Raw genomic sequence first — 230,686 nt, forward strand, 5'->3', positions numbered from 1 at the left:
CATTCGGGATTTCCTGGCGGTGAGCTGGCCGGTGCTGCAGGGCACGGTACCAGATAGCGGCTTACCGGCTCTGCGCACCCTCTACAGCGATGGCAGCGTGCGTTCACAGGCGCTGCTGCTGGGCTATGCAGGACATGCGCTGGACTACGACGACTTTCATGCCGATTTTCGCGGTCATCCCAGCGTGGTGATCCTGCCTGCACTTTTCGCCTGGCAACGGGTTCAGCCCAGAAGCCTGGAGCAATTTCTGGATGCTTACGTCACGGGGGTAGAGATGGCCGGTCGTCTGGGGCTGGCGGTCAGCCAGCAACATTACGCACTGGGCTATCACAACACGGCGACGCTGGGGACCCTTGCGGCGGCGGCGGCGCTGGCGCGTCTGCTGGGGATGAAGAGTGATGCCACGGCCACCCTGCTGGGCATTGCGGCGACCCAGGCCAGCGGTTTACGCGCCCAGTTTGGTTCGACGGTAAAACCGCTGCACGCGGGCTTTGCCGCAGAACGGGCCGTGACAGCGGCTCAGCTGACCCTGGCCGGAATCAATGGCCGCCAGCAGGGGGTTATTGAAGCCTTTGTTGCCGCCAGCAGCGCGGACCAGGCACAGCCGGAGAAATTACTGGAAAACTGGGGCAGCCCGTGGCGGATTAGCTCGCCGGGACTGGAATTCAAACCCTTCCCGACCTGCGCCGGTACGCATAGTGCGGCAGAAGCGGCCCGCAGCCTGCGCCAGCAGTGGCTGGCGGCGGGTAAACCGCTGGATGCGCTGCTGAGCCAGATTGTTGATATCACCGTCGGCTTCCCGCCAGGCGGTGACATCGCCGCCTCGATACGGGTGCCGGTTAACGGTATTGAAGCGCGCTTCAGCCTGGAATATGTGATTGCCGCCATGCTGATTTATGGCGATTTGCGTCTGCAGGATTTTGCGGAAGGCGATCTCAATCATCAGGTTATGCCGCTGGCCGCCCGCGTACGGCGGACGCCGGATCAGAGTGCACCGCCCGATGCGCTCAATCCCGCGCTGCGCTTTCACGTCGTCACGCTGACGCTCGCGGATGGCACAACGCTGCATCAGCGCCGTACACGCCAGCAGTCGCTGGCGGAGGGCGTGAATGTCAGCAGTAAGCTTCATCAGGCGCTGGGTGACGCGTCGCCAGAACTGCTTGCTGCCACTGCGCTGCATTCCACGGCAGAGTTGCAGATGCTGACCGGGGCGCTGACCCGATAGTGGCTTAGCGCGGCGGAACGAAGGCCTGAACCGGCGTAACCTCACCGGCAAATTTCCGCACCTGCACTACCGTAATCTGGCCGCTGCAGCCCTGCGACAGCGACGAAGTGCCGATATCCATGGTCAGCACATTGGGATTACCGTGGCGGCATAACGGACGGGCGGCAGTGGGCTCGACCGGATCGTACCAGGCACCGGTTGGCAGCTGAACTACGCCAGGCATGATGGTATCCGTGAGACGCGCGCTGGCGAGCACATGGCCGCGCGCGTTAAAGAGTTCGATGATGTCGCCATCCGCGATCGCCTGTGCTGCCGCATCGTCCCGGTTCAGGCTACAGACTTCGCGCCCGCCCCGCTTGCTGCGCTGGCTGTAATCACCAAAATCGAGCTGGCTGTGCAGACGCGTCGCGGGCTGATTGGCAATCAGCCAGAACGGATAGTCGGCGCTGGGTGTTTGCTGCGGTTCACGCCATACCGGATGGCCGGGGCAATTTTCATAGCCAAAGCTGGCGATAGTAGCGGAGAAAATCTCAATTTTTCCGCCTGGCGTCGGCAGTGGCGCGGCGTCGGGGTCGGCCCGAAACGCATTGATCATCCGGCCACCATCCTTTAACTGCGGCAGCTCCAGCACGCCCTGCTGCCAGAACTGACTGAAATCAGGTGTCTGCACCTGATGAGCGGCCAGTCTTTCCTGCAGCTGGCCGTAAAGATGCTGCAACCAGCCACGCGCATCACGCCCTTCGCTGAATGCCGCTTCCCTGCCCAGCCGCCGGGCCAGGTCACGAAAAATCGTATAATCATCCCGGGCTTCGGCGTAAGGCGCAGCCACCGGCTGCATGGCGATTAAATGGCGATCGGTCGGCGCACCGCCGATATCCTCACGTTCCAGCGTCATGGTGGCAGGCAGGACAATATCCGCATGACGCGCCGTGGCGGTCCAGGCGCTTTCATGCACGATCAGCGTATCCAGCTGGCAGAAAGCCTGACGCAGCCGCGCCAGATCCTGATGATGGTGGAACGGATTGCCTCCCGCCCAGTAAGCCAGACGGATATGGGGATAGGTCAGCTGGCGGCCATTGTAGTCAAACTTTGTGCCGGGATTGAGCAGCATGTCGGCGATACGCGCCACCGGAATAAAGCGGTCAATGCCATTTTTACCCTGCGGCAGGGCCGGAAAGCTGACCAGATTATGATGCTTACCATAATGGCCCAACGCACCCAGTGCATAAGTATATCCACCGCCGGGCAGCCCTGGCTGTCCGAGCGCCGCCGCCAGCACCAGGCCGAGCCACACCGGCTGTTCGCCATGCTCGGCACGCTGCAAAGCATGAGCCACGGTCACCAGCACCCGCTTACCGTGCAACTGCCGTGCAAACTGACCGATCAGATCGCTGGTGACGCCGCAGATCCCAGCGGCCCAGTGCGCGTCACGGACTACGCCATCCTCTTCACCGCGAATGTAAGCGACCATCTGCGGCCAGCCGACACAGTAGCGCGCCAGAAACGCCTCGTCGGTTAACGCTTCCTCAATCAGCACCGCCAGCAGACCCAGCATAAACGCCGCATCCGTGCCGGGCCGCAGCGCCAGCCACTCGCCCTGCGCCTCTTCAGGCAGATCGCTTTTCAGCGGGCTCACTGAGATAAACCGGGTACCGCGCTGTGCCGCTCGCTGCATAAAACCGCGCTCGGTGTGTTCGCTCAGGCCGCCGCTGGCCACCTGCGCATTTTTCAGCGCCAGGCCGCCAAACGCCAGCACCACCTCGCTGTGCGCGGCAATCTCCTCCCAGCTCACGCCACGTCGGGCGATCTCGTTCATGTCACCAACAATGTGTGGCAGCAGGACAGATGCCGCGCCGGAACTGTAGCTGTTGACCGAACGGACATAACCGCCCAGCGTGGTGTTCAGAAATCGGTGCACCTGGCTTTGCGCATGATGAAAACGGCCTGCGCTTGACCAGCCGTACGATCCGCCAAAGATGCCTTCCGGGCCGTATGCTTCACCAACCCGCTTAAGTTCCTGCGCCACCCGCTGACTGGCCTCTTCCCAGCTGACCGCGACATACTCATCGGCACCACGACGCTGATCCGGGCCTGGCCCGTTTTCCAGCCAGCCACGCCGTATCATCGGCTGCGCGACACGCGCCGGATGATTGAGTGCATGACGGAAGTTTTGCAACAGCGGGCTGGGATCGGGATCGCGGTGGAACGGCTCAATCAGCAGTTGATCGTCCCTGTGCTGGGCGTGAAAAGCGCCCCAGTGGGCGCTGTGCATTACCGGTTTCTGGGTCATGCTGGTTCCTGATTATCAAAAAAGAAACGGTGCCTAAAGCACCGTTGCAATAAAGTTTCTGACACGTCCGTTGTCCGGATCGTCAAGGACCTGCTGCGTCGGGCCCGCTGCCACAATTCTGCCGCTCTCCATAAATACGATGTTGTCGGCAACTTCGCGGGCAAAGCCGATCTCATGCGTGACCACCACCATGGTGATACCGGAGTGCGCCAGCTGCTTAATCACCTGCAGCACTTCCCCCACCAGCTCCGGATCAAGTGCCGAGGTCGGTTCATCAAACAGCATGACGCCGGGATCCATCGCCAGCGCGCGGGCAATGGCCACCCGCTGCTGCTGACCACCGGAGAGGTTCTGCGGCCACTCATCTTCGCGGCCAGACAGCCCCACCTGCTTCAGCAGCGCCAGCGCTTTGGTCGTGGCCTGATGACGGCTCTGCTTTTTTACCCGCATCGGTGCATCCGTAATGTTCTGCAGCACGGTGCGGTGCGGAAACAGGTTGAACTGCTGAAACACCATGCCTATTTCCGCCCGCTGGCGGGCAATGGCACTGCTGCTGAGTTCGTGCAGCGCCTGGCCTTTTTGCCGGTATCCCACCATCTGGCCGCCGATGCGGATCGTACCGCCATCCAGCTTTTCAAGATGATTAATACAGCGCAGCAGCGTGGATTTACCGGAACCCGATGGCCCCAGGATTACGGTCACCGATCCGGCAGGAATATCGAGATTAACCTCGTCGAGAATGGTGACACCGGAGAAGCGCTTGGTGACTTTGCGCAGTGCGATTGCTTCAGCCATTGCTCACGCTCCTTTGCGTTTTCGGCAGCGAAAAGCGCGGTAGTGATGACAGCAGGCTGCGCTTTTCTCGCCGCGTCACACCGCGACCAAAATAGCGTTCGACATAGTACTGGCCGACAGAGAGCACGGAGGTCATCAGCAAATACCACAAGGTTGCGACCAGCAGCAGCGGGATCACTTCATAGGTGCGCTGATAAATAATCTGCGCCGAAAACAGCACATCCTGCAGAGAGATCACCGACACCACTGCGGTGGTTTTCAGCTGGCCGATAATCTCATTGCCCGCTGGCGGCATAATGGCGCGCATCGCCTGCGGTAAAACGGTGTGACGGAAAATCTGCGCCGGGCGATATCCCAGGGCGCGAGCCGCTTCAATCTGTCCATTGCCCACGCTCTGGATACCAGCGCGTACGATTTCTGCGGCATAGGCAGACTGATGCATCACCAGCGCGATCACCGCCGCGCTAAACGGACTCACCAGCGCATTGGACTGCGCGCTCCAGAGTTCGCCCAATCCGGGGATCGACAGCGCGATGCGGGGATAGAGCGCGGCGATGTTGTACCAGAGAAACAGCTGCACCAGCATCGGCACACCGCGGAAAAACCAGGTGTACGCCCAGCTCACCGCTACCAGCACCGGGTTAGAAGAGAGGCGCATCAGCGCCAGCACCGTGCCAAAAGCGAATCCCAGCACCACCGAGATGGCCGTGAGCTGCAGCGTCATTAACACACCCTGCAGAATGGAGGGCGCAGTGAAGTTCTCTGCAATCACCTGCCATTCAAAGCGCGGATTGTTAATCATCGAATGCGCCATCGCCACCACGCATAACAGCACCACCAGCGCACTCAGCCAGCGTCCGTAGTAGCGTTTACCGACGATTTTCAGGTCGTCGGTGTGGTCCGGAGTTTCTCTCATTTAAAGATCTCTTCGTTGCGTCGGGCTTCGGTCACGGCACCAAAACCGATTCCCCAGTTATCGAGGATTTTCCGGTAGCTGCCATCTTTGATTAACGAATTCAGTGCCGCCTGTACGGCTGGCTCCAGCGGCGAGTCTTTCGGGAACGCGACAGAGACCGGTGCATCATTCACGGTGATTTCACCGCTCATGGCCAGCGGTTTGATCACTTTGGTCTGCCACAACAGCCCTTCATAAGGACCGAGGAACAAGGGAACACGACCGCTGACCACGGCCTGCACGCCCGCCGGACGATCCGGGAATATCGCTACCTTGATCGGTTGTTTACCGGCGGCTTCACAGGCTTTGCTGGCCTCTTCCAGCCGCGTCACCTGAGTCGTACCAGAGCCGGCGCCCACCTCTTTGCCACACACATCGCTGAGGGATTTGAAGGGGGCGATATCAGCGTCTTTGCGGGAAATAATGCCCAGCAGGCTGGCGTTGTAGTAACCGACAAAGTCGATCTGTTTCAGGCGGGTCGGTGTAGCATTGATGTTTGACAGCGCCACGTCGTAACGTCCGGTCTTCAGGCCAGGAATAATATTGTCGAAGCCGCCGGTGTCGCGCCACTGAACGGTGATGCCCAGACGCTCACCAACCGCATTCATGATGTCGATTTCCCGACCAGCCAGCGTTTTGTTGTCTTCTTTATAGAAGGTTGTGGGCGGCGTGTTCGGGTTAGTACCCGCCACAATATAGCCACGCTTGAGGATATCCGCGGGTATCAGGCTTTTCAGCGCCGGATCGGCTTTGACATGTAAGCTGCTTTCAGCAGGCACTGAAGGTTCGGCTGCAAAACTGGCGTGCGCACTAAGCGCGAGGGCAAAAAGGGTCATTCCTTTTATATATTTCACTGGAACCTTTCTCCTGATAGTTAAAATGTTCCCCCCAGAGGGAAAAGTTATCGCGATCTGTTGTCAGCACCGGAAGCCAGAGAAGCAGCGGGCTTCAGTGCTTTTATCATCCTCGTAACGTTCTGTTGTCATTCTCAGTGAAGACCGACGGCGATCACAAATGCTAAAACCGGGATTATTTAGCCGGAATATGGCAATGGAGAGCTTTCTCCGCTTTTTAATCGGGGAGTGAGATGTTGCAGAGCAAGAACATGGGGCAGGTCTGCAGGCGCTGGCGAAATAATAGTAATTTCCGGAGCGGTTCGTTAACGGCCGAACAACCTCTGAAAGTGTCATTTTATTGATAAGTTTATCTTTAAAATTGCTGGAATGTTTTAGGCTAATTTTCATCAGTCATTTAATTGATCAAAATCAATAAATATTTATCCAGGTAGTGTAAAGACTCTTTACCACAACTTAATTCTTTTAATTATATATATTAATCAATAATTTAAATTAAAAACACCTCACTTAGCAGACAGATAATTACATCGTAAAACAATGGAGTTCTAATTAATAAGGATACTGAATAAATAATAAATAGCCTTAAAGTATTATCAGAAGCTGACGATAAAAAGATCAGGATTGAATTATTTGAATTTCTTTTGTCTGCTTTTGAATCTCAATAAAGGTGAACCTCATGGGCCTTGCTCAACGCATTTCCAGTATTAAAATCGGGAAAAAACTTGGCGTCGGTTTTATCGTCGTCATCGCGGCGTCTCTCGCCATAACCTTTATCGCTTTTGACTGTTTCCGCAGTATTAAAGACAACTCTGCACGCCGCACGACAACCGTGGAAATGGTAAATACGTTAAGCAAGGCACGTCTTAATCGCACGCTTTACCAGTACACCAAAAATCCTGAATTTGCCGCGAAGAACGTTCAGGCACTTAAGGAGCTGGATACCCTTTATCAACGACTGAGTAGATTTAAGTGGGATGATGAAGGTCAGCAGAAAATCACGCTGATGGGCCAGTTACTTAATGATTATCAGCGTCAGCGCCAGAAGTTTGTGGCATCTGCGGAGGTAACATCTGCCGCCTTTGCTGCCATTAAACCGGGCGCGCTGATCGGTCTGGCTCATCAGTCTGAATTACTCGATATGGCTATGGCGCCCGACGCCGCGCTGCCGGTTATGAAACTGGCCGCCGCGCTGTTTGATGCCGCAAATATTGAAAAAGCGTTTCTTGATAAGCCCACAGCAGCCAGCAGAGATGCGGTTATTGAGGAGTACACCGCCATCAACACGCTGAGTGAGCAACTGGACAGTTTTAATCAGCCAGCAATCAATGCCGTTACGCAAAATGTCATCACGACTCTTGCGCAGCAGCGTCAGGCTTTGACGCGGTATGTTGATGCTTCCGAGAAAGAAAAGAACGAATCTGCGGGTCTGACTACAGCCGCAGAGCGGCTCAATGCGGCCGTTTCTGATACTTTTGCCTTCCAGTCCCGGTTGTCTGCTGAATTTATCAAACAGGCAGAGTGGCGCATCGCCTTTGCTGCGCTGATTTGTGTCGTCCTGAGCCTGCTGATCGCCTGGCGGATTACCCGCAACATTACGCTGCCATTGAAAGAGACGCTGAATGCAGCGCAGCGTATTGCCAGCGGTGATTTAACCACCTCACTGAATACCACCCGGGGTGATGAGCTGGGCCAGCTGATGCAGGCCGTCGATGCAATGAATCTCAGCCTGCAGAATATCATTACCAATGTGCGCGATGGCGTCAGCAGCGTGGCGCGTGCCTCGGCGGAGATTGCAGCAGGTAATACCGACCTTTCCTCCCGCACCGAACAGCAGTCTGCCGCCGTGGTTCAGACGGCTGCCAGCATGGAAGAGCTCTCATCTACGGTGAAACAGAATGCGGAAAATGCTCACCATGCCAGCCAGCTGGCAACCGATGCGTCGGTAAATGCCGGACGCGGTGGTGAGATTATCCGTGACGTTATCGTTACCATGAATAACATCAGCCAGAGTTCAGGCAAAATCGGCGAAATCATTCACGTCATCAACAGCATCTCCTTCCAGACCAATATTCTGGCATTAAATGCCGCAGTTGAAGCGGCACGCGCCGGTGAACAGGGTCGCGGCTTTGCGGTGGTGGCCGGGGAAGTCAGAAATCTGGCCCAGCGCAGTTCGCTGGCTGCCAAAGAGATTGAAACGCTGATTCGCGAGTCACTTGATCGGGTTCATGATGGTTCTGAGTTTGTGGAACGCGCCGGAAGCACCATGGATGATATTGTCCGCTCGGTCAGTCAGGTCAAAGACATCATGGGTGAGATTGCTGCCGCATCCGACGAGCAGAATCGCGGTATTTCCCAGATTGCGACAGCAATGGCCGAAATGGATACCACCACGCAGCAGAACGCCGCGCTGGTTGAAGAGTCTTCTGCCGCAGCCAGTTCCCTGGAAGCGCAGGCGGACGATCTGGAAAAAACGGTGGCGGTGTTCCGCTTATCAGCCGGGCAAAACAGCATCAGCCGGGCTGCACCTGCCCTGACACCGCGTTTAGTGCCTGCGATGCCGGTTAAAGCATCAGCAGAATCCAGCTGGGAAAGCTTCTGATACACCGCGCTGCTTCGATATAAGCGTCATGCTGATACAGCCAGCCTGATTTAATGAGGCTGGCTGAAGTACAGATTCACCACAGACAAGGCATCAGAGTAACCACAAAAAAAGCAGGTGCGGGAGCATATTCGCTCGGGTCTGTTATTGTTTCGGGTCCGGCAGGGTTGTGGCTTAGAAGGCTTTTAAGATGGGTATCAAATCGCGGTGGCAGGAGAAGGGTCGTCCATGACAGTTTCTCCGGCCGGTGTACGCTTTCGCGCAACCGATGAGGTCGTCCGCTTCGTCGTTTTCCGGCCGGAGCCGGACTACGTCCACTGGCGTCAGTTCAGTTACTGCTAGTTCAGTTCTTCGTTCAGGCTTGCAAGGGTCTGCAGGTACGGCACCTGCTGTTGGGCAACCGACGGTGACTTAAAACTACTCAGCCAGTGCCTGGCTTCGGAGATTTGCGTCAGCCTATCGGTGTTGCTTTCAGATTTCGCCATGTAACCCAGCTGAGTAAAGAGTGATGCGATACTGATTTCTTTCTCACCCAGGGCAAGGCTTAGCGCCGCTTCGCCAATAATGACGTGGCCTTTCTCGTCGTTTTGAAATAACACAGAAAATCCTCCATTAGGTACGAATTGATGACAACCTCACCAGAGACTGTAGTCGTAAAAACAAGACCTGCCCGAATAAATCACTAAAAATCTCGCAACCTGCTGATCGAATACACTTAATGTTTTTTTCCGGATTGTTCTGTTTGTCTCTGCCGTCCATCCTGCCAGACTGGCTGGCCTTATCAGCAACGGATGCACCTATGAAACTCTCTGTTCTTCTCACGTTGTTAGCCGCAACGGTATACCTGGTGTTTGCTGCCCATGGTGGATTCGGCACGCATCAGGCCAGCTTGTCGCTTTCCACTCAAAGCGGTGAAACGGTCACGGAAGAATAAGGGGGAAGTCCGGCGTCGTCAGTGCACCGGCAATCGGTTATGATCCCCTGCCATTCTGCTGCCGGTTGCCCGATGTCTGCCATTATCGATACGTTTATCGCCCCGCCCTGTTTTGATGAGATCACTCTCCTGTTTCAGGACGATCATCTGCTGGTGATCAACAAACCCGGCGGGCTGCTGAGCCTGTCAGGTAAAAATCCGCAAAACCTCGATTCAGTGCATCATCGGCTGGTAAAACGTTTTCCAGGCTGCACGCTGGTTCATCGGCTCGATTTTGGCACCTCCGGGCTGATGGTGGTGGCTCGTAACAAAGCCATAAACGCCGCACTTTGTCAGCAGTTCAGCCAGCGCACGGTGAGCAAAACCTATCAGGCACTGCTGTGCGGACACCTTGCCGATGATGAAGGCGTGATTGACGCTTCAATAGCCAAAGATCCGGCGCTGTTTCCCCGGATGGTGATATGCGCCGCTCAGGGCAAGCCCGCACGCTCACGCTATCGGGTCACTGAGCGCAGTTTTTACCGGAGAAAAGAGGGAAAGGAATTGCCGGTTACGCGGGTTGAGCTGACACCAGAAACCGGACGCACCCATCAGCTACGCATTCACTGTCAGCAACTGGGTCACCCGATTCTGGGCTGTGATCTTTACGGCGGGCTGGTGCTGCCGGGCGCTGAGCAGGCAGAGAGGCTGATGCTGCACGCCAGCGGATTAACGTTTGTTCATCCTGTCAGCGGCGAGACACTGCACCTCTCTGCCGCCAGTCCCTTCTGACTGCATCAGCACGCGGTTACCACATCAGATCATCCGGCACTTTGAAGTCTGCATAAGGATCATCTTCGTCCTGCGCTTCTTCGCTCAGCGCGCTGTTTAAGACAATGGCGCTGGCATCACGCTGGGCAATTTTATCCGCCACGCTGGCCGGGATGATGGCGTACTGGCTCTCGCCACTTTTGTCAGCAGTCAGGCGGGCAATGGCAAGACGACCATTGATCAGCTGAGCCTGCGTCGGCTTATCCACCATGATTTTTTTAATCAGGTTGTTGTCGGTGAAGTTGAAGCTGATGTCGCCTCGCGCCACGTCGATTTTGTTCATTTCAATCAGCTGTTTAACCTGCGCTTTGTACTCTTTCGACAGCACAGCCAGCTTCTGCTGCTCATTCAGCTGTTTATCCCGCTCAAGCTGCGCTTTTTTATTGTCCTCTACCGCCGCCCTGGCTTCGCGCGCCTGAACCCGGGATTTTTTCGCGGTACGCTGAACCTTATCCATTTTTTTGCTGGATACTAAGCCCGCTTTCAGCATCTGCTCTTGCAAGGTGAGTTTTGTCATTGTCATCTCTGAACCTGTGAAATTTTGTCCGGGATTATACCTGTAATCTTTCGGGCTGTGCCAGGCTGACGCCGCGATTGCGGGTTACGCCTCAACACTGTGCTAACATTCCCCGGTCAAAATCACCTTATTGAGCACCATGTCAGAGCTAACAAAACGTAAAAATGACCCTGAAGGGCTGAAAAAACGCATCATCGCAGGCGCACTGAAAACCTTCGCTGAATTTGGTATGCAGGGTGCCAGGCTGGAGCAGATTGCTGAGCATGCGCAAACCACGAAACGCATGGTGGTCTATCACTTTGGCAGTAAAGAGCAGCTTTATATCGCCGTGCTTGAGCGGGTTTATCAGCAGATACGTCAGCATGAAACCGGCCTGAACCTGGCGTCGATGGCGCCGGAACTGGCCATGACCCGGCTGGTGGAAGCCAGCTTTGATTACCATGTCGAGCATCCCGATTTTATCCGGCTGGTCTGCAGTGAGAACCTGCTGCGCGGTCGCTACATCACCCAGTCGCCGCAGATTAAAGCGCTGAACCGCAGCGCGCTGGATCTGCTGGATGACATCCTGGCGCGCGGTCAGCAGCAGGGTGTGTTTACTGGCGATGTACAGACCATCGATGTTCATCGCCTGATCAGCAGTATCTGCGTTCATCATGTCTCAAACCGCTACACCTTCAACGCCCTGTTCAGTCCTGACAACAGTGAAGCCGAGAGTATCCGCCGCAATCGTCAGCTCGCTGTTACTGCAACGTTACGCTACATCCGCAAATAAATGCCCGCAATCCGGGCTCCGCTTACTCATGGTCTACGCTTAGTAAACATTTGTCATAAAACCGCTATAAAAGGAATGCTGTTGTGAGCAGAGACGCACGCCTCTATCCGCTTCGCCAGACCCAAATTGAACCCGATGATGATGCGCTGTGGAACTGGGCGCAGAACGCGCAAATCGGCAGCCGTCAGCAGGTTCAGAGTCCCGCCAGTGAAGCGGAATTGCAGAAACTGATCCGCGAATCACGCGGCAGGATCCGGGTGATCGGCAGCAAGCTGTCACCTGGCCGGATGCTGCATGTCGCTGAAGACGATCTGTTGCTGGATCTCAGCGCTCTGCGCGGTCTGATAGCCAGTGATGAGCAGAGCGTAACCTTTGGTGGCGCGACCCCGCTTGAGCAGGTTTATCGCAGTCTGACCGACATGAATCGCATGCTGGCCTCATCGCCAGGCGTGATTGCGATTCAGACGCTGGCGGGCGCAATGGCGACCGGCACGCACGGTCAGGGTTTGCAGCAGAGTTCGATTGCCGATGAAGCGCTGGCGATACGCATGGTGCTGGCCGACGGCAGCGTGCGTGAGTTTGTCCGCGGCGACGCTGACTTTCCGGCGGCGCAGGTCTCTTTGGGTGCGCTGGGCATTGTCACCGCCGTCACCCTGCGTACCCAGCCGTTTAAGATCTTCACCTGCCACAAAAATGCTGTTTCTGCCGATACGCTGGAAGAAGATCTGCTGCGCTGGAACAACGACTATCCGCTGAGCAAAGCCTGGTGGTTTGTTGATGACAACCTGATGCACGTCTGGAACGCCCATGAGGCGAGTGACGAAGAGCGTCAGCGTTACGAAGCGCAGGGTCGTCAGGTGGTGGAACATGAGGGTGAAGCTGACGACAGTCTCAATGACACCATCGACCAGACGCTGGCGCATATGCAACGCGACACGCAGATTCAGGGCAAAGGCGGCAAGCAGTTTCGTACCGTCACCCGCTTTCGCGACTTCACCGATGTTACCGGTGACATCTACCAGCTCTTCTGTCGCGGCATTGCGGTGCCACAGATTAATGTGGAAATCGGCGTGCCGCTGGCAAAAACCCCGGCCATCATCCGCCGGATTAAGGCGTGGTATGCAGAGAACCGTCCGCATATGCACTACCCGATTATCCTGCGCTGCACCGGCGCGTCCTCAGCCTGGCTCAGTCCGGCCGCTGACCAGCCAACCTGCTTCTTCGGCTTTGTGGTCTATTACGCCGACGATGGCTCGCTGTCACAGGAAGGCCTGCACTTCCTGACCGAAGTGGAGAAACTGCTGGCTGAAGAGGGTGGACGCCCGCACTGGGGCAAGTATTACGATGAAGAACACTACAACTGGCGTGAGATCTATCCGCAATGGGACGCCTTCCGCGCCCTGCGCCACCAGCTCGACCCGCAGGGCCGGTTGGGGAACGACTACATCACGCCACTTTTTGACTGATTGAGGAACGCTATGTTTGCCTGGGTAACACTGTTAACACAACCCGACTATCTGGTGGGCGTCAAAGCGCTGCACCGTTCGCTGCAGGAGAGCCACAGCCAGTGGCCGCTGGTGGTGATGACCACGCCAGCCATTTCTGATGCTGACTGTCAGATTTTGCAGGATGAAGGCTGTGTGATTAAACCGGTCGACCCACTCTATCCGCGCGCCGATCTGGCTCAGCATTACGCCTCGGCGCAGTTTGGCGAGGTCTGGACCAAGCTGCGTGCCTGGCAGCTTACCGATTATGAGCGCGTAGTGTTTCTGGATGCCGATATGCTGGTGCTGAAGAACATGGATGAGCTATTCACCCTGGATCTGGGCGATAATCCGCTGGCGGCCTGTCACGCCTGCCGCTGTAATCCCAACCAGATCGCCTCTTATCCGCCGGAGTGGCAGCCAGAGCAGTGTCACTATACCTGGCAGGCACGCGGTGAGCAGGCTCCGGAGAGCGTTGACTACTACCTGAACGGCGGTTTTCTGGTACTGAAGCCTGACAATGCGGTGTTCGATATGCTTGAGAAGCGCATTGCCGCGATTGATGATCTCAGCGCCTATCCCTTCTCCGAGCAGGATCTGCTGAATGAAGTGTTTGCCGAACGCTGGAAGCCGCTCTCTTATATCTACAATGCGTTAAAAACGCTGCCGTTCCAGCACAGCGGCCTGTGGCAGGGTGATGAGGTGAAGAATCTGCACTATATTCTGGCGAAGCCGTGGAAGCGCGATCTCAACCAACCCGAAAGTGATCGCGATCGCTTCTATGCGCTGGATAAGCTGTGGTGGGAAAAAAGCGGTCTGATCTGACTGTATACGGGCGGGATACTCCCGCCCTTCCCGCCTGTTCATTCAACCCTGTAGCCTGCCACTTCGCCAAATCCTCTCTTACTCAGATTCTGTCTTACACCTCGACCCAGCGGCGCTGCTCAGCGGAGTGTGCAATCGCTTCCAGCACCTTCTGCACCTGCAATCCCTCGGCAAAATCGGGCCACATGCGATCGCCGGCTGCGATGCCGTTAACCAGGTCGCGGATCTCCACCGTCTTCTGATCGTTAAACCCGATGCCGTGCCCGGCAGAGACACAGAAGTTCGCGTAGTCAGGATGGGCCGGTCCGGTCAGGATCGTTTTAAATCCCTGTCGCCCGGCAGGTTCGTCATGCAGATAAAGCTCCAGTTCCGCCATGCGCTCCTGGGTGTAACGCAGCGTGCCTTTGGTGCCGGTGACAACATAGGTCAGGCCCATTTTTGCGCCACAGGCAATGCGTGAGGTTTCAATCACGCCGTGTGCACCATTACGGAAGCGCAGCAGCGCGCTGGCCTGATCTTCGTTTTCAACCGGTAACTGCCGCGCAGGTTCCTTCGGGTCAGGCCGTGAGGTGATCACCGTCATCATATCGCCACTCACCTCAGCAATATCGCCGACCAGGTAGTGCGCCATATTGACGATGTGCGCCGCCAGATCGCCCAGCGCGCCAAGACCTGCCAACGCTTTCTGGCAGTGCCAGTCGAGCGGCGTCTCCGGTCTGGCGAGGTAATCCTCGTTATGGGTGCCGTAGAAATGCACTACGTCGCCAATCTCGCCTCTGGCAATAATCTCTTTTGCCAGCTGGCTGGTCGGGTTTTTCATGTAGTTGAAGCCAACAAGGGTTTTCACCCCTGCCGCCTCAGCAGCTGCCACCATCTCCTGCGCATCCGCCACGCTTAACGACAACGGCTTTTCTGAATAGACGTGCTTGCCGTGGCGTATCGCCTCCAGCGCCATCTCTTTATGCAGGAAGTTGGGTGCGCAGATATCTACCACATCAATCGCCGGATCGCTGACCAGCGCGCGCCAGTCGCCGGTGGAGCGCGCAAAACCAAAGGTTGCCGCCTGACGCGCCGCCAGCTCAGGATTCACTTCGGCCAGCATCTCCCGCACGATTTCGCCTTTCAGCGCGAATACAGTGGGGGCCTGGGCATAGGCTATTGCGTGGCAGCGCCCGATATAGCCGCTGCCAATCATGCCGATTCTGACTTTGTTCATTTCAACTCCGGATATTCAGTTCAGGGTTGAAATGGAATCTACGTTTCATATTTGTTGCTGACAAAGTCAGAATTGAGACTTTGTGACGCCTGTAAAAAACTATCCGGTCAAATCATGCGTAGTGCGGTCTGACAAGGGCTTTGCCGCATCATAACACCTCATAAAAACCTCAGTCTGACGTGCCTCTTTTTAGCGCAGGAAGCCGCTGAGATGACCATTCATTCATGGCCCGAATCGCTATTGTGGTGACTATTTCAGCAGTCGCACAGATTTGTGAAAAAGAGCTTTGACATGATCCGGCGTGGCCGTTACTATGCGCCCCGTTCAAACGATTCCTCTGTAGTTCAGTCGGTAGAACGGCGGACTGTTAATCCGTATGTCACTGGTTCGAGTCCAGTCAGAGGAGCCAAATTCGAGAAGCCTGCTCAGGAAACTGAGCGGGCTTTTTGCTTTTCTGACGTCTGTTCAAATGTTCCACAACAAATATTCAATGACAGACAACGCCACAGAGAATAACTCACAGGGAAAGCAATCAGCGACACGTCATCGTTCCCTTATCAGGCCAAGCCTGTTTCTCTTTAATAAACTCTGATTGTGATGATGCCAGCCTGAAATGGGCAAGCGGGTAACTGATACCAACCCCGGACCACATAGCCTGACAAAAAAGCGCCATCACTATCTCCTGCCAATGATATCCACCTGCTGATGCGTATTTAACGCCGTAAAGCGTCAAAATATGAAATGAAAGCGAATCACTGTTAATAACGGATAAATAACGGCCCAGCAGGGTCGCGTTTATTTTAACAACCTTCCTAACCCGGCTTGATAAATAACCTTAAGCCTGGATATAGATAAACTTTGCCATAATTAGTATTTCCCCTCGCAATAACCCTTTGTTATTCCTTTGGTTCCTGTTTGTATTACTTTGAGAACCACCGTGGAAATTTACTGGTATCTGACCGCGCCAGACGGTCATCAACCCTGGGCCGCCTCCGGCAGCCGGCAGGTCAACTACGCCTATTTCCAGCAGGTCGCCCGTGCGGTTGATCATCTGGGTTTTACCGGCGCGCTGCTGGCGACCGGTGCCCATGACCCCTGGATTCTGGGGGCGTCACTCATTCCCTATACCGAACGCATGAAGTTCCTGATTGCTATCCAGCCGGGTCTGATCTCACCCACCCTGCTTGCCAAAATGGCCGTGACGTTTAACCAGTTTTCGAAAGGCCGGGTGCTGCTCAACGTGGTCAGCGGTGATAAAAACACGCTGGGCGCTTACGGCATGCACTTGGATCACGATGCCCGATATGACCTTAGTGACGAATTTTTGCAGGTATTACGTCCCCTGCTCAATCAGGAAAATGTCAGCTTCAAAGGGGAACACCTGGATATTGAGAACGCCAGGCTGGCATTGAGCAATGGCGGATATCCCCCGCCACCGCTGTGGTTTGGTGGCTCCTCTGAAGCGGCACAGGAAGTCGCGGCAAAGCACATCGACACCTATCTTTCGTGGGGAGAGACGCCCCCACAGGCCGCAGAGAAAATCGCCCAGGTGAAAGCCAGAGCCGATAAACATCATCGCCAGTTACGCTACGGCATTCGTCTTTATGTTATCGTGCGCGAAACCGATGAGCTTGCGTGGCAGGCGGTAGACGCGCTTTATGCCTCGATGGACGACAGCGCCATTGCCGCCCGGCAGCACCTGGCCCGCGGTTCAGACTCAATAGGCCAGTCCCGTATGAGTGCCCTGCACAATGATCAGAAGCCCGCCGATCCGCGCGAGCTGGAGATCTACCCTGGACTGTGGGCGGGCATAGGCCTGGTGCGTCCCGGACCTGGCACCGCTATCGTCGGCAGTCCGGAAACGGTCGAACGGACCCTGCGAGCCTATCAGCAGGCGGGGGTTGAGGTGTTTATCCTGTCCGGTTTCCCCTTGCTTGAGGAAGCCTATCGCTTTAGCGAACTGGTGATGCCACGACTGTCGCTCACCCCGCCGGATGACGCGGCAAAGAATACCTTTACCTGGGGAAATCTGTGGGATCGTCCGGTCGGAAGTGGAGATCCAGCACAATGAAAATCCGTCTGGGAAGCCATCCCAGTAATCTCTCGCTGTTTATTCTGCGCCATCGCGATGTCATCGAACCTGCCGCCAGAGACCGGGGCTGGCAGCTGGAATGGTTCGACTATACCCAGGGCGCACGCAGCGGCGAGTGGCTGGCTGATGAACAGGTCGATGTGGTTGGCACCGGGTCAACCCCGCCGATAAGTGCGCAGGCCACCGGGCTGGACGTCGCTTATCTCGCCAGCTCGCCGCCACGTAATAACAACTGCGCGTTGCTGACATTGCAAAGCAACGCTATCTCCTCGCTGCGTGGTAAGCGACTGACGGGCATGCCCGGTTCTTTCACCGATCATTTTCTGGCGCGTCTGCTGCAAAAACAGAACCTGCGCCGCACCGATGTCACCCTGCTGGACCTGCAGGGGCAGGATGCCATGACTGCGTTACGCAATGGCGACATTGATGGCTGGCTGGCGATCGATCCCTGGCTGACTCGCGCGTTACAGATAAAGGATGTCGTTGCGCGCTCCACCGTCGGCGATGAAATCATTAACCGTTCACTGTTCTGGACGCGTGCCGCCTGGCAACAACGTTACCCCGAAGTCGCAGCCTGGGTCGTGAAACAGTTGCGCGTAAATGATGCCTGGATTGAGCAGCATCCGGTAGCCGCCGCGCAGATTCTTGCCGACAAACTCAACCCGGCCATCCTGCCTGATGAGTGGCTGAAAACAATACGCGGGCGTCCCTGGGGTATCACCCCAGCCAGTGACGCTCTGTTAGCCGAACAGCAGCAGCAGGCTGACGATCTTTTTGCCGTGGGTTTCATCCCGATGGCTTTATCGCTGAACGCCAGGAGACAGATATGACCCACTGGATACCCCGTACCGCTGTTGCTGCACTGATACTGTGTGCCGGGATGGCCATGGCGACTGAACCGCTCACGCTGCGCATTGGTTTTCTGCGAGGCCCCACGGACTTAGCGCTGGCTAAAGAGAAAGGAACGCTGGAAAAAGCGCTGGCCGCGCATCAGGTGAACGTCGTCTGGTCGGGCCCGTTTGCGGCTGCCGCCCCGGCTTATGAAGCGTTAAATGCCGGTTCAATTGACATGACCACCGGCAGCTCCACAGCGTTTGTTACCGCCATCGCTGCGGGTTTGCCGTTGCGTTTCTTTGCTTATCAGGCCATGCCCGCTGAAGGTGAAGGGATTGTGGTACGCAATAGCAGTGATATCCATTCGTTGCAGGATCTGCGCGGCAAAAAGGTGGCGGTGAATAAAGGCGGGACAGGCGAGTATCTGCTCTCACGCGCGCTGGATCGTGCCGGGATTCCGGAGCAGGAGGTGACCAAAGTTTATCTCAGTCCTTCCGACACCGGTACAGCATTTGTGGGAGGACATGTCGATGCCTGGGCGACCTGGGATCCCTTCCTCTCTCTGGCCATACATAGTTATGACGCCCGCCAGCTGAGTACGGGCCAGCAGATTGGTTCGGAAAATGCAGCAGGTTATTTCGTCAGCGAAGCGTTTTATCAGGCGCACCCTGAAGTGCTTAACTGGGTTTATGACGTATTGAAGCAAGAGAACCACTGGGCTAAAGCCCATCCGCTTGAGGCAGGTAAAATCTGGGCTTCACAGATGGGGCAGCAGGGAAGCACACTGGCGGCACTGCTGGGCAAGGTCAACACCGTTCCCATCACGCCGGTCGATGACGCCGCGATAACCCATATCGGGCATATAGCCGACTGGTATCAGCAACAGGGTCTGATCGCCAGCCATCCGGATATTCGCCAGCATGTCGTCACGCTGACGCCTTAAGCCCCGGGATGAGTAAAACAGAATGACGCAACCGGCTATCTCGCATATCTCGTTTCTGACACCGGGGAATTATCCTGATGACGCTCCGCTTCAGGGTCTTGAACAGACGTTACTGCTGTTCGAACGCGGTGAACAGCTGGGTTTTAATGGTGCCTGGGTACGCCAGCGACATCTGGAACATGGCGTATCGTCAGCCAGCACCTTTCTCGCCGCCGCCACGCAACGTACCCGCCAGATAGAACTGGGCAGCGCCGTAATTCAGATGGGTTATGAGAGTCCATTTCGTCTGGCCGAAGACCTGGCGACAGTAGATATTCTCGCCAGGGGACGGTTGAATGTCGGCCTGAGCGCAGGCGCACCCAATCATCTTGAGTTAATCGGTCATTCTGTCTGGGGTGATGCCTGGCAGCAGCAGGATTTTTCTTACCAGCGCGTCCTGACTCTGCGCGATAACCTGAGTGGCCGCTTCTTCGGTGATGACAATACGGTCATTCTCTCACCCGGCAATACGCAACGCCCGCGTGTTCAGCCCTTTGCAGCCGGTCTGGTCGACAGATTTTGGTACGGCGGAGGATCACTTCGCTCGGCGCGCTGGGCAGGCAGCCACGGGTTTAATCTGCTCGCGGGCAATCTCACCTCCGGTGAAGAAACGGATGATTTTTACCAGGCACAGCGGACACAAATCCAGCTGTATCGTGAAAATCTCACGGCTGCCGGTCGGCGTGCGGCGCGCATCGCCCTGGGACGCGTCATCATTCCCACCGACAGTGCGGATGCCACCACCCGCAGACATTATCAGCAGTTTGCCGCCAGCCGCTACCCACGCACTCTGGCACCCCAGGGCTCCCGACGCACCCTGTTCTCTCAGGATATCGTGGGCAGTGCGGAGCAGATTCTCGAACGGCTGTTTCACGATCCCGTCTTACGTCTGGTGAATGAGCTGAGAATTGAGCTGCCTTATGAATTGCATTATGCGGAGTACAGCCAGATTATCAGCGATTTTGCGACGCTGATTGCGCCGGAGTTGGGCTGGACAGCACTGCCGCATGTCTCACACGTTGGGCCCGAATGAAATCCACAATGACAGTCAGCGGCAAATGTCCTTACCGCGGCATTCCGTTTTAACGCGTTAAAAATAGCGCAGACGTCCGGATTCGTAACCGATCTTTTTAATGTGCCGTAACGTTGATCTGAGTCGCATTCTTATAATAAAGACAATTATTCCCAAGCTTATCCATAAATAACATAAGGACATTTCGTTATTTGTTATAGCGTTTGATTGTTAGACACCGGATCAGGGGAAGAATAATTTTCATTTTTTGTAAATGAACATTGTCATTATATTTTTGAGGGATCTCTTTTGGTCAGTTTAATAAACAAACAAAGCATGCAGTTCAGACTTAAAATAGCACTCTTCAGCAGCCTTGCAGCCTTCAGCTCTATGACGTTTGCCGACGATGCCCTTAAAGAAGGTATCACCCCGGCCACCGATTCCAGCCAGATTCCGGCAGCGGCGAAATTGCGCAAAGATACGGTGGTGGCGGGCATTTCTGAACCTCAGGGAATTTTTAACCCTTACTTTTTTGTCAACGGCTGGGATGAAAATGTCACCAACGTCATTTTTTCACGCCTGATTGACTGGGACAGCCACGGCAATCTGGTGCCGGGTCTGGCGGAAAGCTGGACGGTAAGCCCGGATTACAAAGTCTATACCATTAAGCTGCGCCCCAATCTGACGTTCAGCGACGGCTCCCCACTCACCGCTAAAGACGTCGCCTTTACCCTTACCGTCCTGTACGACCCGAAATATGATGGCGACACCGACATCACGCTCGCGAATATTGCCGGGGGTGCGGAATATAAAGCAGGTAAAGCCGACAGCGTCAGTGGCCTGAAAGTGATCGATCCACTCACGCTCCAGATCACCACCACACAACCTGGCGCAACCACACTGGCAAAAATTGGCGGGCCGGTGCTATCGGAAGCTTATTACGGCAAAGGCTATAAGCGTGGCAATCTTGACTATCTGCGCACCCTGCATGGCAAACCGCTGGGCAATGGCCCCTATGTCTATGACAAATACATCCCGGGGCAGGAAATTCGTTTTCATGCCAATAGCCACTTTTATCGTGGCACACCGCCAACGCCTCGTTTTATTTATCGCGTCACTAACCCCTCAACCAATTTCCAGTTGTTCCAGACCGGTGAAACGGATTACGACGCCTTCACTTCACGACCGGATGATATTGAGCAGCTGAAACTGCTCGGCTTTGCCAATATCAATCTCTACGGGTCCAGTGATTACAGCAAAGTCGAGTTCAACGTTCGCCGCCCGGCGTTGCAGGACGCGAAGGTACGTCAGGCGCTGATTTACGGGCTGGATCGTCAGAAGCTAATCGATGTGGTGTACCAGGGGTATGGCAGGGTTGCTGTCGAACCTATCGCGCCTATCTCCTGGGCGTATAACCCGGATGGCGTGAATCCCTACAAATACGATCCGGCACAGGCGAAAAAATTGCTTGATGAGGCGGGCTGGAAACCCGGAGCCGATGGTATTCGCGTAAAGGACGGCAAACGTCTTGAACTGACCTTACTGGCAAGCAAAAAAGTGCTGAACGACGCGCTTATCCCGATCGCCAAAGAGGACTGGCAGAAAATTGGTGTGCTGCTGAAACCCCAGGTGGTGGACTTCAATGCGCTGATGGCGCAGCGCAAAGCGGGCAATTACGACCTGGCGTCCTTTAGTACCAGCACGTTAAACGATCCGCATGACGGGGTATGGGATTACTACAGCACCGAGGCCAGGGAGTCCGGTTATAACAATCCTCAGGTGGATAAGCTGATTAACGAAGGCAATGCCGTGCTGGATGTGGCACAGCGCAAACCGATTTACCACCAGCTGTATAAAGTGCTGGCAGATGACCCACCGGTGATCCTGCTCGGTTATCGCCAGATCCTCTCCGCCAGCAGCGGCCGCGTGACCGGCTTTAAACCGGATATCTATAACGGCCTGACCGGCAGTCTGCCGGACGTCAAAATCGTTAAGTAACCTTGCCCACTGTTCAGCCGTCGGGACTTCCTGACGGCTGATATGAGAAGACCATGAGAAATTTTATCCTGCGGCGGCTGCTGAACACCCTGCCCATGCTGCTGTTTGCCTCTTTTATCATTTTTATGTTGTTTGCAAAGACACCCGGTGACTTTATCGACGGCAACGTGACGCTGACCGCCGCGCGCGCAGCTGAACTGAAGGCGATTTACGGCCTTGATCAGCCGCTGCTCACCCGCTATCTGCACTGGCTCGGCCAGCTGTTGCGGGGTGATTTGGGTTTCTCACTGCAATACCAGATTCCTGTCACTCAGTTGCTTAACCAGTACGTCTGGAATTCCTTCCTGCTCGCCAGTGTCGCGCTGGTATTTTACTGGGGAATTGGCCTTGCCGCCGGTATCGCGTCGGCAATCAAACCCAACTCGTGGTTCGATCATCTGGTCAGCGTGCTGGTGTTTGCCGCAATGTCTTTTCCAACCTTTTTTCTCTGCCTGCTGTTAATCAAATGGTTCGCGGTAGATCTGCACTGGTTGCCGGTCGGCGGCATGACCAACACCGGCAGTGATGACAGCGGCTGGGCCTATATTGTCCAAGTGGCGGCCCACCTGATGCTGCCGGTGCTGGCACTGGTGATGTTGCAGGCGGGCAGCCTGACGCGCTATTTTCGCGCCAGCATGCTCGACGTCATCAAAATGGATTTCATCCGCACTGCTCGGGCAAAAGGTTTACGCGAACGCACGGTGATCATGAAACATGCGTTACGCAATGCGCTGCTGCCGATCATTACCCTGCTCGGCTTTGAGCTACCGGGCCTGTTCTCGGGTGCCCTCATCACCGAAAAAGTCTTCAACTGGCCGGGTGCAGGACATATCCACATCGATTCGCTCGCTGCCCGTGACTATCCGGTGCTGATGGGTTTCACGCTGTTTCTGGCGGTATTAACTATCCTCGGCAATCTGCTGGCCGACGTGCTTTACGCGTGGGCTGACCCGCGTATTCGGGTGAGTTCATGATGATCAGTTCACTTTTTTCCACGCAACGCCGCCTGCGCAAAGCGGTAATCCCTGCGCTGGCCCAGGCCACGCCCTCACCGTGGCGCCAGGCATGGCAGGCATTACGGCGCAATCCGCTGGCGATGCTGTGCCTGGTTTTACTGATTGTCATGGCGATCTGGTGCGTGCTGGGGCCGATCTGGTCGCCGTGGCAGGATGACGCCACGGATGCCCTGATGATCAACAAACCGCCAGGGGCGCAGCACTGGCTGGGAACCGATTTCCTGGGGCGGGATGTCTACACCCGTTTGCTCCTTGCCGGGCGCATTTCGCTGACCATTGGCCTGCTGACGATGTTGCTGTCGGTGGCGCTGGGTTATCTGCTCGGTGCCGTGTCGGGCTACGCGGGTGGCCTGACCGACAAGCTGATTATGCGTCTGGCCGATCTGGTCATGACCATTCCCAGCCTGCCGCTGCTGATTGTCGCTGGCGCCATGCTGTCGGAACTCGATTTCTCAGCGGATGCGCGCATCTATATGGTGGTCATCATGCTGAGCCTGCTGGAGTGGCCTAAACTGGCGCGGCTGGTGCGCGGGCAAATCCTTTCGCTGCGCGAGCGTGATTTTATGCTGGCAACGCAGGTACTGGGCCTGTCATCACGTCGCCGCCTGTTTGGTCATCTGCTGCCCAATACCATCCCGATTCTGGTGGTGATGGCGACGATGGCAGTGGCGAACGCCATTCTGAGCGAGTCGGCGCTGAGCTATCTCGGTCTTGGCGTCGTCCCGCCGACACCCTCCTGGGGCAACATGATGGATGCCGCCAATAGCCTGATCGACTTCCAGCGTCGCCCGTGGCTGTGGATGCCACCGGGCATCGCCATCTTTATCACCGTGGTTGCCATTAACGTACTGGGCGACGGCTTGCGTGATGCGCTCGATCCCCGCATGAAACGGAGCCAGAAATGAGCCAGCCACTGATCACCTTTGAACAGTTATCCGTCTCCTTTGCCGCCGAACAGGGGCGTGTGCAGGCCGTGCAGGAGGTCTCCTTTACTATTCATGCCGGACAGACCCTGGGTATTGTCGGCGAATCCGGCTGTGGCAAAAGCGTTACCGCCATGTCGTTGATGGGACTGTTGCCGCCGCAGGCCGCGCGTATTGACGGCGGCGCCATCCGCTTCCAGGGGCAGGATCTGCTGACACTCAATCCCGCCAGGATGGCCGACCTGCGAGGCAACCAGCTGGCGATGATTTTTCAGGAACCGATGAGCGCCCTGAATCCGGTTCTGACCATTGGCGAGCAGCTATGTGAGCCATTGATTCGCCATCGGGGAGAATCACCTAAAGCTGCCTGGCAGCAGGCGATCGCGCTGATTAGCCAGGTCGGACTGGCGCGCGCGGAGAGTCTGATGATCAGCTACCCGCACCAGCTTTCCGGCGGCATGCTGCAACGCATCATGATTGCGATGGCACTCAGCTGCCAGCCGAAACTGCTGATTGCCGACGAGCCAACCACGGCGCTGGACGTCACCGTTCAGGCCCAGATTCTGCGTCTGCTGCGCGATCAGGCCCGTGCCAGCCAGATGGCGCTGATGCTGATCACCCACGATCTGGGCGTCATTGCCCGGATGGCGGAGCAGGTAGTCGTGATGTATGCCGGGCGGGTTGTTGAATACGGCCCCACCGCAGAGGTACTGCGTAATCCGCTGCATCCCTATACCCAGGGCCTCATCGCGTCCCGACCGGTTCCCGGCGAGCGGCGACGTCGGCTCTACTCCATCCCCGGTCAGGTGCCGGATCTTGCCGCGCTGCCCGCATTCTGCGCTTTTTTTGACCGCTGCGAACGCGCCAGCGAAATCTGCCGGTCAGGCATACCGCCGCTGGTGGGTACAACGCGGCAGGCCGCCTGTTTTCACCGTGAAAAAGTGGAATGTTTCGCATGAGTTCTGAATACATCATTGAAGTGGACGGGCTGAAGAAGCACTTCCCGATACGCGATGGCCTGTTTGGTCAGGAAACCAGTCAGCTTCGTGCCGTTGACGGTGTCAGCTTTCGCATCCGCCCGGGCACCATCTTCGGTCTGGTGGGCGAATCCGGCAGCGGCAAAACCACCGTAGGCCGCACAGTGCTGGGGTTATATGATAAAACCGCTGGCACGATTAAGTATCGGGGACAGGACCTGTCGACGCTAACGGCGCGGGAAATGCAGGCGCTGCGCCCCAGAATCCAGTTGGTGTTTCAGGATCCCTACAGCTCTCTGAATCCACGTATGCGTATCGGCGATGCCATTGGTGAGGCGCTACTGGCGCATAAACTCTGCACCCGAGCGGAGTTGTACGACAGGGTAATCGCGGTAATGAAGATTTGCGGGCTGGCTCCGCAACATTACCCGCGTTTCCCGCACGAATTCTCGGGGGGACAACGCCAGCGCATTGGCATTGCCCGGGCACTGATTCTCAATCCGGACTTTATTGTCGCCGATGAGCCCATTTCCGCGCTGGATGTCTCCATTCAGGCGCAGATCATCAACCTGTTTTCCGATCTGCGCGATGACCTCGGCGTCACCTTCCTGTTTATTTCGCATGACCTCGGCGTGGTGGAACATCTTTGCGATGACGTGGCGGTGATGTATCTCGGGCAACTGGTGGAGACCGCCAGCCGCGACGCCCTGTTCAGTCAGCCGCTGCATCCTTACACGCAGGCGCTACTGGCCGTCGTACCGACGCTCGACCCACAACATGAACCCACCGAGGTGATCAAGGGGGAGATTCCGGATCCGTCACACCCGCCATCCGGCTGCCGCTTCTCGTCACGCTGCCCGCAGGCGGAAACGCAGTGCCGCGAGGCAGTACCGGAATTACGTGAAGCGTCGCCCGGGCACCATGTGGCGTGTCATTTGATCCAGCAAAACAGAGAGGGAGTTACACCAGACAGTGCAACCAGATTGGTGAAACCCGCAACTATTGGTGGTCATCAGGGCGGTCCTGACAGAAATATCATTCAGGCTTAGCGTGATGAGTAGTCAGTTACTGGCAAAGACGTGCCCGGTCAGATGAGCCAGATTCGTAAACCCGCTCAGGGAAACCGGAGCGGGTTTTTTGTTGGGTATTATTTCACTTCTCTTATTCCGTCCGGGCAGCGCTCAGGACTCTCTGGCCGGCACCACCCTGTTTTTCTGGCGAATGCCAATAAGGTATAAAGCACATCCCAGCAGGGCAAAAAAAATCAGTAAATAGAAGATGGATGATGGCGGGATAAGATGGCTGTTAAGCAGGTAGCCGAAGAGAATAGCGTTGGCTCCACCGCCTGACATCGCAATATTCTGCACACCGAAGTAGGCCCCTTTCATATCATCACGGGCAATAGAATCGATAAAAAGAAACTCCGACGGAACAAGAATGACCTCGCCTAACGAGAAGAATATGGTGGCGATAATCCAGAACAGGGTCAGTTCAGAGACATGAAAGAAATATAATCCCATCACCAGTAATCCGGTTCCGGCCATCACGCTGAACACCATATTTTTCTGTGTAATCCTTTTGCCAATAACATACTGCAACAGAATGACCGTTGCTGCGTTGATACTGACAATCAACGTAATCAACCTCAGTGCTTCTGACTCGCTGACCACATATCCCAGATACTGCGATAAATACGTCGCAAAACGGGCATAGACCAGCGCGCTGAACAGCCCCCCAAGGGTAAAAAGCTGCAACCGATAATCGGTGATTAATACGCTGAACGTCTGCTTCAGGCTGGTTTTCGGCCCGTTAACGGGAGAGTTTACCTGCAGATGAGCATCGTAACGACGGTAGTACAGGCTAAGTATGCAGAGTGAAATAAAACTTAATCCTGCAGACAGCCACATCGGCGCATGAACGGCATAGTGACTGGCGAGAATACCGAGAATCGGCGCACTACAAAAAGCGATATTAATCAGGGTATAGGTAACCGAAAAGGCGGCCCCTCGTTGGTCAGCAGGCAACAAGCCTGACAGAAGCGATTTTACTGCGAGGTGCATGGTGGTGAAAGCGACCTCAATCATGATAAGTAAAACCAAAACCTGAATGAAGTGTTGGACGTGTGTTAATAAGCCATAGACAACAACCGAGAGGAGAATCGCCAGAAAAAGGGACCGCTGAGGAGTGAAGCGATCAATTAACACGCCACACCAGACACCCGCCACCGTTGCTATCACCAGGCTGCCTCCCAGCGCATAGCCTGTCATCAGCGGATTAAACGCCAGCGTCTGTGAAAGGTAGATGGGAAAGAACGTGAAAGTGAGTGCTCTGCTGAAATGTAATATGAAATCGAGCGTAAAAAGGGGCCATAAAAAAGAGAATCTGATCATCATAGCCAGTCCGTCAGTCAGAATAATAAAATGACTTTATCTGGCGACAGAGCGCATCCGAAATGCCAATTAAGCAATAACATTTATGTTTTAAGCGTCATCGCTGAAGAGGTAATTGAGCTTTAATACCCGACAGGAACAGATTTTCTGAACATGCCTTTACACCCTTGAGGCTTTCAGACACGCAAAAAAACCCGCTGACATCAGCGGGTTTCTGGTTTTTTAAAACGTCAACAGCAATCAGATATCGAACCGGTCCAGATTCATCACTTTGGTCCAGGCGGCGACAAAGTCTTTGACGAATTTTTCGCGGGCGTCGCTGCTGGCATAGACTTCCGCCGAGGCGCGTAACACCGCATTGGAACCAAACACCAGGTCGGCGCGTGTGGCGGTGAAACGGGTTTCACCACTCACGCGATCGCGTCCGATGAATTTCTCATTGCTGCCATCAGTCGCTTTCCACTCGGTACGCATATCCAGCAGATTCACGAAGAAGTCTGTGTTCAGCGATCCCACATGGTGGGTGAAGATACCGTGCTGGCTGCCATCGAAATTAGCGCCCAGGGCACGCATCCCGCCCACCAGCACCGTTAACTCCGGCACGGTCAGGGTCAGCTGCTGCGCTTTATCGATCAGCAGGCTTTCGGTAGTGGTTTTGCCGAAGCCGGTGCCGTAGTTACGGAAACCATCCGCACGCGGTTTAAGCAGATCGAACGACTCAATGTCGGTCTGATCCTGACGCGCATCGACACGGCCCGGGGTAAAGGGTACGTCGATCGAGACGCCAGCCGCTTTCGCCGCCTGCTCAACACCGACAACACCCGCCAGCACGATCACATCCGCCAGTGAAGCCTTGTGGGCTTCGCGCTGAATGGCTTCCAGCGCTGGCAGGACGCGTGCTGCGACGGCATTGATGTCCCACTCACGCTGCGGCAGCAGTGCCAGTCGGGCACCGTTGGCACCACCACGCTTGTCGCCACCACGGAACGTTGATGCCGAAGCCCAGGCAACAGAGACCAGTTCGCTGACGCTGAGGCCGGATGCGGCAATCTTCTCTTTCAGCTGGGCGATGTCTGCCACGGTTGGGTGATAAACCGGTGCAGGCAGCGGATCCTGCCAGATCAGATCTTCCTGTGGCACTTCAGGTCCTATGTAGCGCGCTTTCGGTCCCATATCACGGTGCGTCAGCTTAAACCACGCACGCGCAAACGCTTCGTTGAACGCCTGCGGATCGTTGTGGAAACGACGCGAAATTTTTTCAAACTCCGGGTCAAAACGCAGCGTCAGGTCGGTGACCAGCATGGTCGGCTTGTGTTTCTTAGTGGAATCAAACGCATCCGGGATGATATCCGGCGCATCAGCTGCCACGAACTGAATCGCACCCGCCGGGCTGCGCGTCTGGACCCACTCATATTTGAACAGGTTCTCGAAGAAGTAGTTGCTCCACTGGGTCGGTGTCTGCGACCAGATTACTTCCAGGCCAGAGGTAATCGCATCTGCGCCGACGCCCGTGCCGTGACTGTTAACCCAGCCCAGGCCCTGCGCTTCAATCGGTGCAGTTTCAGGATCGACACCCACGTGGCTGGCCGGTGCGGCACCGTGGGTTTTACCCAGCGTATGGCCACCCGCGATCAGTGCCACGATCTCTTCGTCGTTCATGCCCATGTTGCCAAAGGTGGCGCGAATCGCCGGGGCCGCAGAGGCAGGATCGCCGCTGTGTTCCGGGCCTTCCGGGTTGACGTAGATCAGCCCCATTTCAGTGGCACCCAGTGGCGACTGTGCCAGAGATTCCGGGTGACGGTGTTCCAGCCAGGCGGCTTCTTCGCCCCAGTTCACATCCATATCCGGTTCCCAGACATCTTCACGTCCGGCACCAAAGCCGAAAGTACGGAAGCCGGAGTTTTCCAGCGCAACGTTACCCGCCAAAATATAGAGGTCAGCCCAGGAGATCTTCTGACCGTATTTCTGTTTAATCGGCCACAGCAGGCGGCGCGCTTTATCGAGACTGACGTTGTCCGGCCAGGAGTTTAACGGGGCGAAGCGTTGCTGACCACGGCCTGAACCACCGCGTCCGTCTACGGAGCGATAGGTTCCGGCGCTGTGCCAGGCCATGCGGATGAACAAGCCAATATAGCTGCCCCAGTCAGCGGGCCACCAGGCCTGTGACTCGGTGAGCAACCCTTTAATGTCAGCTTTCAGCGCAGAGTAATCTAATTTGGAAAATTCTTTACGGTAGTCGAAGGATTCATCAAGCGGGTTCGAACGGGATGAGTGCTGGTTCAGCAGGTCAACGCGGAGCTGGTTAGGCCACCAGTCACGGTTGGTTGTTCCGCCACCCGGCGCCTGATTGGGCTGCGCTGGCTTGCCCGCATGAAAGGGGCATTTGCTTTCAGGCGCTTCGCGATCGGCTTCGACGATAGGCTTTGCATCTTTTGCATCTTCATCAATGGAATTGCTCATGGTCACACCTCTTTTTGTATTTTCATCGCTACTCTATAGAGGATTTTCAGGAACTCACACCTGTCTCATCCTATAAGATTGATAGCTTATCCCTTTGAATAAGGTTTGTTTCAACAGCTTCCAGCAATGGCGCGACGGATGTTACTACCCGGAATCATCAACGAAGCGGCATCGATGCTTATCAGACTATTCCGGCACAACCGGTTACACAACCGTCTTATTCATGGCTGGCTGAGCAGCGGCCAGACCTGATATGGCCGCGTTCGCTGGCTAAACCGGTGTAGTTGCAGGGATGGATGGAACAGATGCGAAGCAGAAACGGCAGAAATACGAGAAGAGAAAATGATTAAAAAGCGTTAACGATCGCAGAGATGAATGGCAGGTAACACCGCTTTATGAAGAAACAACAGAGCGCCCGGCTTGCGCGGGCGCTCGACTTCAGACTTAACGCCAGCCGAGTTCCGGGGCGACGTACTTCAGAATCGCCTCAATCACATGGGCGTTGTAGGCGACACCAAGCTGATTAGGCACGGTCAGCAGCAGCGTGTCCGCTTCGGCAATCGCCTCATCCTGTGCCAGCTGCTTAATCAGTACTTCTGGCTCTGCGGCATAGCTGCGGCCAAAGATGGCGCGGGTTTTCTCATCCAGGAAACCAACGGAATCCTGATCGTTACCGCTGCGGCCAAAGTAGGCGCGGTCCATATCATTTACCAGCGCAAAGATGCTGCGACTGACGGAAACGCGTGGCGCATGCTGATGCCCCGCCGCTTTCCAGGCCTCGCGGTAGGCACGGATCTGTTTCGCCTGCTGAATGTGGAACGGCTCGCCGGTCTCATCATCTTTCAGGGTTGAGCTTTGCAGGTTCATGCCCATTTTCGCCGCCCATTCTGCGGTGGCGTTGGAGCCGGATCCCCACCAGATACGGTCACGCAGCCCTTCCGAAAGCGGCTCAGGGCGCAGCAGACCTGGCGGATTCGGAAACATCGGCTGTGGATTCGGCTTAGCAAAGCCTTCGCCGCGCAGCACCTCCAGAAACTCTTCGGTATGGCGACGGCCCATATCCGCATCGCTTTCACCCGCTTTCGGTTCAAAGCCAAAGTAGCGCCAGCCATCGATCACCTGCTCAGGGGAACCGCGGCTCAGACCCAGCTGCAGACGACCGTTGGAAATGAGGTCTGCCGCGCTGGCGTCTTCCACCATGTAGAGCGGGTTTTCGTAGCGCATGTCGATGACACCGGTGCCGATCTCAATCGTTTTGGTGCGTGCTGCCACGGCAGCCAGCAGCGGAAACGGCGAGCTGAGCTGGCGGGCAAAATGGTGGACACGGAAATAAGCGCCATCTGCGCCCAGCTCTTCGGCGGCGACCGCTAAGTCGATCGATTGCAGTAACACATCCTGCGCGGTGCGGGTGGCGGACTGCGACGAAGGCGTCCAGTGACCAAAGGATAAGAAGCCGATATTTTTCATCTGTATTTCTCCTGACAGGCGATAAACGCCTGTGGGCATGAGTCGATTTTTGATAGGGAAAGGTTACGCCCTCCGCGCCGCCACTGATAGTCAATATCTTTAAGCGCCATATTCAGGAATTTCGACATAGCTAAGCAGATTATCCACTTTGTCTTTGTCCGCGCTTTCTTTCACTCTCCAGACTCCCGCTTCTGCTGTCAGGTGAACGATGCACAACGGTTATCTCTCTTTACAGCAGCGCGCCTGGCTGAAACAGCGCGCGCGCAGCTGGCTCTGGCGCAGCGAACTGCCGACCTGGCTGCTGATGGGCATGATTTACGGTGGCTGGTTCTCGGTAATGCTGAACTGGCAGACGCTGGGACAAATGCCCGCTACCCTGCTGCTGATCGTTTTCACCACCTGGTATATGTCGCTGCAGCATGAGCTGATCCACGGTCATCCCACACGCTGGCCGCGGGTGAATCAGCTGTTCGGCACCCTGCCGCTGGCGGTCTGGTATCCCTATTGGCTCTATCGTGACTCTCATCTTGCCCATCATCGCAATCACACCCTGACCGAGCCGGACGAAGACCCGGAAACCTACTATTTTTCCGCTGCCCGCTGGGCGCAGTTGCCGCGCTGGCAGCAGCGGCTGATTCATCTGCGCAACACGTTTCCGGGACGGTTGCTGCTTGGCCCGCTACTGGATATCGCGTCGACCGTTGGCGGGATGTGGCAGGCGTTGCGACGTGGTGATCGCTATGCGACGGGCATGTGGCTGCTGCATGGCGCGCTGCTGGCTCTGCTGTTTTACTGGATGGCGGAGCTCGGGTTTTCGCCGCTGTGGTATCTGCTGGCGGTAAGTTATCCGGCGCTGGCGCTGACCAAGATACGATCCTTTTACGAGCATCGTGCAGCGGACGACCCGCTGGCACGTTCGGTGAATAATGAAACGGCCTGGCCCTGGCGCATACTGTTCCTGAATCTGAACTACCATTCAGTGCATCACGATCTGCCTGGCGTTCCCTGGTATGGCCTGCGCCCGCTCTATCTGCGCGACCGCGAGCATTACTATCAGCGCAACCACGGTTTTCGGGTGGCGGGCTATCGGGTCTGGCTGCGTCAGTTCTGGGCCAGACCGGTTAGCGTCAATGCCCATCCGGGCCGCTCAGGGGAGAAAACCCATGAATAATCTACTCGCTTTGCCCATGTATGCCCTCCATCCGCCTGCCACGCGGGCATTGATGCAGGCTGTGGTTACGCTGCTGGCGCAGCATGACACCGACGCGCAGCCGGTCTGGCCTGATGATCTGCTGGCTCACTGGCGGGATGAGCGGTTGCTGCTGAGCCAGACCTGCGGCTATCCGCTGGTCAGCCAGTTACCGGCGGTTCAGCTGGTCGGCACCTTTCACTATCAGGCTTTGGGCTGCAGCGGGCGCGATTATCGCAGCTGGCTGGTGGCGCGGGATAAACAGGCGACGCTTGCCGATTTCAACGGTCAGCGGGCCGTGGCTAACAGCCCGGACTCACAATCCGGCTATAACGCGCTGCGGTTTGTGGCGGCGCGTCAGGGCGTGACCTTTTCACAGCTGCTGCTGAGCGGCGGACACCGTCAGTCGCTGGCAGCGCTGCGCGATTCGCAGGCAGATATCGCCGCTATCGACTGTGTGAGCTGGGCGCTGCTGGCGCGCTATGCGCCGGATGAACTGCGCGGCCTGCATATCATCGATGAGACACCCGCCGCACCCGGATTGCCGCTGATTACGGCCGCCTCAACGTCAGCGGCCCGGCTGGCGACATTACGCACGGCGCTACATCAGCTGGTAAGCGATCCCGCCTGGCGCGGCGTCTGCAACGACAATCTCATCAGTGGATTCAGCTCTGTGCAGCGAGACGATTATCAGGACGTGCTGGCGTGGGAACAGCAGGCCGCCGCGCTGGGCGTCACCCGGCTTTAACGCCGCACGCTGATTCGCCCTTCTGACCGGGAAAATCTGATTTTTCTGCATCCTCGCCTCACTGCTCACGCTTTCCCTGCCTGTTTTTTCACGCACCCCGATACGCTGCGCCGGAGGCTAACGCTGGTAAGCGCGCTCACGGCGTTCTAAGGTAAAGGTTTTCAGCAAAGGAAGAGTGGAATGCGGATTCTGATGGCAGGCGCCGGCGCGACCGGTGGATACTTTGGTGCACGACTGGCTCAGGCGGGTCAGGACGTGACTTTTCTGGTGCGTGAACGCCGTTATCAGCAGCTGCAAAACAATGGGCTGGTGTTGCAGACGCCGCAGGGCACCGAAAAGTTACAGCCGCAGCTGACGCAGGCCAGCACCCTGACAGGTCACTTTGATCTGATTATTGTGACGGTAAAAAGCTTTGCCCTTGATCAGGTGATGGAGGACATTGCGCCGGCCGTCGGCCCGGACACGCTGATCATGCCAATTCTCAACGGAATGCGGCATATCGCAACGCTGCAACAGCGTTTCGGCGAAGATAAGCTGATTGGTGGCCTGTGCAAAATCAACGCCACGCTGGGTGATCAGGGCGAAGTCATCCAGATGACGCCACTGCACCAGCTCTTATACGGCGCGCTGGACGGCAACAATGATGAACGGCTGCAGCGGGTTGATGCTGCGCTGCGCGACTGTCAGGTTGATACCCTGTTCAGCGATAACATTATGGATGAGCTGTGGGAAAAGTGGCTGCTGCTCAGCACCCTCGGCGCAGTCTGCTGCCTGGCACGCGGCGATACCCGGCAGATCCTCACCGCGCGCGGCGGCGAAGCGCTGCTTCAGGGGATCTTTACGGAGATCCTGTCTGTCATAACTGCCGAAGGCTATCAGCCGCGCCCGGCGGTGACGGCCCGCATTTTTGAACTGTTAAACAATCCCGCGACCCCGATGACCTCCTCAATGTACCGCGATCTCACCCAAGGTTATGATATTGAAGCCGATCAGATCATCGGCGACCTGCTGCTGCGGGCGAAACGAAACGGGCTTGCCACGCCGCTGCTGAATGCGGTGGATGTAAACCTGCAGGTCTATCTGCAGCAGCGTTAACAACCGGCAGCGTTCGCGGGTCGGCTGCCGCCACGTTTCCCGCTGGCGTGGCGGTAAACGTGTGGCTGGCAGCAGCAGTACAGCATGAAAATTTGTTACACTCGTCGCTTCATCTATTGGAGAGTTCAATGACTTCCCGCTCCGTGACCCTTGATGATGTCGCTCAACTGGCCGGCGTCTCATATCAAACCGTTTCACGTGTTTTAAATCGTTCTGAACAGGTGTCAGCCCGCACGCGGGAAAGGGTTGAGGCGGCGATGCAGCAGCTCAATTATGTGCCCAATCGGGTGGCGCAGCAGCTGGCGGGCAAGGCGACGCGCACGCTGGGTCTCGCGACCAGCGACCTGGCCCTGATGGCACCGGCGCAGATCGCCTCGGCGATTCAGCAGCGTGCTGCAAGGGCGGGTTATCATCTGGTGATTGCGATGGACAGCGGCCACGATGCGGCCGCCACCGTGAATGAACTGCTGGCTCAGCGGGTTGATGGGCTGCTGATTAACCTGCCGCTGGATGCCGATGAAGCGCAGCAGATCCAGCTGCTGTGCGGCGGCAAGCCGGTGCTGTTTCTGGATGTCGAACCGCAGGCGGCGGTGGCGCAGTGTCAGTATCCCAATGAGTCCGGCGCACGTGCCGCCGTTGAACATCTGGTGGCGCTGGGGCATCGTCAGATTGGCCTGTTAAGCGGGCCGCTGCGCTCGGTATCAGCCCGTCAGCGCGAAAACGCATGGCGTCAGGCGCTGGCCGATCATCAGCTAACGCCGCATTGCGCGCTGCGCGGTGACTGGAGCGCACAATCGGGTTATCAGGCGCTGCTGACGCAGTTGCCCGATGACCTGCCGCAGGCGCTGCTGGTTGCCAACGATCAGATGGCGCTGGGTGCGATGCGGGCGCTGCATCAGTATGGTGTCGCCATTCCTGGCGAGATCTCCGTGGTTGGTTATGACGATACCGCCGAGAGCGCGTGGTATCAGCCGCCGCTGACCACGGTGCGGCAGGATTTACACTATCTTGGCGCACAGAGTGTTGAGCGGATGCTGGCGCGGCTTCAGGATGAAGAGGCACCAGACAACGCGCTGGAAACCATGCTGGTGATCCGTGAGACCACCGCCCCGCCCGCGGATGAGCGGGTCGATGTAGTGGCGCTCTCCCGTCAGCTACAGGAGATTGCCCGCAGGCTGGCGGGTAAATAATTCTGCGCGGAGACAGGCAATAAAAAACCCGCATCACCGACGTGAATGCGGGTTCGCATGGAACGCAAAACGCATAAGCGCCCTGTTCTTATGCTTTCGGGTGTTCGCCCACGCCCATCGCTTTGATTTTTTTCGACAGCTCGCGACGCTCTTTCGACAGGTCGGCGTTTTTGATGATGTACTCATCCACGCGGTCTTCATAATCCACACGCATGCTGGCGATGATTTCCTGAATAGCCTCAACGCTCATGCCGGGTTTGATATATTCGCTCAGGTTGTCGAGCAGCAGAACGCGCTTCTGGTTATCGCGGATTTTCTTCTCGTTATCGACAATTTCACGCTGCAGTTTGTTTTTGCGGCGGAACATACGCACGAACTCCAGTACGTCCTGAAATGACTGCTTGGCATTTTCCATGATGGCACCTTTCTTTAAGCCTGCTGACGCAGGGAGAGAGTCAAAACGATCAGCTTAGCGGCTAGCCCGCCAGGTAAGCAATTTTCACAGCTAAATTCAGACTGGCTCTTATCTTAGCGCAAAGAAACCCGGTTTCACATTAAGTCATTGTCTGAGGTGATTATTTGCGCAACGCCATCCGCATCAGATCGGTCATGCGCTCCAGCTGTTTCGCCAGTTCCAGCGTCAGCCAGACATAGCCGTAGATTGGCGTCTCTTCCAGCCCGTCGCTGCCCGCTTCGGCGATCAGTCTGCGCAGTTCGCCACTGATTTCGGTCAGCTCATGGCTGTTGGCTATCACCTCTTCTGTTTCACCCTCAATCGCCATCACCGAGAGCGCCCGTAGCGTGTTCTCTGTCATCTGCTGCGTGCGGCGGAGTGCAGGCGCGTTAAGCATAATCAGGTGACTCTCACGCGAGGCCCACCAGGCATTAATCTGCATCTCAATGGTGTAAACCATATTACGGTTTATGGTCTGAATCGCTTCAAGCACCGACTTCGGGATGCGCGTCTCTTTGCTCGACGGCTCCAGCAGCGCCCGCATTTTGATCACGCTGGTCAGCAATTTGCCCAGCGGCTTGTTGAGACGCGGCTTTTCAACCAGGTTGGGCGAGAAACCGGCGTGATAGATTTTTGCCATGCCCGCCAGCGTGTCGGAGAGCTGAATGCGCCAGTGTGTGTAGGCGCGCTGCGCCCAGATCGCGGTAAACAGCAGCGCCATCAGCGATCCCAGAATCACATCTCCGCCGCGCCACAGCGCCACGGTGAAATCGCCGGTTGGCGCGCCCACCACCACGCTCAGCGTAATCCCAATCAGCAGCGCCATGTAGGGATGTTTGCCCAGCGTCAGGTAGCCGCTAATCACCATGATGATGCCGCACCAAGCCAGCATCACCGGCATGGAGATCAGCTCCAGCTTCAGAGCAATCAGACCGGAAATCGACCCTGCCACCGTGCCGCAGATGCGCTGCAGGGCGCGCGGAAAGACATTTCCCCAGGTGGAAATCGGCCCCATCACCACCACCAGCGTAATCAGCGGCCAGGTGCCTTCAGGGATACCGGTCGCCCGGACAAAGATAAAGCAGAGTAAAAAGGCGATGGCAATGCGCACGCCGTGGACGGATCGGTAATGGCGATAAAACCAGAACTCCAGTTTCGAGATGGGCTTGTCAGGACGCAAAGTGACTTTCCGGTTACGGGAACATGATGGGGCTATCTTAACCCTGAACGCGGCTCGGGCTTAGCGCGGGCCGGATATTTCAAAACAGTTTTGACGTTCGCTTACAATTATCAACATCCGACTCACATACCTGACCGGAAGTCATGAACAACTGAATACGGCTTTTTAACCTTTCTCAGGAATCAGTAACAGGCTCAGGATGTAAATGTGAAAACGGGCAGCCTGCAGGCTACCCGTTTTTGTACTGCCCGGCGGTTAATCAGAATTTCTGTTTAAGATAGTCCGTCAGGCGGGTAATCACACCTGCTGGCTCTACCGCACTCAGCGCCACCAGCGGATAGTGAGCAATCTGCTGATCTTTATCCATCACCTGAATTTCTCCAATCACTTCATTGGCTTTCAGCGGCGCTTCCAGATCTTTGCGATCGATGACGTACTTCGCCTTCACGTTCTGCACTTCACTGCGCGGAAGTGACAGATAGACATCTTCTGCCGTTCCCACTTCTACCTGATGCGGATTGCCGTACCAGACGTTTTCGCTGCCAATCTTCTTACCGGCATGGAACAGCTGAACGGTATCAAAGGTGTTCTGACCCCAGACCAGCAGCTTACGCGCCTGCTCTTCGCGGCCTTTCGGGCTTTTACCGCCCATCACGACGGCGATCAGCCGATGTTTACCCACTACATTTGACGCGATGATGTTAAAGCCAGCGGTTTCCGTGTGACCGGTTTTCAGCCCATCAACGTGCAGGTTGTTATCCCACAGCAGGCCATTACGGTTGTTCTGAGTAATGCCGTTCCAGCTCAGGGTTTTCTCACTGTACATGGCATAAAAGTCAGGCTCACCATCGATAATCGCGCGTGACAGCTTCGCCATATCCAGCGCGCTGGAGTACTGACCCGGCGCATCCAGACCATGAACGGTCTCAAAGTGGGTATTCTGCAGGCCGAGCTTCTCAACATAATGATTCATCATGCCAACGAAGTTCGCTTCGCTGCCGGCCACGTAATCCGCCAGTGCAACACAGGCGTCATTGCCGGAATCGATAATCACGCCGCGGCTTAGATCCCGGACGCTCAGCTTATCGCCTGGCTTCAGGAACATCAGTGAGGAGCCTTTAAACACCGGATTTCCCGCCGCCCAGGCATCTTTGCCGACCGTGACCATGTCGTCACGGCTGATTTTCTTCTGGTCGATAGCGCGGTCGACTACGTAGCCGGTCATCAGTTTGGTCAGGCTGGCAGGATTGCGGCGTTCATCGGGATTGCCCGCGGTCAGCACCTGCCCGGTGGTGGCATCCATCAAAACCCAGGAAGCCGCATCAATCGCCGGAGGCGTCACAGGAAAGGGAATCGCATCAGCCTGCGCCAGCGAGGCCCAAAAAACAGTAGCGGTAACGGTGAACAACAGACGCCTTTTCAACACTTCATCCTTAATTGCACGGGAGAGAAAATTTCTAAAACGAAACGGAAACAGCCGCACGTTTTACGGCAAAAGCGTCGTGAAGGTTTGAATAAATTGAAAAAAAGTATGAACTGGCAATGACCGGATGAACCGGGTAAGTGAATCCGTCCGTCGGCTGACCGCGCCAGAAAAGATGCGGTGCAGGTTTGAGGCCACGAAAAGGCTTGAAAGTGGCATACAGACGTAGTGAGAAAATGTGCAACGGCTCCCGGTTCTGGACATCCGCCAAAACGGGCGGCTGAGTCTGTTGCGGCGGTCGCCAATGGCTGGTTGTCAAAAAGAGGCATCAGGCAGGCTTTACCCTTAACTTCAGACGCGCAGGAATATGGTTTACCATACGTGACGAGCGCCAGCCGCAGCCATGAGCCGCTATAATGGCACTGTACGGCTGAACCCTGCGCCCGCGCATCAGATATAACGATCACATCTCATCCTGCTGCGCGCAGAAAGTTACAGAGCGAGCAGAGCCGATTTAGCACGCTCTGTTCATAAAGTCAGTGAACGCAATGAACGGATATGAAATTTGAATAACGACCGCGTACAGCCCACTTTTCTGTTCCACGATTACGAGACCTTCGGCACCAGCCCCTCTCGTGACCGGCCCGCCCAGTTTGCCGGCCTGCGCACCGACGGTGAGTTCAATCCTGTTGGCGAGCCAGAAGTGTTCTACTGCCGTCCGCCTGATGACTATCTGCCACAGCCCGAAGCGGTGATGATTACCGGCATTACCCCGCAGATAGCGATGAGCCGCGGCGTAATCGAAGCTGAGTTTGCCGAATGCATTCATAAGCTGTTCACCACCGAACAAACCTGCGTGGTCGGCTACAACAACGTGCGTTTCGATGATGAAGTAACGCGCAATATCTTCTATCGCAACTTTTACGACCCTTACGGCTGGGCCTGGCAAAACGGCAACTCACGCTGGGACCTGCTTGACGTGATGCGTGCCTGCTATGCGCTGCGGCCTGACGGGATCAACTGGCCAGAAAATGAAGAAGGCTTTCCGAGCTTCCGGCTGGAGCATCTGACCAAAGCCAACGGCGTGGCCCATGAAAATGCGCACGATGCGATGTCCGATGTTTACGCTACGCTGGCGATGGCAAAGCTGGTAAAAGAGAAGCAACCGAAACTGTTTGAGTTTTTGTTTACCCATCGCAACAAAAACAAGCTGATGAACCTGATCGACATCCCGCAGATGAAGCCACTGGTTCATGTCTCCGGCATGTTCGGCGCGGCGCGCGGCAACACCAGCTGGATCGTACCGCTGGCCTGGCATCCCGATAACCGCAATGCGCTGATCGTGGTCGATCTGGCGGGCGATATGTCGCCGCTGCTGCAACTGGATGCCGATACCCTGCGTGAGCGTCTTTACACGCCGAAAAACGACCTGGGCGATCTGCCTGCGGTGCCGGTTAAACTGGTACATATCAACAAGTGTCCGGTACTGGCACCTGCCAGTACGCTGCGTCCGGAAGATGCGGCCCGGCTGGGCATCGATCGTCAGCACTGCCTGGCGAATCTGGCGCTGCTGCGTCAGCAGCCTGACGTGCGGGAAAAACTAGTCACGCTGTTTGCCGAAGCCGAGCCGTTTACGCCGTCAGACGACGTGGACACACAGCTCTACGATGGATTCTTCAGTGATGCCGACCGTGCCGGAATGAATATTATCCGCCAGACCGCGCCCGCCAATCTGCCTGCGCTGGACCTGAGCTTTGAGAGTGCGCGGGTGGCGAAACTGCTGTTCCGCTACCGGGCGCGTAACTTCCCCGGCACGCTGGATGATGCCGAGCAGCAGCGCTGGTTGCAGCATCGCCGTGAAGTATTGAATAGTGATCGGGTGCAGGCATTTATGCAGGAGCTGGAGGGACTGGCTAATCTGCATGAAGCGGATGCAGAAAAGGTTGGGCAGCTCAAAGCGCTCTATCTTTATGCGCAGGAACTGGTCTCCTGAACCAATATGAAAGCCTGACCCTGCCGGGTCAGGCTTTCCTGTTTTGCTGAATCAGAGCACCGTCCACGCCAGCCAGGTCAGCACAAAACCGCTTAACCCCATTATCGTCGTCAGCACCGTCCAGGTGCGTAAACCGTCGGCCACGGAAAGCCCGAGATAACGGGTGACCACCCAGAATCCTGCATCATTAACGTGAGACAGACCCAGGCCGCCGAAACAGGCCGCCAGCGTCACCAGTACCCGTTGCATATCCGTTACACCGGTCACCGCCTGCGTCAGCAGACCGCTGGTGGTCAGGATGGCTACCGTGGCGGACCCCTGTGACGCGCGCAGCGCCAGCGACAGGATAAAGGCAGCCGGCACCAGCGGCAGATGCAGCGTTTCCAGCGTGACCGCCAGCGCTTTACCTACGCCCGACTCCACCAGCACTTTGCCGAATGCCCCACCCGCACCGGCCACCAGAATTACGCTGGCAGAGGTGGGAATGGCTCGCCCGGTGAGATCTTCCAGCTTATCTTTACTCCAGCCACGCCGCACGCCCAGCAGCCAGGCCGCCAGCCCCAAGGCAATCAGCAGGGCAATCGGCGGTGTGCCAATTACGGTCATAACGTTACGCAGCAGGCTGCCTTCCGCCAGCAGGGTGTGGGACAGCGTTCCCAGCACGATCAATACAATCGGGACCACAATCAGACCGCTGATAGTCAGCGCGCCAGGCGGGGCCGGTTCATGCTTCTTTTCCTGCCCCTCTGGCTTCGCCATCTGCAACTGCTCCAGCACCTCGACCGACAGATGGTAATGGCGACGGTTCATCACTTTCGCCACGTAGTAGCCAATGATCCCGACCGGCACGGAAATCGCGATACCCAGCATCATCAGCCAGCCCATATCGGTGTGCAGGATTCCGGCCGCCGCCGCCGCACCCGGATGGGTTGGCAGCGCCACGTGCACCGTCAGCATCACGCCCGCCATCGGCAGGCCAAACTTCAGGGGTGAGACCCGCGCCACCTTAGTGAAGCCATAAATCAACGGGATGACGATGATAAAGCCCACTTCGAAAAAGACCGGAATGCCCAGAATAAAGGCTGCCATGGTCAATGCCGCAACGGTTCGCTTCAGCCCCAGCGTTTTACTGAAGCGTTGCGCCAGCGATTCAGCCCCACCCGAGGCTTCAATAATCGCTCCAAGCATGGCACCCAGCACGATGATGATAGTGATGTGACCGAGCAGCCCACCCATCCCGGTGATAATCGTCTCCATGATTTTTTCAGCCGGAATGCCGGTCGCAATCGCCACCAGCAGGCTGACAATCAGCAGGGCGACAAACGGATGAACTTTGGCTTTGATGACCAGCAGCAGCAGGATCACGATGCTGGCGGTCGCTATGGCTAACAGCAGTGCGGTGGACATAGTAAACCTCAGAAATTGTTATATTTTTTGGGTTTCAGGCGTACAGAAATAGCAGGTGCAGAGTCAGAAAAAGGGCAAGCCGCTCCCGACCGGTGCTGAAACACCGGTTTTTCAGCCCGTTAAATCAGGTTTTTTGCGCCCAGGGAGCAAACCAGCCAAGGCCCTCGGTCGTGCTGCCTCGCGGGATATATTCGCAGCCGACCCAGCCGGAATAGCCAACCTCATCCAGCAGCGAGAAGAGGTACGGATAATTAACTTCCCCCTCATCCGGCTCATGACGATCCGGTGCCGACGCAATCTGCACGTGACGATATCGTCCCGCATAGTGTCGAATCAGATGGCTGAGGTTGCCGTCCACCCGCTGTGCGTGAAACAGGTCGAGCTGAGTGAACACGTTCGGCCGATCGATCTGTTCTACCATCTCCAGCGTCTGATACTGGCTGGCGTAGAGATAGTTGGGTTTGGTTACCGGGTTAAGCGCTTCGATCAGCAGATTGATGCCGTGCGGCGCAAAGCGCTCTGCCGCATAGCGCATGTTGCTGATAAAGGTCTCAACATAGCGCTGACGATCAGCACCGGGCGGCACTGTCGCCGCCATAATGTGAACCTGCGGGCAGTTCAGCGCCAGCGCATAGCTCAGGGCGCGGTCGATATCCGCCTTTGCTTCCGCTTCCCGTCCGGGGATGGCGGAGACGCCCCACTCACCCGCTGCGACATTGCCCGGCGCGGTATTGAACAGCACCAGTTGCAGCTGGTTCTCATCGAGCCACTGTTTTATCTGCGCGGCGGGATAGTCATAAGGAAACAGAAATTCGACCGCTGTAAAACCGGCTTTCGCCGCTGCAGCGAAGCGTTCGGCAAAGGGATATTCATTAAACTGCGTCGAAAGGTTAGCAGCAAACTTCGGCATTATCGGCTCCTTAATTCCGCCACTTCGGCATCGCTGAGATAACGGATCGGGCGGTCACCCAGGGTAAAGATCAGACGGGCGGTCTCTTCCAGCTCTTCCGTGTTATCCGCCGCTTCCTGTAAGGATTTCCCCACCACCACCGGGCCGTGATTCGCCAGTAAAAAGGCGCGGTAACGCGGCGCCAGCGCCGCCAGATCATCGGCCAGACGCCCATCGCCCGGCTTGTAGTAAGGCACGACCGGCACATCACCGACGCGCATGACCACATAGGGGGTAAACGGACGGATGCAGTTGTCCGTATCCAGCCCCTGTAAACAGGAGAGCGCCGTCAGGTAGTGGCTATGCAGATGCACCACTGCGCGGCAGTCGGGGTTATTCAGGTAGAGCGCGCGGTGAAACGCAATCTCTTTTGAGGGTTTATCACCGGAGAGCCATTCCCCCTCAGGCGTCACTTTCGACAGCCGGTCAGCCTGTAATTCCCCGAGGCAGGAGCCTGTAGGAGTCGCCAGCAGATTGCCATCCTCCAGCAACATGGAGAGGTTGCCCGCTGAGCCGGTGGCATAGCCACGCTGAAAGAACGAGGCGCCGAGACGGACCATTTCGTCACGCGCCTGCTGTTCCGCTAACAGGGAAGATTCAGACATAGGTAAACTCCGTTTGCGCGCGGCGGAAGAAATCTTCGTCGCCAAAATTGCCCGATTTCAGTGCCAGCGAGAGAGGCTGATGGATGTCGCGCACCCAGGGCACGCCGGGCGAAATGGTCGGGCCGATGTGAAAGGCGGTTACACCCAGGCTCTGCGCGACTACGCCGGAGGTTTCCCCTCCCGCCACAATAAAGCGCTGCCAGCCGCGCCCTTTCAGCTCGCGGGTGACAGCGGCGAACAGCTGCTCAACGGCTTCGCTGCTGCGCTGCGCGCCATAGCGCTGCTGAATCACCTGCAGTTGCTGCGCGTCAGCGGTGGCAAACAGCAGCGGGGCCAGCGTCTGATGGCTGTTAGCTTCCACCCAGTCGCACAGCTTCCGGGCATACCCTTCTGCATCTTCCAGACAATGCTCAATCTCTACTTCGCAGGCCGGTGCCAGCTGGCGGTACGCGGCAACCTGACGATTGGTCATCTGCGAACAGGATCCGGACAGCACCACGGCGCGATCGCCGCGCGGACGGCCTGCCTGCTCTGCCTCTGCATCCGTCTCAGCCGTCGCCCACTGCCGCGCCAGACCGATGGCCAGCCCGGAACCGCCGGTCACCAGCCGCCTGTCACTGAGTGCTTCACCCAGCGTCAACAGATGCGCCTGATGCAGGGTGTCAGTGACGACGTAATTAATGCCCTGCTCCGCCAGCTGGTCCAGCGCCTGACGCACTGACGCTGCGCCCTGATCGACCTGTGCCGCCGCGATCAGCCCGGCTTTGCCGGTTGCCTGCGACATCATCAGACGCATCAGGTTGCTGTCCTGCATCGGGGTGACCGGATGGTGCCGCATACCGGAATCGGACAACAATTGATCGCCGACAAACAGATAGCCCTGATAGACGGTGCGACCGTTCACCGGCAGCGCCGGACAGATGACCGTCTGCGTCTCACCCAGTGCATTCAGCAGCGCATCGGTCACCGGACCGATATTGCCCTGCGCAGTGCTGTCGAAGGTAGAGCAATATTTGAAGTAGAAGCGTTCACAGCCCTGCGTCTGCAGCCACGCCAGCGCGGCCAGCGACTGCGCAACCGCCTGATCTGCCGGACAGGAACGGCTCTTCAGGCTGACCACAATCGCCTGCGCCTCTGTCCTCTCTTCGCTGGCGGGGATGCCGTTGAACTGAATGGTGGTCAGGCCGTTCTGCACCAGAAAACTGGCGATATCCGTTGCGCCGGTAAAATCGTCCGCTATTACGCCAAGACGCATCAGCTGTTCTCCCCTGCCTGTGGCAGCGTGATGCCGCTGAAGATTTTGATTACCGCACTGTCATCTTCCCGGCCATAACCGGCGTTGCTGGCTTCGGTAAACATGTTGAGGGCGGTTGAAGCCAGCGGCAGCGGGAAGTGCAGCGATTTTGCGGTATCGGCCACAAGGTTGAGATCTTTCACGAAGATATCGACGGCCGATTTAGGACTGTAGTCGCCGTCTACCACATGCTTCATACGGTCCCCGAACATCCACGAGTTGCCCGCGGCATTGGTGACCACTTCATACATGGTTTCCAGCGGAATACCGGCTCGCGCCGCCAGCGCCATGGCTTCTGCGCCGACCGCGATGTGAACGCCCGCCAGCAGCTGATGAATAATTTTGACGGTTGACCCGAGGCCAATTTCATTGCCCACGCGATAGACTTTGGCAGCCACCGCATCCAGCACCGGCTGCAGCTGTGCAAAGGCCGTATCACTGCCGGATGCCATCACCGTCATTTCACCGCTGGCCGCTTTGGCCGCGCCGCCCGACACCGGGGCATCCAGCATCAGCAACTGATGTTCAGCCAGCCGCTGTTCAATCTGCTGCGCATCCTGCGCTGAGAGTGTGGATGAGACCATTACCACCGTGCCCGGACGCAGTTTTGCGGCCAGACCATCTTCACCGAACAGAATGGCGTTAACCTGCTTTGCATTGACCACCAGCAGCAAAACGGCATCGAGCTGTTCTGCAAAGGCTGAGGCGGATGACTGCGCATCACGTGCGCCGGCCTGACGTAAGCTCTCCAGGGCCGCAGGATTCAAATCGACCCCCCAGGTGTTGAGACCGGCGCGCAGACAGGATTTCGCCGCACCCATACCCATGGAACCTAACCCGATAACGCAGATGTTTTCAGCTGGCACGTTACGCCTCCACTGTTAAATTAAGTGATTATTTGTTTGTTACTGTTAATCCTGCCAGCTTCCTGTCGATAAAAATGTGTCACTCCTCACAAAAAAACATCACCAGTGTGAACGGGAACAATTTTTAACACGGCCTGTTTTACCGGCTTCACCTTGCGTTAGCCCGGTGAGTGCAGCTGCCCGCCCTGTATCAGCTGTTATTTTTTGTTCTGGTTGACCGGCAGATACTTTATAATGTGAAAAAATGGTAATTATCAGGGAGCAGATATGATTCCGGTTGAACGTCATCAACAGATCCTGGCACTGGTGGCCGATCGGGGCGTGGTGAGCATTGCAGAGTTAACTGAGCGGCTGGGCGTATCGCACATGACCATACGCCGGGATGTGCAGAAACTGGAAGAACAAGGCGCCGTGCTGTCGGTTTCCGGCGGCGTGCGTTCCGCCGATCGACTGGCGGCCGAACCGTCCCATCTGACGAAAAGCACCCTCTATAACGATGAAAAGCGCGCCATTGGCCGCACCGCTGCCCGTCACATCCCCCGTAATAGCTGCATCTATCTGGATGCCGGGACCACGACCTTAGCGCTGGCACAGGAAGTGGTGGATCGTGATGATTTACTGGTGGTGACCAATGATTTCATGGTGGCGAATCTGCTGATGGAGGCGAGTCAGTGCCGGGTGATCCACACGGGTGGCACCGTATGCCGGGAGAACCGCTCCTGCGTCGGCGAGTCGGCAGCACGCAGCCTGCGCAATCTGGCCATTGATATCGCCTTTATCTCCGCCTCCTGCTGGGGGCCACGCGGCTTGTTTACACCGGATGAAGATAAAGTGATGGTGAAGCAGGCAGTGTGCGACGTGAGCAGCAAACGGGTTTTACTGAGTGACAGTTCGAAGTACAACAGAATAGCAACGTTCCTGGCGTTACCGCTGGAGAGGTTTGATCAGGTGGTGACAGACAACAAACTGAGTGATGCGGGGCGGGAACTATTGAGTGCGGGCAGCTGGGAACTGGTGCTGGCCGGTTAAGCTGTTGCCGCCTTCCTGATAAAGCCGGAAGGCGGCAACGTTAGCGATATTAAACTTCTTCGCTGAACTGCGGCACCGGATTACGGAAGCTGCGGGTCACGAATGCCAGGTAGATAATCCCGATGGCGGCCCAGATCAGGCCCAGCTCCATAGAACTCGCTTCCAGATTCACCCACAGCGCACCGACCGTCATCGCGCCGAGCAGCGGCAGCAGCAGATACTGAACGTGATCTTTCAGCGTACGGTTTCGCTTCTCACGGATCCAGAACTGTGCAATCACCGACAGGTTCACGAAGGTAAACGCTACCAGCGCACCGAAGTTAATCAGCGCGGTCGCGGTGACCAGGTCAAAGTTAATCGCCATCAGCGCAATCGCACCCACCAGCAGTACGTTGAGCGACGGGGTACGCCATTTTGGATGGATGTAACCGAAGAAACGCTCCGGGAACACACCATCACGGCCCATCACATACATCAGACGCGATACGCCTGCGTGCGCCGCCATACCGGATGCCAGTACCGTGACCACCGAGAAGATCAGGATACCGACCTGCAGCGCTTTACCGGCTACGAACAGCATGATTTCTGGCTGTGAGGAGTCCGGGTCCTGGAAACGGGTGATGTCCGGGAAGTAGAGCTGCAGGAAGTAAGATGCCGCAATAAAGATCACACCGCCAATCAGCGCCGTCAGGAAAATCGCGCGCGGGATGGTGCGTTCTGCATCTTTGGTCTCTTCCGACAGCGAACTGATGCCATCGAAGCCGAGGAACGAGAAGCAGAGTATGGTTGCACCGGTAATCATCGGCACCACATGCGCATTCTCAGACCAGAACGGACGGCTGCTCACCAGCGTGCCGGAACCGACGCCGCTTGCCACACCGTAGATCACCATGCCGGTAATCCCGACCATGACAATGACCTGCAGCACCACAATCACACTGTTGAAGTTGGCGACGGTTTTGATGCCCTTGAGGTTAGAGAGCGTCATAAAGCCGACCAGCAACACCACGAAGATCCACGACGGGATGCCCGGCACCAGCGATTCGAAATAGTTTTTAGCCAGCAGGATGTTGATCATCGGCATGAACAGGTAGTCCAGCAGTGATGACCAGCCGACCATAAAGCCGACGTGCGGACTGATCGCCTTCTGAGCGTAGGTATAAGCGGAGCCCGCAGAGGGGAAGCGGCGTACCAGCTTACCGTAACTCACGGCAGTGAACAGAATCGCAATCAGCGCGAAAGCATAAGCGGTGGCGACGTGACCATCGGTCAGCCCGGAAACGATGCCAAAGGTATCGAACAGGGTCATAGGCTGCATGTAGGCTAAGCCCATCATGACGACCGGAAGTAACGTAAGCGTCTTTTTGAGTTGCGCACGCTGCGGTGCGGCGGAGGTATTAAGCGACATGCTTCAGTCCCCCATGTGCGACAGCCTGGCTGGGCTGGGTCACAGGGCAACTGCGCATTAAGCGACAGGGAGTAAGGTTAGCGGTTGACGCGGCGCCGTAGTCATCACGAAAACGCGTACCAGCGTTGGCTGGCAGAGTGAAAAACATCCCCATCTTTGTAATCCTCAATCTCACGCTTACGCGTGTTTTCAGTGTTTATCTATCCGGGTGCGTGCCCGGCCTCGGTTAAGTCAGCAAAAACGCTCTGTTAAAACTGGATGCAAAAAAATAACCGGCGCGTTAAGCGTCGGTTATCATCTGATTTTGCAGGCCGCGTATTCTGCCCTAACCCGTGGCAGTAATACAAGCCGTTGGGGCACCTTATGCAAAAAAAAGCGCGACAAAGTAAAGCTGAGAAGCTCATCAGGCGTTTTTCAGCATCCAGTCTATTTCCGTAGACGTAATCAGTCGTTCAAACTGCATCAGTTCATAGTTTTTGCAGCTGTGCCAGACGCTGGCAAAGCGTTCGCCCAGTAACTTCTGCAGCGGATAGCTGCTGTCAAACTCATACAGCGCATCGCTCTGCCGGATCGGCAGGGCCAGCCCTTCGGCATGGTGTCCGTTGCCGGTGACCGGATTCGGCAATGGCAGCTGCGTATCCAGCCCATGCAGCATCCCGGCCAGGATAGCCGAGACAACCAGATAGGGATTGGCATCAGCGCCCGCCACCCGATACTCAATACGATGATTGTCGATATCTCCGCACGGCACGCGCAGCGCGACGGTCCGGTTGTTATGCCCCCACGAAGCCTGCAACGGCACATAGGCTTCAGGGACAAAGCGGCGATAGGCATTCACGTTGGGTGCCAGCAGCGCCATTGACGCGGGCATCAGGTCGATCATGCCCGCCAGCGCACGCTTCATCAGCGGTGAATCACTGCCGTCATCGCAGGCAAAGGCGTTGTGATCGGCGGCATCCAGCATGCTGATATGCACATGCATCCCGCTGCCCGCATACTCCTCGTAAGGCTTCGCCATAAAGGTGGCGGTCATGCCGTGATTTTCCGCGACCTGACGAATCAGGCGCTTCAGCTGCACCGCATGGTCGCAGGCACGCAGCACGTCGCGGGTATGATGCAGGTTGATCTCAAACTGTCCGGGCGAGGCTTCCGCCAGCGCACCATCAGCCGGTATGCCCTGCCGACGGGCCAGATCGTCAATATCGCGCAGGACATCAGCGAAATGATCGAGATTATCGACCGAGTAGACCTGGCTCTGCATATTGCGTTCATCGCTGCCAGGCGAACAGGGCGGCTGGATAAAGCCTTCAGCATCGCGCTTTTTGTCTACCAGATAGAACTCCAGCTCTACCGCTACCACCGGAAACAGACCTCGGTTGCGCAACTGTTGCCACAGCCGGTTAAGGACATTTCGGGGTTCAACGTCAAAGGGAGTGCCATCTTGGTTGCACATGGTTAACAGCAGCTGCGCGATGTGTTTAGGGTCAGAGGCGGAGGGAACTAACGTACCGCTAACGGGCAGGCAGAGATTATCGGGTTCACCAAGAGACTGGCCGAGTCCCGCTTCTTCCACCGTGTTGCCGAGAATATCCATGGCAAACACCGATGCGGGGAAATAACATCCTTTTTCCAGCTTAGGCAGCGCAGAGACCGGAATGCGCTTGCCGCGGAACACACCATTTAAATCATTTAACAGGATGTCGACATACTGCGTTTCAGGATGGCGCTCCAGCCAGGCTTTCACCTCAAGCTGGAACGCGCTGGTTCGTTTCTCTTCACTGTGAAGCGTGAAGTCTTCCACTTCTACCAGGTTAGTCATGATCTCACCCGCCCCTATTAGGTTTGCGTAATGCTCAAAATAACAGCCACACCACTAACATAGCGCCAACACAAAAAGTGTGCAAATGTAACAAATCTGTTTGAAGAACAAACAGCAGATTGCTAGATTGAAAAAATATTGCACACTTAACCGCCAGACGTGCCCTTTCGGTAGATATTTCGACCAGTGATGCGAGGACGTGAGATGGGCATTATTTTTGACAAGCCGTTGATTGGCGTAGTGATGTGCCAGAAAGATCTGGGCGGCCATGCGACTCAGACGGTGCATGACAAATATATTGATGCGATTGTCCTGGCGGGCGGCGTGCCCCTCGCCCTGCCCCATAGTCTTATTAATGCGCCTCATTTATCAGAAAACGCTATGGCTGTGCTGGATGGTCTGCTGTTCACCGGCAGTCCCAGCAACATCGAACCCTGGCATTATGGTGAAGCCGGTGAAGAGCCGCACGCCGATCCGGGCCGCGACCGTCTCGCCTTTCAGCTCATCACCTGGGCCACCAGCCACAAAATGCCGATGTTTGGTATCTGCCGTGGGCTGCAGGAGCTGGTGGTGGCCAATGGTGGCGCGCTGTGGCGGGATCTCAGTGAGCAGTCAGAATTTCAGCGTCATCATGAAGATGAGACGCTGCCACTGGATCAGCAGTATGCAACAGCGCATCCGATCGCTATCGAACCGGATGGCCTGCTGGCAACGCTGCTGGACAGCAGCAAACCGCTTGCGGTCAATTCTCTGCATCATCAGGGCGTACGCGAACCGGGGCCGCAGTTGCGCGTTGAGGCACGCGCGCCGGATGGCCTGATTGAGGCGGTGAGTCTGCGTCAGCATCCCTTCGCCCTCGCGGTGCAGTGGCATCCCGAATGGCAGCCGGAAAGTACGGCGGGATCGCAGGCATTGTTCAGCGGCTTTATTCAGGCCGCCATTCGCTATCACAGGGGAAAAGCAGATGAGTGATGTCACGCTGGCACCGGGACGACGGCTGGCGCAGATCCGGCAGACGATGGGATTGTCGCAACGTCGCGTTGCCGAACTGGCCGGACTGACCCACAGCGCCATCAGCACTATTGAGCAGGATAAGGTCAGCCCGGCGGTCAGCACCCTGCAGAAGCTGCTGAAAGTCTATGGGCTTTCACTGTCGGAATTCTTTTCAGAACCCAAACCCCACGCAGAGCCAAAGGTGATTGTCCGCGCCAGCGATCTGCTGGAAATTGGCAGCCAGGGTGTGTCGCTGAAGCTCATCGACAATGGCCGTGCGCAGCGCACGCTGGGCATGCTGCTTGAAACCTATCAACCCGGCGCCAGCACCGGCGAGAAGCTGCGTCATCCAGGCGAAGAGACCGGCACGCTGCTGGAAGGCGAAATTACGCTGGTGATTAACGGTCAGCAGTTTCATCTCTCCGCCGGAGAGAGCTATGTGATTGATACCGGCTTACCGCACAGCTTCACCAACAGGGCTGAAATCCCCTGCCGCATTGTGAGTGCCCACACGCCAGCCAACTTTTAGGCGCTTCCCGGAGGTTCTTATGAATTATGTGGTGAGTTATTACGCAGCGACCGCCAATCCGCATGCGCCCTGGCCGACCCTGCGGGAGAGCATTCAGTGCGATGTCTGCATCATTGGCGGCGGTTTCACCGGTCTTTCAGCGGCGCTGCATCTGACCGAGGTCGGCTACGACGTGGTCGTGCTGGAAGCGGCGCGCGTCGGCTTTGGTGCCAGCGGCCGGAACGGCGGTCAGGTGGTGAACTCCTACAGCCGCGACGTGGATGTGATTGAACAACGCTACGGCAAAGAGAGCGCCCGCATGCTGGGCAGCATGATGTTTGAAGGTGCTGAGATTATCCGCGATCGCATTAAGCGGTATGCGATTGAGTGCGACTATCGGCCTGGCGGCATTTTTGCAGCGCTGAATCCGAGACAGATGGCGCATCTGCAAAAGCAAAAAAAGCTATGGCAGCAGTATGGCAATCACGATCTGGAATTGCTGGACGAACGCGCTATTCGCCGCGAAGTTGCCACCGAACGTTATGTCGGCGGGCTGCTGGATCGACGTGGCGGCCATCTGCATCCGCTGAACCTGGCGCTGGGAGAAGCAGAAGCAATTCGTCGACATGGTGGACGCATTTATGAGCAGTCCGCAGCGACAGATGTGGTTTATGGCACACCTAACCGGGTGAAAACCGCTCATGGCGAGGTCAGTGCGACGTTTGTGATCTTCGCCGGTAATGCCTATCTGTCACCGCAACTGGAGCCGCGCCTGAGCAGGAAAAGCATGCCGTGCGGATCGCAGATTGTGGCGACCGAGCCGCTGACACCCGATCAGGCACTGTCGCTGATGCCGAACAATTATTGTGTGGAAGATTGTAACTATCTGCTGGATTACTTCCGTCTGACCGCCGATAACCGGCTGCTCTATGGCGGCGGTGTGGTCTACGGCGCGCGGGAACCGGCTGACATTGAAGCGCTAATCCGGCCCAAACTGCGCCGCACTTTCCCGCAGTTGCAGAACGTGAAGCTGGACTTCAGCTGGAGCGGCAATTTCCTGCTGACGCTGTCGCGTATGCCGCAGTTTGGCCGGATGGAGAAGAATGTCTATTTTATGCAGGGCGACAGCGGCCATGGCGTCACCAGTACCCATCTTTCCGGCAAGCTGATTAGCGAAGTATTACGCGGCGATGCCGAGCGGTTTGATGCTTTCGCCCGCCTGCCTCACCTGCCGTTCCCGGGTGGCCGACGTTTTAAGGTGCCGCTGACGGCCATGGGCGCGGTGTGGTATGCGTTGCGGGATCGGCTGGGGGTGTAAGATTAAGGGCCAGGCATTGCGTCAGGTGAGCCGTATAACGGTCTTTCTGCGGGGCACATTCTGCCCTGCAGAATAAACCAAATTGGCATGTTGTAACTATACAGATAGCAAAACAGAGGCGTTTCAGCGGGGGCGCCCTGCCCCCACATCAACGTCAGCCGCGTGTTACTCCAGCGGCATTTTCACCGGATCGTCATAGCGATACTCAAAACCAAGCTCGCTACAGATACGGGATCCATCTATCAGCTTGCCGCTGTCTTTGACGGCCTCTGGCGCAAACTGCGGCGGCTGCAGACCAAGCTGGCGCGTAACTGCGGGATAGAAGGTGTCACGCGTCGGATGTTTCGGCGCACTGAGGTTGTACACCCGGCCCCCTTTTGGCGACTGCAGCAGCAGCGTAATCGCCTCAACCACGTCATCCAGATGCACCAGATTTACGCCCTGCGAGCCATTTGCCACATCCTGCTTACCGGCGAGGAAGCGTCCCGGATGGCGTTTTGGCCCGACCAGACCGGACAGACGCACAATATCCACGCTGGTTCCCGGCAAATCATGCAGCCAGCTCTCCAGCTTAACCAGCGTTTTACCGGCTACCGTTTCGGCGGTCAGCGGGCTGTTTTCCCGTTTAATGCCAGAGCTGCCGCCATAGACTGACGTTGAGCTGGTAAAGATGATGCGCGGCACTTTATACACCAGCGCGGTATCGACCACATTCTGCACCGCCTGCAGATAAGCTTCGCCGCCTTCCGCAGTACGGCTGGCAGGTAACGTGACAATTAATGCATCGACGTTAAAGAGCGGCTCGATATCGGCAGCATCACACAGCAGTTCCGGTGTCAGCTCCAGCTGAAACGCCTCAATGCCGCAGCGGCGTGCGGCTTCAACTCCGTCTGGCGTGGTTTTGCTGCCGGTAACCTGCCAGCCTCGTGCCGTTAACGCCGTGGCCAGCGGCATACCCAGCCAGCCCAGTCCCACAATCGCGACCTTCTTCATTTTGACTCCTGACGTGAAACATCAACCCTGACTTCACCGTAGTTTGCCCCCGGATTGCAAACCAGAACAACCTGTTTCAGCGCTTTCCGAACCGCCTGTTTAAAAAAGTGTTGCCAAGTGCTGCCATCTTCGCTAGGTTAAACCCCACAAATGAATACTCATTCATCGACGAGATTAATATGACACGCGTTCAGTTCAACCATCATCACCACCATCATCCTGACTAGTCTTTCAGGCGATTGGTGCTGGAAGACTTTCAAGATCTTCCAGTGGTGTGAACGCAAGAGAACCCCCGGAAGATCGTCTTCCGGGGGTTTTTTTATGGGCTGACGCAACCACACTTTCAGGACAGGATTAAGAGGACAGGAACCATGTTAGATAACACCCGTTTACGCATAGCTATGCAGAAGTCTGGCCGTTTAAGTGATGATTCACGCGAACTGCTGGCGCGCTGCGGCGTTAAAATCAACCTTCAGCAACAGCGCCTGATTGCGTTTGCGGAGAACATGCCGATCGACATCCTGCGTGTGCGCGATGACGATATCCCTGGCCTGGTGATGGACGGTGTGGTCGATCTCGGCATCATCGGTGAAAACGTGCTGGAAGAGGAGTTACTCTCACGCCGCGCTCAGGGCGAAGACCCGCGCTACTTTACGCTGCGTCGCCTGGATTTCGGCGGTTGCCGTCTCTCACTGGCGATGGCGACCGACGCCGAGTACACCGGCCCGGAATGCCTTGATAAATCCCGCATCGCCACCTCTTATCCGCACCTGCTCAAACAGTATCTCGACAAAAAAGGCGTCAGCTTTAAAACCTGCCTACTGAACGGTTCCGTCGAAGTCGCGACCCGCGCCGGTCTGGCAGACGCCATCTGCGATCTGGTCTCTACCGGTGCCACCCTGGAAGCCAACGGCCTGCGTGAAGTGGAAGTCATCTATCGTTCAAAAGCCGTCCTGATCCAGCGCGACGGCGAGATGCCCGCCGCCAAGCAGGAGCTGATCGACAAGATGATGACCCGTATTCAGGGCGTGATTAAAGCGCGTGAATCGAAGTACATCATGCTGCATGCGCCGAGTGAGCGGCTGGAAGAGGTCATCAGCCTGCTGCCTGGCGCGGAGCGCCCGACCGTTCTGCCACTGGCAGGCGATGTCAGCCGTGTGGCGATGCACATGGTCAGCAGCGAAACCCTGTTTTGGGAAACCATGGAAAAACTGAAAGCGTTGGGTGCCAGTTCAATTCTGGTGCTGCCTATTGAGAAGATGATGGAGTAAGCCATGGCCTTTTCTACCCCGATTGAGTGGCAGCAGTGCACCCCCGAACAACAGCAGGCGCTGCTGCTGCGTCCTGCCATCGCTGCCTCTGAAAACGTCACGCTGACGGTACGCAATGTGCTGGAGCAGGTGAAACTGAAGGGAGATGAAGCGCTGCGCGAGTTCAGCGCTCGCTTCGACAAGGCGCAGGTGGAAAACCTGCGCGTGACACCGCAGCAAATCGCAGACGCCAGCGCCCGTCTGAGTGACGAGCTGAAGCAGGCGATGGCCGTCGCAGTGGGTAATATCGAAACCTTCCACAACGCGCAGATTCTGCCGCCGGTAGATGTGGAAACCCAGCCTGGCGTGCGCTGCCAGCAGATCACCCGCCCGGTGAAATCGGTCGGGCTCTACATTCCTGGCGGTTCCGCCCCGCTCTTCTCTACCGTACTGATGCTGGCGACGCCTGCCCGCATCGCCGGTTGTGGTCGCGTGGTGCTCTGTTCGCCTCCGCCGATTGCCGATGAGATCCTTTATGCTGCGCAGCTGTGCGGCGTAGAAGAGGTGTTCCAGGTCGGTGGCGCGCAGGCCATTGCCGCACTGGCCTTCGGCACCGAAACCGTGCCGCGTGTGGACAAGATTTTTGGCCCGGGCAACGCCTGGGTGACCGAAGCGAAACGTCAGGTGAGTCAGCGACTCGATGGCGCGGCGATTGATATGCCTGCCGGACCTTCTGAAGTGCTGGTGATTGCCGATGAAGGTGCCACGCCCGCGTTTGTCGCCTCCGATCTGCTTTCACAGGCCGAGCACGGTCCCGACTCGCAGGTGATTCTGCTGACGCCTTCACTGACGCTGGCAGAGGCGGTTGCGGACGCGGTTGAACAGCAACTGGCGCAGCTGCCGCGTGCGGCCACGGCGCGTCAGGCGCTGGAGAGCAGCCGCCTGATCGTGGCGCGCGATCTGGCGCAGTGTGTCGCCATCTCTAACCTCTACGGCCCGGAGCACCTGATTCTGCAGACCCGTCAGCCACGCGATCTGGTGGAGTCGATCACCAGCGCCGGTTCAGTCTTCTTAGGCGACTGGTCACCGGAGTCTGCGGGCGATTACGCGTCGGGCACCAATCACGTGTTACCGACCTACGGTTATACCTCGACCTGTTCCAGCCTGGGCCTGGCCGATTTCCAGAAACGTATGACGGTGCAGGAGCTAACGCCGCAGGGCTTCCTGAATCTGGCCGCCACGATTGAAACCCTGGCCGCCGCCGAGCAGCTGGATGCCCACAAAAATGCCGTCACCCTGCGCGTTGCCGCACTGAAGGAGCAAGCATGAGTCAGAATATTGAGCAGCTGGCGCGCGCCAATGTGCGCGCTCTGACGCCTTATATGTCGGCGCGTCGTCTGGGTGGCAACGGGGATGTCTGGCTCAATGCCAACGAGTTTCCGCTGCCGGTGCCGTTTGAGCTGTCGCAGCAGACGCTGAACCGCTATCCGGAGTGTCAGCCTAAAGTGGTGATTGAGCGCTACGCGGCTTACGCGGGTTTAACGCCGGAGCAGGTGCTGGTCAGCCGTGGCGCGGATGAAGCCATCGAACTGATCATGCGCGCCTTTTGTGAGCCGGGGCAGGATGCCATTCTGTTCTGCCCGCCGACCTATGGTATGTACAGCGTCAGCGCCGAAACTATCGGCATTGAATACCGTACCGCGTCGGCGCTGACCGACTGGCAGCTGAACCTGCCTGCTATCGCGGAACAGCTGGATGGCGTCAAAGTCGTTTATCTTTGCAGCCCGAACAACCCGACCGGTAACCTGATCGATCAGGATGACATTCGCCAGCTGCTGGCGATGACCGCCGGTAAAGCGCTGGTCGTGGCGGATGAGGCCTACATTGAGTTTTGCCCGCAGGCGACGCTGACCGGCTGGCTGAAGGATTATCCGCATCTGGTGATCCTGCGTACCCTTTCAAAAGCTTTTGCGCTCGCGGGCCTGCGTTGTGGCTTTGCGCTGGCGAACCCGCAAGTGATCGACCTGCTGATGAAGGTGATTGCGCCCTACCCGCTGGCGACACCGGTTGCCGACGTCGCCGGACAGGCGCTCAGCGAGCAGGGAATTGCATTGATGCGCGAACATGTGGCCCAGCTGAATGACAATCGCGGCTGGCTGCTGGCTGAACTGGCGCAGCTGGCCTGCGTTGAGCAGGTTTTCCCCAGCGAAACCAACTATGTGCTGGCGCGCTTTACCGATTCCCCTAAAGTCTTCAAAACCTTATGGGATCAGGGCATTATCCTGCGTGATCAGAACAAAAATCCGGGCCTGTCGGGATGCCTGCGCATCTCCATCGGCACGCGTGAAGAGTGCGAACGAGTGATCGCCGCGCTGCAAGCCTTTTCTCTGGAGCAAGCATGAGTCAGAAGACCCTTTTTATTGACCGCGACGGGACGTTAATCTCTGAGCCGCCTGAGGATTATCAGGTCGACCGTATGGATAAGCTGGCGTTTGAGCCAGACGTTATCCCGGCGCTGCTGGCGCTGCAGGCCGCCGGTTATCGCCTGGTGATGATCACCAACCAGGATGGGCTTGGCACCGCCAGTTTCCCGCAGGCGGATTTCGATGGTCCACACAATCTGATGATGCAGGTCCTGACCTCACAGGGCATTGCGTTTGACGATGTGCTGATTTGCCCGCACATGCCGGACGATCACTGCGACTGCCGCAAGCCGAAAACCAGAATGGTAGAAGCCTGGCTGGCCGAAGGCGCGCTGGATCCCGCCAACAGTTATGTGATTGGCGATCGTCTGACCGACGTGCAGCTGGCGGAGAACATGGGCATTCAGCCTATCCGCTACGGCGCTGACGGCGAGAACTGGCAGACCATCCAGCAGCGTCTCACTCAGCGTGACCGCCATGCGCTGGTGCAGCGTAACACCAAAGAGACGCAGGTTCGGGTCGAACTGTGGCTGGACCGCGAAGGCGGCAGCAAGATTAATACCGGCGTGGGTTTCTTCGACCATATGCTGGACCAGATTGCGGTGCACGGCGGCTTCCGCATGAACATTGAAGTGAAAGGCGATCTCTATATTGACGATCACCACACGGTGGAAGATACCGGTCTGGCGCTGGGCGAAGCATTGCTGAAAGCGCTGGGCGACAAACGCGGTATTGGACGCTTTGGCTTTGTGCTGCCAATGGATGAATGCCTGGCGCGCTGCGCGCTGGATATCTCCGGCCGTCCGCACATCGAGTTCAAAGCCGAATTCAACTATCAGCGCGTGGGCGACCTGAGCACCGAGATGGTCGAGCACTTCTTCAGCTCACTCTCTTACGCCATGATGAGCACCCTGCATCTGAAAACCAAAGGCAAGAATGACCATCATCGTGTCGAAAGCTTGTTCAAAGCCTTTGGCCGTACGCTGCGCCAGGCGATCCGCGTTGAGGGTAATACCCTGCCGAGCTCGAAGGGAGTGCTGTGATGAACGTGGTGATCATGGATACCGGTTGCGCCAACCTTTCCTCGGTGAAATGGGCGATTGAACGTCTGGGCTATACCCCGGAGGTGAGCCGCGATTCCGATGTGGTGCTGCGCGCCGACAAACTGTTTCTGCCAGGTGTCGGTACTGCGCAGGCGGCAATGAATCAGCTGGAAGAGCGTGACCTGATCGATCTGGTGAAAGCCTGTACTCAGCCGGTACTGGGGATCTGTCTGGGTATGCAGCTGCTGGGACGCGGCAGCGATGAAAACGGCGGCGTGCCAACGCTGGGCATTATTGATGAGCCAGTGTCATTGATGGACACCCATGGCCTGCCGCTGCCACACATGGGCTGGAACCAGATTACCGCGCAGGCGGGCAATCATCTGTTCCGTGGCATTGATGAAGGATCGTATTTCTACTTCGTCCACAGCTATGCCATGCCGGTCAACGCCAGCACCATCGCTCAGTGTCACTACGGTGAAGCCTTCACCGCCGCGGTGCAGAAAGATAACTTCTTCGGCGTCCAGTTCCATCCGGAACGCTCGGGCAAAGCGGGCGCGCAGCTGCTGAAAAACTTCCTGGAGATGTAATGATTATCCCCGCGTTAGATTTAATTGACGGCAAAGTGGTTCGCCTGCATCAGGGCGATTATGGCCAGCAGCGCGATTACGGCAGCGATCCGCTGCCACGTCTGCAGGATTACGTCAGCCAGGGCGCGACCGTCCTGCATCTGGTGGATTTAACCGGTGCGAAAGATCCGGCGAAACGCCAGATTGCGCTGCTGAAAACCCTGCTCGACGGCGTTGAGGTCACGGTGCAGGTCGGTGGCGGCATTCGCAGCCGTAACGATGTGTACGCACTGCTTGAAGCGGGTGCGAGTCGTGTGGTGGTCGGTTCCACTGCTGTGAAAGAGCCTGAAGAGGTCAAACGGTGGCTCGCGGAGTTTGGCGCAGAGGCGATTGTGCTCGCGTTAGATGTGCGCATTGATGCCAGTAACCGCAAAGAAGTGGCAATCAGTGGCTGGCAGGAAGCGGCGGGCGTCACGCTTGAAGAGGTGATTACCGATTTTCAGCAGGTGGGCCTGAAACACGTGCTCTGTACCGACATTTCCCGTGACGGCACCCTGAGCGGTTCTAACGTCGCGCTCTATCAGGAAGTGACGGCGCGCTTCCCGACGATTGCTTTCCAGTCATCGGGTGGCATCGGCGACCTCAATGATATCGCCGCACTGCGTGGCAGCGGTGTTCAGGGCGTGATTGTCGGACGTGCGCTGCTGGAAGATAAATTCACAGTTTCGGAGGCGATCTCATGCTGGCAAAACGGATAATTCCCTGCCTGGACGTACGTGACGGCCAGGTGGTCAAAGGCGTACAGTTTCGTAATCACGAGATCATCGGCGACATCGTGCCGCTGGCGCAGCGCTACGCCGCCGAAGGTGCCGACGAACTGGTGTTCTATGATATCACCGCCTCATCCGATGGCCGGGTCGTTGACAAAAGCTGGGTGTCACGCGTTGCGGAAGTGATCGATATCCCGTTCTGCGTCGCGGGCGGCATTAAAACCCCGGAGGACGCGGCGCGTATTCTGGAGTTTGGTGCGGACAAGATTTCAATTAACTCGCCAGCGCTGGCCGATCCTACGCTCATTACCCGCCTCGCGGACCGGTTTGGCGTGCAGTGTATTGTCGTCGGCATCGATACCTGGTTTGACGAAGCCAGCGGCAAATATCAGGTGAATCAGTATACCGGTGACGAAGCGCGTACCCGCGTAACACAGTGGGAAACGCTGGAGTGGGTGCAGGAAGTACAGAAGCTGGGCGCAGGCGAGATCGTGCTGAACATGATGAATCAGGATGGCGTGCGTAACGGCTATGACCTGGTGCAGCTGAAGAAAATGCGTGAAGTCTGCAACGTGCCCCTGATCGCCTCGGGCGGCGCAGGCACCATGCAGCACTTCCTCGATGCCTTTACCGAAGCTAACGTGGATGGGGCTTTAGCCGCCTCGGTATTCCATAAGCAGATTATTAATATTGGTGAGCTGAAGAGCTTTCTGATCGACAACGGAGTGGAGATTCGCGCGTGCTAACTCAACAACAACAGGCTCTTCTCGACTGGGACAAAACAGAGGGCATGATGCCGGTCATCGTTCAGCACAACGTCTCAGGCGAAGTGCTGATGCATGGCTACATGAACCCGGAAGCGCTGGAAAAAACGCTGGCAGAGGGCAATGTCACCTTTTTCTCGCGCACTAAAAACCGTCTGTGGACCAAAGGCGAAACGTCCGGCAACTTTCTGCAGGTAGTGAGCATTACGCCTGATTGCGACAATGACACGCTGCTGGTGCTGGCGAATCCGATTGGCCCGACCTGCCATCTGGGCACCACCAGCTGCTTCTCGCCGGCCGTGCCTGAGTGGACCTTCCTTTATCAGCTGGAAGAGCTGCTGGCGTCGCGTAAAACGGCCGACCCTGATAGCTCTTATACGGCACGACTCTACGCCAGCGGCACCAAGCGCATCGCACAGAAAGTGGGCGAAGAAGGCGTGGAGACTGCGCTTGCGGCTACCGTCAACGATCGGGATGAGCTGACCAATGAAGCGTCAGACCTGGTCTATCACCTGATGGTGCTGTTGCAGGATCAGAATCTCGACTTCAGCGCCGTGATTAATAACCTGCGCGCCCGCCATAAGTAATTGTGCAATAACCTGCTCAGAATTTCGTTTTTATGCAGATTCTGAGCAGAATCCTTCTCAATCTTCATCTCAATCCCGCACAGTAACGGCGACTCAAACCTCAGGGAGAGAACCGTGACAACCCATGAAAAATTAATCGCCCTGCTCGACCAGCACCAGGCGCGCTATCGCCTGATGGAGCATGAGGCGACCGGTAAATGTGAAGCCGTCGCGGCAATACGCCGCACCGAAATCGGTCAGGGCGCGAAAGCGCTGGTCTGCCATGTAAAGGGCAACGGCGTTAAACAGCATGTGCTGGCGGTATTACCGGCCGATCGGCAAGCCGATCTGGGCAAAGTCGCCGCGGCGGTCGGTGGACGACGCGCCTCACTCGCCAGCCCGGCGGAGACCGATCTGCTGACCGGCTGCGTATTCGGAGCGATCCCGCCGTTCAGCTTTCATCCCGACCTCCGACTGATTGTGGACCCCGCGCTGTTTGAACGTTATCCGGAGATCGCATTTAACGCCGGTCTGCTGGAGCGCTCGGTGATCCTGAACACCGAAGACTACCGGGCGCTGTGCAAGGCTGACGTGATAGAGATAACGCAGTAATTGCCATCCCGGCAGCCCGGCGATACTCTGCATAATCACTCATCACGACAGAATAAGAGCAAAATCATGAACATTTTCACTCAATGCCTGCGTCAGACGCTGGCTGTGGCGGTTATGGCAGGCTGCGCGTTTGCAGCTCAGGCGAAAATCGAACAGGTGCGTTTTGCAGTCGATCCGACCTATCCGCCGTTTGAATCGAAAACCTCGCAGGGTAAGCTGGTCGGCTTTGATATCGATCTGGGTAATGCGCTCTGCACGCAGATGCAGGCGAAATGTGTCTGGGTTGAAAGCCAGTTTGACGGCATGATCCCGGCGCTGAAAGCACGTAAGTTTGATGCCATTCTGTCTGACATGGGCATTACCGAAGAGCGCCTGAAGCAGATCGACTTTACCGTGCCGCTGTATGACACCCACACCCAGCTGATTGCGCGTAAAGGCGCCGGCATCCTGCCCACCGTCGAGTCTCTGAAAGGTAAAACGGTTGGCGTGGAACAGGGAACGGTTCAGGAACGTTATGCGCTGGCGAAATGGCAGCCCTATGGTGTGACCGTGGTGCCCTATGGCGATCAGGCCCAGGTTGAAAGCGATCTGGTTTCAGGTCGACTGGATGCCGTCTTTACCGACGCGGCACAGGCAGCGATTGGCTTCCTGAAGCATCCGCAGGGCAAAGATTTTGAACTGGCTGGCCCGATTATTCAGGATCCGATTATCGGCCCCGGCACGGCCATTGGCCTGCGCAAAGGCGATACTGAACTGAAAACGGCGCTGGATAACGCCTTTGCCGAAATTAAAAAGAATGGCACCTTCGATCAGATTCAGAAGCGCTACTTTGCCACGGATATCTCTATCCAGCAGTAACCTCGCGGTCGCCCTTTTTCGTCCTCACCGCGATCCGGCACTATACTCTAACTTTTTCGGGACGGCGCGCTGTCGTCCTTTGCCGATTAAAGGACATTAACACGGTATGCATCAACAACATCATCCACTGTTAAGCGCCTCTTTAGGCACCCAGCGTGAAATCATCAGTTTCCATTTTGCTGAGGACAATGAACGTCAGGTTTATATCCAGGCTGCGCTGCATGGCGACGAACTGCCCGGTATGGCGGTTGCCTGGTATTTAAAGCAGCGGCTGCAGGCGCTGGAGTCCGCCGGACAGCTTAAAGCTGCCTTTACCCTGGTGCCGGTGGCTAATCCGCTGGCACTGGGACAGCACTGGCACGGCACCCATCTCGGCCGCTTTCATACCCTCTCCGGTCAGGACTTTAATCGCCGCTTTCCGTCACTGGGCAATACTCTGGCGGCCGGGCTGGCTGAGAGTCTGACCCAGAGTGAATCACAGAACAGGAACCTTATTCGCGATGCGATTGATCGTCATTATCGCGATACCGTACCAAAGACCGAGCTGGATGCGCAGCGCTATACGCTGATGCGGATGGCCAGTCAGGCCGATCTGATGATTGACCTGCACTGTGACTGGGAAGCTGTGCCACATCTCTATACCACGCCCCATGCCTGGCCGGACATTGAGCCGCTGGCGCGCTGGCTGGGCAGTGAAGTTCAGTTGCTGGCGCAGATCTCTGGCGGTGAGCCGTTTGATGAAGCCTGCTGCGAACCCTGGCTGACGCTCGCAGAGCGGTTTGGCAAAGATTACCCGATGCCACGTGGCTTACTGCCGGTGACGCTGGAGTTGAGTGGCGTCCGTGATGTGTCGCCTGAACAGGCGGAGAAAGATGCAGATGCAATTATTTCAGCACTGCAGGAAGGCGGTTATATCGGCTACAGCGAACCGTCAATTTCTGTGGAAGTGGCCGCGCCCGTTATCGGTGGTGATGAACTGGTTCCTGCCAACGCGGGCGGTGATGATGTTGTGGCGATCAATGACGGGCCGATTGGCTTAACCGTGCCTGACGTGGCTGAAGCACCAGGAGAAGCAGGTGTCATTAAAGAACGTCACAGCGAGGGAATGGCGACGGCCTCCCCTGCCCTGAAAAATCCTGCTACGCCGCTATCAGGCTGTGAATACATTCACTCACCGGTGTCAGGGCTGATTCTGCACCGTAAACCGCTCGGTGCGCAGATTCGCCCGGGAGAAGTGGTCGCTGAGATTATCGATCCGATTACGGACCACATCACCCCACTGGTGGCGGAGTATGGCGGTATTCTCTATGCGAGACACTGGGTAAGGTTTGCGACGGCAGGCATGCTGGTTGTGCGACTGGCGGGAGAGAAGGAGATTCGGAGCGGGGATTTGCTGGTGGGGTAAAAAAAGGGCTTCCCGAGGGAAGCCCTTTTCAGTGATTAATCTAACCACTCGGTGTGGAACACACCGTCTTTATCAATGCGCTTATACGTATGCGCACCGAAGTAGTCACGCTGCGCCTGAATCAGGTTAGCAGGCAGGACTTCTGAACGGTAGCTGTCGTAGTAAGCGATCGCCGCAGAGAAGGTTGGCGTCGGGATGCCGTTCTGAATCGCGTAAGAAACGACATCACGCAGCGCCTGCTGATACTGATCCGCGATATCTTTGAAGTACGGAGCCAGCAACAGGTTAGCGATGCCTGCATCAGCTTCATAAGCATCGGTGATCTTCTGCAGGAACTGGGCTCGGATGATGCAGCCAGCGCGGAAGATCTTAGCGATTTCCCCATAGTGCAGATCCCAGTTGTTCTCTTCTGACGCTGCACGCAGCTGTGAGAAGCCCTGCGCATAAGAGACGATTTTACCCAGGTACAGCGCGCGACGGACTTTCTCGATGAACTCTGCTTTGTCACCAGTGAAAGCTTTAGCCTGTGGACCGCTCAGTACTTTAGAGGCCGCCACACGCTGCGTTTTCAGTGAGGACAGGTAACGAGCGAAGACAGACTCAGTGATCAGTGACAGCGGTTCACCCAGATCCAGCGAGCTCTGGCTTGTCCATTTACCGGTGCCTTTGTTAGCCGCTTCATCCAGAATCACATCAACCAGGTATTTACCGTCTTCGTCTTTCTTGGTGAAGATATCTTTGGTGATGTCGATCAGGTAGCTGCTCAGCTCGCCGTTGTTCCAGTCGGTGAAGGTTTCAGCCAGCTCTTCGTTGTTCAGGCCCAGCGCGCCTTTCAGCAGAGCATAGGCTTCTGCGATCAGCTGCATGTCGCCATATTCGATGCCGTTGTGAACCATCTTCACATAGTGGCCCGCGCCGTCCGGACCGATATAGGCCACACAGGCTTCGCCATCTTCAGCACGAGCAGCAATCTTATCCAGAATCGGTGCAACCAGCTCGTAAGCTTCTTTCTGACCGCCAGGCATGATGGATGGGCCTTTCAGTGCGCCCTCTTCACCACCAGAAACGCCAGTACCGATGAAGTTGAAGCCCTGGTCAGACAGTTCTTTGTTACGACGGATGGTATCTTTATAGAAGGTGTTACCGCCATCGATCAGGATGTCGCCTTTATCCAGGTGTGGTGTCAGTGAGGCGATAGTCTTATCAGTCGCTTCACCCGCCTGAACCATCAGCAGGATACGACGAGGTTTTTCCAGCGATTCAACAAACTCTTCAACGGTGTAAAAAGGAGCAAGCTTCTTGCCCTGGTTCTCGGCGATGACTTCGTCAGTCTTTTCGCGTGAACGGTTGAAGATTGAAACAGTGTAACCGCGGCTCTCAATGTTAAGAGCCAGATTGCGGCCCATCACTGCCATACCTACAACGCCGATCTGTTGCTTGGACATATTTTACTCCTGATCAATATATACAGAGCCGTTCAGCTCTATCCCACTTATGAATTCAGATAATTTTAACTTAGTGATTACAATACAACATTTTTTTAAAAAATGTTATCCGTAACACCAAAGACATGTTAGTAGACAGCACGGCTGAACAATAAAACAGGCACAATAAGTAAAATCTCAAACCTGTCTTATTACGAATTCTTACAGTTAAACTGAGAAAGGCATTTAGTGTTAAACAGCTCTCTCTCACGATCAATTAACCATCCCCATTTGTTGAAATATCGGACAGCGGAAACAATGTGATAAAAAAGGAATTTAAAATCCTGATATGAGCGTCGTTGTGATTCATGCACAACTGTTGATGCAGGGCAATACTGGATGCCCAACCCCGAAGCAGAGACACGCCTGGATAAGTCCACATCTTCCATATAGAGGAAAAAACGTTCGTCAAAACCATTTGTGTGATTTAGTGCCTGCTGGCTAATGAGCATGAAGCAGCCAGAAAGTGACGGAGCATAGAAGGGTCGGCTATAATCAGCATGATGAAGCTCGTATTCACCATTCGAAATTTTCATATAGCGCGAGAAAAAGCGTCTCATAAAAAGCTGATTAGGCGTTGGCAACAGCTTACAACTGTGCTGAAGACTTCCATCCGGGTAAATCACTTTAGGAATAGTCAGTGAAAGATTATTTTCTTTGGTAAAGTGATAAAGAGAATCAACTTCTCCACAGTCAAAGCTGATGTCAGGATTGCAAATCAAAATATATTCGCACTGATTTTTATATTCCTGAAAGGCTTTATTATGGCCCGCGCCAAATCCGTTATTATTTGCTACAGATAAAATTGAAACTTTCGGATGAGAATAATCACTTAACCAATTACAGTGACAACCATTGTCAACGATGCAAACTTTATCAATACTTTTCTCAGCCAGCAATGAATCCAGCGTGCGTGAAATATCCTCATAAGCATGACGATACAGAACAAGCGATGCGATTATTTTCACAAGATTACCAAAATTAGAACTTGTTAAATAGAGCGTAAGAGAAATTCGTCATCTGACCCAGGCGATTTTGATGGTAGACGCCTGAAGCTTTGAATAATTTTAAACGCGCAGGTAACGTGTTGTCCCGGATATGGCGAAAAGCCTCAAAAATAACCCGGTTTTCCGGCGTCATTTCCGCTTTTAGCTGCGTCAGAAAGCGGAAATTCACATCATTCCAGTGTCGGTTGCGTCCCTGATGAGCATCGATGAAATTGCTGACCCGCTGTGTCAGGTTCATTCCGTTGCCAATAACATTCGCGTTATGCTGTCTGTATAACACTGAGGGCTCAGGGTCAAAAAAGATGTTGCCGCCACAGGCGCTTACGATGAGATAAAGTGCCCAGTCGTGCGCGATCACAGGTAAGTCGAGTATCTTCAGAAAAAGCTGCCGCGCCGCTGCGTTAAAGACCATCGTGTTCCCGCTGGCAATATTTTGCAGTAATGCGTTAGGGAAACCGGGTCTTTTAGCATTAAGCGGCGATAAACCGAGGACCTGATCATGCTCGTCAATTAACCTGGTTCGGGAGCAATAGAGCGCAGGAACCTCTTCGGGCAGAGATTGCAGATACTCAACGGCACGCAAAAGTTTTGCGGGATGCCACATGTCATCCTGATCAGCAAAAGCATAAAAATCTGCTTCTATTCCCGGATTGCCAATCAGAGACTTAAAGTTTTCGCAAAAGCCTTTTTGCGGACCGGCCAGAAGGGTGCAGCTATTTTCTGCACCCGAAAAAGCCCGCTCGGTAATCGAGCGGGTATCATCTTCAGATCCATCATCAGAAACCCATAAAGACCAGTTTTTCCAGTCCTGATCTTTTACAGACTGCAGCTGCTTCTCTATGAAAGCGGCACCATTATAGGTACCCATAAGAACAGCAACATGTTCCTTTTGGCCGGTTATTAACATGAGGAACTGTTCTTGAAGTAATCCTGAAACTTAACAACTTTATTACGTGTGCTGCCCCAGGAGTCAAAATTTTCAATCTGCATGAAAAGATGATTTCTGCGCCAGTCATCTTTTGTTGTCAACGAGATGAGCGGTTCAGCCAGCTGCATTGGCGTAAGATTAACCTGTAGTCTTGCTAACATCGCCAGAAAATCATTACAGAATCTGTCCACACCCTCGGTCAGTTGTGCATTGATCAGATTATGATCTTTTGATTTCGTCCGGCCGGGATCGGTGACTGAACACACGCCGTTTTTGACAGGTTTATAGCCAATGACCGTATTGTGCGGCGCAGAGAAAAACAGCTCTATGGCCACGCGATTCTCATAAATCTTGTCCACTAAAGTCGGGCTGGTCGTATCGTTATCAATAAATGCTTTCATTTTTTGATGTGGCGTACGGCGCTTTCTTTCAAAGGTGTTGGCAATGCAAAAATAATAGCCAATCACATTTATGTTCATGAATTTCTTAACGGTATGGATAAACGCTTCCTGCGTCGTTCCGCTCCAGCCTACATCTACCATAGCGACAGTATCGCCCTCTTTGATGCCCAGGGAGTGAAGATAGATGAACAACCCCCGACGGTTGCGCTGACATACCTTAAGAATCTCAGCGCGGAGTGCGATGAGAAACTTTTCGACTAGCTCGTAATTTTCCGGCGCAATAACCAGGTCAGGTGCAACTCCTGCCGACATCATTACGTGATCTGCCGGTGGCTCTACACCAATGCGCTCAAGTAATTCCCCTGGGGATAATCCATCTGAACCTGACATCAGGAAAGCAAGGTTCTGGCTGAAGTTCTCTTCATCCATCAGAGAGAGATTGAAAGCAATACGTGAACCCATGAAATAGGAGAACGAAGGCAGCTTTTCCGTAAAATAGCGCGACGCCAGTCTTTCCAGCGCATAACCATCACGGGAAACAAACAAGAGTTTATCAACATTGTCTATCAGGCATTGTTTACGAATCCACTCAAGAAAGCCCCAGGTAGCGGGTGCCTGGTATTCGTATCCCAGCTGCTGAAATGAACCGGCAGCGACGTTATCTGGCCGCAGGGTCCGAATCATGCCGTTGATCAGCGACGAGGCAAGAGGCTGTTTTTTTCCTTTATTCACCAAATGAGGCGACTGGTAATGCCATGCGTTGATACTTTTTTCGCGTGGCTTAATGAAATCGGCCATTTCATTATCACCGATGTGCAACACCTGATGCGGTTCCACCTCGCATTCTGCAAGCAGATAATCAAATATCGCACCCGTATCCCGCTTTGTCGCATTGCGACTTGCAGAGATGTACAACGGGACGTCCGGCATATCATACTTTTTCAATGCCGCACGGAAGAAATCCTCTTCAAGGTACATATCTGAGGTAATAACGACGGTTTTACCCGATAAAATTAAATCGTTGAAAAAGCCAATAAAGAAAGGATTTGGCTCGACCAGCGCCAGCTCAAGCTGATATTCAGCTTCCATCAGACTTTCAGTATCGCCACGTGTGCCCTGAAAGTTGTTATAAATATTTCTTAGGGTTATTTCTTTCCTGCCCTCTTTAACCATTTGTGCAAAAGCATTTTTCTGTGCATTGCGGCGCAACTGCCTGAAGTCAGCAATAGAAAACTTATTCGCTAACAGGTCAAATGCATCTTCAGGATTGTCCAGCGGGCGAATAAAAAGAGTATCAAAAAAATCAAAAGAGATAACTCTGGCGTCTTTAGCTAAATGACGAAGTGAAATCAGATCCATCTCTTCTTTCGTATAAGCAGGGTTAACAGTGTTATCACAATTAATCATTTCATGATCTCGAAATTATGTCCGTTAAAAGCAAAGTTGACGTTGTAGAAAGGGTCGTACTGATAGTACTGCGGATGTTTACTGTTCAGACGACTCAGTTCATTTTGCAAACGTCTTACTTTTTCAGCATCCATGTGATCAAGCCCACGAGAAACAGATTCATGATGGATAAGTGTAACCGCCTGACACATAACGTTATAGTAACCGTTTTCGACCAGACGCATACAGATATCAACATCGTTATAAGCGATAGGGAATGATTCATCAAAACCGTTTATTGATTCATATTTTTCACGCGCAACCATCAGACATGCTCCTGTTACGGCGAGCCAGTTATATTCAATCTGATTGCGTAAAAAATAGCCGGGGTGATTTTTATCCTGACCGATATAGGCATGAACAGGGCCGGTCTGGAGATTAAGAACTCCGGTATGCTGCATAGTCTGCCCGTCAGCATAGACCAGTTTAGCGCCAACAGCCCCCACATGTTTCTGCTGAGCGTAACCACCCAGTCTGTTCAGCCAGTCGTCCTGTAGGACTTCAGTGTCATCGTTGAGGAAAAGCAACAGGCTACCTTCAGAATGGGCAACGCCGATGTTATTCAACTCAGAAAAATTGAAAGGCTGGTCGTGTCTTATGACAGTGGCAAAGCGTTGGGACTTAAGTTCATCAAGATACGCAAGCGTATCGGGCTTCTGAGATCCATTATCAACAACAATAATCTCGTAATGGCTCCAGCGGGTTTTACTGCGAATTGAATTAATGCAGCGCGCGAGCACGTCATGATTATCCCGCGTAGGGATGATGATTGAAATCAGGGTCTCCGGACGGAGATCATAATTAACGCGGAAATATCCATGATAGCCAGGCAGCTCTTCAACAGTCCCCTCAATACCACGTCGCTTCAGCGCATCTTCACGTACCGCTTTAGAAGCGGCTAAGACATAGGGCTTAGCGGTGATATCAGACGCGACAGAGGCCGGGATGATGCGCCAGTGATACAGAATTTTCGGAATGTGCGAAATTTTCTGCGTTATCTCACTTAATCTGAGAATGAAGTCCCAATCCTGACAACCATTAAATTCTGTCCGTAATCCTCCCAGTTGGCGGGCAGTGCTCAGGCGAACACAGGCAGCATGGCAGGTATACATGGTGCCCATCATGGTATCTGGCGACCAGTCAGGTTTGAAGTGAGGCTGAGAATAATTCCCTTCCGGCGTAAATTTATCCTCATCACTATAAATAAAATCAGGATCTTCTTCGTTGATGCATTTTACAAATTCGAACAGGCAATCCTGCGTTAACTCATCGTCATGATCCAGGAAGACAATGTAATCACCGCTTGCATTCTCTATCGCAACGTTAGTTGCGCCAGCAATCCCCTGGTTTTTTTCCATGTGAATGACTTTGATTCGGGGATCTTTTAAAGCGTCGAGAGCGGGTGCAGTCTCCTCATCAGGACTGCAGTCGTTAGCCAGCACTAATTCCCAGTTGTCATACCATTGATCTTCTACTGACTTAACCATCAACGCCAGCAGGTCCGGTGGCGTGTTGTAGATAGGCACAATTATGGAGAAAAGCGGCTTGACCTCAAACTCATTAAGAATATCTTTAAAATAATTCGGCTTTTTGGCCGGAATGTAAACGTACTCATCTGGACGATCAGAGAATGAATAGGTTCCATTATTACTATGCGAAAGGAAGACTGGCTGAGTCCCCTTACTATTATTGATAATAGTCTGTTCATATAGAGCTTGGTTAAAGGCGGGGTGATGCCTGAACCATGCAGGCCGCACTTTCATAGCGACTTTTAACGCTTTTTCTTTATATCGCTCTGGCAACTGCATATAGACGTTTCGCGAGACTTCTCTCACGCGTTTTTTTAAACCACTGTTATTAGATGTGGCCTGCGCAATAACCTTACCTGATTTTACTTTTACTCTCTGCCCCAGATAAAACAGTCTGAAAAAGACTCTCTTTACTGGTTGCCTTATCTTTAATGGAACCCGGCGGCCTGCAACACGTAGCGGAGCGGAAATTTTCCAGCTGGCAGAGTTCAGAATGGTTTCGACATCATGCCGATACTTGTTCAGAACATGGCCCTGATGTTCATAAAGGGCATGAATCTGATTTAATTCTTCCTGCAGCCGACTGGCACGTTCGCTCTCATTTTTCAGCGATTCTTCCAGATTTGTAATACGTAGCTGATTTTGATCGTTAATGTTTTTTTCGTGACTTCTCAATGAATTGAGATCATTCAGGTCAGTCCAGTATTCAGCACGAACAGAAAGGGAAAAACCTTTGAGCGTTGTATAAATATCTTCAGCATTTTTGTGCTGAATTTTCGCCAGAAACGCTGACTCCTGCTTCAGGTATTTTCGTGATTCAGCACTTGAGCATGAAAAGCCCATAGCATTTAAAACCGCTGTCGTCAGCTCAGCAATGTTGTTGCTATTACAGTTTCGGCTATTGCCAGCAGACGTAACGCGTAAGAGGGAATGATAGATACCGCGATAGGCTACATAACCCAGCGTGATGGTTTTACCAGCCTGCCATTCCTGATCAAAGAAAACAAATTCACCATTGTTTTTTCTGATCACATTAAAGGGCAGGGCATCCAGGTAAGAATCGGGCAGAACAATATCTTTATCTGTTTCCAGCGGCACCTGCGCTTTAAGCTGAAGCTGGTCAAGCCACCCTTTTGCCCAGGCCGCTAATTCTTCAATACGCCAGTGGGGACGATTAATAATGCGTAAAAGATCGGTCCAGAGAGATTGACCATAAATGAATCTTTCCATATCCGCCGACCTGACATTGCCGTCCTGGCTGGATCCAGAGAATACAGACAAGCCTTCATCCGTCTGTATAAATTCTACGTTTTTCTTCTTGTCGGCATTCCGTTCATCTGAATAGTAAATAGCCGCCACGTTTTCATGAATAACATCCTGTTTAATCGCGCTTGAGACCATCAAAAACGAACTTGAGAGATCAGCAGCAATTTCATTGTTCCAGATGTTTTTGATGCCCTGCTCAATTGAGAACAGATGCTGCGGAACGATTTGCTTTTCTTTATGCGCGCTTTCCATTGCTAACTGACTCAGCGCTTTGGAGTGCTTCTGCCAGCCCAGTGGGGTGACCACTGTGCATGGCAATTTATAATCAGGTAACGGAATATATTCCAGAGTATCCTGGAAACCGGCTTTATTGAGTTCATTCAACAGCTCTTTGCGGCCAAACGTGACAACACTTTTTTCGTCATAACTATTGTTAATGCCATACATCGGCAGGTTTACATGATCTTCACGAGCGCCTGAAAAATATTTGATACCCAATTTATTTTCAATGGCAACAAATAATTTCCCATCCTTTTTCAAACGCTTTTTGCACGCCTGTAAAAGTTCCTGCTCACCATTTTCACCCACGAAAACACGTGCGTATTCAAGGACACCAATCAGTAAAACCGCATCAAAATTGCCGAAATCCGGGAGTGTATCGGAAGGAGCGCAGATGATAGTGACATTAGGAAGATCGCGGCAGCGTGATCGGGCAATCGTTGCGCGACGGAAACTCCCTTCCACAGAGACAACTTCTGCAGCACTCTCACCCAGGAACCGGCTGATTGCGCCACATCCACAGCCGATTTCTAATATTCTTTTGCCCTTCATCCACTCCTGGAATGGACGTAGCAGGTTCGAACGTACGGGACTAAGATGATATGTTGAAGGCCAGTCTACGATGAAGGGTTCTAATTCTTCTGAGTCAACGCTCACGTCTGAGACTTCACTAAGTGTTTTGTAGATGTAGTTTTCAGTCTCTTCGCCGTCGCTATACGCAAAATCCTTCATATCTGAGGGCGACCACAGCGCCGTCTCTTCATTTTTCTGAAAACCAGCATCTGATAAAATTTTTTCTAAATTAGCCATTTTCAAGTTTTATTCTCGCGTTTAGATCGGCCAAACCGGTAAAAGTACCCACAGGTCCTACAGGCAAATGAATTGAGTCATAGCGACGGTCGTGAGGAATTATTTCGCCTTGGGTGTTACTACTTGCGATACCCACAGAAACAAAATAGTCGCCTTCAAAAAGAAGATTTGGCAACGTTACCGATACGATAAATGATTGATCGGGCTTCGCCTCTTCAACGATCGATACTGCCTGCCACTCACTGTTGGTATTGTAAATGGTGACGCCTTCTTTAGTTTTGATCGCAAAACCGAAAATGGGTCTGAAAATATAGTCATGACAAATGACTTTAAACAGAAAATTAATGGGCTTTTGGGGTTCGAAGATTCCTGGAAACGCCTGACCATCCTGATCAAAATGATAGTCATAGATTTCTGCCGACTTATCTCCCCACCGGTACTCGGAGGGGTTGTAATGAGGCCGTTCATCAAACACGCTGTTCAGCCTGAGCTGACTTCCTGTTTTAACCTCTTCCGTTTTTTCCAGATCGGTTTCACGCTCCAGCCGTTCCTCTTCACCTTTAGCCGCCAGCGCGATTTGCTTATCCACATCGGCACGCGTGCTGTTGTTTTCGCGTTTTTTCCCGAAGAGAATATCCAGATAGCGGTTTATGACTTCACGGGGTGCACCACACTCCTGTGTTACACCACCGTCCAGGAGTAGTGCCCGGTCGCAATGTGTCACGATCTGTTCTGTGGCATGTGAAACAAAGAGAATTGAGGTGCCATTTTGTTTGAGCTTTTTCAACCGGGCAAAACATTTAGCCTGAAACTTTGCATCGCCCACGGCAAGGGCTTCGTCAACGATTAATACTTCCGGTTCAATCTGAGCCTGAACCGCAAATGCCAGTCGGACCAGCATGCCGCTTGAATATGAGCGGACGGGAGAATGGATGAAGTGACCAATATCAGCAAATGAAAGAATGTCATCAAGTCTTGCCTCCGTTTCCTCACGGGTCAATCCCATCAGGGACGCATTGAGGTAAACGTTCTCAAGTCCGCTGAAGTCACTATTAAAACCTGCACCCAGCTCCAGCAGCGCGGCTACACGCCCGTTAACGGTGACATTCCCGGATGTAGGCGTTAATGTTCCGGCGATAATCTGAAGTAATGTAGATTTGCCTGAGCCATTTCGTCCGACTATCCCCATTGTTTCACCCTTTGGTAAAACAAAAGAAACATCCTTTAAAGCCCAAAAATCTTCATGGTAAGCCCGGCTTTCACGACCCACAACCCGGTCTACTTTTGGCACAATAAACTGTTTTAATCTTCGTACTGGATTTTCATACACCTGAAAACATTTACTTACGCCATCTATTACAATCGCATTTTCATTAAAGGACATCAGCAAAACCTTTTCGTGTTTTTTGGAACCAGGCGTAACACAGCCACATTACCAATAGTGAGATAAGTGTGTAGATTCCAATACCAGAAAAATCAGGTAACTTGCCCCATATAAGTACCGCTCTGGCCTGCTCAATGATGAACGTTAAAGGATTAAGCATTATGAGCGGGCGCAAGTTTTCGGGGAGAGAAGATATTGGATAGAATACCGGTGATAAAAACATCATTACGGTCATGATTATGGTAATTGTCTGCCCCACATCTCGCAGATAGACGCCTAACGATGATAAAAACCAGGTCAGCCCTAGGGTCAGTAAGGCCAACGGCAAAATGACAACGGGTATAAAAACGAGTGTCCAATGGATGTAACCATTGAATATGAAAAAAGCGATAATTAAAACGAGCATGCTAATAAAGCTATGAAATAGCACACTCAAAAAACTTACAACCGGTAATATTTCTAAAGGAAACACCACTTTTTTAACATAGTTTACATTTCCAAGTATTAGGGAGGGGGCACGACTAAGCGTTTCGGCAAAAAGACCATGAATAATCAGACCGACAAACAGAATCACGGCAAAGTCAGTCTTTGATTCATTCAGTGCTCCAGCAGTTCCCCACCTGGCTTTGAAAACGACTGAAAAAACGAAAGTGTAAACCATGAGCATAAAAATGGGGTTAATAAAAGACCACAAAATTCCCATTGTCGAACCGCGATAACGACCAACAACCTCTCGTTTAGTCATCTGGAAAATGAGATTTCGATTTGCCCATGTCTGACGAATCAGAGAAAAGAGTGAGGTAGATCTCGAACTATGAGGATTCATTAGTAATCTCTTAAAAGCTTGAGCTGGAGTGTTTACTGCTATCACGAACTAATTTTGACTCTCAATTGATACAGTCCCGACAATGATGATTGTCAAATCCAATGATGACTATTTTGACACAATTGAATGGCAATGGTTCCTGTCCGTTAAAAGTCTTGCGTAAACTGAATTTTCTTCTCAACATTTATTAATACAGACTGTGGTGAGACTTCAGGCACCACGCCTTAAAACAAGTTAAGGATGACCTTTTTACCTGGCTCATCCTCAATTTCAATGACTAAATATAATTACTTCAGCTCGGACAGCAGTTGCCCTGCTTTGTCTTTCTCAGACAGAATAGGCTCTGAAACAGGCCAGTCAATGCCTAGTTCAGGATCATTCCATGCCAGACAACCTTCGCTTGAAGGGTCATAGTAGTTAGTGCATTTATATTCGAAATCTGCATACTCTGAAATAACAACGAAGCCATGTGCTAATCCCGGCGGAACCCAGAATTGTGTCTTGTTTTCTTCCGAGAGATAAACGCCAACCCACTGTTTATAAGTTGGTGATTCAGGTCGGATGTCGACCGCGACATCATATACTTCACCTCTTACCACACGGACCAGCTTGCCCTGAGGATTATTACGCTGAAAATGCAAACCTCTTAGCACATTTCTAGCCGATCGTGAATGATTGTCCTGTACAAATTCACCTTCGATATTGAGCGCACGCTTATATTTTTCACTCTGGAACGTTTCCAGGAAAAAACCGCGTTCATCACCGAAAACTTTAGGTTCAATAATTTTTACATCAGCAATTTTCGTATCAATAATTTTCATTATAAACGTCCTTCCACCAGAGCCATCAGGTATTTGCCATATTCGTTTTTAAGGTACGGCTTAGCCAGTTCCTGTAATTGCTCTTTATTAATGAAACCCATTCTGAATGCAATTTCTTCCGGACAAGCCACTTTCAGGCCCTGACGTGATTCTATAGTCTGAATAAAGTTATTCGCTTCCATCAAGCTCTGATGCGTACCGGTATCCAGCCATGCATGTCCACGTCCCATGATTGAAACGGAAAGTTTGCCCTGCTCCATGTAGATACGGTTGATATCCGTAATCTCCAGTTCACCGCGGGGTGATGGTGCAAGGTTTTTTGCCATTTCCACAACACTGTTGTCATAGAAATAAAGACCGGTCACGGCATAGTTGCTGCGTGGATGTTCAGGTTTTTCTACAAGAGAAATAGCTTTACCATCTTTATCAAATTCAACAACGCCATAACGCTCAGGGTCAGTGACGTGATAGGCAAAAACGGTTGCCCCATCATCTTTCATTGATGCAGCTTCAAGTTGCTTGTAGAGATCGTGACCATAGAAAATATTGTCGCCAAGAATCAGTGCGACTGAATCGTCACCAATAAACTCTTCACCAATGATGAACGCCTGCGCCAGGCCATCCGGACTTGGTTGTACTTTGTACTGAATAGAAATGCCCCACTGAGAACCATCGCCCAGCAAGCTCTCAAAGCGCGGTGTATCCTGTGGTGTACTGATGATCAGAATATCGTTGATCCCTGCCAGCATCAGCGTACTGAGGGGATAGTAAATCATCGGCTTGTCGTAAACTGGCAGCAATTGTTTGCTCACTGCCATGGTTACAGGGTAAAGACGCGTTCCAGAACCACCTGCGAGAATGATACCTTTATTCTTTTTCACTATTTCACCTTAATTGGCCAAGCCGCTATTGCGTCCCGCTTCTATTAAATAAGAGTTTCAAGCAACATACGTTCAACGCCGACCGTCCAGTCGGGCAGGTTCAGACCAAAGGCCTGTTGAAACTTCTCTGTGTTGAGTCTCGAGTTTGCCGGGCGTTGAGCCGGTGTCGGGAATGCACTGGTTGGCACAGCATTGATCGTCTGTACCTGAAGTTCGACGCCCTGCGCTCTGGCAAACTCTATGACTTTAGTGGCATAGGCATACCAGGTGGTCTCACCCGACGCGACAAGATGATAAATGCCAGCCACGGCCTGATCTTCCAGCGCCACTCTGATCGCGTGTGCGGTGCTATCTGCAATCAACTCAGCGCCCGTCGGTGCGCCAGACTGATCGTTGATGACTGACAGGGATTCCCGGTCTTTTGCCAGTTTCAGCATTGTTTTGGCAAAGTTGTTACCCTTCGCGGCATAGACCCAACTGGTGCGGAAAATCAGGTATTTCGTCATATTGCTGACAATAGCCTGCTCTCCTTCCAGCTTGGTCTGACCGTAGGTGTTAAGCGGCGCAGTAGCATCGTCTTCGCGCCATGGTTGATTACCAGAGCCGTCAAAAACATAGTCGGTAGAGTAATGAATTAACCATGCCCCTGTCTCTTCGGCGACTGCAGCCAAAGCTTCAATAGAAGTAGCGTTAACCAGCCGGGCCTTATCCTGCTCTGATTCCGCTTTATCTACCGCAGTGTAAGCGGTGGCATTGACGATAACCGCTGGCTTAATTCTGCGAACCGTTTCGGCCAGACCCGCTGGATTTTCAAAATCGCCACAATAGTCGGTTGACTGACGATCGACCACGATAAGATTGCCTAACGGCGCAAGCGCACGCTGCAATTCCCAGCCGACCTGTCCGTTTTTACCAAAAAGCAGAATATCCATTAGCTACGCTTCTCGTAGTTCTGTTCGATCCAGTTCTGATAGGCACCGCTCTTCACATGCTCAACCCACTGTGAATTATTGAGGTACCATTCAACGGTTTTCTTCAGACCCGTTTCAAAGGTCTCTTCCGGTTTCCAGCCAAGATCTTTCTCAATCTTAGCGGCATCAATGGCGTAACGACGATCGTGTCCCGGACGGTCCTGAACATAGGTGATCTGTTCACTATACTGTGTGGCTTTTGGACGCAGCTGGTCCAGCAGTTCGCAGACTTTCAGCACAACATCGATATTTTTCTTTTCGTTATGTCCACCGATGTTATACGTGGTGCCCGTCTCTGCATTTTTAACCACGGTGTAAAGAGCGCGCGCATGATCTTCAACATAGAGCCAGTCACGGATCTGGTCGCCCTTGCCATAGATTGGCAGTGGTTTACCTTCCAGCGCATTGCTGATGATCAGTGGAATGAGTTTCTCCGGAAAATGATAAGGACCGTAGTTGTTAGAACAGTTGGTTACGATGACTGGCAATTTATAAGTGCGGCCCCAGGCGCGAACCAGATGATCGCTGGCTGCTTTAGTCGAGGAGTAAGGGCTACTTGGGGCATAAGGGGTTTCTTCGGTAAACAGCGGTAAATCGCCGTCCATCTCATCCGGATGCGGTAGATCACCATACACTTCGTCAGTAGAAATATGGTGGAAACGAAATGCCGCTTTACGTTCTTCAGGCAATGCGCTCCAGTACTGGCGGCTCGCCTCTAACAGAGCATAGGTGCCTACCACGTTAGTCTGAACAAACTCAGCCGGACCGGTGATCGAGCGGTCTACATGACTTTCAGCGGCCAGATGCATGATAGCATCAGGCTGAAATTCATTTAACGCTTCAGTGATAGCCTGACCATCGCAGATATCGATCTGCTTAAAGGTGTAGCGAGGATTGCCGCTCACTTCTTTCAACGATTCAAGATTGCCTGCATAGGTAAGTTTATCAACGTTTATGACTTCATCATTTGTATTGTTGATAACATGACGCACAACCGCTGAACCGATAAAACCTGCACCACCAGTGATAAGTATCTTCATAACGTGTTTATTCCTGACAAGCTATCTGAGGCATGGGCGCCCGAATAAAAGCAGACAATCATAGGTGTTTTCAGAGCACGCTACCGCCCCTGGGTTACAGCTCCCACGATGCTGATTATCTTTGACCGAATGAGTATGCTGACAACAAGAATTCGCCAGATGTTCAGCATTCAGTTGATTGATATCACTTTATTAATGAAATTGTTTAAGTGGGTTTATCATTCAACAATCGTAAATTCTATCACTGAGGTATAGCTATTACGAATAAAATGCGTTTATGTCGCAGGTGTTAGTTCAACTAATGAGCACTTTTCTGGCGTAGGGGATGGTTGCTGATGCCTCAGGGTGATGCAATCAGAATTATGAGAAAGGTCTGATAAGATATTTCAAATCAAATATAAGAAAGGCGAACCAAAGTTCGCCTTTTTTCAACTACCTGAACCCATTCGGGTTCTTGCTCTGCCAGTTCCACGTGTCGCGCATCATCTCATCGATGCCGCGCGTTACGCGCCAGTCCAGCTCACGGTTCGCCAGAGAGGCATCGGCCCAGAACGCTGGCAGATCGCCGTCACGGCGCGGCTTGATCTCAAAGGGGATCGCTTTGCCAGAGGCCTTCTCAAACGCCTTAATCATCTCCAGCACAGAGAAACCTTTGCCGCCGCCCAGGTTAAAGGCGGTGTAGCCTTCAACTTTATTCAGGTGGTCCAGCGCTTTCAGGTGGCCTTCCGCCAGGTCTACCACATGGATGTAATCACGCAGACAGGTACCGTCTGGCGTATCGTAATCGCCGCCAAACACACCGAGCTTCTCCAGACGACCAATCGCGACCTGCGCGATGTAGGGCAGCAGGTTATTCGGGATGCCGGTCGGGTCTTCACCGATTTCGCCAGACTCGTGTGCGCCAACCGGGTTGAAGTAACGCAGGGCAATCGCCTTAAACTTCGGTTCTGCTTTGGCGAAGTCGCGCATGACGAATTCGGTCATCAGCTTTGAGGTGCCGTACGGACTGGTGGTGCCGCCAATTGGCGTAGTCTCAACGTAAGGAACCGGTGCATCTGCGCCATAGACGGTCGCTGATGAGCTGAAGATAAAGTTCCAGACGCCGGCATTACGCATCTCTTCCAGCAGCACCACGGTGCCCGCGACGTTGTTCTCGTAGTACTCCAGCGGCATGCGGGTCGACTCACCTACGGCTTTAAGCGCTGCAAAATGGATCACCGCTGAAATACTGTTAGCAGCAAACAGGTCACGCAGACAGGCACGGTCACGGATATCGCCTTCAACGAAGGTCGCTTTTTTACCCGCCAGTTTCTCAACGCGGTTAATCGCTTCGCGTGAGGCATTGCAGAGGTTATCCAGAACCACAACATCATCACCGCGCTGCAACAGCGCCAGTACCGTATGGGAGCCGATATAGCCTGCTCCACCCGTTACTAAAATTGCCATGTGAGCTCCTTTCAATCTGCCGCGCAGGACGCGGCGATTTAATTACTTTTGTTTTGCGAGAATCGTCTGGATAGCTTCGCGGAAATCGCGACCCTGCGCGTTGTTGCGCAGTCCGTAAGAGACGAACGCCTGCATGTAACCCAGTTTACGACCGCAGTCGAAACTGTGACCAGTCAGTAGAGAGACATCAACCGTTTTGTGCTTGCTCAGGCTGGCGATCGCATCGGTCAGCTGGATACGGCCCCACGCGCCTGGCTCAGTGCGCTCCAGTTCTGCCCAGATATCAGCAGAAAGCACATAGCGGCCTACCGCAGCCAGGTCAGAGCTCAGTCCGGCTGTATCTTCAGGCTTCTCAACGAAATCGGTGATGGTGCTGATGTCGCCTGGGTGATCGATCGGCTCTTCCGTGGTGATCACAGAGTACTCTGAGAGATCGGACGCCGGCATATGCTGCGCCAGAACCTGACTGTGGCCGGTCTCTTCAAAACGGGCAACCATCGCCGCGAGGTTATAACGCATGTGGTCAGCGGTAGAGTCATCCAGCAGGACGTCCGGCAGCACCACCACGAACGGGTTATCACCGATCATCGGGCGGGCACAGAGAATGGAGTGACCCAGGCCCAGCGGCTGCGCCTGGCGCACGTTCATGATGGTGACGCCTGGCGGGCAGATAGACTGCACTTCGCTCAGCAGCTGACGCTTCACGCGCGCTTCAAGCAGCGCTTCCAGCTCATAGGTGGTGTCGAAGTGGTTTTCAACGGCATTTTTCGATGCATGCGTGACCAGCACAATCTCTTTAATACCTGCGGCAACACACTCGTCAATGATGTACTGGATCATCGGTTTGTCGACGACAGGCAGCATCTCTTTCGGAATGGCTTTAGTCGCAGGGAGCATATGCATACCGAGGCCCGCAACCGGGATTACTGCTTTAAGCTTGGTCATATTTATTCCGTTTAATAAAATGAAGATGTGGGTCGATTATGCAGGATCGGCCGGAAGAGCAAGTATAATCTTTATCTGAAAAGCGGACAGTAACTCTCTGTCATAACTTGGAAATTCGGCACTTTGCCCATTGCCAGCGACACCATAAACTGAACAAAGACAATCAGTAATCGAATATTGCCACTGTGATCCGGAGCACTCTTCGTTGCAGGGCTGAGACCAGCCATAAATGAAAACGGGCGACCCTGAGGCCGCCCGTTGATATATCTGTGTGGTGATTACAGCCAGCCTTCAAACCACTCTGGCATCACGAACAGATTAAAGTGATTTACCAGCATCATCACGCCAACAAATACCACCGACACTGCCACCCACTGCCGGGCATATGGGATAAACCGAATGCCAATCACCGGCCTGATGAAGAACGGATGCGCCAGTGCCGAGATCAGGATCTGCGAGATAGAGAGCGTCAGTGCGACGTAGAGCACGTTTGGCCAGATAAAGGTGGTCGCCAGCACCGCCAGAACCACAATACTCGCCACGATGTTCCAGTAGAACTCCACGTTAGTGCGTCCGTTGGCCTGCGAAATCGCCCCGGTCAGACCGCCCATTGGTCGCAGCATGCCAAACAGCAGCATCAGCGGGATCAGGTGATAGACCTGCTCATGTGACGCGCCATACAGCACACGCACGATAACCGGCGAGAAGATACCAATAGCCAGATACATGGCGCTGCTGAACAGCATGATCCCCAGCGTACCTTTCAGGAACAGCTTTTTCAGCTGCTCGGCATCGTGCTGTTTCTCAGCAAAGCGCGGCAGTGCCAGACGGTTAATCACCGGCGTCACCAGCTTCAGCGGTTGCAGCACCAGCTCTTTCGCCAGTGAGTAAACGCCCAGCATCTCTGCGCCCATGACTTTACCGACCACCAGCGCATCGGCCTGGGTACGCAGCTGGTTAATGGTCTGCGAACCGAGCTGATAGCTGCCGTAGCGAATTGCGCCGAAGAAGGTCGCTTTGTCGAACTCCCAGGTCGGACGCCATGACTTCTCACCCAGCGCAATCATGCAGAGGATGCGGGTAAAGGCATTGATGAACAGACCCAGAATCGCTGCCGCCACCGTCAGCGAGGTGAACTCGAGCATCGCGACCACACAGAGGAAGGCAAACAGCTTGGTGCCCATCTCAATCTTCGCCAGCGAGACCATCCGCTTGGTTTTGATATAGTGCGCCTGATACTGCGACAGATGACCCAGCACCAGGAAGTTCAGGCTGGTCAGCATGATCAGCCCGGTCAGCTCGGGCAGGTGATAGAACCAGGAGACCGGGAAGGCGATCAGCAACATGATCAACCCGGTACACAGGCTGAGAGAGACGTTCACCCAGTAGATGGTGCTCTGCTCACGACGGGTAATGTTCTGGCGATGCACCAGATAACTGCTCATCCCCATATCCTGCAGCACACCCGCCACCGCCAGGATGGCGTTGATGATGGCTAACAATCCCAGTTCGTGGGTTTCCAGTTTGCGGGCGAGAAAGCTCAGCTGTGCAACCTGCAGCACCGCGGAAAAGCAGGTGCTGCCAAACAGCCAAATCGCCTGTGACTTAAATCCACTCACACCAGTCGCTCCAGAATCTGTGCCAGTTCGCCATAGGCGATATGCTGATTAAATTCAGTCTCAACTTTGTGACGTGCGGCTGCGACGACCGGCGCCACATCCACTTCACCCTGAGACAGTTTCAGCAGCGTCTCCGCCAGTGCTTCAGGATCGTCCTCTTCCACCAGCCAGCCAGAAACATTATTCTCAATCAGCTCCGGAATGCCGCTGTGGAAGGTAGAGACCACCGGCAGGCCGACCGCCATCGCCTCCATCAGGGCGACCGGGATCCCTTCCATATCGCCATCTGCGGCAGTTTTGGACGGCAGCAGGAAGATGTCAGCCTCGCTCAGCGCACGACGGATCTCCTCCTGCGGCTTAAAGCCCGGCATGCTGACACAATCTTCCATCCCCTCGCGGGCGATGAAATCACGCATCATCTCATCCTGATCGCCGTTGCCGATAATGGTGTACTGAAACTGACCGCCACGCTGCTTCAGGATGGCGCTGGCTTTCACCGCCACATCCAGCCCTTTTTTCTCAGTCAGACGCGCCACCGATACGATACGCAGCGGCGTATGGAACGCCTGGCGCGGCTGGAAGTTAAACTTCTCCGGCTCAATGCCCATACGCGTCACGTGAATTTTCTCCGGCGGGCAGCCCATCTCAATCAGCTTGTTCTCCCACAGATGGCTGATAGGCAGCATCAGCTCACTCTGGCGGAACAGATTCACGTAGTCGAGTTTGTGCTCTTCCAGAATGTGACGACGGGAGATATCAGCGCCGTGAAAGACGGTCGCCTGTTTACCCTTAAGCACACCCAGTTCTCGTAGCTTGTTCGCCAGTGCACCGGCATAGCCGAAATGCACCAGAAACACATCTGCGGTAAAGGTCTGCTTAGCATTCGCCACAATCGACGGCAGCAGCAGTTTGCTGGACTGCGCGCCATAACGGCGCACATTCAGCGAACGCAGCAGCGACGGCTTCGTCACTTTTGGCAGCACCAGTTTGATACGCTGGTTGAGCTTATCGACAATTGAGATCTTCTCTTCCGGCAGCAGATAGTGGGTCTTCGCGGCCAGACCATACTCATCAAACGCCGCATGCCGGTTCACTAAATCGCCGGGAAAGACTGAAATAATCTCCACCTCGTAACCGGCATCAATAAAATGGGTCACCTGATTTAGTACGAATGTCTCAGAGGCAACCGGGAAACGCATGGTGAAAAAAGTCAGTTTCATCACATTACCCTAATACTTTGAGAATCTCTTCAGTGATCCGGTTGCCAATTTCCCTTTCATTCGCAACGGCCGTGTCGACCTTAAGCTTGATGTTGTCGTAGTCGGCAAGAACGGTTTTCACCTTGTCGATCAGCGAGCCGTCCATCAGGCTTTTCACATCGGTTGCCATCTGCGGCAGACCAAGCTGGTTCATTACACCCATCGACTTGTGCTCATAGTTGATCGCCACAGCCGGGGTGCCAAAGTTCATGGAGATAATCGCCGAGTGCAGGCGGGTACCGATAGTCAGATGGCAGTGACTTAACAGGATGCCCAGTTCCAGGTCATTAAACTCGTCCATGATGACATGGTAATGTTCTGGCTGTGCCACGTGGTCACGCAGCGTCAGCGCCACCATGCGGTCATCTTTGGCATAGCTGTCGATGCCGGTACAGGTGGAGAACGCCACAACCTGATAGCCTTCAGCAATCATCGCATTAATTACCCGGCCAAAGGCGGCTTCATACTCTTTCTGCGTCACGCCCAGACGTTTATCAAACGGTGCCAGTTCACGCACGGTGATCGCGATGGTTTTACGGCCAGCGATAATGCCCTGCCAGTAGCGCAGGTTGTGGCTCGGATTTTCGACTTCACGCGCACGTACCAGGAATGCAGTATCCACACCGGACGCCACTTTAGAGCTGGTCACGCCGTCGCGCTTCATCAGATCAAGGCTGACTGATTCACGCAGTACCAGGCTGTCGACCCGATCAAAGACAAAGTTCGCCAGCGCATTGACACGCGGGTTCTGGAAAGGTCCCACTGAGTGGCCGATCAGGTAGATCGGCTTTTTCGCCATCAGCGCACAGAGCGCATGGTCAAACTGAGTCACGCCATAGAGATCGACGAAGAAGGATCCGCCAACCTGAATAATCGCATCATACTTTGCCAGGCTTTCGGTAAAGGCCTGCAGGTGCGGCGGCACAGAGAATGACTTAAAGATCCCGCCCTTGCCCAGATGTGCCATCATGATATCGGGCATCAGACGGTTCGCCACTTTACGCTTAAACGAACCGACCAGACCTTTACCTGATTTGCTGTTGTGCAGATACAGCGCATCCTGCTGAATATCCTGCTGGAGCAGATAACCGGAGCTGGTTGGATAACGGCTAATAACATCAATGTCTAAATCACTGCGTGCAGACTTCATTGAATCGATCAGTCCACGAAGAATCGCGCCATCCCCGCGATTCCCACACGTATGGTTACCCACCAATAAAATTTTCATAACAACTCCGAATGAATTTTTTTTAATTCTGTAAGCCGCCCAGATCCGAAATGGGCAAAATGAACTCTGTTTAAAGTAATGCTTTACGGGATAACGCACCCAAAGGTACTGCTCCTGTTAAACCGGCCGCCTCCATCATGGCGGCCCTGAAACAAGGGGTTAAGACTTAATCGCGAAGTAAGGCAGCGCAACCTGTTTGCCGTTGATCACCACGGAAACAAAGCCTTCCGGCTTACTGGTATCGACCTGATCGGCGGAGAGCGGACGGGAAGCCATCAACAGATCGCCCTGCTCGTTGGCCCCCACGCCCGCTTTGCCGTTATGCAGGCTGAAACGCTGCGGCGCGCGTTTGGCCGCGTCGCCTGACGGTGGATTGCCCTTCTCCATGACCGCATTGACCCGCGCACAGCGACCGGTCACAAAGCGATCTTTACCGGTGGTTTTTATCAGCACGGCCGCCGACGGCGTCCAGCCTGCCAGTTTGACGTAGAGATGGACATCGGTGTCATGCTCGGCCACATAGCGCACATCCACAATCGGGCTGCTGCCTTCGGCCGACCAGCTCGCTTCCGACAGGTCTTTCTTACGCTGTACGTGGATCACTGCGCGACCGCCGGTGGTCTTGTCACCAATCAGGTTCATCAGCGGCTTATCACCACTGCCGTTACTGAACTGCGACTGACCAAAGATTTCGATCTCCCACGAATCACCCACCGTCGGTGAGTAAAGGCTGCCGAGATCAAACCAGGTCTCCTGATTTGTGTTGTTCTCTAAGCGCCAGCGCGAGGTGATGTAGTTGTACTTCAGGCTGCCATCCAGCGCGACACCATAGGACTCGACGCGGGTTGATCCCATCTCCCAGATGCTGAGCAGACGGTCGCCCTGCATGGAGTTGTCGATCCAGCTGCCCGACTGCAGGCTGGTCTGACGCATATTCAGACGGGTGTTGTGCGCGATCAGTGGATTCTTACAATCCTCCAGGCTCAGCGCATCAACGATCCACTGACCGTTAGAGAGGTCGCCCGGATTATCACAGTGTTCAATCCAGCCATTATGGATAATCGACTGGCCGCAGCGCGGCAGGTTAAGCACTTTGCCGCCACGGCAGTACTGCGCATTGAAGTTTGACAGCTCAATCGCGGTACTGTGGTCCCATTTGCCCTGCTTCTGACCTGACCAGCCCGATTTAATCACATCGCCGCTGCAGCGTGAGGCGTACCACTGGTCGATTTTACAATCGAGGGTATCCTGCAGGCTGATGGCCGTGCCGCCAACGGCGTTAAAGCGCAGGCAGGCACCCCGGAAATATTGTCCGCCAGGACAGTTGTTATGGAAAAAGCCCTGCTGGTTCGGACTCTTATCACTGTTGCCGTTGAAATTCAGGTTGGAAAGCTCGACACGACGGGCGTTCATCTGGAAGACGAACGCTGACTTACCATCCGAGACGATCGTGGTCGCCGGGAAGTAGCCGAAGTTCACCATCGCACCGGACATGCGGAAGAAGTTGAGATACTTGTCGCCCAGGTTACAGGCGGAAACCATGAAGGTACCGGCCGGGAACTGGACGCAGATCTGCTGGTTAGCCTGCTGCGACCAGTTGAACATCGCCATAATGGCGGGTGCCGTATCGGTCTGACCATCGGCAATCGCACCGAAATCAAACAGCGTCAGGCGGTTAAAATCATCGACAACGCGACGCCAGGAGAAACCCTCACCGGCAAAATTTACGCCGCCATCATTCGGAACGGTCTGGAAGCTGCCGACAAACTCGCCGCCGCCCACTTCCCGTCCTTCATGCCAGCTTTTCAGCTTAACCTTGGCCCCTTCAAACAGCGGGCGGGTTTTGCGTAACTCCGCCACGGACGGGATCTCACCAATCAGCTGATAACCCGCCGGCTGCGCCAGACGCTGACTGAAATCGGCGGCGCCCGGACGGCTGACATCGGCGATGTTAAACAGCGTCTGACCGTTGTTGTCCTCGACCGTCATCGAATGCGAAGGATCGGCAATCAGTGCAGCGTTGTCCTGAATAAACTGGGCAAAGTTGCCCTTGTTCAGCGTGATAGGCTGAGCAATCTCAGACACTTTACCGCTGGCATCACGCAGGAAGACCGGTATCTGGTTACCCGGTTTGCTGGCATCCACACCCGCTTTACCAATCCAGAGTTTGCCCTCGAAGCCCTGCCAGAACTGCGGCGGCATGGCGTAGACATTCTCAGGCGTCAGGATAGGCACGTCGCCCTTAGGGATAGCCGCTGCATCAACCGGCTTCAGGGCAATGCCGTTACTTTTTGCAGCGTAGCTGGAAAAGGTGCTCACGGAGAGAGCCCCCACCAGAGCGGAGGCGGCGGTCTGTAAAACTTCTCTTCTTTTCATGCATCAATTCCCGTAGTCAATAAGGCCATTGGCCATGGCGGTGTCCCTGAGGCACGTCGCAAGTGAGCTTTTCCAGCTCCGGTTAAACCAATGACAGCCAGCTTTGCTTAATCTGGTTACCGTCGAATTTCAGCGCGGTTTGTTTCGTTTTTTCGCTCATGGCATAGAACAGCGCGTCATTGCTGGCAAGCTGCTCCATTCGGGCCAGAAACGTGGCTTTGTCATTCATCGGCACCAGGAACCCATCTTCACCGTGGTTAATGATCTCCTGTGGCCCGGTCGGGCAGTCATACGCCACCACCGGCAGTGACCAGGATTTTGCTTCCAGCAGTACCAGTGGCAAGCCCTCGTAGCGCGACGTCATCAGCGCCATGTCGCTGTCGCGATAGTAGTCATTGATATTGCTGACCTTGCCGACAAACTTCACGCTGTCGGTAATGCCCAGCACGGCCGCCTGATCATGCAACTGCTGACGCAGTTCGCCGTCACCGGCAATCACCAGCGTCCAGTCAGCATGAGTGCGGGCGAAGTCGCGCCAGATATCCAGCAGCAAATCAAAACCCTTCTGGTTATCCAGACGGCCCACCGCCAGCGCCTGACGATGACGGGTCTGACGCTGATAGCCTTTGTATACCACCGGGTTGGGGATTGACTTGCTGGGAATGCGCCAGCGGCTGAACACCTGATGATCTTTTTCGGTCAGAACAATCACGCGGTCGTAGTAGCGCAGCAGCAGAAACTTGAGGAACTTGATTGGTTTGCTGAAGGAGTTAATGGCGATATGTTCGCAGGCGTAGGCTTTGCCCCGCTTCTTCTTCATGGCCAGCAGATTCCAGAAGGCGAACATCACGCTCAGGCGACCCATGCTGATCAGGAAAACGGTGTCGAAACCCTCTTCGTTGATGCGGGCTACCGCGCTTTTAATCGGGTTGCTCTGCCCTTCGAAGCTGACGATCTCTCTGACATGCTCAAACGGATAAAAGGTTTTACCGCTGCCTTCCAGCGAGTAGATGGTGACGTCATGCGTTTCGCCAAGACACTCTGACATAAAGTTACAGATGTTCTCGGTGCCCGCATACGAATAAGCATCTTTGATCACCAGGACAATTTTTTTCATGAAACGCTATCCACCTCAAATTTTAAAGACAATCCTGCCCACAGACTTAACGATGCTTAAGGGTAAACAGCACACCATTCACCATATACCAGGCGTAATAGTAATAGATTTTTAAAGGATTGTTTTTATAGATAATTCTTAATAATTCAAGGTGCCACTGGGCGGCTTTGTTCTTATTACGTGAAAGGGAATCGCCTAATTCGTAATAGTTGACCAGAATCGTCTGAATTACGCGCGCCTGCTTATAGCGGGTGAATAATTCATACAAAAACAGGAAATCTTCGTGGCCTTTGCGCTGGAAGAAAAGCCCCTGCGATGGACGGCGGAAACAGACGGAAGAAAAGCAGACGCGATACTGCTTCTTCACAAAGTTTTCCTGCTGCAGGTACGGTTTGCTGTAGGTAATGTCGTGCTCGGCTTTGCGGGTTTTATAGTGATACTCGGTAATCACAAAATCATCACCTGCCGCGATGGCCGCAACCTGCTGGCTCAGCTTATCGGCATGCCACTCATCGTCGCTGTCGAGAAAAGCGATAATCTCTTCAGTCGCCGCGCGCAGTCCGACGTTGCGGGTCTCTGCTGCGCCCATGTTGACCGCGTTATCCAGAATGGTAATGCGCGGATCCTGACAATGCTCACGCACAAATTCCAGCGAGTCATCCGTGGACTTATCGTTGACCAGATAGAGGTGCCAGTCGGTATAGTGCTGATTGATAACCGATTGCACAGCGCGTAATACCGTCTGACGTGCATTATACATAGGCATGACAATGCCAACGGTTCCAACAGAAGTATTCATCTTCAACCCTGAATTAAACGAAAAGAGAGGTGCTCCTGGCGTCAGGAGCAGAACGAGGCGCGGCGCGCGTCAGGAGAGTGCTTTCTCACCGCCGAAACGTGCTTTGACCTTGTCTTTAACCCGGTTCATAAAATAAGCACGGTTGTCTTTGTTGGTGAGGAAGAAGTAGCGCGCAAAGCTCAGGCTCGCCATCAGCGACTTGCCATCCATTTTGTAGCGCAGCGGCAGCTTAAAGGCTTTGTAGGTGTGGATATCACGCGGGGTAAGATGCGGCTTCATGCTATCAAGCCAGAACATCGAGTAGTTCACCGATTCGCCTTTATGTTTTGAGCCAAACTTAGTGACCAGGTGGTAGTTCGCCAGCGGTGCGGCGATCATCACAAAGTCATAGCCCATGCGGTCGGCACGAATGCAGAAATCATAATCCTGATGACGGATGTAACGGGTATCGAACTGAATCTTCGCCGCGTCTTCACGCTTCAGCACGATGGTGCTGGTCTGGATAAAGCCGTAGCAGCCGAACAGATACTCGGCGACGGTTTCATTTTTACCCGGCGGCTGCATTGGCATCACTTTCAGGAACGTGCCGTCCTGATAAATGTTCACCTGGCTGAAAATGACGAAGTTCTGTTTGCCCTGGGCTTCCAGCTGAGCAATTTTTTCACTCACCTGCTGCAGTTTATCTGCCGCCCACTCATCATCGGCGTCAAGGAAGCTGACATAGTCACCGGTCGCCAGCTCAATGCCTTTGTTACGCGCACCGGCCCCGTTGAGCTTAACCTCAGAGAGCACCAGATTGATGTCGAGATCCTGGTAGCGGTCGCTGCGAACCACCTCCGCCAGCGCGGCGGCATCCGCAGATTTATCATCCACGATGATGACTTCGAAATTACGATACGTTTGTGCTTTAACGCAATCCAGCGTCGTGACAATCGATTCTGACGCGTTATAAGCCGGAATTACGATGGAGAAACGAATGTCCTTCATTGCCAGCACCTCATTAAAATAGTTCAAAAATAATCCGTTCAATCGACAAGGGTCGACAAAAAACCGGTGTGCTTACCGTCGATCGCCCCTGTATGAATCTCTTCACGCAGGGGCGATCGATGGGTTAATTAGTGGACCAGCCAAAACTCACGCGCCACTTCATAGCCGGTAACCGCCTGCTTGGTCGAAATGGTGTTGTAGTAAAGGTAATAGAGCAGGAAGAAGACCAGCATGGCGTAAAGCGCGGGCTTCCACGATCGTCTGGCCTGGTAAATCAGCGAGGTCAGGATGATCGGCTCGACCTGTTGCAGATAGTTGGACAGACGCGAACCTGACGGGAAGTTGTACAGGAAGATCCTGATCGCACCGCCGATAGCAAAGCTCAGAATCAGCAGGTAGTTAAGGCGATACTGGGCGTAGTTTTCGCGCTTCAGCTCGTCGGTCAGCATGAAGTAGAAGAAGACGAACACCAGCATAATGTTCTTCAGGTTCGACACGGCCAGGATGCTGCCACCCATGGCATAGGACGGGTCATTGTTGTAGCCCGATGCCCTCTCCCCCAGCGACCCCAGATGACCGGCAATCAGAGCAATGAAGCTGGAACCGCCCACTACAGACAGCGGCAGACTGGCAACGATGATAATGACCGGCCACCAGCGCCAGTCACGAATAAACAGGAACGGTATCAGCGTGACGACCATGACACCGGTGTTATGACTCGTGAACGACAGAATGAAGAAGGTAAACGCCCACCAGTAGCGCTTGAGATAGATCGACCACAGGACGCCCAGGAACAGCGCCGAACTGAGGCCAAAGCGAATCTGGTTAATGTCTTTGTTGATAAAGATGTGGGCCGAATAGAGCACCAGTGCCAGCACCGGATAGGGTGACATCTTCCTGAAAAACCAGGTATTGATGGAAACAGCCGTGGCACAGAAAACAAACAGGAAGATGCTGGCATTGTGCGAAACCAGACTGGTGAGCCAGGCCATCGCAAAAATCAGCGGTTCGTAACGGAAAAACGCAACGGTTTTAAAGAAGCCGTTAATTTCAATGCGTCTTACAAAATCCTCAAAGAAGCTCCGGTACTGAAAATCATCCATGCCGGTGCCGAGACCGCGTATTCCCCCGAAGATAATCAGCAAAACGGCAGCAAAACAGAGCAGCCAGGTCAAAATATGATTTGTGCGTTCGTCTTTTTTCAGCGCTATTTCAAACAGCGAAAGCAGCAGCAAAAAGCCTGATACATACCAATAGGGAGCCATGGTGTGATTCCTTAATTCCACAAGTTCTCATGCCAGCAACAATGACGCTTCGCTTCCCGGCTGGCTTTTCAGCGAGCCTGATAGCGGCTATGCGTGCGGGCGATACCCTGCTGGTCATGAATTCTGTTGAGTGACGCTCGCCATGCGATTTATAGAGGTATCGCTTTTGTGGGTTTGGACAGAATAACCTGTGTAAATTGATGCGTGTCGTCATTCAAAGGGACGATAAAAAGGGGCGGTCAGACCGCCCCCTCGTTGTTACTCAATGATCAGCTTTTGTTGGTCTTACCGTAGTCATAGGCGTAGTAGTCATAGCCGTAACCGTAGGCATTCGCGGCTTTGCGCACCACGGCGTTGAGGATCACACCTTTAATCTCAATACCGTTCTGGGCAAAGCGTTTGAAGCTGACGTCCACTTCTTTGGTGGTGTTGGCTTCGAAACGCGCCACCATCAGTGAGGTGCCGGCCAGCTTACCGATAATTGACGCATCGGTGACGGCCAGGATTGGCGGCGTATCGATTAACACCAGGTCGTAGTTCTTGCTCGCCCAATCCAGCAGCTCACCCATGCGACGATGCATCAGCAGCTCAGACGGATTCGGCGGAACCTGACCACGTGGCAGGAAATCGAAACCGTACACGCCCTGCTGAATCAGCGCCGGGCTGAATTCGGTTTTACCGGACAGCACGTTGGACAGGCCAGATTTGTTATCCGCGCCCAGCAGTTCGTGGGTATAGCCACGACGCATGTCACCATCGATGAACAGGACACGCTGGCCTGCTTTGGCAATCAGGGTGGCCAGGTTGGCACAGATAAAGGTTTTACCAATACCCGGGCTGGCACCGGTGATCATCAGGATGTTGTTTTTAGCTTCCATCATGGCGAAGTGCAGGCTGGTACGCAGGCTACGAATCGCTTCGATGGAGAGGTCAGTCGGATTACCCAGCGCCAGCAGCGTTTCGTGCGGATCGGTTTTCACCTTGCTGCCACGACGCGCCAGTGCTTCGGTATCTTTCTTACGCTGCCAGTCAGACAGGGGAACGCTGGCATAGACATTCATACCCAGCTCTTCCAGCTGATCCGGGTTCTCGATGCCGTGATGCAGCAGCGCTTTCAGCAGAACCAGACCCACTGACACGAACAGACCCAGAATCAGGCTTGCCGCAATGATCAGCATCTTCTTCGGTGCAACCGGCGCGTTAGCCGTCTGCGCGTTGTCGATGATGCGGACATCACCTACGGTGCTGGCTTTACTGATGCCCAGCTCCTGCTGACGATTCAGCAGCTGCATGTAGATCTCCTGACCAGACTGAACGTCACGGGTCAGACGCAGGATTTCCTGCTGAGTCTGTGGCATACCAGAAATTTTCTTGTTCAGCTGAGCCTGCTCACCTTCCAGCGTTTTGCGTTTTTCCAGCAGCGCGCGGTAAGTCGGGTGATCTTTGGTAAACAGCTGAGAGACTTCTGCTTCACGGAAGGTCAGTTCGTTCAGCTGACTCTGCACGCTGACAGAGGAGTCCAGGGCAGATTTCGCTTCCAGTGACAGGTCAACAGATTCGTTCTGACGACGGAAGGTGTTCAGCTTGTTTTCCGCTTCATCCAGCTTGCTGCGAACGGCAGGCAGCTGAGTGCGTAAGAACTCCAGGCTTTTCTCGGCCTGCTCTGACTTGCGTTCAACGTTCTGTAACAGATAGTTGTTCACGATCTGGTTCAGCACTTTGCTGATCTGCTCCGGATCTTCACCAAGATATTCCAGACCCAGCACGCCGGTATCTTTACCTTTGTCTGCCACGGTCAGGTTAGAGAGCACAGAACGGATCGCCTGCAGGTCATTCAGCTTGGTCACGGTGAAGCTGGTGCCTTCATCGGCGTGAATCTCGCTCACCAGCATGCTGATATCGCCGTGCGACTCCAGCTGGCCGACTTTACCTTTGAACAGCTCATCGCCATCTTTCGAGACGGTATAGCTATCCGGACCGGTCACTTCCAGTTCAACGTTACGTTTGTCGATAGTGCGTGGGATTTCCAGACGCGAAATCGCGATACTGGCCGGTTTGTTGCCCATCAGGCGCGACAGACCTTTACCAATGACCGGGAAGTAGTTCTGCTCAACCACGGTATCCAGACCCAGATCGTCAACGGTTTTGCCGATGACCATACGGGATTCCAGAATCTCGATTTCCGTATCAGAGGCAGGCGTCGGTGGCAGAATGCTGTCGATTTCGTTAAGAACGGTGCTGGCATTCTTCTGCTCAACCTGAACTAACGCATCGGCGCTATAAATCGGTGTCGCAAACAGTGTGTAGAGTGTTCCCGCCAGCATGAAAAAAGCAGTAACGGCAACAATGATCCAGCGATGGTCAATTAGCTGTCCCACAAGATGCGCCAGATCCCATCCATTCGACTCCTCTCCCGGCGCGGTTCTGACCTTATTTTTTATATTCATGGATAATCCCAACTATCGGCTTAATACGTTGACCCATTTCTGGGTAGCGTTTTCCAGTAATCCGTAAATCTCTTCAAAGGCCTCACGGCTTTTTCGGTACGGATCCGCAATTTCTTTCTGATTGAGCCAGTGCCCAAGCAACATGGTTTTGCCACGTGCGGCGGGGTCGATGCGATTCACCTGTTCAATATGTCGCTTCTCCATGACCAGAATCAGGTCAGTGTTGCGGCACATTTCGGCCGTCAACTGCTGTGCCTGATGGCCTTCCAGCGACAGACCCTGCGCTTCGGCAACGGAAGATGCCATTTTGTCGGCCGGGTGGCCAACAAGGGCCCCCAGGCCGGCAGAGCGAACATCTAAATCGGGCAGCGCACGTTTAAACAGGCGCTCTCCGGTCGGAGAGCGGCAGATGTTGCCAACGCAAACGACTAACACGGACGTAATCATGGTCAGACCTTAGTTCGACCAGTTGCGGATACGCAGTGCGCTCTCGCTCACATCGTTGATACCCGCAATGGTTGGCAGTAATTGCGAGATCACACGGTTCCAGCGCGTCAGCGGCGTTGAGGTGACATAGACAATGTCATATGGCTGAAGCTGGAATTCGGTTCCCATCACCATGGATGCCGCATCTTTGGTGTTCAACTGATAGATGTTGGCAATCTTATTGCGATCGGTACCGCGCAGTGGACGGATAACGAAGACGCCGGTGGCGTCAGAGGTGGTTTGATCCATCCCGGCCGCGTTGCCCAGCGCTTCCGCCAGCGTCATGCCGCTACGGTCCATTTTCAGGGTCGCCTGCTGCTTCACTTCACCCATCACGAAGATTTTCAGATCATCGTTACGCGGAACGTAAAGGATATCGCCCGGATAGAGGAGGTGGTTCTGGCTCAGGTCGCCATTCTGCATCAGTGCCTGCAGCGAGACACGCTGTTCACGACCGTTGTGCGTCAGCACGACGTTACGCCAGTCAGCATCAGCGGCCAGGCCGCCAGCGGCGTTAATTGCGTCCAGAATCGTCAATGGCACGTTAGTGATTGGCTGCTGACCTGAGGTCGTTACCGAACCGGTGACATAGGTTTTCTGTGATTTGAACGAGGCGATGCTCACATCAACCTGTGGGCTTTCAATGTACTGTGCCAGGCGGCGTGCCACTTCGTTACGCACTTCGCCAACAGTACGGCCCGCTACACGCACACGGCCAATGTAGGGATAGAAGATGGTGCCGTCAGAATGCACCCAGTTACCGGTGTCGCTGGCGCTACGGTACTGACCCGCAGGGGTCGTCAGTTCCGGGTGATCCCAGACCGTCACGGTCAGGACATCGCCCACACCGATACGGTATTCGTAGTTCTGAATTTCGTTCTGCAGTGAAGGGTTCGCCTGAGCCACCAGAGGCTTAGGACGCATTTTCTCAACCAGTGAAGGCGTTAACGGGAAGACGTTGACATATTTATCGATGTCAAAGTTGCTATCCTGTTGCTCAATAACATCTTTTCCTGATGTAGAAAGACGAGAACCGGGTTCGACTGTACACCCGACAAGGAATGTGGCGGATACCAGCAAAGGTATCAATTTCATTTTGATTGTAATCATTTAGATCTTCGCTATCAGTTATTTATTGATAGAGGCGAAACCGCCGCTGTGTAAGCGTCCAACAAAAAGTAAATCCTGGCTGACTTAAGCCTTAAGCTCTGAACCTGTCGTTCATTATCCTTGCTCCACTTGTTATAAGTAGTGGCCATCAACCAGGGTGTACCCGAAACGCCTTGCATCATAGCGGACTATAGATGCACGGCGATATCCCTGATGATGGCCGCTATTAACGACACGCCTGACAACGGCACAACACCTCGGAGCGCGCGTGAGCACGCTCATTCCGACTCACGATTAATAGGCACCGTCGCGTTTCAACACCACGCCCACTGTTTTAAACAGAATCGCGATGTCATTCCACAGTGACCAGTTTTTCACGTACCACGAGTCGAAATAGACGCGGGTTTCATAGTCAACATCATTACGACCGCTGACCTGCCACAATCCCGTCATGCCTGGTTTAGCCATCAGGTAATAATCAACATCACCAGCATAACGACAGAGTTCATCTTCAATGACCGGACGAGGCCCGACCAGACTCATATCACCGCGCACCACGTTCCAGAGCTGAGGTAACTCATCGAGACTTGTTTTACGGATGAAGTGGCCCACTTTAGTAATACGTGGATCATTTTTGAGTTTGAAATCTTTATCCCATTCCGCACGCGCAATCGGATCGGTACGAAGCACTTCTTCCAGCACTTCTTTTGAATTAATCACCATCGAACGGAATTTCAGACATTTGAATTTACGGCCATTCATGCCGACACGTTCGTGACCATAAATCGGTGGTCCGCCATCACGGCCAACCAGAAAGCCCAGCACCAGCAGCGCCGGCATCAGCATCAGAATAATCGACAGCGCACCGACGATATCAAAGGCTCGCTTCAGGAAACGCGAGGTGCGTTTTGCCAGGTTATTCTGAACCCGCAGGATCATCACTTCGTGGCTGAAGATATAGGCCATATCAGTACCGTAAAGCGGTACACCACGCAGCGTCGGGATGACAGAGACTGAACGGCAGTTGTGCATCGCCAGCGATTTCAGCCACACATCACGATACTGACTCTGCTCATATTCTACTGCCACGATAAACTGGGTTTCGCTGTTAGTCAGGCTCCAGAGCGCCTGCTCGTCGCGCAGAACCGGAACACCGTTCATGATCTCCTGCGGACAGGTTCCGTCAACGTCATAGAAGGCGATGACGTCAAAACCCATAACCTCTTCGCTTTGCAGCGCCTGCCAGGCTTCGTGCGCATTTTTGCTGCTGCCGATAATAATGGTTTGTTTTTTCCACAAGCCATTTTTATTCAGCAGACGTTTAGCCAGCGCGCGACAGGTCGGAATTAAAATCAGCGCCAGTACCCAGGTCAGTAACCAGACGAAACGCGACATCTGCCACTGCGACAGTGCGGTAATCGACAGGTCGATAACAGAAAATATAAGAATGGTACGAAAAACTTCTTTTAATTCGAACCAGAAAGGTTTGCGGTATGTGTAGTGACGCAGCCTTACCCAGAACCAGCCAATACAAATTACCGACAGACAAATGTGTGTGGCAATTTTTAAATTCATTTCTTTTTCAGAAATATCTGCCAGCGGCGAACCTGACTGAACATTAATTAGCATCATCGCCACAAATAACGCTGCGTTGAAACAAATTAAATCTGAACATGCCAGCATTAATTTGGTAATAAGACTTTTAAACGTAAATTCTGTATCGCGCATATTTAACTCTTTATTTTATTTCCTTAAACCCGCAACGGCTATCGCCCGTTTAATCGTTAAGCGATAAAACCTTTCCAGACTGAGCCGTTTCTAAGGGGAGCTCCTGCGGCGTTTACGCCAGTGATCTTAACCATGACACCAATAATATTGTGATGAATACCAACAGATTACTCTGACTTTAATCACCGCCAGCATTGCTCATTTTATCAACGAAAAACGCGATTCAGGCACGCTACCGCCCTTGGCTGTCGCTGCCAATATCGCTGTCATCATTCATATTGCTCCCCGTAACAGGTAACCGTAACGCATCATACAAGTGTTCATAGATGAATTACTGATTCCTTACATTGCGATTAATGTAGAATCGGTACGCAAATTACGACTCTGGGGCAGAGTTTGCTAACTTGTTGCTATACTAGTTATTACTGGCTTGTTTACAAGCAGGTCCCGCCATCCCTGGACTATTTTAGGAAAAAGACTACCAGCAATTAGTATTGATGCCTGACAGGCAGTGCAATCCTTTCTGTACAATTCGGATTAATGCCATACTCGCGGTGAGATAAATCGCATAAGCCCGGCAGGTGAATATCGCTTTGCCGTGACAAAATGACTCAGAATAGTCTCCCCTGAACCCTGCGAATTTAATCAAAGCGTCACACTGTTATGTTCAGATTTTGCACAATATATCGGGCTATTCCGGTTATCACCCCCCTGCCCTGCCATTTGTACGCGGCTTCGCACTCCACTATCATCAGAGAAAACCCAATTTAAGACATTCAGGTGAACAAGGCATGCTGGAGGTAATTGCAGATCCCTCGCTATGGGCGGGATTAGTAACGCTAATCGTTCTGGAACTGGTTTTAGGCATCGACAATCTGATCTTCATTGCCATCCTGGTTGAGAAGCTTCCTGGCCCCCTTCGCGACCGCGCGCGCGTCATCGGACTACTGCTGGCGTTAGTGTGCCGCTTATTGCTGCTGGCTTCGCTTTCCTGGCTGGTTACGCTCAAAGAACCCTGGGTTACGCTGGGGGGCCACCCCTTCAGTGCGCGCGACTTACTGCTGCTGTCAGGCGGGATTTTCCTGCTATTTAAAGCCACAACAGAGTTGAATGCGCGCCTTGAAGGCCATGATGAAGATGCCGGTCAACAAAAAGGCGGCGCTAAATTCTGGCCGGTGGTGGCGCAAATCGTGGTGCTGGATGCCATCTTCTCGCTGGATGCAGTGATTACCGCCGTCGGCATGGTGAATGAATTGCCGGTCATGATGATTGCGGTCACCATCGCCATTCTGCTGATGCTGCTTGCCAGCAAGCCACTGACCCGCTTTGTGAATAACCACCCTACGATTGTCATCCTCTGTTTAAGCTTCCTGCTGATGATTGGCTTCAGCCTGGTGGCGGAAGGCTTTGGCTTTGTCATTCCTAAAGGCTATCTCTATGCGGCTATCGGTTTCTCGGTCATCATTGAGGCACTGAACCAGCTGGCTCACTTCAATCGTCGGCGTGTGCTGTCAGCGGGTCGCCCGCTGCGCCAGCGCACGGCGGAAGCGGTGTTACGCATGCTGCGGGGTGCAGCAGAACCGGCGGAACTGGATGCGAAAACCTCGTCCCTGATTGCTGACAGCGATGCCAGCATGCTGTTCAACCGCCAGGAACGGGTGATGATTGCCCGGGTGCTGGGCATGGGCCAGCGCCACGTCAACAGCATCATGACCTCGCGCCATGACGTCGACCATATCGACCTCAGTGACGATCCGGCAGAGATCATGTCACGCCTCGACCGCAATCAGCACACGCGCATCCTGATAACGGACAACTCCAGCGAACCACTGGGCGTAGTGCACGTTATCGATCTGCTGCACCAGTCGCTGCACCACAATTCACTCGATCTGCGCGCCCTGGTTCGGCAGCCGCTGGTCTTTCCTGAACGTCTGACGCTGCTGCAGGCGCTGGAACAGTTCCGGCAGGCCCATACTCACTTTGCTTTTGTGGTGGATGAGTTTGGTTCAGTGGAGGGCGTGGTGACCCTGAGCGATGTGATGGAAACCATTGCGGGCAATCTGCCGAATGAGGCGGGAGAGATTGATGCCCGCTACGATATTCAGATTCAGGGAGAGGGGCACTGGATTGCTAACGGCCATATGCCGCTGGAAGATCTGGCGCTCTATGTGAAACTGCCGCTGGACGAGCAGCGTGACTATCATACGCTGGCAGGTTTACTGATGGATAAGCTGCAGCATATCCCGCAGGAAGGGGAAGTGTTGCAGCTGGGTGATTACCGGCTGAGAACCCTGCAGGTGGAAAATCATCGGGTTCAGAAAGTCGAAATTCTGCTGCAGCCTGATAGCGATTACGAGGTTTAATCAGTCATCCGGTTTGACAGCATGCGCCCGCTACGGGCGCATGATTTTCTTCAGGTTCTCTTTATTCTCGCCCTCTTTCTGACGATCGATCCACTGATTCAGCCGTGACTTCGCTTCACTCTGAAGACGGTCACGCAGCACGGCATCCACCGGCAGGGAATATTGCAGGCTGTTCCAGTCACCATACATACGCAGCGGAACCGGCTGACTGGAAAGCGTCTTCACCAGCGCATCGTCGCCATGCCAGCCGCTGATTTTCAATCCCAGCGTGACGTCCAGCTGTTGCTGCACCATGTCGACTTTACCCGCGCCCTGCAGGCCCAGATTCTGACCATTGCCATTAATATCGCTGAAGCTGAGCACGCCTTTATTCAGCGCGACCTGACCACTGATCGACTCAATGCCTTCATCGACGGCATCCTGGCTGCTGACTTTATCACTGACCCGAGCTACGGCACGCTGCACCATCTGCTGCAGATTAAGCTGTGCCAGCTTCAGGTTACTGGCGCTGATGGTCGCCCTGCCCTGCCAGCTTCGTTTTGCCGCCTCAACCGTCAGCGTATTGCCCGACAGCTCGCCGTCGAGACTCAGATTTCCCTGCAGGCTTTCCGGCAGTTCAAATGCTTTAAGCAGTGGCTGAATGGCAATCAACCGGAGTTGAGGTTTCAGGCTGACCTGCGTTTCCGGCTGACGAATATCGATGCTGCCGGGAACCGAAAAGCTGCCATTGCCCAGCTTGCCGCTGAGCGTATTCAGCGTCATCAGTCCCTGCTGATTGCTGGCGTTTACCGCAAGGCTGGTCAGGGAGAGACCGCGCCATACCACACTATCGGCCTGTAATTTCAGCGCCAGGCTCAGTTCATTGAGCGGAGAGTCGGCGTTGCTGCGCTCCCGTGGGGCCGCAATCACCGGTAAACGGGCCACAGTGGCATGCTGCACGCCAGGCGTTTCAGAGACCGGCGTGCTGGTGAGTAAATTATCCAGATTCAGCGTGCTGGCTTTCAGATCCAGCGCCAGCTGCTGTGGCGGAGTAACCTGTCCGCTGCCCTGCCCGGTCAGCGTACTGTCGTTGGCGGTGAGCTGCAGATTGCTGAACGAGAACTGCTGGCGGTCGCCATCCCATTCGCCCTGCAGGCTCAGTGAGCCTTTAATTCCCTGAACCGGGATATCGGCACCGGAAAGCGTGTAATCAAGCTGCTGCAGCTGGCCGCTGAGACGGTGGGGATATTGCGCGGCATCGAGCTGGCCTTTGAGATTCAGGGTCGCGTTACGCTGATTGCGCATCAGGCTGGTGCTCAGCGACAGGGTCGCCAGCTTATTCGCGTCCTGTTCCATATTGATGTTGAGGTCGCGGAAATTATATTCGTCACCGCCCGGCTGCTGCCAGATAAGCAGACTGTCGGCTACCCGTAGCTTTGCAATATCAAATGACCAGCCGCTGGACGCCGGGGCTGGCTCCGCATCACGCGGACCCTGCGGCGCATTTTTAGCACGCTGCGCGCTGCTCTCCGGCGTGACCCGCACGATCGCATTTTTCAGCAGCACCTGACTGACGCTGAGCTGGTGGGATAAGAGTGGCCAGAGATCGACATCAAGCCGCATGTTTTCTGCCGAGACCAGCGGCTGGCTGGCACCCGGCGCGGTGAGACTCATCCGCCCTGCCAGGATACTGAGCTGAGGCCAGACGTGCCAGCGCAGATCGCTGCTGACTTCAAGGCGATAACCACTGCGTTGTTCGACCTGTTGCACCATATAGGCACGAAAGTCGTTGGGATTGACCAGCAGCACCAGTGCGCTCATTCCCGTTACGACCACCACTAACAGGATGGCCAGCGTGGTTATCACTCTTTTCATTACATCCTCAAATCAGTCTTTATCGATACGGCTGGCATCAGCGCCCTGCTGACCGCGATATTTTGCATCTTCACGCCGGTTGTAGGGACGTGCAGCCGGACCTGAAAGTGGTTCAAAACTCAGCGCGCCGATTAACATGCCGGGACGCAGCGCCAGCGGCAGTTTACCTGAATTGTAGAATTCCAGCACGATACGACCCTGCCAGCCTGGATCAATGCGGTGAGCCGTCACGTGAACCATCAGCCCGAGGCGCGCCAGCGATGAGCGGCCATCCAGCCAGCCCACCAGATCGTCAGGCAGTGTTACAGACTCCAGAGTCACCGCCAGCGCCAGTTCACCCGGATGGAGGAAAAAGGCTTCGCCATCAGGCAGCACGATCTCATCGCTCATCACACGGTCCAGTGCCGCACTCACTTCCTGTTTCGGGCCGCTCAGGTCGATAAAAGCCGCGGTATGACCGCTGAAAGTACGGAACTGATTACCCAGACGCACATCGACCGTGGCACCATTAATGCGCTCGACCGGCGGGCGTGGCTCAATAGCCAGTTTGCCAGTGTCCAGCCAGGCTTCGATATCGCGATCGCATAATCTCATTGCGGTAACTCCATAACATAAGTGTAGCAAACCGGCATGCGTGCCTGCCGCCGGTCTGCACCACGTCCGGACGGACGTGCGTTATTCAAAAAACTGGTTGATTTTCGCCTTGAGGATATCGATGGCGATACGGTTTTTTCCGCCGCGCGGCACAATAATATCGGCGTACTGTTTTGATGGCTCGATAAACTGCAGGAACATCGGACGCACGGTCTTCTGATACTGACTCATTACCGAATCCATTGAACGGCCACGCTCGTTGACGTCACGTTTCATGCGGCGCATCAGACAGATGTCGAGCGGCGTGTCCACGAAGATAGAGAAGTTGAGTTCCTGGCGCAGACGGGCGTCAGTCAACAGCAGAATGCCTTCAAGAATAATGACCTTTTTGGCCTTCAGGTGATGCGTTTGCTGGGTGCGGGTGTGTTCAACATAGCTGTAAACCGGCAGCTCAATATCCTGGCCGGCTTTCACCGCCTGCAGATGCTGCAACAGCAAATCATGATCCATCGCACTCGGATGGTCATAATTGGTTTTAACCCTCTCTTCCATGGTGAGGTGACTTTGATCTTTGTAATAAGCATCTTCCGGGATCACCCCGATGTGCTCGTCACCTACCTGATCACGGATTTCACGATAGAGCGTGCTGGCAATTAAACTTTTACCGGATGCGGAAGCGCCGGCAATGCCTACAATCACGCACTGATGAGACTTGTCAGTCATACTATTTTAGGACCTGATAACTGGAGCCTGCCACTGGTCACACATTACGCGGGCAGCGGACGGGCCGAAATGGAGAGGGTGTGTTCGCGCTAAGTATAGGGATTTCGGCCTTTTGATGCCACAAAAATGGCGTCGGCGACTTTTCAGACTTTCTCCTTTGGACGCCACTCATTTCACCGATAAACTAACGTCACACCATACTATAAATAAAATGGCCTGCGCGGCGCGCTGTTCTGACGATGCGCGCTGCAAACGTTTCGACCGAATGATGCATCAGGAGTGGTATGCACTGGAAGACTTTGACCTATTTTGGCGACAGCATGCTGTTGATTCCGACAGCGGTGATTATTGCGCTGATTTTGCCGTGGAAGAGTGACAATCGTCTTACGGTCTTTTACTGGATTGTGGCTTTTGGCCTGGCTGGCCTGACCGTCAGCCTCTCGAAAATTCTGTTTCTGGGATTTGGTATTGGCAGCGCCCGGTTTAATTTCACCGGTTTCAGCGGTCACAGCGCCATGTCCGCGACGCTATGGCCGGTCATGTTATGGCTGATTTCCGGGCGCTGGGAAGCCGTATGGCGTATCGCGGCGATTGGCGTCGGTTATCTGATCCCACTGATGGTCGGTTTCTCACGCCTGATGATCCACGCTCACTCTAAAAGTGAGGTCGCTACCGGTCTGCTGCTGGGCTTTACGCTGAGCACCGCGTTTCTCATTTCGCAGCGCCGCACCTCATTAAAAGGCTTCAGCTGGCCGCAGGTAGGTGCCGCGCTGTTAGTGCCGTTTGTATTGATGAGTCACGGTCGCGTCGCAACAACGCAGCAGTTTCTGGAGCGCTTCTCTGCCAGCCTCGCGGGCCTGGAGAAACCTTATACCCGCGCCGATCTTTTCCGCCAGTAATCAACACGCTGGCAATCAATTTTACCCTGCCCGTCAATTCGCCGAATAACGGGCAATATTGATTCCACCCCTTTTTTCTTTGCCGAATGTGCTAGCATGCAGTCAGAGAATGACTGGTGCCTGATTCGCCGTTGCGGAGCCCTGCACCCTGCCGGAAGTCCGCATGACGATAGAGATCCTGTCCCCGCAAAATAACCCGCCAAACCGCTGGCTCTCGGCCCTGGTGCTTGGCTGCGTGGTGTTTGTCCTGACGATGTTCTGTCTTGAACTGATCGTTGTCAGTGGGAAGATTTCCCCGCTCTGGTTCCCGACCACCTTAATGACCGTCGTGGTTTTCCGCTGCCCGTCAAGACAGCTGCCGCTGCTGCTGATTGCCTGTGTGCTGGGCACCGCGGGGGCGAATGCCATCATCATCGGACCTGCCCTCTCAAATATTAAATTTGCGCTGCTTAATCTTATTCAGGCCGGCGTGGGTGGTATGCTGCTGCGCGCCCTGCTGGATCGGCGCGCGCCGCTGAATTCGCTGAATGACTGGGCAAGGATGGTGGTGTCAGTCGGCATCATGACCCCGCTGCTCGGCGGCGTGCTGGCGATCTGGACGCTGCAGGTCAGCGGCCATGCCTCGTTTCCCTTCTTCTATACCTGGGTCATCTCCGAGATCATCGGGATGCTGGTTTTAGGCCCGATGCTGCTGCTGCTGCCCTGGCCGCTGCGGCGCGCGCAGTTCAGCGATCTGCGGCTGGCCGAATCCCTGCTGACGCTGGTGCTTACCCTCGGTGCCAGTTATCTGGCACTGCGTTTCCTGCCGTGGCCCTTTACCTTTATTGTGGTGATCCTGTTCTGGTGCGCGGTTCGCCTGCCCAAGCTGCAGGCGTTTGTCCTGTTCTTCCTGAACGCCAGTTTTATCTCGATGCTGCTGGCTTTTGATCTGGTCAACGTGGTCAATAACAACAGCGCCCTCGGCCCGGTCTCCAGCTGGCTGCCGTTTCTGCTGGTGTTAATCCCCAGTCACATTATGTCGCTGGTGATGGACGCGTTCCGGCGCGAAAAACTTCACATTACCGACAGCGAAACCCGCTTTCGTCACGCCATGGAGTATTCCGCCATCGGTATGGCACTCGTCGCGCCACAGGGCAACTGGCTGCAGGTGAATCGATCTCTCTGTCAGATTCTGGGCTATCCGGCAGAAGAGCTGAAGCGTCTGACCTTTCAGCAGATTACCCATCCCGACGATCTCAGCCTCGACCTGGAACATGCGACCCGGTTGCTGGAGGGTGAGATCGATACCTACACTTTTGAGAAGCGCTATTTCCGTAAAGATGGCGAAATTGTCTGGGCGCGGCTGACGGTCTCGCTGGTGCGCGACAGTAGCTATGCCCCGCTCTACTTTATTGCGCAGATTATCGATATCTCAGAGCTGAAGCAGAGTGAGCAGGTGAACCGCCGGCTGATGGAGCGTATTACGCTGGCCAACGAGGCGGGCGGCATCGGCGTATGGGAGTGGAACCTGCTGACCGGCGAGATGTTATGGGACAAGCGCATGTACGCCCTGTTTGGCCTTGCGCCGCATGAGTCGCCCAGCTATGACCTCTGGGTCCATCTGCTCCATCCCGCCGATCGCGAGTACGCCGCGCTGACGGTGCAGCAGGCGATTGAGCTGCGCAGCGCTTTTCATATGGAGTACCGCGTGGTCGATGCTCAGGGACAGCGCTGGGTGCGCACGCAGGCTAACCGGCAACTGAGCAAAGAGGGGCGCATTGAGCGCATGCTGGGCATCTGCCAGGACATCACGCCGCTGCGCAATCTTAATGAGGCGCTGTTTCAGGAGAAAGAGCGCATGGCGATCACCCTGGATTCCATCGGCGAAGCGGTGATCAGCACCGATAAAGAGATGCGCGTCACCTTTATGAACCCGGTAGCAGAGAAAATGAGTGGCCTGTCGCAGGAGCAGGCAGCCGGTCAGCCGCTGAGTGAACTACTGCATATCACTCAGGGGCGTAACGGCCCCGAAGTCGAGAATCTGCTGTTATGCCAGCTACCGGCGGAAAAAATCACCCCCGGTCTGGCGGACGATCTGGTGCTGCATACGCCCGATGGCGGCCATATCGATATTCACTACAGCATCACACCGCTGCGCTCCGAGGCGGGCCTGGAACAGGGTGCCGTAATGGTTATTCAGGATGTGAGTGAGTCGCGCAAACTGATGAAGCGGCTGAGCTATAGCGCGCTGCATGACACCCTGACCCGCCTGCCGAACCGTGCCAGTTTCGAGCTTCAGCTTAAACGTCTGCTGTTTGATGCGGCTGAACATCAGCATCAGCATGTGCTGGTGTTTATCGACCTGGATAAGTTTAAAGCGGTGAATGACAGCGCCGGACATGCCGCAGGCGATGCGTTACTGCGTGAGCTCTCCGATTTAATGCAGCACCACCTGCGCAGCAGCGATTTCCTGGCCCGGCTGGGCGGCGACGAGTTTGCGCTGCTGATGCCCGATTGCGAAGTCGCTCAGGCGCATGACGTGGTGCAGCGCATCGTCGCCGCGGTCAATGATTACCGGTTCCAGTGGCTGGGCCGCCTTTATCATGTGGGTGCCAGCGCGGGCGTCACGCAGATTTCAGCGGATAACTGCCAGAGCGGCGACGTGCTTTCGCAGGCGGATATCGCCTGTTACAACGCCAAACGCAGCGGGCGCGGACGACTGGTCATCTACGAACAGCATCGGTTGCCGCTGCCGGGTAATCATCAGGGCATGGATGCAGCAATGATTGATGCGCTGCAGATCGAACTGCCGGCCTGGGCCGTTGCGCCGCCTAAAACACCGCAGGCGGCCTTTATCTGGCTGCTTGAGGTGCAGCTGTTAACGGCTGACGGGCTGCTGGTGGATGAAACCCTGCTGCGCAATAACCTGCCTGACGATTCGCTGCGTCGTCGACTGGATAACAATATTCTGGATGCTTTTTTCCGTCACGATGTGCAGAGGCTGAATAACAAAGGCATTCCGGTGATCCTGCCACTCAATGCACAGGTACTGAACGATGCCGTTTTCGTGCAGCAACTCTGTCAGCGCTTTGTTGCCGAGGGTCTCTCTGACAGCCGCTGTGGTTTCGCTTTCCCTGCCGCCAGCGTGCTGAGCAAAGGCGATCAGCTCTATGCCGCGCTGATGCAACTGCGGCAGTGTGGCTGTCGTGTCGTGTTGCAGCATTTTGGCCGTAACCTGGATGCCTTCAATCAGCTGAGTGACGAAGTGGTTGATTATCTGGTGCTGGCCCCTGAACTGGTTGCTAACGTTCATAATAATCTGATGGATGAGATGCTGCTGACCATCATTCAGGGCCAGGCAACGCAGCGCAATATCTCGGTGCTGGCCGGTCCGATTTCAGTACCCGCCGTACTCAGCACGCTGGCGACCCTTGATGTGGATGGCGTCTGGGGCAGTGCCGTGGCCGAGCGTCAGCCGTTGCGTTCTCTGGCTGAAGATCGCATCTTCGCTATCCGTTAATTCCCGCGCTGCCTGCTTGCCACCCTGCTGAAGCTGCGCTAAAGTCGCCCCCTTTTTTCCGGCATGGGGGCGAAAATGTTCATAGGATTCGATTACGGCACGGCTAACTGCTCTATTGCAGTCAGCGAAAATGGCACGCCACGTCTGTTAACGCTGGAAAATGATCAGCGCCTGCTGCCGTCAATGATCTGTGCGCCGACCCGCGAGTCGATCAGCGAATGGCTTTATCGTCATCATCAGGTGGCGACGCCGGACAGCGAAACGACGGCGCTGCTGCAGCGTGCCATGCGTTATAACCGCGAAGAGGATATCGAAGTCCAGCCCAACAGCGTGCAGTTCGGACTCACCGCGCTGCAGCATTACATGGTCGACCCCGAAGATGTCTGGTTCGTTAAATCCCCCAAATCGTTCCTCGGTGCCAGTGGCCTGAAGCCACAGCAGATCGCCCTGTTTGAAGATCTGGTCTGCGCCATGATGCTGCACATCCGCCAGCAGGGTGAAAGCCAGCTTGATCAGGCCATCGATCAGGCGGTGATCGGGCGGCCGGTCAACTTTCAGGGCTTAGGCAGCGAAGAGTCTAACCAGCAGGCAGAAGGCATTCTGCTGCGCGCCGCTCACCGCGCCGGTTTCCGTGACGTGGAATTTCAGTTTGAACCGGTCGCGGCCGGACTCGATTTCGAAGCGACGCTGAAGCAGGAAACGACGGTTCTGGTGGTGGATATCGGCGGCGGTACGACCGACTGCTCGATGCTGCTGATGGGGCCAAAATGGCGTGATAAGGCGGACCGCCGTGAAAGCCTGCTGGGCCACAGCGGTTGCCGCGTTGGCGGGAACGACCTGGATATTATGCTGACGTTTAAAACCCTGATGCCATTGCTGGGCCTGGGCGGTAATACCCTGAAAGGCACCGCGTTGCCTGCCCTGCCGTGGTGGAACGCCATCGCCATCAATGATGTTCCGGCGCAGAGTGACTTTTACAGTCCGGCCTGCGGTAAGTGGCTGCGGGATCTGGTGCGGGATGCTGAACAGGGTGACGTCGTGGCTCGCCTGCTGAAAGTGTGGCAGCAGAAGCTCAGTTACCGGCTGGTGCGCGCGGCAGAAGAGAGCAAGATTGCGCTGTCAGCCAGCCCGGCGCATACCGCTTCACTCGACTTTATTGCCGCGGCATTAGAGACAGAGATTGGGGTGGGTCAGCTGCAGGACGCCATCAGTCAGCCGCTGGAGAAAATCCTGGAACAGGTGCAGCTCGCGCTCGCCACCAGCCAGATCAAGCCTGATGTAATTTACCTGACCGGCGGCAGTGCGCGTTCGCCACTGCTGCGCGCAGCGCTGCAGCAGACGCTGCCGGATACGCCGATTGCGGGCGGCGATGATTTCGCCTCCGTCACCGCAGGCCTGGCCCGCTGGGCGGAAGTGATGTTCCGCTAATGCGGCGCATTGATGTAAAAAAGGCTCCTCGCTTTTCCGTAAAGACAGCTCAGAATCTTAAAGCGATGGGAGCATACCCCTGTAGCAAAGCATCGCGGGCCACGGATGGCCCGCGCTGAGCCTGCCAGGAATGGCGTCTTTTGCGTCTTTGCGGAAGGCGTATGCTCCCTGAGCCTGTGCACGATCTCCCCGCAATGGTTTTAAGGATGCCGTTTTAGCCCACTATCAGAAGGCAATATTGGCGCTGATACCGCCGATAAACGCATCCTTCACTTCGCTCACCGCGCCCGGCGCCACCACATACTGCAGGTTAGGTCGCAGTGACATCCAGTTCGTTACTTTGGCGTTGTAGTAAACCTCATAGTTGTACTCTGACCCTTCCTGAATCGGCAGATAAGTCGGGCTGTCAAAGCGGCTCTCGCCATTGGCCTGATTCTGCTGACGCAGTGAGCGGGTATAGTCACTGTTCACATGAATACGCGACGCGCCCACACCAATCTCATCCTGCGGACGGGCATCGAACGGCCCTGTCCAGGTAAAGGCGATAGACTGATAGTTATCGGTCTTCGAGGTCTTATGATCGTTCATCACCGCCTGAACACGCACGCCCAGACCGCGGTTCACATCGCCATCCTGCGCGGTCAGCTGTTGCTGCAATAACAGATAGCCGCCGTAGGAATGGGCCTGATCCTGATAGCCGCCGTTGCGCCAGCTGCCATAGACATCGCCATCCACTGACGAATAGTAATAACCGATGCGATAGTTACCCGGTAATTTCTCCGGCCCGAACGTCGGTTTCCAGCCCAGTTCCACCGGCACCAGATTCCCCTCAGAGTTGCTGGTATCCAGACGGAAGCCATCGCCGCGATCGTAGTTAGCGCGGTTCTGATTATAGAAACCGACCTGGAAGAAGACATCCGGCGTGATATTAAACTTTACCCGGCCGCCCCACTGCGACACCGGCCAGTTGAACCAGCGATCGCCGCGCCAGTTACCCGCCTGTCCGCTGCCCAGCGCCAGGTTCTGGAACAGATTGCCATCGAAGTTGTCGAAATCTTCACCCACCGTTACCCGTCCGGCTTTGATATCGACCACATCGTTAAACAGGCCTTTGCGCAACCAGAACTGCGTCAGACGCCAGGTCTGACCGCGACCATAAACCTCCTGCACGGAGGAGAGCATTCCGGTGCGTTTATCCGCCACCTGATCGGAAAGATTCTGGCCGTCACGGTTAGTCACGGTCATCTGGAATTCAGCATCCTGCCAGTCCAGCAGCTTCTGCAAATCGAAATTGGTGCCGAACGTCCACTGATCGCTGTAGCGCATGGTGGTATTGGTATCGGCTCCGCCGCCTAAGTTAGCGGCGCTTTCCATGGTGTAGTTGACGTCAAACTTGATGCCGTCGTCCTGCAACTGCGTTCGGTAACCACCCCAGTCCCCAAACATCCATTCAGAGTCTGGGCTGAAAGCATCAGCGGCGATGGCCTGTGCGGAAAACATGGCCATGATCAGGGTGCCGGTTGCCACACGGCGCAGCGAAAAACGCTGTTCTGCGAGTCTGTTTTTCATCTTGCTTATTCTTATGTAAGTTACGGAAAGTGACGGGCAGAGGATAATGCTGACTAATCTTCATTTATTGTAAATACGTGCGCATAATTTCCTGAAACATCAGTTTATTAACGCATTTGTGATCGGGATCGCTGATTGGTTATTCTTCGGGCAGGGTGCGCACTTTTTAACAGGCATAAAGTAAAAAGGGGCGCTAGCGCCCCTGTAATTAGCGGCTGGCCTGGTCCAGTTGATCAATCTGTTCCGGGGTCAGCGTGAGCTGCGTTGCGCCAGTCAGATCGTCGAGCTGTTTAAGTGAGGTAGCACTGACAATCGGTGCGGTGATACCGGGCCGGGCAATCTGCCAGGCCAGCGCCACCTGCGTCGGTGTCACCTGATGCGCATCGCTGATCGCATCCAGCGCGTCAAGGATTCGCAAACCGCGCGGGTTGAGGTATTTGTCTACCACGCCCTGACCCCGTGCGCTTTTACTGGCATCCGCTGCATCACGATATTTGCCACTGAGAAAACCGCTGGCGAGGGAGTAGTAGTTGATTACGCCTAAACCGTGCGCCCTGACCACCGGCTCCAGTTCCGACTCATAGGGCTGTCGGTCATAAAGGTTGTATTCCGGTTGCAGGGTTTCATAACGCGCCAGCCCCTCCGTTTCACTGATCTGCAATGCCTCCTCAAGCCGCGCCGCGCTGTAGTTCGAGGCGCCAATAGCCCGGACTTTCCCCTCGCGAATCAGACTGTCAAAGGTGCTCAGCGTGTCCGCCAGCGGCGTGTCCTGATCGTCACGGTGCGCCTGATAGAGGTCGATGTAGTCGGTCTGTAACCGGCGCAGTGAATCTTCGACCGCCTGACGGATATATTGCGGCTTCAGCCCGGTTTTTTCCGGCGACAGTTCCATACCGACTTTAGTTGCCAGCACGATCCGATCGCGCTTGCCGCTTTTTTTCAGCCACTCACCAATAATCGTTTCCGATTCACCGCCCTTGTTACCCGGTGCCCAGCGGGAATAGACGTCGGCAGTATCAATAAACCACAGCCCTCGATCCACCAGCGCATCCAGCAGAGAAAAGGAGGTGGTTTGATTCACTGTCCAGCCAAACACGTTGCCGCCAAACGTCAGTAACGGCACCGTAATACCACTGTCACCCAACTGCCGGGTTTGATTCTGACTCATTATCTGCTCCTGATTTGCCTGACAAACGGTCTGTTTTTTAGCATAGCAAAGTCATTTCACGCCTTTATGACGATTGTGCTGCGATTAATGCAGGAACAGGCATAATTACCCCGCCCTGACAGATATCCTTATTTCCTTCAACTTCTGCCCGTCAGAGGCGACTACAATCTTTCGTTTGCAGGCTACCCCTTTCATGCCTGCGCCTGGGACTACGTCACTGCTGGAGAGCATCAACAATCATGAGCACCCGACATCCTGTTATGAAGAAAACCCTGATCGTGCTGGCCCTGATAGCCGTGGCCGCTGGCGGCTACTATGCCTGGCAGCGCAATGCCCAGCCGCAGAGCAGCAGCCAGACGGATTCGCCAGCGCCACGTGGCGGCAAAGGTGGGGGTGATGGCGCGCGTCGTCCCCTCGCACCGGTTCAGGCGGCAACCGCCACCCGCCAGAGCGTGCCGCAATTCCTCAGCGGACTGGGAACGGTGACCGCTGCTAACACGGCCACGGTGCGCAGTCGGGTCAATGGCGACCTGCTGGCGATCCACTTCACCGAAGGCCAGCAGGTTAACGCAGGCGATATGCTGGCAGAAGTCGACCCGCGGCCTTATCAGGTGGCGTTAACCCAGGCTCAGGGCCAGCTGGCGAAAGATCAGGCGACGCTGGCGAATGCCCGTCGCGACCTGGCACGCTTCGAGAAGCTGGCAAAAACCTCGCTGGTGTCGCAACAGGAGCTGGATACTCAGCGCTCACTAGTGAGTGAAACGCTCGGCACCCTGAAAGCAGATGAGGGCGGCGTTGCCAGTGCACAGCTTAATCTGACCTACAGCCGGATCACCGCGCCGATTGCTGGCCGGGTCGGGCTGAAACAGGTGGATGTTGGCAACTATGTCACTAGCGGCGACACCACCGGTATCGTGGTGATCACCCAGACGCACCCGATTGATGTGGTTTTTACCCTGGCAGAAAACAGCATCAGTTCGATTCTGCAGGCGCAGAAAAGCGGCCAGCCGTTGCTGGTGGAGGCCTGGGATCGCAGTAATCAGAATCTGATCGCCAGCGGCAAACTGCTGAGCCTCGACAACCAGATTGATGTCACTACCGGCACCATCAAAATCAAAGCGCGTTTTGATAATCAGGACGACACGCTGTTCCCTAACCAGTTCGTCAATGTGCGACTGAAGGTCAACACCCTGCAGGATGCAGTGGTCATTCCGCCTGCCGCATTACAGATGGGCAATGAGGGCCACTTTGTCTGGGTGGTCAACAGTGACAACAAGGTCAGCAAGAAAAGTGTGATGGCCGGCCTGCAGGATAGTGAAAAAGTCGTGATCAGCGCCGGTCTGGAGGCGGGTGAACGCGTGGTGACCGACGGGCTGGATCGCCTGACCGAAGGCGCGAAAGTTGAGGTGGTCGCGCCGCAGAGCAATGCTCCGCGCGCTACCCGCGCGACCCTGCCGTCAAAAGGAGAGCGTGAGTAATGCAGGTCATGCCTCCCGATCACAGTGGCGGGCCGTCACGCCAGTTTATTCTGCGCCCGGTCGCCACCACGCTGTTGATGATTGCGATTCTGCTGGCCGGTATACTGGGCTACCGCTTCCTGCCGGTCTCGGCGCTGCCCGAAGTCGACTATCCGACCATCCAGGTCGTTACGCTCTATCCGGGTGCCAGCCCGGATGTGGTCACCTCCTCTATCACCGCCCCGCTTGAGCGCCAGTTTGGTCAGATGTCTGGGCTGAAACAGATGGCGTCGCAAAGCTCCGGCGGTGCCTCGGTCGTGACGCTGCAGTTCCAGCTGACGCTGCCGCTGGATGTGGCCGAGCAGGAGGTGCAGGCGGCCATCAACTCAGCGACCAACCTGCTGCCCAACGACCTGCCTAATCCGCCGGTCTACAGCAAAGTGAATCCTGCCGATCCACCGATCATGACGCTGGCCGTTACCACGCGCAGCATGCCGCTGACGCAGGTGCAGGACATGGTGGAAACGCGTGTCGCACAGAAAATCTCTCAGGTCAGCGGCGTCGGGCTGGTGACGCTTTCGGGTGGCCAGCGTCCGGCGGTGCGAGTGAAGATGAATGCGCAGGCGCTGGCGGCGCTGGGTCTGACCAGCGAAACGGTGCGGACTGCCATCAGCAATGCCAACGTCAATTCTGCCAAAGGCAGCCTGGATGGCCCGACCCGCTCCGTCACCCTGTCAGCCAATGACCAGATGAAATCGGCGGAAGATTATCGCCAGCTGATCATCAGCTATAAAAATGGTGCGCCGGTACGTCTGGGTGATGTGGCGACTATCGAACAGGGAGCTGAAAACAGCTGGCTCGGTGCCTGGGCTAACCGCGATGCGGCGATTGTGCTCAACGTTCAGCGTCAGCCTGGCGCCAATATCATCGCCACGGCGGATAATATCCGTGCCATGTTGCCCGCCCTGACTGCCGCCCTGCCAAAGTCGGTTGACGTTAAACTGCTCACCGACCGCACCACCAATATTCGCGCTTCAGTGAACGACACGCAGTTTGAGCTGATACTGGCGATGGCGCTGGTCGTGATGATCATCTATCTGTTTCTGCGCAACGTGCCCGCCACGCTGATCCCGGCGGTGGCGGTTCCGCTTTCGCTGATCGGCACCTTTGCGGCGATGTACTTCCTCGGCTTTTCCATTAATAACCTGACGCTGATGGCGCTGACCATCGCCACCGGCTTTGTGGTCGATGATGCCATCGTGGTGATTGAGAACATCTCACGCTATATCGAGAAAGGGGAAAAACCGCTGACCGCCGCGCTGAAAGGGGCCGGAGAAATTGGCTTTACCATCATCTCCCTCACCTTCTCGCTGATTGCGGTGCTGATTCCGCTGCTGTTTATGGGCGACGTGATTGGCCGCCTGTTCCGTGAATTTGCCGTCACGCTGGCGGTGGCGATTCTGATTTCAGCAGTGGTGTCACTGACCCTGACGCCGATGATGTGCGCCAGGATGCTGAGCGCAGAGTCGCTGCGCAAACAGAACCGCTTTTCGCGCGCCAGTGAAGCGATGTTTGATCGTATCGTCGCCACCTACGGTCGAGGCCTGAGCCGGGTGCTGAATCACCCCTGGCTGACGCTGTCGGTGGCGCTGGGCACGCTGGTCCTGACGCTGCTGCTGTGGATGGTGATCCCGAAAGGCTTCTTCCCGCAGCAGGACAACAGCATTATTCAGGGTACGCTGCAGGCCCCGCAGTCAGTCTCTTACGCCAGTATGGCGCAACGCACCCGCGATGTTGCCTCCATCATTATGAAAGATCCGGCGGTTGAGAGCATGACCTCGTTTGTCGGCGTGGATGGCACCAATGCTTCGCTGAACAGCGCGCGGCTACAGATCAACCTCAAGCCGCTGGATCAGCGCGACGACCGTATTCCAGCTATACAGCAGCGTCTGCAACAGCAGGTCAGTGCGGTGCCGGGCGTGCAGCTGTGGCTGCAGGCGGTGCAGGATCTCACCATTGATACCCAGGCGAGCCGCACACCGTATCAGTTCACACTGCAATCGGGTTCACTGTCGTCGCTCAGCACCTGGGTTCCGGCCCTGCTGACCCGGCTCAGCACCCTGCCACAGCTGCGCGATGTCAGCAGTGACTGGCAGGATCAGGGACTGGAAGCTTATGTCAACGTGGACCGCGACAGTGCCAGCCGCCTCGGCATCAGCATGGCGGACGTCGATAACGCGCTGTATAACGCCTTTGGTCAGCGGCTGATCTCCACCATCTATACCCAGGCGAATCAGTATCGTGTGGTGCTGGAGCAGGATAATAACGCCACGCCGGGGCTGGCGAGTCTGGATGCGATTCGCCTGAACAGCAGCGACGGCGGCAGCGTGCCGCTGAGCGCCATTGCCCGCATCGAGCAGCGCCACACGCCACTGAGCATTAACCATCTCGACCAGTTCCCGTCGGCGACCTTCTCGTTCAACGTGGCTGACGGCTATTCGCTTGAAGATGCGGTAAAAGCCGTTTCCCAGGCGGAAGCGCAGCTTGGCATGCCTGCCGAGCTGATGACCCAGTTCCAGGGCAGCACGCTGGCCTTTGAGGCGGCGCTCAGCAGCACGGTCTGGCTGATTGTGGCGGCCATTGTGGCGATGTACATCGTGCTGGGCGTGCTCTATGAGAGCTTTATTCACCCGATCACCATTCTCTCGACGCTGCCCACCGCGGGCGTCGGCGCGCTGCTGGCGCTGATGCTCAGCGGCAATGAGCTGGATATCGTGGCGATTATCGGCATCATCCTGCTCATCGGCATCGTGAAAAAGAACGCCATCATGATGATCGACTTTGCGCTGGCGGCGGAGCGTGAACAGGGTATGAAGCCTGTTGATGCCATCTATCAGGCCTGCCTGCTGCGCTTCCGCCCGATTCTGATGACCACCCTGGCGGCCCTGCTCGGCGCGCTGCCGCTGATGCTCAGCACCGGCGTCGGGGCCGAACTGCGTCATCCGCTGGGCATTGCCATGGTCGGCGGGCTGATTCTGAGCCAGGTGCTGACCCTGTTCACCACGCCGGTGATCTACCTGCTGTTTGATCGGCTGGCGCACGCCACCCGTCGCCGCTTTGGCCGCACGGAGGCCGCAGAGTGAAGTTCTTTGCCCTGTTCATCAACCGGCCCGTCGCGACGACCCTGCTGACGCTGGCCATCGCCCTGGCGGGCATGCTGGGTTTCCGGCTGCTGCCAGTGGCGCCGCTGCCGCAGGTCGATTTCCCGGTGATCGTTATCTCGGCGTCGCTGCCAGGTGCCTCACCGGAGATTATGGCGTCGTCGGTGGCCACGCCGCTGGAGCGCTCGCTGGGACGCATCGCGGGCGTCAGTGAAATGACCTCAACCAGTTCGCTGGGCAGCACCCGCATCATTCTGGTGTTCGATTTTGATCGCGACATTAACGGTGCGGCGCGCGATGTGCAGGCCGCGATCAACGCGGCGCAAAGCCTGCTGCCCACCGGCATGCCGTCGCGTCCCACTTATCGCAAAGTGAACCCTTCCGATGCGCCGATTATGATCATGACGCTGACCTCGGATACCTACAATCCCGGTCAGCTCTATGATTACGCCTCGACCCAGCTGGCACAAAAACTGTCACAGATCGAGGGCGTGGGCGACGTCACCGTGGGCGGCAGTTCGTTGCCTGCGGTGCGTGTGGCACTCAATCCGCAGGCGCTGTTTAATCAGGGCGTGTCGCTGGATGCGGTGCGCACCGCGATCTCAAACGCCAACCAGCGTCGGCCGCAGGGCGCACTGGACGACGCGCAGCAGCGCTGGCAGTTACGTACCAATGACGCGCTGCAGACTGCCCGTGAGTATCAGCCGCTGGTGGTGCACTACAATAATGGCGCAGCGGTGAAGCTGTCAGATGTGGCGACCGTCGAGGATTCAGTGCAGGACGTGCGTAACGCCGGGATGTCGCGCGGTAAACCGGCGGTGCTGCTGCTGATCCGCAAAACGCCTGAAGCCAACGTCATCGATACGGTTGACCGCATCCGCGCCGAAATGCCATTGCTGCATGAGGTGATCCCCGCCGCCATCGATCTGCAGATTGCTCAGGATCGCTCGCCTACCATTCGCGCCTCGCTGCATGAAGTGGAACAGTCTCTGTTAATCGCCGTGGCGCTGGTGATTCTGGTGGTGTTTGTTTTCCTGCGCTCCGGTCGTGCCACGCTGATCCCCGCCGTCGCCGTGCCGGTTTCGCTGATCGGCACCTTTGCCGCGATGTACCTGTGCGGCTTCAGCCTGAATAACCTCTCGCTGATGGCGCTGACCATCGCCACCGGCTTTGTGGTGGATGACGCGATCGTGGTGCTGGAGAACATTGCCCGCCACGTCGAAGCAGGCATGAAGCCGCTGGCCGCCGCGCTGAAAGGGGTACGGGAAGTCGGCTTTACCGTGCTGTCGATGAGCCTGTCGCTGGTTGCCGTGTTCCTGCCGCTGCTGATGATCGGCGGGCTGATTGGCCGTTTCTTCTCTGAGTTTGCCATTACGCTGTCGGTGTCGATTGTTATCTCGCTGTTTATCTCCATCACCCTGACACCGATGATGTGCGCGTATCTGCTGAAGCCGCACGGGCCGCGCAGCCAGCCACGCCGGCGCGGCGCGGGTCGGCTGCTGATGGCGATCCAGCAGGGGTATGGTCGTTCGCTTAACGTGGTGCTGAACCAAGCTCGCTGGGTCATGCTGCTGTTTTTCGCCACCATCTTCCTGACCGGCTGGCTGTTTGTTCATATTCCGAAAACTTTTATGCCGGAACAGGATACCGGGCGGCTCTCCGGCTTTATCTCTGCTGACCAGAGCATTTCGTTTCAGGCAATGCGCAGTAAGCTGCAGGATTTTATGGAGATTGTCGGCGCCGATCCCGCTGTTGACAGCGTAGTGGGCTTTACCGGTGGCATGCGTACCAACAGCGGCTCAATGTTTATCTCCCTGAAACCGCTGTCAGAGCGCAAAGAGAGTGCCGTGGAGATCATCGCGCGGTTGCGCACAAAGCTGGCAAAAGAGCCGGGTGCCAGCCTCTATCTGAATGCGGTGCAGGATCTGCGGGTCGGTGGCCGGGAGTCGAATGCTGGTTATCAGTATTCACTGCTGTCAGACGATCTCGCCGCCCTGCGAACGTGGGAGCCGAAAATCCGTGAGGCATTTTCTGCCCTGCCGCAGCTGGCGGACGTGAACTCCGATCAGCAGGATAAAGGCAGCGAGATGGCGCTGACCTATGACCGCGAAAGCATGGCGCGGCTCGGTATCGACGTCTCTCAGGCTAATGCCCTGCTGAATAACGCCTTTGGTCAGCGTCAGATCTCTACCATCTATCAGCCGCTTAACCAGTACAAAGTGGTGATGGAGGTCGATCCACGCTACACCCAGGATATCAGCGCCCTGTCGCAGATGTTCGTAATTAACAGCGAAGGCAAAGCGATACCGCTGTCGTGGTTCGCCCACTGGCAGCCAGCGAATGCGCCGCTGTCGGTGAACCACGAAGGGCTGTCGGCGGCATCGACCATCTCATTCAACCTGCCAGAGGGTGTGTCGCTGTCACAGGCGTCGGAGGCGATTGAACGCACCATGACGGCGATCGGCGTACCATCCAGCGTGCGTGGCAGCTTTGCCGGAACCGCGCAGGTGTTTCAGCAGTCGCAGAGCAGCCAGCTCTGGCTGATGCTGGCGGCGATAGCGGCGGTCTATATCGTGCTGGGCATCCTCTATGAGAGCTATGTGCATCCGCTGACCATTCTCTCAACCCTGCCCTCGGCGGGTGTGGGGGCGCTGCTGGCGCTGGAACTGTTTGATACGCCCTTCAGCCTGATCGCGCTAATCGGGATTCTGCTGCTGATCGGTATCGTGAAAAAGAACGCCATCATGATGGTCGACTTTGCGCTGGAGGCCGAACGCAACGGCCAGCTCAGCGCGCGGGAGGCGATATTCCAGGCCTGCCTGTTGCGCTTCCGGCCGATTATGATGACCACGCTGGCAGCGCTGTTTGGCGCGCTGCCGCTGGTGCTGAGCAGCGGCGACGGTGCTGAACTGCGCCAGCCGCTGGGGATTACCATCGCGGGCGGCCTGGTGATGAGTCAGTTGCTGACGCTCTACACCACGCCGGTTGTCTATTTAATGATGGATAAGCTGCGGCGCAGAAAACGCCCGCTGGCCGCCGCACAGCAGCCGTAATGGGTCTGGCTGCGACGGACGGCGGATGTGACGCCTTGATCGGGGGGATTGATGACTACGCAAAGCACTAACGTCCGCTGGCAACTGTGGATTGTTGCCATCGGTTTCTTTATGCAGACGCTGGATACCACCATCGTCAATACCGCGATCCCGTCGATGGCACACGACCTGGGCGTCAGCCCGCTGCACATGCACTCGGTGATCGTCTATTACGTGCTGACGGTGGCCGTGATGCTGCCGGTCAGCGGCTGGCTGGCGGATCGCTTTGGCGTGCGCAACATCTTCTTCTGCGCGATTGTGCTGTTCAGCCTGGGTTCGCTGCTGTGCGCCATCTCCGGCACGCTGGATCAGCTGGTGCTGTCGCGCGTGGTTCAGGGGATTGGCGGAGCCATGATGGTGCCGGTGGGTCGCCTGACGGTGATGAAAATCGTGCCGCGCGAACAGTACATGTCGGCCATGACCTTTGTCACCCTGCCCGGCCAGATTGGTCCGTTGCTGGGTCCGGCGCTGGGCGGTGTGCTGGTGGAGTACGCCAGCTGGCACTGGATCTTTCTGATTAATATCCCGGTCGGCATTGCTGGCGCTATCGCCACCCTGATGCTGATGCCCAACTACCGCATGCAGACACGCCGCTTTGATTTCGGTGGTTTTATCCTGCTGGCCGCCGGGATGGCTACTCTGACACTGGCGCTGGATGGTCAGCGCAGCAGCGGCGGTTCGCCATTGCTGCTGGGTGCCATGATCCTCACTGGCATGTTTTCTCTGCTGTTTTACCTGATGCATGCGCGCGGCAATGATAACGCGCTGTTCAGCCTGAAGCTGTTTGATAATCGCGTTTACTCTATTGGCCTGCTCGGCAGTTTTACCGGCCGCATCGGCAGCGGCATGCTGCCCTTTATGACGCCAATCTTTCTGCAGCTCGGCATGGGCTACAGCCCGTTTCACGCCGGTCTGATGATGATTCCGATGGTGCTGGGCAATATGGGAATGAAGCGCATTGTGGTGCGCATCGTCAATCTCTGTGGCTACCGTAATGTGCTGGTGATATCGACCATAGCGCTGGCGCTGGTGGTCCTGCTGTTCCCAGTGGTGGCGCTCATGGGCTGGGTCTGGCTGCTGCCGCTGGTGCTGTTTCTGCAGGGCATGGTCAACGCCATTCGCTTCTCTTCGATGAATACCCTGACGCTGAAGGAGTTGCCGGATGAGCTGGCCTCCAGCGGCAACAGTCTGCTGTCGATGATTATGCAGCTGTCGATGAGTATTGGCGTCACCGTGGCCGGTCTGCTGCTGGGCGCGTTTGCCCAGGAGAGCGCAGCAAACAGCGCAGCGGAGCACCAGATGTTTATTTATACCTACCTTTGCATGTCGCTGATTATCATCCTGCCCGCGCTGGTATTCTGGCGCGTCCCGCCACAGGTGAGTAGCAACGTTGATCTGCGACGCCGGAGAAAAAAATGAGAGTTAACCTGCGCCTGGGCATCGGGGCCAAACTGTTTATGGCGATTTTCGCCACCTGCATGCTGGTGCTGATCACCATGCACTGGGGTGTTCGCCTCAGTTTCGAACACGGCTTTGTCGACTACATCAAACGCGGCAACGAGCAGCGCCTGAATCTGCTCAGCGATGCGCTGGCCGATCAGTATGAGCAGCATGGGAACTGGGATTTTCTGCGCCACAACGATCGGCTGATCTTCACCATGCTGCGTTCGCTGGAGCAGAATCCTGACAGCAGCAGTCAGTTGCCGCCACACGGCTGGCGCACCCAGTTCTGGGTCCTCGATCAGCAATATAAAGTGATGGTCGGACCGCCGGGGCCGGTGCCCCCGGAAGGCACAAGACGCAATATCACGACCAGTACCGGTAAGGTGGTTGGCTGGGTGATCGGCTCGCCGCCAGAACGGCTGACGCGCAGTACCGATATTAACTTTGATCAACAGCAGCGGCGCACCAGCTGGATTATCGTGGGGCTGTCAACGCTGCTGGCGGCGCTGGCGACCTGGCTGATGGCACGGGGCCTGCTGGCGCCGGTTAAGCGGCTGGTCGATGGCACGCATCATCTGGCGGCCGGTAATTTTGCCACCCGCGTTGAGGTCAGCAGCCGGGATGAGCTGGGCCAGCTGGCCGGTGACTTTAACCTGCTGGCCAGCTCGCTGGAGAAAAACGAAAGCATGCGCCGCGCCTTTATGGCTGATATCTCCCATGAGCTGCGCACGCCGCTGGCGATCCTGCGCGGTGAACTGGAAGCGATGCAGGATGGCGTACGCAAACTGACGCCAGACGCAATCGCCTCACTGCAGAGTGAAGTCGTGGTGCTGACCAAGCTGGTAGAAGACCTGCATCAGCTGTCGCTGTCGGACGTGGGTGCCCTCGCCTACCGCAAGCAGGCGACCGATCTGGTGCAGCTGCTGGAAGTGACCGCCGGCAGCTTTGCCGAACGTTATCGCGCGCACGGCCTGACGCTGAAGCTGAATCTGCCCGACAACGCGCCTTTCTTCGGCGATCCCGACCGCCTGATGCAGCTGTTCACCAACCTCCTTGAGAACAGCCTGCGCTACACCGACAGCGGTGGACGGGTTGAAGTGACGCTGAAGTATGAAGCCCCCCACTGGCACATTGAGTTTGATGACAGCGCACCGGGCGTAGACAGAGAACATCAGGTGCAGATTTTTGAGCGCTTTTTCCGCACCGAAGGCTCGCGCAATCGCGCCAGCGGCGGTTCGGGCCTGGGCCTGGCCATCTGTAAAAATATCGCAGATGCGCACGGTGGCGACATTCATGCGGCGCACTCTGATTTAGGTGGACTGAAAATCGCGCTACACTTGCGCTATGTTCCCCCTGTGTAGACGCTTATGAGCCAGGAAAACCACGACCCGCTGATTCTGGTGGTCGAAGATGAGCCGAAACTGGCGCAGCTGATGATCGATTATCTGCACGCCTCGAACTACCGTACCCATCACATCGCCGACGGCAATGCTGTACTCGAGTATGTGCGCCAGACGCCACCCGACCTGATGCTGCTGGATTTGATGCTGCCGGGCACCGACGGCTTAACGTTGTGCCGCGAAATCCGTCGTCATTCCGAACTGCCGATTATTATGGTCACCGCCCGCACCGAAGAGATTGATCGGCTGCTGGGGCTGGAGCTGGGCGCGGATGACTACATCTGCAAACCCTTCAGCCCGCGTGAAGTGGTAGCGCGGGTTAAAACGATTCTGCGCCGGGTAAAACGTTCAGCGGAAGAGCCGCAGAGCGCCTCGTTACTGCGGGTTGATGAGAGCCGCTTCTTCGCCAGCTGGCGCGAAAAGCCGCTGGATCTTACTCCGGCGGAGTTCAGGCTGCTGAAAACCCTGTCGCTGGAACCGGGCAAGGTTTTTTCACGCGAACAGCTGCTCAACCATCTCTATGATGACTATCGCGTGGTCACGGATCGCACCATCGACAGCCATATCAAGAATCTGCGGCGCAAGCTGGAGAATCTCGACAGCGAGCAACCCTTTATCCGTGCGGTCTACGGCATGGGCTATCGCTGGGAAGCCGACGCCTGTCATTTGATCTAGTTTGATCCCGATCAATTTACTTCCCTTTTCTCACTGCCTACAATTCCGCACCTTTTGCAGGGCTTAGAGCTTATCCTAGTAGGCGTAATTGTTGCAGGCAGTCTGGACACGGACAGCGCGGAACAACCGGAGCGTACACGTAGTACGTGAGGATTGTGAGCACTGCCCAGGTTCAGACTGACAAATAAAATAGCCGAATGGGATAGGCTCTTAACGGCCCTGCACCTGCCGCTTAAGGCGGCATACTGACCTGACATCAGTGAGAACATCATGAAACCCGAACTGCTTTCTCCCGCCGGCACGCTGAAAAACATGCGTTATGCCTTTGCTTATGGCGCCGATGCTGTCTATGCCGGCCAGCCACGCTACAGCCTGCGGGTACGCAACAACGAATTTACCCACGAAAACCTCGCACTGGGCATCAACGAAGCGCATGCGCTGGGCAAAAAATTCTACGTGGTGGTAAACATTGCGCCGCACAACGCCAAGCTGAAAACCTTTATTCGTGACTTAACGCCGGTGGTGGCGATGCAGCCTGACGCACTGATCATGTCCGATCCCGGCCTGATTATGCTGGTGCGTGAGGCTTTCCCGTCAATGCCGATTCACCTGTCAGTGCAGGCCAATGCGGTCAACTGGGCCACGGTAAAATTCTGGCAGCAGATGGGGCTGAGCCGGGTGATTCTGTCACGCGAGCTGTCACTGGAGGAGATCGCTGAGATCCGCCAGCAGGTGCCGGAGATGGAGCTGGAAGTGTTTGTTCATGGTGCGCTCTGTATGGCTTATTCCGGTCGCTGTCTGCTGTCGGGCTATATGAACAAACGCGATCCGAATCAGGGCACCTGCACCAACGCCTGCCGCTGGGAGTATAAAGTGGCGGAAGGCCAGCAGGATGAAGTGGGGAATATCGTCGGTATTTATGAGCCCATCCCGGTACAGGATGTGACGCCCACGCTGGGCATCGGTCAGCCCACCGACAAGGTGTTTCTGCTGGAAGAGAAGATGAAGCCGGGTGAGGTGATGAGTGCGTTCGAAGATGAACACGGCACCTACATCATGAACTCGCGGGATCTGCGCGCAGTGGCACACGTGGAGCGGCTCAGCGAGATGGGCGTACATTCACTGAAGATTGAAGGACGCACCAAGTCCTACTACTACTGCGCCCGCACCGCTCAGGTTTATCGCCGGGCGATTGACGATGCCGCGGCCGGTAAGCCGTTTGACCCCTCACTGCTATTAACGCTGGAAGGCCTGGCGCATCGTGGTTATACCGAAGGCTTCCTGCGCCGTCATACTCACGACAGCTACCAGAATTATCAGCAGGGTTTTTCGGTCTCGGATCGCCAGCAGTTTGTCGGTGAATTTACCGGCGAGCGTCGGGGCGAATGGGCGGAAGTGGCTGTGAAGAACAAGTTTATGCTGCACGATAGCGTGGAGATCATGACGCCCGAAGGCAACCTGAATGGCCAGTTGGATGCCCTGCAGAATGCGCGTGGCGAACCCACTGAGGTTGCACCCGGCGATGGCCATCGCGTCTGGCTGCGTGTGCCGGAAGAGGTCGATCTGCGTTTTGCGCTGCTGTTGCGCAATTTTGATCACGGCGAAGATACCCGTGATCCTCATAATCGTTTACTAACGGAAACAATTTGAGGAAATCAGAACAGGATCACAGACCCCTGCGCAGCGCTGCTTTATAGTCCCGCCTGCTGCTAACGAGTAACAACAAACGGCAGATTTACCAGGAACCACCTCATTTACCCGCCCGGCTCCCCCGTGCGGGTTTTCTTTTTTCTCTCTTTCGCCAATAATTTACTGCTGGCAGCTGTGCTATACATTCCCTTCTTACTCTGTAGATCTTCAAGGAACGCAAAATGGACAATAAACCGCTTACGCTGCTCATCCTGAATGGGAAAGGCGCGGGTAATGATGATCTGCGCGAAGCCATTACCACCCTGCGTGAAGAAGGCTTCGACATTGCGGTGCGTGTCACGTTTGAAAAAGGCGATGGCGACAGGTACGTCAGAGAGGCGATTGCGCTGCAGGCGGAGACCGTCGTAGCCGGTGGCGGCGATGGCACCATCAATGAGGTTGCCACTGCGCTGGCGGCATCAGATGCCGATCATCGCCCGGTGCTGGGCATCCTGCCGCTGGGCACTGCCAACGACTTTGCCACCAGCGTCGGTATTCCGGAAGAGATGGAACCGGCATTGCGACTGGCGATTCAGGGCAAAGCGCATGCCATCGATCTGGCCAGAGTGAACCAGAGCCACTACTTCATCAATATGGCGACGGGCGGATTTGGCACCCGCATCACCACAGAAACACCGGAAAAGCTGAAATCGGCGCTGGGCGGTGTCTCCTACTTTATTCACGGCCTGATGCGCATGGATACGCTGAAACCTGATACCTGCGAGATCAGCGGTCCCGATTTCGCCTGGCAGGGTGATGCACTGGTTATCGGTATCGGTAACGGGCGTCAGGCGGGCGGCGGTCAGCGCTTATGCCCTGGTGCGCTGATCAACGATGGCCGGCTTGACGTCAGTATTGTCACCGCGCAGGAGCTGCTGCCGACGCTGCTGCACTCGCTGACCGGCGACGATGACAACCCCGGCATCGTCACCACGCAGCTGGAGTCGCTGACGATTCGCTCTCCACACGAGATGACCTTTAACCTGGATGGTGAACCGCTCTCCGGGCGTGAATTCGTGATTGAGGTGATGGCGGGCGCGCTGAGCTGTCGCCTGCCGCCGCAGTGTGAACTCCTATCCTGAGTATGGGTCAGGGGGCGAAAGCCCCTTCAGATTTCTGACAAACTCACAGCTGAACGAATTTAGCAGCAACGCATTAGCTTAAAGCGTAGGGAACACGGGCAGAGGAGGAAAGCGTCCCGTGTCAGGGACGACGCGGGCCGAGCATGCCAGGGATGGCAGCTTTTGCGACTTTCCGATCTGACTGTGTTCCCTCCGTCGGCTGTGTCTTACAGCCAGCTGGGGCAGACGCTGCCAATAATCTTAAGAGGGCGAAAGCCCCTTTTTCACGCTGGCCGCCCGTCGTTTTACTACCACGCCGCACTTTTTGTCGCCAAATAATACGCCAGTTCATTACCCCCTTTCGCCCCAGAAAACTCTCTGTGACTGGCTTCACAACTCTGCCAGACTAACTTGTATGGTAGTATTAAATCGCGTACTTTTTCATCATTGAACGCTGACTGAAAGGCAAACAGGATGAAAATTGTTAAGGCGGAAGTATTCGTAACCTGCGCAGGCAGAAACTTTGTCACCGTGAAGATCACCACCGATCAGGGGCTGACCGGCGTGGGTGATGCCACGCTGAATGGCCGAGAACTGCCGGTCGCCTCCTACCTGAAAGATCACGTCTGCCCGCAGCTGATTGGCCGCGATGCGCATCAGATCGAAGACATCTGGCAATACTTCTATAAAGGCGCTTACTGGCGTCGTGGCCCGGTTACCATGTCTGCGATCTCGGCTGTCGATATGGCGCTGTGGGATATCAAAGGTAAAGCCGCCAACATGCCGCTCTACCAGCTGCTGGGCGGCGCTTCACGCACCGGCGTGATGGTTTATTGCCACACCACCGGCCACTCCATCGATGAAGTGATGGATGACTATGCGAAGCACAAAGAGCTGGGGTTCAAAGCGATCCGTGCGCAGTGCGGCGTGCCAGGCATGAAAACCACCTACGGCATGGCAAAAGGTAAAGGCCTGGCCTATGAACCTGCGACCAAAGGTAACTGGCCGGAAGAGCAGCTCTGGTCAACCGAGAAATACCTCGATTTCACGCCAACGTTGTTTGAGGCGATCCGCGACAAGTTTGGTTTCGATGAGCATCTGCTGCATGACATGCACCATCGCCTGACGCCGATTGAAGCGGCACGTTTCGGCAAGAGCGTGGAAGATTATCGTCTGTTCTGGATGGAAGATCCGACGCCTGCTGAGAATCAGGAATGCTTCCGTCTGATTCGCCAGCACACCGTCACGCCGATTGCGGTAGGCGAAGTGTTCAACAGCATCTGGGATTGTAAGCAGCTGATTGAAGAGCAGCTGATCGACTATATCCGCACCACCATTACCCACGCGGGCGGCATTACCGGGATGCGTCGTATTGCTGATTTTGCGTCACTCTATCAGGTGCGTACCGGCTCGCACGGCCCATCGGATCTCTCCCCTGTCTGCATGGCGGCTGCGCTGCACTTTGACCTCTGGGTACCGAACTTCGGCGTGCAGGAGTACATGGGCTTCTCGGAACAGATGATGGAGCTGTTTGATGCTAACTGGACCTTTGACCAGGGCTACATGCATCCAGGCGACAAGCCGGGCCTCGGCATTGAATTCAACGAGAAACTGGCGGCGAAATATCCCTATGAACCTGCCTATCTGCCGGTCGCCCGTCTTGAAGATGGCACCCTGTGGAACTGGTAAGGAGAACCCCATGAAAAGCGTAGTGATTGAACAGCCAGGTGAACTGGTGTTAGCTGAACGTCCACTGCCACAACCCGCGGCGGGCGAAGTCCGGGTTAAAGTGGCCTATGCCAGCATCTGTGGCTCTGACGTGCATATCTGGCACGGTCATAACCCGTTCGCGAAATATCCGCGAGTGATTGGCCATGAATTTTTTGGCGTGATCGATGCAGTGGGTGATGGTGTCGACGCGGCACGACTGTGCCAGCGCGTCGCGGTCGATCCGGTGGTAAGCTGCGGTCACTGCTACCCCTGCTCGGTAGGCCGTCCGAATGTCTGTACCACCCTGCAGGTGATTGGTGTGCACCGCGACGGCGGCTTCAGCGAGTATGCGCTGGCCCCGGCAAAAAATGCCTGGCACCTGCCGGACGCGATTCCCGATAAGCTCGCCAGCCTGATCGAGCCTTTCACTATCGCAGCCAACATCACGGCGTTTCTCAAGCCGCAGCCGGATGATGTGGCGCTGATTTATGGCGCCGGCCCGATGGGGCTCACCGCCATTCAGGTGCTGAAGGGCGTCTGTCAGGTGAAAAAGGTGATGGTGGTAGATCGCCTGCCGGAACGTCTGGCGCTGGCTGAGCAGAGCGGTGCCGATCAGCTGTTTGATAATAGCGAAATCCCGTTAGCGGCTCAGCTTGAAGGCGTGCAGCCCACGCTGATTATCGACGCGGCCTGCCATCCCTCCATTTTGGCAGAAGCCGCCGCCCTCGCCTCACCGGCCGCGCGCATCGGTCTGCTGGGCTTCTCCGGCGAACCGTGCAGCATTACCCAGCAAAGCCTGACCAGCAAAGAGCTGTCGCTGTTTACCTCACGTCTTAACAGCAACCGCTTCCCGCAGGTAATTGAATGGATGGAAAAGGGGTTAATCCAGCCAGAGAAGCTGGTCACCCACTACTTCCCGCTGCAGGAGATTGAACGCGCGATGACCCTGTTCGAAAAAGATCCGCGCACCTGCTGCAAAGTGATCCTTCAGATGGGTTAATGCCCGCTGAACACCAGGTGTCCTCTGCCGGTGTGTACCCGCCGGCATAATTAAAAAGATAAAACAGATCACGGAGTTTGTATGTTCAAGAATCTGCGCTGGACCCTCGTTTTGCTGCTGTTCCTGGTTTACATGATCAATTATCTCGATCGTGTTGCCCTGTCGCTGACCGTGCCGCTGGTTGAGAAAGATCTGGCGATTAATGCTGAGCAGTTCGGCATGATCTTCGGCAGCTTCTTCTTCGGCTACGCCCTGTTTAACTTTGTCGGTGGCCTCGCCACTGACCGCTATGGCCCCAAAATCGTGCTGGCCGTGGCCGTGGGTGCATGGTCCATTTTCTGCGGTATGACTGCGCTGGCTACCGGCTTCTGGTCGCTGCTGATCCTGCGAGTGCTGTTCGGCATGGCTGAAGGCCCGATCTGCTCTTCGGCTAACAAAGCGATTAATGGCTGGTTCCCGAAAAAGCAGGCCGCCACGGCGATGGGCCTGCTCAGTGCCGGATCACCGCTGGGCGGCGCGGTAGCCGGTCCGATCATCGGCTATCTGGCGCTGGCCTACGGCTGGCGTCCGGCCTTTGTGATCGTCTGCTGTATCGGCCTGGTATGGATGGCGTTCTGGCTCTTCTTTGCCGCTGATAATCCGGCGAAAAGCAAACTGGTCACCGAAAAAGAGCGTCTGCTGATCGATCGCCTGAAAGCCACCAGCCCGAATGACGAGGTCGACCTGTCTGAAACGCCGCATCCGTTTGGTTACTACCTGCGCCAGCCGATTATCCTGGTCACGGCGTTTGCCTTCTTCTGCTACAACTACATCCTGTTCTTCTTCCTGAGCTGGTTCCCGGCCTATCTGGTGCAGGCGCACGGCCTGGATATCAAATCGATGAGCATCACCACCATGATCCCGTGGATCGTCGGTTTCGTTGGCCTGGCGCTGGGTGGCTGGATCTCTGACAGAATCTTTAATATCACCGGCAAACTGTTGTTGTCCCGCAAAATTGTGCTGGTGGTCTCACTGCTGGCAGCCGCAATTTGTGTGGCACTGGCGGGTACGATAAAAGAGGTGGTTCCCGCCGTGATGATGATGTCGGTGTCCATTTTCTTTCTCTACATCACCGGCGCGATCTACTGGGCGATTATTCAGGATGTGGTGCACAAGAGCCGTATTGGCAGCATCAGCGGTTTTATCCATCTGGTGGGGAGCCTCTCCGGCATCATCGGGCCGATCGTCACCGGCTTTATTGTTCAGCACACCGGTAAGTTCGATAGCGCCTTTATCCTGGCGGGTTGTGTCGCCGCGCTGGGGGCTTTCCTGGTGCTGTTTGTGATTCGCAGTCCAAAACCTGAGGATAAACCGGTTTCGGTCTGAGTGTTGTTCCGCTAACAGAATGATGATTTTGGGGCGCTTTGCGCCCCGTTTGCCATAAGGACGGACTATGTTACAGATTGATCGCCTGCCCGCTGAGGTCCGGCGCCCCGCTTACGACCGCAGCCAGTTAAAAACCCGCATGGTGCATATCGGTTTTGGTGCGTTTCATCGCGCCCATCAGGCACTCTGCAGCGATAAGCTGGCTGAACAGGGCAGCGACTGGGGATACTGCGAAGTGAACCTCAACAGCGGCGCGCTGATTCACGCCCTGCGTGAGCAGCATCTGCTCTATACCCTGACAGAGGTGGCCGATGATTCCCTGCATACCCGGATGATTGGTGTCATCACACAGGCGCTGCACGGTAAAAGTGACGGTATTGAGGCGGTGATTAACGCCATGAGTCAGCCTGAAGTGGCGATTGTCTCCATGACCGTCACTGAAAAAGGCTACTGCCATCAGCCCGCCAGTGGCAATTTAAATCCCGATAATCCCGATATCGTCCATGATCTGCAGCATCCGGATGCGCCGCGCTCGCTACCGGGTCTTATTCTGGCCGCGATCCGCCGCCGCCGTGACCAGGGGTTACCTGCCTTCAGCGTGATGTCCTGTGACAACATGCCGGAAAATGGTCACGTCACCCGTAATGTGATTGTGCAACTGGCCCGGCAGCAGGATCCGGAACTGGCAGAGTACATTCAGCAGCACATGACCTTCCCCTCAACCATGGTGGATCGCATCGTTCCGGCGATGACCGATGCGGCGTTTGCGGCCCTGAGCGCGCGCCTGGGTTCCAGCGACCCGGTTGCGGTTGAAGCGGAACCCTTCTTCCAGTGGGTGATTGAAGATAACTTCGTCAATGGTCGTCCGGCGTGGGAAAAGGCGGGCGCAGAACTGGTCAGTGATGTCCTGCCCTACGAAGAGATGAAACTGCGCATGTTGAATGGCAGCCACTCTTTCCTGGCTTACCTCGGCTTCCTGGCAGGTTATGAGTACATCAGCGACTGCATGGCCGATCCCCATTTCCGTGCCGCCGCCCGTTCCCTGATGATCGATGAGCAGGCACCCACACTGCGGACCCAGGGCGTGGATCTCAATGCCTATGCCGACTCGCTGATCGCTCGTTATGAAAACCGAGCGATTAAACATCGCACCGGACAGATTGCCACTGACGGCACACAGAAACTGCCACAGCGTATGCTCGACAGCCTGCGCTGGCACCTGCAGCGCGGCAGTGACTGCGATTTGCTGCTGCTGGGCGTAGCGGGCTGGATGCGCTATGTCGGTGGCGTTGATGAACAGGGCCAGCCGATTGAAATCCGCGACCCGATGAAAGCGCAGCTCGCAGAGTGCGTTGCCGCCAGCGAAGAGGGTGAGCCTCGCGTACGGGCATTACTCGCCATCCGCGAAGTATTCGGCGAGGATCTGGCGCAGAATGGCGACGTGGTCGCCCGGCTGACGGCCTGGTATCAGCAACTCACCACCCAGGGCGCACGAGCTACAGTGCATCAGTACCTGAACCGCAGCTAATGCTGCGGTCACAAAGCACTGGCGCAGGCGCAGTACCCTGATTAGACTGACACTTTCCCATCGTGCTGGCCTGTGCCAGCCGTAATATGGATATTGCTGCATGTCGATCGCCTATACCATTACTACCAGCGAACCGGTAAATCAGCAGATTTACCGTTATCTGCGCAAAGATATTGTCACCTGCGCAATTCAGCCAGGTTCGCTGCTCTCTGAAAAAGAGGTCTCCGCACGCTTCAACGTTTCGCGCCAGCCGGTGCGTGAAGCGTTCATTAAGCTGGCTGAAGCCGGACTGGTACAGGTATTGCCGCAGCGCGGCACCTTCGTGCGCAAAATCTCCGCTAAGCGTGTCGCGGATGGCCGTTTTATCCGTGAGGCGGTGGAAGTGTCGGTAGTGCGGCGGGCAGCGTTGGAGATTGACGATCCTGCTCTGATGGCGCTGGAACACAATCTGCAGTTGCAGCGCATGGCCGCCGGACGGCATGACAGCCAGGCTTTCCTCACTCTGGATGATGAATTTCATCGCCTGATCGCTGAAAGCATTGACTGCAAGCTTGCCTGGGAGACGGTGGAAAACATAAAAGCGGCAATGGACCGGGTGCGGTTTCTGACGCTGAGTGAAGTCTCACCACCGGAGAGGCTGATTGAGCAACATGAAGAGATTTTTGCCGCGCTGAAGCGCCATGATGCCGATGCCGCCGAAGCAGCGATGCGCCGTCACCTGCAGGAGATGATCTTCTCAATTACCCCGATTGCCGAACGTAACAGCGCCTGGTTTGAAGCCCCCTGAAACTGCCCGCACCGCCTGAATACCAGGTCGATGCGGGCCTTCGCCTTTACCACCATTGGTGAAAATGGTGCACCGGTCCAATCCCCTTCCCGACCTCCAGCGAATCCGCCTGTAACAGCGCCTGCTGCAACCAGTTTTTCGCTTCCTCAATCGTCTCTGCCCAGTCATTATGGCGCGGACGTAACGCGGCTAAGGCGGCCGACAGCGTGCAGCCGGTGCCGTGCGTATGACGGGTATGCACACGTGGCGTGCTGAATCGCTGTTCCGCTGAGTGAGTAATCAGCCAGTCCGGACTTTCCGCCGCCGCCAGATGACCGCCCTTCATCAGCACCGCCTGACAGCCGAGTGCCAGCAAGGCCCGTCCCTGCTCGCGCATCTCCGCCTCATCGGTGGCAATAGCGCAATCCAGCAATGCCGCCGCTTCCGGCAGATTTGGCGTGATCAGCGACGCCTGTGGTAATAACTGCTTGCGTACGCTGGCCACGGCGTCTGGCGAGAGCAGCGCATCGCCACTTTTCGCGACCATCACCGTATCCAGCACCACGAACGGGATCTCAGCACGCCTCAGCCGGGCCGCAACCTGCTCCACGATGGCCGTTTCAGACAGCATGCCGATTTTTGCGCTGTCGATGCGCACGTCATCCAGTACCGAATCGAGCTGGGCGGCAACAAAGTTCGGTTCAATGCGATAAACCGACTGCACGCCCTGCGTGTTCTGCGCCACCAGTGCGGTAATCACGCTGGTGCCGTAGGCGCCCAGGGCAGAGAAAGTTTTCAGATCGGCCTGAATGCCTGCGCCACCGCTGGGATCGGTACCGGCAATCGTCAGAGCATTAATGCGCTTCATGCTCCACCTCCAGCGTCCAGAGTGCATCAATAAATGCTGTGGCAAAGCTGCCCGGCCCGGCTGCCTGCGCCGCTGCCTTTTCCCCCGCCAGGGCCATGACCTGACAGGCTGCCGCCACGTTCATCAGCCGATCGCCCGGCAGAGCACTGAATCCCGCCACTACGGCAGAGAGCGCGCAGCCGGTTCCGACCACCCGCGTCATTAACGGACTTCCTCCGGTTATGGCGAGGATTCGCTGACCGTCGGTGGCATAGTCCACTTCGCCGGTGACAATGACCAGCGTGTGCCAGGTCTCAGCGAGTTGCTGTGCCGCATCGAGTGCTGCATCCGCCTGATGCAGCGTATCAACACCGCGCCCGCCACTGGCCTGCTGCGCCAGCGCCAGAATCTCTGACGCATTACCGCGGATCACCGCCGGTTGCTGGCTGAGCAGCTGCTGACAGAAGTCACTGCGCAGTGTCAGCGCGCCGACGGCGACCGGATCGAGTGTCCAGGGAGTACCCGCCTCACAGGCGGCGCTCACAGCAGCCTGCATCGCCTGCTGACGCTCACAGGTTAAGGTGCCGACGTTAATCAGTAACGCATCGGCAAAGCGGCTGAACTGTGCCGCTTCGTCAGCATCGATCACCATTGCCGGTGAGGCATTGAGTGCCAGCAGGACATTGGCAGTGAAATTCTGGACCACGTCATTGGTCATGCAGTGCACCAGCGGTGACTGACGGCGGAAAGTGTGCAGAACGGGCGCGAAGTGCGCGGCAGAAAGGTGTTGAGATTGATGTGTCATCGTTGCTCCCAACCGGCGAACAAGAAGGCGAATGCGGTCAGGCATCAGACTTCCCTACGCTGGCATTATCCAGATCAGGTAATACGGGTATTTCTCAGCCTTCACAAAGAAGGGCACCCCGAGTCGTGTTACGGCTTGCAGCATAGGCAAGGCGTACCGTTAAAGCAAGCCTGGAAAATAATCGGAACTGGAACAATTCACATGATCCCGATCAACTCTCAGCAGTACAAAAAAAGGCTTAATGCTGCGGGTTATCGGGATACCTCTTTATAGGTAGCCCTGTTTATTACCCTGACGGGTAATATTTCCCGCAGGGATTCTGGTGACCCTATAATAATTAACCTGCCGGCAGCATCATCGTAAAAAACATTTTATTTCAGTGAGTTAATAAACTTCTGGAGCGGAACTTCATACTATTCAGGATGTATGATGCGATTATCAGCGCTTATTCCTCACCGCCATCGATGGCAGGATATTATTATTGAACGCCGGGGTGCTATCGCGCCAAATGGCAGATCTTATCTTTCCACCTATATTTCCGCGCACTGTGGGGGCTGCGGCGAAATCATTCATCGCGTCTATTATCGCGATATCAGTGACCAGCAGGCACGCCGCTGGTTAGGCTAGCGTCCCTGCTGCGCTCAATCCGGACACCGTTATAGTTAACAGTTAGTTAGCAATTTGTTAGTCTGGTAACTAATCATCGTCTGACCAGACTTTCCCTATGCCACTGCTGTTTGAAAGCCTTAGCCATCAAATTTATCTGTCAGCTCCGCTGTTTATCCTGATTTTGCTGGGATACTGCCTGACGCGCCTCGGAAAATGGCCCGCCAGCATCAGTGAAGGGATGAACCGTTTTGTGTTTAACGTCGCGCTGCCCTGCATGCTGTTTCGGGTGATGAGCACCTTCTCGCAAAGTCCGCCGGTGGATGCGCGCCTGCTCCTGGCCTTCTTCGGCAGTTGCCTGCTGGTATTTATCGTGGGAAGAGTGCTGGCAACAAGGCTGTTTAATCTGGATGGCGTGGCGGCTTCGGTCTTTGCGCTGGGTGGCATCTTTTCTAATAACGTGATGCTGGGGATCCCGGTAGCTACGGTGCTGCTCGGGCCAGAAGCCCTGCCCCCGGTGGTGCTGGTACTGGTGTTTAACAGCCTGATCCTCTGGACCTTACTCACCGTTTCGGTCGAATGGGCGAAACAGGGCAGCTTCTCGCTGCAAGGCGTGTGGCACACCCTGACTGGCGTGCTGAAGAATCCGCTGATCATCGGCATTCTCAGCGGGACCGCCTGGAGTTTTCTGCAGCGTCCTTTGCCAATGCTCGCCGCGGAACCGTTAAAGATGCTGGCTTCACTGGCCGCGCCCCTGTCGCTGGTCACGCTGGGCATGAGCCTGGCGCACTATCGGGTGCGGGACGGACTTAAAGAGAGCTATACCATCTGCCTGCTGAAGCTGATACTGCAGCCGATGACGGTATGGGCGATTGCCTGGCTGACCGGCTTGCCGCCGCTGGAGAGTAAAGTGGTGGTATTGCTGGGCTCGATGGCGGTCGGAGTTAACGTCTATCTGATGTCGCAGAAGTTCAATGTCATTCCTGGCCCGGCGGCGGCGAGTATGCTCTTTTCTACGGTATTTGCGGCGGTGACGACGCCAGTATGGATGATGCTGATGACGCTGGCGGGCTATTAATAAAAAAGCCCTTCAGCATGGATGCTGAAGGGCTGTTGTCTGGCTGACGAAACGTTATTCAGCAGACTTAGTGCGGATCAGATAGTCAAACGCGCTCAGTGAGGCTTTGGCACCTTCGCCGCTGGCGATGATGATCTGCTTGTACGGCACGGTGGTGCAGTCACCCGCTGCGAACACGCCTTTCAGGCTGGTTTCGCATTTACCGTCGATGATGATCTCACCCATTTTGTTGCGCTCAACCGCGCCTTCCAGCCATGGGGTGTTCGGCAGCAGACCGATCTGAACGAAGATACCGGAGAGCGGCAGCTCGTGCGTGGTCTGCGTCGTACGGTCAATATAGTGCAGGCCGGTCACTTTGGTGCCGTCGCCTTTCACTTCGGTGGTCTGCGCGTTCAGGATCACATCAACATTCTTCAGGCTGCGCAGTTTATCCTGCAGCACCTGGTCAGCACGCATCTCACCAGCAAACTCCAGCAGCGTAACGTGTTCAACGATACCCGCCAGGTCAATAGCCGCTTCAACACCGGAGTTACCGCCGCCGATCACCGCCGTGCGCTTGCCTTTGAACAGCGGGCCATCGCAGTGCGGGCAGTAGGTCACGCCTTTGGTGCGGTACTCTTCTTCACCCGGCACACCCATGTTGCGCCAGCGTGCGCCGGTCGCCAGGATGATGCTGCGTGATTTCAGTACTGCGCCGGAGGCGGTCTCGATGGCGTGCAGTCCGCCCTCTTTCGCCGCCGGAATCAGTTTGATGGCGCTCTGGCTTTCGATGACGTCCACGTTGTAATCATCAACGTGTGCGCGCAGTGCACCTGCCAGCTTTGCCCCTTCGGTTTTCGGCACGGAGATGTAGTTTTCGATATCCACCGTGTCCAGCACCTGGCCGCCAAAACGCTCGCCCAGCAGACCGGTACGGATACCTTTACGTGCTGAGTAGACCGCTGCCGCTGCGCCCGCCGGGCCGCTGCCGATAATCAGGACTTCGTAGGCGTCACGCTTGTTCAGCTCTTCCGCTGCGCGTTTATCGGCGTTGGTGTCTACTTTGCTGACGATTTCGGCCAGGCTCATGCGGCCCTGACCAAACTCTTTACCGTTGAGGTAAACCGCTGGCACGCCCATCACGTTGCGTTCCTGAATCTCATTCTGGAACAGGCCGCCGTCGATAGCGGTGTGGCTGATGCGCGGGTTAATCACCGCCATCAGGTTCAGCGCCTGAACCACGTCAGGGCAGTTATGGCATGAGAGTGAATAATAAGTTTCGAAATGGAAGTCACTGTCCAGCGCCGCGATCTGATCCAGCAGGCTCTGTGCTTCTTTCGACGGATGCCCACCGGTCTGTAACAGTGCCAGCACCAGTGAGGTAAATTCGTGACCCAGTGGAGAACCGGCAAAACGCGGGCCGCTATTCGAACCTGGGTTAGTGATCAGAAACGAAGGCTTACGCACCTGACGATCGTTCTCTTCGCGGAAGCTGACTTTGTCAGACAGGCCGGCGATATCAACCAACAGTTCACGGATCTCGGTTGATTTTGCACCCTCATCCAGGGTGGCGATCAACTCAACAGGTTTGGTTAATTTCTCAAGGTAGGCCTTGAGCTGCGTCTTCAAATTTGTGTCGAGCATAGTGATATCCTGGTCAAAAAATCGGGTGCCGCAGCACCCGATTGGAGAATGATCGAAAGGGCGAAGCGGAATTAGATTTTGCCAACCAGGTCCAGGGACGGAGCCAGTGTTGCATCACCTTCTTTCCATTTAGCCGGGCACACTTCACCTGGGTGAGAAGCCACGTACTGAGCCGCTTTCACTTTGCGCAGCAGGTCAGAGGCGTCACGGCCAATGCCTTCAGCAGTGATTTCGATAGCCTGGATAACGCCTTGCGGGTCAACGATGAACGTACCACGGTCAGCCAGACCTTCGTCTTCACGCATGATTTCGAAGTTACGGGTCAGCGCGCCAGTCGGGTCACCGATCATCGCGTACTGAATTTTCGCGATGGTGTCTGAAGAACCGTGCCAGGCTTTGTGGGTAAAGTGGGTGTCGGTAGAAACAGAGTAGATATCTACGCCCAGTTTCTGGAATTCTTCGTAGTGGTCAGCCACGTCGCCCAGTTCGGTCGGGCAGACGAAGGTGAAGTCAGCTGGATAGAAGAAGAACACACTCCATTTACCTTCAACGTCTTTCTCGGTTACGTCGATGAATTCGCCGTTTTTGAATGCTGCGTTTTTGAACGGCTTGATTTTGGTATTGATAATAGACATCTGTGGCCTCCGTTAAAATATGTGATGCAGGTTACATAATTTTCGGGCCAACATCTAATACGCGGTCGTTATCAATCTGATAAACGAAAGCTATCAAACGCTGAGAGCCTGATGCTCTCTGGCCCGGCTGGCAGTGTACAGCGATTTTCGTGACATTTAACCCGCTTTATCTTTTCGCCCGTCTTCGCGAATCACTGCTAGTTTTGTAAGACAAGATGATAAGGGAGCTGACCTGTGGAGATTCGTCCGTTTACGGAAGCCGATCGTCCTTTCCTGCGTACGCTGTTTCTGGCGGCGCGGCGACACAACTGGCGCTGGCTCGACGGCAGCGAGTGGCAGCTGGAAGATTTTGATGGGGTCATTCTGGGGGAAACCGTGCTGGTCGCGGAAGCTGAGGGACAGCGCGTCGGATTTGCGGGGCTGCTGGAAAACGACAACTTCCTGCATAGCCTTTATGTCGATCCCGACTGGCAGGGACGGGGCGTGGGCAGCGCTTTACTTGAAGCCGTTGAAGCTCGCTTTACCTCAACCGGCGCGCTGAAGTGCCTGCAGAAGAACAAAGCGGCGCAGGCCTTTTATCTGCAACATGGCTGGAGGATGATTTCACAGGGCGAAGGCGAGCACGGCGGCTACGTGTTGATGCACTACCCGCTGGCCTCACACTATGCCAGCGGGTCGGGTCGGGCTTAAAGCGCGCGGAAGGCGATGTCGCCGGGGATCACGTCGCCCTGCCAGTAAAGCTGAGCCGCAACGCGTCCGGCCAGCTGGCGATAGAGCGCGGTAAACTCGCTGTCGGGACGGCGAATTACCGTCGGTTCACCTTCATCAAGATCTTCACGCAAATCGATGTGCAGCGGCAGCTGGGCCAGCAGTTGCGTGTGGTAATCCTCCACCAGTTTCTGCGCGCCACCGGTGCCAAAGATGGGCTCGTGGAAGCCACACTGACTGCAGATATGCAGGCTCATATTTTCCACCACGCCCAGCACCGGCACATTGACCTTTTCAAACATCACCAGCCCTTTGCGGGCATCAATCAGGGCGATGTCCTGCGGCGTGGTCACTACCAGCGCGCCGGTGACCGGCACGTTCTGCGCCAGCGTCAGCTGAATGTCGCCGGTGCCGGGCGGCATATCCAGCACCAGATAATCCAGCTCCGGCCAGAGCGTTTCGTTGAGCAGCTGCATCAGTGCTTTGCTGGCCATCGGCCCGCGCCACACCATCGCATTGTCGTCTGTCACCAGATAGCCGATGGAGTTTGTGGCTAGCCCGTGAGCCATGATCGGTGCCATATGAGTGCCATCCGGCGAGGTCGGGCGTTGGTCCTGGGTGCCGAGCATGTTCGGCACTGACGGACCATAGATATCGGCGTCCAGAATCCCGACCCGAGCGCCTTCTGCTGCCAGCGCCAGTGCCATGTTCACGGCGGTGCTGGATTTACCGACGCCGCCTTTGCCGGAGCTGACCGCAATAATGTTTTTGACGCCGTTCACACCCGGCTGGTTTTTCACCCGCTTCAGGGTGGCAATATCGTGGCTGAGCCGCCAGTCGATGGCACTGGCGCCGGTCTGACGCAGCAGGTCGGCGCTGACCTGCTCTTTGAGGTCGTCGAACCCGCTGGCCCAGGCAAACGGCATCAGCAGTTCCACATGCAGCGTTCCATCCAGCTGCGCCACATGATGCAACGCCTTCAGGGCGGTGAGATTCTGCTTAAGGGTCGGATGCTCAAAGCTTCTCAATACGCCGGCCACGATGGCGCGCAGGCCCTCTGGCGTATGCGGTTCCCGGGATTGTACTGTCATCCCCTGCTCCTTATTTCTGCTGTGCTTACGCTGTGTTTCAGCGATGTATTGTCAATGATATCAGATGCTCGTGGATCTGCGGCGACTGGCAGGGGTGAATCCCTTGTGTTTACGCAGGAGAAGCCTTCAGTTACCATCTAAGCCCGTTTTTTCAATCAACAGAAAGCTACGCAAACTATGACTCAAGTCGCTAAAAAAATTCTGGTAACGTGCGCACTGCCTTACGCGAACGGATCAATCCATCTCGGCCACATGCTCGAGCATATCCAGGCAGACATTTGGGTGCGTTATCAGCGAATGCGTGGCAATCAGGTTTACTTCATCTGCGCCGATGATGCGCATGGCACGCCGATCATGCTCAAAGCTCAGCAGCTAGGCATTGCACCGGAGCAGATGATTGCAGAGATGAAAAGCGAGCATGAAGCCGACTTTGCCGGTTTCAACGTCAGCTATGACAACTATCATTCGACTCACGGCGACGAAAACCGTGAGCTGTCTGCACTGATTTACGGCCGTCTGAAAGAGAACGGTTTTATTAAGAACCGCACCATCTCGCAGCTTTACGATCCGGAAAAAGGGATGTTCCTGCCGGACCGTTTTGTGAAAGGCACCTGCCCGAAATGTAAATCGCCTGACCAGTATGGCGACAACTGTGAAGTCTGCAGCGCGACCTACAGCCCGACCGAGCTGATCGATCCGAAATCCGTGGTATCCGGTGCGACGCCAGTCCTGCGCGACTCCGAGCACTTCTTCTTTGATCTGCCGTCTTTCAGCGCCATGCTGCAGGCCTGGACCCGCTCCGGTGCGCTGCAGGATCAGGTGGCGAACAAGATGCAGGAGTGGTTTGAATCGGGCCTGCAGCAGTGGGATATCTCCCGCGATGCGCCCTATTTCGGCTTTGAAATTCCGGACGCGCCAGGCAAATATTTCTACGTCTGGCTGGATGCGCCTATCGGTTACATGGGCTCGTTCAAAAACCTGTGTGACAAGCGTGGCGACATCGACTTCGACGAATTCTGGCGTAAAGACTCGACGACCGAGCTGTATCACTTCATTGGTAAAGATATCGTCTACTTCCACAGCCTGTTCTGGCCAGCGATGCTGGAAGGCAGCAACTTCCGCAAGCCAAACAACCTGTTTGTACACGGCTATGTCACCGTCAACGGTGCCAAGATGTCGAAGTCGCGCGGCACCTTTATTAAGGCCAGCACCTGGCTGCAGCATCTGGATGCCGACAGCCTGCGTTACTACTACGCGGCAAAACTCTCTTCACGTATCGACGATATCGACCTGAATCTGGAAGATTTCGTCCAGCGCGTGAATGCTGACATCGTTAACAAAGTGGTTAACCTGGCGTCACGTAACGCGGGCTTTATCACCAAACGCTTTGACGGCAAACTGGCAGCAGAGCTGGCCGATCCGGCGCTCTACCAGACCTTCGTTGATGCGTCAGAAAAGATTGGTGACGCGTGGGCAGCACGCGAATACAGCCGTGCTATCCGTGAAATCATGGCGCTGGCTGACCTGGCGAACCGTTATGTCGATGAACAGGCTCCGTGGGTGGTGGCGAAGCAGGAAGGCCGCGATGCCGATCTGCAGGCTATCTGCTCAATGGGTATTAACCTGTTCCGCATTCTGATGACCTGGCTGAAGCCGGTACTGCCATCACTGAGCGCCCGTGCAGAAGGCTTCCTCAACTGTGAACTGAGCTGGGATGCAATTGCGCAGCCGCTGCTGGATCATCAGGTTGCGCCGTTCAAAGCGCTCTACAGCCGCATTGAAATGGCGAAAGTCGAAGGACTGATTGAGGCTTCGAAAGAGGATGCCGCTGCCGCCAGTGCACCGGCCGCCACGGGCCCGTTAGCCGATGCGCCGATCGGTGAAACCATCACCATTGATGATTTCGCCAAAGTCGATATGCGCGTCGCGCTAATTGAGCAGGCGGAACTGGTGGAAGGTTCGGACAAGCTGCTGCGTCTGCAACTTGACCTGGGCGGCGAGAAGCGTCAGATCTTCTCAGGTATTCGTGCCGCCTATCCTGATCCCGCCGTGCTGGTCGGTAAAATGACCATTATCGTGGCTAACCTGGCGCCGCGTAAAATGCGCTTTGGTATCTCTGAAGGCATGGTGCTGTCAGCGGGTCCGGGCGGCAAAGATCTGTTCGTACTCTCCGTCGACAGCGGTGCTGTACCGGGTATGCCGGTTAAGTAATCGCCTGCCGACGCTCAACAGGTTAAGCGCAGTGCCGTTCTGAACCCTTCGCGCCGTATCACTGGCGCGAAGGGTTATTTTTCCCCTTCGCATTCTCACCGCTACTGCCCCGCTTCCTTCTGCTGAAACGCTTTGCCCGTTGCTGCTACTCCGCGGCATAAATGTGATCGCTAGCACGCTAAGCGGTTAATGCGTATGATGAAGCTCAGTGAAAACAGGAGCCTGCCATGCTCACCGTGCTGTCTGTCTGCGGACAATATCTTCGCGCCTTTATCATCATTTATCTCTGCTTATACGCTGGCATCGGCATCGCTTCGCTGCTGCCTATTAAGCTGCCTGGCAGCATCCTGGGAATGCTCATTCTGTTCGCCCTGCTGGCATCGCAGATCCTGCCGGTGAGCTGGGTAAAACCGGGCTGTCATCTGCTGATTCGCTATATGGCGCTGCTGTTTGTGCCAATCAGCGTCGGGGTGATGAGCTACACCGATATCCTCTCCGCACAGTTTGGCCCGATTGTTGTCTCCTGTGTGGTCAGTACTTTCCTGGTGCTTTCTATTGTCGGCGTCAGCGCCCACCAGCTTCACAGCCGCCGTCCAGCCGGAGAGTCAGCCGATGAGTGACATGTGGTGGTCACTGCCACTGACCCTGGCGGTTTTTTTTCTGGCGCGCAAGCTGGCGATACGACTGAAAATCTCGCTGCTTAATCCGCTGCTGGTCGCGATGGCGATCATTATCCCGATACTGCTGCTGTTGCAGCTTCCTTACTCGCGCTATTTCGCCGGTAGCCAGATTCTTAATCAGCTGCTGCAACCGGCGGTGGTGGCGCTGGCACTGCCGCTGTATGAGCAGATGCATCAGATTCGTGCCCGCTGGAAATCGATTATTGGCGTCTGCTTTATCGGCAGCCTGACCGCCATGATCTCAGGCACCGCCATTGCCCTGTGGATGGGTGCCACACCCGAAATTGCCGCCACCATCGTGCCTAAATCCGTGACCACGCCCATCGCGATGGCCGTCTCCGGCTCGCTGCACGGCATCCCCGCCATCAGCGCTATCTGCGTGCTGATTGCGGGTGTACTGGGGGCGGTATTCGGACACACGGTGCTGAATCTGCTGGGCGTGAAATCGAAAGCAGCGCGTGGACTGGCAATTGGCAATGCGTCGCATGCGCTGGGCACCGCGCGTGCCGCGGAACTTGACTATCAGGAAGGGGCATTCAGCTCTCTGGCGCTGGTGGTCTGCGGCATCATCACCTCCCTGCTGGCACCCTTTATTTTTCCGCTGCTGATGCACTGGTTTGGCTGAAAGTTTGCGAGAGATCTCGCAAAGTTGAAACATGCAACACAGGTTACATTGTCAGAGCGATGTGGATCACATATAAACCGGTGACTGGCACATCGCCCTGCTGAATTTAATGAGGCTCACATGCACTCCCGTTTCCTCTCTGCTTTTGAGGCACTGCCGTCAACGCTGCAAACTGCACTCGCTCCCCTGCTGGACGATCCTGACTTCCACGCGGTACTCAGCGCCGACCAGGTCGCCGCACTGCAGCAACAGACGCAGATGGATGCCGATACGCTGGCGCTGACGCTGCTGCCGCTGGCGGCGTCCTGCGCCGTTGCCACCGTCTCCCATTTCAACGTCGGGGCGATTGCCCGTGGCGTCAGCGGCAACTGGTACTTCGGCGCTAACATGGAATTTGTCGGCACGCCGATGCAGCAGACGGTTCACGCTGAGCAGAGCGCCATTACCCATGCATGGCTGCGCGGCGAGCGCCAGCTTGAGACCATCACCGTTAATTACACGCCGTGCGGTCACTGCCGTCAGTTTATGAATGAACTGAACAGCGGCACCAGCATTCGCCTCAGCCTGCCGCAGCGTGCCACCAGCACCCTGGCCGATTATCTGCCGGATGCCTTTGGCCCGCGCGATCTCAACATCACCACCTTCCTGATGGACGAAGTAGATCACGGCTATGTGGCCGAAGGCGATGAGCTGGTGCAGGCTGCGGTTGCCGCCGCCAATGCCAGCCACGCGCCCTACAGCCAGTCACACGCCGGTGTTGCGCTGCTGACCGCGGATGACAAGATTGTGGCTGGTCGTTATGCGGAAAATGCCGCGTTTAACCCGAGCTTCCCACCGCTTCAGGCTGCACTGGTCCTGCTGAACATGCAGGGCGGCGATGTTCGTCAGATAAAAAAAGCGGTTTTAGCCGAAGTAGAAAATGCCACGTTAAGCCAGTTCGCCGCCACGCAGGCGACGCTTGAGACATTTGGTTGCGGTGAGCTGCTGCAGGTGACGCTGAACAAAGCATAACCCGCTGTCAGAGAGGCCACAGTTTTGTGAGCTTTTATTAACAAACGCTGTACTTCTGTGGGAAATTTCATAGGATCTGGCGCCAGAATTCACGTCATTACAAATTACTCTGAATAATTCAGGTTGCAGGATAGCAGCACGGTCGTGACTGTTTCTGCAGTGGTTACCTTGCCGCTGCCGGACCTGCAGTCTGAGCTATAACGGGTGAGAAAACTGGCGCTACCTTTCCGGCGTGACGCCAGACAACACTGCAACCGGAGCATTACCGCATGGAACTCGACTACGAAAGTAAACGCCCGCTGTACATTCCTTATGCTGGCCCGATTTTGCTGGAATTTCCCCTGCTGAACAAAGGCAGCGCCTTTAGCATCGAAGAACGTAACGAATTCAACCTTAACGGTCTGCTGCCAGAAGCGGTGGAATCGATTGAAGAGCAGGCGCAGCGTGCCTGGCGTCAGTTCCAGGACTTCAAAAACAATAACGATAAGCATGTCTACCTGCGTAACATCCAGGACACTAACGAAACGCTGTTCTACCGCCTGCTGGATAACCATCTTGAAGAGATGATGCCCATCATCTATACCCCCACCGTCGGCGCAGCCTGCGAACACTTCTCTGAAATCTACCGTCGTGCGCGTGGCGTATTCATCTCCTACCCTAACCGCGACCGCATCGAAGATATGCTGCAAAACGCCACCAAGCAGAATGTGAAGGTGATTGTGGTGACCGATGGCGAGCGCATCCTGGGCCTGGGCGATCAGGGCATCGGTGGGATGGGTATTCCGATTGGTAAGCTGTCACTCTATACCGCCTGTGGCGGCATCAGCCCGGCTTACACCCTGCCGGTGGTGCTGGATGTCGGCACCAATAACCAGCAACTGCTGAACGATCCGCTCTATATGGGCTGGCGTCATCCGCGCATTACCGGCGAAGAGTACGACGAGTTCGTGAACGAATTTATTCAGGCCGTTAAGCGCCGCTGGCCGAAAGTGCTGTTGCAGTTTGAAGATTTCGCCCAGAAGAATGCCATGCCGCTGCTGAACCGCTATCGGGATGAAGTCTGCTGCTTTAACGATGATATTCAGGGCACCGCCGCCGTTACTGTCGGCACGCTGATTGCCGCCAGCCGCGCAGCCGGTAGCCGCCTGTGCGAACAGAAAGTGGTGTTCCTGGGTGCCGGTTCTGCGGGTTGTGGTATCGCTGAACAGATCATCGCGCAGATGAAATCAGAAGGTCTGAGCGACGCGGAAGCCCGTGGCCGGGTGATGATGGTAGATCGCTTTGGTCTGCTGACGGACAAGCTGCCTAACCTGCTCGATTTCCAGAGCAAGCTGGTGCAGAAGAGCGAAAGCCTGCAGCACTGGGATGTGACCAATGATGCAATCTCGCTGCTGGATGTGGTGCGTAATGCTCAGCCCGATATTCTGATTGGTGTTTCCGGCCAGCCGGGTCTGTTCACCGAAGAGATCATCCGTGAGATGCACAAGCACTGTAAGCGCCCTATCGTGATGCCGCTGTCGAACCCGACATCACGCGTGGAAGCGACGCCAGCCGATATTATCGCCTGGACTGACGGTGCTGCGCTGGTCGCAACCGGCAGCCCGTTCTCGCCGGTGAGCTGGAATGGTAAAACTTACCCGATTGCGCAGTGCAATAACTCGTACATCTTCCCGGGCATTGGTCTGGGTGTGATTGCCGCAGGTGCCAGCCGTGTTACCGATACGATGCTAATGACCGCCAGCCGCGCGCTCGCCGACTGCTCTCCGCTGGTGAACGAAGGCGAAGGCCCGGTGCTGCCTGAGATTAAAGATATTCAGGGCGTGTCGAAAATCATTGCGATGGAAGTGGGTAAAGCCGCTCAGCTGGCCGGTGTCGCCGTGGTGACCTCAGAAGATGTGTTGTCACAGGCTATCGCCAACAACTTCTGGCTGCCGCAGTATCGTCACTATCGTCGTACCTCGATTTAATCTTCCCGCTGCCGGATCGCCCTTGATCCGGCAGTGTTCAAAAAGAGTACAGCCAGCCGGCAGTAACTTGCTTCGCTGCGGCTGCTCAAGTAGCCTTGTCCCATCTCAACATTCTGACATCGAGTCTCCAGGCGCATGCTGAAACGCGTTCTCATTGGTCTGCTTTTCATCATCTTACTGATGGTGGCAACGGCGCTCGGCCTTGATCGCTGGATCAGCTGGAAAACTGCGCCTTTTATCTACGAAAATGTTGCCTCATTGCCGCATCGTCAGGTGGGCGTGGTACTGGGTACAGCTAAATATTATCGTACCGGCGTCATTAATCAGTATTACCTCTATCGTATGCAGGGTGCGCTGAATGCCTATAACAGTGGCAAAGTGAATTATCTGCTGCTCAGCGGTGATAACGCGCTGCAAAGCTATAACGAGCCGATGACGATGCGCCGCGATCTTATCAAAGCTGGTGTTGATCCAGCTGATATCGTGCTCGATTATGCCGGGTTCCGGACGCTGGATTCGATTGTGCGCACCCGCAAAGTGTTTGATACCAACGACTTCATTATTATCACGCAACGCTTCCACTGTGAGCGCGCGCTGTTTATCGCCCTGCAGCTGGGTATTCAGGCGCAGTGTTATGCGGTGCCTTCACCGAAAAACATGCTGAGCGTGCGCTTCCGTGAAGTGGGTGCCCGGCTGGGCGCACTGGCGGATCTCTTTGTGCTCAAGCGTGAACCCCGTTTCTTAGGCCCGCTGGTGCCGATTCCCGCCGTACACGATGTCCCTGAGGATGCACAGAGTTACCCGGCGGTGACGCCGGAGCAGCTGCTGGAGCTGGAACAGAAGCTGCGGAAATAAATCTTCGATTAAGAGGGGGGCTAGTGCAGTGCCAGCCAGGCATGCGCTAGCTCAGGGAGCATACGCCTTCCGCAAAGACACAAAGGTCGCCATCCCTGGCAGGCTCAGCGCGGGCGATTACGCACCTCATCCCTGAGGTGCGCCCGTAAACGTGCCAACGCTTTGCGTTGTTCAAAAACGCTCCCGGCGTTTTTGTCCATGGCCCGCGATGCTTTGCTGCAGGCGTACGCTCCCATCGTTTTAAGTGGGTGAGTCGTCTGTTTGAATTCCCTGAGGCTTAGGCGAATCTAACAGCAATAAAAAAGCCTGAAGCGCAGGGAACACGGTCAGAAGAGGAAAGCGTCCCGCGCCAGGGACGGCGCGGGCCGAGCGTGCCATGGATGGCGGCTTTTGCGTCTTTCCGATCTGACCGTGTTCCCTTCGCATACTCCGTCTCAAATCAACGCTCCCAGCACTCACCCCCATAAAAAAAGCGACCCGAAGGTCGCTTTTTTAGCGTTGAATCAGTCTTACTTCTTACGTGAATATTTCAGTGAATCCAGCGCCACGGCGAAGATGATGATGCCGCCCTTAATGATGTACTGCCAGTATGGGTTGACGCCGATATAGGTCAGACCGTAGTTGATAACGGTGAAGATCAGTACACCGGTCACTACGCCTGCCACGCTACCCACACCACCGGCGAAGGAGACGCCGCCGACCACACAGGCCGCAATTGCATCCAGCTCATACATAAAGCCGAGGTTATTGGTGGCAGAACCGATACGACCGGCTTCAAGCATCCCGCCAAAGGCGTAGAACACACCTGACAGGGCATAAATCATGATCAGGTTCAAAGGCACGTTCACGCCTGACACTTTCGCCGCTTCAGGGTTACCGCCGATAGCAAAAATGTTTTTACCGAAGCGGGTTTTGTTCCACAGAATCCAGACGAAAATAATGGCAATCACGGCATAGAACGTGATGAATGAGAGTTTAAAATCACCAAAGCGTAAGAAGCCCTGAGTAAATTTCGAGAACCCTGCATCAAAACCGGCAATCGGCGAGGCACCCACAAAGTCGTAATAGAGTGAGTTGATACCGTAAACGATAATCATGGTGCCCAGCGTGGTGATAAATGGCGTTACTTTCAGGTAAGCAATAATCACACCGTTGACCAGACCAATCACACCGCCGATGATGCACACGGTCAGGATAACCAGTGGAATCGGCACCGTATCCAGCGTCGGGAAGACTTTGTTCGCGTTATCCATCGCCTGCAACAGCGTTGCGGCAACGACCGCCGCTAAGCCGACCTGACGTCCGGCTGACAGGTCAGTACCCTGGGTCACAATCAGACCCGCCACACCCAGTGCAATAATAATGCGCACCGAAGATTGGGTCAGAATATTACTCAGGTTCATTAAACTTAAAAAAGTCGGGTCCTGGAAAATAATAATAGCCAGCAATACCAGCAGAACGACATAAATGCCGCCCTCTTTTAACCAGGTTAGCGCATTCTTTTTTGTAGTCGCTTTCATGTTAACAGCCCTTGCTTCATTAAAGGTGTAATGACGCTAAACGCAATATTTCGTTCTGCGTGGTCGTTTTGGTATCAACTATGCCTGCTACCAGACCATTACTCATTACCAGAATACGATCGGTAATGCCTAACAGCTCCGGCATTTCGGATGAGATAATAATGATGCCTTTTTCTCTTTTCGCCAGCTCAGCAATCAGCTGGTAAATTTCGAATTTCGCACCAACATCAATACCGCGAGTTGGTTCATCAAGCATCAGGATTTCAGGCTGGGTCAATAACCAGCGGCCAATAATCACTTTTTGCTGGTTACCGCCCGAAAGCGAACCAATTTGTGTATGATGACCTGGCGTTTTTACGCGCATTGAATCGATAACCCATTGGGTATCACTCTTCATGCGTTTATTATCCAGCAGTCCCATACTGTTTTTATATTTTTTAATATTGGAAATAAGCGAGTTAAAACCAATATCCAGGTAAGCATAAATACCCGTTGAACGCCGCTCTTCAGTCACCAGCGCAAAACCGTGGTTAATCGCTTCATTGGCGCTGTGATTATTAATCGGTTTGCCATGCAGTTTAATGGTGCCGCCCGATTTCTCGCGAATGCCAAACAGCGTTTCGACGATATCGGTACGTTTAGCGCCCACCAGCCCGGCAATGCCGAGTATCTCCCCTTTACGTAAATCAAATGAGATGTCGCGAATCGATGGCTGACGCAGTGACGTCAGATTACGCACCTCAAGAATCGTCTCGCCTGGCACGTTGGTACGGTCAGGGAAACGCTGGTTCAGTGAACGGCCGACCATCATGGCGATGATCTTATCCATATCCAGCCCTTCCAGCGGCTGAGAGGTGATCCACTGCCCATCACGCAGAATTGTGATCTCATCACACAGCTGGAAAATCTCTTCCATCTTGTGCGAAATATAAACAATACCGCAGCCGCGATCTTTCAGCTTACGAATAATCGTGAACAGGTGATTCACCTCTTTCTCGGTTAACGAGGAAGTTGGCTCATCCATAATCACAATTTTCGCGTCGTAGGAGAACGCTTTGGCAATTTCAATCATCTGCATCTGCGACACAGAAAGATTAGCCACTTTGTCACGCGGATCGATATCGATATCCAGCTCGTCAAAAATCGCTTTGGTGTCCTGGTACATTTTATCCTGATCGACAAAGAAGCCTTTGCGCGGATAACGCCCCAGCCACATGTTGTCCATCACGGTACGCTGCAGAACCAGGTTTAATTCCTGATGCACCATCGATACGCCATTTTCCAGCGCCTCTTTAGAGCTTTTATAGTCAATCTCTTTACCCTGAAACAGGATACTGCCGGTATCTTTTTTATAAATACCAAACAGGCATTTTAATAAGGTGGATTTCCCGGCACCGTTCTCGCCCATTAATGCATGAACAGAGTGAGGCCGCACTTTTAAATTCACATTATCTAACGCTTTAACGCCGGGAAATGATTTCGAAACATTCGTCATTTCCAGCAAATATTCTCGCTGCGCGGTCGTGTTATCACTGGCCATATTTTACCTGGCTAAAAAACGGTGGTGACATAAAAAAGGCGCGACAGCGGTCGCGCCCGTAATCGATCTTATTTCGAGAACTGAGACAGATTTTCTTTATCAACCGGCACGTAAGGAACGCGGACGATCTTATCGACCATCTTGAAGTTCGTTCCGTCGGTTGCCGCTTTGCCGTTCGCCAGGTTGTTGGCAATATCCAGCGTCGCTTTCGCCTGGTTTTCCGCATCGTTCAGCACGGTACCGGCCAGCGCACCGGATTTCACCAGCGCCAGCGCTTCTGGCAGGGCATCGACACCGAAGACCGGAATGGAGGTCATGTTGTGCGCTTTCAGCGCTTCAACGGCACCCATCGCCATCGCATCGTTGTTGGCAATCACGACTTCAATTTTCTTGGCGTTCGGGCCTGACAGCCACGCATCCATCTTATCTTTGGCCTGTGCAGTGTCCCACATCGCCGTATCCATCGCTAACTGCTGTGTCTTCAGACCATCTTTGTTCAGCGTGTCGATGACATATTTAGTACGGGCTTCAGCATCCGGATGGCCTGGCTCGCCTTTCAGCAGGACGAACTGAATGGTGCCATCTTTGTTCAGATCCCAGGCTGGGGTCGCTTTCCAGTGCTTCTCGATCAGCTGACCCTGGATGATGCCAGACTCTTTGGAATCGGTACCGACATAGTAAGCTTTGTCATAACCGGCCAGTACTTTAGCGTTCGGTTCTTTGTTGAAGAAGACAACCGGCACGTCGTTGGCACGCGCTTTGTCTACGATGACGGCAGCGGCAGCCGGGTCAACCAGGTTAATCGCCAGCGCTTTCACGCCTTTTGCCATCAGCACGTCAACCTGATCGTTCTGTTTGGACTGGTCGTTCTGCGAGTCATTCATCAGCAGTTGTACGCCACCGATCGCTTTCGCTTCTTTCTCGATGTCTTTGCGCACCATTGACATGAAGTTGTCATCATATTTGTAAATGGTCACGCCGATACGGGTGTCAGCTGCGTGAGCGGTTGCACCAAACATCATGCTGGCAACCAGTGCTGTAAGCGTGAAAACCTTCTTATTCATGGTATCTCCGGTTTTATTATGCAGGGTCTTTTTAGCGCTGACGCCAAATGTGCGTGAGCGCAATTGGTAAAACAGATCGGCGCGCTGGCTAACATAATGAAGATGTTAAGCCGTTAAACGCCGTCTAAAACCTGACTTCCCTGTGCCAGAACGCTTCCATGAAGAGGGTATAAACCCTTTAACCGGCTACTGAGACCACAACTGATGCCGTTACACTGGCGTTACATAATGTTTCAGTCCGGTAAGACGCTGCCATCATAGTGAGGGCAATGTTAATTAACTGTGAATACAATCACAGATTGAAAACGGTTACATGCCTGAATCGCCTGAATTAGTGACGGACTCCACATTTTGCCGCTGCGCCACCGAATGACGCCGCACCAGAGTTGGCATAAAGATGTGGGTTGCGGTGTCATCAAGCAGTCCGGCTGCGCCCTGCAGTGCCAGCTCAGTGGCAATTTTTGCCATAGATACAATGGGATAGCGCACAGTGGTTAACTGCGGATCGGTGTAACGGGAGATGGGGATGTCATCAAAGCCAATGACAGAAAAATGCTGTGGCACCTGGATGCCGTTGTCTTTCAGCGCAGTGAGGGCGCCAGCCGCCATGCCGTCGTTATAGGCAAACACCGCAGTCAGATTGAGGTTACGCCCCAGCAATTCCACCATCGCCGCTTCGCCCCCCTGCATGTCTGGCTCTGCGCTGGCAATCCAGCTCTCCTGCGGCCGGATGCCCTGCTCTGCCATCGCCTGCATCCACCCTTCACGGCGCTGCGCGACATCCTCGATGGGATGGCTGGAGCAGAGATAGCCAATGCGGCTATGCCCCTGTTGCAGCAGGGTTCTTGAGGCCATCAGCGCCCCGGTGACGTTATCCAGACTGACGCTGCGGTGTTCGAATCCTGGGACGATGCGGTTAATCACCACCATGCCAGGCACGTGCTGCATAAAGTCCGCCAGCTCCGCGTCCGGCAGCGTTTTCGCGTGAACCACCAGGGCGCTGCAGCGCTGCCGGATCAGCACCTCGATAGCATGACGCTCTTTCTCTTCCTGATGCCAGGAGTTGCTGATTAACACATGCTTGTGCACGCGCTGCGCCACGGTATCCACTGCTTTAACCAGCGCCCCGAAGAAGGGATCTGAGACATCCATCACCACGACCCCGATCGTATCGCTGACCTGCGTCGCCAGCGCCTGGGCGTTGGCGTTGGGGCGATAGCCCAGCGCCTCAACCGCCTGCAACACGGCGTCGCGGGTGTCAGAGGTCACGGCGTTGCTCTGATTGAGAACGCGCGACACGGTCGCCACTGACACGCCAGCCTGACGGGCAACATCACGAATAGTTATCATGCAGCAGTTCCAGAAAGGAAAAATAGGGCATCACGCCGGGTTGAACACCGGCGCTATTCTGTCAGGGGCAGGAGGCGTACAGCGTGAATTGCGTCACATCAATGAAAACGGTTACATACAATTCTGTAACCTTTGTGATGGCGGTCATTATCTGGCGTTGTCGGTAATGCGTGATTTGCCGGCTGAGAGCAGCGTAAGTCGCCGCCACAGCCATTCCAGCGGACCCTGGGCGAAGAAATGTAACCAGATGAGTGAAAACAGGATATTGATGAGCCACACCGCAGGCACAATCATCACCAGTTCCAGCCGGGTGAAATGCATATAGAAGCCAAAGCGATAGAACAGCGTGGTACAGATAAGCGTTTGCAGCAGATAGTTGGTCAGCGCCATACGGCCCACGCACTGGATGGCGTGGCTGATGCGCCAGCGCGAGATCAGCGGCCAGTACGCCAGGCAGAGCGCGGCATAGCCCAGGCTAATCAGCGGGCTGGCGAGATCGCGCGGAGCCTGCAGGTAAAAAGCCGTCCAGCGGAATTCCCAATGTAACAGCCATTGCGCTGCCACACCGGCCACCGCAATGGAGAAGCCCATTGTCAGCAGCAGGGCCGCCGCCTGACGATAGTGGCGGAGAGGAAACTCCCCTGTCAGCCAGCCGCTGCGCAGCAGTGCGCCACCAATCATCATTAAGCCCGCCAGCTGCCAGCCATACTGCGCCGCCAGCGCCATCAGCCCTGACGAGAGATGGTCCAGCCGGTTCTGTATCGCTTCCCAGCCGCCGGCGAGTTTCCAGTACTGCTCATATTGCAGATCGGCTGCGCCCGGCAGCCAGGATCGCGTCGGTTCGGGATCGGAGATCGACCCAAACACCAGCAGCACGCCGCAGCCCACCAGATAGAGCAGAATGCCGGTATTCATCAGGCTGCGGGTTGAAGGCACATCACGCAGCACCCGCCAGACCACCAGCCCGATAATGCCGTAGTCCAGCAGGATGTCGCCCTCCCAGAGAAAGACACCATGCAGAAAACCGATGAGTACCAGAATGGAAAGCCGGGCTGTCAGCCAGCGACTGCCGCGCGGCAGCTGCATTTGCAGACCTGCGCCAAACAGCAGTGCAAACAGGGTGAGGAATTTGAGCTGAGCAAAGACGTCAGAGAGTGCCCAGGTCCAGACATCGGAGAGGCTGACGCTGCCCTGCCAGGCCGGATTCAGGTAAGCAGCAGAAGGCAGGCCGAAGCCGACAATATTGAGCAGCAGGATGCCGAGAATGGCACATCCACGAATGAAATCCAGCGCGTGATAGCGTTGTTGCATGCGGCACCCTGCATTGACGACGCGGGCAACATCATGTGCCCACCGTTAACTCAACTATGGCGTACCGCGCGCAAAAATTCCTGGCGGGTATTCTGACTGGACTTGAACAGGCCGCCCAGAGAGGTCGTGGTAGTGGCGCTGGTGGCATCTTTTACGCCACGCGCTTTCACACAGTAGTGCACCGCATCAATCGAGACCGCAACGTTGTTGGTGCCCAGCAGCGTCTGCAGTGCAACCAGCACCTGCTGAGTCAGACGCTCCTGCACCTGCGGGCGCTGGGCGAAGAACTGCACGATGCGGTTGATTTTCGACAGGCCAATCACCTTTTCCTTGGGAATATAGGCGACCGTAGCTTTGCCATCGATGATCACAAAGTGGTGTTCACAGGTGCTGGTCAGGGTGATATCACGCACGGTCACCATCTCATCAACCTTCATTTTATTCTCAATGACGGTGATTTTCGGGAAGTTGGCGTAATCGAGACCGGAAAAAACCTCATCCACATACATTTTGGCGATGCGATGCGGCGTTTCCATCAGGCTGTCATCTTCAAGATCCAGATTCAGCAGCTGCATGATTTCCGTCATGTGCCCGGCAATCAGGCTTTTACGCGTCTCTTTATCTATGTCGCGCGTCGGTGCACGTAACGGCGTTTCCAATCCACGCGCCAGCAGCGCTTCGTGAACCAGGGCAGCTTCCTGACTTAGGGTGCTCATTTACTCTTCTCCGGCTGGTGTTGCGCCCGCAAGCTTTTGCCTGCGGGCCCTGTAATCAGGCGCGTATTGTGAAACTTTCTTTGCGGGGAATCCAGCAATCAATCAGATTGGTGATGAAAGCTTTTCACTCACTTCTTCGCCAGACCAGCAGGCCCGCCCAGACAAGGCTGGCCCCGGCCACCCATAGGGCAGGCTCCAGCCGGTGTAACAGGGCAGTAGAGAGAAAAGAGAGCAGCGGACCGACCAGCTGACCCACCGCGTAGCCGGTGGTCAGCAGGCCAGCCATGTATCGCAGATGGTTGGGCGCCAGTTCACGGGCGCAGAGCAGCGAGAGCTGCACCACGCTGAGGAAGCCGCCGCCTACCAGCAGCGCACCGGCCAGCAGACCACTAAAGCCTGGCAGCAGTGCCGCAGCAAAAACGCCCAGTGCCTGCGCCCAGAGTACTATCGCCAGACGGACGTGACTGTGCCCCCAGCGCCGCGTCAGGATCCCCAGCACGATGCCGATCATCGCCGCGCCGCCAAATATCGGCCAGACAAACTGCGCGAAGATACCGTCAGGAAAACGCGTAGCGGCCATCTGCGACAAAAAGGTGGCGGGCAGGATATAACCAAAGCCCGCCAGACTGTAACTCAGCACCAGACGTTTCAGGTTGCGATCCAGCACCAGCGGCTCCGGTGCCTGATACGGGCGATGCAGTTCGCCCCGACGCGGCAGGTTACGCGTAATCAGCGCAATCAGCAGCAGTGCCAGCGCACCGTAAGCGGCCCAGGCCAGACCGGCGGAGACCTGCCATGTGTGCAGCGCCACCCCCAGCAGACCGCTGACAAAAATGCCGCAGCCCGGCCCGGCAAAGACGGCCGCCGACAGCCCTGCCCGGCCATGCCGATGCAACTGTTCGTTACTCCAGGCCGCCACCAGCACCATCGCCCAGCCACTGGCCCAGCCAATCAGAAAGCGTATCGCACCGTGCAGCCATGGACCGGTTGCCAGTGCAGAGAGCAGCGTCAGGATCACTGCGCCCCACACGCCCGCCTGCAAACGCAGCTCTACCCGCCGGTGCGCGCGCATGGCATCAAAAGAACCACACAGATAGCCAAGATAGTTGAGCGCAGCGACCAGGCTGGCACTCGTGAGCGTCAGCTGGTGCGCCTGAATCATCAGCGGCACCTGCGGCGTAAAAGCGAATCGCCCAATGCCCATCGCTACAAATAAGGTTAAAAACGCGCTGAGCGCGACGCGTAACGCCATTGCTGAACTCCTGTTGTTCTGCCCTGAGATCTCTTCTGACTTGCTAACAGCATGCAGGATGATTAAACTCACGGAAAGTGAATAATATTAACCAACTTGTTTACGGGAAGAGAAGATATGGATTTAGTTCAGCTGCGTATGTTCTGTTCCGTCGCCGAAACGGGTTCCCTGGCGCGCGCAGCCGAACAGCTGCATCGCGTTCCCTCTAATCTCACCACGCGGCTGCGCCAGCTGGAAGAAGAATTAGGTGTGGATCTCTTTATTCGTGAGAAGCAGCGCATTCGCCTGTCACCGATGGGCCATAATTTCCTGAATTATGCGCAGCGTATTCTGGCATTAAGCGAAGAAGCGATGAGTATGACGCGCACCGGCGAACCGGCAGGCAACTTTGCGCTGGGCTCTATGGAGAGTACCGCAGCGACCCGCCTGCCTGGTCTGCTCGCCGCCTATCACCAGCGCTTCCCTAAAGTGGCGCTGTCGCTGATTACCGGCACCTCGGGCGAAATTATTGACCGGGTCCGCGAAGGCACCCTGGCTGCCGCGCTGGTGGATGGGCCGGTTTCCCATGACGATCTGAATGGCTGCATCGCGTTTCGCGAGGAGATGGTGCTGATCACCGGACTGGATCACGCGCCTATTACCACGGCGCGCGATGTGCAGGACGACACCCTGTTTGCCTTCCGCAACAGCTGCTCTTACCGGGTGAAGCTGGAGAGCTGGTATCGCGACAGCCAGACCGCGCCCGACGACGTGATGGAAATTCAGTCCTATCACGCCATGCTGGCCTGCGTGGCGGGCGGCGCAGGCGTTGCGATGATCCCGGCTTCGGTGCTGAAGCAGATGGCAGACCGATCGCGGGTACAGGCGCATACCTTACCTGCGGCTTATCGCGACACCGCCACCTGGCTGATGTGGCGACGCGACGCCTTTACCCCGAACGTTGAAGCGCTGAAATACCTGATTATTGAACAGTTTGACGATCGTCCGCTCAACGATGAGTTGATCCAACCATTACAGGCGGCGGAATAATCGTTTCACGCTATGTTTAAACCATAACCACACGACGCCATCGCGCGTCACAATCTGACTGGAAGAGGGATTGCATGAACATGATCAAAACCCGTGCCGCTGTTGCCTGGGCCGCTGGCGAACCGCTGAAAATCGAAGAAGTGGATTTGATGCCACCGCAAAAAGGCGAAGTGCTGGTGCGCATTGTCGCGACCGGTGTCTGTCATACCGACGCCTATACCCTCTCCGGCACTGACCCGGAAGGCGTTTTCCCGGCGATTCTCGGCCATGAAGGCGGCGGCATCGTGGAAGCCGTGGGCGAAGGCGTGACCAGCGTAGAAGTGGGTGACCATGTCATTCCGCTTTACACGCCAGAGTGTGGCAAATGTAAATATTGTCTGTCGGGCAAAACTAACCTCTGTCAGGCGATCCGAACCACCCAGGGTAAAGGTCTGATGCCGGACGGCACCACCCGCTTCTTCAAAGATGGTAAACCGATTTTCCACTATATGGGCACCTCGACCTTCTCTGAATACACCGTCATCCCGGAGATCTCACTGGCGAAAATCAGTAAAGAAGCGCCGCTGGAAGAAGTTTGCCTGCTGGGCTGTGGCGTCACCACCGGCATGGGCGCGGTAATGAACACCGCCAAAGTGAAAGAAGGCGACACCGTGGCAATCTTCGGTCTCGGCGGCATTGGTCTTTCTGCGGTCATCGGCGCCAAAATGGCGAAAGCCGGACGCATCATTGCAATCGACCTCAACACCAGCAAATTCGATCTGGCGCGCAAACTGGGTGCCACCGATCTGATTAACCCGAAAGATTACGATAAGCCGATTCAGGATGTGATTGTCGAGCTGACCGACGGCGGCGTGGACTTCTCATTTGAATGTATCGGTAACGTCAACGTAATGCGTTCCGCGCTGGAGTGCTGCCACAAAGGCTGGGGCGAGTCTGTGATTATCGGCGTCGCCGGTGCCGGTGAAGAGATCTCTACCCGTCCGTTCCAGCTGGTAACCGGTCGCGTCTGGCGCGGTTCCGCCTTTGGTGGCGTGAAAGGCCGTTCACAGCTGCCTGGCATTGTGCAGGATTACCTTGATGGTAAGTTTGCCCTGAACGACTTCATCACCCACACCATGCCGCTCGAAGAGATCAACGACGCCTTTGATTTGATGCACGAAGGAAAATCGATTCGCTCGGTCGTGCACTTTAACAAATAATCAGGAGGCGTTATGGCATCCACTCTGGAGCTACTGGAAGAACACCGTATTTTTGGCGGCTGGCAGCAGCGCTGGCGTCATCAGTCGGCCGTGCTGAACTGCCCGATGACCTTCAGCATCTATCTGCCTGAGCCGCACGGTGATGCGCCGCCGCCGGTGGTCTGGTTTCTGGCCGGGCTGACCTGCAACGATGAGAACTTCACCACCAAAGCGGGCGCGCAGCGCGTGGCGGCGGAACTGGGTCTGGTGCTGATTATGCCGGATACCAGCCCGCGCGGCGAAGGCGTTGCCAACGATGAGGGCTACGATCTGGGTCAGGGCGCGGGATTTTATCTCAATGCCACTCAGCAACCCTGGGCCACGCATTTCCGCATGTTCGACTATCTGAGCAGCGAACTGCCCGCCCTGATTGCCGACAACTTCAAGGTCAGTGAACGTCAGTCGATCATGGGTCACTCCATGGGCGGACACGGCGCGCTGATGCTGGCGCTGCGTCTGGGTAACCGCTTTGCCTCGGCGTCTGCGTTTGCGCCGATTGTGAACCCGATGCAGGTGCCGTGGGGCCAGAAAGCGTTTCAGGCCTATCTGGGCGATGACCAGGCAGCGTGGCGGGAATATGACAGCTGCCAGCTGATGGCGGAGGTGTCGCATCGTCTGCCAGTCCTGATCGATCAGGGCGACAGCGATCAGTTCCTGGCCGATCAGCTGCAACCGGAGCGGTTAGAGGAGATCGCCAGAGAAGTCGGTTTCCCGCTGACGCTGCGTATTCAGCCGGGTTATGACCATAGCTACTTCTTTATCGCCAGCTTCGTGGAAGATCATCTGCGCTTCCATGCACAGCATCTGCTGGCGTAAATCATCAGGGCCGCAATTGCGGCCCTGAACTTTTGTGCATCCTGTACTGCCGCAAACGCTGGCTCAAGGCCAGCCCGATTCTCAGACCAGTGCCGGTCCGGTCAGCCCGTCGATCATCACCTGCGGAATGCCGCGCGAGCAGTGTTCGATACGGCCATTCACGCCATACACCTTCGCCAGCGTAGCAGGCGTGATCACCTTATCCGGCTGCCCTTCCGCTACCAGCGCGCCCTGCTTCAGCATCAGCGCGTGTTGCGCATGACGCAGCGCGATGTTGATGTCATGCACCACCACCACCGTCACGATGTTGCGCTGGGCCGTTTCGCGGCGGACCAGATCCATCACGTGGAACTGGTAATTGAGGTCCAGCGCGCTCAGCGGTTCATCCAGCAGCAGCAGCTTAGGGCGACGGATCAGTGACTGTGCCAGTCCGACCAGTTGCTTCTGACCGCCGGAGAGCTGATCGAGGTAACGCATCGCGAGATGCGCAATCCCCAGCTGTTCCAGCAGATGCATGATTTCCGCTTCGCTGCTGGCGCTGTGCAGTCCACCGGAGGCACGCTGCGCCACAATGATCGACTCCAGCACATGCAGATGCACGCCCGCAGGCAATGACTGCGGCAGATAGACCACGTTCTTCGCGCGGCGGGCAAACGGCTGGGTCATCAGATCTTCACCGTTGAGCCACATCTCACCCTGACCTTTATTCAGTCCGGCCAGCGCACGCAGCAGTGTCGATTTACCGCAGCCATTCGGTCCGAGCAATACGGTAATTTCCCCGCGCGGCAGCGGTGCCACGTTGAGATTTTCAATGACTTTATGTTTGGGATAACCGGCACTGAAGCCGCGTAACGTCAGACCCTGTTCCATCACACTGTCCCCCGATGACGCAGAATAATACTCAGGAAGAACGGCACGCCAATCAGTGAGGTGACAATGCCGACCGGGATGATCACACCGGGGAGCAGGTTTTTCGAGGCGACCGACGCCAGCGATAGCACCAGCGCACCAACCAGCGCACTGGCGGGCAGATAGAAGCGGTGATCTTCACCAAACATCATGCGGGCAATATGCGGTGCCACCAGACCGATGAAGCCGATTGGGCCAACAAACGCCACGGCCAGCGCCGAGAGAATGCTGATACGCAGCAGGGTGGTAAGGCGCAGACGACGTACATCAATACCAAAGCTCACCGCACGATCTTCACCCAGACGCAGCGCCGTCAGCTTCCAGCTGCTCATCATCGAGAACGGCACCAGAATGGCCAGCGCGACGGTCAATACGCCCAGCTTCTCCCAGGAAGCACGCGCCAGGCTGCCCATGGTCCAGAACACCAGACCCTGCAGGGTGTCTTCGCTGGCGATGAACTGCATCATTGAGACCAGCGCATTAAAGGTAAAGACCAGCGCAATACCGAACAGGACTACGCCCGCCGATGAAACCTGCGTCCAGCGGGTCACGGCATCCAGCATCAGCGCGGCAAACAGCGCAAAGACAAAGGCGTTGGCAGAGATTAACCACTGATCAGGAATGCCGGGGATACCCACACCGAGGATGATCGCCAGTGCAGCACCAAACGCCGCCGCCGAGGAGACACCGAGTGTAAACGGGCTGGCCAGCGGGTTGTTCAGGATGGTCTGCATTTCTGCACCAGCCAGGCCCAGTGACAGCCCTACCACCAGCGCCATCAGCGCATAGGGTAAACGAATGTCCCAGACGATAACGCGGGTGCCGGCATCCACGCTGTCAGGGCTGAGCAGCGTATTCCACAGCGTATCAAGTGAGAGTCCGGCCGGACCCAGCGTGAAGTCGAGGATCAGCGAGGCGACAATGGCCACCAGTAATACGCCAATCCAGATCAGGCGGCGGCGCAGCACCTGATGGTAATTTTGCATGGTGTGGTGAAGCGTCTCTTCCCCCGCCAGCAGCGAAGTTTCGGTAGTCATGTTTGAACCCTGTGTGGCTATCACGTCAGAAAACGCAGCCACAATAGTGCAGGTGATAATAATTATCAATTCGTGAAGGTAAGCGAGACGTGAAAAAAGGGTAAAAAACGGTGTTGCAGGCGGGAGAATGGCTCAGTGAGCCTGCGCCTTTCGCAAAGACGCAAAACCCGCCATCCCTGGCGGGCTCAGCGCGGACCATCCCTGGCCCGCTATGCTTTGCTACAGGCACAGGCTCCCATCGCTTCACGATTCCTGCGGCCTGCCAGAAATGCGGCAGGCACCGTGCGCAGGAGTCAGCGCACAGAACTAATCTTTATGAACCGGGAACTCCATCTCGCTGTACTTCACGAAACGGCTACCGCGCGTCAGCTTGTAACCAAACCAGATAATCAGAAACAGCGGAATACCGATGTAGGTTGCTGCTACGCCGTACCAGTCGATGCTGTCGTTGAGGAAGGCCTGATAGTTCTGACCCAGCGTGATGATCAGGCAGAGCACGAAGGCAAAAATCGGTCCCAGCGGGAAGAAGCCGGAACGGTATGGCAGATCGTTCAGGTCACGTCCCTGGGCGACATAACCGCGACGGAAGCGATAGTGGCTGATGGCAATACCCAGCCAGGCGATAAAACCGGTCATGCCTGAGGTGTTCAGCAGCCACAGATAAACTTCCTGATTGCCAAATTTTGAGGTCAGGAAGCACAGCCCGGCCACGACGGTGGTCGCCCATAAGGCATTGCGCGGCACGCCGCCGCTGGAGAGCTTCGCGAAAATACGCGGCGCTTTACCTTCAGAGGCCAGGTTGTACAGCATGCGCGTTGAGGCATACATACCGGAGTTGCCGGCAGACAGCACCGCCGTCAGGATCACCGCATTCATCACCGCTGCCGCAGAGAGCAGACCCGCGTTGCGGAACACCAGAGTGAATGGGCTGACGCTGATATCGTCAATGTCGTTGTGCAGTAATTGCGGATCGGTATACGGCAGAATCAGGCTGATAATCAGGATGGCGAACACATAGAACAGCAGGATACGCCAGAAAATCTGCCGCACGGCACGCGGAATATTTTTTGCCGGGTCTTCAGATTCGCCCGCCGCGATACCGATCAGCTCGGTGCCCTGGAAGGAGAATCCCACAATCATCGCCACGCCAATCATCGCCGCAAAGCCGCCCGCAAATGGCGCATCGCCCACCTGCCAGTTCTGCCAGCCCGCATGCTCCGCACCGCGCATGATGCCGGTGATCATCAGCACGCCCACGATGATAAAGATAATGACGGTGGCCACTTTAATCAGCGAGAACCAGTACTCCGCCTCGCCAAAGCCTTTTACTGAGATGTAGTTAAGCAGGAATATCAGTCCCAGGAACAGCGCGCTCCAGATCCAGCCCGGCGTGTCGGGGAACCAGTAGGTCATCACCAGCTGGGACGCCACCAGGTCAACCGCGATGGTCACCGCCCAGTTGTACCAGTAGTTCCAGCCGAGTGCGAAACCAAAGCCCTCTTCGACATATTTTGCGCCGTAGGTGGCGAAAGAACCGGATACGGGCATGAAGGCAGCCAGCTCACCGAGACTGGTCATCAGGAAGTAGACCATCAGGCCGATCAGCATGTAGGAGAGCAGTGCCCCGCCGGGGCCAGCCTGAGCAATAGTAGCGCCGGAGGCGACAAACAGGCCGGTACCGATGGAGCCGCCGATGGCGATCATCGTCAGATGACGGGCTTTTAACGCACGTCGTAATGCAGGTTGTTGTGTTGTTTTTGAGTCATTATGCATGTGTTAACGCTACGCTGGGTAAAAATGAGGCGCGATTGTAGCAGCCAGACCGCCTCTGTATAGCTGATGCCATACTGTTATAAGTTAAGTTCATGATCGCGCCCGAATTATTAGCAATCACTCACGACAATAGGACAAAAAGCGCGTCAGTGCCTTTGAAATATGCTTCTGCCGATGATGGATGCGATAGAGCGTCCGGGTCAGACGCGGCAACGGAATCGTCAGTTCTGTCAGCGTCCCCGCCTCCAGCAAATCGGCAATCACCCGGCGCGAAAGACAGCTGATGCCCATGCCGTGCCGCACGGCATGCTTGATCGCTTCGGAGTTGCCCAGCTCCATACCCAGTTGAAAACTTGGCAGGTGAGACAGCAGCAGATAGTCGACGATTTCCCGGGTGCCGGATCCGCGTTCGCGCAGGATCCACGGCGCTTCTGCCAGGGTTTTCAGCGTCACCGGCTGTTGCAGAATCGCGGCATCGGGCGCGGCAAACACCACCAGCTCATCTTCCAGCCAGGGTTCGCTGACCAGTTCGGTCATATGGCACGGCCCTTCAATCAGGCCGACATCCACGCGAAAATCGGAAACCGCCTGAATCACATCCTGACTGTTGCCGACGCTCAGCTCCAGCGGCAGACCGGGAAAATCGCGACGATAGGCCGCCATCATGCCCGGCAGCAGATAGTTACCAATGGTGCTGCTGGCGAAGATGCGGATCGCGCCGTTATCCTCTTTAAACAGCTGCTCAATTTCGCCCGCCTGCTCCAGCAGCCCGACCGCACGCGGATAGAGCAGTCGCCCATGCTCATTCAGTACCAGTCGTTTGCCGACCCGATCAAACAGCTGTACCCCGAGCTGACTCTCCAGATCGGCCAGCGCCGCGCTGACCGCCGACTGCGACAGCGCCAGCAGTTGCGACGCCTGAGTGGTAGAGCCGCTCTTCAGCACTTCGGTGAACACTTCGATTTGCCGCAGCGTAATGTGCATCGTCGCCTCTTAACTCAGTGAGTGCCTGACAAGGTAAATGATTAACGCCAGCCAGATCAGCCCGATGACTACCAGCCAGCCTGCCATCTTTTTGCCGCGCGAACGCTGGGACTGCGCCCGCTCGCTGCTGGTGATGCGCACCTCTCGCGGCAGCAGACGCAACAGGATCATGACGCCTGTGGGAATAATCACCGCGTCATCCAGCAGACCGACAAACGGGATCACATCCGGGATGAGATCGATCGGGCTGACCCCATAAGCAACCAACCCCAGCATGCCCAGCTTGTTCCACCAGGGCGTGCGCGGATCGCGAAAGGCGAACCACAGCACGAACATATCTTTTTTGATCAGCGTCGCCCAGCGGCGCAGACGCGAAACTATCATGATTGCTGCCTTATCGTTTATTCTGGTCAATTATAAATATATTATCAATTTCACTTTTAAGCCAGTCGCCCTCATGATCATGACTCAACCACGAGGAGTGACACCATGACCGAACTGAGCATCCCTAAAACGCATCATCCCGTTGCGCTCTGGTTCCCTGGTCTGCTGCTGACTGCCGCGATTGCCGGGGCTGCCAGCTGGCTGGCGCAGCAACCGGCAATTGCAGCAGCAGGGCTGGGTTCACTGACCCTGGCGATTATGCTGGGCATCCTGGTCGGTAATAGCATTTATATGCCGCTGGCGTCGCGCTGCGACAGCGGCGTGGTGCTGGCTAAGCAGAAGCTGCTGCGGCTGGGGATCATCCTGTTTGGCTTTCGCATTACTTTACAGCAGATCGCTGACGTCGGTTTCAGCGGCATCCTGATTGATGCGCTGACGCTGAGCAGCACCTTCTTAGTGACCTGCCTGCTGGGCATCCGGCTGCTGAAGCTGGATCGCGATACCGTCTGGCTGATTGGTGCAGGCAGCAGTATCTGCGGTGCGGCGGCCGTACTGGCGACCGAGCCGGTGGTGAAAGCCGCGCCATCGAAAGTTGCGGTGGCTATCGCGACCGTGGTGCTGTTCGGCACGCTGGCCATCTTTATCTATCCGCTGCTGTGGCCGCTGGCGCATCACCTGTTTCCGGGGCTGAGTGCCGCACAGTTTGGGGTATTCACTGGCTCAACCATTCATGAAGTGGCGCAGGTCGTGGCCGCCGGGCACAGTATTAGCCCGGAGGCTGAGAACAGCGCCGTGATTGCCAAAATGCTGCGGGTAATGATGCTGGCGCCGTTCCTGCTCTGCCTGAGTGCGGTAATCCGCGGCAAACGCAACGCGAGCCAGGCGCGTCAGCCGGTGACCTTTCCCTGGTTCGCCCTGCTGTTTATCGCGGTCGCGCTGTTTAACTCGCTGCAACTGTTGCCTGCGGCGTTGGTGGCCACGCTGAATGCGCTGGCGGGTCTGCTGCTGGCAATGGCGATGGCCGCGCTGGGCTTAACCACCCGTTTTGGCGCGCTGCGTGAGGCTGGCGTTAAACCGTTGCTGCTGGGCGCACTGGTATTTGGCTGGTTAATCGCGGGCGGCGGCACCATCAATCTGCTGGTGCAACATTTTATGGGCTAGCGGCATCGGGTATCATGCCGCTTCACCCGTGCATAGCCCCCAGGAGTAAGGCATGAAATATATTGGCGCACACGTGAGTGCGGCAGGTGGCGTGGATCAGGCCGTGATCCGCGCCCATGAAATAGAAGCCACCGCCTTCGCCCTCTTTACTAAAAATCAGCGTCAGTGGAAGGCCGCCCCGCTCTCCACCGAGGTGATTGATGCTTTTCGCGCCGCCTGCGAGACGTACCAATTCAGTCCGCAGCAAATCCTGCCGCACGACAGTTTTCTGATTAACCTTGGTCATCCGGTTGAAGAGGCGCTGGAGAAATCCCGCGCGGCTTTTATTGATGAACTGAAACGTTGTGATCAGCTCGGCCTGACGCTGCTCAACTTCCATCCCGGCAGCCATCTGCATCAGATTGACGAAGAAGCGTGCCTGAAGCGGATTGCAGAGTCGATTAACATCGCGCTCGATCAGACGCAGAACGTGACGGCCGTAATTGAAAATACCGCCGGTCAGGGCAGTAACCTGGGTTTCCGCTTCGATCATCTCGCCACCATTATTGAGCATGTCGAAGATAAGTCGCGCGTCGGCGTCTGCATTGATACCTGCCATGCATTTGCTGGCGGTTATGACCTGCGCACCGAAGCGGACTGCGAAACGACCTTTGCTGAGTTTGAGCGCATTGTCGGCTTTAACTATCTGCGCGGCATGCACCTGAACGATGCCAAAAGCGCCTTTGACAGTCGCGTTGACCGCCATCACAGTCTGGGTGAAGGGAATATCGGCAAAACGGCGTTTAGCTGGCTGATGAAAGATCCCCGGTTTGATGGTATCCCGCTGATTCTGGAGACCATCAATCCCGATATCTGGAAAGATGAGATTGCCTGGCTGAAAGCCGAGCAGCAGGGATAGAAAAAGGGAGCCAGATGGCTCCCTCAGACCGCTGACAAACCGAAAGCCGGTTGAACCTGGCAGCAACGTATTAGCTCAATGCGCAGGGAACAGGGTCAGAGGAGGAGAGCGTCCCGCCGCCCGGATAAAAACGCCGGGAGCGTTTTTGAACAACGCAACGCGTTGGCCCGTTTACGGGCGCACCTCAGGGATGAGGTGCGTAATCGCGCGGGCCGAGCGTGCCATGGATGGCGGCTTTTGCGTCTTTCCGATCTGACCGTGTTCCCAGTGCCAGCCCGGTCTCACCGCCACCGGGCCCGACTTTGTCAACTGGAATAACAGGGAGCCATCCGGCTCCCTGTTATTTTTACTTCAGCAGATTAGGCACTTCTGCACATCAGGCTTTCGCCAGCTGCTCTTCCGGACGTTTCAGAACTGCATAGCTCAGACCGGCAATCGCGGTGCCGATGATAATCGCCATCAGATAGCCGACAACCGGGGTGATTGCGCCAGGGATCAGCAGGACAAACAGTCCACCGTGCGGTGCCATCAGTTTCGCGCCAATCGCCATGGAGATCGCGCCGGTAACCGCGCCGCCGACGATGCAGCAAGGCAGAACGCGCATCGGGTCACGGGCAGCGAACGGAATCGCACCTTCAGAGATAAAGCAGAGACCCAGAACCAGTGCCGCTTTACCACCTTCCTGCTGCCCTTTGTTGAATTTACGACGGGCAACCAGCGTAGCCAGACCCATCGCCAGCGGTGGCACCATACCGGCGGCCATAATGGCTGCCATCGGTGCATACGTCTGCGAGCTCAGTAAGCCAACGCCAAATGCGTAAGCCACCTTGTTCACCGGACCACCCATATCGGTACACATCATGCCGCCCAGAATCGCACCCAGCAGGACCGCATTCGCCGTACCCATGTTGGCCAGCCAGTGCGTCAGGCCATTCATGATGCCTGCAACCGGTTTACCCACCACGTAGATCATCAGCAGACCGGTGATCAGGCTGGCAAACAGCGGAATAATCAGTATCGGTTTCAGCGCTTCCATACTCTGCGGCAGTTTCACCTTGCCGCTGATCAGCTTCGCTGCATAACCGGCAATAAAGCCTGCGATGATACCGCCTAAGAAGCCTGCATTGATGCTGGTGGCGATCATACCGCCAATCAGACCTGGCGTCAGACCCGGGCGGTCAGCAATAGAGAAGGCGATAAAGCCCGCCAGCACCGGTACCATCAGGGCAAAGGCGCTGCCTCCACCGATTTGCATCAGTGCCGCAGCCAGTGTGCCCTGCTCTTTAAAGGCTGTGATACCAAAAGCGAACGACAGGGCGATGCTCAGACCACCCGCGACCACCATCGGCAGCATGTAAGAAACACCGGTCAGCAGGTGACGATAAGCCCCCGCGCCGCCTTTCTTCTCTTCTTCGCTGGTATTGCTCTGTCCGGCAGCCGCCGCTTTATACGGCTTCGCTTCTGCTACCGCTTTATCCAGTTCCTGCGCGGTTTTCTTCAGCGCCAGACCGGTTGAGGTGCGGTACATCGGCTTACCGGCAAATTTCGCCAGATCGACTTCGATATCAGCAGCGACGATCACCAGATCGGCAGCAGCCACCTCTTCCGGAGTAATCGCATTACCGGCTCCCACGGAACCGCGGGTTTCAACTTTCACCCACCAGCCGCGGCGGGTCGCTTCGGCCTGAATCGCCTCGGCAGCCATAAAGGTGTGCGCCACGCCGGTCGGACAGGCGGTAACGGCAACCACGCGTTTCGGCGCGCCAGTCTGAGCCGGTGCCGCAGCAGCTGCGCCAGCCGGTGTGGCCACCGCAGCGGTTGACTGCCAGGTTTTGGCTTCGGCTTTCGCCCGGTTCAGGAAAGTTTCCGGCTCGCGGACTGCCAGCTGGATATCGCCCAGCCAGACCGCTTTACCGTTCAGCGCCGCATCGTCCGGCACGTTTTTGCCCAGCACGATCGCCAGTTCAGCGTCGGCAGGGTTATCAGTCAGAGTCAGGCCCGCAGCAGGTGCGGCCGCAGCCAGACGTTGTTGCGCCATATAAGCGGAAGCCAGTCCCAGTACAGGGTCTTTAATCAGCAGCGTTTTCATTATCGCTCTCCTGCTGTCAGTTAACGGGTTGTAAGTCGACGCGCGCCATCATTGCGGCCAACTGAGTACGATCGGAAACGCCGACATTGCTCTGGCTGACGGCCATTGCCGCCACAGCAGTCGCAAGACGCAGCGTGTGTTCGCTGGATTCGCGCATCAGCAGGCCATAAATCAGGCCGCCAACCATGGAATCACCTGCACCCACGGTGCTGACGACTTCACACACCGGCGGTTTAGCAATCCATTCACCTGAGGCGTTGACCCATAGCGCGCCTTCTGCGCCCAGTGAAATCACCACATGGGCGATGCCCTGCTCGCGCAGTTCGTGCGCAGCACCAATCACATCCTTCAGGGTTGGCAGTTTGCGACCGGCCCAGATTTCCAGCTCACGGCGGTTAGGTTTAACCAGCCACGGTGCGGCTTTCAGGCCTGCCACCAGTGCTTCGCGGCTGCTGTCAAAGATGATGCAAGGGCAGTGGGTACGCAGTTCGGTCATCCAGCGGGTAAAGGCATCGTGATCGACACCTTCCGGCAGGCTGCCGCTGACGCAGACCATATCGAACTGGCCCAGCCAGGTCAGCGAGTCGGAGGTAAAACGATCCCAGTCCTGACCCGTCACCTGAAAACCGGAGAAATTCAGATCGGTAACGTCGCCGGTCTGTTCAGTGAGTTTAACGTTGATACGGGTACGGCCTGGCACCACCTGGAAACGGTTAGCAATGCCCAGCTCGCTGAACAGCTGCTGGAACCCGTCCTGATTCTCTTTACCCAGAAAGCCACCTACGGTGACATCGATACCCAGGTCTTTCAGAACTTTGGCGACGTTGATGCCCTTGCCCGCAGCATGCAGCCCGGTGGTTTTCACCAGGTTCACTTCGCCGCGTTCAATTTCAGGGGTATATCCCACCAGGTCATACGCCGGATTCAGCGTAATGGTGGCGACGCGTCTGCTCATGATGCCCCCTCACCCAGACCACTGGTGATCGCTTCTTCAATCGCGTTCAGCGCCTGCTGTGCATCGTCACCGCTGGCAGTAAAGCGCAGGCGATGGCCTTTCTTCACGCCCAGCGCAACCACTTTCATCAGGCTGCGGCCATTGGCAGGTTTACCACTGCCGTCGAGGTTGGTCACGGTGATGTCGCTGTTGAACTGCTTGATCACGCTGACCAGCGCGGTGCCCGGACGGGCATGCAGGCCATGTTCGTTACGGATGGTGTATTCTGCGGTCAGCACCTCAGCCTGCTCATCGACTTCGCTGGTCAGCAGCGCGTAGACGCCTGCCGCATCGGCTTTCAGCAGACGATCGGCTTTGCCCTGCTGCAGTAATGCGCTGAGGTAGCCCAGCACTTCCAGCGGACGCTCATCGGTCGCCGACACGCTGATTAACAGTGCAGCCTGTTCGCCCTTATGGTCGAAGGCATGTTCAGCGCGACTGATAGCCACGCCGCTGCGCAGGTTGCCGAGGCTGCTGTCGCTGAGCCAGATGCCCTGCCCCAGATTCAGCGGCGTCGTTGAAACCACGTCTGCGACGTAGCTGGCATCCACCACGCCCGCGGACTGCAGCCGACCGGCGTTCATTGCCTGCAGGGTAATCAGATCGCTGGCGGCGACGTTCAGCGTAATTAATGAAGTGTCGAAGCTGAATTCAGCGGCTTGTTTCTCGCCCATCAGCAACGCACGAAGATCTTCAGCAGAGGCGGTTTTAAGCTGTTCGGCGATAGAGTCATCGCTCAGAACATGCGTCAGCTGACGCAGCAGCGCCAGATGTTCATCTGACTTAGCAGCAATCCCGATAGCGACATAGGCAGTCTGATCCTCTCCCCAGGCAATGCCCTGCGGGAACTGGAACACCTGAACACCGGTTTTCAGCACCAGATCGCGGGTATCGGTGGTGCCATGAGGGATGGCGATGCCGTTGCCGAGGAAGGTTGAGGTCTGCTGTTCGCGCGCCAGCATGCCGTTGACGTAGCCTTCCGTCACATTGCCTGCAGCGGTTAACGCGGCAGCGACCTGACGAATGGCCTCTTCTTTGTTCTGGGCGCTGGCTCCGGTATGGATGGCCTGCAATTCGAGCTGGAACATAATTCTCCTCGCTTGCTGAGATTGAATCGTTTCAGCCAGTGGGGATTTTTTTACGCCATGCTGTTGAAAACAGGTGGCGCAGTCACCGCTGAAACGTTTCAGGGATTGTGGTACAGCAATTTTCCGTAGGCAAGAAAATGCGAAAATGGCGTAACAGATTTTTGACGTTACGCACATTTCAGGGCGGTTTTGGGGAATAAAAAGTGAACAGGCTGACGCGGTTGCTGTAAACCAGAGATTGCCGGACCAGAAATTTCAGCAGCGTCAGCGCCTCAGGGCGCGGTATCCGCTTCGAGTTGCAACAGCCAGGTCATCGCCTGATGGCGGGAACCGTTGCTCAGGCTTGGTGCCTGAATATTTTTGTAGCGGCCTGTAAGATTACTCTCGCAGCAACAGCATATGCCTGACCTATACATTTACTGAGGGCTGGCATAAACTGAGTCACTACGTTTATCCAGGCTATTACTGACGCCTGTGTTCGGGCCAAATTTTTAAAGAGGAACGTCCAACATGAGAACCGTCTCTGTATTCAAAAATGGCAATAATCGCGCCATTCGCCTGCCTCGCGACATGGATTTTGAGGGAGTGTGCGAGCTGGAAATTATCAGGGAAGGAGATGCTATTATTCTGCGTCCTGTCAGACCCACATGGCGTTCATTTACCCAGCTTGAGAAAGCTGACTCTGACTTCATGACAGAGCGTGAAGACGTTATCAGCGATGAGGGACGTTTTGACCTGTGAACAACACTTACATGCTCGACACAAATATCTGCTCATTTATTATGCGTGAGCAGCCTGAAGAAGTCATCCGGCGACTGGAACAGGCGGTGCTGCGTAACCACCGGATTGTGGTTTCTGCAATTACTTATGCTGAAATGCGTTTCGGTGCGATCGGAAATAAAGCTTCACCGCGGCATATGCATTTGGTCGATGCATTCTGCGCACGGCTTGATGCTGTACTGTCATGGGACCGTGCAGCGGTAGATACAACCACTGAAATCAAAGCAGCGCTGGCTGCTGTCGGAACGCCCATTGGTCCTAACGACACTGCGATTGCCGGGCATGCTATTGCGGCCAGGGCTATTCTGGTGACCAATAACACACGCGAGTTTCAACGGGTACCCGGATTGCAGCTGGAAGACTGGGTCAAATAAGCGTCTGGATTCAGTGTAAGCCGTGTGGATCGGTTCTCAGGCGCTTGTGCTGGCTTCAAGCTCAATCAGGTAGGTCATAGCTGAGGTACGATCTGTAAGACACATATCAATAGAAGGTTGCAGACTTCCGCATACTTTCGGCCTTAAATCTGAACCGAAAATCATGCACAAATTTTCATCCGATAACTGAATACATCGGACATTAGCCGGTTTACCCTGCGGCATTCCGGGGATGGGACTTGAGATTGAGGGCGCGATGCAGCATGCACCACAATCAATACGACACTGCATTAATACCTCTCACGCGACCTTCAGAATACAACCGACAGTAACAGAACCTCAGAGGGATCGACACTGTACCCTTCAACACTTAACTTCCCGCTTTAATCGCTTACCATCAGGCATGCCAGGAATCGGTGAAGAAACAGAGGGCACTGTGCAACCGGCACCGCATTGCATGCTGTGCTCCGGCAGAGAAAGTCGCGGCGACAATAGCAGTCCACCGCGCTAATTACCATGAAAGCCGCGGCCTGACACAAAATTTCGCATCCACGATATTGCCAGTTTTCACCGGCGCGAGTAACGTTGCGCGCACTTCACTCTCAAGATAGCGAGAACAGCAATGCCAAAAGCCAACGAAATCAAAAAAGGGATGGCCGTCACGCACAACGGTAAACTGCTGCTGGTTAAGGACATTGATGTCCAGAGCCCCAGCGCACGCGGTGCCGCCACCCTGTATAAAATGCGCTTTACCGATGTCCGCACCGGTTTAAAAGTCGAAGAACGCTTCAAGGGCGACGAGATTATTGATGCAATTTCGCTCAGCCGCCGCAGCGTGACCTTCTCTTATATAGATGGTGACGAATACATTTTTATGGATGATGAGGATTACACCCCCTACTCCTTTAAACAGGAGCAGATTGAAGAAGAGCTGCTGTTTATCCCTGAAGGCGGCATCCCTGGCATTCACGTACTGACGATGGAAGGTCAGGTGCTGGCACTGGAACTGCCACAAACTGTAGACATGGAAATCGTGGATACCTCTCCCGGCATTAAAGGTGCTTCAGCCAGTGCCCGCACCAAACCAGCCGGCATGAGCACGGGTCTCTCTATCCAGGTGCCGGAATACCTCAGCAATGGTGATCGCATCCGTATCCATATCGCTGAACGCCGCTACATGGGTCGAGCAGACTGACCGGTAGCCTTCTGCCTAGCGTGATAATGTTATAGTATTACATTATCACGCTATTCTCTGGCAGGAGTTGGCTTATGACACGCGTTAACCTGATCACCGGCTTTCTGGGTAGCGGCAAAACCACGCTGCTCTGCCATCTGCTGGCCGCCAGGCCCGCCGGGGAAAAGTGGGCAGTGCTGGTCAACGAATTTGGTGAGATCGGGATCGACGGCACCCTGCTGGCCGATCGCGGCGCCACGCTGAAAGAGATCCCCGGCGGCTGCCTGTGTTGCGTGAATGGCCTGCCGATGCAGGTCGGGCTGAATATGCTGCTAAAGAGTAAGCCCGATCGGCTGCTGATTGAGCCCACCGGCCTGGGCCATCCCCGTCAGGTGTTGCAGATGTTAAGCGCGCCGGTTTATCAGGCGTGGTTGCAACTGAATGCCACCCTGACACTGCTGGATACGCGTCAGCTGGCCGATCCTCGCATCGTTGCGAATGAAAATTTCCGCGATCAGCTCGCGGCTGCCGATATTGTCATCGCCAACAAGCGTGATTGCTGGGATGAAGCGGACCGTCAGCGCCTGGCGGACTGGCACCAGCAGATGCAGCCTCCGCGTCCATTAATACAGACAGAATTTGGTCAGGTCCCCCTTTCCCTGCTGGATATGCCGTATCAGCCCCGCGATATCCCTCTGCCGCATCATCATCATCCGGCAAATCCCACTAGCGGTCTGACGGCGTTACGTCTGGATGGCGAAGCACGCTGGCGTCGGGCGCTGAATCACGGCCAGGGTTACAGCGCCTGCGGCTGGCTGTTTGATGCTGATACGTTGTTCGACAGCGGCGCACTGCTGGAGTGGGTACGGCAGGCAGCGGTCGATCGTATTAAAGGTGTGATGCGCACGCCAGAAGGCACAATGCGTATTAACTGCCAGGCAAAAGAGTTGCAGAGTGAAACCCTCGCCACACCGCCACCCGATAGCCGCATTGAGATCATCCATTCTCAGCAGGCTAACTGGAATCGGCTACAATCGGCGTTGTTGAAGTGCCGTTTACGCTAAGACAGGTATTGTCGGCGGTTATTTTTTTAAATGAGTTCTGATTATGCGCGCAACCCGCCTTATTACTATCCTGCTGCTTAATGCACTGGGCGTAGTGCTCTTTCTTTCGTGGTATCTGCCGCCAGAACATGGTTTCTGGTTCGGCATTGATAAAACTATATTCTATGGCTTCAACAATCAGATGGTGAGCCATCCGCTGTTCGCACTGATCGTCGCCATCACCAATTTTCGTGGTTTTGATGCGGTGTCATTGCTGGCCATGGGCCTGCTATATCTGTCGATCTGGCGACGTGAAACGCCACAGGCGCGGCGGCGGATGCTGGCTATCGGCATCACTATGCTGCTCACCGCCGTGGTGCTTAACCAGCTGGGCCACCTGTTGCCGGTGAAACACTCCAGTCCGACGCTGTTCTTCGAGAATGTGCATCGCGTCAGCGAACTGACCGGTATCCCCGCTAAAGATGCCTCGAAAGACAGCTTCCCTGGCGACCACGGTATGATGCTGATTATTTTCGCCTGCTTTATCTGGCGTTATTTTGGTTTCAGCCGTTTTTTAATTGCCACCGCTATTGTGGTGATATTTTCACTGCCGCGCGTCATGGCGGGTGCACACTGGTTTACCGATATTGCCGTCGGTTCAATGTCAGTGATATTAGTGGGGCTGAGCTGGTGGCTATTAACGCCGGCCAGTGACGTGCTGGTTAACTGGTTTTATCGCAAATTACCGGGTAAATATAAGCCCGTGACGTAAATGTTAAGCGCGGACGATTTAATCGCCCTGGTCTTAACCGTCCGCGCTTATAAAAAACAGCCCACCACTATTAGCCTGCTAATTAAATTCACGAAAAGAAAAGGTTATGACCCTGCTGACAGGTTAAATAGCCACCAACACCCTCTGTCAATTAAGAAAACTCCAAAAACAGAGGCTATGCCCTGAATTGACGCCCCTTTCACTGCCTGTTCTCATCATCATTTCACCACAATTGTTGCTAAAGTAGTCAGTGTGTTACGGTTTGATTTCACATCAAAAAAACCTATATGAAATTGATTAAAAGCACTCGCCACGGCGTCTGTAATCAGTTAACCTCAGTCGCAGTGAGGCTACAGCGGCAGAAAATTCGGATTTTTTACCGTTAAAATGTGTCCATTAACACATTTTAGTAATTAAGGATTTGTCTTAGGCTGTTTCGCTTATTAATCTCCCTGTTTTGTCATCTGGCTGGCGACAATTTTGTCGTAAGGAAATCGAAGGAAAACCCGAATAATGGTCAAGTCTCAACCAATACTGAGATATATCTTGCGGATCGTGCCCGCACTGGCGCTGGCCACACTCCTCTCAGCTTGTAGCAGTACCCATAGCAGTCAAAACGCGAATAACGAGAATCATGAAGTTAACAACCACAATGGTTTTTTACTTCAGGCGTCTCAGGATGAGTTTGAAGAAATGGTGCGTAACGTCGACGTTAAGTCGCGCATCATGGAACAATACGCCGTCTGGAAAGGTGTGCGCTATCGCCTCGGTGGCGATACCAAACGCGGGATCGATTGTTCCGCCTTTGTACAACGCACTTTCCGCGATCAGTTTGGCTTAGAATTACCGCGCTCGACCTCTGAGCAGCAGGACACCGGTAAAGAGATTACCCGCAGTAAACTGCGTCCTGGCGATCTGGTGATGTTCCGTGCCGGTTCGACTGGTCGTCATGTGGGTATTTATCTGGGTAACGACAATTTCGTTCATGCCTCCACCAGCAGTGGCGTCATGATCTCCAGTCTCAATGATGACTATTGGAAAAAGCGTTACCGTGAAGGACGCCGTGTATTAAGTCGTAACCCGACCTGATTATCACCTTCGATCTTCTCTCAGCCAGAGAACATGAAACGCTGCTTACGCAGCGTTTTTTTTCGTGCCTTATCCTTAGCGACAGTCGTTTTATCAGATAAAAGCATTGTATTTCAGATTAATAACGAGACATTTCGGACACTCTCGTTATATTCTCGGTCGCTTAAACCGAAGCAGTCGTGTGCAATACATAATAATAATTTGATCAGGGGAAGTTCCTCATGCCACTGTCGGGGGCGCTAAGGCGCCATGCCACCTATCCTCGCCGAATCGCATGGAGTAGTGCGATGGCCGGTGGCGTATTCTTTCTGCTGTTTGCCGCCCTGTCATTTCACCAGACCTGGCAGAAGCGCGAACGACAGCATCAGCAACTGCTGGAGAACAGCCGCACAGCATTACAGCAAACGCTTTCCAGCCTGCTCAACAGCACCCTCAGTCCCCTGCTTCCGTTCACCCACACTGCCTGTCATACCATTAATCGTGAACTGACCTCGCGCGCCGCGTTTGCCGGTAATCTCCGCGCCATCCTACTGGTTAACGACGGCAATGCCTTTTGCTCCTCGGCCACCGGCAGTTTTAGCCTGCCGCTTAATGTGATCGCACCTGATAGTGATGTCTCACGTGACATCGATCTGCAGCTGATGTCAGGCACGCCGCTTCAGCCAAATAAACCGGCGCTGGGATTGTGGATTAAAAATCCTGGCAGTCAGCAGTCAGGTGTCTTCGCGACGCTGAATATCAGTCTGGCTCCCTACCAGCTGCAGGTCTCCGGGCATCCGGAAATTACCGGTATGGCGCTGATGGCGCAAAAGAGTGCCTTAACCAGCTGGCAGCCTGGCGTGATGAAAAATAAAAGTCTGCCGCCGCCGCTGTATCAGCAGGCGCTGACAGGCTATCCGCTGAAGTTTGTGTTGTTCGGTTCGGTTCTGGCGTTCAGTGATTATCAGAATATCCTGCTGTGCAGCCTGCTGCTGTCACTGCTGGTTTCCGGCAGCTGCTGGCTGCTGTTATCTGTTTATCAGCGTCCGGGGAAAGAGCTGATTCGGGGCATGAAGCGCGGTGAGTTTCACGTTGAATATCAGCCGCTGGTCACCTCCCACGATGGTCAACCTTATGGTATGGAAGCGTTACTGCGCTGGACCCATCCGACTGAAGGCCCGATCCCGCCGGATGTGTTTATTCAGTATGCCGAGTCGCAGAACCTGATTATTCCGCTGACGCGGCATCTGTTTCAGCTGGTTTCACGTGATGCGCACCAGCTGTGTCATACCATTCCCCGTCATGCCTGCCTCAGCCTCAACATCTCTCCGCTGCATCTGGCTGACAGCTGTTTCCGGCAGGATGTGCTGCGCTGGCTTGATACCATGCCTGCGGCTCACTTTAATTACGTGTTTGAGATTACCGAGCGCGCCATGGTGCGCGATGAAAACGTCGGGGAACTGTTTGACTGGCTGCATCAGCAGCATATCAACATTGCCATTGATGATTTTGGCACCGGCCACAGTGCGCTGATCTATCTGGAACGTTATGCGTTTGATTACCTGAAAATCGATCGCGGTTTTGTCCAGAGCATCGGTACAGAAACCCTGACCTCGCCAGTGCTGGACACCGTGCTGCAGCTGGCGAAGAAACTGAATCTGAAAAGTGTGGCGGAAGGGGTAGAAACCGGCGAACAGGCCGCCTGGCTGATCCATCGTGGCGTGACTCATCTGCAGGGTTACATCTTCAGCCGTCCGCTGCGACCGGAAACGCTGATAGACTATTTCCGGCGTCATAACGCCTGAGACTCTCTGGCCCGAATCGCGCCGGACATCTAACGGGAGAGAACATGCTATTTCGCCTGGGATTTCTGCTGCTGTGCGGCCTCTTCAGCGCCCCGCTGCTGGCTGCATCAGTCCTGCAAACGTTCGCCTTCACACAGGCCGGCGAAGCGAAATATCCGCCCGGCTTCAGCCATTACGATTACGCTGACCCCCGCGCGCCAAAAGGCGGCAGTATTACCCTGGCGGTGGTGGGCACTTACGACAATTTCAACCGCTACGCCTCACGCGGCAATCCGGGCATCAATACCGGCACGCTTTATGACGGCCTGTACACCAGCTCAGACGATGAACCGGGCAGCTATTATCCGCTGATTGCTGAATCAGCCCGCTACGCCAGCGATTTTACCTGGATTGAAATACGCCTGAATCCCCGCGCCCGGTTCCATGACGGCACACCAGTCACCGCCCGCGACGTAGCGTTCACCTTTCAGAAGTTCATGACCGAGGGCGTGCCTCAGTTCCGCGTCGCCTACCGTGGCGTGACCGTCAGAGCGCTGGACGATCACACTGTCCGCATCGGGGCACAGAAACCGGATAAAGATCTGCTGCTTGGGTTACTGACGCTACCGGTTATCCCCGAGTCGTTCTGGCGCGATAAGAAGTTTAACGAGCCGTTAAGCGCACCACCGCTTTCCAGTGGACCTTATCGCATCACGCGCTGGAAGCTGGGCCAGTTTATTGAGTTCAGCCGGGTAAAAGATTACTGGGCCGCCGATCTGCCGGTGAATCGTGGACGCTTTAATTTTGATCGCATGCGCTACGACTACTATCTGGATGACAATGTAGCGTTCGAAGCCTTTAAAGCGGGTGCGTACGACTGGCGTGAAGAGACATCGGCGAAGAAATGGTCGACCCAGTATCGCGGCCGCAATTTCGACAATGGCAGCATTGTAAAAGAAACCGCGCCCAATGACGCCGCTATCGATACCCGCTGGCTGGCATTCAACAATGAAAAACCGCTATTCCACGATCGCCGCGTGCGTCAGGCGTTGTCACTGATGTTCGATTTCGAGTGGATGAACAAAGCGCTCTATTACAGCGCCTGGCAGCGTGCCAGCAGCTACTTCCAGAACACAGAGTATGCTGCCCACGGCGTGCCGGATGCACAGCAGCTGGCGCTGCTTGAACCCTGGCGCGCGCAGCTGCCACCTGCGCTGTTCAGCCAGCCTTACGTGCCGCACAAAACCGATGGCAGCGGCTATGACCGCGCCAGTCTGTTAAGCGCGTTTGGCCTGCTGAAACAGGCGGGCTGGCAGATTAAAAATCGCCGACTGATTAACGATAAAACCGGTCAGCCATTTACGGTCGAACTGCTGCTGCGCGGTGGCACCAGTACTGAATGGGCGTTACCGTTGCAGCACAACCTTGCGCGGCTCGGCATTACGTTGAACCTGCGGCAGATCGACAGCTCGCAGTACCTGCGGCGCTGGCGTGAAGGCGACTATGACATGATTGCCACCGTTTATGGGGCGATGCCGATTCCGACCTCCAGTCTGCAGATCCTCTGGCAGTCCGACTACATCACCTCGTCGTGGAATACCGCGCGGGTCAAAGACCCAATCGTTGATCACTTTGTGAAACAGATTATCGCGCATCAGGGCGACCCTGCCGCGCTGCGGCCGCTGGCACAGGCGCTGGATCGGGTACTGCTGTGGAATGCGTATATGATCCCGATGTGGTACAACGCTGAACAACGGCTGGCGTACTGGGATAAGTTTTCACACCCTGCCCGCAAACCTGCCTACAGCACCGGGCTGGAAAACTGGTGGTACGACACAAATAAAGCCGGACGCCTGCCGGCCAGCAAACGCTAAGGAGATGACCGTTGGCCGCATACTTTCTGCGCAGATTGCTGCTGATTATCCCGACCTTATGGGCGATCATCACGCTTAACTTCTTTATCGTGCAAATCGCGCCCGGCGGACCGGTCGATCAGGCGCTGGCGAATATTGAGTTTGGTCAGACCACTGGCCTGCCCGGCAGCGGCGCGGAGAACGCCAGTTCACGCGCCAGCGTCAGTCATCTTAATCCCGCAGATAATCAGTACCGTGGGGCGCGCGGGCTGGATCCCGAAGTAATTGCGGAAATTAAAAAGCGTTACGGCTTCGATAAACCGCTGTGGCAGCGCTACGGCGAGATGCTGTGGAACTACCTGCGTTTTGATTTTGGCGACAGCCTGTTTCGCAGCGCCTCGGTGATCGGGCTGATTAAGGAGAGCCTGCCGGTCTCCATCAGTCTGGGATTATGGAGCACGCTGATCATCTATCTGGTTTCGATCCCGCTGGGGATCCGCAAAGCGGTGCGCAACGGCAGCGCCTTTGATGTCTGGAGCAGCGCGTTTATTATCATTGGCTACTCCATTCCGGCGTTTCTGTTCGGCATCATGCTGATCGTACTGTTCGCCGGTGGCAGCTATCTCGACTGGTTCCCGCTGCGCGGGCTTACGTCTGCGCAGCACGACACCCTGCCCTGGTATGACAAAGTGCTGGATTACTTCTGGCATATCGCCCTGCCGGTACTGGCAACGGTGATTGGCGGCTTTGCCACACTGACGATGCTGACGAAAAACGCCTTTCTGGATGAGATCCGTAAGCTCTATGTGGTGACCGCGCGCGCCAAAGGCGTGCCGGAACGCCGTATTCTCTATCACCATATATTTCGCAATGCGATGCTGCTGGTCATCGCCAGCTTTCCCGCCACGTTTATCAGCATGTTTTTTACCAGTTCGGTGCTGATCGAAGTGATGTTCTCGCTCAACGGACTCGGCCTGCTCGGCTATGATGCGACGCTGCAACGTGATTATCCGGTGATGTTTGGCACACTCTATATTTTCACGCTGATCGGTTTGCTGATGAATATCCTTAGCGATCTGACCTATACGCTGGTCGATCCGCGCATCGATTTCGGGAGCCGCTCATGACGCTCTCTCCGCTGAATCAACAGCGCTGGCAGCGCTTTCGCCATAACCGGCGCGGCTACTGGTCACTGTGGATCTTTCTGGTCATTTTCCTGCTGTCGCTGTGTGCCGAACTGATCGCCAATGACAAGCCGCTGCTGGTGCATTATCAACAGCGCTGGACGGTGCCGCTGCTGTTTGACTACAGCGAAACCGACTATGGCGGCGTACTGGCGACAGCGGCGGATTATCAGGATCCCTGGCTGCGGCAGCGCATTGCGCAGAACGGCTGGGCTTTATGGGCTCCGATTCGCTTCAGCGACAGCACCATCAACTTTGCTACTCAGGTGCCGTTCCCCTCTCCGCCCTCTGCGCAGAACTGGCTCGGCACGGACGCCAACGGTGGCGACGTACTGGCACGGCTGCTCTATGGCACGCGCATCTCCCTGCTGTTCGGCGTGCTGCTGACACTTATCTCCAGCATCATAGGAATTGTGATTGGCGCGGTGCAGGGTTATTTCGGCGGCAGAATTGATCTGATTGGGCAGCGGATGATTGAGGTCTGGTCCGGCATGCCTGCGCTGTTTCTGCTGATCCTCCTCTCCAGCGTCATTCAGCCCGGTTTCTGGTGGCTGCTGCTGGTCACCGTCGCGTTTGGCTGGATGAGCCTGGTGAGCGTGGTCCGGGCCGAGTTTCTGCGAACCCGAAACTTTGATTACAACCGCGCAGCACAGGCGCTGGGCGTCAGCGATGGCCGAATTATGCTGCGTCACATGCTGCCTAACGCGATGGTGGCTACCCTGACTTTTCTGCCCTTTATTTTGTGCGGATCGATCACCACGCTCACCTCCCTCGACTTTCTCGGTTTCGGTCTGCCGCTGGGCTCGCCCTCGCTGGGCGAGCTACTGCTGCAGGGCAAAAATAACCTGCAGGCGCCCTGGCTGGGCCTGGCGGGCTTTTTCACCCTGGCGATCCTGCTCTCGCTGCTGATTTTTATCGGCGAAGCGGTGCGCGACGCCTTTGATCCGGGCAAAGGAGCCTGAATGACAACGCCACTGCTTGCCATCAATCATCTCTCGGTCGCCTTTCGTCAGGGCGAGCAGCTTCGCCAGGTCGTGAATGACGTTTCACTGCGCATTGACGCGGGCGAAACGCTGGCGCTGGTGGGTGAGTCGGGTTCCGGCAAAAGCGTCACGGCGCTGTCGGTAATGCGACTGCTGCATGAGGCGGCGGTGGTTTATCCCCGTGGAGAGATTCTGTTTAACGGTGAAGATCTGCTGCGCGCCCGCGAGCAACGACTGCGCGCGATTCGCGGCAACCAGATCGCAATGATTTTTCAGGAGCCGATGGTATCGCTGAATCCGCTGCACACCGTGGAGAAGCAGCTGTATGAAGTGCTGTCGCTGCATCGCGGGCTGCGTCGTCCGGCTGCACGTGGTGAGATTCTCAGCGTGCTTGATCGGGTCGGTATCCGTCAGCCTGCTACCCGGCTCAACGATTTCCCCCACCAGCTTTCCGGCGGCGAACGCCAGCGGGTGATGATCGCCATGGCGCTGCTGACCGAGCCGCAGTTGCTGATTGCCGATGAGCCGACCACTGCACTGGATGTGACGGTACAGGCGCAGATTCTGGCGCTGCTGCGTGAACTGCAGCGGGAGCTGAATATGGGCATGCTGTTTATCACCCATAACCTGAATATCGTGCGTCAGCTGGCGGATAACGTCAGCGTGATGCGTCAGGGTCATATCGTGGAACAGAATCGCAGCCAGATTCTGCTGAACCAGCCGCAACATCCTTACAGCCAGCAGCTGCTGGCTGCGGAGCCGGAAGGAAAAGCGCTGCCGCTACCCGCAGACGCGCCGGTCATTCTTCGGGTCGAACAGCTTCAGGTCAGTTTTGCGCAGCGGCGCGGACTGTTCCGGCGGCAGACCGGCGAAAAGCAGGTGCTTTCCGGGCTGAGTTTCAGCCTGCGGCGGGGCGAAAGTCTGGGTCTGGTGGGCGAGTCCGGGTCGGGTAAAAGCACCACCGGCCTGGCGCTGTTGCGGCTGATTTCCTCACGTGGCGACGTCTGGTTTGACGGCCAGCCGCTGCATCAGCTGTCGCGCCGGCAACTTCTGCCGCTGCGTCAGCGCATTCAGGTGGTATTTCAGGATCCCAATTCCTCGCTCAATCCGCGTATGACGGTGCAGCAGATTATTGCTGAAGGTCTGGCGGTGCATCAGCCCGAACTGAACAGTGCCCAGCAGGCGCAGCGGGTAATTGCGGTGATGGAAGAAGTGGGACTGGAAGCGGAAAGCCGGCATCGTTATCCGGCCGAATTCTCTGGCGGTCAGCGACAGCGTATTGCTATCGCACGGGCACTGATTCTGGAGCCGGAGCTGTTGATACTGGATGAACCCACCTCATCGCTGGATCGCACGGTGCAGAAGCAGATTCTGACGCTGTTACGCCGCTTACAGCAGCAGCGTCAGCTCAGCTATCTGTTTATCAGTCACGACCTGGATGTGGTTCGCGCCCTGTGTCACCAGCTTATTGTGCTGCGTCAGGGGGAGGTAGTGGAACAGGGAGAGTGTGAAACGTTGTTTGCGTCACCGACGGCTGTGTATACCCGCGAGCTGCTGCAGTCGGCGCAACTCAACCTGCGATAAAAGTTTCCGCAATCGCCACGCCCTGATTTTTCAGGCAGCAGTTAGTGGCGCTTTCGTCGCGACGCTGAATAAACAGGCAGGGCTGCCCTTCGCACTCGGCCACTTTGCAATCGACCTGAATATCCGCCAGCACCTCTTTCAGCTGCTGCAGGATCTCCCACGCCGGAATGCCGTCATGGCTGATCAGACGCAACGCCACGAACTCCTGCTCATCCAGCATTGTGTCATCGGATTCAATGGCACTGTGGTGATCGCTGGCCCAGCGAAAACGCTGTGGCAGACGATGCACAATTGAAAGTTGCAGCATAGGTTACTCTCCCCGATGAGTTTATGTCGCAACACCGACCTGCCCGGCTGAAAACGGGTTGATCCCCGCAGAGTCAGGACAGGGATGACTGGCCCGTCCATGCGGATTGCAGAAGCGCGTTTTTTGCGACTTACATCGCACTTCAGCCTATATGTACCGCGTTCACACGCCGTTAACAATCATTTTAGACGCATTGTGGTTACTTTTTTAACTAAAAGTTTTCACAAGTAAGAAACAAAACCGGCGAGATGTGCATCACTGCGGACAACGGCGGGAAAACCACTGCGCCCGATTAACGGGGCGCAGTGCGGGAACGTGAAGCGTAGAAAAAGAGCAACAGAGAGATTGTTGCGCAGAGTGCGATAGTGCCGACCATCGGCCAGGCGCTGTTAAAACTCACCAGCGACAGCAACGCACCGACAAACGCGCCGACGCCAAAACGCAGCGTGCCCGCCAGGGACGAGGCCGTGCCCGCCATGTGCGGGAACTCATCCAGGATCACCGCCATCGCATTCGATGAGACCATCGACACACAGCCGATAAACAGCGCGATCCCCATCACCAGCGGCAGGAAACCGAGGCTGAAAGCGCTGACAATCAGCAGCCAGATCCCCATGCAGAACTGAATCAGCAGGCCCAGCCGGAACATTGCCACCGGGCCAAAGCGGCGCACGGCGCGGCTGTTAATCAGCGTCAGCAGAAACAGAAACACCACGTTAAGGCCAAAGTAGTAGCCAAAGTTTTGCGGTGAGACGTGATTCAGCTCGATGTAAACAAAGGGGCCAGCATTGAGAAAGGTAAACAGCCCGGCAAAGGAGAAGCCGCTTGCCAGCATATAGCTGAACGCCCGCTTGTGGCGGAACAGGGTCACGAAATTGCCCAGCGTGGTGCGCAGGTGAAACCGCTGTCGCTGCTCCGGCTTCAGGGTTTCGCGGATCTGCGTGGTGACCAGCACCGTCGTCACCAGTGCCGCGCCCGCAAGCGCCCAGAAGATGGCATGCCAGCTCCAGAGCACCAGCAGCCAGCCCCCGATAATCGGGGCCAGCAGCGGCGCAATGGTGGTAATCAGCATCACAAAGGACATCATGCGCGAGAAGTCCTCTTTCGAGTAACTGTCACGCATCAGGGCATTAATCACCACACTGGCTGCGGCAGCCGACAGCCCGTGCAGGAAGCGCATCAGAATTAGCTGGTCGATGCTCTGCGACAGCGCACAGGCCGCGGCGGCACAGGCGAAGATCAGGGTGCCGAGTGCAATCACCGGCTTACGCCCATAACTGTCTGCCAGTGGCCCATAGATAAGCTGGCCAATCGCGAAGCCAAGGATGTAGAGGTTAAGCGACATCTGCACGCTACCGGCTGACACACCGAACTCACGCGCAATCTGCGGCATCGCAGGCAGATACATGTCGATCGACAATGGCATCAGCATGGCTAACAGACCAAGGATGACAACCAGTCCTGTTGGCGAATTCTTTTCCTTACGCACACCCTCTCCTGCACAAATGAATCAGGTACGGGCCGCCTGGCCCGCCCGGTTATTTTGCCTGCAGCTCTTTTGGCAGACCGATACTGGCGATCTCGTCTTCTGTCAGCGCCCGGTATTCGCCCGGTTCCAGATCGTCGTCCAGCGCAATGTCACCGATACGTTCGCGATGCAGCTCAATGACCCGGTTGCCGACGGCGGCAAACATCCGTTTCACCTGGTGATAGCGGCCTTCTCTCAGGGTCAGCCGCACGTCTGTGGGGGTAATCACCTCCAGCTGTGCCGGTTTCGTCAGGTCCTTCTCATTGTGGAGCTGCACGCCCGCGGTAAACTGCGCGGCCGTATCGTCACCGATCGGCGATTCCAGGGTAACACGATAGGTTTTCTCGCAGTGATGACGTGGCGAGGTAATGCGGTGTGACCACTGGCCATCATCTGTCAGCAGCACCAGCCCGGTGGTGTCAATATCAAGACGCCCTGCCGCGTGCAGTTTGAATGACATTGGCTCTTCGATGAAATAGAGGATAGTCGGATGATCGGGATCGTCGGTTGAGCAGACGTAGCCCTGCGGTTTGTTCAGCATAAAGTAGCGTGGGCCGGTGAGCATCTGCAGCACGTTGCCGTCGTAGGCGACTTCGTGGTCGGGCAGCAGTTTAAACGCGGTGTCGCGTACCACTTCACCGTTGACGGTGACACGCTGACCACGGATCTCGCGATGAGCGATAGCGCGGCTGATTTCCAGTTGCTGAGAGATGAATTTGTCGAGTCGCATGAATTCGTTTTGCCTGTTACTGCGGAGGGAATCTGAAACGGCCTGGTTAACCGTTGAAAATGTGCGGGAAGTATAACGTGATCCGCGCCAGCCTGACAGCGCGTTTACCGCCCTTTCATGGCATAATTACCACCAGTTTTATAAAAGTGAGCAACATGTCTTTTACCTTACGCCCCTATCAACAGGATGCGGTGAATGCTACCGTGGCGCATTTCCGTCGCCATCAGGAGCCCGCCGTTATTGTGCTGCCAACCGGTGCCGGAAAAAGTCTGGTGATTGCCGAGCTGGCACGGCTGGCGCGTGGCCGGGTGCTGGTGCTGGCGCACGTCAAAGAGCTGGTGGCACAGAACCACAGCAAATATCAGGCTTACGGACTGGAGGCCGATATTTTTGCCGCCGGCCTGCAGCGCAAAGAGAGCCAGCGCAAAGTGGTGTTTGGCAGCGTACAGTCGGTGGCGCGTAACCTCGACCTGTTCGACAGCGCCTTCTCGCTGGTGATCGTCGATGAGTGCCACCGCATCGGCGATGACAAAGAGAGCCAGTATCAGCAGATCTTCAACCATCTGCGTCAGCACAATCCTCAGCTCCGTTTACTCGGCCTGACCGCCACGCCGTTCCGGCTGGGTAAAGGCTGGATTTATCAGTTCCACTATCACGGCATGGTACGTGGCGACGAAAAGTCGCTGTTCCGCGACTGCATTTATGAGCTGCCGCTACGCTATATGATCAAGCATCAGTTCCTGGTGCCGCCTGAGCGGCTGGATATGCCGGTGGTGCAGTATGATTTCAGCCGCCTGACGGCACAGTCTAACGGCCTGTTCAGCGAAGCCGATCTGAATCGCGAGCTGAAACAGCAGCAGCGCGTAACGCCCCATATCATCCGGCAGATTGTGGAGTTCGCTGAAGATCGGCTGGGGGTGATGATTTTCGCCTCAACGGTAGAGCATGCGCGGGAAATTCTGCAGCTGCTGCCTGAAAACAGCGCGCTGGTCTCTGCCGACACCCCCGCCCGCGAGCGTGATGCCCTGATTCTGGCGTTTAAAGCGCAGCAGCTGAAATTCCTGGTGAACGTGGCGGTGCTGACCACCGGGTTTGATGCTCCGCACGTGGATCTGATTGCGATCCTGCGCCCGACCGAGTCAGTGAGCCTCTACCAGCAAATCGTCGGCCGCGGGCTGCGGCTCTCGCCCGGTAAAACCGACTGTCTTATCCTGGATTATGCCGGTAATCCGCATGACCTTTTTACGCCCGAAGTCGGCACGCCTAAAGGTAAGAGCGACAACCAGCCGGTGCAGGTTTTCTGTCCCGCCTGCGGTTTCGCCAACACCTTCTGGGGCAAGGCGACCGCCGATGGCATGGTGATTGAGCATTTTGGCCGACGCTGTCAGGGCGTGCTGGAAGATGATGAGGGTGAGCGCGAACAGTGTGATTTCCGCTTCCGCTTTAAAAGCTGCCCTGACTGTGGCGCAGAGAATGATATTGCCGCCCGGCGCTGCCATCAGTGCGACAAAATTCTGGTCGACCCGGACGATATGCTTAAAGCTGCCCTGAAACTGAAGGATGCGCTGGTGCTGCGCTGTGGCGGTATGACGCTGGAACAGGGCCGCGACGCCAAAGGTGAATGGCTGAAGGCAACTTATCATGATGAGGAAGGCACCAGCGTCAGCGAACGGTTTCGCCTGCAGACACCCGCCCAGCGTAAGGCGTTTGAACAGCTCTTTATGCGCCCGCATCAGCGCGCGCCCGGCGTACCGCTGGGCTGGCAGACCGCCGCTGACGTGCTGGCGTTGCAGCCCCTGCTGCGACATCCCGACTTTGTCGTGGCGCGCGCCAAAGGCCAGTTCTGGCAAATCCGCGAGAAAATGTTTGATTATCAGGGTCGTTATCGCCGCGCCAATGAGCTGCGGTAATCCCTGCTGGCGGGTATATCGTTTGCTACCACCTGGCATAACGGCTATACTGCCGCCCGCTTTTGCATGTGCATCAGCGGGATTGAATAACCTGCCTGTTACTGGGTCGCCTGTAGCAGGATTAAATAAAGAGATATATTAATGCTCACTATCAATGCAGTAGAACGTAAAGAGCAGGGTAAGGGTGCGAGCCGCCGCCTGCGTACAGCAAACCGTTTCCCGGCCATCATCTACGGTGGTTCTGAAGCGGCTGTTGCCATCGATCTGGATCACGACTCAGTAATGAACCTGCAGGCTAAGCCAGGTTTCTACGACGAAGTTCTGACCCTGTCAGTTGACGGCAAAGAAACTAAAGTGAAAGTTCAGGCTGTTCAGCGTCACCCGTTCAAGCCAAAACTGTTCCACATCGACTTCGTTCGCGCTTAATCGCGAATTACGTTGAAAAATAAAAGGGCCGGTTGAGAAACCGGCCCTTTTATTTTGTCGCTGATACAACAGGACAATCGACGTATCAGGCAACAGAGCCGGGCTAAGCCCGGCTTTTTTTATTTGCTGCTGGTGCGGCGCTGGAGCTGATCGCGCAGATTAGGCGGTGTGCCTTTAATCGTCAGAGTGTCCGTGGCCGGATCCCAGAAAATGCGTTCACCCAGCAACATCGCATCAAAGTTCAGGGTCAGTCCCCCGCCGCTTCCGGCAAACTTTGTCAGCTGACGCAACGTGCTGCGATCCGCAGGGAAGCTCTCTTCCAACTCGTAGCCCTGCTCCTGGGTAAAGGCCTGGAAGGTTCTTTCGCCCAGCGGTGGCAGTTCGCTCGACAGATCTTCCAGCGCAATCTCTTCGCCCGCCTGCAGCTGCTCGTTGCAGTAGCTGTAAACCTGCTGGCGATAGTTCTGCCGCTCCTGCTTGTCCAGTTCCGATTCGTTGCAGTAGTCATCGACCGCCTGCAACAGACCGCGGTTCTGCGCCTTAGTGTCTAATCCCACTTCGGCTCCGAGGAAGTCCATAAAGAAGTCAGCGACCTTACGACCAATGCGGCCGCGCAGGAAGGTCAGGTAACGGGTCGATTCCGGGTTGGTTTCCCATTCGGTCAAGTCGATACGCGCTACGATGTCCGCATGATTGATATCGAGATAATGCGTGCTGCTGATATCCAGCTGCTCATTGACGCGCATGCTGGACTGGCTGTTCAGCACCGCAATCAGCAGGTACTCCACCGCCAGATAGCGATAGTGAATAAACAGCACCACGCCGCCTTCCGCAAACGGGTATTTTGCCAGCTCGTCGCGCAGACGACCGGTCGCGGCACGGCTAAAAGCGAGAAAATCATCGTTGCCCTTACGACAATTACGCAGCGCTTCTGCCAGTTCACTCTCAGCGTTGAACAGGCCATAGGCTTTGCTTTTTGCGCTGTAAACCCGGTGTAACTCTTCCACCATCGCGTTGACCGTGTTGGTGGCAGGCAGCAGCGAATCGCGCAGCGCCAGTTCAAGCTGGTTTTCATCGCGTTTGATTAACTGATGCAGGGCAATCTGGTCGATATCCAGACTCATGGTAGACTCTCCTTTTAGCACAGGCGCGTATTCAAACACCGCCAGCATCGGCTTTCAACTCCATGCTGAAAGCGAACGCGGTACTTTCGATAAAATTGCGGTAAAAAGTGCGCTGTTCCGGTAATATATCGCCTTTTGAAATGAGCTTAGACGACGATATGGCACAATCATCACGCTACAGTGACGAACGCGTGGAACAACTCCTCGCGGAAATGGCCCAAATCCTGCACAAGGATAAAGCCCCCACCGACCTCTCCCTGATGGTACTGGGAAATATGGTGACCAACTTAATTAACAGCGATGTCGCTCCGGCGCAACGTCGTTCACTGGCACGCTCTTTCGCCGATGCCCTTCAGGCATCTGTGCGCGACGACAACGCTCATTAATTGGCTGATTTGACTTCATAATATGGTAACCAACCGGCAGCGCTACCGCGAAAAAGTCTCCCAGATGATCAGTTGGGGGCACTGGTTTGCTCTGTTTAATATCTTATTCGCGCTGATTTTAGGCAGTCGCTACCTGTTGGTCGCCGACTGGCCTTCTTCGCTGGCGGGGCGTATCTACGCCTATACCAGCTGGGTTGGCCACTTCAGTTTTGTCGTGTTTGCCGCTTATCTGCTGATTATTTTCCCGCTGACCTTTGTGGTGATGTCGCAACGGCTGATGCGGGTGTTATCTGCGGTGATTGCGACGTCCGGGCTGACGCTGGTGATGGTCGACAGTGCGGTCTTCAGCCGTTTCCACCTGCACCTGAATCCGGTGGTGTGGGAACTGGTCATTAACCCCGATCAGAGCGAGATGGCGCGTGACTGGCAGCTGATGTTTATCAGCGTGCCGCTGATTTTCCTGGTCGAGATGCTGTTTGCGACCTGGAGCTGGCAGAAGCTGCGCAGCCTCAATCGCCGTTCATTTGGTAAACCTGTCGCAGCTCTGTTTATCAGCGCCTTCTTTGCCAGCCACCTGATGTATATCTGGGCCGATGCCAACTTCTATCGCCCGATTACCATGCAGCGAGCCAATCTGCCGCTCTCCTATCCGATGACCGCCCGCCGCTTCCTGGAACGTCACGGCTTGCTGGATGCGCAGGAGTATCAGCGCCGTCTGGTTCAGCAGGGGGATCCGGAAGCGCTGGCGGTAGAGTATCCGCTGAGCGACATTACTTTCCGTGACGCCGGGACACGCAATAACCTGCTGGTGCTGACCGTCGATAGTCTGAACAACGCCACGCTGGCCAAAGCGCTGCCGCAACTCAATCAGTTTGCCAGCGAGAACGTGCGTTTCACGCAGCACTACAGCGCGGGTGATACGCCGGAGAAAGGCTTATTCGGCCTGTTCTACGGTATCTCCTCCAGCTACATGAACGGCATTCTGGCCTCCCGGACGCCGTCTGCCCTGCTGGGTGCATTGAGTACCCAGGGTTATCAGTTTGGCCTGTTCTCCTCAGAAGGCTTTAATCCGCCGCTCTACCGCCAGGCATTGCTGACCGATTATTCACTGCCTGCCACCAGCAGTCAGCCCAACGCCAGCACCGTGGCGCAATGGCAGAACTGGCTGGAGAAACAGAAAGATTCACAGGCGCCCTGGTTCTCATGGATCGCCCTGAACGGCCCTGATGTGACCGGCGACAGTGCCAAAGCGCGTCAGCGCAGCTATCTGCGTCAGGCTCCGGCTGTTGATGAACAGATTCACGCGGTGCTCAGCAGCCTGCAGGCACGTGATTTGCTGAAGAACACCGTGGTGGTGATCACCGCGCAGCGTGGTCTGGCGCTGGATGGCAATCCTGACAGTGCCGGAAACCGCCAGACGTTGCAGGTGCCGTTAGTGATTCACTGGCCTGACACCCCCGCGCAGACGGTTGATCGCCTTTCGGATCATCAGGATGTGATGGCGACGCTGATGCAGCGCCTGCTGCATGTGCGGACCAATCCGGTGAATTACTCGCAGGGTGAAGATCTGTTTGCAGCGCGTCGTCGCCATGACTGGGTCGCCAGCAGCGAAGAGAATAAACTGATCATTACCACGCCGCAGGTGACGCTGGTGCTCAACAACAACGGCAGCTATCGCGCTTATGATGCGCAGGGCAACGCGCTTAAAGATCACAAGCCAGAGCTGGCATTGCTGTTGCAGGTACTCACCGAGGAGAAGCGGTTTATCGCTAACTGATTAATTATCAGGCAAATAGTTTGCGGGTATCTTGCATTCATGACGATAACCAGTAGACTTATCTTCCAGTGTTCGGCACGTAGCGCAGCCTGGTAGCGCACGGTCATGGGGTGTCCGGGGTCGGAGGTTCAAATCCTCTCGTGCCGACCAAATTCCCTGAAAAGCAGCCCAAAAGGCTGCTTTTTTCGTTTCTGTCGTCAGACTTTAACTTCCCTAGCACGTCCAGCAATCCGATCTATACTTCAAAACGTGTGGGTAACAAGAGGAGAGTTCATGACATTCATCGAAAAAGACGATCCAACCGAAGCACCTGAGTCCGGCGATAAGCAACCTTCCCCGCCAGACGAAAAGTAACCCACAGGGCCGCGTCTGACGCGGCCTTTCTCTGTCGCTGCTTCCCATTGCTTAATATTCAGATTAATCCCGAACGGGGTTAACATTCCTCATGTAATCATCAGGTTAAAGCTTGCAAAAAAGCCTGATCCGCCTCATAAAAGTAGCCACCCGCTGCGCTTTTTCATCAAACTGAAACAAAAATGTCACAGAAAATAACTACCCTGAACTCCCCAGAAATTGACGGATAATTTTTATGGCGATCAAAGCGAAAAGCCTGAAAGATGCAGAAGCGTTACTTCATTCAGGCATTAGCAAAGTGGAACTGGCGTATGACATTGGCAGCGACGATTTCTTTCGTCTGGCGAGCCACTGGTGCGACCGGGGTGCACGCATCAGCAGGGGTCACCACCATTTCGTTGTTTCTCTTAAAAGTTTTGCCATTCCTCCCAACGACTGATTGCGGCGGGCTGCTTGCCCTGAACCATCGCGCCTGATTAAATGCCTTTTTGGGTTCTGATGATGGTTTCGCATGCGCTATCCCGACCTGCCGCTGCCGCCTGTTGCAGGCGGCTTTATCCTTTCCTGTCATCTTAACCACAGCGATCCTTTGCTGGCGGTGAGTCACTTTGACCCACAAAAATATCATGACGCGCTGGCTGTCGAATGGGGTATTCCACTGCCCGCCCGACTGCAGCAGGCGGTCAATAAAAGACGTGCGGAATATCTTGCCAGCCGGTTACTTGCCCGGTCAGTAATGGCAGAACTGGGCATTAATGATTTCATTCTGACTAACGCTCCCGACCGATCTCCCCTCTGGCCTGCCGGCATTCAGGCGTCACTGTCACACAGTAGTGGTGTCGTCGTCGTGGCGGCTACCCGTCAGCCCTGCGCAGTTGGCATTGATGTCGAGCAGTTGATGTCAGAGACCACGGCACAGGAAACGGCAACGCTGCTGATGAACGAGCAGGAACAGCAGCTGTTGCGGACGCTGCCCGTCTCCTTCAGTGCGGCCGCCACCCTGCTCTTCTCGCTCAAAGAAAGCGTATATAAAGCGCTATGGCCACAACTGCATCAGCCGATGGACTTTCTGGATGCGGCACTGGTGTCCGTAGATTTCGCGCAGAAAACTGCCACGCTGAGCCTGACTCAGCACGTCGGCGAGCGCTTTGCGAGGGGGACGTTACTGCAAGCGGACTTTATGTGGCAGGAGAATCAGGTCATCACCCTGATCACGCATCAGCTTTAAAAAACCGGCTAAACAAGGGTATTTAGCCGGGGTAAACACAGACGAAAGAAGACGTTTCAGGATGGCAGAAACCGACGTTTCTGCTGATTGCTAAAGTAGCCTTTCTGACGCGCAGCACGCCAGTGCGCTTTTCTGCTAAGTTTTGCCAGCTGCCGTCAAAGCCCGGTGTCGGTGCGCTTGACCGAGTCGAGCGTGGCGAGATCGCGCTCATTACCGGTCAGCTCCGTTAACTGGCCTTCGCGCATCTCCAGCAGCCGGTCGGCATGAATGAAGTAGTGATCGTCATGGCTGATGGCAAACACCGTTTTACCCGCCTGCTGCAACCACGGCAGCAGCTCGCGATAAAAGATGCGGCGAAAATGGGGATCCTGATCGGCCGCCCACTCATCCAGTAACAGCACATCGCGCTCTTCCGCCACCGCCAGCAGCAGCGCCAGTCGCTTACTCTGCCCTTTAGATAGCCGCAGGTTCAGCACTTTGTTGCCTTCAATCTTCAGTTTGTCCTGCATCTTCAGCCGCTCCAGCCACTGCTGAACCAGCGCCGGATTAGCCGCAACCCCTTCCCGTCCGATTAACCGGTCAAACAGATGCAGGTCGGTAAAGACTGCCGAGAACTGGCTGCGCCACACATCCAGCTCGTCAGCCGTGATCGCTTTACCATCAAGCAGCAGCGTGCCGGACTGCGGCTGATAAAGTCCGGTCATCAGCATCGCCAGCGTCGATTTCCCGCTACCGTTGCCGCCAATCAGGAACACCAGTTCTCCCCGGCGCAGCGTCAGGTTAATTGGTCCCACCTGGAAGCCATTATCACCATAGTGAAAAGAGACGTCGCGCAGCTCCAGTGTCTGCCAGTCAGAGACGGCAGATGGGGCATGAAACCCGGGCTGATAAGGCGCGAGGTCAAAGGCGTTGAGCTTACGGAAAGCGACCTGGGCACTGAGCAACGTCGGTAACGCACCCACCGCCGAGAGCAGCGGCGTGCGTAAGAAAAGCAGCGTCAGGGAAAAGGTGGCGGCGACGGCGGTATTAGCCCAGCCCAGGCTGTTAGCCATAAAAAAGACCATGCCGATAGCGCCTAGCGTCATGATATTTGACCAGTTAACCGCACTGAGATGGTAAGTATCCGCGCGTACAATATGATGACGCCAGGCGCGGGCATCTTCCTGATACACGGTGTCATAGACCTGCTGTGCACGGGAGCGGTTAAGCTGCAGCTCTTTGCGCCCTTCAATCACCGTCTGGTAATCGCGATAGAGGTTATCTTCGATTTCCCGCAGCTTTGCCATGTGCTGATACACGCGTGAAACCAGCATCCAGCCGCCCACCAGCGTGACACCCAGCCAGAGACTGGTCACCAGCAGCATTTTGGGCGACAGCCAGGCGAGATAAATTGCCGAGCCAAGCGTAATGATGACGCCCTGAAACAGCTCCGGCAGGCGTACAAAGGCCAGCGTAATCGCCCGCACATCGCTCGTCAGCCCCGCCAGCAGCTGCGCACTGCCGAGTTGCTCGATGCGCTCAACCCGGGAATCGAGGATACGCTTAATAAACTCGCCGCGCAGTCGCCAGACAAACTGATGGCCAAGCATCGTCAGCGCCAGCTGCGAGGCCAGCGTCACCGCCATCAGCACCACTAACTGCAACAGAAACTGCGGCAATACCGCAAAGGAGGTGTTAATGGCGACAATCATTTCGCGATTAATGAAGGCGATCATGCCGATACCCAGCACGGCGCTTAACAACGTCAGCGCAATCACCCCGAGAAAAGGCCAGCGGAACTGGCGAAAAACAACGCTTAACAACGTCATGCAGGCAATCCATCAGCTAAAAACAGCCTGCAGTGTAATGGGATGCCAAATGATAGCAATAGTTATTCTCACCACGCCATAACCGGCGTGGCGGGTCAAAAGGCGCGGCGAAACGTCAGGTTATAACGCCAGGGACCGGCCAGCGGATGAACGCCTGGCTTTAGCGGCAGGATGCCGTGATAACGCAGGCGCGACGGCCCGCCCCACACCACAATATCGCCATGTTCCAGCAGCACACGCTGAGTCGTGTCGCCGCGCTCGAAGCCGCCAAACTGGAAAACCGCCGGCAAGCCCAGCGACACCGAAACGATAGGCTGGCGCAGATCTTTCTCATCTTTATCCTGATGCAGCGTCAGCTTCGCGCCCGGTTCATAGCGATTAAGCAGGCAGGCATCCGGATTAAAGTCAGGAAATCCTGCCTCTGATGCCGCCTGCTTTGCCAGAGTACGAAACAGCGGTGGCATGGGTGGCCATTGACGTCCGTTGAGGTTGTCCTGCTGCTGATAATTGTAGCCACGTGAATCCACCGACCAGCCAAAATCGCCGCAGTTGGTCATCGCCACCGACATGCGATGGCCGCCGGGCGTAATGCGATGGGCAAACGGGTTCTGTTCCGCAATCGTCATGATCTGCTGATAAAGCGCTTCTGCCTCTTCGCGCGCGCGACGCCGCAGGATCACAGCTCCTTCAGCCAGCGGCTCCTGCCAGGGTTGCTCTTCACTAAAAAGATCTAACATCAGGGTTCTCCGGATTTGTCGGGGATCAGGAAGGCAGCAAACTGTGGCGACATCCAGCTGGCAAATTTATCGCCCTGCTTACTAATCAGATAGACCGCCAGATGCTCTTTTATCGCCAGTGCTTTGGCTTTTTCAGTGCCGAGTACCATCAATCCGGTATCCCAACCGTCGGCTTCCAGTGCCGTAGTGGCGATCACCGTGGCGGAGACCAGTTTATGCTCAATGGGCCGTCCGGTAACGGGATCGATCACATGAGAAATGCGCTTGCCGTCCAGTTCATAATAGTTGCGATAACTGCCGGAGGTGCTGATACCGTGTCCCTGCAAATCAACGCGCGCCTGAACCGCATTTTCGCGATCGGTCGGTTTCTGAATCGCCACACGCCACGGCTGCTGCTGCGCATTCAGACCACGACTCAGCACCGCACCCCCGACCGACACCAGATAGTTGTTGATGCCGAGCTGCTCCATCAGCCGCGCCAGATGATCGGTAGCGAAGCCCTCGCCCACCGTTGAGAGATCCACATAAAGGTCAGGCAGATCTTTCTGCAGCCACTGCCCGTCTGCACCCTGCACCACCCGCAGATGCTGTAACCCGGTCTGCGCCCGGGCGGCAGCGATCTGTGCCGCATCCGGCGTATGACCAGGCTGTTTCGTCGGCCCAAAACCCCACAGGTTAACCAGTGGCCCGACGGTGATATCCATCGCCCCGCCGGTTTGGCGGCCAATTCGCAAAGAGGTGATGACAATATCCGCCATATTTTCACTCACCGGCTGCGGTGACAGCTCCCGGCTCTGGTTGAAGCGCGATAGCACGGAATCGGCTTTCCAGGTTGAGAGTTCAGCATCATCCGCGTCCAGCCGCTGCTGAATGCGCTGCTGCAGCTCCGCTTTACGTTCGCTCTCTACTCCCGCCAGGCTCACACGCCAGACGGTCCCCATCGTTTTTCCTTCCAGTACCAGTGCGGTTGTTGCCGCTGGCTTATCACAGGCTGCTAACATCAGTACCAGTATCGCTATAAACAGCAGATTAATCTGAGAACGCATCTTCCCTCACTTGTAACACTTTATTCAGCTCTGCTACAAAGCATAAACTTCGGGTAAATTAGCTTAAATAGCGTTGAATATTTTTCTGAATCACGAGAACATTCACCGGTCATCTATCCTGACCCCGCCTCCCGACAGGCGATAAACATTAATTCAAAGTAAGGAGCTACAGATGATTTATGCGATTCTCGTTATTGCCCTGGGTCTGTTTGTTTATGGAAGTTATAAAGTGGTCGAACAGCGTCGTCATCGTCATATGACGCCTTCCCGGCCGCGCCATTAACAGGCCTGGCTGCACCTGATTGGGGCAATGCCTCTCTGACGCGCGCGGCAAGTGTACCAAAACGGGCGCGCCGTCTGTGGCTGTGAGAGCGGTAAAGCTGGCATGAATTCTGCACTGTTGAAACAGTGTTTATCTCTGAGAGGTGCAGAATGAAAAATTCACAGAAGTGGCCAACAGCATGGCATCACTGGCTGAGCTTTTCAGCCTTTACGCTGGCAGGTGTCGCATTTGAAGGTGCACGATTCGGCAGTGTTGTGTCGTCGGTAACAACAGCACCAGAACCCACAAAGTGGCAAAAGGCTGAAGCGCTCAGCCCGGAAGGTGATGCAGGAGCGCAGCGGTAACTGCGCTCCCTGACAACTCAGAACATTTAGAACTGGTAAACCAGACCCAGTGCCACCACGTCGTCGGTATTGATACCGGCTGCGTCGGTGAAGGCGTTGTCGTCCAGCAGGTTGATCTGGTAATCAACATAGGTAGACATGTTTTTGTTGAAGTAGTACGTCGCGCCAACATCGATATATTTTTTCAGATTCTGTTTGCCCCAGTTCTGAACATCGGTGCCGCGTGAGGTGACATAGGCCAGGGATGGACGCAGGCCGAAGTCAAACTGATACTGTGCAACCAGTTCCCAGTTATCCGCTTTATCCGCATACCCGTAAGCTGAAGAGGTGTCACTGCTGTCACCAAAGCGGGTCGCATTGTAAGCACGTGAGTACATCGCTGCCAGATAGACATTGTTCGCGTCATATTTCAGACCGCCTGTGTACACTTCCGCTTTATCGCCGCGGCCAAGAATACCTGACGTTGCGCTGTTCTGATCGTTGGTACGGTCAGACTGGAAAGCTGCTGCGCCAATGCCGAAGCCCTGACCCAGATCATAGGTGGTGCTCAGACCCCAGCCGTCGCCGTTCTGGCCCAGTACGTCGCGGCCATTAGGTGATTCGCTGCTGTTGCCATTCTTGCCCTGATACTGGACTGCAAAGTTCCAGCCATCCACCAGACCAAAGAAGTTATTGTTGCGGTAGGTCGCCATGCCGTTACCGCGCTGATACATGAAGTTATCCGCGCCATAGGTATCGCCACCAAACTCGGGCAGCACGTCGGTCCATGCGCCGATGTCGTAGGCTACGCCGTAGTTACGACCGTAGTCGAACGAGCCTGCATCCCCAAATTTCACGCCGGCAAAGCCGACACGGGTGAAGCTGTCAGCAGTGCCCTGAGACTCGGCGTTGTTCAGCGCGGCCTGATATTCCCACTGGCCGTAACCGGTCAGCTCATTGCTGATTTCGGTTTCACCTTTGAAGCCGAAGCGAACGTAGGATTGGTCGCCGTCAGAGCTGTCGTTATCAGAGAAGTAGTGCAGACCGTCAACTTTACCGAAGAGGTCTAATTTGTTGCCGTCTTTGTTATAGATTTCAGCTGCGTTTGCTGATCCTGCTGCAACCAGCAATGCAGGGATCACCAGGGAGAGAACGCGACGTTTCATTTTATTACCCTCTGTTATGTGCCTTTATTATTTGCCACTGCGAACTGAATGATTAAAAATTCAGCCGGCAGGCCATTGTTGTTATATAACGGGCAATAATCCACCAGGAAAATGCTACTAAATTTCCAAAAGTGTTTCATAAGTCGAAACAGTTATTTCTTAATGTAAATACCGGGGAACTAATAACCAGCACGGATCGATAAAAATCAGCGCACGAATCGTCAATCTCAATTGGTATTCTTTGTTATCAACAGGTTGCATCAGACCTTTATGAAGCACTGAATGATAAAACTTTTGCGGGATCTGGTAATAGAATAGACTCCGCTATCATCATTTATTCCATTATTACCTTCATTCTCCCCGAATGAGATGTACAACTTATTATTTCCCGCCGGACAAATCGTCCGGCATTTTTTTGTCTGAAATTTGCCGTTCCGTTATATCTGCGTAAACTTTCTTAAGCGGGTTAAATTAACTCTGCCTTACTTCCGCACAGAGTGTTAAATCGCGCACGCTTTGCACACGGAATGATGAAATATCCGCCATGTTAATTTATCACCGTAATTAAGCAGGCGGAGAGTGGGAATGGTGCTGATTTTCAGCGCTCGCGTAGCGATTCTTTGACTTTATTCAGCGGCTTAATCAGATAGTCCATGACCGATTTCTGACCGGTTTTAATCTCCACGTTGGCCACCATACCCGGCACAATCGGGAATTTTCGTCCGGCACGGTTGGTCAGCTCCGCTTTCTGGGTACGAACGTAAACACGATAGTAATATTGATCGCGTTTTACCTCATCCTGCAGGGTATCGGGCGACACCGTTTCAACTTCGCCGGGCAGGTCGCCATAGATAGAAGAGTCATAGGCGGTCACTTTTACGGTGGCGGCCAGACCGGGGCGGATATAGGCGATATCACGTGGATTGATGCGCGTCTCAATCAGCAGCTGATCCTCCAGCGGCACGATTTCCATCAGCTTACCGCCTGGCTCCAGTACGCCACCGACCGTGGTGACCTGAATATCTTTGACGATGCCGCGTACCGGCGAGTAGAGCGTAGCACGCGTCAGCTGATCCTCTTTGCCCGCAGCAACCTGCAGTTGTGCATCCAGTTCGGCATTGTTTTTCACCTGCTCTTCATGGGCACGCACCAGATAGTCGTTACGCGCCTCATCAATTTTACCGCGCAGATCGCTGACCTGACGGCGCAGACGAATCACCTCGACCTGTCCTGCCGCGCCCTTAGCCACCAGCGGTTCCGTCAGCCGCAGTTCATCCTGTACCAGTTTCAGCGACTGCTGCAGGTTACTGATGGTTTCGGTGAGATTACGACGACGCGATTCGTAGAGCTGCCGTTCGCGCGTGACCAGGTTCGGCTCCTTCAGGGTTTCGGCGCTGAACGTCAGCGGCGTGCCCGACAACTCCGCCTCAAGCCTTTCGGATGAGGCACGCAGCGTGCGCACTTTGGCCTGCGCTTCGCCGAAGTTGGACTGGAAGCGCGTCGGATCGAGCGTCGCCAGCACCTGCTCTTTCTCAACAATATCGCCCTCATGCACATTCAGCTGTTTGACGATGCCGCCGTCCAGGCTGTCAATCACCTGCGCGCGGCTGGAAGGTGTTACCTTACCTGTGCCGACGGTCACCTCATCCAGAATGGCGAAGTGCGCCCAGATAAGAAAAATCGCCAGCGCGGCGGTGCAGAGCCAGATAATTGCCGATGTCCGGCGCTCATGACGGGCAAGATCTTTATCAACAATAACCAGACTCATGCAGCATCTCCTTTCCCTGGCGTCGCTGGCGTCGTCGCACGGCGCAGGATCTCGTCACGCGGACCATCGGCCACAATCCGGCCGTTATCCATCACCACAATCCTATCAACCATCTTCAGCAGCGCCGGGCGATGCGTCACCAGCACCAGCGTCCGGCCACTGATCCAGCCCTGTAGCTGACGGATCACATGTTCCTCCAGCTGTTCATCCATGGCCGCAGTCGGCTCATCCAGCAGCACCACCTGCGGCTGCCGCAGGATCATCCGGCTCAGCATCACCATCTGACGCTGCCCGCCTGACAGCCCGCGTCCGCCTTCATTGATAATACGATCCAGACTGGCGGCATCCTGCTGGACCAGCGACAGCGCGCCGCTGATGCGCAGCGCCTGCAGCATCTCCTGTTCGCTGGCGTGGGGATTACCCAGCATCAGGTTCTGCCGCAGCGTGCCAAAGAAGAGACGGGAATCATGCGACAGCCAGCCGAGCTGACGGCGTAAATCGACAGGATCGATACACTCAATGTCGACGCCATCGACAATGACTTTGCCCTGAGTGGCCTGCGCCTGACCGGCCAGGATCTTCAGGAGCGTCGACTTCCCTGCCCCGACTTTGCCCAGAATGGCAATCTTCTCGCCGGGCTTGATCTGCAGCTGCTGCACGTGGAGCACATTTTTTTCATTCTCTTCGTCATAGCTGTAATGGACATTGCGCAAATCGTACTGGCCGGTAAGCGTCGGACAGTGCGCCAGCGTGGCGGCTTCAGGCTGATCGAGCGGCTTTTTCAGCAGCTCATCCAGTCCTTTCATCGCCATTTTGGCGTGCTGCCAGCGTGAGAAAACCATGGTCAGCTGCATTAATGGGGCGATGGTGCGGGATGAGAGCAGGCTACAGGCAACCAGCGTACCGGTGGTGATTTGCGAATCGAGCACCAGATAGACACCAAACACCAGCATCCCCGCATAGGTGAGCTGCTGCACGGTCGATGCCCAGCCGGTAAGGCGTGCGCCCCATAACCGCTGCTGATTGCTGATTGAAGCGCTGACTTCGTGGGTCTGTTCCCACTGACGCTGGAAATAGGGTTCTGCCTGCAGCGCCTTGATATCCTCAATCCCTTCGATGGTTTCCACCAGCACCGCATTGCGCAGCGCGCCCTCGCGCAGCCCCTCTTTGGCCAGCCGCGCCATCGGGATCTGCACCAGCAGGCCGGGAATAACGATCAGCGGGATTGCCGCCAGCGGGATCAGCACCAGCCAGCCGCCCACAAACGACATGATAAACAGGAACAGGATGACAAACGGCAGATCGGCTGCTGCACCCACCGTGGTTGAAGTCAGCAACTCACGCACCTGGTCGATCTCACGCAACTGCGAAATAAAGGAGCCGGTCGATTTTGGCCGCGCCTCATTACGGATGCTCATCGCCCGGGCAAACAGCATGGCGGAGACTTTGAGGTCGATGCGTTTGCCCATTAAGTCTGACACCTGAGTTCGCATCAGCCGGATCACATACTCAATGGCTGCGGCGATCAGCACCCCGACAAACAGTACCCACAGCGTGGACTGCGACTGCGCCGGAATCACCCTATCGTAGACCTGCATCGAAAAGAGAATACCGGCCAGCGCCAGCACATTACTGATCACCGAGGCCAGCGAGATCTCGGTAATACGGCGACCCATGCCACGAAAGTTTTTCCAGAACCAGTGCGGCTCATAGGGCTGAACAAATTCGTCGATACGCGCATCCCGGCCACGCGCCGCCACGCCAATCACGCCGACATCGCCCTGAGCGCGCGTCAGCAGTTCCGATAAGGCGCTTTCACGCACCACATCGCCGCCTTCACTGAGCCAGTAGCGTGCGCTGCCGTCAGAATCGATATTCTCCAGCACCGCCACGCTGGCATTTTCCAGCACCAGCACCACCGGGGTGATCTCCTGACGCCAGCGCAGTTTGTTCTGCGGCACCATGGTCAGATGCAGTCCGAGCAGCCCGGAAAGCCGCTCCAGCTGCTGCGACACTGGCAGATGTTCAAACCAGCGCATCTGCTGACGCAGGGTTTTACCATCGGCAGGTTTACCGAATCGCGCGGCGACGCGCAGCATGGCGGCAATCCAGTTATCGGTATTCAGGGTTGAAGTACTCATTATTTATGCCTTATCGCTATTGCAGCGAAGGAAGGAGATCGCCGCTGCTTTGCTGGCGATCGATACCCATGATATCGAGCAGATTGTCTACCGCGGCGGCATAGCGCACGGTGGCGTCCCAGCCATCGTAAAGCGCGGTGATACGTGAGCTGTCGGCCTGAAACACATCCTGTTCCACGCTCAGCAGGTCGTTCAGGCTGCGCTTACTCAGACGATATTCATCGGCGTAGACATTACGGGTATGGTCGGCGCTGGCCAGCTGCACTTCTCCGGCGGCCTGCCGCTGCTGTGCCCCGATCATGTCGGCATAGGCAGTCGAGGCGTTCTGATTGATGGCAAGTTTGGCCTGCTGCACCGCAGCCTGTGCCGCTTCGCGATCGCCCTCCGCTGACTCAGTTTTGGCATTTACCATGCCGCCCTGATAAAGCGGCGCTTCCACCTGCAGCTGCACTTCATCATCCCAGTAAGACGAACGATCGTTTTCATAGCGGGTCCGGCCCGCCTGCACTTTGATGGTCGGCCAGTGACCGGACTGAGCCTGGCGCACCCGCTCACGGGCAGCTTCCTGTTTAGACTGCGCGCTGCGTACTGCGGCGCTGCTTTCATAGGCAATTTTGTCGAGGGTGATCTGCTGTTTCAGCAACGCCTGGGGCAGTTCGGGCAGCGTGGCGGGCACGACACCGGTCAGCACGGTCAGCTGCGCGGTGGCAGAACGCAGCTGGGCGCGATATTGCTCCAGCGTGGCCTGCATCGCGGCGATGCGGGTTTCCGCCTGCAAAACATCTGACTGGGAATTGAGTCCGGCATCGGCACGCAGTTTTGCGATATCCCGTACCCGCTGCAGCGAGGCGATATTGGTGTGCGCCGTTTCAGACAGCGCCTGGTAGCGTTTGACTTCGAGGTAGGCCTGCAGCGTATCTTCCGCCACGGTCGTCATCGAATCGAACAGGCCGAAACGATAGGCCTCTGACAGGGCATGCTGTTCATCAATGGCGCTGCCAGTGCGGCCAAAGTCGTAAAGCAGCTGGCTGAGCGTGATACCGCCGGAGCCATTATTGTTCAGACTGCCGGCTGAGTCGGTCTGGTGAGAGCGTCCCGCGGCCCCCTGCAGTGAGATCTGCGGATACCAGGCGCTGCGGGCGGCATCCAGATCCCCCTCACCGACGTGGATCTGTGCCGCCGCTTCCGAGATTTTCGGATTGCGGGCAAAGGCCCGGAGAATGGCGTCGCGCAGCGTTAAGCTGGCAATCTGTTCTTCGGTTGGCGCGGCGCGCCAGTTAAATTCGGCTTTCGGTAACGGTGCGGCAAAGGCCGCGGGCACTGCCACGCCACTCAGGGCGCACAACAAAAAAGTTAATCGCGCTTTGTTCATTATCCATACCAGCAAGGGTTCTTATCATCATGGTGTTTTTCCTGGTGAACAAAGCGAGCAAAAAGGGGTGTATCTCAGAGCCAGACCGTTTTATTGCGTTATTTTATTTATGTTTCGCAAGCGGCGACGCTAAACGAACTTTAACATTATTAGATCATATTCCGCGCTTATTCCTGCTAAAAACAGATGAATTCTTTAATATTTCTCCTTTATGGACGAAAAGCAACCAGCAAAGCAATCCATGCCAATCCAGACAGGCTTAACAGACCTGTCCGGAAGGCAGTGATTTTACTAATGTGTTGGCGTCAGACTATCGGCTGTGCCGCAGGATGCTGCAACAGATGATCGGCAAGGGTGTAAGAAACATTGGAGAAGAGATGACTCTCCTGCGGAACGGCAGAAGCCGTGGAGGCGTGCGCCACGTGCGCGGTCTCCGCCTGCTGGGTCAGCGTGACGGTTTCCAGCAGGTTATCCACCGTCTGATCCGCCATCAGGCTGGCCGTTTCGGTATGCGATACCACCTGCACCGTCTGGCTGGCCGTGGCCAGATTACCGGCACTGTCTATACCGCTGACCGTCATCTGGTACTCACCATCATCCAGCGGCGCCAGCTCCCCGGCCAGAATGGTCAGTGCCCAGCCACCATCCGCTTTTACGCTGGCGCTGTAGTGTTGATCGCCCAGCGTTAATTCTACCAGGCTGCCCGGTTGCAGATGGCTGGAGCTGCCCTGGATCAGATGCCAGCTGTTCACATCGGCGGCATCAATTTTGTTGTCATCAAAGGCGGTGTCCAGCGTCAGAGTTGGCCGCTGATGCACGGCCACGGTAAAGAGGGCGTCCCGGTTCTGCGTGTCGCTGTTGCCATACTCATCGTGGCGATAGAAGGTGGCAGCGACCGGGCCATCCGGCAGCGCCATCAGCTCGCCGGAGGTAAGCGTCACCATGCCCTGCGCATCGGGCTGGTAGGTTTTGCCGTTGATCTCCAGCGTGTTGCAGCCCTCAACGTAGAAGCTCAGATCGTGCTGCGCCTCCTGATAGTTAAGCGTCATGTCATCGCCCAGATCCATTTCGGTGTAGATCGGAATAAAGCCGGTGTGGATATTCAGCTCATGCGTGGCATCCGTGTAGTTATTGGCCCCGTCGATCGACCAGGCGCGGATCTCGCCAATATTAATAAAGTCGTGCACATCCGCCGCCGGGATCACCACCTGCCAGTGGCCATCCTCGCCTATTGTGGCAGCATAATCTTTCTGGTTGGCACCGGTGATCACCAGCCGGTGACCCGGCATCACGGTAGAGAGCGTGCCGCTCAGCAGCAGATCCTGCTGGGTTTCCGCCAGATTAATCACGTCGTCCGACGTGATCTTATCAAAGGTAATTTTTGGCAGGCTACTCAGGTGGGTAATCAGCGTCAGGTCGTGATAGTCGGTTACGGTTTTTCCATTCGGATCGGTCGCCGTCACTTTGAGGCTGTAGACGCCATCCTGCAGCGCCTGCATATCGCTTTCCTGGAAAGTGCCATACCACTTGCCGTCGCTTTCCATGTGGGCAGTGGTGGTCTGCGTGCCCAGGGTTAATTTCAGCAATGACCCCGCCGGCAGGTGTGTTGCGCTGCCGCTGATTTCAACGCCGTAAATGCTCTCAGCAATATTTACCGCGTTGTCGCCACTGACCGTGTCTACTGTCAGGGTCGGTTTGATAGTGCGATCAACATAGAGACCAAAATCGACATCGGTAGTGGTGCTGTGGCCCGCTTTATCGGTGATGGTCAGCGCCAGACTGTGATTGCCATCCGGCACGCCTTTCAGGGCATCAGCCGGCATGGAGGCGTTCCAGTAGCCCCACTTGTTAACGGTGCTGTGCCAGCTCTGGTCGTTAAACGTCAGCGTGACCGTTGAGCCCGCTTCGCCTTCAGCCCGGCCACGCAGATGCACCGGCTTTTGCGCCTCCCAGGCGGCAATGACGCCATCTCTGGCAATCGGTTCATAGGGGCGCAGAGCAGCGAGTGACGTACTCTCAACCGCGCTAAGCGCCAGGGCACTGTAGTTGAGCGGACTGCTATGCGGTAACTCCGCAGAGAGAGGGGTGACGGGCAGATTGAGACTCTGCGTGGCCACGGGAATAATGGCGGGCAGCGCGCTGTCGGCGACAGCAAAGTCGCTCACCGCCGTCTGGAAAATAGATTCGAACCGGACGGAACGAAGCGTATCGCGTGTTGACATAGGTAACCTCAGTTCAGAACAGAAACGCAGACTAAAACGCCCGGATAAACCGGACGTTAAGACTGACGATGGGTAGTGGGTCAGCTGACGCTGCCCGTTTCCGCTGGTCGGAACTGATTACCCGCAGGTAACAGGGATGATGAAAGAAGACGCTGATAAAAGCGACAAATGGAGCCAGAATGCTGATTTACGGCGTCACGCCGTTTACTGCGCTTACCCTAATCTTTCATTCTGCTAATGAATAGTGGCGATAATCTGGAAAGTGAAATTATTACGTGACTAAAACTAAAAAGCGGGTGCTTACGCACCCGCTGAGTTCAATCACGATATCTGTGCCGGTTGGCGATGAGATTGTGCTGGCACAGGAAACAGGGTCAGATCGGAAAGTCGCAAAATCCGTCATCCATGACATGCTCGGCCCGCGCCGTCCGTGGCGCGGGACGCTTCCCTATTCTGACCCTGTTTCCTGTGCTTTGAGCTTGTTAACCGTATGGGCGGGTGCTTGCGCACCCGCTTCTCAGAACGATCTGACAGACGTTGCTGTGACTACGCCACGTGGACCTGCAGGTTCTGCTGCACCAGCACATCACCCAGGGTGTTTTCACTGCTCAGCGCCGAGTTGTGGTAGATCTCAAAGACTCTGCCCTCCACCGTGCGCTCGCCGGTCACTTCCCAGATACCGCCGTTACTGTTCGCCAGGGTGACCTGACTGCCATCAGCGCCTTTGATCAACAAATCATCACTCTGTTTATCCGTAATATTAAGTGCCTCATTGAGATCGAGTTTCACAGAGTTGGTGCCGGTTTTACCCAAATCGAGCACTTCAATGTGTTCAACTTTCAGGCCCAGCGCGATGAGATCCAGATTGAGATACTCACCATTCAGCACCAGTGTATCGGTGCCTGCGCCGCCATCAATATGGGTAAAGTTAAGGTCGCTGACCGTCACGGTATCCGCCCCGCTGCTGCCGGTCACCGAAGCGCCTTCTGCCGTACTGCCATCGGCCAGCGTAATCACGACGCCGCCAATGGTGTAACCCACCTCTTCTGCTGGTGTCACCGCCGCCACCGCAGTGTCACTTATTACTGCATTTTCACTGCTGCTGACTGGCGTCACAATATCCGCTTCGGTAACCAGTGTGGAGGCCACCGCCACATGGGCGCTGCTGTCGTCGCTGCTGCTGGTGCTGCTGTTGTGCTGCGTCTCCGTGCTGGCACTGGCGACGGTGGCGCTGTCATCCACCACCGAGAAGAGTGCCACCGACTCGGTGGCTGCCAGCGTCGCCGGCAACAGCGAGCCCAGCAACAGGGTGTTAGTGGTGGTGTAGCTGTTACCCGCCACGTCGGTGATCGAGACTTTTGCCAGCGTATTGAGCGACAGCAGCAGCCCCCCTACCGACAGCAGTGACGGTGAGAAGTTAACAACGTAACGCCCCAGCGCATCGGTGGTGGTATTCAGCGTAGGTCCGTTGTTGCCGTTAGCCAGTAGCAACGTCACGCTGACTTTGGATCCCTGCGCCGCATTCAGCGAGCCGCCCTGCACCTCCAGGCCGGTAAGCAGAGAACCAACGATGCTGAGCACCGGATCAACCCCGACCAGCGGCTGATTATGGGAGAGCGCAGTAAAGCTGCTGGTGCTGGTCGCGGTATTGCCACCGATATCCGTCACCGTGACGGTCAGCGGATGGCTGCCATCTGCGATCCCTTTCAGCGTCGCTGACGGCACGCTGATGCTCCATGCCCCATTCGTGCCAATGGTCGTGGTGAGGACATTACCTGCCACGTTAACCGTTACCGTGCCGCCCGCCGCGTTGGTGCTGGTTCCTCTGATGGTTTCAGCCGTATTGGCTTCCGCGATGTTGAGATAACCATCGCCACCAAAGAAACTGTTCACAGTGACGGTCGGCGTGGTGTGACTCACCACACCCAGCGACGCCGAGGTGGAACCGTTGGTGCCTGCGCCGTTGATGACGCTGGCCGTCACGGTCTGCAGACCATCCGCAATTGCGGCGAGGTTAGCCGCCGGCACAGAGAGACTCCAGTTGCCGTTACTGCTCACCGTGGTGCTGTAAGTCTGGCCACCCAGCGTAATGCGTACCACCGATCCTTCGGCGTTGCTGGCGGTGCCTGAAATAGTCTGCGCGGTTTTGACATCCGCAGCACTCAGCGCATTGTCACCAAACAGTGAGGTAATGGCGACCACAGGCGTCGACTGACTGATAACGCTCAGTGTTCCACTGCTGTTCGCCACGTTACCGTAGGCATCGGTGCCGGTCACCGTCACGGTTTTACTGCCGTCGGTGATTGCGGCAAGATCCGCTTTCGGAACGCTGATGCTCCAGTTGCCGCCACTTACCACTTTGGTGGTGTAGGTCAGGCCGTTCAGCGTGGCACTGACAGTAGAGCCGGCTGACAGGCTGGAGGTCCCGCTCAGGGTCTGGTTCGAGGCCAGATCGGCTGCGCTCAGCACCCCGTCGCCGAATACCGTATTCACCGTCAGGGTTGGCTGCACCAGTCCCAGTGACACGCCTGCGCTGGTGCTGCTGACGTTGCCGACCGGGTCAGTGACCGCCGCGCTGACAGTGAAGTTACCGTTCAGCAGCGTCGAGAGCACAGCTGGCGAAACGGTGGTGGAGAACGTGCCATCGGCGTTGACCAGCGCAGTGGCCGTTGTGTTGCCAATGGCCAGCCTGACGCTGCTGCCCGCTGCCACGCCGGAAACCGTACCGCTGATGGTCTGGCTCACCAGCGATTCCGCCAGGTTCAGCACGCCATCACCAAACAACGGATTAAGCGTAACCTTCGGCAGATTGTGAATACCCACCAGCGCGCCGGCGGTGGTGGTGCTGGTGTTACCGGCGCTGTCGGTGACGCTGACGTCGACGGTCAGATTGCCATCGGCAATCCCCTGCAACAGCGCAGGCGTCAGTGAGACGTTAAAGTTGCCACTGGCATCGGTTGCCGTCACAAACTGCTGAGAACCCACTGATACGACAACACGCGATCCCGCTTCTGCACCGCCGACGACGCCGCCAATCACCTGCGTGACCAGCGCATCCGCCACGTTCAGCAGACCGTCACCAAACAGTGGATTTACCGTGATGGTTGGCAGCAGCGTATCGACGCGGATACCGGCGCTGGTGCTGGCGGTGTTGCCCGCTGCATCCGTTACCGACGCCCCTACCGTCAGGTTGCCCTGCGCCAGGGTGCCCAGGATATCCGGCGTCACCGTGGCGCTGAAGGCACCGCCCGCACCCACGGTCGCGGTCAGCTGGCTATTGCCCACCGAAAGCGTCACCACACTGCCCTGCGCAACGTTGTTCACCACCCCGCTGATCACCTGGCCGGTGGCGATATCGGCCAGATTCAGTACGCCATCGCCAAACAGAGAGGTCAGGGAAATGGATGGTGTCTGGGTAAAGATGCCAATAGACGCGCTATTCGAGGCGACGTTACCCGCCGCATCCCGCACGCTGACGCCCAGCGTCAGATTGCCATCCAGCAGCGAGGTGAGATCGCTGCCCGGCAGGCTAACGCTCCATGCTCCGCCCGCCTGTACGGTGGTGTTGTAAGTTTTACTGCCGAAGGTCACCGTCACCTGTGAACCTGCCGCCGCATTACTGATTACGCCACCCACCAGCTGTCCGGCTGCCGCTTCCGCAATGTTCAGCAGGTTATCGCCGCCAAACAACCCGGTGAGGGCGCCCACTACCGGCACCGCATCGACAATCGCCGTCACGGTTTCACCCACGGTGCGGGTGTTGCCCGCCGCATCGGTCAGGGTGACGTTAACGGCCAGATTGCCGTCGGTGACCAGATCCAGCACCGCAGGTGGCACCACGATGGCCCATTTACCATCCTGACCCACTGAAGCAGAGAGCGTGGTGCCGCCCAGCACCACCGATACCGTGGCCCCGACACCTGCCGACGTCGCAGTTCCCGAGATGGTCTGCGCCACCGTGGTATCCAGCGCACTGAGCGTACCGTCGCCGAATACCGAATCAACCACCAGCGTCAGCGCACTGTTAACGACTTTGTTGACCGTCAGCGTCGCGTCGGTCTGATTTCCTGCACTGTCATTGACCCGCACGCCAAACACCAGTGCGCCGTCAGTGAGGCCCGACAGCACATCTGGCGCGAGACTGATGCTCCAGCGTCCGTCGGCACCCACCGTTGCGGTAGCGATCGGCGCGGCATCGCCCAGGTAGAGGCCGATGGTCTGGCCTTCTGCGCCCTGTGCGCTGCCGGTCAGCACCTGACTGACGGCCAGATCAGCGGCGTTAAGCACGTTATCGCCCGCCAGCGCGTCAACCTGGACCAGCGGCACGGCGGTATCCACCGTCACCTGCTGTGTCACGGTCGTCACGTTACCGGCGACATCTGACAACTGCGCGGTGATCACCGGCGTACTGCCATCGGTCAGGGCCTGCATCGCGCTGGCAGGAACGGGGGTGGACCAGTTGCCGTTACTCTGCACTACTGCGCTGTACGTCTGGTTATTGAAGGTCACAACCACCGTACGGCCTGCTTCACCGACATCGGCGGTGCCGCTGATGGTCTGGCTGGTAGCGCTTTCATTACCATTGACCTGGTTGTCACCCGCAAAGGCATTGATCGTCAGGGCCGGTGGCGTCAGATCAATCAGCACGTTACCGCTGACGGTGACAGGGGTCGTGCCGTCGGTGGCATTCACCGTGATGGCGACGCTGCCGTCCGCATTGCCAAAGGCGCTGACCGGCAACGCAGCCGTTGACCAGTTGCCTGACCCATCCAGCGTGGTGGCGTAGGTCTGACCGTTGATCAACACCGTCACCACCCCGCCTGCACCAAGGTTTGCCGAGGTGCCGCTCAGGACGACGCCACCCGCGACATCCTGGGTGCTGATGATGTTGTCGCCCGAAACCGTGCCCAGCGTCACCAGCGGGCCTGGCGGTGGCGTCAGGTTAACCGCAAGCACAACCTCATCATTGGCTGTGTTACCTGCCAGGTCAGTCACTGCCAGCGCCAGGGTTGTGGATGCGCCAAAGGTGGCCATCTGCTCTGGCGTCAGCGTCACGCTCCAGTTGCCGTTACCGTCAACCACGGCGGTGCCGAGGGTCGTGGCATTCAGCGAGACCGTGACCACGGCACCCGTCTCTGCGCCCGTTACCGTGCCGCTAAGGATCTGCGGCTGAATGCTCTCGGCGTAGTTCAGTGCATTGTCGCCGGCAAAGGCGTTAGTGGTCAGTACCGGTGGCGTGGTGTCGAGTACCAGTGAGCTGTTAATCGTCGTGCTGTTGCCTGCCGCATCGGTGGCCGTCACAGTAACCGGATAGGTAGCATCCGGCAGCGCTGAAAGCTGCGCCTGGGTCAGCGGCACCGTCCAGTTACCATTCGCATCCACTGTGGCGCTGTAAGTGTTGCCGCCCAGCGTCAGCTGAACCGTCTGATTTGCGCCCGCCTCACCGGTGGTACCGCTCAGCGTAATCCCTGCGGCAACATCGCTGCTATTCACATAATCACCGAGGAATTGCGGATTGACCCCAGGCTGCGGCGCGCTGAGATCGGTGGTGAACGGCAGCTGCGCCGATGCGCTGTTACCCGCCGCATCCACGACGTTAACCGTCAGGATTTGCGTCCCGTTACCCAGAGAACTCAGCGCGTTACCAGGAAGGTCAACGGTCCAGTTACCGTTGCCATCCACCGTGCCGGAATAGAGGCTGCCATTGAGATCAACAGTAATGCTGACCGCCTGATTATCCCCCACGCTGCCGGTGGTGCCGGTCAGGGTGACCCCTGCCGCGGCTTCACTGATGTTCAGGACGTTATCGCCGCCAAACGCGCCAGGCGTGAAGGTCGGCACCGGCACAGCCACTTCGGTTACCACACTCAGGGCCGTCACGTCACTGTTACCCGCAATGTCGGTAGCGGTCACGGTAATGGTATGCGTGCCGCTGGTGAAGGTGGCTAACTGCGCTGGCGACAGGGCCAGCGACCAGCTGCCATCGTTCTGCACCGTGGCGGCCAGCGGCTGGTCGCCGTTAAAGCCGGCGATCAGCACCGATACCGTCTGTCCTGCACCGGTAATGCCGGTGGTGCCACTGAGGATTTGCTCTGTTCCCGCTTCGGTGGCGTTCAGCGCACCGTCACTAAACGGCAGGATCAGCGTGACATCCGGCAGCGTATTGACAGCGACCAGCAGCGAACCACTGGTGGTGCCGATGTTGCCGTTCACGTCGGTGACGGTCACGCTGACCGGCAGGTTGCCATCCGGCAGTGACTGCAATACGGCAGGCGGCAGAGTCAGTGACCAGCCTGCACCGCCAGCAGTGAGCGTCGCGGCATAGACGGTGCCATTGATAGTCACCGCCACTGAGGCCGGATCAGCACTGTTGACCGTACCGGTCAGGATACCGTCCGTTGCCGCTTCCGCCGCGTTAAGACGGCCATCCGTAAATGGCGTATCCAGCGTTGGCGCGGCAATCGGGGTAATCGCTGAGACAAAGTTCTGCGTCTCTGTGATGCTGTTACCGGCCCGATCCGTGGTGGTGAGGGTCAGCGTGTGTTCACCGGCACCCAGGCTGGCGATCACCTCCGGCGTCAGGCTCGCTGTCCAGTTGCCACTGGCATCGACCGTCACCGACAGCGGGATGTTGTCATCGCCGACTGTGACGCTGAGGGTCTGGCCCGCAACAGGATTAGACGTGCCTGTGACCAGCTGAACGGAACCCGCTTCACTGATGTTAATCACGTTATCGCCGAACTGTGTTGCAGCAAAGTTGGCGGAAACCGGCGGGGCCTGCAGGATTTCAATGCCTGCGGTAACCTGCGCCGGATTTCCTGCCGCATCCGTGGCGGTGACCACCACCTGTGTCAGTCCATCGTCCAGGCCCGTCAGTGCGCCCGCTGCCAGGTTCAGCGTCCAGTTGCCGCTGGCATCGGTCGTGGTGCTGAAAGTCTGTGTGCCGACGGTAATATTCACTACGCTGCCTTCCGGCAGATTAGTGCTGTCACCACTCAGCGTTAATGGCGCGGCGGCATCTGCTGCACTGACCAGCGCGTCGCCAAACGGCGTGTTCAGAGTCAGCGCTGGCAGGGTATTAAACGCCACATCCAGTATGGTGGTGGTGTCGGTAGTGACATTGCCCGCCGCGTCAGTGACCGACACGGTGATGGCGTTAGGGCCATCTGCCAGCTGCTGCACATCGGCTGTGGGAATGGTGAGGGTCCAGTTCCCGTCCGCATCCGCCGTGGTGGTATAGCTGACGTTATTCAGCGTCACCGTCACCGGCAGTGCGCCCGTGGTGGTGCCGTTGATAGTGAGATCCTGCAGCGACTCAGCCAGGTTTAGCGTGTCACCCGCATTGACCGTAATATCCGTCAGCACAGGCGGTGTGGTGCTGAAGCTGACCTCCTGCGTGGCGACCGCCGGGTTACCGGCGACATCACTGGCGGTGACGGTAAAGGTCTGCGTGCTGCCCGGCGCAACGTTGATGAAGGCTGCAGACGGTACCGTCACCGTCCAGTTGCCGTCAGCATCAATCGTGGTGCTGTAATCAGTACCGTTAAACGACACGGTTACCGGCGTTCCTGCCGCCAGCAGGGTGCTGCCACCGCTGACCGCGACATCCGCAGCGGCCTCAGTAGCATTGATCACATCATCGCCTGCCACCACGTTCAGGGTCAGCGTTGGCTGAACCAGCGCGCTGGCCAGCACGACCAGACTGGCGCTGGCACTGGCCGGGTTGCCAGAGGTATCCGCTGAGACGACGACCAGCAGCTGATCGCCATCCGGCAGATTGCCCAGATCGGCGGCCGGCACGGTCACGGTCCAGCTGCCATCTGCGGCCACCGTGCCGCTGTACTGAATGGCGTTCAGCGTTACCGTTACCAGCTGGCCTTCCACCAGATTGGTGCTGGTGCCTCCGATGCTCAGATCCTGCAGCGACTCTGCCTGGTTAAGGAAGTTATCATCACTGATTGCCCCGATAGTCAGGGTCGGCAGATTCAGGCTGTCCGCATCACGCGTCAGCGTCTGGGTCGCCGTGGTCAGGTTACCCGCCGCATCTCTGATCGTCACATCAACCGTATAGCTGCCATCCGCCAGCCCCTGCACGACAGCGGCAGGCAGGGTCACCTGCCACGTGCCATCAGAGAGTACCCGGGTGGTGTAATCGGTATTCTGGAAACTGACCGTGACCGTCTGTCCGGCATCCGCAACTGAGGCTGTTCCGCTGATAGCAACCGCCTGTAGTACCTCTACAGAATTGATAACGTTGTCGCCGCTGATGGGGTTGATATTCAACGCAGGCGGGGTGAGATCGACCGTGACGGCGCTGGTCAGCGAACCGCTGTTACCGGCGGCATCGCTGGCATTGACCACCAGGGTCGTCACGCCCTCAGCCAGTGCCTGCACCTGTGCTGGCGTTAAGGTCAGCGTCCAGTTGCCCTGCGCATCGACTGCGGCAGTGTAGTCATTATCGCCCAGCGTCACGCTGACGGTCTGGCCCTCGCCCGCGACGCCGGTGCTGCCGCTCAGCGTCTGACTGACCGCCGTTTCAGCCTGGCTAAGGTAGCCATCGCCAAACGGCGTATTAATGCTGACCGACAGGGCACCGGTTGCAACGGTGATTTCACGCGTTTCAGTAACCGGATTGCCCGCCGCATCACTGACCGTCACGGTCAGGGTATATGCACCGGCCGAAATCCCTGCCAGGGCACCCGCAGGCAGCGTCAGGCTCCAGTCGCCATCCTGGGTCACGGTGGTTGTCCAGATCTGGTTGTTAAGGGTAAGGGTGACCTGCTGACCGGCTTCGGCATTACTGCTGCCGCTGAGTACAATCGGCGCGGTGCTTTCGGCGATATTGACGCTGTTATCGCCCGCAACCGGATCAAGCGACAGGGTTGGTGGCGTCAGATCGACCGTGACGCTGCCCTGGCTGCTGCCAGTGTTACCCGCTGCATCCTGCACGTTAACGGTGTAGTTAAGCGTCTCCTCCGGCAGATCGGCCAGCGCAGAGGCAGGCACGCTGACCTGCCAGTTGCCATTGCTGTCGACCGTGCCGTTGTAGGTCACGCCGTTGAGAACCACGCTCACCGTCTGGCCGTCACCTGTCACACCTGTGGTGCCACTCAGGGTTTGTGGCGTGGTGATTTCGCTGCTGTTAAGCAGACCATCGCCAAAAGCAGAGACGATCTGCGGTGCTGGCAGCGTCGCCAGCACGCTGAGCGCGGCTTCGCTGCTCAGGGTCGCCCCGCCGCTGTCCGTCGCGGTGACCGTGACGGTGTAAGGCCCGTCGGCGAGTGCCGTCAGTGACTCAGCCGGAACGATCACACTCCAGCGACCACTGGCCGAGACCTGCGCGGTGTAGCTGATGTTGTTAAACAGCAGCGTGACCAGACTGCCTTCAGGCACATTCGCCGAGGTGCCGGTAACAATCAGCGGCTGACCCAGTTCCTGCGCATTCAGGTAGTTGTCCTGACTGATGGCATCCATCGCCAGGCCAGACGCGTTGCTATTAACGTCAAAGGTGAGATTAGTGGTGGTGGTGTTGCCCGCCACGTCGCTGACCGCCACGGTGAAACTGGCGCTGCCATCCGCAATTGCCGCCAGCGCACCGGCTGGCACGATCAGGCTCCATGCTCCGCTCGCCTGCACGGCGGCGCTGTAGACCGTGCCATCAAGGGTGACGGTGACCAGCTGGCCCGCTTCGACATTGGTGGTGGTGCCGGTCAGACGTTGATCGGTGAGGCGTTCCGCACCATCGACCACATTGTTACCGGCAAAGGCATCCAGCGTCAGGGTCGGCAGCGTGCCCGCCTCCACTTTCAGCGCCAGATCGCGGCTGGTGGTGGTGGCATTGCCTGCTGCGTCGCTGGCGGTCACGGTCAGAGGATAGGTGCCGTTGCCCAGCCCGGTATAAACCGTGGCGGGCAGATCCAGCGACCAGTTACCGTTGACGTCTGCGGTGGTGCTCAGGCTGATGCCGTTGAAGCTGGCCACAATCAGCGCATTGGCTTCACTGCTGCCGGTCAGCGTCAGCGGCTGCTGACTCTCAGCGGCATTGATAATGCCATCGGAGGGGGTGATGAAGTTCAGCACCGGTGGCAACGTATCCACCACCAGGCTGCCGTCAGCCTGGCTGCTGTTGCCTGCCACATCACTGACCACCACGGTGTAAGGCGTGGTGCCCTGTGGCAGCGCAGAGAGCGCCGCTGGCGGAACCGCGACCTGCCAGTTACCCGCTGCGTCGACCGTGCCGCTGTAGTTAGTGCCGCCCAGCGTGACGATAACCGTCTGGCCGTCGCCAGGTACGCCGGTGTTACCGGTGATCACGCCGCCACTGACGGCTTCGTCGCCGTTGAGAATACCATCATCAAAGGCCACGCCAGGGGTGGCCACCGGCAGTGCACTGGCCACCACCGTCAGGGTAGCGTCGCTGGTGGCAAGCTGTTGTCCGCTGCCGTCGGTGGCCGTAGCGGTAATCGTCTGCGGGCCATCGGCTGCGCCGTTAAAGGTGCCAGCCGGTAAGGTCAGGCTCCAGCTTCCATCGGCCGCCACGCTGGTGCTGGCTGTGGTGCCGTTGGCAAGCACGGTAATAATGCTGCCCTCAGGCAGGCCGCTGGTGCTGCCGCTGACCACGACGGCACCGCCCAGCTCCTGGGCATTGAGGTAGTTGTCGTCGCCGATCGGTGCCAGCGCGATCGATGGCAGCGTGTTGTCCACAGTGAAGTTAAGCGGGCTGGTGGCGGTATTGCCAACGGCGTTGATCACGCTGACGTTCAGCGTCTGGCTGCCCTCGCCCAGTTCCGCCAGTGCGCCCGCAGGCAGCGTAATGCTCCAGTTGCCGCTGGCCCCGACCACACCGCTGTAGTCCGTGCCGTTCAGGGTGATGACGACCTGCTGGCCCGCCTCGACGTTACTGCTGCTGCCGCGCACCGTAACCGGCTGTAACTGTTCGGCGGCCATGACGATACCGTCACCGGCAAAGGTGCTGCTATCGACGGTCAGCACAGGCTGCACGTCCGGCGAGGTTGCCACATTCAGATCAACCACCTGGCTGCTCTGGTTGCCGTTAGCATTGATTTCGGTAACTGTCAGCGGATTCGTGCCCGGAGGCAGCGCCGCCAGATCATTAGCATCGATTTGCAGCGTCCACTGCCCATTCACGCCGACGGTGGTGCTATAGAGCTGGTCATTGAGCTGGACCGTGACAATGTCGCCGTTCTGACCGCTGCCGCTGACGACCAGCGGCTCCGCCAGTTCAGCGGTGTTCAGCGCGTTGTCCCCGCTGACCGGCGCAACCACTAGCGGAGGCGGCGTGGTGGCAACCGTCAGCGCACTGTTCTGGCTGCTGCTGTTGCCAGCCGCGTCGGTGACGGTGACCACCACCGGATAGCTGGTGCCGTTGGTCAAACCGGCAAGCGCAGCAGGCGGTACGGCCAGCCCCCAGTTTCCGTCCGCATCAACCGTGCCGGTGTAGGTGACGCCATTCAGCGTCACGCTGACGCGGTCACCTTCACTGCCTGCGCCGCTGAAGCTGAAACCAGCAGCCTGCTCCGCAATGTTCAGCACGCCATCGCCAGCGGGCGCATTAATGCTGAAGTCGGGTGCGGTGGTATCCACGGTGACCGGCAATGGCGTGGTGGCAACGTTGCCACTGACGCTGGTAACGCTCACGTTGAGATCGTAACGGCCATCAGTCAGCTGTTGCAGATCGGCAGCGGGTACGGTGGCGGTCCAGCTACCATTCGCGGCGACCGTGGCGCTGTAGGTCTCACCATTCAGCACAAGGCTGACGCTGCTGCCCGGGGCGACGGTGCCGCTGACGGTCAGATCGCTGGCTGTTTCAGCCGCATTGATAATGCCATCGGTGGCAATCGGATTAACGGTCAGCGCCGGTACCCCGGTATCCACCGTTATCGGTTCACTGATGCTGGTGCTGTTACCCGCGACATCGCTCACCGTCACGGTAACGGGATTGCTGCCCTGCGCCAGGGCCTGTAGCGCATCTGGCGGCAGCGTGACGCTCCAGTCACCATTTGCCGCTACCGTTGCCGGATAGCTGATGCCCCCCAGGGTCACGCTGACGGCCTGGCCTGGCTGGACGGAGCCGGTCAGCGTCTGCGCTGTGCTGGCTTCCTCAGTGTTGAGAATGCCGTCAGTGAAAGGCGTGTTGATTTGGGGTTCTGCCAGCGGCGTCGTTGCCACCAGCAGCGTCTGGCTGGTCTGTACATCCCCTGAGGTGACGGTAACGGTGGTGTTACCCTGCGCCAGGTTCGCCAGGTCGGCGGCTGGCACGGTCAGAGTCCAGCTACCGTTTTCATCGGTTGTAGTGCTGTAAAGGGTGCCGCCGGGCACCAGCGTCACGCTGATCGGGCTGTTCGCTGGCAGGTTTGCGGAACCGCCGCTGAGGATCAGATCGCTCTGCGCATCCAGCACGTTGAGTGCGTTGTCGTCACTGATCGGGGCAATCGACAGCGACGGTACGTTGGTCGTGATCACAGTGAACTGCCCCTGGGCAGGCAGCGCCGGATTTCCGGCCACGTCGGTAATCGCCACGGTAAAGGTTTTATCGCCCGCGGCACCCAGCGATCCGGCGGGCAGGGTCACACTCCAGCTACCGTTCGCCTGCACTACGCCGTCGTAAGACTGACCGTTAATGGTCAGTAATACCGGCTGGCCTGCCGGTACGCCGGTGACGTTACCGGTGACCAGAATGTCAGTGAGCTGTTCCGCACTGTCGACCAGATTATCGCCGGTCACAGGATCAATGGTCAGCGCCGGTGACGTTGCCGCCAGCACCGTGACACTGGAGGCGACGGTCGTGCTGTTGCCGTAAGCATCGCTGATTACCACGTCAACCGGGTAGAGTGCATCGCCCAGTTGACTGATGATGGCGGCGGGCACCGTCACGCTCCATGTGCCATTGGTGTCAACCGTAGCGGAGTAGGTTTCGCCATTGAAACTCACTGCCACCGTGTCGCCCTGCGTCCCCCCGCGCCCGTCAATGGTGAGATCCTGCGTGTGTTCAGCGATGTTGATATAACCATCACTGCCCGGCGTCGAGACCTCCAGCAGTGGCGGCGTGGTCGCGAAAACCAGTGAACTGCTGGCTGGGGTGGTATTGCCATCCGCGTCCGTCGCGACGACAGATACCAGCTGAGTACCGTTGGGCACACCCGCCACGTCGGCAGCCGGAACGGTTACACTCCAGTTGCCACCCTGTGCCACCACGGCGCTGTAGGTCAGGTTATTGAGCGTGACGCGAATGATGTCACCTTCGTCGCCGGTTCCGCTGACAATCAGCGGCTGCTGCGCATCGCTGATGTTGATTACGCCGTCAGCGTCCAGCGGGTTCAGAGTCAGAACAGGCACTTCGGTAGCAACCCGCAGATCGATATCCTGCGTGCTGCTGTTACCGGCCTGATCGGTCACGGTCACGGTGACCGGATAAGTCTGGTTGCTCAGCGTGGCAAGATCGGCAACCGGAACTGATGCACTCCAGTTACCGTTTTCGTCCACGATAACAACGTAAGTTTTACCGTTTAAACCGACCGCTACACTGTCGCCCGCGGTGCCGGTTCCGCTGATCAACAGCGGCTCCGTGAGTTCATTGCTGGTCAGAACGCCATCCCCGCCCGGTGCGGTGACGGTGGCAACCGGCGGCTGCGTGCTGACGGCCAGCGTCTGCGCCTGGCTCGCGATGTTGCCGCTGGCGTCGGTCAGGGTAACCACCAGCGTATAGCTGCTGCCATCTGACAGCGCCTGCAGCGCCGCTGGCGGCAGATCCACCGTCCAGTTGCCCTGCCCATCCACGGTTGCACTGTAAATGACGTTGTTCAGCGAGACTGTTACCAGCTCGCCCGGCAGCGCACCTGAACCGCTGACCGGCACACCTGCTGCCACTTCCGCGCTGTTAAGGATGCCATCGCCGCCTGCCACTTCCGCCACAATCAGGTTCGGTGGCAGCGTGTCAACGCTGAAGTTCAGCGTCTCGTCCACGCGGTTGCCCGCCTCATCAATCGCGGTAATGGTCAGGCCGTTAGTGCCCTGCGGCAGTAAGGCGAGATCGGCGGCAGGCAGCGTCAGGTTCCAGCTGCCGTCGTCATTGACCGTGGTGCTGTAAGTTTTGCCGTTGAGTTGTACTTCGACCAACTGGCCCGCCACCGCTTTACCGGTGCTGCCACCGATCAGCAGATCGCTGCCCGCTTCGGTCTGATTAAGAATGCCATCGGTAAGCGCGCTCTCATCCAGCGTGATCTGCGGCAGCGTAGTAGTGACCACATTCAGCTGAGCAGAGTCGGTCAGCAGCGCACCACTGGCGTCGGTTGCGGTAACCGAGATCAGTTTCACGCCGTCGGTGATGCCACTGAGATCGCCAGACGGAATGGTGACGCTCCAGAAGCCGTTACTGCCCACCACCGCACTGTAATTGTTGCCGTTAAAGTTAAGCTGCACCGCCTGGCCCGGATTGACGCCCACCGCCGAGCCGCCGATGATCAGATCGCTGCTCAGCTCCTGCAGGTTGAGGAAACCATCAACGCTGACAGGCTCGCTGATCGTGATCACACCTGGTTCACCGGCTGCCGGCGCGACGTTGATGTCACGGCTGTCGGTGGCTAAGGCACCGGCTACCGACGTGACGCTGACCGTGATGGCCGTGGTGCCTGCCGCCAGGGCACTGAGCGCCGCAGATGGGATCTGCGTGCTCCAGCTGCCGTCCGGGTTGACCAGCGCACTGTAATTCTGACCGCCCAGGGTAATGGTGACCGTCTGACCCGCCTCCACATTGCTGGTGCTGCCGGACAGCGTCTGATCGACGGCCTTCTCGCTATTATCCACCAGATCATCACCGGCAAACAGGGCGATCGTGACTGTCGGCGTGCCCGGCTCCGCAGGCGCTTCCACCGCGATCACCCGATCTTCACTTACCGTTCCCCCCGCCTGACTGGTGACCGTGGCCGCGATAGTGGCACTGCCCGCCGCCAGTGCCGCCAGCGCGCTGGCAGGGACGCTCAGGCTCCAGCTGCCATCCACACCAACCGTAGCGCTGTAGGTCTGATCACCCAGCGTGACCGTGACAATCTGGCCCGCCTCAACGTTGGTGGTGGTACCGCTCAATAGCTGGTCGCTGGTTTTCTCGTCGTTACTCAGGACGTCATCACCCGCGAACTGATTGATTGTGATCACCGGCTGGCCCGGCTCGGTAACCAGAGGTTCTACCGTAATCGCCAGCGTATCGCTGACGGGCGTGCCAGCCGCATTGCTGACCGTCACGACCAGCGAGGCAGCGCCCGAAGCCAGAGCAAGGAGATCGTTGGCCGGAATCGCGATATTCCAGCTGCCATCGGCGCCGACCGTGCCGCTGTAGTTCTGGCCGCCCAGCGTCACCGTGACAATCTGTCCGGCTTCGACATTGGTGGTGCTGCCCGAGACCGCCTGAGCGTCCAGCTTCTCATCGTTGCTCAGGACGTTATCGCCAGCAAAGGCATTGATGGTTAATGTCGGGGTGCCTGGCGCGGTGCCTGATGACTCTACGAGGAAGTCGCGGGTTTCGCTGACTGGCGTGCCGAGCGAATCGTTAACGGTGGCGTTCAGGGTTGCACTTCCGGCGGTCAGCGCGGCCAGCGAGCTGGCCGGAATCGTGACGCTCCAGCTGCCATCTGCGCCGACCGTGGCGGTGAAGGTCTCTCCGTTCAGCGTAACAGTAACCTGCTGCCCCTCGGGGATATTGGTGGTGGTACCGCTCAGCAACTGGTCGCTGGCTTTCTCGCTGTTGCTGAGGATGTCATCTCCGGCAAAGGCGTCGATGGTCACGGTGGCCTGACCCGGCTGCGTTGCCGAGGCTTCGACGGTGATTGGCTGCGCGGCAGTTGCGACATCGCCCGCCGCATTACTGACCGAAACGGTGAGTGTGGTCGTGCCGGCTGCCAGCGCGTTGAGCGCAGCTGACGGAACGGTGACGCTCCAGCTGCCATCAGCCTGCACGCTGGCGCTGTAGGTCTGGCCGCCCAGGGTAACCGTCACCAGCTGTCCGGCTTCAACATTACTGGTGGTGCCGCTGACGAGCTGATCAACCGCCTTTTCATCGTTGCTCAGATCGTTATCACCCGCGAAATCATTCAGGGTCAGGGCCGGTACGCCTGGCTCTGTTGTCGGCGCATCCACCGAAATATCGCGGGTTTCGCTGGTGGTTAGGCCCGCGGCGTTACTGACGGTGACGCCAATGGCATTCGAGCCCGCAGGCAGATTGCCCAGCGCGGCTGCCGGAATAATCACACTCCAGTTTCCACTGCCATCGACGGTGCCCAGGTAAGTCTGCCCCCCCAGGGTGACGGTTACCGTCTGGCCCGCTTCGATATTGGTGGTCGTGCCGGATAGCGTCTGGGCCGTCCCTTTTTCATCGTTGCTGAGAATGTCATCCCCGGCAAACTGACCGATGGTCACAGTCGGTTCGCCCGGCTGCGTCACTGGGGCTTCCACGCTGATCGGCAGGCTGCTGGTCACGGTGTTACCGGCAGCATTGCTGACCGAAACCGTCAGGGTGGTTTCACCTGCCGCCAGTGCGCTCAGGGCTGCTGATGGCAATATGACGCTCCAGTTGCCCTGCGCGTCCACGCTGCCGCTGTAAGTCTGACCGCCCAGCGTCACCGTCACCAGTTGCCCGGTTTCAATGTTACTGGTGCTGCCGGTCACCGTCTGGTCCGTGGCTTTCTCCGTGTTACTCAGCTGATTGTCACCGGTAAAGTCATCCACGGTGACCGCTGGCGGGCCCGTAACCACCGGCGTATCGACGCTGATGGCGCGGTTTTCGCTGGCCTCAATGCCAGCCTGACTGGTGACGACCGCCGAAATGGCAACCGTCCCGGCGGCCAGCGCATTCAGCTGTGCAGGCGACAGCGTGATGCTCCAGTTGCCCTGTGCATCCACCAGCGCGCTATAGGTCTGGTCGCCCAGCGTGATGGTGACAATCTGCCCGGCTTCAACGTTGGTGGTGGAGCCGCTCAGCAGCTGGTCACTGCTTTTCTCAGCATTGCTGAGGATATCATCCCCGGCAAACTGGTCGATGGTGATGACCGGCGTCCCCGGCTGGGTCAGCGGTGCCTCTACGGTAAGAGTCAGACTGCCGCTGGCAGCGGTTCCCGCCTGGTTAGTGACCGTTGCCGTGACGGTGGTGGTGCCGGAGGCCAGCGCGCTCAGCGCATCGGCAGGCACGGTGATGTTCCAGCTGCCGTCGCCCGCTACGCTGCCGCTGTAGCTCTGGCCGCCCAGGGTCACGGTAACGATCTGCCCTGCTTCGACATTGCCGGTGGAGCCGGACAGCGTTTGTGGCGTGGTTTTTTCGCTGTTATCCAGCAGGTTATCGCCCGCAAACGGATTCAGGCTAATGACTGGCGTCGCAGGCGTGCCGGGATCGGCGGCGGCGACGGTAATCGGCAGGCTGCCGGTGGCCGCCGTGCCTGCTGCGTTAGTGACGCTGACGCCGATGGTGGCAGTGCCTGCGGCGAGTCCCGCCAGCGCCGCAGCCGGAATCGTAACGCTCCAGCTGCCATCCGCACCCACAGTGCCGTTATAGGTCTGGCCGCCCAGCGTGACGGTAACGGTCTGACCCGCCTCAACATTGCTGGTAGATCCGGATACCGTTTGTGGCGTCGTTTTTTCGCTGTTATCCAGCAGGTTATCGCTCGCAAACGGGTTCAGGCTGATAGCTGGCGTCGCAGGCGTGCCGGGATCGGCGGCGGCGACGGTAATCGGCAGGCTGCCGGTGGCCGCCGTGCCTGCTGCGTTAGTGACGCTGACGTCAATGGTGGTGGTGCCTGCAGCAAGTCCTGCCAGCGCCGCAGCCGGGATCGTAACGCTCCAGCTGCCGTCCGCACCCACGGTGGCGTTATAGGTCTGGCCGCCCAGCGTGACGGTAACAATCTGACCTGCTTCAACATTGCTGGTAGTGCCGCTCAGCACCTGATCGGTAGTTTTTTCCGCGTTATCCAGTACATCATCGCCAGCAAACGCATTCAGGGTGATGGCAGGCGTCCCTGGCGTAACCGGTGTACCGGGATCGGTGCCGCCATCGTTGCCGCCGCCATTCCCTCCACCGCCGCCTCCACCACGACCTACACCCACGGCCAGTCCGGCTAAGCCGAGCACACCCAGACCGCCCGCGGTGATCACGCCCATTGAGGTGTTGGTGTTATCCGCCAGCAGTAGCGGCTCTACGCTGTCGAGTGACTCATAGGTGGGCGTAACCGAATTTGAGGCGAGTTCAGTGCCCTCGGCAGTCTGGGGAAAGAGCGCATGTTCCGGTGGATTAACACCATCATCGAACACCAGTTCGCTGTGCTGGCCTTCGGCGTCGTCGAGGAAGAATTTCTGATAGCGTACCGTGCTACCGTCACGCATTTTCAGCACCAGATCGTTACCCTGACGCTCGAACTGCGTCACCATGTCGCGCGTGCCGCTGATGCGCACAACGCTGGGTTCGGTGAGGTTTATGGATTGTGACGAACCGCCAGCGGTCTGTGAGAGGAGTGTGCCGTTTTCGCGCGAGATGATGTCTACACGGCCTTGCGTGAGTTCTGCCATTTGTAACCTCTATTCCACCAGATTAGCTAATACACTGAATCCATAAACATAAAGTTATTTTATGATTAAGGCCTTCACACATAGTTTCACCTTCTGAACCACAGAAGGCGTCTCAACCTGGTGTATGTAGAAATGGCAAAGCAAAGCTGCGTCACATATCCCTGAGGAAGCAGAGGGTGGCGGTATTATTGTTAGATTTAGTTATACAGACTGACGCAAAACGTAACGGTTCTGACAAAGTAATTTTTAGCGTAACCCTGGTAAAAATCAATTTCAATGTACAGATTTCATTATGATTTAATCTTTATTACATTAGCCATAGCTGAAATTCAATTTTCGGTAAATTCGCTTTGCCCTTGTTTTTTCATGTCAATTTATTGCTGACTGTTTCCATAAATGATGCAAATTGGTAAAAAACCACCCTTTCAAAAACCTGAGGCCGGAAAAATAAATTTGTTAATTATGCGATTCAGCCATCATTTATGGCTGGTCCTGTTCCGCCTTTTGGGTGGCAAATTGTTGAAAAGCAGCATTGAAATTTGAGTTAAGTCATGCCGTGTGGGTGGTGGTCATACCAGGAAAGTTCTGGAAAAAATTCGCGGCGCAGCAAAAGTCGGTAAACTCCCGGTTTTGCCATTTAAACGATGTTGCTACACCACTTTAATAAGAGGCGCAACGGCCACTGAACTCACGGCCAGTGCTACACTTTTCCGCTTTACCCTTGATGAATCTGACCTATGACTGCACTGGACGCTGCACAACAACATAAGTATCAGAGCCGCCTGAACTGGGGCACACGCACCATCTTTCTGATTAATGGTTTAGGGATGTCAGCCTGGGCACCGCTGGTGCCGTTTGCCCGCGATCGTCTGCAGCTCAGCGGCGCCTCATTGGGCGCATTACTGCTTTGCCTGGGAATTGGCTCGCTGGCCGCGATGCCGGTGACCGGCACGCTGGTGGCACGGTTTGGCTGCCGTCGGGTCATGGGCTTCTCCACGCTGTTAGTGCTGCTTATGATGCCGCTGCTGGCCACCGCTGACTCTCATCTGGTGATGGCAGCGGCGCTGATGCTGTTTGGTGCCGGGCTCGGCATGCTGGATGTGGCGATGAATTATCAGGCGGTGCAGGTTGAGCAGGCTGCCGATAAACCGATGATGTCCGGCTTTCATGGCTTCTTCAGCCTGGGCGGGATTCTGGGAGCGGGTACGGTGAGCCTGTTGCTGAGCCGCGCGTTTACGCCGCTGCACGCGACCCTGGTGGTGATGGCCGTGATGCTGTTACTGCTGCTGTGGCGACTACCGGTGTTAATGAATCAGCGCCTGCATCAGCCCGATCAGCCCTGGCTGGTGATCCCACGCGGCTGGGTCGCATTTCTTGGCCTGCTCTGCTTTATCCTGTTCCTGGCGGAAGGGGCGGTGCTGGACTGGGGCGCACTGCTGTTGCTGCAGAATCCGGCGATGTCACCCGCTTATGCGGGTCTGGGCTATGCGGTCTTTTCGGTTGCGATGACGCTGGGCCGTTTTAGCGGCGATAAGATCATCCAGCGTTTTGGCCGCTATCCGGTGATGCTGACGGGCGCACTGACTGCCGCAGCGGGTATGACGCTGGCCGTCTGGCTGCCGTGGCCGGAGATCGCCCTGCTGGCATTTCTGCTGGTGGGCTTTGGTTTGTCCAATACGGTGCCGATGTTGTTCAATGCTGCCGGGAATCAACAGGATATGCCTGCGAACCTGGCGATTTCTGCCATGACAACGCTGGGATATGCGGGTATTCTCTCAGGTCCGGCTTTAATCGGATTCATTTCGCAATGGATCAGCCTCAGCGGCGCATTTTTAATGATCGCGCTGTTGCTGTTAGCGGTAGCCGCCAGTGCGCGAAAAGTTGCGCGATAATTCAGGTACCTGACACGCTATGTTGTATAAGTTTCCACTGACCTCCGGCAATGTCACCCGCTTTTTTGTGGTTTTCAATCTGGTGCTGCTGCTGGCGCTGGGCTTTATGGTGCATAACTCGGTCAATGCCTGGCTGACCGGCAAACGCTATGCCATGGACGATCTGGCGCGTGACGTGCAGAAGCGCATCGACGCCTACCGCTTTGCCACCTGGCAGATCTATGAAAATCTCTCCACCAGTGCAGCAGGCGCCACACCCGGCAGCAATCTGCAGGAGACGCGGCTGCGTCCTGACGTCTATTACCTGGAAAAAACCCGCCGTAAAACCGAAGCGCTGATTTTCGGCTCACACGACAGCAGCACGCTGGATATGACCATGCGGATGTCGAACTATCTCGACACGCTGTGGGGCGCAGAAAATCCCACCTGGTCGATGTATTTTTTAAATGGTCAGGACAACAGCCTGATTATGATCTCGACCCTGCCGCTGAAAGATATGGCGACGCGCTATAAAGAGAGCGCTATCAGCGCAATGGTGGATAGCCGCCGCGCGGAGATGCTGCAACAGGCTAATGCGCTGGATGAACGCGAGAGCTTCTCGCCGCTGCGCCACCTCGCCTTCCAGAACGACCACTATTTCACGCTGCGCACCACTTTTAATCAGCCGGGCCATCTGGCCACGGTGGTCGCCTTTGATCTGCCGGTTAACGATATTGTTCCGCAGAACATGCCGCTGGAAAACTTCCAGCTGCGTCAGGACAGCTCAATGCCTGCCACCACAGCCGATCAGCAGGAGGTGGAAAACACCCGCATCACGCTGGTTAATCCCAACATTGAGATTACGGCCACCCTGCCCAGTACGTCGCTGCAGCTGGTCTATCAGGTGCCGATTACCCGCCTGATTATCGACAGCCTGCACAACCTGCTCTGGCCGCTGCTGATCAACCTGCTGCTGTTCCTGCTGTCGCTGGCGGGTATCGTGCTGCTGCGCCAGCAATCGCTGCGTCCCAGCGAGAATCAGAGCGCTGAACTCGACTCGCTCCGGGTACTGAATGAGGAGATTGTCGCCAGCCTGCCGGTCGGCCTGCTGGTGTATGACTTTGCCAGCAACCGCACCCTGCTGAGCAATAAGATTGCTGAACATCTTTTGCCTCACCTCAATCTGCAGAAGATTATTAATATGTCCGACCAACATCAGGGCGTGCTGCAGGCCACTATCAATAACGAAGTGTATGAAATTCGCCACGCCCGCAGCGTGCTGTCGCCACATACCCAGCTGTTTATGATGCGTGACCAGGATCGTGAGCTGCTGGTGAACAAGAAACTACAGAAAGCACAGCAGGTGCTGGACCGCAACCATCAGATGCGTCAGCAGCTGCTGCACAATCTGGGACATGCGCTGAATCAGCCACTGGAGAAGATGGTGACGCAGCTGGTGCAGCTCAGCCAGCGTGACGCCGATGAGACTGTGCTGGACCTGCTCGATGAGAGCCAGGGGCTGGCGCGACTGGTGGATGATATCGTGCTGCTGAACCGGCTTGAGGCGCATGACTGGTCACCGGATGCCACCGTCTTTAACCTGCAGGAGCTGCTGGACGAAATCGCACTGGAAAGCCTGCCGCTGATGCGTCGCAAAGGGCTGTCGCTGGTGGTGAATAATCATCTGGCGAATGACGAGACGCGCTTTGGCGACCGTCGCGCCCTGCGCAAAGTGCTGACCACGCTGATGCACTATGCTCTGACCACCACCCGCTGGGGAAAAATCACCCTGGAAGTTAAGGCTGCGGACAAACAGGCCGATAGAGTGATCATCGAACTGGTGGACACCGGTGCGGGCCTGACGGTGGATGAGCTGGCGAATGTCGACTTCCCGTTCCTGGGCGATACCAGTCAGGATCGCTACGGACAGGCTTCCGGCATGGCGTTCTTCCTGTGTAAGCAGCTCTGTAAGCAGATGGGTGGCAGCCTCGATATCGTGGCAAAAGCGGATATCGGCACGCGCTATAACATGCAGCTGCCGCTGGTGCTGGAGCAGAAGCACGAAGAAGAAGAGGAAAAGATTCTGGATGGTGTGACCGCGCTGGTGGAGATCACCGTGGAGGACGTGCATAAAATCGTCTGCCGCCATCTTGAGAACTGGGGCGCACGGTGTCTGACACCCGATGAGCGCATTTCCGGTCAGGATCACGATGTGCTGGTGACCGACGATCCCTCAAAGCTTAGCGGCTGGGCACTGCTGCTGGCGGAAGATGAACTGGGTCATCATGCACTGAACGACCAGCAGTATCGGGTCAATTTCAATCTCAGTAATGCGATGCTGGATGCCTTACTGGCCCTGATTGAGAAGCAACTGTCGCATGATGTGATGGATAATGACATGGAAGACGACACGGCCACGCCATTGATGAGCGGCGGCTATTTCCAGCTGTTTACGGAGACAGTACCGGTTGATGTGAAGAGACTGTATACTGAGTCGGCGGAAAAGGACTACGCCTCGCTTGCTCAGACAGCGCATCGCCTAAAGGGCGTGTTTGCCATGCTCAATCTGACTCCCGGCAAACAGCTTTGTGAAGAGTTAGAACACCACATTAAAGCGTGTGACGATTCAAACATTACAAATACCACCAGTGATATTGACGCTTACGTCAATCAACTGCTGCAGCAAGGTAACCAATAAGATGAATAACTTAAACGTAATTATTGCCGATGACCATCCAATTGTCCTTTTCGGTATCCGAAAGTCTCTGGAACAAATTGAATGGGTCAACGTTGTAGGTGAGTTCGAAGACTCAACAGCACTGATCAATAATCTGTCCAAGCTTGATGCTAACGTCCTGATCACCGACCTCTCAATGCCAGGTGAGAAATATGGCGATGGCATTACGCTGATTAAATACATTAAACGCCACTATCCGGATCTGTCGATTATTGTTCTGACCATGAACAACAACCCGGCGATTCTGAGTTCTGTGCTTGATCTCGATATCGAAGGGATTGTCCTGAAACAGGGCGCGCCTACCGATCTGCCGAAAGCACTGGCTGCACTGCAGAAAGGCAAGAAATATACGCCGGAAAGCGTTGCGAAACTGCTGGAGAAGATCAGCGCAGGTGGTTATGGCGACAAGCGTCTGTCACCAAAAGAGAGCGAAGTACTGCGTCTGTTCGCTGAAGGTTTCCTGGTAACGGAAATCGCCAAGAAACTGAACCGCAGTATCAAAACGATCAGTAGCCAGAAGAAATCAGCGATGATGAAACTGGGCGTGGATAATGATATCGCGCTGCTGAACTACCTGTCGTCTGTCAGCCAGACTCAGGTCGAAAGAGACTAAGTTACTTCTGAGGCGGTGCAGCCTGCACCGCCTTACCTCTGCCCTATCCTGCTTTATCCTGCCCTATCCTATCCGCGTTTTGCGCACCCGATCAGCATAGATGGCCAGCGTCACTTTCAACACATCCAGCGTCACCGGTTTTGACAGGCAGTTATCCATGCCCGCATCCATACAACGCTGTTTCTCTTCCGCCAGCGCATTCGCCGTCACGCCGACGACCGGGAAGAGATGGCCCAGCTGACGCAACCGCTGCGTCAGGCGATAACCATCCATGTTTGGCATGTTCACATCAGTCAGCACGATGTCGATTTCATTACGACTCAGCACGTTAAGCGCATCAACGCCATCCTGCGCGGTTTTCACCTGATAGCCCAGCGTGCCAAGCTGTTCCGACAGCAGCATGCGGTTAATCGGATGGTCATCGACAATCAGCACCATGATGTCATCGTTATGCACTTTCTCTTCGACCGGCGCGGCTAGCAGCAACGCATCCGCCGCATCGTGGCCCAGCGAAATACGGTAGATGCGCGCCAGCAGCGCCGGCACCTCGTGCAGCGTGGCTGTTGAGTGGATCCAGCGTCCCGGCTGACGTTCACGCGGCATATCCACATGCGAGCCATCGAAGGTGATCAGCGCCCGCAGCGGTAAGTCGATTTCCAGGTCGTAATCGGTCATCACCACATCGTCGTGACCCGGCTTACCATTATATTCCGCGACCTCAATGCCCTGCTGCTGAATCTGGCGGGTAATAAACTCCGCAAGATAGTCGTTACGCATCGCCAGCCAGACTTTGTTCTCTTTCAAATCCTCGAGCAGCATCAGTGACGGCTTCTGCCCTTTGTAGATCGGAATACGGACGATGAACTGGCTACCCATGCCTGGCTCTGAGTCAACTTCAATGTCACCGTCCATCATATTGATCAGCTTTTCACAGATCGCCAGTCCCAGCCCGGTGCCCTGGAAATTACGCTGCACGCCACTGCCTACCTGGAAGAAAGGATCAAACAGACGTGGCAGCTCTTTCGCCGGGATGCCGACGCCGGTATCACGGACGCGGAAGGCCAGATAGCCTTCGGCAACCCAGGCGTGGAGGATAATACAGCCGGTGTGCGTGAACTTAATCGCGTTATTCAGCAGGTTCGAGATCACCTGCTGCAGACGCAGCGGATCGCCGTCCAGCACCTGCGGCACATCATGTTCGATAAAGCAGTAGAGCGTCAGCCGCTTCTTCACCACCAGCGACAGATAGTTG

Annotated in this window: 176 protein-coding genes, 2 tRNA genes, 1 riboswitch and 1 other annotated feature (2 of these 180 running past the window's edge); of the genes, 92 read left to right on the forward strand and 86 right to left on the reverse strand. The window is 55.9% G+C overall.

The features are described 5' to 3' along the window. Window positions 1–1,225, forward strand: partial view of an MmgE/PrpD family protein gene (locus BY447_RS04005; protein WP_110330580.1) — the 3' portion only. It extends 80 nt beyond the left edge of the window; 1,225 of the gene's 1,305 nt are visible here — the last part of the coding sequence; the start codon falls outside the window, past its left edge; its stop codon occupies window positions 1,223–1,225. Window positions 1,226–1,229: 4 nt separating this feature from the next. On the opposite strand, the gene BY447_RS04010 is transcribed toward BY447_RS04005, so the two are convergent. The 4 genes from BY447_RS04010 to BY447_RS04025 are packed head-to-tail and all read right to left on the reverse strand — an operon-like array spanning window position 1,230 to window position 6,119. After that, window positions 1,230–3,515: a molybdopterin-dependent oxidoreductase gene (locus BY447_RS04010; protein ID WP_110330581.1), complete on the reverse strand. Its 2,286-nt coding sequence runs from the start codon at window positions 3,513–3,515 to the stop codon at window positions 1,230–1,232. Window positions 3,516–3,548: 33 nt separating this feature from the next. Then, window positions 3,549–4,310, reverse strand: a complete 762-nt coding sequence (locus BY447_RS04015; RefSeq protein ID WP_013358395.1) for an amino acid ABC transporter ATP-binding protein — start codon at window positions 4,308–4,310, stop codon at window positions 3,549–3,551. After that, window positions 4,303–5,226 carry an amino acid ABC transporter permease gene (locus tag BY447_RS04020; RefSeq protein ID WP_013358396.1) on the reverse strand — a complete coding sequence of 308 codons (924 nt, stop codon included), beginning with the start codon at window positions 5,224–5,226 and terminating at the stop codon, window positions 4,303–4,305. Before BY447_RS04020 ends, BY447_RS04015 begins: the two co-directional genes overlap by 8 nt. After that, window positions 5,223–6,119: an ABC transporter substrate-binding protein gene (locus BY447_RS04025; protein ID WP_110330582.1), complete on the reverse strand. Its 897-nt coding sequence runs from the start codon at window positions 6,117–6,119 to the stop codon at window positions 5,223–5,225. The genes BY447_RS04020 and BY447_RS04025 overlap by 4 nt, the downstream gene beginning before the upstream one ends. A 679-nt stretch (window positions 6,120–6,798) precedes the next feature. Between BY447_RS04025 and BY447_RS04030 the strand changes: the two genes are divergently transcribed. Next, a complete protein-coding gene (locus BY447_RS04030) occupies window positions 6,799–8,721 on the forward strand; it encodes a methyl-accepting chemotaxis protein (RefSeq protein WP_110330583.1) in 1,923 nt (640 codons plus the stop codon). Window positions 8,722–9,059: 338 nt separating this feature from the next. On the opposite strand, the gene BY447_RS04035 is transcribed toward BY447_RS04030, so the two are convergent. Next, complete coding sequence (locus BY447_RS04035) at window positions 9,060–9,320, reverse strand: hypothetical protein (protein WP_033783599.1); 261 nt, start codon at window positions 9,318–9,320, stop codon at window positions 9,060–9,062. A 200-nt stretch (window positions 9,321–9,520) separates the two neighbouring features. Between BY447_RS04035 and BY447_RS23485 the strand changes: the two genes are divergently transcribed. Both BY447_RS23485 and BY447_RS04040 read left to right on the forward strand, forming a co-directional pair. Continuing rightward, entirely contained in the window at window positions 9,521–9,655 is a 135-nt protein-coding gene (locus BY447_RS23485; RefSeq protein ID WP_255359531.1) for a hypothetical protein, read from the forward strand. A 72-nt stretch (window positions 9,656–9,727) separates the two neighbouring features. Further along, window positions 9,728–10,426, forward strand: a complete 699-nt coding sequence (locus tag BY447_RS04040) for an RluA family pseudouridine synthase (protein ID WP_110330584.1) — start codon at window positions 9,728–9,730, stop codon at window positions 10,424–10,426. A 16-nt stretch (window positions 10,427–10,442) separates the two neighbouring features. Here BY447_RS04040 and BY447_RS04045 read toward each other — a convergent pair whose 3' ends face one another. After that, window positions 10,443–10,982 carry a DUF2058 domain-containing protein gene (locus BY447_RS04045; protein WP_033783601.1) on the reverse strand — a complete coding sequence of 180 codons (540 nt, stop codon included), beginning with the start codon at window positions 10,980–10,982 and terminating at the stop codon, window positions 10,443–10,445. A gap of 139 nt (window positions 10,983–11,121) precedes the next feature. On the opposite strand from BY447_RS04045, the gene BY447_RS04050 reads away from it, so the two are divergent. The 3 genes from BY447_RS04050 to BY447_RS04060 all read left to right on the forward strand — a co-directional run bounded on the left by BY447_RS04050 (window position 11,122) and on the right by BY447_RS04060 (window position 14,063). After that, window positions 11,122–11,754, forward strand: coding sequence for a TetR family transcriptional regulator (locus tag BY447_RS04050; protein WP_013358401.1), 633 nt, complete (start codon window positions 11,122–11,124; stop codon window positions 11,752–11,754). An 83-nt stretch (window positions 11,755–11,837) separates the two neighbouring features. After that, window positions 11,838–13,220, forward strand: coding sequence for a D-arabinono-1,4-lactone oxidase (locus BY447_RS04055; RefSeq protein WP_110330585.1), 1,383 nt, complete (start codon window positions 11,838–11,840; stop codon window positions 13,218–13,220). Between the two features lie 12 nt (window positions 13,221–13,232). Further along, window positions 13,233–14,063, forward strand: coding sequence for a glycosyltransferase family 8 protein (locus BY447_RS04060; RefSeq protein ID WP_110330586.1), 831 nt, complete (start codon window positions 13,233–13,235; stop codon window positions 14,061–14,063). A gap of 94 nt (window positions 14,064–14,157) precedes the next feature. On the opposite strand, the gene BY447_RS04065 is transcribed toward BY447_RS04060, so the two are convergent. Beyond that, window positions 14,158–15,279 carry a Gfo/Idh/MocA family protein gene (locus tag BY447_RS04065; protein WP_110330587.1) on the reverse strand — a complete coding sequence of 374 codons (1,122 nt, stop codon included), beginning with the start codon at window positions 15,277–15,279 and terminating at the stop codon, window positions 14,158–14,160. Window positions 15,280–15,612: 333 nt separating this feature from the next. On the opposite strand from BY447_RS04065, the gene BY447_RS04070 reads away from it, so the two are divergent. From BY447_RS04070 to BY447_RS04115, 10 genes are all read left to right on the forward strand, one after another. Continuing rightward, window positions 15,613–15,688, forward strand: a tRNA-Asn gene (locus tag BY447_RS04070). 528 nt (window positions 15,689–16,216) lie between these two features. Then, a complete protein-coding gene (locus BY447_RS04075) occupies window positions 16,217–17,350 on the forward strand; it encodes an LLM class flavin-dependent oxidoreductase (protein ID WP_033783604.1) in 1,134 nt (377 codons plus the stop codon). Next, entirely contained in the window at window positions 17,347–18,201 is an 855-nt protein-coding gene (locus BY447_RS04080) for an ABC transporter substrate-binding protein (RefSeq protein ID WP_033783605.1), read from the forward strand. The genes BY447_RS04075 and BY447_RS04080 overlap by 4 nt, the downstream gene beginning before the upstream one ends. Continuing rightward, window positions 18,198–19,148: an aliphatic sulfonate ABC transporter substrate-binding protein gene (locus BY447_RS04085; RefSeq protein ID WP_110330588.1), complete on the forward strand. Its 951-nt coding sequence runs from the start codon at window positions 18,198–18,200 to the stop codon at window positions 19,146–19,148. The genes BY447_RS04080 and BY447_RS04085 overlap by 4 nt, the downstream gene beginning before the upstream one ends. A 22-nt stretch (window positions 19,149–19,170) precedes the next feature. Further along, window positions 19,171–20,220 (forward strand): LLM class flavin-dependent oxidoreductase, encoded by a 1,050-nt coding sequence (locus BY447_RS04090; protein WP_110330589.1) that lies wholly within the window; start codon window positions 19,171–19,173, stop codon window positions 20,218–20,220. A 315-nt stretch (window positions 20,221–20,535) separates the two neighbouring features. Continuing rightward, window positions 20,536–22,197 (forward strand): ABC transporter substrate-binding protein, encoded by a 1,662-nt coding sequence (locus BY447_RS04095; protein WP_110330590.1) that lies wholly within the window; start codon window positions 20,536–20,538, stop codon window positions 22,195–22,197. A gap of 53 nt (window positions 22,198–22,250) precedes the next feature. Further along, on the forward strand, window positions 22,251–23,210 hold the full coding sequence (locus tag BY447_RS04100) for an ABC transporter permease (protein WP_033783607.1): 960 nt from the start codon (window positions 22,251–22,253) through the stop codon (window positions 23,208–23,210). Beyond that, window positions 23,210–24,157: an oligopeptide ABC transporter permease gene (opp4C, locus tag BY447_RS04105; protein WP_033784641.1), complete on the forward strand. Its 948-nt coding sequence runs from the start codon at window positions 23,210–23,212 to the stop codon at window positions 24,155–24,157. Before BY447_RS04100 ends, opp4C begins: the two co-directional genes overlap by 1 nt. Further along, the gene (locus BY447_RS04110; protein WP_110330592.1) at window positions 24,154–25,134 is read left to right on the forward strand and encodes an ABC transporter ATP-binding protein; all 981 of its coding nucleotides are present in this window, start codon (window positions 24,154–24,156) and stop codon (window positions 25,132–25,134) included. The genes opp4C and BY447_RS04110 overlap by 4 nt, the downstream gene beginning before the upstream one ends. After that, on the forward strand, window positions 25,131–26,201 hold the full coding sequence (locus tag BY447_RS04115; RefSeq protein WP_110330593.1) for an ABC transporter ATP-binding protein: 1,071 nt from the start codon (window positions 25,131–25,133) through the stop codon (window positions 26,199–26,201). The genes BY447_RS04110 and BY447_RS04115 overlap by 4 nt, the downstream gene beginning before the upstream one ends. 132 nt (window positions 26,202–26,333) lie before the next feature. Here BY447_RS04115 and BY447_RS04120 read toward each other — a convergent pair whose 3' ends face one another. From BY447_RS04120 to BY447_RS04130, 3 genes are all read right to left on the reverse strand, one after another. Then, window positions 26,334–27,545: an MFS transporter gene (locus tag BY447_RS04120; RefSeq protein WP_110330594.1), complete on the reverse strand. Its 1,212-nt coding sequence runs from the start codon at window positions 27,543–27,545 to the stop codon at window positions 26,334–26,336. A 237-nt stretch (window positions 27,546–27,782) separates the two neighbouring features. After that, window positions 27,783–30,002, reverse strand: coding sequence for a catalase/peroxidase HPI (katG, locus tag BY447_RS04125; protein ID WP_323859481.1), 2,220 nt, complete (start codon window positions 30,000–30,002; stop codon window positions 27,783–27,785). A gap of 444 nt (window positions 30,003–30,446) precedes the next feature. Further along, window positions 30,447–31,469, reverse strand: a complete 1,023-nt coding sequence (locus BY447_RS04130) for an LLM class flavin-dependent oxidoreductase (RefSeq protein ID WP_013358412.1) — start codon at window positions 31,467–31,469, stop codon at window positions 30,447–30,449. 208 nt (window positions 31,470–31,677) lie between these two features. Here BY447_RS04130 and BY447_RS04135 point away from each other — a divergent pair, with 208 nt between their 5' ends. The 4 genes from BY447_RS04135 (at window position 31,678) to BY447_RS04150 (ending at window position 35,691) form a co-directional block, all read left to right on the forward strand. After that, a complete protein-coding gene (locus BY447_RS04135; protein ID WP_110330595.1) occupies window positions 31,678–32,640 on the forward strand; it encodes a fatty acid desaturase in 963 nt (320 codons plus the stop codon). Then, window positions 32,633–33,406 carry a phosphate/phosphite/phosphonate ABC transporter substrate-binding protein gene (locus BY447_RS04140; protein WP_110330596.1) on the forward strand — a complete coding sequence of 258 codons (774 nt, stop codon included), beginning with the start codon at window positions 32,633–32,635 and terminating at the stop codon, window positions 33,404–33,406. Before BY447_RS04135 ends, BY447_RS04140 begins: the two co-directional genes overlap by 8 nt. Before the next feature lie 180 nt (window positions 33,407–33,586). Further along, a complete protein-coding gene (locus BY447_RS04145; RefSeq protein ID WP_110330597.1) occupies window positions 33,587–34,501 on the forward strand; it encodes a ketopantoate reductase family protein in 915 nt (304 codons plus the stop codon). Between the two features lie 128 nt (window positions 34,502–34,629). Beyond that, window positions 34,630–35,691 (forward strand): LacI family DNA-binding transcriptional regulator, encoded by a 1,062-nt coding sequence (locus tag BY447_RS04150; protein WP_110330598.1) that lies wholly within the window; start codon window positions 34,630–34,632, stop codon window positions 35,689–35,691. 88 nt (window positions 35,692–35,779) lie between these two features. Here the strand turns inward: BY447_RS04150 and tmaR are convergent, their stop codons facing one another. From tmaR to dacD, 3 genes are all read right to left on the reverse strand, one after another. Beyond that, window positions 35,780–36,106, reverse strand: a complete 327-nt coding sequence (gene tmaR, locus BY447_RS04155) for a PTS system regulator TmaR (RefSeq protein WP_004571340.1) — start codon at window positions 36,104–36,106, stop codon at window positions 35,780–35,782. 160 nt (window positions 36,107–36,266) lie between these two features. Further along, a complete protein-coding gene (locus BY447_RS04160; protein WP_033733196.1) occupies window positions 36,267–37,325 on the reverse strand; it encodes an FUSC family protein in 1,059 nt (352 codons plus the stop codon). A 259-nt stretch (window positions 37,326–37,584) separates the two neighbouring features. Next, complete coding sequence (dacD, locus tag BY447_RS04165) at window positions 37,585–38,748, reverse strand: serine-type D-Ala-D-Ala carboxypeptidase DacD (protein ID WP_179291158.1); 1,164 nt, start codon at window positions 38,746–38,748, stop codon at window positions 37,585–37,587. A 565-nt stretch (window positions 38,749–39,313) separates the two neighbouring features. Here dacD and sbcB point away from each other — a divergent pair. Then, entirely contained in the window at window positions 39,314–40,741 is a 1,428-nt protein-coding gene (gene sbcB / locus BY447_RS04170) for an exodeoxyribonuclease I (protein ID WP_110330599.1), read from the forward strand. 51 nt (window positions 40,742–40,792) lie between these two features. Here sbcB and BY447_RS04175 read toward each other — a convergent pair whose 3' ends face one another. From BY447_RS04175 to ltnD, 5 genes are all read right to left on the reverse strand, one after another. Next, the gene (locus BY447_RS04175) at window positions 40,793–42,148 is read right to left on the reverse strand and encodes a GntP family transporter (protein WP_033733199.1); all 1,356 of its coding nucleotides are present in this window, start codon (window positions 42,146–42,148) and stop codon (window positions 40,793–40,795) included. A gap of 124 nt (window positions 42,149–42,272) precedes the next feature. Beyond that, the gene (locus BY447_RS04180; protein ID WP_110330600.1) at window positions 42,273–43,058 is read right to left on the reverse strand and encodes an HPr family phosphocarrier protein; all 786 of its coding nucleotides are present in this window, start codon (window positions 43,056–43,058) and stop codon (window positions 42,273–42,275) included. Continuing rightward, window positions 43,058–43,702 carry an aldolase gene (locus BY447_RS04185; RefSeq protein ID WP_110330601.1) on the reverse strand — a complete coding sequence of 215 codons (645 nt, stop codon included), beginning with the start codon at window positions 43,700–43,702 and terminating at the stop codon, window positions 43,058–43,060. The genes BY447_RS04180 and BY447_RS04185 overlap by 1 nt, the downstream gene beginning before the upstream one ends. Beyond that, the gene (otnK, locus tag BY447_RS04190) at window positions 43,695–44,957 is read right to left on the reverse strand and encodes a 3-oxo-tetronate kinase (RefSeq protein ID WP_110330602.1); all 1,263 of its coding nucleotides are present in this window, start codon (window positions 44,955–44,957) and stop codon (window positions 43,695–43,697) included. Before otnK ends, BY447_RS04185 begins: the two co-directional genes overlap by 8 nt. After that, window positions 44,957–45,862, reverse strand: coding sequence for an L-threonate dehydrogenase (gene ltnD / locus BY447_RS04195; protein ID WP_110330603.1), 906 nt, complete (start codon window positions 45,860–45,862; stop codon window positions 44,957–44,959). The genes otnK and ltnD overlap by 1 nt, the downstream gene beginning before the upstream one ends. A 267-nt stretch (window positions 45,863–46,129) precedes the next feature. Here ltnD and ygbI point away from each other — a divergent pair, with 267 nt between their 5' ends. Beyond that, complete coding sequence (ygbI, locus tag BY447_RS04200) at window positions 46,130–46,891, forward strand: DNA-binding transcriptional repressor YgbI (protein WP_098052881.1); 762 nt, start codon at window positions 46,130–46,132, stop codon at window positions 46,889–46,891. A 49-nt stretch (window positions 46,892–46,940) separates the two neighbouring features. Here ygbI and BY447_RS04205 read toward each other — a convergent pair whose 3' ends face one another. Then, on the reverse strand, window positions 46,941–48,299 hold the full coding sequence (locus BY447_RS04205; RefSeq protein ID WP_110330604.1) for an APC family permease: 1,359 nt from the start codon (window positions 48,297–48,299) through the stop codon (window positions 46,941–46,943). 403 nt (window positions 48,300–48,702) lie between these two features. Continuing rightward, the gene (locus BY447_RS04210) at window positions 48,703–50,118 is read right to left on the reverse strand and encodes a glutamine synthetase family protein (RefSeq protein WP_110330605.1); all 1,416 of its coding nucleotides are present in this window, start codon (window positions 50,116–50,118) and stop codon (window positions 48,703–48,705) included. A gap of 204 nt (window positions 50,119–50,322) precedes the next feature. Here BY447_RS04210 and puuD point away from each other — a divergent pair, with 204 nt between their 5' ends. Genes puuD through BY447_RS04225 form a run of 3 tightly spaced genes read left to right on the forward strand, consistent with a single transcriptional unit; the run spans window position 50,323 to window position 52,937 of the window. Then, window positions 50,323–51,090, forward strand: a complete 768-nt coding sequence (gene puuD / locus BY447_RS04215; protein ID WP_110330606.1) for a gamma-glutamyl-gamma-aminobutyrate hydrolase — start codon at window positions 50,323–50,325, stop codon at window positions 51,088–51,090. Then, complete coding sequence (puuR, locus tag BY447_RS04220; RefSeq protein WP_013358432.1) at window positions 51,083–51,640, forward strand: HTH-type transcriptional regulator PuuR; 558 nt, start codon at window positions 51,083–51,085, stop codon at window positions 51,638–51,640. Before puuD ends, puuR begins: the two co-directional genes overlap by 8 nt. 19 nt (window positions 51,641–51,659) lie before the next feature. Then, on the forward strand, window positions 51,660–52,937 hold the full coding sequence (locus tag BY447_RS04225; protein ID WP_110330607.1) for an NAD(P)/FAD-dependent oxidoreductase: 1,278 nt from the start codon (window positions 51,660–51,662) through the stop codon (window positions 52,935–52,937). Between the two features lie 165 nt (window positions 52,938–53,102). Here BY447_RS04225 and BY447_RS04230 read toward each other — a convergent pair whose 3' ends face one another. Then, window positions 53,103–53,930 carry an SDR family oxidoreductase gene (locus BY447_RS04230; RefSeq protein WP_033783626.1) on the reverse strand — a complete coding sequence of 276 codons (828 nt, stop codon included), beginning with the start codon at window positions 53,928–53,930 and terminating at the stop codon, window positions 53,103–53,105. A gap of 179 nt (window positions 53,931–54,109) precedes the next feature. Between BY447_RS04230 and hisL the strand changes: the two genes are divergently transcribed. From hisL to BY447_RS04290, 12 genes are all read left to right on the forward strand, one after another. Next, window positions 54,110–54,157: a his operon leader peptide gene (hisL, locus tag BY447_RS04235; RefSeq protein WP_100396937.1), complete on the forward strand. Its 48-nt coding sequence runs from the start codon at window positions 54,110–54,112 to the stop codon at window positions 54,155–54,157. Then, window positions 54,133–54,253: a sequence feature (His leader region), on the forward strand. It overlaps the preceding gene by 25 nt. A 48-nt stretch (window positions 54,254–54,301) precedes the next feature. Next, complete coding sequence (gene hisG / locus BY447_RS04240; protein ID WP_004571317.1) at window positions 54,302–55,201, forward strand: ATP phosphoribosyltransferase; 900 nt, start codon at window positions 54,302–54,304, stop codon at window positions 55,199–55,201. A 3-nt stretch (window positions 55,202–55,204) separates the two neighbouring features. Next, on the forward strand, window positions 55,205–56,509 hold the full coding sequence (gene hisD / locus BY447_RS04245; RefSeq protein WP_110330608.1) for a histidinol dehydrogenase: 1,305 nt from the start codon (window positions 55,205–55,207) through the stop codon (window positions 56,507–56,509). Further along, window positions 56,506–57,582, forward strand: coding sequence for a histidinol-phosphate transaminase (gene hisC, locus BY447_RS04250; protein ID WP_110330609.1), 1,077 nt, complete (start codon window positions 56,506–56,508; stop codon window positions 57,580–57,582). Before hisD ends, hisC begins: the two co-directional genes overlap by 4 nt. Further along, the gene (gene hisB, locus BY447_RS04255; protein ID WP_110330610.1) at window positions 57,579–58,646 is read left to right on the forward strand and encodes a bifunctional histidinol-phosphatase/imidazoleglycerol-phosphate dehydratase HisB; all 1,068 of its coding nucleotides are present in this window, start codon (window positions 57,579–57,581) and stop codon (window positions 58,644–58,646) included. The genes hisC and hisB overlap by 4 nt, the downstream gene beginning before the upstream one ends. Then, window positions 58,646–59,236 (forward strand): imidazole glycerol phosphate synthase subunit HisH, encoded by a 591-nt coding sequence (gene hisH, locus BY447_RS04260; protein WP_033733213.1) that lies wholly within the window; start codon window positions 58,646–58,648, stop codon window positions 59,234–59,236. The genes hisB and hisH overlap by 1 nt, the downstream gene beginning before the upstream one ends. Beyond that, a complete protein-coding gene (gene hisA / locus BY447_RS04265; protein ID WP_110330611.1) occupies window positions 59,236–59,973 on the forward strand; it encodes a 1-(5-phosphoribosyl)-5-[(5-phosphoribosylamino)methylideneamino]imidazole-4-carboxamide isomerase in 738 nt (245 codons plus the stop codon). Before hisH ends, hisA begins: the two co-directional genes overlap by 1 nt. Beyond that, window positions 59,955–60,731, forward strand: a complete 777-nt coding sequence (gene hisF, locus BY447_RS04270; RefSeq protein WP_010670962.1) for an imidazole glycerol phosphate synthase subunit HisF — start codon at window positions 59,955–59,957, stop codon at window positions 60,729–60,731. Before hisA ends, hisF begins: the two co-directional genes overlap by 19 nt. Then, on the forward strand, window positions 60,725–61,336 hold the full coding sequence (gene hisIE, locus BY447_RS04275) for a bifunctional phosphoribosyl-AMP cyclohydrolase/phosphoribosyl-ATP diphosphatase HisIE (protein ID WP_013358441.1): 612 nt from the start codon (window positions 60,725–60,727) through the stop codon (window positions 61,334–61,336). The genes hisF and hisIE overlap by 7 nt, the downstream gene beginning before the upstream one ends. A gap of 114 nt (window positions 61,337–61,450) precedes the next feature. Beyond that, window positions 61,451–61,927 carry a YbaK/prolyl-tRNA synthetase associated domain-containing protein gene (locus BY447_RS04280; protein WP_110330612.1) on the forward strand — a complete coding sequence of 159 codons (477 nt, stop codon included), beginning with the start codon at window positions 61,451–61,453 and terminating at the stop codon, window positions 61,925–61,927. A 66-nt stretch (window positions 61,928–61,993) separates the two neighbouring features. Then, the gene (locus BY447_RS04285; RefSeq protein WP_110330613.1) at window positions 61,994–62,785 is read left to right on the forward strand and encodes an ABC transporter substrate-binding protein; all 792 of its coding nucleotides are present in this window, start codon (window positions 61,994–61,996) and stop codon (window positions 62,783–62,785) included. 106 nt (window positions 62,786–62,891) lie between these two features. Then, window positions 62,892–64,190: a succinylglutamate desuccinylase/aspartoacylase family protein gene (locus BY447_RS04290; RefSeq protein WP_110330614.1), complete on the forward strand. Its 1,299-nt coding sequence runs from the start codon at window positions 62,892–62,894 to the stop codon at window positions 64,188–64,190. A gap of 35 nt (window positions 64,191–64,225) precedes the next feature. On the opposite strand, the gene gndA is transcribed toward BY447_RS04290, so the two are convergent. From gndA to wbaP, 25 genes are all read right to left on the reverse strand, one after another. Then, on the reverse strand, window positions 64,226–65,635 hold the full coding sequence (gene gndA / locus BY447_RS04295; RefSeq protein WP_033733220.1) for an NADP-dependent phosphogluconate dehydrogenase: 1,410 nt from the start codon (window positions 65,633–65,635) through the stop codon (window positions 64,226–64,228). A gap of 191 nt (window positions 65,636–65,826) precedes the next feature. Then, entirely contained in the window at window positions 65,827–66,642 is an 816-nt protein-coding gene (locus tag BY447_RS04300) for a glycosyltransferase (RefSeq protein ID WP_110330615.1), read from the reverse strand. A gap of 13 nt (window positions 66,643–66,655) precedes the next feature. After that, window positions 66,656–67,588 (reverse strand): glycosyltransferase family 2 protein, encoded by a 933-nt coding sequence (locus tag BY447_RS04305; RefSeq protein ID WP_110330616.1) that lies wholly within the window; start codon window positions 67,586–67,588, stop codon window positions 66,656–66,658. Beyond that, a complete protein-coding gene (locus tag BY447_RS04310; RefSeq protein WP_110330617.1) occupies window positions 67,582–69,369 on the reverse strand; it encodes an HAD family hydrolase in 1,788 nt (595 codons plus the stop codon). Before BY447_RS04310 ends, BY447_RS04305 begins: the two co-directional genes overlap by 7 nt. A 44-nt stretch (window positions 69,370–69,413) precedes the next feature. Continuing rightward, window positions 69,414–73,340 carry a glycosyltransferase gene (locus BY447_RS04315; RefSeq protein WP_199226919.1) on the reverse strand — a complete coding sequence of 1,309 codons (3,927 nt, stop codon included), beginning with the start codon at window positions 73,338–73,340 and terminating at the stop codon, window positions 69,414–69,416. Beyond that, a complete protein-coding gene (locus BY447_RS04320) occupies window positions 73,333–74,724 on the reverse strand; it encodes an ABC transporter ATP-binding protein (RefSeq protein ID WP_110330618.1) in 1,392 nt (463 codons plus the stop codon). The genes BY447_RS04315 and BY447_RS04320 overlap by 8 nt, the downstream gene beginning before the upstream one ends. Beyond that, window positions 74,714–75,550, reverse strand: a complete 837-nt coding sequence (locus BY447_RS04325; protein WP_110330619.1) for an ABC transporter permease — start codon at window positions 75,548–75,550, stop codon at window positions 74,714–74,716. The genes BY447_RS04320 and BY447_RS04325 overlap by 11 nt, the downstream gene beginning before the upstream one ends. A 287-nt stretch (window positions 75,551–75,837) precedes the next feature. Next, window positions 75,838–76,371 (reverse strand): dTDP-4-dehydrorhamnose 3,5-epimerase, encoded by a 534-nt coding sequence (gene rfbC / locus BY447_RS04330; RefSeq protein WP_110330620.1) that lies wholly within the window; start codon window positions 76,369–76,371, stop codon window positions 75,838–75,840. Then, on the reverse strand, window positions 76,371–77,252 hold the full coding sequence (gene rfbA / locus BY447_RS04335; protein ID WP_110330621.1) for a glucose-1-phosphate thymidylyltransferase RfbA: 882 nt from the start codon (window positions 77,250–77,252) through the stop codon (window positions 76,371–76,373). Before rfbA ends, rfbC begins: the two co-directional genes overlap by 1 nt. A gap of 44 nt (window positions 77,253–77,296) precedes the next feature. Further along, window positions 77,297–78,184, reverse strand: coding sequence for a dTDP-4-dehydrorhamnose reductase (gene rfbD / locus BY447_RS04340; RefSeq protein WP_110330622.1), 888 nt, complete (start codon window positions 78,182–78,184; stop codon window positions 77,297–77,299). Further along, the gene (rfbB, locus tag BY447_RS04345) at window positions 78,184–79,263 is read right to left on the reverse strand and encodes a dTDP-glucose 4,6-dehydratase (RefSeq protein ID WP_110330623.1); all 1,080 of its coding nucleotides are present in this window, start codon (window positions 79,261–79,263) and stop codon (window positions 78,184–78,186) included. The genes rfbD and rfbB overlap by 1 nt, the downstream gene beginning before the upstream one ends. A 432-nt stretch (window positions 79,264–79,695) precedes the next feature. Further along, window positions 79,696–80,709, reverse strand: a complete 1,014-nt coding sequence (galE, locus tag BY447_RS04350) for a UDP-glucose 4-epimerase GalE (RefSeq protein WP_110330624.1) — start codon at window positions 80,707–80,709, stop codon at window positions 79,696–79,698. 42 nt (window positions 80,710–80,751) lie between these two features. Next, the gene (gene galF, locus BY447_RS04355) at window positions 80,752–81,654 is read right to left on the reverse strand and encodes a UTP--glucose-1-phosphate uridylyltransferase GalF (RefSeq protein WP_013358455.1); all 903 of its coding nucleotides are present in this window, start codon (window positions 81,652–81,654) and stop codon (window positions 80,752–80,754) included. A 278-nt stretch (window positions 81,655–81,932) separates the two neighbouring features. Continuing rightward, window positions 81,933–83,273 carry a lipopolysaccharide biosynthesis protein gene (locus BY447_RS04360; RefSeq protein ID WP_033783657.1) on the reverse strand — a complete coding sequence of 447 codons (1,341 nt, stop codon included), beginning with the start codon at window positions 83,271–83,273 and terminating at the stop codon, window positions 81,933–81,935. Then, complete coding sequence (locus tag BY447_RS04365) at window positions 83,270–84,493, reverse strand: glycosyltransferase (RefSeq protein WP_013358457.1); 1,224 nt, start codon at window positions 84,491–84,493, stop codon at window positions 83,270–83,272. Before BY447_RS04365 ends, BY447_RS04360 begins: the two co-directional genes overlap by 4 nt. A gap of 4 nt (window positions 84,494–84,497) precedes the next feature. Beyond that, entirely contained in the window at window positions 84,498–85,760 is a 1,263-nt protein-coding gene (gene wcaK / locus BY447_RS04370; RefSeq protein ID WP_110330625.1) for a colanic acid biosynthesis pyruvyl transferase WcaK, read from the reverse strand. 159 nt (window positions 85,761–85,919) lie between these two features. Next, window positions 85,920–88,136 carry a phage tailspike protein gene (locus BY447_RS04375; protein ID WP_110330626.1) on the reverse strand — a complete coding sequence of 739 codons (2,217 nt, stop codon included), beginning with the start codon at window positions 88,134–88,136 and terminating at the stop codon, window positions 85,920–85,922. Between the two features lie 82 nt (window positions 88,137–88,218). Beyond that, window positions 88,219–89,253: a glycosyltransferase gene (locus BY447_RS04380; RefSeq protein ID WP_110330627.1), complete on the reverse strand. Its 1,035-nt coding sequence runs from the start codon at window positions 89,251–89,253 to the stop codon at window positions 88,219–88,221. A gap of 46 nt (window positions 89,254–89,299) precedes the next feature. Next, the gene (locus tag BY447_RS04385; protein ID WP_110330628.1) at window positions 89,300–90,052 is read right to left on the reverse strand and encodes a glycosyltransferase family 2 protein; all 753 of its coding nucleotides are present in this window, start codon (window positions 90,050–90,052) and stop codon (window positions 89,300–89,302) included. A 69-nt stretch (window positions 90,053–90,121) separates the two neighbouring features. Further along, a complete protein-coding gene (locus tag BY447_RS04390; RefSeq protein WP_095707708.1) occupies window positions 90,122–91,039 on the reverse strand; it encodes a glycosyltransferase family 2 protein in 918 nt (305 codons plus the stop codon). Between the two features lie 128 nt (window positions 91,040–91,167). Next, the gene (locus tag BY447_RS04395) at window positions 91,168–92,304 is read right to left on the reverse strand and encodes an EpsG family protein (protein WP_013358463.1); all 1,137 of its coding nucleotides are present in this window, start codon (window positions 92,302–92,304) and stop codon (window positions 91,168–91,170) included. 269 nt (window positions 92,305–92,573) lie between these two features. After that, the gene (gene wzc / locus BY447_RS04400; RefSeq protein WP_013358464.1) at window positions 92,574–94,751 is read right to left on the reverse strand and encodes a tyrosine-protein kinase Wzc; all 2,178 of its coding nucleotides are present in this window, start codon (window positions 94,749–94,751) and stop codon (window positions 92,574–92,576) included. Window positions 94,752–94,763: 12 nt separating this feature from the next. Then, window positions 94,764–95,198, reverse strand: coding sequence for a protein-tyrosine-phosphatase (locus tag BY447_RS04405; protein ID WP_013358465.1), 435 nt, complete (start codon window positions 95,196–95,198; stop codon window positions 94,764–94,766). A 9-nt stretch (window positions 95,199–95,207) separates the two neighbouring features. Further along, window positions 95,208–96,347 carry a polysaccharide export protein gene (locus tag BY447_RS04410; protein WP_013358466.1) on the reverse strand — a complete coding sequence of 380 codons (1,140 nt, stop codon included), beginning with the start codon at window positions 96,345–96,347 and terminating at the stop codon, window positions 95,208–95,210. 294 nt (window positions 96,348–96,641) lie between these two features. Then, the gene (wbaP, locus tag BY447_RS04415; protein WP_013358467.1) at window positions 96,642–98,075 is read right to left on the reverse strand and encodes an undecaprenyl-phosphate galactose phosphotransferase WbaP; all 1,434 of its coding nucleotides are present in this window, start codon (window positions 98,073–98,075) and stop codon (window positions 96,642–96,644) included. 791 nt (window positions 98,076–98,866) lie between these two features. On the opposite strand from wbaP, the gene BY447_RS04420 reads away from it, so the two are divergent. Further along, entirely contained in the window at window positions 98,867–100,438 is a 1,572-nt protein-coding gene (locus BY447_RS04420; protein ID WP_107319927.1) for a TerC family protein, read from the forward strand. A gap of 30 nt (window positions 100,439–100,468) precedes the next feature. On the opposite strand, the gene asmA is transcribed toward BY447_RS04420, so the two are convergent. The 3 genes from asmA to udk all read right to left on the reverse strand — a co-directional run bounded on the left by asmA (window position 100,469) and on the right by udk (window position 103,609). Next, window positions 100,469–102,292: an outer membrane assembly protein AsmA gene (gene asmA, locus BY447_RS04425; RefSeq protein ID WP_110330629.1), complete on the reverse strand. Its 1,824-nt coding sequence runs from the start codon at window positions 102,290–102,292 to the stop codon at window positions 100,469–100,471. A 12-nt stretch (window positions 102,293–102,304) separates the two neighbouring features. Beyond that, on the reverse strand, window positions 102,305–102,886 hold the full coding sequence (gene dcd / locus BY447_RS04430; protein ID WP_013358470.1) for a dCTP deaminase: 582 nt from the start codon (window positions 102,884–102,886) through the stop codon (window positions 102,305–102,307). A gap of 81 nt (window positions 102,887–102,967) precedes the next feature. Further along, window positions 102,968–103,609 carry a uridine kinase gene (udk, locus tag BY447_RS04435; protein ID WP_013358471.1) on the reverse strand — a complete coding sequence of 214 codons (642 nt, stop codon included), beginning with the start codon at window positions 103,607–103,609 and terminating at the stop codon, window positions 102,968–102,970. Window positions 103,610–103,893: 284 nt separating this feature from the next. Between udk and BY447_RS04440 the strand changes: the two genes are divergently transcribed. The 3 genes from BY447_RS04440 to yegD all read left to right on the forward strand — a co-directional run bounded on the left by BY447_RS04440 (window position 103,894) and on the right by yegD (window position 109,435). Beyond that, window positions 103,894–104,508 (forward strand): phosphatase PAP2 family protein, encoded by a 615-nt coding sequence (locus BY447_RS04440; protein WP_107319929.1) that lies wholly within the window; start codon window positions 103,894–103,896, stop codon window positions 104,506–104,508. A gap of 163 nt (window positions 104,509–104,671) precedes the next feature. After that, window positions 104,672–108,007 carry a diguanylate cyclase gene (locus BY447_RS04445; RefSeq protein WP_110330630.1) on the forward strand — a complete coding sequence of 1,112 codons (3,336 nt, stop codon included), beginning with the start codon at window positions 104,672–104,674 and terminating at the stop codon, window positions 108,005–108,007. A 75-nt stretch (window positions 108,008–108,082) separates the two neighbouring features. After that, complete coding sequence (gene yegD, locus BY447_RS04450; protein WP_033733249.1) at window positions 108,083–109,435, forward strand: molecular chaperone; 1,353 nt, start codon at window positions 108,083–108,085, stop codon at window positions 109,433–109,435. Window positions 109,436–109,660: 225 nt separating this feature from the next. On the opposite strand, the gene BY447_RS04455 is transcribed toward yegD, so the two are convergent. Next, window positions 109,661–111,004 (reverse strand): carbohydrate porin, encoded by a 1,344-nt coding sequence (locus tag BY447_RS04455; RefSeq protein WP_199226920.1) that lies wholly within the window; start codon window positions 111,002–111,004, stop codon window positions 109,661–109,663. 208 nt (window positions 111,005–111,212) lie between these two features. Continuing rightward, entirely contained in the window at window positions 111,213–112,172 is a 960-nt protein-coding gene (locus BY447_RS04460) for an aldo/keto reductase (RefSeq protein WP_110330631.1), read from the reverse strand. 239 nt (window positions 112,173–112,411) lie between these two features. Between BY447_RS04460 and BY447_RS04465 the strand changes: the two genes are divergently transcribed. The 13 genes from BY447_RS04465 to BY447_RS04525 all read left to right on the forward strand — a co-directional run bounded on the left by BY447_RS04465 (window position 112,412) and on the right by BY447_RS04525 (window position 132,540). Next, entirely contained in the window at window positions 112,412–113,650 is a 1,239-nt protein-coding gene (locus BY447_RS04465; protein ID WP_110330632.1) for an MdtA/MuxA family multidrug efflux RND transporter periplasmic adaptor subunit, read from the forward strand. Next, complete coding sequence (locus BY447_RS04470) at window positions 113,650–116,772, forward strand: MdtB/MuxB family multidrug efflux RND transporter permease subunit (RefSeq protein WP_110330633.1); 3,123 nt, start codon at window positions 113,650–113,652, stop codon at window positions 116,770–116,772. The genes BY447_RS04465 and BY447_RS04470 overlap by 1 nt, the downstream gene beginning before the upstream one ends. After that, a complete protein-coding gene (gene mdtC, locus BY447_RS04475) occupies window positions 116,769–119,843 on the forward strand; it encodes a multidrug efflux RND transporter permease subunit MdtC (protein ID WP_110330634.1) in 3,075 nt (1,024 codons plus the stop codon). The genes BY447_RS04470 and mdtC overlap by 4 nt, the downstream gene beginning before the upstream one ends. Before the next feature lie 51 nt (window positions 119,844–119,894). Then, on the forward strand, window positions 119,895–121,301 hold the full coding sequence (locus BY447_RS04480; RefSeq protein WP_110330635.1) for an MFS transporter: 1,407 nt from the start codon (window positions 119,895–119,897) through the stop codon (window positions 121,299–121,301). Beyond that, window positions 121,298–122,686, forward strand: coding sequence for a two-component system sensor histidine kinase BaeS (gene baeS, locus BY447_RS04485; protein ID WP_033783671.1), 1,389 nt, complete (start codon window positions 121,298–121,300; stop codon window positions 122,684–122,686). The genes BY447_RS04480 and baeS overlap by 4 nt, the downstream gene beginning before the upstream one ends. Before the next feature lie 6 nt (window positions 122,687–122,692). Continuing rightward, complete coding sequence (baeR, locus tag BY447_RS04490) at window positions 122,693–123,400, forward strand: two-component system response regulator BaeR (RefSeq protein WP_013358483.1); 708 nt, start codon at window positions 122,693–122,695, stop codon at window positions 123,398–123,400. A gap of 267 nt (window positions 123,401–123,667) precedes the next feature. Beyond that, complete coding sequence (gene yegQ / locus BY447_RS04495) at window positions 123,668–125,050, forward strand: tRNA 5-hydroxyuridine modification protein YegQ (protein WP_110330636.1); 1,383 nt, start codon at window positions 123,668–123,670, stop codon at window positions 125,048–125,050. A 221-nt stretch (window positions 125,051–125,271) separates the two neighbouring features. Next, window positions 125,272–126,171 carry a lipid kinase YegS gene (yegS, locus tag BY447_RS04500; protein WP_013358485.1) on the forward strand — a complete coding sequence of 300 codons (900 nt, stop codon included), beginning with the start codon at window positions 125,272–125,274 and terminating at the stop codon, window positions 126,169–126,171. A 453-nt stretch (window positions 126,172–126,624) separates the two neighbouring features. After that, window positions 126,625–127,839 (forward strand): D-mannonate dehydratase ManD, encoded by a 1,215-nt coding sequence (manD, locus tag BY447_RS04505; RefSeq protein WP_110330637.1) that lies wholly within the window; start codon window positions 126,625–126,627, stop codon window positions 127,837–127,839. A 10-nt stretch (window positions 127,840–127,849) separates the two neighbouring features. Beyond that, window positions 127,850–128,860, forward strand: a complete 1,011-nt coding sequence (locus tag BY447_RS04510; protein WP_110330638.1) for a Zn-dependent oxidoreductase — start codon at window positions 127,850–127,852, stop codon at window positions 128,858–128,860. 81 nt (window positions 128,861–128,941) lie between these two features. Then, the gene (locus BY447_RS04515) at window positions 128,942–130,225 is read left to right on the forward strand and encodes an MFS transporter (protein WP_033733262.1); all 1,284 of its coding nucleotides are present in this window, start codon (window positions 128,942–128,944) and stop codon (window positions 130,223–130,225) included. A 67-nt stretch (window positions 130,226–130,292) separates the two neighbouring features. After that, a complete protein-coding gene (locus BY447_RS04520) occupies window positions 130,293–131,753 on the forward strand; it encodes a mannitol dehydrogenase family protein (RefSeq protein WP_110330639.1) in 1,461 nt (486 codons plus the stop codon). 100 nt (window positions 131,754–131,853) lie between these two features. Next, window positions 131,854–132,540 (forward strand): GntR family transcriptional regulator, encoded by a 687-nt coding sequence (locus BY447_RS04525; RefSeq protein WP_095706891.1) that lies wholly within the window; start codon window positions 131,854–131,856, stop codon window positions 132,538–132,540. A gap of 46 nt (window positions 132,541–132,586) precedes the next feature. On the opposite strand, the gene thiD is transcribed toward BY447_RS04525, so the two are convergent. Continuing rightward, a complete protein-coding gene (gene thiD / locus BY447_RS04530) occupies window positions 132,587–133,387 on the reverse strand; it encodes a bifunctional hydroxymethylpyrimidine kinase/phosphomethylpyrimidine kinase (protein ID WP_110330640.1) in 801 nt (266 codons plus the stop codon). Continuing rightward, window positions 133,374–134,171, reverse strand: coding sequence for a hydroxyethylthiazole kinase (gene thiM / locus BY447_RS04535; RefSeq protein ID WP_110330641.1), 798 nt, complete (start codon window positions 134,169–134,171; stop codon window positions 133,374–133,376). Before thiM ends, thiD begins: the two co-directional genes overlap by 14 nt. A 34-nt stretch (window positions 134,172–134,205) precedes the next feature. Next, window positions 134,206–134,302: riboswitch (TPP riboswitch) on the reverse strand. A 298-nt stretch (window positions 134,303–134,600) separates the two neighbouring features. Between thiM and BY447_RS04540 the strand changes: the two genes are divergently transcribed. Then, window positions 134,601–134,798 (forward strand): hypothetical protein, encoded by a 198-nt coding sequence (locus BY447_RS04540; RefSeq protein WP_110330642.1) that lies wholly within the window; start codon window positions 134,601–134,603, stop codon window positions 134,796–134,798. A 97-nt stretch (window positions 134,799–134,895) separates the two neighbouring features. Continuing rightward, a complete protein-coding gene (locus BY447_RS04545) occupies window positions 134,896–135,855 on the forward strand; it encodes an AEC family transporter (protein WP_110330643.1) in 960 nt (319 codons plus the stop codon). A 54-nt stretch (window positions 135,856–135,909) separates the two neighbouring features. Here the strand turns inward: BY447_RS04545 and ahpF are convergent, their stop codons facing one another. Both ahpF and ahpC read right to left on the reverse strand, forming a co-directional pair. Next, window positions 135,910–137,478: an alkyl hydroperoxide reductase subunit F gene (gene ahpF, locus BY447_RS04550; protein WP_095706887.1), complete on the reverse strand. Its 1,569-nt coding sequence runs from the start codon at window positions 137,476–137,478 to the stop codon at window positions 135,910–135,912. Between the two features lie 71 nt (window positions 137,479–137,549). Next, on the reverse strand, window positions 137,550–138,113 hold the full coding sequence (ahpC, locus tag BY447_RS04555) for an alkyl hydroperoxide reductase subunit C (RefSeq protein ID WP_110330644.1): 564 nt from the start codon (window positions 138,111–138,113) through the stop codon (window positions 137,550–137,552). 234 nt (window positions 138,114–138,347) lie between these two features. Between ahpC and BY447_RS04560 the strand changes: the two genes are divergently transcribed. After that, window positions 138,348–138,803, forward strand: a complete 456-nt coding sequence (locus tag BY447_RS04560; RefSeq protein WP_110330645.1) for a GNAT family N-acetyltransferase — start codon at window positions 138,348–138,350, stop codon at window positions 138,801–138,803. Here BY447_RS04560 and apbC read toward each other — a convergent pair. Further along, a complete protein-coding gene (apbC, locus tag BY447_RS04565) occupies window positions 138,800–139,912 on the reverse strand; it encodes an iron-sulfur cluster carrier protein ApbC (protein WP_110330646.1) in 1,113 nt (370 codons plus the stop codon). The two genes, BY447_RS04560 and apbC, sit on opposite strands and share 4 nt — an antisense overlap. A 177-nt stretch (window positions 139,913–140,089) precedes the next feature. Here apbC and metG point away from each other — a divergent pair, with 177 nt between their 5' ends. The 6 genes from metG to sanA all read left to right on the forward strand — a co-directional run bounded on the left by metG (window position 140,090) and on the right by sanA (window position 147,261). Further along, on the forward strand, window positions 140,090–142,123 hold the full coding sequence (gene metG / locus BY447_RS04570) for a methionine--tRNA ligase (RefSeq protein ID WP_095706885.1): 2,034 nt from the start codon (window positions 140,090–140,092) through the stop codon (window positions 142,121–142,123). A 227-nt stretch (window positions 142,124–142,350) separates the two neighbouring features. Continuing rightward, window positions 142,351–142,743, forward strand: a complete 393-nt coding sequence (locus BY447_RS04575; RefSeq protein WP_013358500.1) for a CidA/LrgA family protein — start codon at window positions 142,351–142,353, stop codon at window positions 142,741–142,743. Beyond that, window positions 142,736–143,428 carry a CidB/LrgB family autolysis modulator gene (locus tag BY447_RS04580; RefSeq protein WP_110330647.1) on the forward strand — a complete coding sequence of 231 codons (693 nt, stop codon included), beginning with the start codon at window positions 142,736–142,738 and terminating at the stop codon, window positions 143,426–143,428. The genes BY447_RS04575 and BY447_RS04580 overlap by 8 nt, the downstream gene beginning before the upstream one ends. 120 nt (window positions 143,429–143,548) lie before the next feature. Further along, window positions 143,549–144,439 (forward strand): cytidine deaminase, encoded by an 891-nt coding sequence (gene cdd, locus BY447_RS04585; RefSeq protein WP_110330648.1) that lies wholly within the window; start codon window positions 143,549–143,551, stop codon window positions 144,437–144,439. Between the two features lie 269 nt (window positions 144,440–144,708). After that, on the forward strand, window positions 144,709–146,406 hold the full coding sequence (locus tag BY447_RS04590) for an NAD-dependent malic enzyme (RefSeq protein ID WP_013358503.1): 1,698 nt from the start codon (window positions 144,709–144,711) through the stop codon (window positions 146,404–146,406). 135 nt (window positions 146,407–146,541) lie between these two features. Next, window positions 146,542–147,261 (forward strand): outer membrane permeability protein SanA, encoded by a 720-nt coding sequence (gene sanA / locus BY447_RS04595; protein WP_110330649.1) that lies wholly within the window; start codon window positions 146,542–146,544, stop codon window positions 147,259–147,261. A gap of 509 nt (window positions 147,262–147,770) precedes the next feature. Here sanA and mglC read toward each other — a convergent pair. The 7 genes from mglC to BY447_RS04630 all read right to left on the reverse strand — a co-directional run bounded on the left by mglC (window position 147,771) and on the right by BY447_RS04630 (window position 156,014). After that, on the reverse strand, window positions 147,771–148,781 hold the full coding sequence (gene mglC / locus BY447_RS04600; protein ID WP_013358506.1) for a galactose/methyl galactoside ABC transporter permease MglC: 1,011 nt from the start codon (window positions 148,779–148,781) through the stop codon (window positions 147,771–147,773). Window positions 148,782–148,800: 19 nt separating this feature from the next. Next, window positions 148,801–150,321 carry a galactose/methyl galactoside ABC transporter ATP-binding protein MglA gene (gene mglA, locus BY447_RS04605; protein WP_013358507.1) on the reverse strand — a complete coding sequence of 507 codons (1,521 nt, stop codon included), beginning with the start codon at window positions 150,319–150,321 and terminating at the stop codon, window positions 148,801–148,803. A gap of 68 nt (window positions 150,322–150,389) precedes the next feature. After that, on the reverse strand, window positions 150,390–151,385 hold the full coding sequence (mglB, locus tag BY447_RS04610; protein ID WP_033733283.1) for a galactose/glucose ABC transporter substrate-binding protein MglB: 996 nt from the start codon (window positions 151,383–151,385) through the stop codon (window positions 150,390–150,392). Between the two features lie 309 nt (window positions 151,386–151,694). Beyond that, on the reverse strand, window positions 151,695–152,735 hold the full coding sequence (galS, locus tag BY447_RS04615) for an HTH-type transcriptional regulator GalS (protein WP_013358509.1): 1,041 nt from the start codon (window positions 152,733–152,735) through the stop codon (window positions 151,695–151,697). 147 nt (window positions 152,736–152,882) lie between these two features. After that, window positions 152,883–154,046 (reverse strand): DUF418 domain-containing protein YeiB, encoded by a 1,164-nt coding sequence (gene yeiB, locus BY447_RS04620; RefSeq protein WP_110330650.1) that lies wholly within the window; start codon window positions 154,044–154,046, stop codon window positions 152,883–152,885. Between the two features lie 50 nt (window positions 154,047–154,096). Beyond that, entirely contained in the window at window positions 154,097–154,762 is a 666-nt protein-coding gene (folE, locus tag BY447_RS04625) for a GTP cyclohydrolase I FolE (protein ID WP_013358511.1), read from the reverse strand. Between the two features lie 124 nt (window positions 154,763–154,886). Then, window positions 154,887–156,014 carry a YbfB/YjiJ family MFS transporter gene (locus tag BY447_RS04630; RefSeq protein WP_110330651.1) on the reverse strand — a complete coding sequence of 376 codons (1,128 nt, stop codon included), beginning with the start codon at window positions 156,012–156,014 and terminating at the stop codon, window positions 154,887–154,889. A 117-nt stretch (window positions 156,015–156,131) separates the two neighbouring features. On the opposite strand from BY447_RS04630, the gene ptrR reads away from it, so the two are divergent. From ptrR to fghA, 3 genes are all read left to right on the forward strand, one after another. Next, the gene (gene ptrR / locus BY447_RS04635) at window positions 156,132–157,043 is read left to right on the forward strand and encodes a putrescine utilization regulator PtrR (protein WP_110330652.1); all 912 of its coding nucleotides are present in this window, start codon (window positions 156,132–156,134) and stop codon (window positions 157,041–157,043) included. Window positions 157,044–157,117: 74 nt separating this feature from the next. Further along, window positions 157,118–158,242: an S-(hydroxymethyl)glutathione dehydrogenase/class III alcohol dehydrogenase gene (locus BY447_RS04640; protein WP_010248270.1), complete on the forward strand. Its 1,125-nt coding sequence runs from the start codon at window positions 157,118–157,120 to the stop codon at window positions 158,240–158,242. 12 nt (window positions 158,243–158,254) lie between these two features. Then, a complete protein-coding gene (gene fghA, locus BY447_RS04645) occupies window positions 158,255–159,097 on the forward strand; it encodes an S-formylglutathione hydrolase (protein WP_013358515.1) in 843 nt (280 codons plus the stop codon). Window positions 159,098–159,178: 81 nt separating this feature from the next. On the opposite strand, the gene BY447_RS04650 is transcribed toward fghA, so the two are convergent. The 5 genes from BY447_RS04650 to BY447_RS04670 all read right to left on the reverse strand — a co-directional run bounded on the left by BY447_RS04650 (window position 159,179) and on the right by BY447_RS04670 (window position 164,184). Next, a complete protein-coding gene (locus tag BY447_RS04650; RefSeq protein WP_033783692.1) occupies window positions 159,179–159,967 on the reverse strand; it encodes an ABC transporter ATP-binding protein in 789 nt (262 codons plus the stop codon). After that, window positions 159,967–161,043, reverse strand: a complete 1,077-nt coding sequence (locus tag BY447_RS04655) for a FecCD family ABC transporter permease (RefSeq protein WP_003854131.1) — start codon at window positions 161,041–161,043, stop codon at window positions 159,967–159,969. The genes BY447_RS04650 and BY447_RS04655 overlap by 1 nt, the downstream gene beginning before the upstream one ends. 306 nt (window positions 161,044–161,349) lie before the next feature. Continuing rightward, the gene (locus tag BY447_RS04660) at window positions 161,350–162,816 is read right to left on the reverse strand and encodes an amino acid permease (protein ID WP_110330653.1); all 1,467 of its coding nucleotides are present in this window, start codon (window positions 162,814–162,816) and stop codon (window positions 161,350–161,352) included. 117 nt (window positions 162,817–162,933) lie between these two features. Then, window positions 162,934–163,800 carry a DNA-binding transcriptional regulator YeiE gene (gene yieE / locus BY447_RS04665; protein ID WP_003854133.1) on the reverse strand — a complete coding sequence of 289 codons (867 nt, stop codon included), beginning with the start codon at window positions 163,798–163,800 and terminating at the stop codon, window positions 162,934–162,936. A 9-nt stretch (window positions 163,801–163,809) separates the two neighbouring features. Further along, window positions 163,810–164,184: a YkvA family protein gene (locus tag BY447_RS04670; protein WP_107319948.1), complete on the reverse strand. Its 375-nt coding sequence runs from the start codon at window positions 164,182–164,184 to the stop codon at window positions 163,810–163,812. 105 nt (window positions 164,185–164,289) lie between these two features. Between BY447_RS04670 and BY447_RS04675 the strand changes: the two genes are divergently transcribed. Continuing rightward, window positions 164,290–165,345, forward strand: a complete 1,056-nt coding sequence (locus tag BY447_RS04675; protein WP_110330654.1) for a YeiH family protein — start codon at window positions 164,290–164,292, stop codon at window positions 165,343–165,345. Window positions 165,346–165,397: 52 nt separating this feature from the next. Beyond that, window positions 165,398–166,243: a deoxyribonuclease IV gene (nfo, locus tag BY447_RS04680; protein ID WP_110330655.1), complete on the forward strand. Its 846-nt coding sequence runs from the start codon at window positions 165,398–165,400 to the stop codon at window positions 166,241–166,243. A 376-nt stretch (window positions 166,244–166,619) separates the two neighbouring features. Here the strand turns inward: nfo and fruA are convergent, their stop codons facing one another. Genes fruA through fruB form a run of 3 tightly spaced genes read right to left on the reverse strand, consistent with a single transcriptional unit; the run spans window position 166,620 to window position 170,414 of the window. Then, window positions 166,620–168,332: a PTS fructose transporter subunit IIBC gene (gene fruA / locus BY447_RS04690; RefSeq protein WP_013358522.1), complete on the reverse strand. Its 1,713-nt coding sequence runs from the start codon at window positions 168,330–168,332 to the stop codon at window positions 166,620–166,622. A gap of 16 nt (window positions 168,333–168,348) precedes the next feature. Continuing rightward, complete coding sequence (gene fruK, locus BY447_RS04695; protein ID WP_110330657.1) at window positions 168,349–169,287, reverse strand: 1-phosphofructokinase; 939 nt, start codon at window positions 169,285–169,287, stop codon at window positions 168,349–168,351. After that, complete coding sequence (gene fruB / locus BY447_RS04700) at window positions 169,284–170,414, reverse strand: fused PTS fructose transporter subunit IIA/HPr protein (protein ID WP_033783701.1); 1,131 nt, start codon at window positions 170,412–170,414, stop codon at window positions 169,284–169,286. Before fruB ends, fruK begins: the two co-directional genes overlap by 4 nt. A gap of 510 nt (window positions 170,415–170,924) precedes the next feature. Between fruB and vapB the strand changes: the two genes are divergently transcribed. Together vapB and BY447_RS04710 are read left to right on the forward strand one after the other, a co-directional pair. Then, a complete protein-coding gene (gene vapB / locus BY447_RS04705; RefSeq protein WP_110330658.1) occupies window positions 170,925–171,155 on the forward strand; it encodes a type II toxin-antitoxin system VapB family antitoxin in 231 nt (76 codons plus the stop codon). Continuing rightward, window positions 171,152–171,568, forward strand: coding sequence for a type II toxin-antitoxin system VapC family toxin (locus BY447_RS04710; protein ID WP_110330659.1), 417 nt, complete (start codon window positions 171,152–171,154; stop codon window positions 171,566–171,568). Before vapB ends, BY447_RS04710 begins: the two co-directional genes overlap by 4 nt. Window positions 171,569–171,604: 36 nt before the next feature. Here the strand turns inward: BY447_RS04710 and BY447_RS04715 are convergent, their stop codons facing one another. Further along, complete coding sequence (locus tag BY447_RS04715) at window positions 171,605–171,859, reverse strand: YkgJ family cysteine cluster protein (RefSeq protein ID WP_071822187.1); 255 nt, start codon at window positions 171,857–171,859, stop codon at window positions 171,605–171,607. Between the two features lie 331 nt (window positions 171,860–172,190). On the opposite strand from BY447_RS04715, the gene yeiP reads away from it, so the two are divergent. The 9 genes from yeiP to yejF all read left to right on the forward strand — a co-directional run bounded on the left by yeiP (window position 172,191) and on the right by yejF (window position 183,013). After that, window positions 172,191–172,763 carry an elongation factor P-like protein YeiP gene (gene yeiP, locus BY447_RS04725; protein WP_003854146.1) on the forward strand — a complete coding sequence of 191 codons (573 nt, stop codon included), beginning with the start codon at window positions 172,191–172,193 and terminating at the stop codon, window positions 172,761–172,763. Between the two features lie 74 nt (window positions 172,764–172,837). After that, window positions 172,838–173,806: a CobW family GTP-binding protein gene (locus tag BY447_RS04730; protein ID WP_110330660.1), complete on the forward strand. Its 969-nt coding sequence runs from the start codon at window positions 172,838–172,840 to the stop codon at window positions 173,804–173,806. 43 nt (window positions 173,807–173,849) lie between these two features. After that, the gene (locus BY447_RS04735; RefSeq protein WP_013358529.1) at window positions 173,850–174,557 is read left to right on the forward strand and encodes a phosphatase PAP2 family protein; all 708 of its coding nucleotides are present in this window, start codon (window positions 173,850–173,852) and stop codon (window positions 174,555–174,557) included. A gap of 513 nt (window positions 174,558–175,070) precedes the next feature. Next, entirely contained in the window at window positions 175,071–175,646 is a 576-nt protein-coding gene (mepS, locus tag BY447_RS04740; RefSeq protein ID WP_013358530.1) for a bifunctional murein DD-endopeptidase/murein LD-carboxypeptidase, read from the forward strand. A gap of 221 nt (window positions 175,647–175,867) precedes the next feature. Next, a complete protein-coding gene (locus tag BY447_RS04745) occupies window positions 175,868–177,430 on the forward strand; it encodes a cyclic di-GMP phosphodiesterase (RefSeq protein WP_179291155.1) in 1,563 nt (520 codons plus the stop codon). A gap of 44 nt (window positions 177,431–177,474) precedes the next feature. Next, a complete protein-coding gene (locus BY447_RS04750; RefSeq protein ID WP_110330661.1) occupies window positions 177,475–179,283 on the forward strand; it encodes an extracellular solute-binding protein in 1,809 nt (602 codons plus the stop codon). 11 nt (window positions 179,284–179,294) lie between these two features. Beyond that, window positions 179,295–180,389 carry a microcin C ABC transporter permease YejB gene (locus tag BY447_RS04755; RefSeq protein ID WP_110330662.1) on the forward strand — a complete coding sequence of 365 codons (1,095 nt, stop codon included), beginning with the start codon at window positions 179,295–179,297 and terminating at the stop codon, window positions 180,387–180,389. Further along, window positions 180,386–181,408, forward strand: coding sequence for an ABC transporter permease (locus BY447_RS04760; protein WP_110330663.1), 1,023 nt, complete (start codon window positions 180,386–180,388; stop codon window positions 181,406–181,408). Before BY447_RS04755 ends, BY447_RS04760 begins: the two co-directional genes overlap by 4 nt. Continuing rightward, complete coding sequence (gene yejF, locus BY447_RS04765; RefSeq protein WP_110330664.1) at window positions 181,409–183,013, forward strand: microcin C ABC transporter ATP-binding protein YejF; 1,605 nt, start codon at window positions 181,409–181,411, stop codon at window positions 183,011–183,013. Here yejF and BY447_RS04770 read toward each other — a convergent pair. From BY447_RS04770 to rsuA, 3 genes are all read right to left on the reverse strand, one after another. Continuing rightward, window positions 183,000–183,320: a hypothetical protein gene (locus BY447_RS04770; protein WP_013358536.1), complete on the reverse strand. Its 321-nt coding sequence runs from the start codon at window positions 183,318–183,320 to the stop codon at window positions 183,000–183,002. The two genes, yejF and BY447_RS04770, sit on opposite strands and share 14 nt — an antisense overlap. Window positions 183,321–183,612: 292 nt before the next feature. Beyond that, a complete protein-coding gene (locus BY447_RS04775; protein ID WP_013358537.1) occupies window positions 183,613–184,809 on the reverse strand; it encodes a Bcr/CflA family multidrug efflux MFS transporter in 1,197 nt (398 codons plus the stop codon). A gap of 49 nt (window positions 184,810–184,858) precedes the next feature. Next, complete coding sequence (gene rsuA / locus BY447_RS04780) at window positions 184,859–185,578, reverse strand: 16S rRNA pseudouridine(516) synthase RsuA (protein WP_110330665.1); 720 nt, start codon at window positions 185,576–185,578, stop codon at window positions 184,859–184,861. A 155-nt stretch (window positions 185,579–185,733) separates the two neighbouring features. Here rsuA and BY447_RS04785 point away from each other — a divergent pair, with 155 nt between their 5' ends. Both BY447_RS04785 and rplY read left to right on the forward strand, forming a co-directional pair. Then, entirely contained in the window at window positions 185,734–187,488 is a 1,755-nt protein-coding gene (locus BY447_RS04785) for a DEAD/DEAH box helicase (RefSeq protein ID WP_110331911.1), read from the forward strand. A 141-nt stretch (window positions 187,489–187,629) separates the two neighbouring features. Then, window positions 187,630–187,914: a 50S ribosomal protein L25 gene (gene rplY, locus BY447_RS04790; RefSeq protein ID WP_013358540.1), complete on the forward strand. Its 285-nt coding sequence runs from the start codon at window positions 187,630–187,632 to the stop codon at window positions 187,912–187,914. A gap of 119 nt (window positions 187,915–188,033) precedes the next feature. Here rplY and yejK read toward each other — a convergent pair whose 3' ends face one another. Beyond that, complete coding sequence (yejK, locus tag BY447_RS04795) at window positions 188,034–189,038, reverse strand: nucleoid-associated protein YejK (protein ID WP_110330666.1); 1,005 nt, start codon at window positions 189,036–189,038, stop codon at window positions 188,034–188,036. A 158-nt stretch (window positions 189,039–189,196) separates the two neighbouring features. Here yejK and BY447_RS04800 point away from each other — a divergent pair, with 158 nt between their 5' ends. The 5 genes from BY447_RS04800 to BY447_RS04820 all read left to right on the forward strand — a co-directional run bounded on the left by BY447_RS04800 (window position 189,197) and on the right by BY447_RS04820 (window position 192,783). Beyond that, window positions 189,197–189,424 (forward strand): YejL family protein, encoded by a 228-nt coding sequence (locus BY447_RS04800; protein ID WP_010248348.1) that lies wholly within the window; start codon window positions 189,197–189,199, stop codon window positions 189,422–189,424. Between the two features lie 22 nt (window positions 189,425–189,446). Continuing rightward, on the forward strand, window positions 189,447–191,201 hold the full coding sequence (gene yejM / locus BY447_RS04805; RefSeq protein ID WP_110330667.1) for an LPS biosynthesis-modulating metalloenzyme YejM: 1,755 nt from the start codon (window positions 189,447–189,449) through the stop codon (window positions 191,199–191,201). A gap of 73 nt (window positions 191,202–191,274) precedes the next feature. Next, window positions 191,275–191,351: transfer RNA gene (locus BY447_RS04810), tRNA-Pro, on the forward strand. 439 nt (window positions 191,352–191,790) lie between these two features. Continuing rightward, the gene (locus BY447_RS04815) at window positions 191,791–191,994 is read left to right on the forward strand and encodes a hypothetical protein (protein WP_003854174.1); all 204 of its coding nucleotides are present in this window, start codon (window positions 191,791–191,793) and stop codon (window positions 191,992–191,994) included. 72 nt (window positions 191,995–192,066) lie between these two features. Next, on the forward strand, window positions 192,067–192,783 hold the full coding sequence (locus tag BY447_RS04820) for a 4'-phosphopantetheinyl transferase family protein (protein ID WP_013358543.1): 717 nt from the start codon (window positions 192,067–192,069) through the stop codon (window positions 192,781–192,783). 155 nt (window positions 192,784–192,938) lie between these two features. On the opposite strand, the gene BY447_RS04825 is transcribed toward BY447_RS04820, so the two are convergent. The 3 genes from BY447_RS04825 to apbE form a co-directional block, all read right to left on the reverse strand. Then, window positions 192,939–194,591, reverse strand: a complete 1,653-nt coding sequence (locus tag BY447_RS04825; protein WP_013358544.1) for a multidrug ABC transporter permease/ATP-binding protein — start codon at window positions 194,589–194,591, stop codon at window positions 192,939–192,941. 95 nt (window positions 194,592–194,686) lie between these two features. Further along, window positions 194,687–195,328: a DNA oxidative demethylase AlkB gene (gene alkB / locus BY447_RS04830; RefSeq protein ID WP_033783711.1), complete on the reverse strand. Its 642-nt coding sequence runs from the start codon at window positions 195,326–195,328 to the stop codon at window positions 194,687–194,689. Next, window positions 195,328–196,374, reverse strand: coding sequence for an FAD:protein FMN transferase ApbE (gene apbE / locus BY447_RS04835; RefSeq protein ID WP_013358546.1), 1,047 nt, complete (start codon window positions 196,372–196,374; stop codon window positions 195,328–195,330). Before apbE ends, alkB begins: the two co-directional genes overlap by 1 nt. A gap of 172 nt (window positions 196,375–196,546) precedes the next feature. Between apbE and BY447_RS23360 the strand changes: the two genes are divergently transcribed. Both BY447_RS23360 and BY447_RS04840 read left to right on the forward strand, forming a co-directional pair. After that, complete coding sequence (locus BY447_RS23360; RefSeq protein ID WP_013358547.1) at window positions 196,547–196,657, forward strand: hypothetical protein; 111 nt, start codon at window positions 196,547–196,549, stop codon at window positions 196,655–196,657. A 149-nt stretch (window positions 196,658–196,806) separates the two neighbouring features. After that, the gene (locus BY447_RS04840) at window positions 196,807–197,001 is read left to right on the forward strand and encodes a hypothetical protein (RefSeq protein WP_013358548.1); all 195 of its coding nucleotides are present in this window, start codon (window positions 196,807–196,809) and stop codon (window positions 196,999–197,001) included. Window positions 197,002–197,027: 26 nt separating this feature from the next. Here BY447_RS04840 and ompC read toward each other — a convergent pair whose 3' ends face one another. The 6 genes from ompC to BY447_RS04870 all read right to left on the reverse strand — a co-directional run bounded on the left by ompC (window position 197,028) and on the right by BY447_RS04870 (window position 224,213). After that, window positions 197,028–198,146, reverse strand: coding sequence for a porin OmpC (gene ompC / locus BY447_RS04845; RefSeq protein WP_110330668.1), 1,119 nt, complete (start codon window positions 198,144–198,146; stop codon window positions 197,028–197,030). 598 nt (window positions 198,147–198,744) lie between these two features. Beyond that, window positions 198,745–199,914, reverse strand: a complete 1,170-nt coding sequence (locus BY447_RS04850) for an HlyD family efflux transporter periplasmic adaptor subunit (RefSeq protein WP_110330669.1) — start codon at window positions 199,912–199,914, stop codon at window positions 198,745–198,747. After that, window positions 199,911–202,055 carry a type I secretion system permease/ATPase gene (locus BY447_RS04855; protein ID WP_110330670.1) on the reverse strand — a complete coding sequence of 715 codons (2,145 nt, stop codon included), beginning with the start codon at window positions 202,053–202,055 and terminating at the stop codon, window positions 199,911–199,913. The genes BY447_RS04850 and BY447_RS04855 overlap by 4 nt, the downstream gene beginning before the upstream one ends. A gap of 16 nt (window positions 202,056–202,071) precedes the next feature. Next, complete coding sequence (locus tag BY447_RS04860) at window positions 202,072–203,427, reverse strand: TolC family outer membrane protein (RefSeq protein ID WP_013358552.1); 1,356 nt, start codon at window positions 203,425–203,427, stop codon at window positions 202,072–202,074. A 305-nt stretch (window positions 203,428–203,732) separates the two neighbouring features. Next, entirely contained in the window at window positions 203,733–205,649 is a 1,917-nt protein-coding gene (locus tag BY447_RS04865; RefSeq protein WP_110330671.1) for an Ig-like domain-containing protein, read from the reverse strand. A 546-nt stretch (window positions 205,650–206,195) separates the two neighbouring features. Then, window positions 206,196–224,213 (reverse strand): Ig-like domain-containing protein, encoded by an 18,018-nt coding sequence (locus BY447_RS04870; RefSeq protein WP_110330672.1) that lies wholly within the window; start codon window positions 224,211–224,213, stop codon window positions 206,196–206,198. Window positions 224,214–224,950: 737 nt separating this feature from the next. Here BY447_RS04870 and BY447_RS04875 point away from each other — a divergent pair. Genes BY447_RS04875 through rcsB form a run of 3 tightly spaced genes read left to right on the forward strand, consistent with a single transcriptional unit; the run spans window position 224,951 to window position 229,434 of the window. After that, window positions 224,951–226,105 carry an MFS transporter gene (locus BY447_RS04875; RefSeq protein WP_095706860.1) on the forward strand — a complete coding sequence of 385 codons (1,155 nt, stop codon included), beginning with the start codon at window positions 224,951–224,953 and terminating at the stop codon, window positions 226,103–226,105. Between the two features lie 19 nt (window positions 226,106–226,124). Further along, entirely contained in the window at window positions 226,125–228,782 is a 2,658-nt protein-coding gene (gene rcsD, locus BY447_RS04880; protein ID WP_013358558.1) for a phosphotransferase RcsD, read from the forward strand. A gap of 1 nt (window position 228,783) precedes the next feature. Next, window positions 228,784–229,434: a response regulator transcription factor RcsB gene (gene rcsB, locus BY447_RS04885; protein WP_009089068.1), complete on the forward strand. Its 651-nt coding sequence runs from the start codon at window positions 228,784–228,786 to the stop codon at window positions 229,432–229,434. A 63-nt stretch (window positions 229,435–229,497) separates the two neighbouring features. Here rcsB and rcsC read toward each other — a convergent pair whose 3' ends face one another. Next, window positions 229,498–230,686: the end of a two-component system sensor histidine kinase RcsC gene (rcsC, locus tag BY447_RS04890; RefSeq protein WP_013358559.1), read on the reverse strand. 1,664 nt of this gene lie beyond the right edge of the window; the window shows 1,189 of its 2,853 coding nt (coding positions 1,665–2,853); its start codon lies off the right edge, out of view; its stop codon occupies window positions 229,498–229,500.

The sequence above is a fragment of the Pantoea sp. JKS000250 genome (assembly GCF_003201065.1).
GTDB classification, from domain to species: domain Bacteria; phylum Pseudomonadota; class Gammaproteobacteria; order Enterobacterales; family Enterobacteriaceae; genus Pantoea; species Pantoea vagans.

Coding starts and splice junctions, on each gene's coding strand:
- yejF (WP_110330664.1), top strand. CDS start 181,409: ATGACAACGCCACTGCTTGCCATCAATCATCTCTCGGTCGCCTTTCGT.
- BY447_RS04115 (WP_110330593.1), top strand. CDS start 25,131: ATGAGTTCTGAATACATCATTGAAGTGGACGGGCTGAAGAAGCACTTC.
- baeS (WP_033783671.1), top strand. CDS start 121,298: ATGAGAGTTAACCTGCGCCTGGGCATCGGGGCCAAACTGTTTATGGCG.
- hisA (WP_110330611.1), top strand. CDS start 59,236: ATGATTATCCCCGCGTTAGATTTAATTGACGGCAAAGTGGTTCGCCTG.
- BY447_RS04140 (WP_110330596.1), top strand. CDS start 32,633: ATGAATAATCTACTCGCTTTGCCCATGTATGCCCTCCATCCGCCTGCC.
- BY447_RS04145 (WP_110330597.1), top strand. CDS start 33,587: ATGCGGATTCTGATGGCAGGCGCCGGCGCGACCGGTGGATACTTTGGT.
- BY447_RS04455 (WP_199226920.1), bottom strand. CDS start 111,004: ATGAAAAACAGACTCGCAGAACAGCGTTTTTCGCTGCGCCGTGTGGCA.
- rcsB (WP_009089068.1), top strand. CDS start 228,784: ATGAATAACTTAAACGTAATTATTGCCGATGACCATCCAATTGTCCTT.
- hisF (WP_010670962.1), top strand. CDS start 59,955: ATGCTGGCAAAACGGATAATTCCCTGCCTGGACGTACGTGACGGCCAG.
- mglC (WP_013358506.1), bottom strand. CDS start 148,781: ATGAAAGCGACTACAAAAAAGAATGCGCTAACCTGGTTAAAAGAGGGC.
- mepS (WP_013358530.1), top strand. CDS start 175,071: ATGGTCAAGTCTCAACCAATACTGAGATATATCTTGCGGATCGTGCCC.
- BY447_RS04325 (WP_110330619.1), bottom strand. CDS start 75,550: ATGAATCCTCATAGTTCGAGATCTACCTCACTCTTTTCTCTGATTCGT.
- BY447_RS04305 (WP_110330616.1), bottom strand. CDS start 67,588: ATGTTAATAACCGGCCAAAAGGAACATGTTGCTGTTCTTATGGGTACC.
- BY447_RS04205 (WP_110330604.1), bottom strand. CDS start 48,299: ATGTCGCTTAATACCTCCGCCGCACCGCAGCGTGCGCAACTCAAAAAG.
- otnK (WP_110330602.1), bottom strand. CDS start 44,957: ATGCGTCTTGGCGTAATAGCGGACGATTTTACCGGCGCAACGGATATC.
- BY447_RS04420 (WP_107319927.1), top strand. CDS start 98,867: ATGCTGGAGGTAATTGCAGATCCCTCGCTATGGGCGGGATTAGTAACG.
- BY447_RS04650 (WP_033783692.1), bottom strand. CDS start 159,967: ATGGAACAGGGTCTGACGTTACGCGGCTTCAGTGCCGGTTATCCCAAA.
- yejM (WP_110330667.1), top strand. CDS start 189,447: ATGGTAACCAACCGGCAGCGCTACCGCGAAAAAGTCTCCCAGATGATC.
- BY447_RS04135 (WP_110330595.1), top strand. CDS start 31,678: ATGCACAACGGTTATCTCTCTTTACAGCAGCGCGCCTGGCTGAAACAG.
- BY447_RS04465 (WP_110330632.1), top strand. CDS start 112,412: ATGAGCACCCGACATCCTGTTATGAAGAAAACCCTGATCGTGCTGGCC.
- BY447_RS04080 (WP_033783605.1), top strand. CDS start 17,347: ATGAAAATCCGTCTGGGAAGCCATCCCAGTAATCTCTCGCTGTTTATT.
- udk (WP_013358471.1), bottom strand. CDS start 103,609: ATGACTGACAAGTCTCATCAGTGCGTGATTGTAGGCATTGCCGGCGCT.
- rfbD (WP_110330622.1), bottom strand. CDS start 78,184: ATGGATATTCTGCTTTTTGGTAAAAACGGACAGGTCGGCTGGGAATTG.
- BY447_RS04395 (WP_013358463.1), bottom strand. CDS start 92,304: ATGGCTCCCTATTGGTATGTATCAGGCTTTTTGCTGCTGCTTTCGCTG.
- BY447_RS04770 (WP_013358536.1), bottom strand. CDS start 183,320: ATGCTGCAACTTTCAATTGTGCATCGTCTGCCACAGCGTTTTCGCTGG.
- tmaR (WP_004571340.1), bottom strand. CDS start 36,106: ATGGAAAATGCCAAGCAGTCATTTCAGGACGTACTGGAGTTCGTGCGT.
- BY447_RS04860 (WP_013358552.1), bottom strand. CDS start 203,427: ATGAACAAAGCGCGATTAACTTTTTTGTTGTGCGCCCTGAGTGGCGTG.
- BY447_RS04290 (WP_110330614.1), top strand. CDS start 62,892: ATGCATCAACAACATCATCCACTGTTAAGCGCCTCTTTAGGCACCCAG.
- BY447_RS04470 (WP_110330633.1), top strand. CDS start 113,650: ATGCAGGTCATGCCTCCCGATCACAGTGGCGGGCCGTCACGCCAGTTT.
- BY447_RS04750 (WP_110330661.1), top strand. CDS start 177,475: ATGCTATTTCGCCTGGGATTTCTGCTGCTGTGCGGCCTCTTCAGCGCC.
- hisG (WP_004571317.1), top strand. CDS start 54,302: ATGTTAGATAACACCCGTTTACGCATAGCTATGCAGAAGTCTGGCCGT.
- BY447_RS04410 (WP_013358466.1), bottom strand. CDS start 96,347: ATGATTACAATCAAAATGAAATTGATACCTTTGCTGGTATCCGCCACA.
- BY447_RS04230 (WP_033783626.1), bottom strand. CDS start 53,930: ATGAAGAAGGTCGCGATTGTGGGACTGGGCTGGCTGGGTATGCCGCTG.
- BY447_RS04320 (WP_110330618.1), bottom strand. CDS start 74,724: ATGTCCTTTAATGAAAATGCGATTGTAATAGATGGCGTAAGTAAATGT.
- BY447_RS04875 (WP_095706860.1), top strand. CDS start 224,951: ATGACTGCACTGGACGCTGCACAACAACATAAGTATCAGAGCCGCCTG.
- BY447_RS04640 (WP_010248270.1), top strand. CDS start 157,118: ATGAACATGATCAAAACCCGTGCCGCTGTTGCCTGGGCCGCTGGCGAA.
- BY447_RS04130 (WP_013358412.1), bottom strand. CDS start 31,469: ATGAAAAATATCGGCTTCTTATCCTTTGGTCACTGGACGCCTTCGTCG.
- BY447_RS04800 (WP_010248348.1), top strand. CDS start 189,197: ATGGCACAATCATCACGCTACAGTGACGAACGCGTGGAACAACTCCTC.
- BY447_RS04040 (WP_110330584.1), top strand. CDS start 9,728: ATGTCTGCCATTATCGATACGTTTATCGCCCCGCCCTGTTTTGATGAG.
- BY447_RS04460 (WP_110330631.1), bottom strand. CDS start 112,172: ATGAGTCAGAATCAAACCCGGCAGTTGGGTGACAGTGGTATTACGGTG.
- BY447_RS04045 (WP_033783601.1), bottom strand. CDS start 10,982: ATGACAAAACTCACCTTGCAAGAGCAGATGCTGAAAGCGGGCTTAGTA.
- fruB (WP_033783701.1), bottom strand. CDS start 170,414: ATGTTCCAGCTCGAATTGCAGGCCATCCATACCGGAGCCAGCGCCCAG.
- ahpC (WP_110330644.1), bottom strand. CDS start 138,113: ATGTCTATTATCAATACCAAAATCAAGCCGTTCAAAAACGCAGCATTC.
- BY447_RS04855 (WP_110330670.1), bottom strand. CDS start 202,055: ATGAGTACTTCAACCCTGAATACCGATAACTGGATTGCCGCCATGCTG.
- BY447_RS23360 (WP_013358547.1), top strand. CDS start 196,547: ATGATTTATGCGATTCTCGTTATTGCCCTGGGTCTGTTTGTTTATGGA.
- galF (WP_013358455.1), bottom strand. CDS start 81,654: ATGACCAAGCTTAAAGCAGTAATCCCGGTTGCGGGCCTCGGTATGCAT.
- fghA (WP_013358515.1), top strand. CDS start 158,255: ATGGCATCCACTCTGGAGCTACTGGAAGAACACCGTATTTTTGGCGGC.
- apbC (WP_110330646.1), bottom strand. CDS start 139,912: ATGACAGTACAATCCCGGGAACCGCATACGCCAGAGGGCCTGCGCGCC.
- BY447_RS04100 (WP_033783607.1), top strand. CDS start 22,251: ATGAGAAATTTTATCCTGCGGCGGCTGCTGAACACCCTGCCCATGCTG.
- rfbC (WP_110330620.1), bottom strand. CDS start 76,371: ATGAAAATTATTGATACGAAAATTGCTGATGTAAAAATTATTGAACCT.
- BY447_RS04030 (WP_110330583.1), top strand. CDS start 6,799: ATGGGCCTTGCTCAACGCATTTCCAGTATTAAAATCGGGAAAAAACTT.
- hisD (WP_110330608.1), top strand. CDS start 55,205: ATGGCCTTTTCTACCCCGATTGAGTGGCAGCAGTGCACCCCCGAACAA.
- yegS (WP_013358485.1), top strand. CDS start 125,272: ATGGACAATAAACCGCTTACGCTGCTCATCCTGAATGGGAAAGGCGCG.
- BY447_RS04440 (WP_107319929.1), top strand. CDS start 103,894: ATGCACTGGAAGACTTTGACCTATTTTGGCGACAGCATGCTGTTGATT.
- BY447_RS04310 (WP_110330617.1), bottom strand. CDS start 69,369: ATGGATCTGATTTCACTTCGTCATTTAGCTAAAGACGCCAGAGTTATC.
- BY447_RS04365 (WP_013358457.1), bottom strand. CDS start 84,493: ATGAAACTGACTTTTTTCACCATGCGTTTCCCGGTTGCCTCTGAGACA.
- BY447_RS04520 (WP_110330639.1), top strand. CDS start 130,293: ATGTTACAGATTGATCGCCTGCCCGCTGAGGTCCGGCGCCCCGCTTAC.
- BY447_RS04315 (WP_199226919.1), bottom strand. CDS start 73,340: ATGGCTAATTTAGAAAAAATTTTATCAGATGCTGGTTTTCAGAAAAAT.
- BY447_RS04095 (WP_110330590.1), top strand. CDS start 20,536: ATGCAGTTCAGACTTAAAATAGCACTCTTCAGCAGCCTTGCAGCCTTC.
- BY447_RS04480 (WP_110330635.1), top strand. CDS start 119,895: ATGACTACGCAAAGCACTAACGTCCGCTGGCAACTGTGGATTGTTGCC.
- BY447_RS04675 (WP_110330654.1), top strand. CDS start 164,290: ATGACCGAACTGAGCATCCCTAAAACGCATCATCCCGTTGCGCTCTGG.
- BY447_RS04285 (WP_110330613.1), top strand. CDS start 61,994: ATGAACATTTTCACTCAATGCCTGCGTCAGACGCTGGCTGTGGCGGTT.
- BY447_RS04185 (WP_110330601.1), bottom strand. CDS start 43,702: ATGTCTGAATCTTCCCTGTTAGCGGAACAGCAGGCGCGTGACGAAATG.
- hisB (WP_110330610.1), top strand. CDS start 57,579: ATGAGTCAGAAGACCCTTTTTATTGACCGCGACGGGACGTTAATCTCT.
- BY447_RS23485 (WP_255359531.1), top strand. CDS start 9,521: ATGAAACTCTCTGTTCTTCTCACGTTGTTAGCCGCAACGGTATACCTG.
- BY447_RS04760 (WP_110330663.1), top strand. CDS start 180,386: ATGACGCTCTCTCCGCTGAATCAACAGCGCTGGCAGCGCTTTCGCCAT.
- BY447_RS04745 (WP_179291155.1), top strand. CDS start 175,868: ATGCCACTGTCGGGGGCGCTAAGGCGCCATGCCACCTATCCTCGCCGA.
- yegD (WP_033733249.1), top strand. CDS start 108,083: ATGTTCATAGGATTCGATTACGGCACGGCTAACTGCTCTATTGCAGTC.
- rplY (WP_013358540.1), top strand. CDS start 187,630: ATGCTCACTATCAATGCAGTAGAACGTAAAGAGCAGGGTAAGGGTGCG.
- BY447_RS04580 (WP_110330647.1), top strand. CDS start 142,736: ATGAGTGACATGTGGTGGTCACTGCCACTGACCCTGGCGGTTTTTTTT.
- BY447_RS04150 (WP_110330598.1), top strand. CDS start 34,630: ATGACTTCCCGCTCCGTGACCCTTGATGATGTCGCTCAACTGGCCGGC.
- BY447_RS04065 (WP_110330587.1), bottom strand. CDS start 15,279: ATGAACAAAGTCAGAATCGGCATGATTGGCAGCGGCTATATCGGGCGC.
- BY447_RS04010 (WP_110330581.1), bottom strand. CDS start 3,515: ATGACCCAGAAACCGGTAATGCACAGCGCCCACTGGGGCGCTTTTCAC.
- alkB (WP_033783711.1), bottom strand. CDS start 195,328: ATGTTAGATCTTTTTAGTGAAGAGCAACCCTGGCAGGAGCCGCTGGCT.
- BY447_RS04785 (WP_110331911.1), top strand. CDS start 185,734: ATGTCTTTTACCTTACGCCCCTATCAACAGGATGCGGTGAATGCTACC.
- thiD (WP_110330640.1), bottom strand. CDS start 133,387: ATGAAGCGCATTAATGCTCTGACGATTGCCGGTACCGATCCCAGCGGT.
- yeiB (WP_110330650.1), bottom strand. CDS start 154,046: ATGCAACAACGCTATCACGCGCTGGATTTCATTCGTGGATGTGCCATT.
- galE (WP_110330624.1), bottom strand. CDS start 80,709: ATGGCAATTTTAGTAACGGGTGGAGCAGGCTATATCGGCTCCCATACG.
- mglA (WP_013358507.1), bottom strand. CDS start 150,321: ATGGCCAGTGATAACACGACCGCGCAGCGAGAATATTTGCTGGAAATG.
- wbaP (WP_013358467.1), bottom strand. CDS start 98,075: ATGCGCGATACAGAATTTACGTTTAAAAGTCTTATTACCAAATTAATG.
- manD (WP_110330637.1), top strand. CDS start 126,625: ATGAAAATTGTTAAGGCGGAAGTATTCGTAACCTGCGCAGGCAGAAAC.
- BY447_RS04120 (WP_110330594.1), bottom strand. CDS start 27,545: ATGATGATCAGATTCTCTTTTTTATGGCCCCTTTTTACGCTCGATTTC.
- BY447_RS04445 (WP_110330630.1), top strand. CDS start 104,672: ATGACGATAGAGATCCTGTCCCCGCAAAATAACCCGCCAAACCGCTGG.
- BY447_RS04110 (WP_110330592.1), top strand. CDS start 24,154: ATGAGCCAGCCACTGATCACCTTTGAACAGTTATCCGTCTCCTTTGCC.
- BY447_RS04715 (WP_071822187.1), bottom strand. CDS start 171,859: ATGCAGTGTCGTATTGATTGTGGTGCATGCTGCATCGCGCCCTCAATC.
- puuR (WP_013358432.1), top strand. CDS start 51,083: ATGAGTGATGTCACGCTGGCACCGGGACGACGGCTGGCGCAGATCCGG.
- BY447_RS04575 (WP_013358500.1), top strand. CDS start 142,351: ATGCTCACCGTGCTGTCTGTCTGCGGACAATATCTTCGCGCCTTTATC.
- BY447_RS04380 (WP_110330627.1), bottom strand. CDS start 89,253: ATGAAAAAAATTGTCCTGGTGATCAAAGATGCTTATTCGTATGCGGGC.
- yieE (WP_003854133.1), bottom strand. CDS start 163,800: ATGCACATTACGCTGCGGCAAATCGAAGTGTTCACCGAAGTGCTGAAG.
- fruA (WP_013358522.1), bottom strand. CDS start 168,332: ATGAAAACGCTGCTGATTAAAGACCCTGTACTGGGACTGGCTTCCGCT.
- ahpF (WP_095706887.1), bottom strand. CDS start 137,478: ATGCTCGACACAAATTTGAAGACGCAGCTCAAGGCCTACCTTGAGAAA.
- wcaK (WP_110330625.1), bottom strand. CDS start 85,760: ATGAAAATTTTATTGGTGGGTAACCATACGTGTGGGAATCGCGGGGAT.
- BY447_RS04375 (WP_110330626.1), bottom strand. CDS start 88,136: ATGAAAAGAAGAGAAGTTTTACAGACCGCCGCCTCCGCTCTGGTGGGG.
- BY447_RS04630 (WP_110330651.1), bottom strand. CDS start 156,014: ATGGCGTTACGCGTCGCGCTCAGCGCGTTTTTAACCTTATTTGTAGCG.
- BY447_RS04870 (WP_110330672.1), bottom strand. CDS start 224,213: ATGGCAGAACTCACGCAAGGCCGTGTAGACATCATCTCGCGCGAAAAC.
- yejK (WP_110330666.1), bottom strand. CDS start 189,038: ATGAGTCTGGATATCGACCAGATTGCCCTGCATCAGTTAATCAAACGC.
- galS (WP_013358509.1), bottom strand. CDS start 152,735: ATGATAACTATTCGTGATGTTGCCCGTCAGGCTGGCGTGTCAGTGGCG.
- BY447_RS04015 (WP_013358395.1), bottom strand. CDS start 4,310: ATGGCTGAAGCAATCGCACTGCGCAAAGTCACCAAGCGCTTCTCCGGT.
- BY447_RS04390 (WP_095707708.1), bottom strand. CDS start 91,039: ATGAAGGACATTCGTTTCTCCATCGTAATTCCGGCTTATAACGCGTCA.
- BY447_RS04210 (WP_110330605.1), bottom strand. CDS start 50,118: ATGACTAACCTGGTAGAAGTGGAAGACTTCACGCTTCACAGTGAAGAG.
- BY447_RS04655 (WP_003854131.1), bottom strand. CDS start 161,043: ATGACTACCGAAACTTCGCTGCTGGCGGGGGAAGAGACGCTTCACCAC.
- BY447_RS04180 (WP_110330600.1), bottom strand. CDS start 43,058: ATGCCGAAGTTTGCTGCTAACCTTTCGACGCAGTTTAATGAATATCCC.
- BY447_RS04540 (WP_110330642.1), top strand. CDS start 134,601: ATGCGATTATCAGCGCTTATTCCTCACCGCCATCGATGGCAGGATATT.
- ompC (WP_110330668.1), bottom strand. CDS start 198,146: ATGAAACGTCGCGTTCTCTCCCTGGTGATCCCTGCATTGCTGGTTGCA.
- yeiP (WP_003854146.1), top strand. CDS start 172,191: ATGCCAAAAGCCAACGAAATCAAAAAAGGGATGGCCGTCACGCACAAC.
- BY447_RS04825 (WP_013358544.1), bottom strand. CDS start 194,591: ATGACGTTGTTAAGCGTTGTTTTTCGCCAGTTCCGCTGGCCTTTTCTC.
- BY447_RS04820 (WP_013358543.1), top strand. CDS start 192,067: ATGCGCTATCCCGACCTGCCGCTGCCGCCTGTTGCAGGCGGCTTTATC.
- BY447_RS04175 (WP_033733199.1), bottom strand. CDS start 42,148: ATGTCCACCGCACTGCTGTTAGCCATAGCGACCGCCAGCATCGTGATC.
- hisC (WP_110330609.1), top strand. CDS start 56,506: ATGAGTCAGAATATTGAGCAGCTGGCGCGCGCCAATGTGCGCGCTCTG.
- BY447_RS04090 (WP_110330589.1), top strand. CDS start 19,171: ATGACGCAACCGGCTATCTCGCATATCTCGTTTCTGACACCGGGGAAT.
- BY447_RS04225 (WP_110330607.1), top strand. CDS start 51,660: ATGAATTATGTGGTGAGTTATTACGCAGCGACCGCCAATCCGCATGCG.
- BY447_RS04590 (WP_013358503.1), top strand. CDS start 144,709: ATGGAACTCGACTACGAAAGTAAACGCCCGCTGTACATTCCTTATGCT.
- mglB (WP_033733283.1), bottom strand. CDS start 151,385: ATGAATAAGAAGGTTTTCACGCTTACAGCACTGGTTGCCAGCATGATG.
- BY447_RS04405 (WP_013358465.1), bottom strand. CDS start 95,198: ATGATTACGTCCGTGTTAGTCGTTTGCGTTGGCAACATCTGCCGCTCT.
- BY447_RS04020 (WP_013358396.1), bottom strand. CDS start 5,226: ATGAGAGAAACTCCGGACCACACCGACGACCTGAAAATCGTCGGTAAA.
- hisH (WP_033733213.1), top strand. CDS start 58,646: ATGAACGTGGTGATCATGGATACCGGTTGCGCCAACCTTTCCTCGGTG.
- BY447_RS04850 (WP_110330669.1), bottom strand. CDS start 199,914: ATGAGTCTGGTTATTGTTGATAAAGATCTTGCCCGTCATGAGCGCCGG.
- asmA (WP_110330629.1), bottom strand. CDS start 102,292: ATGAAAAGAGTGATAACCACGCTGGCCATCCTGTTAGTGGTGGTCGTA.
- thiM (WP_110330641.1), bottom strand. CDS start 134,171: ATGACACATCAATCTCAACACCTTTCTGCCGCGCACTTCGCGCCCGTT.
- BY447_RS04670 (WP_107319948.1), bottom strand. CDS start 164,184: ATGATAGTTTCGCGTCTGCGCCGCTGGGCGACGCTGATCAAAAAAGAT.
- BY447_RS04660 (WP_110330653.1), bottom strand. CDS start 162,816: ATGCATAATGACTCAAAAACAACACAACAACCTGCATTACGACGTGCG.
- BY447_RS04515 (WP_033733262.1), top strand. CDS start 128,942: ATGTTCAAGAATCTGCGCTGGACCCTCGTTTTGCTGCTGTTCCTGGTT.
- metG (WP_095706885.1), top strand. CDS start 140,090: ATGACTCAAGTCGCTAAAAAAATTCTGGTAACGTGCGCACTGCCTTAC.
- BY447_RS04545 (WP_110330643.1), top strand. CDS start 134,896: ATGCCACTGCTGTTTGAAAGCCTTAGCCATCAAATTTATCTGTCAGCT.
- apbE (WP_013358546.1), bottom strand. CDS start 196,374: ATGCGTTCTCAGATTAATCTGCTGTTTATAGCGATACTGGTACTGATG.
- BY447_RS04385 (WP_110330628.1), bottom strand. CDS start 90,052: ATGAATACTTCTGTTGGAACCGTTGGCATTGTCATGCCTATGTATAAT.
- BY447_RS04510 (WP_110330638.1), top strand. CDS start 127,850: ATGAAAAGCGTAGTGATTGAACAGCCAGGTGAACTGGTGTTAGCTGAA.
- BY447_RS04085 (WP_110330588.1), top strand. CDS start 18,198: ATGACCCACTGGATACCCCGTACCGCTGTTGCTGCACTGATACTGTGT.
- opp4C (WP_033784641.1), top strand. CDS start 23,210: ATGATCAGTTCACTTTTTTCCACGCAACGCCGCCTGCGCAAAGCGGTA.
- BY447_RS04735 (WP_013358529.1), top strand. CDS start 173,850: ATGCGCGCAACCCGCCTTATTACTATCCTGCTGCTTAATGCACTGGGC.
- katG (WP_323859481.1), bottom strand. CDS start 30,002: ATGAGCAATTCCATTGATGAAGATGCAAAAGATGCAAAGCCTATCGTC.
- rfbB (WP_110330623.1), bottom strand. CDS start 79,263: ATGAAGATACTTATCACTGGTGGTGCAGGTTTTATCGGTTCAGCGGTT.
- gndA (WP_033733220.1), bottom strand. CDS start 65,635: ATGTCCAAGCAACAGATCGGCGTTGTAGGTATGGCAGTGATGGGCCGC.
- BY447_RS04730 (WP_110330660.1), top strand. CDS start 172,838: ATGACACGCGTTAACCTGATCACCGGCTTTCTGGGTAGCGGCAAAACC.
- folE (WP_013358511.1), bottom strand. CDS start 154,762: ATGAGCACCCTAAGTCAGGAAGCTGCCCTGGTTCACGAAGCGCTGCTG.
- BY447_RS04050 (WP_013358401.1), top strand. CDS start 11,122: ATGTCAGAGCTAACAAAACGTAAAAATGACCCTGAAGGGCTGAAAAAA.
- nfo (WP_110330655.1), top strand. CDS start 165,398: ATGAAATATATTGGCGCACACGTGAGTGCGGCAGGTGGCGTGGATCAG.
- baeR (WP_013358483.1), top strand. CDS start 122,693: ATGAGCCAGGAAAACCACGACCCGCTGATTCTGGTGGTCGAAGATGAG.
- rcsD (WP_013358558.1), top strand. CDS start 226,125: ATGTTGTATAAGTTTCCACTGACCTCCGGCAATGTCACCCGCTTTTTT.
- wzc (WP_013358464.1), bottom strand. CDS start 94,751: ATGAATATAAAAAATAAGGTCAGAACCGCGCCGGGAGAGGAGTCGAAT.
- BY447_RS04865 (WP_110330671.1), bottom strand. CDS start 205,649: ATGTCAACACGCGATACGCTTCGTTCCGTCCGGTTCGAATCTATTTTC.
- BY447_RS04815 (WP_003854174.1), top strand. CDS start 191,791: ATGGCGATCAAAGCGAAAAGCCTGAAAGATGCAGAAGCGTTACTTCAT.
- fruK (WP_110330657.1), bottom strand. CDS start 169,287: ATGAGCAGACGCGTCGCCACCATTACGCTGAATCCGGCGTATGACCTG.
- BY447_RS04840 (WP_013358548.1), top strand. CDS start 196,807: ATGAAAAATTCACAGAAGTGGCCAACAGCATGGCATCACTGGCTGAGC.
- ptrR (WP_110330652.1), top strand. CDS start 156,132: ATGGATTTAGTTCAGCTGCGTATGTTCTGTTCCGTCGCCGAAACGGGT.
- cdd (WP_110330648.1), top strand. CDS start 143,549: ATGCACTCCCGTTTCCTCTCTGCTTTTGAGGCACTGCCGTCAACGCTG.
- ygbI (WP_098052881.1), top strand. CDS start 46,130: ATGATTCCGGTTGAACGTCATCAACAGATCCTGGCACTGGTGGCCGAT.
- puuD (WP_110330606.1), top strand. CDS start 50,323: ATGGGCATTATTTTTGACAAGCCGTTGATTGGCGTAGTGATGTGCCAG.
- vapB (WP_110330658.1), top strand. CDS start 170,925: ATGAGAACCGTCTCTGTATTCAAAAATGGCAATAATCGCGCCATTCGC.
- BY447_RS04525 (WP_095706891.1), top strand. CDS start 131,854: ATGTCGATCGCCTATACCATTACTACCAGCGAACCGGTAAATCAGCAG.
- sanA (WP_110330649.1), top strand. CDS start 146,542: ATGCTGAAACGCGTTCTCATTGGTCTGCTTTTCATCATCTTACTGATG.
- BY447_RS04060 (WP_110330586.1), top strand. CDS start 13,233: ATGTTTGCCTGGGTAACACTGTTAACACAACCCGACTATCTGGTGGGC.
- dcd (WP_013358470.1), bottom strand. CDS start 102,886: ATGAGATTATGCGATCGCGATATCGAAGCCTGGCTGGACACTGGCAAA.
- rsuA (WP_110330665.1), bottom strand. CDS start 185,578: ATGCGACTCGACAAATTCATCTCTCAGCAACTGGAAATCAGCCGCGCT.